Annotated in this window: 206 protein-coding genes and 12 pseudogenes (2 of these 218 cut by a window edge); 104 read left to right on the top strand and 114 right to left on the bottom strand. The window is 62.4% G+C overall.

Features of this window, described 5'->3' with window-relative positions; genetic code table 11:
* Both V1288_RS22275 and V1288_RS22280 read right to left on the bottom strand, forming a co-directional pair.
* On the bottom strand, positions 1-139 hold the start of the coding sequence (locus tag V1288_RS22275; RefSeq protein ID WP_334359093.1) for an NADP-dependent isocitrate dehydrogenase. It extends 1,073 nt beyond the left edge of the window; 139 of the gene's 1,212 nt are visible here — the first part of the coding sequence; the start codon lies at positions 137-139; its stop codon lies off the left edge, out of view.
* Positions 140-282: 143 nt separating this feature from the next.
* Positions 283-2,010, bottom strand: a complete 1,728-nt coding sequence (locus V1288_RS22280) for an alpha/beta hydrolase family protein (protein ID WP_334359094.1) — start codon at positions 2,008-2,010, stop codon at positions 283-285.
* 309 nt (positions 2,011-2,319) lie between these two features.
* On the opposite strand from V1288_RS22280, the gene V1288_RS22285 reads away from it, so the two are divergent.
* From V1288_RS22285 to V1288_RS22300, 4 genes are all read left to right on the top strand, one after another.
* Complete coding sequence (locus tag V1288_RS22285; protein ID WP_334359095.1) at positions 2,320-3,531, top strand: TrmJ/YjtD family RNA methyltransferase; 1,212 nt, start codon at positions 2,320-2,322, stop codon at positions 3,529-3,531.
* Positions 3,532-4,040: 509 nt separating this feature from the next.
* Positions 4,041-5,417 carry a group II intron reverse transcriptase/maturase gene (ltrA, locus tag V1288_RS22290; protein WP_334355225.1) on the top strand — a complete coding sequence of 459 codons (1,377 nt, stop codon included), beginning with the start codon at positions 4,041-4,043 and terminating at the stop codon, positions 5,415-5,417.
* A gap of 189 nt (positions 5,418-5,606) precedes the next feature.
* Positions 5,607-6,239 carry a DUF1326 domain-containing protein gene (locus tag V1288_RS22295; protein ID WP_334359096.1) on the top strand — a complete coding sequence of 211 codons (633 nt, stop codon included), beginning with the start codon at positions 5,607-5,609 and terminating at the stop codon, positions 6,237-6,239.
* Between the two features lie 53 nt (positions 6,240-6,292).
* Positions 6,293-7,087 (top strand): DUF2182 domain-containing protein, encoded by a 795-nt coding sequence (locus tag V1288_RS22300; RefSeq protein ID WP_334359097.1) that lies wholly within the window; start codon positions 6,293-6,295, stop codon positions 7,085-7,087.
* Between the two features lie 6 nt (positions 7,088-7,093).
* On the opposite strand, the gene V1288_RS22305 is transcribed toward V1288_RS22300, so the two are convergent.
* Entirely contained in the window at positions 7,094-7,753 is a 660-nt protein-coding gene (locus V1288_RS22305; protein ID WP_334359098.1) for a TetR/AcrR family transcriptional regulator, read from the bottom strand.
* Positions 7,754-7,980: 227 nt separating this feature from the next.
* On the opposite strand from V1288_RS22305, the gene V1288_RS22310 reads away from it, so the two are divergent.
* From V1288_RS22310 to V1288_RS22325, 4 genes are all read left to right on the top strand, one after another.
* Complete coding sequence (locus tag V1288_RS22310; protein ID WP_334359099.1) at positions 7,981-8,523, top strand: OsmC family protein; 543 nt, start codon at positions 7,981-7,983, stop codon at positions 8,521-8,523.
* Positions 8,524-8,554: 31 nt separating this feature from the next.
* The gene (locus tag V1288_RS22315) at positions 8,555-9,679 is read left to right on the top strand and encodes an acyl-CoA dehydrogenase family protein (protein ID WP_334359100.1); all 1,125 of its coding nucleotides are present in this window, start codon (positions 8,555-8,557) and stop codon (positions 9,677-9,679) included.
* A 51-nt stretch (positions 9,680-9,730) separates the two neighbouring features.
* Positions 9,731-10,609 carry a sulfurtransferase gene (locus V1288_RS22320; RefSeq protein ID WP_334359101.1) on the top strand — a complete coding sequence of 293 codons (879 nt, stop codon included), beginning with the start codon at positions 9,731-9,733 and terminating at the stop codon, positions 10,607-10,609.
* 206 nt (positions 10,610-10,815) lie between these two features.
* A complete protein-coding gene (locus V1288_RS22325) occupies positions 10,816-11,382 on the top strand; it encodes a hypothetical protein (RefSeq protein WP_334361369.1) in 567 nt (188 codons plus the stop codon).
* Between the two features lie 768 nt (positions 11,383-12,150).
* On the opposite strand, the gene V1288_RS22330 is transcribed toward V1288_RS22325, so the two are convergent.
* Entirely contained in the window at positions 12,151-14,073 is a 1,923-nt protein-coding gene (locus V1288_RS22330) for a sigma 54-interacting transcriptional regulator (protein ID WP_334359102.1), read from the bottom strand.
* Between the two features lie 167 nt (positions 14,074-14,240).
* Here V1288_RS22330 and V1288_RS22335 point away from each other — a divergent pair, with 167 nt between their 5' ends.
* The 4 genes from V1288_RS22335 (at position 14,241) to cynS (ending at position 18,114) form a co-directional block, all read left to right on the top strand.
* Positions 14,241-15,623: a CmpA/NrtA family ABC transporter substrate-binding protein gene (locus V1288_RS22335; RefSeq protein ID WP_334359103.1), complete on the top strand. Its 1,383-nt coding sequence runs from the start codon at positions 14,241-14,243 to the stop codon at positions 15,621-15,623.
* Positions 15,624-15,788: 165 nt separating this feature from the next.
* Positions 15,789-16,628: a nitrate ABC transporter permease gene (ntrB, locus tag V1288_RS22340; protein ID WP_334359104.1), complete on the top strand. Its 840-nt coding sequence runs from the start codon at positions 15,789-15,791 to the stop codon at positions 16,626-16,628.
* A 5-nt stretch (positions 16,629-16,633) separates the two neighbouring features.
* A complete protein-coding gene (locus V1288_RS22345) occupies positions 16,634-17,560 on the top strand; it encodes an ABC transporter ATP-binding protein (RefSeq protein ID WP_334359105.1) in 927 nt (308 codons plus the stop codon).
* A gap of 65 nt (positions 17,561-17,625) precedes the next feature.
* Positions 17,626-18,114, top strand: a complete 489-nt coding sequence (gene cynS / locus V1288_RS22350) for a cyanase (RefSeq protein ID WP_212421546.1) — start codon at positions 17,626-17,628, stop codon at positions 18,112-18,114.
* A gap of 93 nt (positions 18,115-18,207) precedes the next feature.
* Here the strand turns inward: cynS and V1288_RS22355 are convergent.
* Positions 18,208-19,020 (bottom strand): annotated as a pseudogene (locus V1288_RS22355) (amidohydrolase family protein); the annotation flags it as partial.
* Between the two features lie 273 nt (positions 19,021-19,293).
* Between V1288_RS22355 and V1288_RS22360 the strand changes: the two are divergent.
* Positions 19,294-20,892, top strand: coding sequence for an FAD-binding oxidoreductase (locus tag V1288_RS22360; RefSeq protein ID WP_334359106.1), 1,599 nt, complete (start codon positions 19,294-19,296; stop codon positions 20,890-20,892).
* Between the two features lie 103 nt (positions 20,893-20,995).
* Here V1288_RS22360 and V1288_RS22365 read toward each other — a convergent pair whose 3' ends face one another.
* The 5 genes from V1288_RS22365 to V1288_RS22385 all read right to left on the bottom strand — a co-directional run bounded on the left by V1288_RS22365 (position 20,996) and on the right by V1288_RS22385 (position 25,425).
* Positions 20,996-21,367, bottom strand: a complete 372-nt coding sequence (locus V1288_RS22365) for a hypothetical protein (protein ID WP_334359107.1) — start codon at positions 21,365-21,367, stop codon at positions 20,996-20,998.
* Positions 21,357-22,457 (bottom strand): hypothetical protein, encoded by a 1,101-nt coding sequence (locus tag V1288_RS22370; protein ID WP_334359108.1) that lies wholly within the window; start codon positions 22,455-22,457, stop codon positions 21,357-21,359. The genes V1288_RS22365 and V1288_RS22370 overlap by 11 nt, the downstream gene beginning before the upstream one ends.
* On the bottom strand, positions 22,450-22,872 hold the full coding sequence (locus V1288_RS22375; RefSeq protein ID WP_334359109.1) for a hypothetical protein: 423 nt from the start codon (positions 22,870-22,872) through the stop codon (positions 22,450-22,452). Before V1288_RS22375 ends, V1288_RS22370 begins: the two co-directional genes overlap by 8 nt.
* Positions 22,873-22,910: 38 nt before the next feature.
* Complete coding sequence (locus V1288_RS22380) at positions 22,911-23,882, bottom strand: alpha/beta fold hydrolase (RefSeq protein ID WP_334359110.1); 972 nt, start codon at positions 23,880-23,882, stop codon at positions 22,911-22,913.
* A 127-nt stretch (positions 23,883-24,009) separates the two neighbouring features.
* Positions 24,010-25,425, bottom strand: coding sequence for a TolC family outer membrane protein (locus tag V1288_RS22385; RefSeq protein WP_334359111.1), 1,416 nt, complete (start codon positions 25,423-25,425; stop codon positions 24,010-24,012).
* Between the two features lie 334 nt (positions 25,426-25,759).
* Between V1288_RS22385 and V1288_RS22390 the strand changes: the two genes are divergently transcribed.
* From V1288_RS22390 to V1288_RS22410, 5 genes are all read left to right on the top strand, one after another.
* Positions 25,760-27,607 (top strand): acetyl-CoA hydrolase/transferase C-terminal domain-containing protein, encoded by a 1,848-nt coding sequence (locus tag V1288_RS22390; RefSeq protein ID WP_334359112.1) that lies wholly within the window; start codon positions 25,760-25,762, stop codon positions 27,605-27,607.
* Positions 27,608-27,785: 178 nt separating this feature from the next.
* Positions 27,786-28,361, top strand: coding sequence for a hypothetical protein (locus V1288_RS22395; RefSeq protein WP_334359113.1), 576 nt, complete (start codon positions 27,786-27,788; stop codon positions 28,359-28,361).
* The gene (locus V1288_RS22400; protein WP_334359114.1) at positions 28,358-29,557 is read left to right on the top strand and encodes an AAA family ATPase; all 1,200 of its coding nucleotides are present in this window, start codon (positions 28,358-28,360) and stop codon (positions 29,555-29,557) included. Before V1288_RS22395 ends, V1288_RS22400 begins: the two co-directional genes overlap by 4 nt.
* Positions 29,557-30,891: a tetratricopeptide repeat protein gene (locus tag V1288_RS22405; RefSeq protein ID WP_334359115.1), complete on the top strand. Its 1,335-nt coding sequence runs from the start codon at positions 29,557-29,559 to the stop codon at positions 30,889-30,891. Before V1288_RS22400 ends, V1288_RS22405 begins: the two co-directional genes overlap by 1 nt.
* Positions 30,888-31,826 carry a hypothetical protein gene (locus tag V1288_RS22410; protein WP_334359116.1) on the top strand — a complete coding sequence of 313 codons (939 nt, stop codon included), beginning with the start codon at positions 30,888-30,890 and terminating at the stop codon, positions 31,824-31,826. Before V1288_RS22405 ends, V1288_RS22410 begins: the two co-directional genes overlap by 4 nt.
* 347 nt (positions 31,827-32,173) lie before the next feature.
* Here V1288_RS22410 and V1288_RS22415 read toward each other — a convergent pair whose 3' ends face one another.
* Together V1288_RS22415 and V1288_RS22420 are read right to left on the bottom strand one after the other, a co-directional pair.
* Positions 32,174-32,953 carry an enoyl-CoA hydratase gene (locus V1288_RS22415; protein WP_334359117.1) on the bottom strand — a complete coding sequence of 260 codons (780 nt, stop codon included), beginning with the start codon at positions 32,951-32,953 and terminating at the stop codon, positions 32,174-32,176.
* A gap of 87 nt (positions 32,954-33,040) precedes the next feature.
* On the bottom strand, positions 33,041-33,640 hold the full coding sequence (locus tag V1288_RS22420; RefSeq protein ID WP_334359118.1) for a hypothetical protein: 600 nt from the start codon (positions 33,638-33,640) through the stop codon (positions 33,041-33,043).
* 439 nt (positions 33,641-34,079) lie between these two features.
* On the opposite strand from V1288_RS22420, the gene V1288_RS22425 reads away from it, so the two are divergent.
* A complete protein-coding gene (locus tag V1288_RS22425) occupies positions 34,080-34,625 on the top strand; it encodes a sigma-70 family RNA polymerase sigma factor (RefSeq protein ID WP_334359119.1) in 546 nt (181 codons plus the stop codon).
* 2 nt (positions 34,626-34,627) lie between these two features.
* On the top strand, positions 34,628-35,266 hold the full coding sequence (locus tag V1288_RS22430) for a DUF1109 domain-containing protein (protein ID WP_334359120.1): 639 nt from the start codon (positions 34,628-34,630) through the stop codon (positions 35,264-35,266).
* On the opposite strand, the gene V1288_RS22435 is transcribed toward V1288_RS22430, so the two are convergent.
* Positions 35,256-36,383, bottom strand: coding sequence for a DUF2336 domain-containing protein (locus V1288_RS22435; protein WP_334359121.1), 1,128 nt, complete (start codon positions 36,381-36,383; stop codon positions 35,256-35,258). The genes V1288_RS22430 and V1288_RS22435 overlap by 11 nt on opposite strands.
* Positions 36,384-36,447: 64 nt before the next feature.
* Positions 36,448-37,593 carry a GGDEF domain-containing protein gene (locus tag V1288_RS22440; protein ID WP_442893972.1) on the bottom strand — a complete coding sequence of 382 codons (1,146 nt, stop codon included), beginning with the start codon at positions 37,591-37,593 and terminating at the stop codon, positions 36,448-36,450.
* A gap of 420 nt (positions 37,594-38,013) precedes the next feature.
* Between V1288_RS22440 and V1288_RS22445 the strand changes: the two genes are divergently transcribed.
* The 4 genes from V1288_RS22445 to V1288_RS22460 all read left to right on the top strand — a co-directional run bounded on the left by V1288_RS22445 (position 38,014) and on the right by V1288_RS22460 (position 42,129).
* On the top strand, positions 38,014-38,583 hold the full coding sequence (locus tag V1288_RS22445; RefSeq protein WP_334359122.1) for a sigma-70 family RNA polymerase sigma factor: 570 nt from the start codon (positions 38,014-38,016) through the stop codon (positions 38,581-38,583).
* Positions 38,580-39,293 (top strand): hypothetical protein, encoded by a 714-nt coding sequence (locus V1288_RS22450; protein WP_334359123.1) that lies wholly within the window; start codon positions 38,580-38,582, stop codon positions 39,291-39,293. Before V1288_RS22445 ends, V1288_RS22450 begins: the two co-directional genes overlap by 4 nt.
* 34 nt (positions 39,294-39,327) lie before the next feature.
* A complete protein-coding gene (locus V1288_RS22455) occupies positions 39,328-41,058 on the top strand; it encodes a S8 family serine peptidase (RefSeq protein ID WP_442893973.1) in 1,731 nt (576 codons plus the stop codon).
* A 552-nt stretch (positions 41,059-41,610) separates the two neighbouring features.
* Positions 41,611-42,129: a TIGR03809 family protein gene (locus V1288_RS22460; RefSeq protein ID WP_334359124.1), complete on the top strand. Its 519-nt coding sequence runs from the start codon at positions 41,611-41,613 to the stop codon at positions 42,127-42,129.
* Between the two features lie 11 nt (positions 42,130-42,140).
* Here V1288_RS22460 and V1288_RS22465 read toward each other — a convergent pair whose 3' ends face one another.
* The 7 genes from V1288_RS22465 to V1288_RS22495 all read right to left on the bottom strand — a co-directional run bounded on the left by V1288_RS22465 (position 42,141) and on the right by V1288_RS22495 (position 49,947).
* A complete protein-coding gene (locus V1288_RS22465) occupies positions 42,141-43,511 on the bottom strand; it encodes a TIGR03808 family TAT-translocated repetitive protein (protein WP_334361372.1) in 1,371 nt (456 codons plus the stop codon).
* Positions 43,512-44,014: 503 nt separating this feature from the next.
* Positions 44,015-45,043, bottom strand: a complete 1,029-nt coding sequence (locus tag V1288_RS22470; RefSeq protein WP_334356483.1) for an IS110 family transposase — start codon at positions 45,041-45,043, stop codon at positions 44,015-44,017.
* Positions 45,044-45,220: 177 nt separating this feature from the next.
* Positions 45,221-45,865: a pyroglutamyl-peptidase I gene (locus V1288_RS22475; RefSeq protein WP_334359125.1), complete on the bottom strand. Its 645-nt coding sequence runs from the start codon at positions 45,863-45,865 to the stop codon at positions 45,221-45,223.
* Positions 45,862-46,854, bottom strand: a complete 993-nt coding sequence (gene meaB / locus V1288_RS22480; RefSeq protein WP_334359126.1) for a methylmalonyl Co-A mutase-associated GTPase MeaB — start codon at positions 46,852-46,854, stop codon at positions 45,862-45,864. The genes V1288_RS22475 and meaB overlap by 4 nt, the downstream gene beginning before the upstream one ends.
* Positions 46,855-46,908: 54 nt before the next feature.
* Positions 46,909-48,420: a tripartite tricarboxylate transporter permease gene (locus V1288_RS22485; RefSeq protein ID WP_334359127.1), complete on the bottom strand. Its 1,512-nt coding sequence runs from the start codon at positions 48,418-48,420 to the stop codon at positions 46,909-46,911.
* A gap of 3 nt (positions 48,421-48,423) precedes the next feature.
* Positions 48,424-48,909: a tripartite tricarboxylate transporter TctB family protein gene (locus V1288_RS22490; RefSeq protein WP_334359128.1), complete on the bottom strand. Its 486-nt coding sequence runs from the start codon at positions 48,907-48,909 to the stop codon at positions 48,424-48,426.
* A gap of 42 nt (positions 48,910-48,951) precedes the next feature.
* Positions 48,952-49,947 (bottom strand): tripartite tricarboxylate transporter substrate binding protein, encoded by a 996-nt coding sequence (locus tag V1288_RS22495; protein ID WP_334359129.1) that lies wholly within the window; start codon positions 49,945-49,947, stop codon positions 48,952-48,954.
* A 220-nt stretch (positions 49,948-50,167) separates the two neighbouring features.
* Here V1288_RS22495 and V1288_RS22500 point away from each other — a divergent pair, with 220 nt between their 5' ends.
* Positions 50,168-50,638 (top strand): SRPBCC family protein, encoded by a 471-nt coding sequence (locus V1288_RS22500; protein ID WP_334359130.1) that lies wholly within the window; start codon positions 50,168-50,170, stop codon positions 50,636-50,638.
* A gap of 11 nt (positions 50,639-50,649) precedes the next feature.
* Here the strand turns inward: V1288_RS22500 and V1288_RS22505 are convergent, their stop codons facing one another.
* From V1288_RS22505 to V1288_RS22545, 9 genes are all read right to left on the bottom strand, one after another.
* Positions 50,650-51,411, bottom strand: a complete 762-nt coding sequence (locus tag V1288_RS22505) for a PdaC/SigV domain-containing protein (protein ID WP_442894041.1) — start codon at positions 51,409-51,411, stop codon at positions 50,650-50,652.
* Positions 51,412-51,484: 73 nt separating this feature from the next.
* Positions 51,485-53,644, bottom strand: coding sequence for a methylmalonyl-CoA mutase (gene scpA, locus V1288_RS22510; RefSeq protein ID WP_334359132.1), 2,160 nt, complete (start codon positions 53,642-53,644; stop codon positions 51,485-51,487).
* A 42-nt stretch (positions 53,645-53,686) separates the two neighbouring features.
* Positions 53,687-54,151, bottom strand: coding sequence for a GFA family protein (locus V1288_RS22515; protein WP_334359133.1), 465 nt, complete (start codon positions 54,149-54,151; stop codon positions 53,687-53,689).
* Positions 54,148-56,016, bottom strand: coding sequence for a methylmalonyl-CoA mutase family protein (locus V1288_RS22520; RefSeq protein ID WP_334359134.1), 1,869 nt, complete (start codon positions 56,014-56,016; stop codon positions 54,148-54,150). The genes V1288_RS22515 and V1288_RS22520 overlap by 4 nt, the downstream gene beginning before the upstream one ends.
* Positions 56,017-56,110: 94 nt before the next feature.
* Positions 56,111-56,602, bottom strand: coding sequence for a 2-amino-4-hydroxy-6-hydroxymethyldihydropteridine diphosphokinase (folK, locus tag V1288_RS22525; RefSeq protein WP_334359135.1), 492 nt, complete (start codon positions 56,600-56,602; stop codon positions 56,111-56,113).
* A 1-nt stretch (position 56,603) separates the two neighbouring features.
* A complete protein-coding gene (gene folB, locus V1288_RS22530; RefSeq protein WP_334359136.1) occupies positions 56,604-56,975 on the bottom strand; it encodes a dihydroneopterin aldolase in 372 nt (123 codons plus the stop codon).
* Positions 56,972-57,820, bottom strand: coding sequence for a dihydropteroate synthase (folP, locus tag V1288_RS22535; RefSeq protein WP_334359137.1), 849 nt, complete (start codon positions 57,818-57,820; stop codon positions 56,972-56,974). The genes folB and folP overlap by 4 nt, the downstream gene beginning before the upstream one ends.
* Before the next feature lie 74 nt (positions 57,821-57,894).
* Positions 57,895-58,302 (bottom strand): DUF4332 domain-containing protein, encoded by a 408-nt coding sequence (locus V1288_RS22540; protein WP_334359138.1) that lies wholly within the window; start codon positions 58,300-58,302, stop codon positions 57,895-57,897.
* 55 nt (positions 58,303-58,357) lie between these two features.
* The gene (locus V1288_RS22545) at positions 58,358-58,723 is read right to left on the bottom strand and encodes a DUF2267 domain-containing protein (RefSeq protein ID WP_334361373.1); all 366 of its coding nucleotides are present in this window, start codon (positions 58,721-58,723) and stop codon (positions 58,358-58,360) included.
* A gap of 338 nt (positions 58,724-59,061) precedes the next feature.
* Between V1288_RS22545 and V1288_RS22550 the strand changes: the two genes are divergently transcribed.
* From V1288_RS22550 to V1288_RS22565, 4 genes and pseudogenes are all read left to right on the top strand, one after another.
* On the top strand, positions 59,062-60,690 hold the full coding sequence (locus V1288_RS22550; RefSeq protein WP_334361374.1) for a helicase HerA-like domain-containing protein: 1,629 nt from the start codon (positions 59,062-59,064) through the stop codon (positions 60,688-60,690).
* A 67-nt stretch (positions 60,691-60,757) separates the two neighbouring features.
* Positions 60,758-62,080 carry a glycosyltransferase family 87 protein gene (locus V1288_RS22555; protein ID WP_334359139.1) on the top strand — a complete coding sequence of 441 codons (1,323 nt, stop codon included), beginning with the start codon at positions 60,758-60,760 and terminating at the stop codon, positions 62,078-62,080.
* A gap of 17 nt (positions 62,081-62,097) precedes the next feature.
* On the top strand, positions 62,098-63,498 hold the full coding sequence (locus V1288_RS22560; protein WP_334359140.1) for a M20/M25/M40 family metallo-hydrolase: 1,401 nt from the start codon (positions 62,098-62,100) through the stop codon (positions 63,496-63,498).
* Positions 63,499-63,561: 63 nt separating this feature from the next.
* Positions 63,562-63,819: pseudogene (locus V1288_RS22565) on the top strand (REP-associated tyrosine transposase); the annotation flags it as partial.
* A 97-nt stretch (positions 63,820-63,916) separates the two neighbouring features.
* On the opposite strand, the gene V1288_RS22570 reads toward V1288_RS22565, so the two are convergent.
* The 4 genes from V1288_RS22570 to V1288_RS22585 all read right to left on the bottom strand — a co-directional run bounded on the left by V1288_RS22570 (position 63,917) and on the right by V1288_RS22585 (position 68,245).
* Complete coding sequence (locus tag V1288_RS22570) at positions 63,917-64,354, bottom strand: VOC family protein (protein WP_074072220.1); 438 nt, start codon at positions 64,352-64,354, stop codon at positions 63,917-63,919.
* A gap of 327 nt (positions 64,355-64,681) precedes the next feature.
* Positions 64,682-65,665: an NAD-dependent epimerase/dehydratase family protein gene (locus V1288_RS22575; RefSeq protein ID WP_334359141.1), complete on the bottom strand. Its 984-nt coding sequence runs from the start codon at positions 65,663-65,665 to the stop codon at positions 64,682-64,684.
* 29 nt (positions 65,666-65,694) lie between these two features.
* Positions 65,695-66,474, bottom strand: coding sequence for a class II aldolase/adducin family protein (locus V1288_RS22580; protein ID WP_334359142.1), 780 nt, complete (start codon positions 66,472-66,474; stop codon positions 65,695-65,697).
* A 121-nt stretch (positions 66,475-66,595) separates the two neighbouring features.
* A complete protein-coding gene (locus V1288_RS22585; RefSeq protein WP_334359143.1) occupies positions 66,596-68,245 on the bottom strand; it encodes an ArnT family glycosyltransferase in 1,650 nt (549 codons plus the stop codon).
* Positions 68,246-68,588: 343 nt separating this feature from the next.
* Between V1288_RS22585 and V1288_RS22590 the strand changes: the two genes are divergently transcribed.
* Complete coding sequence (locus tag V1288_RS22590) at positions 68,589-69,479, top strand: DUF308 domain-containing protein (RefSeq protein ID WP_334359144.1); 891 nt, start codon at positions 68,589-68,591, stop codon at positions 69,477-69,479.
* A 284-nt stretch (positions 69,480-69,763) separates the two neighbouring features.
* The gene (locus V1288_RS22595; protein WP_334359145.1) at positions 69,764-70,177 is read left to right on the top strand and encodes a MucR family transcriptional regulator; all 414 of its coding nucleotides are present in this window, start codon (positions 69,764-69,766) and stop codon (positions 70,175-70,177) included.
* A 66-nt stretch (positions 70,178-70,243) separates the two neighbouring features.
* On the opposite strand, the gene V1288_RS22600 is transcribed toward V1288_RS22595, so the two are convergent.
* A complete protein-coding gene (locus V1288_RS22600) occupies positions 70,244-70,672 on the bottom strand; it encodes a SufE family protein (protein WP_334359146.1) in 429 nt (142 codons plus the stop codon).
* A gap of 82 nt (positions 70,673-70,754) precedes the next feature.
* The gene (locus V1288_RS22605; protein ID WP_334359147.1) at positions 70,755-71,174 is read right to left on the bottom strand and encodes a DUF5330 domain-containing protein; all 420 of its coding nucleotides are present in this window, start codon (positions 71,172-71,174) and stop codon (positions 70,755-70,757) included.
* Positions 71,175-71,596: 422 nt separating this feature from the next.
* Here V1288_RS22605 and V1288_RS22610 point away from each other — a divergent pair, with 422 nt between their 5' ends.
* From V1288_RS22610 to V1288_RS22620, 3 genes are read left to right on the top strand one after another with little or no spacing between them, the layout of a single operon-like run.
* Positions 71,597-73,411, top strand: a complete 1,815-nt coding sequence (locus tag V1288_RS22610) for a PAS domain-containing sensor histidine kinase (protein WP_334359148.1) — start codon at positions 71,597-71,599, stop codon at positions 73,409-73,411.
* Positions 73,395-74,135, top strand: coding sequence for a peptidoglycan-binding domain-containing protein (locus tag V1288_RS22615; RefSeq protein WP_334359149.1), 741 nt, complete (start codon positions 73,395-73,397; stop codon positions 74,133-74,135). Before V1288_RS22610 ends, V1288_RS22615 begins: the two co-directional genes overlap by 17 nt.
* Positions 74,136-74,170: 35 nt before the next feature.
* Positions 74,171-74,515 carry a DUF1491 family protein gene (locus V1288_RS22620; protein WP_334359150.1) on the top strand — a complete coding sequence of 115 codons (345 nt, stop codon included), beginning with the start codon at positions 74,171-74,173 and terminating at the stop codon, positions 74,513-74,515.
* Here the strand turns inward: V1288_RS22620 and V1288_RS22625 are convergent.
* The gene (locus V1288_RS22625; RefSeq protein WP_334359151.1) at positions 74,512-75,492 is read right to left on the bottom strand and encodes a DUF2336 domain-containing protein; all 981 of its coding nucleotides are present in this window, start codon (positions 75,490-75,492) and stop codon (positions 74,512-74,514) included. The genes V1288_RS22620 and V1288_RS22625 overlap by 4 nt on opposite strands.
* Before the next feature lie 246 nt (positions 75,493-75,738).
* On the opposite strand from V1288_RS22625, the gene V1288_RS22630 reads away from it, so the two are divergent.
* The 3 genes from V1288_RS22630 (at position 75,739) to V1288_RS22640 (ending at position 77,506) form a co-directional block, all read left to right on the top strand.
* Positions 75,739-75,939 (top strand): hypothetical protein, encoded by a 201-nt coding sequence (locus V1288_RS22630; RefSeq protein WP_334359152.1) that lies wholly within the window; start codon positions 75,739-75,741, stop codon positions 75,937-75,939.
* Positions 75,940-75,955: 16 nt separating this feature from the next.
* Positions 75,956-76,729 carry a hypothetical protein gene (locus V1288_RS22635; protein WP_334359153.1) on the top strand — a complete coding sequence of 258 codons (774 nt, stop codon included), beginning with the start codon at positions 75,956-75,958 and terminating at the stop codon, positions 76,727-76,729.
* 336 nt (positions 76,730-77,065) lie between these two features.
* A complete protein-coding gene (locus V1288_RS22640) occupies positions 77,066-77,506 on the top strand; it encodes a GNAT family N-acetyltransferase (protein WP_334359154.1) in 441 nt (146 codons plus the stop codon).
* Positions 77,507-77,875: 369 nt separating this feature from the next.
* On the opposite strand, the gene V1288_RS22645 is transcribed toward V1288_RS22640, so the two are convergent.
* On the bottom strand, positions 77,876-78,286 hold the full coding sequence (locus V1288_RS22645) for a GFA family protein (RefSeq protein WP_334359155.1): 411 nt from the start codon (positions 78,284-78,286) through the stop codon (positions 77,876-77,878).
* Between the two features lie 287 nt (positions 78,287-78,573).
* Positions 78,574-79,431, bottom strand: a complete 858-nt coding sequence (locus V1288_RS22650) for a LysR family transcriptional regulator (RefSeq protein WP_334359156.1) — start codon at positions 79,429-79,431, stop codon at positions 78,574-78,576.
* Between the two features lie 93 nt (positions 79,432-79,524).
* On the opposite strand from V1288_RS22650, the gene V1288_RS22655 reads away from it, so the two are divergent.
* Positions 79,525-80,379, top strand: coding sequence for an MBL fold metallo-hydrolase (locus V1288_RS22655; protein ID WP_334359157.1), 855 nt, complete (start codon positions 79,525-79,527; stop codon positions 80,377-80,379).
* On the opposite strand, the gene V1288_RS22660 is transcribed toward V1288_RS22655, so the two are convergent.
* From V1288_RS22660 to V1288_RS22670, 3 genes are all read right to left on the bottom strand, one after another.
* The gene (locus tag V1288_RS22660; RefSeq protein WP_334359158.1) at positions 80,380-81,000 is read right to left on the bottom strand and encodes a DUF1254 domain-containing protein; all 621 of its coding nucleotides are present in this window, start codon (positions 80,998-81,000) and stop codon (positions 80,380-80,382) included.
* Positions 80,997-81,575: a DUF1214 domain-containing protein gene (locus V1288_RS22665; protein WP_334359159.1), complete on the bottom strand. Its 579-nt coding sequence runs from the start codon at positions 81,573-81,575 to the stop codon at positions 80,997-80,999. Before V1288_RS22665 ends, V1288_RS22660 begins: the two co-directional genes overlap by 4 nt.
* A gap of 152 nt (positions 81,576-81,727) precedes the next feature.
* Positions 81,728-84,013, bottom strand: a complete 2,286-nt coding sequence (locus V1288_RS22670; protein WP_334359160.1) for a transglycosylase domain-containing protein — start codon at positions 84,011-84,013, stop codon at positions 81,728-81,730.
* 283 nt (positions 84,014-84,296) lie between these two features.
* Here V1288_RS22670 and V1288_RS22675 point away from each other — a divergent pair, with 283 nt between their 5' ends.
* Together V1288_RS22675 and V1288_RS22680 are read left to right on the top strand one after the other, a co-directional pair.
* Positions 84,297-84,824: a YcgN family cysteine cluster protein gene (locus tag V1288_RS22675; RefSeq protein WP_334359161.1), complete on the top strand. Its 528-nt coding sequence runs from the start codon at positions 84,297-84,299 to the stop codon at positions 84,822-84,824.
* Positions 84,825-84,985: 161 nt separating this feature from the next.
* Complete coding sequence (locus tag V1288_RS22680; protein WP_334361375.1) at positions 84,986-86,560, top strand: MDR family MFS transporter; 1,575 nt, start codon at positions 84,986-84,988, stop codon at positions 86,558-86,560.
* A gap of 204 nt (positions 86,561-86,764) precedes the next feature.
* On the opposite strand, the gene V1288_RS22685 is transcribed toward V1288_RS22680, so the two are convergent.
* Positions 86,765-88,399 carry a thiamine pyrophosphate-requiring protein gene (locus V1288_RS22685; RefSeq protein WP_334359162.1) on the bottom strand — a complete coding sequence of 545 codons (1,635 nt, stop codon included), beginning with the start codon at positions 88,397-88,399 and terminating at the stop codon, positions 86,765-86,767.
* 288 nt (positions 88,400-88,687) lie between these two features.
* Between V1288_RS22685 and V1288_RS22690 the strand changes: the two genes are divergently transcribed.
* Positions 88,688-88,852 (top strand): Flp family type IVb pilin, encoded by a 165-nt coding sequence (locus V1288_RS22690; RefSeq protein ID WP_334359163.1) that lies wholly within the window; start codon positions 88,688-88,690, stop codon positions 88,850-88,852.
* Between the two features lie 145 nt (positions 88,853-88,997).
* On the opposite strand, the gene V1288_RS22695 is transcribed toward V1288_RS22690, so the two are convergent.
* The gene (locus tag V1288_RS22695; RefSeq protein ID WP_334359164.1) at positions 88,998-89,234 is read right to left on the bottom strand and encodes a hypothetical protein; all 237 of its coding nucleotides are present in this window, start codon (positions 89,232-89,234) and stop codon (positions 88,998-89,000) included.
* Positions 89,235-89,265: 31 nt separating this feature from the next.
* The gene (gene ku / locus V1288_RS22700) at positions 89,266-90,231 is read right to left on the bottom strand and encodes a non-homologous end joining protein Ku (RefSeq protein ID WP_334359165.1); all 966 of its coding nucleotides are present in this window, start codon (positions 90,229-90,231) and stop codon (positions 89,266-89,268) included.
* 261 nt (positions 90,232-90,492) lie between these two features.
* Between ku and V1288_RS22705 the strand changes: the two genes are divergently transcribed.
* The 4 genes and pseudogenes from V1288_RS22705 to V1288_RS22720 all read left to right on the top strand — a co-directional run bounded on the left by V1288_RS22705 (position 90,493) and on the right by V1288_RS22720 (position 94,560).
* Positions 90,493-90,645, top strand: coding sequence for a hypothetical protein (locus tag V1288_RS22705; RefSeq protein WP_247520806.1), 153 nt, complete (start codon positions 90,493-90,495; stop codon positions 90,643-90,645).
* A 201-nt stretch (positions 90,646-90,846) separates the two neighbouring features.
* Positions 90,847-91,518: a response regulator transcription factor gene (locus V1288_RS22710; RefSeq protein ID WP_283033564.1), complete on the top strand. Its 672-nt coding sequence runs from the start codon at positions 90,847-90,849 to the stop codon at positions 91,516-91,518.
* Positions 91,519-91,616: 98 nt separating this feature from the next.
* Positions 91,617-92,992 (top strand): annotated as a pseudogene (locus tag V1288_RS22715) (sensor histidine kinase).
* 161 nt (positions 92,993-93,153) lie between these two features.
* On the top strand, positions 93,154-94,560 hold the full coding sequence (locus tag V1288_RS22720) for a hypothetical protein (RefSeq protein ID WP_334359166.1): 1,407 nt from the start codon (positions 93,154-93,156) through the stop codon (positions 94,558-94,560).
* A 108-nt stretch (positions 94,561-94,668) separates the two neighbouring features.
* On the opposite strand, the gene mntR is transcribed toward V1288_RS22720, so the two are convergent.
* Positions 94,669-95,142: a manganese-binding transcriptional regulator MntR gene (mntR, locus tag V1288_RS22725; protein WP_442893974.1), complete on the bottom strand. Its 474-nt coding sequence runs from the start codon at positions 95,140-95,142 to the stop codon at positions 94,669-94,671.
* Between the two features lie 498 nt (positions 95,143-95,640).
* On the opposite strand from mntR, the gene V1288_RS22730 reads away from it, so the two are divergent.
* Positions 95,641-98,562, top strand: a complete 2,922-nt coding sequence (locus V1288_RS22730) for a TonB-dependent receptor domain-containing protein (RefSeq protein ID WP_334359168.1) — start codon at positions 95,641-95,643, stop codon at positions 98,560-98,562.
* Positions 98,563-98,624: 62 nt separating this feature from the next.
* Here the strand turns inward: V1288_RS22730 and V1288_RS22735 are convergent, their stop codons facing one another.
* From V1288_RS22735 to exbB, 3 genes are read right to left on the bottom strand one after another with little or no spacing between them, the layout of a single operon-like run.
* Positions 98,625-99,380, bottom strand: a complete 756-nt coding sequence (locus tag V1288_RS22735; protein ID WP_334359169.1) for an energy transducer TonB — start codon at positions 99,378-99,380, stop codon at positions 98,625-98,627.
* On the bottom strand, positions 99,377-99,802 hold the full coding sequence (gene exbD, locus V1288_RS22740) for a TonB system transport protein ExbD (protein ID WP_334359170.1): 426 nt from the start codon (positions 99,800-99,802) through the stop codon (positions 99,377-99,379). The genes V1288_RS22735 and exbD overlap by 4 nt, the downstream gene beginning before the upstream one ends.
* A gap of 5 nt (positions 99,803-99,807) precedes the next feature.
* Positions 99,808-100,467 carry a tonB-system energizer ExbB gene (exbB, locus tag V1288_RS22745; RefSeq protein WP_442894185.1) on the bottom strand — a complete coding sequence of 220 codons (660 nt, stop codon included), beginning with the start codon at positions 100,465-100,467 and terminating at the stop codon, positions 99,808-99,810.
* 459 nt (positions 100,468-100,926) lie between these two features.
* Here exbB and ccmI point away from each other — a divergent pair, with 459 nt between their 5' ends.
* From ccmI to V1288_RS22795, 9 genes are all read left to right on the top strand, one after another.
* On the top strand, positions 100,927-102,030 hold the full coding sequence (gene ccmI / locus V1288_RS22750) for a c-type cytochrome biogenesis protein CcmI (RefSeq protein ID WP_334359172.1): 1,104 nt from the start codon (positions 100,927-100,929) through the stop codon (positions 102,028-102,030).
* Positions 102,031-102,071: 41 nt separating this feature from the next.
* The gene (gene ccmE, locus V1288_RS22755; RefSeq protein ID WP_334359173.1) at positions 102,072-102,563 is read left to right on the top strand and encodes a cytochrome c maturation protein CcmE; all 492 of its coding nucleotides are present in this window, start codon (positions 102,072-102,074) and stop codon (positions 102,561-102,563) included.
* Entirely contained in the window at positions 102,560-104,539 is a 1,980-nt protein-coding gene (locus tag V1288_RS22760; protein ID WP_334359174.1) for a heme lyase CcmF/NrfE family subunit, read from the top strand. Before ccmE ends, V1288_RS22760 begins: the two co-directional genes overlap by 4 nt.
* A gap of 4 nt (positions 104,540-104,543) precedes the next feature.
* A complete protein-coding gene (locus V1288_RS22765) occupies positions 104,544-105,038 on the top strand; it encodes a cytochrome c-type biogenesis protein (protein ID WP_334359175.1) in 495 nt (164 codons plus the stop codon).
* Positions 105,039-105,619: 581 nt separating this feature from the next.
* On the top strand, positions 105,620-107,215 hold the full coding sequence (locus V1288_RS22775) for a Do family serine endopeptidase (RefSeq protein WP_334359176.1): 1,596 nt from the start codon (positions 105,620-105,622) through the stop codon (positions 107,213-107,215).
* Between the two features lie 396 nt (positions 107,216-107,611).
* Entirely contained in the window at positions 107,612-108,292 is a 681-nt protein-coding gene (locus V1288_RS22780) for a response regulator transcription factor (protein ID WP_300948019.1), read from the top strand.
* Positions 108,276-109,742: a sensor histidine kinase gene (locus tag V1288_RS22785; RefSeq protein WP_334359177.1), complete on the top strand. Its 1,467-nt coding sequence runs from the start codon at positions 108,276-108,278 to the stop codon at positions 109,740-109,742. Before V1288_RS22780 ends, V1288_RS22785 begins: the two co-directional genes overlap by 17 nt.
* Positions 109,739-112,684, top strand: coding sequence for a bifunctional [glutamine synthetase] adenylyltransferase/[glutamine synthetase]-adenylyl-L-tyrosine phosphorylase (locus V1288_RS22790; RefSeq protein WP_334359178.1), 2,946 nt, complete (start codon positions 109,739-109,741; stop codon positions 112,682-112,684). The genes V1288_RS22785 and V1288_RS22790 overlap by 4 nt, the downstream gene beginning before the upstream one ends.
* An 84-nt stretch (positions 112,685-112,768) precedes the next feature.
* The gene (locus tag V1288_RS22795) at positions 112,769-112,969 is read left to right on the top strand and encodes a hypothetical protein (RefSeq protein WP_334359179.1); all 201 of its coding nucleotides are present in this window, start codon (positions 112,769-112,771) and stop codon (positions 112,967-112,969) included.
* A gap of 47 nt (positions 112,970-113,016) precedes the next feature.
* Here V1288_RS22795 and V1288_RS22800 read toward each other — a convergent pair whose 3' ends face one another.
* Positions 113,017-113,238, bottom strand: a complete 222-nt coding sequence (locus V1288_RS22800; protein WP_334359180.1) for a hypothetical protein — start codon at positions 113,236-113,238, stop codon at positions 113,017-113,019.
* 70 nt (positions 113,239-113,308) lie between these two features.
* On the opposite strand from V1288_RS22800, the gene V1288_RS22805 reads away from it, so the two are divergent.
* Positions 113,309-113,800, top strand: a complete 492-nt coding sequence (locus V1288_RS22805; RefSeq protein ID WP_334359181.1) for a hypothetical protein — start codon at positions 113,309-113,311, stop codon at positions 113,798-113,800.
* A 44-nt stretch (positions 113,801-113,844) separates the two neighbouring features.
* On the opposite strand, the gene V1288_RS22810 is transcribed toward V1288_RS22805, so the two are convergent.
* Both V1288_RS22810 and V1288_RS22815 read right to left on the bottom strand, forming a co-directional pair.
* Positions 113,845-114,597, bottom strand: a complete 753-nt coding sequence (locus V1288_RS22810) for an anti-sigma factor (RefSeq protein ID WP_334359182.1) — start codon at positions 114,595-114,597, stop codon at positions 113,845-113,847.
* Positions 114,594-115,214, bottom strand: coding sequence for a sigma-70 family RNA polymerase sigma factor (locus V1288_RS22815; protein ID WP_334359183.1), 621 nt, complete (start codon positions 115,212-115,214; stop codon positions 114,594-114,596). The genes V1288_RS22810 and V1288_RS22815 overlap by 4 nt, the downstream gene beginning before the upstream one ends.
* 111 nt (positions 115,215-115,325) lie before the next feature.
* Here V1288_RS22815 and V1288_RS22820 point away from each other — a divergent pair, with 111 nt between their 5' ends.
* Positions 115,326-116,102, top strand: a complete 777-nt coding sequence (locus V1288_RS22820; protein ID WP_334359184.1) for a DUF4394 domain-containing protein — start codon at positions 115,326-115,328, stop codon at positions 116,100-116,102.
* 105 nt (positions 116,103-116,207) lie between these two features.
* Here the strand turns inward: V1288_RS22820 and mddA are convergent, their stop codons facing one another.
* A complete protein-coding gene (gene mddA / locus V1288_RS22825; RefSeq protein ID WP_442893975.1) occupies positions 116,208-116,990 on the bottom strand; it encodes a methanethiol S-methyltransferase in 783 nt (260 codons plus the stop codon).
* Positions 116,991-117,052: 62 nt separating this feature from the next.
* Positions 117,053-117,364, bottom strand: a complete 312-nt coding sequence (locus tag V1288_RS22830) for a hypothetical protein (RefSeq protein ID WP_334359185.1) — start codon at positions 117,362-117,364, stop codon at positions 117,053-117,055.
* A 172-nt stretch (positions 117,365-117,536) separates the two neighbouring features.
* Here V1288_RS22830 and V1288_RS22835 point away from each other — a divergent pair, with 172 nt between their 5' ends.
* The 4 genes from V1288_RS22835 (at position 117,537) to V1288_RS22850 (ending at position 123,260) form a co-directional block, all read left to right on the top strand.
* Positions 117,537-119,195: a winged helix-turn-helix domain-containing tetratricopeptide repeat protein gene (locus tag V1288_RS22835; protein WP_334359186.1), complete on the top strand. Its 1,659-nt coding sequence runs from the start codon at positions 117,537-117,539 to the stop codon at positions 119,193-119,195.
* A 179-nt stretch (positions 119,196-119,374) separates the two neighbouring features.
* Positions 119,375-120,295, top strand: coding sequence for an ABC transporter substrate-binding protein (locus V1288_RS22840; protein ID WP_334359187.1), 921 nt, complete (start codon positions 119,375-119,377; stop codon positions 120,293-120,295).
* 101 nt (positions 120,296-120,396) lie between these two features.
* Complete coding sequence (locus V1288_RS22845; protein WP_334359188.1) at positions 120,397-122,214, top strand: adenylate/guanylate cyclase domain-containing protein; 1,818 nt, start codon at positions 120,397-120,399, stop codon at positions 122,212-122,214.
* Positions 122,215-122,369: 155 nt separating this feature from the next.
* Complete coding sequence (locus V1288_RS22850; RefSeq protein ID WP_334359189.1) at positions 122,370-123,260, top strand: LysR family transcriptional regulator; 891 nt, start codon at positions 122,370-122,372, stop codon at positions 123,258-123,260.
* Position 123,261: 1 nt separating this feature from the next.
* On the opposite strand, the gene V1288_RS22855 is transcribed toward V1288_RS22850, so the two are convergent.
* Both V1288_RS22855 and V1288_RS22860 read right to left on the bottom strand, forming a co-directional pair.
* A complete protein-coding gene (locus V1288_RS22855) occupies positions 123,262-125,580 on the bottom strand; it encodes an ATP-binding protein (RefSeq protein ID WP_334359190.1) in 2,319 nt (772 codons plus the stop codon).
* A 193-nt stretch (positions 125,581-125,773) separates the two neighbouring features.
* A complete protein-coding gene (locus tag V1288_RS22860) occupies positions 125,774-127,150 on the bottom strand; it encodes a cation-efflux pump (protein WP_334359191.1) in 1,377 nt (458 codons plus the stop codon).
* Positions 127,151-127,984: 834 nt separating this feature from the next.
* Between V1288_RS22860 and V1288_RS22865 the strand changes: the two genes are divergently transcribed.
* A complete protein-coding gene (locus V1288_RS22865) occupies positions 127,985-129,382 on the top strand; it encodes a tyrosine-type recombinase/integrase (RefSeq protein ID WP_334359192.1) in 1,398 nt (465 codons plus the stop codon).
* 94 nt (positions 129,383-129,476) lie between these two features.
* On the opposite strand, the pseudogene V1288_RS22870 reads toward V1288_RS22865, so the two are convergent.
* From V1288_RS22870 to V1288_RS34120, 8 genes and pseudogenes are all read right to left on the bottom strand, one after another.
* Positions 129,477-129,617: pseudogene (locus V1288_RS22870) on the bottom strand (IS110 family transposase); the annotation flags it as partial.
* A gap of 316 nt (positions 129,618-129,933) precedes the next feature.
* Complete coding sequence (locus V1288_RS22875) at positions 129,934-131,169, bottom strand: ABC transporter permease (RefSeq protein WP_334359193.1); 1,236 nt, start codon at positions 131,167-131,169, stop codon at positions 129,934-129,936.
* Positions 131,166-131,867, bottom strand: coding sequence for an ABC transporter ATP-binding protein (locus V1288_RS22880; protein WP_334359194.1), 702 nt, complete (start codon positions 131,865-131,867; stop codon positions 131,166-131,168). Before V1288_RS22880 ends, V1288_RS22875 begins: the two co-directional genes overlap by 4 nt.
* Positions 131,868-133,247 carry an efflux RND transporter periplasmic adaptor subunit gene (locus tag V1288_RS22885; RefSeq protein ID WP_334359195.1) on the bottom strand — a complete coding sequence of 460 codons (1,380 nt, stop codon included), beginning with the start codon at positions 133,245-133,247 and terminating at the stop codon, positions 131,868-131,870.
* Between the two features lie 81 nt (positions 133,248-133,328).
* Entirely contained in the window at positions 133,329-133,598 is a 270-nt protein-coding gene (locus tag V1288_RS22890; RefSeq protein WP_334359196.1) for a hypothetical protein, read from the bottom strand.
* Between the two features lie 582 nt (positions 133,599-134,180).
* Positions 134,181-135,587: a sigma-54 interaction domain-containing protein gene (locus V1288_RS22895; protein ID WP_334359197.1), complete on the bottom strand. Its 1,407-nt coding sequence runs from the start codon at positions 135,585-135,587 to the stop codon at positions 134,181-134,183.
* A gap of 1,664 nt (positions 135,588-137,251) precedes the next feature.
* Positions 137,252-137,523 (bottom strand): annotated as a pseudogene (locus tag V1288_RS22900) (transposase); the annotation flags it as partial.
* Positions 137,524-137,573: 50 nt separating this feature from the next.
* A pseudogene (locus V1288_RS34120) lies at positions 137,574-138,023 on the bottom strand (glycoside hydrolase family 113); the annotation flags it as partial.
* A 973-nt stretch (positions 138,024-138,996) separates the two neighbouring features.
* Between V1288_RS34120 and V1288_RS22905 the strand changes: the two are divergent.
* Entirely contained in the window at positions 138,997-139,176 is a 180-nt protein-coding gene (locus tag V1288_RS22905; RefSeq protein ID WP_334359198.1) for a hypothetical protein, read from the top strand.
* A gap of 29 nt (positions 139,177-139,205) precedes the next feature.
* On the top strand, positions 139,206-139,433 hold the full coding sequence (locus tag V1288_RS22910; protein ID WP_334359199.1) for a hypothetical protein: 228 nt from the start codon (positions 139,206-139,208) through the stop codon (positions 139,431-139,433).
* Positions 139,434-139,841: 408 nt separating this feature from the next.
* Here V1288_RS22910 and V1288_RS22915 read toward each other — a convergent pair whose 3' ends face one another.
* Positions 139,842-140,312: a cupin domain-containing protein gene (locus tag V1288_RS22915; protein ID WP_334359200.1), complete on the bottom strand. Its 471-nt coding sequence runs from the start codon at positions 140,310-140,312 to the stop codon at positions 139,842-139,844.
* A 501-nt stretch (positions 140,313-140,813) separates the two neighbouring features.
* On the opposite strand from V1288_RS22915, the gene V1288_RS22920 reads away from it, so the two are divergent.
* Positions 140,814-141,302 (top strand): hypothetical protein, encoded by a 489-nt coding sequence (locus tag V1288_RS22920; RefSeq protein ID WP_334359201.1) that lies wholly within the window; start codon positions 140,814-140,816, stop codon positions 141,300-141,302.
* Between the two features lie 99 nt (positions 141,303-141,401).
* Here V1288_RS22920 and V1288_RS22925 read toward each other — a convergent pair whose 3' ends face one another.
* The 11 genes and pseudogenes from V1288_RS22925 to V1288_RS22975 form a co-directional block, all read right to left on the bottom strand.
* Complete coding sequence (locus tag V1288_RS22925) at positions 141,402-142,016, bottom strand: response regulator transcription factor (protein ID WP_334359202.1); 615 nt, start codon at positions 142,014-142,016, stop codon at positions 141,402-141,404.
* A gap of 251 nt (positions 142,017-142,267) precedes the next feature.
* Positions 142,268-143,471: pseudogene (locus V1288_RS22930) on the bottom strand (winged helix-turn-helix domain-containing tetratricopeptide repeat protein); the annotation flags it as partial.
* A gap of 192 nt (positions 143,472-143,663) precedes the next feature.
* Complete coding sequence (locus V1288_RS22935; protein WP_334359203.1) at positions 143,664-144,005, bottom strand: adenylate/guanylate cyclase domain-containing protein; 342 nt, start codon at positions 144,003-144,005, stop codon at positions 143,664-143,666.
* An 898-nt stretch (positions 144,006-144,903) separates the two neighbouring features.
* Positions 144,904-145,101 (bottom strand): helix-turn-helix transcriptional regulator, encoded by a 198-nt coding sequence (locus V1288_RS22940; RefSeq protein ID WP_334359204.1) that lies wholly within the window; start codon positions 145,099-145,101, stop codon positions 144,904-144,906.
* A 56-nt stretch (positions 145,102-145,157) separates the two neighbouring features.
* On the bottom strand, positions 145,158-147,269 hold the full coding sequence (locus tag V1288_RS22945; RefSeq protein ID WP_334359205.1) for an AAA family ATPase: 2,112 nt from the start codon (positions 147,267-147,269) through the stop codon (positions 145,158-145,160).
* A gap of 71 nt (positions 147,270-147,340) precedes the next feature.
* Entirely contained in the window at positions 147,341-147,715 is a 375-nt protein-coding gene (locus tag V1288_RS22950) for a hypothetical protein (protein ID WP_334359206.1), read from the bottom strand.
* 49 nt (positions 147,716-147,764) lie between these two features.
* Entirely contained in the window at positions 147,765-148,880 is a 1,116-nt protein-coding gene (locus tag V1288_RS22955) for a DNA polymerase III subunit beta (protein ID WP_334359207.1), read from the bottom strand.
* Positions 148,880-149,101 carry a hypothetical protein gene (locus V1288_RS22960; protein WP_334359208.1) on the bottom strand — a complete coding sequence of 74 codons (222 nt, stop codon included), beginning with the start codon at positions 149,099-149,101 and terminating at the stop codon, positions 148,880-148,882. The genes V1288_RS22955 and V1288_RS22960 overlap by 1 nt, the downstream gene beginning before the upstream one ends.
* A 94-nt stretch (positions 149,102-149,195) precedes the next feature.
* On the bottom strand, positions 149,196-149,444 hold the full coding sequence (locus tag V1288_RS22965) for a hypothetical protein (protein WP_334359209.1): 249 nt from the start codon (positions 149,442-149,444) through the stop codon (positions 149,196-149,198).
* An 81-nt stretch (positions 149,445-149,525) separates the two neighbouring features.
* Positions 149,526-150,212 carry a hypothetical protein gene (locus V1288_RS22970; protein ID WP_334359210.1) on the bottom strand — a complete coding sequence of 229 codons (687 nt, stop codon included), beginning with the start codon at positions 150,210-150,212 and terminating at the stop codon, positions 149,526-149,528.
* A gap of 315 nt (positions 150,213-150,527) precedes the next feature.
* The gene (locus tag V1288_RS22975; protein ID WP_334359211.1) at positions 150,528-151,004 is read right to left on the bottom strand and encodes a hypothetical protein; all 477 of its coding nucleotides are present in this window, start codon (positions 151,002-151,004) and stop codon (positions 150,528-150,530) included.
* 329 nt (positions 151,005-151,333) lie between these two features.
* Here V1288_RS22975 and V1288_RS22980 point away from each other — a divergent pair, with 329 nt between their 5' ends.
* The 4 genes from V1288_RS22980 to V1288_RS22995 all read left to right on the top strand — a co-directional run bounded on the left by V1288_RS22980 (position 151,334) and on the right by V1288_RS22995 (position 154,715).
* Positions 151,334-151,591, top strand: coding sequence for a hypothetical protein (locus V1288_RS22980; protein ID WP_334359212.1), 258 nt, complete (start codon positions 151,334-151,336; stop codon positions 151,589-151,591).
* Between the two features lie 60 nt (positions 151,592-151,651).
* Positions 151,652-153,172 carry a flavin-containing monooxygenase gene (locus tag V1288_RS22985; protein ID WP_334359213.1) on the top strand — a complete coding sequence of 507 codons (1,521 nt, stop codon included), beginning with the start codon at positions 151,652-151,654 and terminating at the stop codon, positions 153,170-153,172.
* 445 nt (positions 153,173-153,617) lie between these two features.
* A complete protein-coding gene (locus V1288_RS22990) occupies positions 153,618-154,058 on the top strand; it encodes a GFA family protein (protein WP_334359214.1) in 441 nt (146 codons plus the stop codon).
* A gap of 270 nt (positions 154,059-154,328) precedes the next feature.
* Positions 154,329-154,715, top strand: coding sequence for a group I truncated hemoglobin (locus V1288_RS22995; RefSeq protein WP_334359215.1), 387 nt, complete (start codon positions 154,329-154,331; stop codon positions 154,713-154,715).
* A gap of 99 nt (positions 154,716-154,814) precedes the next feature.
* Here V1288_RS22995 and V1288_RS23000 read toward each other — a convergent pair.
* Positions 154,815-155,592, bottom strand: a pseudogene (locus tag V1288_RS23000) (molybdopterin-dependent oxidoreductase).
* Positions 155,593-155,917: 325 nt separating this feature from the next.
* On the opposite strand from V1288_RS23000, the gene V1288_RS23005 reads away from it, so the two are divergent.
* Entirely contained in the window at positions 155,918-156,538 is a 621-nt protein-coding gene (locus V1288_RS23005; protein WP_334359216.1) for a hypothetical protein, read from the top strand.
* A 167-nt stretch (positions 156,539-156,705) separates the two neighbouring features.
* Here V1288_RS23005 and V1288_RS23010 read toward each other — a convergent pair whose 3' ends face one another.
* The gene (locus tag V1288_RS23010) at positions 156,706-157,341 is read right to left on the bottom strand and encodes a tyrosine-type recombinase/integrase (protein ID WP_334359217.1); all 636 of its coding nucleotides are present in this window, start codon (positions 157,339-157,341) and stop codon (positions 156,706-156,708) included.
* 477 nt (positions 157,342-157,818) lie between these two features.
* Here V1288_RS23010 and V1288_RS23015 point away from each other — a divergent pair.
* From V1288_RS23015 to V1288_RS23040, 6 genes and pseudogenes are all read left to right on the top strand, one after another.
* A pseudogene (locus V1288_RS23015) lies at positions 157,819-158,094 on the top strand (tail fiber domain-containing protein); the annotation flags it as partial.
* A 326-nt stretch (positions 158,095-158,420) separates the two neighbouring features.
* On the top strand, positions 158,421-160,367 hold the full coding sequence (locus V1288_RS23020) for a DUF3604 domain-containing protein (RefSeq protein ID WP_442893977.1): 1,947 nt from the start codon (positions 158,421-158,423) through the stop codon (positions 160,365-160,367).
* The gene (locus tag V1288_RS23025; protein WP_334359218.1) at positions 160,364-161,227 is read left to right on the top strand and encodes a peptidylprolyl isomerase; all 864 of its coding nucleotides are present in this window, start codon (positions 160,364-160,366) and stop codon (positions 161,225-161,227) included. The genes V1288_RS23020 and V1288_RS23025 overlap by 4 nt, the downstream gene beginning before the upstream one ends.
* Complete coding sequence (locus tag V1288_RS23030; protein WP_334359219.1) at positions 161,224-162,246, top strand: HupE/UreJ family protein; 1,023 nt, start codon at positions 161,224-161,226, stop codon at positions 162,244-162,246. Before V1288_RS23025 ends, V1288_RS23030 begins: the two co-directional genes overlap by 4 nt.
* A 246-nt stretch (positions 162,247-162,492) precedes the next feature.
* Positions 162,493-162,711 carry a hypothetical protein gene (locus V1288_RS23035; protein ID WP_334359220.1) on the top strand — a complete coding sequence of 73 codons (219 nt, stop codon included), beginning with the start codon at positions 162,493-162,495 and terminating at the stop codon, positions 162,709-162,711.
* A 35-nt stretch (positions 162,712-162,746) separates the two neighbouring features.
* Positions 162,747-163,121 carry a hypothetical protein gene (locus V1288_RS23040; RefSeq protein ID WP_334359221.1) on the top strand — a complete coding sequence of 125 codons (375 nt, stop codon included), beginning with the start codon at positions 162,747-162,749 and terminating at the stop codon, positions 163,119-163,121.
* Positions 163,122-163,416: 295 nt separating this feature from the next.
* Here V1288_RS23040 and V1288_RS23045 read toward each other — a convergent pair whose 3' ends face one another.
* Positions 163,417-163,626 carry a PRC-barrel domain-containing protein gene (locus tag V1288_RS23045; protein ID WP_275187993.1) on the bottom strand — a complete coding sequence of 70 codons (210 nt, stop codon included), beginning with the start codon at positions 163,624-163,626 and terminating at the stop codon, positions 163,417-163,419.
* A gap of 45 nt (positions 163,627-163,671) precedes the next feature.
* Positions 163,672-163,872: a hypothetical protein gene (locus V1288_RS23050; RefSeq protein WP_275187992.1), complete on the bottom strand. Its 201-nt coding sequence runs from the start codon at positions 163,870-163,872 to the stop codon at positions 163,672-163,674.
* 414 nt (positions 163,873-164,286) lie between these two features.
* Between V1288_RS23050 and V1288_RS23055 the strand changes: the two genes are divergently transcribed.
* A complete protein-coding gene (locus V1288_RS23055) occupies positions 164,287-164,487 on the top strand; it encodes a hypothetical protein (RefSeq protein ID WP_334359222.1) in 201 nt (66 codons plus the stop codon).
* Between the two features lie 187 nt (positions 164,488-164,674).
* Positions 164,675-165,129: pseudogene (locus tag V1288_RS23060) on the top strand (DUF3237 family protein).
* Positions 165,130-165,679: 550 nt separating this feature from the next.
* Here V1288_RS23060 and V1288_RS23065 read toward each other — a convergent pair.
* Positions 165,680-165,973 (bottom strand): GYD domain-containing protein, encoded by a 294-nt coding sequence (locus V1288_RS23065; protein WP_334359223.1) that lies wholly within the window; start codon positions 165,971-165,973, stop codon positions 165,680-165,682.
* Positions 165,974-166,882: 909 nt separating this feature from the next.
* On the opposite strand from V1288_RS23065, the gene V1288_RS23070 reads away from it, so the two are divergent.
* Complete coding sequence (locus V1288_RS23070; RefSeq protein WP_334359224.1) at positions 166,883-167,347, top strand: hypothetical protein; 465 nt, start codon at positions 166,883-166,885, stop codon at positions 167,345-167,347.
* Positions 167,348-167,545: 198 nt separating this feature from the next.
* On the opposite strand, the gene V1288_RS23075 is transcribed toward V1288_RS23070, so the two are convergent.
* Positions 167,546-168,133, bottom strand: coding sequence for a tyrosine-type recombinase/integrase (locus tag V1288_RS23075; RefSeq protein ID WP_334359225.1), 588 nt, complete (start codon positions 168,131-168,133; stop codon positions 167,546-167,548).
* 350 nt (positions 168,134-168,483) lie between these two features.
* Here V1288_RS23075 and V1288_RS23080 point away from each other — a divergent pair.
* The 3 genes and pseudogenes from V1288_RS23080 to V1288_RS23090 all read left to right on the top strand — a co-directional run.
* Positions 168,484-169,381, top strand: a pseudogene (locus V1288_RS23080) (adenylate/guanylate cyclase domain-containing protein); the annotation flags it as partial.
* A 1,113-nt stretch (positions 169,382-170,494) separates the two neighbouring features.
* Positions 170,495-171,082, top strand: coding sequence for a flavodoxin family protein (locus tag V1288_RS23085; protein WP_334359226.1), 588 nt, complete (start codon positions 170,495-170,497; stop codon positions 171,080-171,082).
* 1,004 nt (positions 171,083-172,086) lie between these two features.
* Positions 172,087-173,220 (top strand): annotated as a pseudogene (locus V1288_RS23090) (IS1182 family transposase); the annotation flags it as partial.
* A gap of 130 nt (positions 173,221-173,350) precedes the next feature.
* Here the strand turns inward: V1288_RS23090 and V1288_RS23095 are convergent.
* Positions 173,351-174,199: a phosphotransferase gene (locus V1288_RS23095; RefSeq protein WP_334359227.1), complete on the bottom strand. Its 849-nt coding sequence runs from the start codon at positions 174,197-174,199 to the stop codon at positions 173,351-173,353.
* A 286-nt stretch (positions 174,200-174,485) separates the two neighbouring features.
* Here V1288_RS23095 and V1288_RS23100 point away from each other — a divergent pair, with 286 nt between their 5' ends.
* Positions 174,486-175,040, top strand: a complete 555-nt coding sequence (locus V1288_RS23100) for a thioredoxin family protein (RefSeq protein ID WP_334361378.1) — start codon at positions 174,486-174,488, stop codon at positions 175,038-175,040.
* A gap of 246 nt (positions 175,041-175,286) precedes the next feature.
* On the opposite strand, the gene V1288_RS23105 is transcribed toward V1288_RS23100, so the two are convergent.
* Positions 175,287-175,505, bottom strand: coding sequence for a hypothetical protein (locus tag V1288_RS23105; RefSeq protein WP_334359228.1), 219 nt, complete (start codon positions 175,503-175,505; stop codon positions 175,287-175,289).
* Between the two features lie 521 nt (positions 175,506-176,026).
* Between V1288_RS23105 and V1288_RS23110 the strand changes: the two genes are divergently transcribed.
* Complete coding sequence (locus tag V1288_RS23110; RefSeq protein WP_334359229.1) at positions 176,027-177,160, top strand: fatty acid desaturase; 1,134 nt, start codon at positions 176,027-176,029, stop codon at positions 177,158-177,160.
* 136 nt (positions 177,161-177,296) lie between these two features.
* On the opposite strand, the gene V1288_RS23115 is transcribed toward V1288_RS23110, so the two are convergent.
* Complete coding sequence (locus V1288_RS23115; RefSeq protein ID WP_334359230.1) at positions 177,297-177,803, bottom strand: hypothetical protein; 507 nt, start codon at positions 177,801-177,803, stop codon at positions 177,297-177,299.
* A 226-nt stretch (positions 177,804-178,029) separates the two neighbouring features.
* Here V1288_RS23115 and V1288_RS23120 point away from each other — a divergent pair, with 226 nt between their 5' ends.
* Positions 178,030-179,028, top strand: a complete 999-nt coding sequence (locus tag V1288_RS23120; RefSeq protein ID WP_334359231.1) for an aldo/keto reductase — start codon at positions 178,030-178,032, stop codon at positions 179,026-179,028.
* A 152-nt stretch (positions 179,029-179,180) separates the two neighbouring features.
* Here V1288_RS23120 and V1288_RS23125 read toward each other — a convergent pair whose 3' ends face one another.
* From V1288_RS23125 to V1288_RS23155, 7 genes are all read right to left on the bottom strand, one after another.
* A complete protein-coding gene (locus tag V1288_RS23125; RefSeq protein ID WP_334359232.1) occupies positions 179,181-180,464 on the bottom strand; it encodes an IS701 family transposase in 1,284 nt (427 codons plus the stop codon).
* A 169-nt stretch (positions 180,465-180,633) separates the two neighbouring features.
* Positions 180,634-181,476 (bottom strand): SMP-30/gluconolactonase/LRE family protein, encoded by an 843-nt coding sequence (locus V1288_RS23130; protein WP_334359233.1) that lies wholly within the window; start codon positions 181,474-181,476, stop codon positions 180,634-180,636.
* Positions 181,477-181,479: 3 nt separating this feature from the next.
* A complete protein-coding gene (locus V1288_RS23135) occupies positions 181,480-182,448 on the bottom strand; it encodes a zinc-binding dehydrogenase (RefSeq protein ID WP_334359234.1) in 969 nt (322 codons plus the stop codon).
* Between the two features lie 34 nt (positions 182,449-182,482).
* Positions 182,483-183,475: an NAD(P)H-dependent flavin oxidoreductase gene (locus tag V1288_RS23140; RefSeq protein ID WP_334359235.1), complete on the bottom strand. Its 993-nt coding sequence runs from the start codon at positions 183,473-183,475 to the stop codon at positions 182,483-182,485.
* Positions 183,476-183,653: 178 nt separating this feature from the next.
* Entirely contained in the window at positions 183,654-184,010 is a 357-nt protein-coding gene (locus tag V1288_RS23145) for an Mth938-like domain-containing protein (protein ID WP_334359236.1), read from the bottom strand.
* Positions 184,011-184,141: 131 nt separating this feature from the next.
* Positions 184,142-185,329, bottom strand: a complete 1,188-nt coding sequence (locus tag V1288_RS23150) for a 6-phosphofructokinase (protein WP_334359237.1) — start codon at positions 185,327-185,329, stop codon at positions 184,142-184,144.
* A 21-nt stretch (positions 185,330-185,350) separates the two neighbouring features.
* Entirely contained in the window at positions 185,351-186,496 is a 1,146-nt protein-coding gene (locus V1288_RS23155; RefSeq protein WP_334359238.1) for a fructose-1,6-bisphosphatase, read from the bottom strand.
* A gap of 285 nt (positions 186,497-186,781) precedes the next feature.
* On the opposite strand from V1288_RS23155, the gene V1288_RS23160 reads away from it, so the two are divergent.
* The 4 genes from V1288_RS23160 (at position 186,782) to V1288_RS23175 (ending at position 191,759) form a co-directional block, all read left to right on the top strand.
* Positions 186,782-188,353, top strand: coding sequence for an SGNH/GDSL hydrolase family protein (locus tag V1288_RS23160; RefSeq protein ID WP_334359239.1), 1,572 nt, complete (start codon positions 186,782-186,784; stop codon positions 188,351-188,353).
* Between the two features lie 377 nt (positions 188,354-188,730).
* Entirely contained in the window at positions 188,731-189,324 is a 594-nt protein-coding gene (locus tag V1288_RS34125) for a septal ring lytic transglycosylase RlpA family protein (protein WP_442893978.1), read from the top strand.
* Positions 189,325-189,458: 134 nt separating this feature from the next.
* The gene (locus V1288_RS23170; RefSeq protein ID WP_334359240.1) at positions 189,459-190,298 is read left to right on the top strand and encodes a hypothetical protein; all 840 of its coding nucleotides are present in this window, start codon (positions 189,459-189,461) and stop codon (positions 190,296-190,298) included.
* A 246-nt stretch (positions 190,299-190,544) separates the two neighbouring features.
* A complete protein-coding gene (locus V1288_RS23175; protein ID WP_334359241.1) occupies positions 190,545-191,759 on the top strand; it encodes a cytochrome P450 family protein in 1,215 nt (404 codons plus the stop codon).
* Positions 191,760-191,857: 98 nt separating this feature from the next.
* On the opposite strand, the gene V1288_RS23180 is transcribed toward V1288_RS23175, so the two are convergent.
* Positions 191,858-192,499 carry a class I SAM-dependent methyltransferase gene (locus V1288_RS23180; RefSeq protein ID WP_334359242.1) on the bottom strand — a complete coding sequence of 214 codons (642 nt, stop codon included), beginning with the start codon at positions 192,497-192,499 and terminating at the stop codon, positions 191,858-191,860.
* Positions 192,500-192,620: 121 nt separating this feature from the next.
* Positions 192,621-192,977, bottom strand: coding sequence for a hypothetical protein (locus tag V1288_RS23185; RefSeq protein WP_334359243.1), 357 nt, complete (start codon positions 192,975-192,977; stop codon positions 192,621-192,623).
* A 23-nt stretch (positions 192,978-193,000) separates the two neighbouring features.
* Between V1288_RS23185 and V1288_RS23190 the strand changes: the two genes are divergently transcribed.
* Positions 193,001-193,504 (top strand): hypothetical protein, encoded by a 504-nt coding sequence (locus tag V1288_RS23190; RefSeq protein WP_334359244.1) that lies wholly within the window; start codon positions 193,001-193,003, stop codon positions 193,502-193,504.
* 61 nt (positions 193,505-193,565) lie between these two features.
* Here the strand turns inward: V1288_RS23190 and V1288_RS23195 are convergent, their stop codons facing one another.
* From V1288_RS23195 to V1288_RS23240, 10 genes are all read right to left on the bottom strand, one after another.
* The gene (locus tag V1288_RS23195; protein WP_334359245.1) at positions 193,566-194,654 is read right to left on the bottom strand and encodes a ketopantoate reductase family protein; all 1,089 of its coding nucleotides are present in this window, start codon (positions 194,652-194,654) and stop codon (positions 193,566-193,568) included.
* A gap of 158 nt (positions 194,655-194,812) precedes the next feature.
* Positions 194,813-195,244 carry a CBS domain-containing protein gene (locus V1288_RS23200; RefSeq protein ID WP_334359246.1) on the bottom strand — a complete coding sequence of 144 codons (432 nt, stop codon included), beginning with the start codon at positions 195,242-195,244 and terminating at the stop codon, positions 194,813-194,815.
* Positions 195,245-195,518: 274 nt separating this feature from the next.
* Positions 195,519-196,814 carry an oxalate/formate MFS antiporter gene (gene oxlT / locus V1288_RS23205; protein ID WP_334359247.1) on the bottom strand — a complete coding sequence of 432 codons (1,296 nt, stop codon included), beginning with the start codon at positions 196,812-196,814 and terminating at the stop codon, positions 195,519-195,521.
* 217 nt (positions 196,815-197,031) lie between these two features.
* The gene (locus V1288_RS23210; RefSeq protein ID WP_334359248.1) at positions 197,032-198,531 is read right to left on the bottom strand and encodes a tripartite tricarboxylate transporter permease; all 1,500 of its coding nucleotides are present in this window, start codon (positions 198,529-198,531) and stop codon (positions 197,032-197,034) included.
* A 27-nt stretch (positions 198,532-198,558) separates the two neighbouring features.
* A complete protein-coding gene (locus V1288_RS23215; RefSeq protein WP_334359249.1) occupies positions 198,559-199,056 on the bottom strand; it encodes a tripartite tricarboxylate transporter TctB family protein in 498 nt (165 codons plus the stop codon).
* Positions 199,057-199,138: 82 nt separating this feature from the next.
* Entirely contained in the window at positions 199,139-200,152 is a 1,014-nt protein-coding gene (locus tag V1288_RS23220) for a Bug family tripartite tricarboxylate transporter substrate binding protein (RefSeq protein WP_334359250.1), read from the bottom strand.
* A gap of 521 nt (positions 200,153-200,673) precedes the next feature.
* Positions 200,674-200,811 (bottom strand): hypothetical protein, encoded by a 138-nt coding sequence (locus V1288_RS23225; protein WP_334359251.1) that lies wholly within the window; start codon positions 200,809-200,811, stop codon positions 200,674-200,676.
* A gap of 204 nt (positions 200,812-201,015) precedes the next feature.
* Positions 201,016-202,293 (bottom strand): formyl-CoA transferase, encoded by a 1,278-nt coding sequence (gene frc, locus V1288_RS23230; RefSeq protein WP_334359252.1) that lies wholly within the window; start codon positions 202,291-202,293, stop codon positions 201,016-201,018.
* A 58-nt stretch (positions 202,294-202,351) separates the two neighbouring features.
* Entirely contained in the window at positions 202,352-204,082 is a 1,731-nt protein-coding gene (gene oxc / locus V1288_RS23235) for an oxalyl-CoA decarboxylase (protein ID WP_334359253.1), read from the bottom strand.
* A gap of 77 nt (positions 204,083-204,159) precedes the next feature.
* A complete protein-coding gene (locus tag V1288_RS23240) occupies positions 204,160-204,855 on the bottom strand; it encodes a GntR family transcriptional regulator (RefSeq protein ID WP_442894042.1) in 696 nt (231 codons plus the stop codon).
* A gap of 219 nt (positions 204,856-205,074) precedes the next feature.
* Here V1288_RS23240 and V1288_RS23245 point away from each other — a divergent pair, with 219 nt between their 5' ends.
* The 5 genes from V1288_RS23245 to V1288_RS23265 all read left to right on the top strand — a co-directional run bounded on the left by V1288_RS23245 (position 205,075) and on the right by V1288_RS23265 (position 211,734).
* A complete protein-coding gene (locus V1288_RS23245; protein ID WP_334359255.1) occupies positions 205,075-207,240 on the top strand; it encodes an acetate--CoA ligase family protein in 2,166 nt (721 codons plus the stop codon).
* 158 nt (positions 207,241-207,398) lie between these two features.
* Positions 207,399-208,247, top strand: coding sequence for an IclR family transcriptional regulator (locus V1288_RS23250; RefSeq protein WP_334359256.1), 849 nt, complete (start codon positions 207,399-207,401; stop codon positions 208,245-208,247).
* A 139-nt stretch (positions 208,248-208,386) separates the two neighbouring features.
* Positions 208,387-209,154: an NYN domain-containing protein gene (locus V1288_RS23255; protein WP_334361380.1), complete on the top strand. Its 768-nt coding sequence runs from the start codon at positions 208,387-208,389 to the stop codon at positions 209,152-209,154.
* A gap of 302 nt (positions 209,155-209,456) precedes the next feature.
* Positions 209,457-210,518, top strand: coding sequence for an aminoglycoside phosphotransferase (locus V1288_RS23260; protein ID WP_334359257.1), 1,062 nt, complete (start codon positions 209,457-209,459; stop codon positions 210,516-210,518).
* A gap of 154 nt (positions 210,519-210,672) precedes the next feature.
* The gene (locus tag V1288_RS23265; protein WP_334359258.1) at positions 210,673-211,734 is read left to right on the top strand and encodes a ketopantoate reductase family protein; all 1,062 of its coding nucleotides are present in this window, start codon (positions 210,673-210,675) and stop codon (positions 211,732-211,734) included.
* 69 nt (positions 211,735-211,803) lie between these two features.
* Here the strand turns inward: V1288_RS23265 and tenA are convergent, their stop codons facing one another.
* The gene (gene tenA / locus V1288_RS23270) at positions 211,804-212,472 is read right to left on the bottom strand and encodes a thiaminase II (RefSeq protein WP_334359259.1); all 669 of its coding nucleotides are present in this window, start codon (positions 212,470-212,472) and stop codon (positions 211,804-211,806) included.
* Between the two features lie 234 nt (positions 212,473-212,706).
* On the opposite strand from tenA, the gene V1288_RS23275 reads away from it, so the two are divergent.
* Positions 212,707-213,807: a hypothetical protein gene (locus V1288_RS23275; RefSeq protein ID WP_442894043.1), complete on the top strand. Its 1,101-nt coding sequence runs from the start codon at positions 212,707-212,709 to the stop codon at positions 213,805-213,807.
* 47 nt (positions 213,808-213,854) lie between these two features.
* Here V1288_RS23275 and V1288_RS23280 read toward each other — a convergent pair whose 3' ends face one another.
* A complete protein-coding gene (locus tag V1288_RS23280; protein WP_334359261.1) occupies positions 213,855-214,874 on the bottom strand; it encodes an N-acetylmuramoyl-L-alanine amidase family protein in 1,020 nt (339 codons plus the stop codon).
* Between the two features lie 276 nt (positions 214,875-215,150).
* Between V1288_RS23280 and gcl the strand changes: the two genes are divergently transcribed.
* The 4 genes from gcl (at position 215,151) to V1288_RS23300 (ending at position 219,189) form a co-directional block, all read left to right on the top strand.
* Positions 215,151-216,950 carry a glyoxylate carboligase gene (gene gcl, locus V1288_RS23285; RefSeq protein ID WP_334359262.1) on the top strand — a complete coding sequence of 600 codons (1,800 nt, stop codon included), beginning with the start codon at positions 215,151-215,153 and terminating at the stop codon, positions 216,948-216,950.
* Between the two features lie 17 nt (positions 216,951-216,967).
* Positions 216,968-217,753: a hydroxypyruvate isomerase gene (gene hyi / locus V1288_RS23290; RefSeq protein ID WP_334359263.1), complete on the top strand. Its 786-nt coding sequence runs from the start codon at positions 216,968-216,970 to the stop codon at positions 217,751-217,753.
* 11 nt (positions 217,754-217,764) lie between these two features.
* Complete coding sequence (locus tag V1288_RS23295; protein WP_334359264.1) at positions 217,765-218,667, top strand: 2-hydroxy-3-oxopropionate reductase; 903 nt, start codon at positions 217,765-217,767, stop codon at positions 218,665-218,667.
* A 138-nt stretch (positions 218,668-218,805) separates the two neighbouring features.
* Positions 218,806-219,189 carry a DUF1236 domain-containing protein gene (locus V1288_RS23300; protein WP_334361381.1) on the top strand — a complete coding sequence of 128 codons (384 nt, stop codon included), beginning with the start codon at positions 218,806-218,808 and terminating at the stop codon, positions 219,187-219,189.
* Between the two features lie 66 nt (positions 219,190-219,255).
* Here V1288_RS23300 and V1288_RS23305 read toward each other — a convergent pair whose 3' ends face one another.
* From V1288_RS23305 to V1288_RS23315, 3 genes are all read right to left on the bottom strand, one after another.
* A complete protein-coding gene (locus V1288_RS23305; RefSeq protein WP_334359265.1) occupies positions 219,256-219,609 on the bottom strand; it encodes a VanZ family protein in 354 nt (117 codons plus the stop codon).
* A gap of 74 nt (positions 219,610-219,683) precedes the next feature.
* The gene (locus tag V1288_RS23310; protein ID WP_334359266.1) at positions 219,684-220,292 is read right to left on the bottom strand and encodes a thiamine pyrophosphate-dependent enzyme; all 609 of its coding nucleotides are present in this window, start codon (positions 220,290-220,292) and stop codon (positions 219,684-219,686) included.
* Between the two features lie 8 nt (positions 220,293-220,300).
* A complete protein-coding gene (locus V1288_RS23315) occupies positions 220,301-220,855 on the bottom strand; it encodes a decarboxylase (protein WP_334359267.1) in 555 nt (184 codons plus the stop codon).
* 177 nt (positions 220,856-221,032) lie between these two features.
* Here V1288_RS23315 and V1288_RS23320 point away from each other — a divergent pair, with 177 nt between their 5' ends.
* From V1288_RS23320 to V1288_RS23335, 4 genes are all read left to right on the top strand, one after another.
* Positions 221,033-222,022: a Bug family tripartite tricarboxylate transporter substrate binding protein gene (locus V1288_RS23320; protein ID WP_334359268.1), complete on the top strand. Its 990-nt coding sequence runs from the start codon at positions 221,033-221,035 to the stop codon at positions 222,020-222,022.
* 16 nt (positions 222,023-222,038) lie between these two features.
* Positions 222,039-222,923: an amidohydrolase family protein gene (locus V1288_RS23325; protein WP_334359269.1), complete on the top strand. Its 885-nt coding sequence runs from the start codon at positions 222,039-222,041 to the stop codon at positions 222,921-222,923.
* 64 nt (positions 222,924-222,987) lie between these two features.
* A complete protein-coding gene (locus tag V1288_RS23330; RefSeq protein WP_334359270.1) occupies positions 222,988-224,037 on the top strand; it encodes a hydroxyacid dehydrogenase in 1,050 nt (349 codons plus the stop codon).
* A 27-nt stretch (positions 224,038-224,064) separates the two neighbouring features.
* Entirely contained in the window at positions 224,065-224,928 is an 864-nt protein-coding gene (locus V1288_RS23335) for an alpha/beta fold hydrolase (RefSeq protein ID WP_334359271.1), read from the top strand.
* Positions 224,929-225,268: 340 nt separating this feature from the next.
* Here V1288_RS23335 and V1288_RS23340 read toward each other — a convergent pair whose 3' ends face one another.
* The 5 genes in view from V1288_RS23340 to V1288_RS23360 are tightly spaced (at most 15 nt apart) and all read right to left on the bottom strand, a layout consistent with a single transcriptional unit that may run on beyond the window.
* Complete coding sequence (locus V1288_RS23340) at positions 225,269-226,564, bottom strand: aspartate aminotransferase family protein (RefSeq protein WP_334359272.1); 1,296 nt, start codon at positions 226,562-226,564, stop codon at positions 225,269-225,271.
* A 4-nt stretch (positions 226,565-226,568) separates the two neighbouring features.
* Positions 226,569-227,645 carry a phosphotransferase gene (locus V1288_RS23345; protein ID WP_334359273.1) on the bottom strand — a complete coding sequence of 359 codons (1,077 nt, stop codon included), beginning with the start codon at positions 227,643-227,645 and terminating at the stop codon, positions 226,569-226,571.
* A gap of 9 nt (positions 227,646-227,654) precedes the next feature.
* Positions 227,655-228,590 carry a 2-hydroxyacid dehydrogenase gene (locus V1288_RS23350; RefSeq protein ID WP_334359274.1) on the bottom strand — a complete coding sequence of 312 codons (936 nt, stop codon included), beginning with the start codon at positions 228,588-228,590 and terminating at the stop codon, positions 227,655-227,657.
* Between the two features lie 15 nt (positions 228,591-228,605).
* Entirely contained in the window at positions 228,606-230,213 is a 1,608-nt protein-coding gene (locus V1288_RS23355; RefSeq protein WP_334359275.1) for an ABC transporter ATP-binding protein, read from the bottom strand.
* 2 nt (positions 230,214-230,215) lie between these two features.
* Positions 230,216-230,686, bottom strand: partial view of an ABC transporter permease gene (locus tag V1288_RS23360; protein WP_334359276.1) — the 3' portion only. The gene runs 369 nt beyond the window's last position; 471 of the gene's 840 nt are visible here — the last part of the coding sequence; its start codon lies beyond the right edge, outside the window — the gene reads right to left on this strand; the stop codon is at positions 230,216-230,218.

The raw sequence follows: 230,686 nt of genomic DNA on the forward strand, positions 1-230,686 counted from the left end.
CCATTCCGAGGTCAAAATACAAAAGCTCGACATCCAGGAACGGGGTGATCAGCTTGTCCTTGATGTACTGCCAGATGATCCGGGTCATCTCGTCGCCATCGAGTTCGACGACGGGGTTGGTCACCTTGATTTTTGCCATGATGGAGGGGGCCTTTTCTCGGAAAACCGCGCATTTGGGCGGGGTGGAGTGATTATAGGCGGCCTATAGCACTGCAAACCGGCGGGCGAAAGCCAAGCCGTTATGCACTTTCAGCCCATCTTTTAGGTAAGAACGCCTTAAGGTCAGAATGCCGCCTGGGTCGCCGTCCCCGCCACCACGTACCAGGTCACGAACAGGCCGCAGATCAGGGCGCCGGGCAGGCTGGAGCCGGTGCGCCGCCAGGTGAAGGTCGCGATCACGGCGCAGATCGCCAGCAGCGGCACGAACTGGATGGCGACGATGGTCGACAGCGGCACGAAGCCGGGGTCGGGCAGCGGGTTGAACAGCTTTCCCGTGAGCCAGAGCACGGCGTATTGCCCGCCCACGAGCACGATGAAGCCCAGCGTCAGCGCCAGGATATTGGTCAGATAGAGCGCGGCCCGGCCGGCGGCCATGGTCGAGAAATTGCGGTGCAGGACATGCAGCGCGATCACGAAAAATGCCGTGAACGGCACGAGATAGATCAGGAAGATCAGGAATTGCTTCGCGCTCATCAATTTGAGCGCGACGATCCAGAACCGGAAGTCGATCTTGAAGGCGAGGTCGGCAAGCCATAATGCGGCATAGCCAATCGCAACCGACGCGATCGCGATCACGACCGATTGGGCGACGATGCCGGACCGGCTGGCGCGCTTGGGCGTGAACCGCATCAGGGCCAGCGTAATCAGGCCGTTGATCACGGCCCAAGCCAGGATCTGGTTGGCGATGCCCTGCGGCAGGAAGGCGGAGGGTTTTAGGAATGTCCCGCCCAGCGCAAACGCCGGATAATAGGTCAGCGCCGGGATGAAGGCGGACAGGATGAAGGCCGTGGTCCAGCGCCGGCCGCTGGCTGCGGAATGCTCCGGCATGGTGCCGTCGGCCACCTCGGGCAGCCGGAGGCGGGAATACATCGGCGCTTCCAGCAGCGCGTCGAACGCGCCGATCAATAACGCCACAAAGCCGAGCAGCGCGATCAGCGTGCCGATCTCTTTCCGGAACCAGATCTGGTCGTCGACCGGGCGGGGCGTGCCGCCCTGCAAGGTTTTGGCGAACCAGTCGAGGCTGTAGCCGATCGCCTCATGGGAAATGTGCTCGGCCGGATGGGTGATGGCGGGGGTGTAGAGCACTCGCGCCGTTCCTTGCGCGATGTCGCCATAGATCTTGCCCGGCTCGACCGGGCCTTGCGTGCCGAACAGCGCCCACAGTTTCGGGCTCTGGGCGACGTCGCGGGCCTTGTCGACGCCCCACATCAGCGCCGAGAATTCTTCGTATTGGGCGAACACCAGCGCCACGTTGCGCGGCCAGCTTGGGCTTCCTTCGGCGGCGAACGGCTTGCCGGTCGACGATCCCTCCAGCACCATCGATTTGTAATCGTCGGGCGCGGCCGTGGCGGCCGCCAGCACGGTCCAGCCGCCCATCGAGTGACCCTCGAGGCCGATATTGGTCTTGTCGACGAATTCGAGGCTGCGCAGATAAGCCAACCCATCCGGGCCGCCGAACCCGTTGGCAAAGGCGGGCGGGTCGCTATAGCCATGGCCGGTCTGGTCCAACGCCAGCACCACATAGCCGCGGCGGGCGAACTCGATCGCAAAGCCATCCTGGGTCTCGCGCGAATTGATGTAGCCGTGGACCGCGAGGATGCCGGGGGCGGGGATCTGCGGCGTGGCATTCGGCGGAATGTAGAGCAGGGCGCTCATGGTGTTGCCCTTGGCGCCCTGGAAGCGGACCTCCTGAATCCTGATGCCGCCCGCGGTCTGCGTGAAATGGGCGAGCAGGCCGCCCGCCAGGATCAGCAGCACGCCCAGTATCGCCAACGACCACCTGCCGCGCATGGACGCCTCCCCTTGATTCCCTCACCGTTGAACCGGATTTCGGGCTGTTTGCAGCTTCGCTTTGTTTGTGATTGTTAGCCTATCCGAAAGTCGAACGCGCGCAAGCGGCGGGCGGATCAAGCCTCCTTGAGGCTTTGAGCGGGCGCTCATAGAGGCTACTAAGCCACGCAGCAGGCTCCTCGAATTCCACCCGCCATTCGAAACGAGCAATGCTTGCGATCTTGAATCATCCGCGCGCTTGGCATGGCCCGTTCAAAATCTTCAGAGGTTGAATCAACTTCGGAAGCTGAATCAGAAAGTGAAGTGAGCATGTCCGGTTCGGGCACCGATAAAACCAAGTCTGGATGGGACTTAGCCGGACCCGTTGTGATCCTCGTCGAGCCGCAGCTCGGCGAGAATATCGGCATGGCCGCGCGGGCGATGGGCAATTTTGCGCTTTCCCGTCTGAGAATCGTCAATCCGCGCGACGGCTGGCCGAATATCGCGGCACAGCGGGCGGCGGCCGGCGCCGACCAGATTCTGGAACAGGCCCAGTTGTTCGACGCGGTCGAGCAGGCGGTCGCCGACCTCACTTTGCTGTTTGCCACCACCGCCCGCGCCCATGACCAGGCCAAGCCGGTGGTCGCGCCGGCGGAAGCGGCGGCTCAGATCGTGGCGCATGCCGGAACCGGCGGCGGGGCTGGCATCCTGTTTGGCCGCGAGCGCTATGGCTTGCAGAACGAGGAGGTCGCACTCGCCAACCGGATCATCACCTTTCCGGTCAATCCGGGCTTTGCCTCGCTGAATCTGGCGCAGGCGGTGCTCTTGATCGGCTACGAGTGGTTCAAGCTGTCGACGGGTGGCGCCTTGCCGTTCGCGATGCCGGAACGGTCCGATCCGGCCTCGCAGCACCAGATGCAGGCCTTCTTCGACAATCTGGTCCGGGAACTCGACAAGGTCGAATTCCTGCGCCCGCGCGAGAAGCGCGAGACCATGCTGGTCAACCTGCGCAACATCTTCACCCGCATGGATCCGACCAAGCAGGACATGCACACCCTGCACGGGGTGGTGATGGCGATCGCCGAAGGCCGCAAGGGGCCGGCCAAGGGCGGCGTGCTGGACGGCGAGCAGGCGACGCGGCTGCGGGCGCTATTGGCCGAGCACGGGCAGGGACCTGCGGTGCCCGGCGACAGCTCGACCGTGCGCGGACTTGCCCGGCTGCTTCGCCGGAACCCGACCGACGCCGAGCGGATCCTGTGGCAGGCCCTCACCCGCGACCGGCGGTTTGCCGGTCAGTTCAAGCGCCAGACCCCGGTCGGGCGGCATATCCCGGACTTCGTCTCTTTCGTGCATCGGCTCGCGATCGAACTGGTCAATCTGAACGAGTCGGAGGCGATCGTCGCCGATCGTGCCGGCCGGAAGGCGTGGCTGGAAGCGCGCGATTATCGCGTGATCGAGATGCGGGTTGCCGACGTCGAGCGCGATCTGGCGGGGGAACTGGGGCGGCTGGAAAAAGCCGTAGGGTGGGCAAAGGCGCGCTAGCGCCGTGCCCACCATCGGTCCGCACCGTTGTCTTCGATGGTGGGCACGCGGAGCCTGTCATCGGGCGCGCATTCGCGCGACCCGGTGGCTGTGTGCCGAGTATGAACGACAGCTTGGAGGTGGAAGTCCTCTGTCTAGCCTGATGACGGCGAAGGACTAGCGAAGCGCAAGGGCGTCACCGCGAGGTGGGGTCTGAAGAAAGCGTGGAGCAAAGCCGCGGCCCGATGGACAAACACCGGATAACGAGGCCTGCCCGGCCGGACGAGCGAGCAGCCAATCGCGAAGTCCATGGTCATCAAAGGTCGGGGTGGTAGATCCGGCGGGCGTGCGGTGAAGGCGGTCGGTCTTACCTCGGGAGGTCTGCGCTGCGTCCCAGCTTTGGGACTGAGGCCGCCGCAAGGCGGCCTGACCGCAGCGCAGAAGTCAGCAGAGGGCGTAGTAGGCGGCAGCGCGCCGCCGAAGGCCTGAACGGTGGAAGCGGTTAGTAGAGCGGCGATCTCGTGCGAGCCATGCGGCAGAAGAACCAGGTCGAGCTGAACTTGGGCACCGGAGCGGAGGGTGAAGCCCGAAGCGCCGCCGCCCGAGAGCCCGAAGCGCGCCCGGCGAGAGCCTGTCCCGAACGCCCGGCGGTTGCGGGACCGTCGATGGAAGACGTGGTTGAGCGTGAGAACCTGAAGAAAGCGTTGGCGCGAGTGAAGCGCAACAAAGGTACGGCAGGCATTGACGGTATGAATGTCGATGACTTGTCGGCCTACCTGAAGGAGCACTGGCCTACGGTTCGGGTCCAGTTGCTTGAAGGCATCTACAAGCCGCAGCCGGTGTGGCGCGTCGAGATACCGAAGCCGTCGGGTGGCATGCGGCTGCTCGGCATTCCGACGGTGCTCGACCGCTTTATCCAGCAGGCGGTGATGCAGGTGCTGCAAGCCGACTGGGACGGAACGTTCTCCGAGACGAGCTTCGGCTTCCGGCCGAAGCGCTCGGCGCATCAGGCGGTAGAGCGGGCGCAGACGTATATTGCGTCCGGACACGCCATCGTCGTGGACATCGACCTGGAGAAGTTCTTCGACCGGGTCAACCACGATATCCTGATGGGGCTTGTTGCCAAGCGGGTTGCCGACAAACGCATCCTGAAGCTGATCCGCGGCTTTCTGACCGCGGGTGCGATGGAAGGAGGCCTTGTCAGCCCGACGGAGGAAGGCACGCCGCAGGGTGGGCCGCTCTCGCCGCTGTTGTCGAACCTGATGCTGGATGTGCTGGACAAGGAACTGGAGAAACGCGGCCATCGCTTCGTGCGCTACGCCGACGATTGCAACATCTATGTGCGCAGTCAGAAGGCGGGCGAGCGGGTGCTGGCCGGGATCGAGCGGTTCATCGAGAAGCGCCTCAAGCTCAAGGTCAACAAAGCCAAGAGTGCGGTTGCCAAACCGAGCGTTCGCAAGTTCCTGGGCTTCAGCTACACGAGTGGACGAAAGCCGCGACGGCGCGTTGCGCCGCAGGCCATCGCCCGCTTCAAGGCGAGAATTCGGGAGCTGACGCGGCGCACGCGTGGACGAAGCCTTGCGCAGATCGTCAAGGAGCTGTCGGTCTACCTCATCGGGTGGCGGGGTTACTTCGGCTTCTGCCAAACCCCGTCGGTGTTGCGCGCGCTTGAGGAATGGATCAGGCGGCGGTTGCGCGCCATCGCCTGGAAGCAATGGAAGTGTGGACCTGCTCGCTTTGCCGAGCTGCGACGCTGCGGCGTCGGCCGGGACCTGGCGGCGCGAACCGCCGGAAGCCCGCGTGGCCCTTGGCGGCTCGCAAGCAGCCCCGCGCTCACCACTGCAATGCCAATTGCTTTCTTCGGTTCACTCGGCCTGACTTCCATCACAGAACTACGACATGCATAATCCACCGAACCGCCGTATACGGACCCGTACGTACGGTGGTGTGGGAGGGGAGGAGCCGAGAGGCTCCCCCCTATCCCGATTTGCCCACCCTGCAATCTATCCGCGGGCAGGCCGGCGCTGTCCCCGCGCGCACAAAGGGGATAAGCTTGCCCCTGCAGTCCAATCGAATACGCGAACGGGAGGTGTGCCATGGCTACATCTGACTGGCGTCTCGAAGGCGAATGGATCAAGAACTGCAATTGCGCATTTGGCTGTCCGTGCGATTTCAATGCTCTGCCGACCGAAGGCTATTGCAAGGGAATGGTCGGCATGCGGATCACCAAAGGACATTTCGAGAAGACCAAACTCGACGGTCTGGTTTTCGCAGCGACTGTCGATTTCCCAGGCGCACTGCACGAGGGCAATGGCCAGTTGCAGCCGATCATCGACGAGCGCGCCACGCCGGAACAACGCGAAGCGCTGTTCAACATCATGTCGGGCAAGAACTCCGCCGAAGGCACGCTATTCCAGATCCTCAGCCTGATCGTGACCAAAATGCATGAACCGTTGTTTGTGCCCTTCGAGTTCTCGTTCGACAAGAATGGACGGGTTGCGCGGGTCGTAGCCAAGGGCGTGCTGGAGACCGAGGTCGAGCCGATCAAGAATCCGGTAACCGGCGAGCCGCACCGCATTCAGGTGGTGATGCCTGAGGGATTCGAACACAAAGCGGCCGAGGTCGCGTCGGCCAACATCCGCTCGACCGGCGCCATAAAATTCGAAACCACGGGCACGCACAGCTCGCTGGCGAATGTCGTCCAGACGCCGGAGGGCGTCGCGGCCTAGCGCTGCACCCGAATCCAACTCTAGGTGCCGTCCAGCAGCGGGGTGGATTCATGATGAGCAGTTCGGCACTTGAACAGACCCTGCGCCACGATCGCCTGATCGTGGCCATCGGAATTGCCACGGTGGTTGCGTTCTCCTGGGGCTATCTGCTTGCCGGCGCCGGCATCGACACGAGCATGGCCGACATGCCGATGGATCCCGAGCCCTGGTCGCCGGCCCAGGCATGGCTCATGTTCGCGATGTGGTGGGTGATGATGATCGCGATGATGGTGCCCAGTGCCGCGCCCACGATCCTGCTGTTCGCGACAATCAAGCGCAGGCAGGCAACGACGGACAGTCCCGTCATCGCAAGCTGGCTCTTTCTCGCCGGCTATCTCGTGATCTGGGCAGGCTTTAGCCTGGTCGCGGTCTCGCTGCAGTGGGGACTTGAGCAGGCCGGGCTGCTGTCCAGCATGATGGCGAGCACCAGCAGCGTGCTCGCCGGAGGCATCCTGATTGCCGCCGGGCTCTATCAGTGGACGCCGATCAAGCGCGCCTGCCTTCGTTACTGCCAGAGCCCGGTGCTGTTTCTCTCAAGGTACTGGCAGCCGGACGCGATCGGCGCGCTGCGCATGGGCTTTCGGCACGGCGGCTACTGCGTCGGTTGTTGCTGGTTCCTGATGGCGCTGCTTTTCGTTGCCGGCGTGATGAACCTGGTCTGGGTCGTTGCGGTCGCGATCTATGTCGCTTTCGAAAAACTGCTGCCGCGCAGCCGATGGCTCAGCCGCGCTGCAGGCGTGGGGCTGATTGTGGCCGGCGGCGTGGTGATTGCTCTCGGCCTGACCGGCACGGCGCCCACGTCGCTGTAGCCCGCCTCAGACGGCGACGAGCTCCGCAGGGCTGCCGGTCCGCTTCGGCTTCTTCGCCTTCGATGGCCCGAACAGATTGCCGGCGGCAAGGCCTGCGGTGTCGGCGACGCCGGGGTCGCGCGAGACCATGGCGGCGACGATGGCGCCGTCGATCAACAATGCAAGTTGATGGGCAAGCATTTGCGGCTCGGCCGCGCCCATTTCACCGGCGAGCTTTTCGATATGCGCCAGCACCACCTTCTTGTGGCGCAGCGCGATGTTGCGAAACTGCTTGGCGTTCTTGTCGTGCTCGGCGACGGCGTTGATGAAGGGGCAGCCGTAGAAGCGCTCCTCGGCGAACCAGCGTTTCAGCGCCGGAAAAATCCGCGTCAGCTTCGCCTGCGCATCGCCGCCACCATCTTCCATCGCGCCGATGAACCATTGGCGCCACGCCTTGCCCTCGCTTTCCAGCACGGCGTTGACGAGGTTGGTCTTCGATCCGAACAGCTTGTAGAGCGTGGTCTTGGCGGTGCCGGCCTCGTCGATGATGGCGTCGATGCCGGTGGCGTTGATGCCGTTCTTGCAGAACAGATGCGTCGCCGCGCTGAGCAGGCGACCGCGCGCGGATTCTTCGTCGCCTGCGGCCGACGCCGCGACAGCTTTCCTTTTGGAAACCGATTTGCCCATGCGCCGCAGTTAATCGGAGCGCGGCCCAATCATCAAGCCGCATCTTTGCGCTGAAAATAATCGCAACCCACGCGGCAATTGCTTCGCGCCTGTGCAGCGCGGCGCTGATCAATTTCCGGGCAGTGATCGCTAAGCGGCGAGAGAGCTTCGCCTTTTGGCTCTGGCCCGATCTGGCACGCTTAATGCAGGAAACAGAACGTTCGGTATCCTACCTAGGGAGAGAAATGATGACCGCGGTCGCTCAAAAAACGGTGCTCACCGGCTGCCTTGCACCGATAGACAAAAATGGGCTCGATCAGCTCATTGCCAATGGCAAGGCCAATCCGAAGGTCATCAAGACCTTGAAGTGCAAGACGGTGGCGGAGGGCAGGTTCCGCCACGCCAACTACATCCGTAACCTTGCGCCCTATATCGTCGATGAGCCGCCGGGCCTGCTCGGCGATGACACCGCGCCCAATCCGTCGGAAGCGTCACTCGCCGCGCTGGGCTCGTGCCTTGCGGTCGGCCTGCACGCCAACGCCGTTCATCGCGGTTGGATCGTCAACAAGCTCGAACTCGAACTCGAAGGCGATCTCAACATCACCGCGGTCTGGGGCACCGGCGACGTCAGCGAGAAGCCGGTCGGCTTCACCGACGTCCGGGTCAAGGTCGACATGGAATGCGAGGGCATTCCGAAGAGCGAGATCGACGCGCTGGTGGCCCACGTCAAGCAATGGTCGCCGGTCGCCAACACTTTTACGCGGCCCGTCAATCTCGAAGTCAGCGCTTAAGCGGCCACGACAGGCCATTGGGGAGGGTTTGATGGGTTCACTAGCGGTATCCCGGCTCGCGATTGGCGAAGCTCTGCCATCGGCCTCGATCGCCGATCAGGTCGCGGCGATTGCACGCAAAGAGCTCGCTCCCCAGGCCATCGCGATCGACGAAGGTACGATCTTCCCCGATGTGCTGCTCCGGCGTCTCGGCGAAGCCGGTGCCTGGGGCAGCCACCAACCGGTGAATGGCGCGGCCGACCTGCGCTGCGCCATTCAATCGATCGCAGCCCTCGGCGAAGTCTGCGGCGCCACCGCCTTCATGGCGTGGTGCCAGAACACGCTCGTCTGGTACGCCGCAAATTCGGGCAATCCAGAACTCGTCGCCAAGTTTGCCGGCAAGTTCGCCAGCGGCGAGATTCTCGGCGGCACCGGACTGTCCAACCCGATGAAGAGTTTTTTCGGCATCGAGAAGCTGAAACTCAGGGGACGCAAGGTCGAGGGCGGCTACATCGTGCGCGGCGCGCTGCCCTGGGTCTCCAATCTCGGCGCCGATCATTTCTTCGGCACCATCTTCGAACGTGAAGACGAGGCTGGCGGGATCGTGATGTTTCTCGCCGACTGCGCCAATCCCGCGATCACGCTGCAGCCGTGCAAGCCGTTCCTGGCGATGGACGGCACCGGCACCTATGGTGTGCAGTTTCGCGATGTTTTCGTGCCGGACGAACTGATCCTGGCCGAGCCCGCCGGGCCGTTCGTCAAGAAAATCCGCGCCGGCTTCATCCTGCTGCAGGCCGGCATGGCGCTCGGCCTGATCAAGGATTGCATCCAGATCATGGATGAGGTCGAGGCGCCGCTCGGCCACGTCAACCGCTATCTGCCGCAGCAGCCGTTGCAGTTCCGCGAGCTCCATGCCGAGTTCGAGAAGGAGACGATGGCGCTGGCGCGCGATCCCTACAACTCCGACGACAGCTACTGGCGGCGCGTGGTGGCGCTTCGGCTGCGCGCCGGCGACGCCAGTGTCGCGGCTGCGCATGCGGCGATGCTCCATTGCGGCGCGCGCGGCTACCTGAAGAGCCATCGCGCCCAACGCCGGCTCCGCGAAGCCTATTTCGTCGCCATCGTCACCCCCGCCACCAAGCAGCTTCGCAAGATGCTGGCCGGCGACGAGCACTAAAGGGATTTCCGACCGACCCAACCAGCAACCACAAAACAGGAGAGGCCTGCCATGACGGACGTTCTGATAACTGCCGGCGAACTCGCGGAATTCCTCACGAAAGAGCCAGGTGTCGTCATCGACACCCGCAACCCCGAGGCCTACGGCGCGGGGCATCTCGCTGGCGCCGTCAATGTCCACGAAATCTTCACTTATCTGGCGACCTCGACGCCGGAAGGCATTCACGAGCTGAAAACAAAATTCGCCGATGCGTTCGGCGCCGCCGGGCTCTCGGGCAAAGAGACCGCCGTCATCTACGAACAGTCGATGAATTCGGGCTTCGGCCAGTCCTGCCGCGGCTATTACCTGCTGACCATGCTCGGCTATCCCAAGATCAAGGTGCTGCATGGCGGCTACGACGCTTGGGCCGCGGCGGGCCTGCCGGTGACCAAGGACGTGCCGTCGCCGGTGAAGGCGTCGTTCACGGTCGTGCCGGAGGCGGGCGACATCCTGATCGACGCCAAGACCATGCTGGCCGCCGTCGGCAAGCCCGGCATCGCGCTGCTCGACGTCCGCGACATCGACGAGTGGATCGGCGAAAGCTCATCTCCGTATGGGAAGGATTTCTGCCCGCGCAAGGGGCGCATCCCCGGCGCGGTCTGGCTGGAATGGTACCGCATGATGAAGCCGACCGCGGAAGGGCCGCGCTTCAAGTCGAAGAACGAAATTTTGGCGGAGTGCGCGACCGTCGGCATCACCGAGAATACGCCGGTCTATCTCTACTGCTTCAAGGGCGCGCGCGCCTCGAACACGTTCCTGGCGCTGAAGAACGCCGGCGTGAAGGATGTGCGGATGTATTTCGGCTCCTGGAACGAATGGTCGCGCGATCCGTCGCTGCCGATCGAGGAGGGGCTGCCGACGGAGGCCAAGCTCACTACCAAGGCGGCGTAAGGACGTGTCCGACGCTGCAGTCTGATTCTACGGAAACGGACTGCAGCCAGGGGCCTGCGGCCTCGGCGTCACGGCGCGAGTTGTGGAACCGCGCCATCGCGCCGCTCTGGCGTTCCCGATATCCGGTGCGTATAATCGCGGCGCAGTTGGTGGTCGCGCGGATGTCGATGTTCTCAAGCAGATTAGGTCTCGCAGTTGTGGCGGTTATGCTGTGCTTGGGCGCACGAACGGCCCATGCCCAGGCTTCGCCGGTGAATTACTGGATTCCCGGCTGGCCGATGGGTTTTAGCGGCGATGCCGGCGAGAGCCCGAACGGTTACGGCAACTTTCCGAGCTTCGACTTCCGCGACGTCGGAAACGGCTCTTCCTATGCGCGGTACAATTTTTCGAACGGCTTTTTTGTCGGCAGCCAGCGCAGCAGCATGGGCCTCAGCGGCATCAGCCAAAGTGCGTTCGGCAGTTTCGGCTCGCTCTACAGCGAAGGCGTACAGTTCGGCTACAGCTTGAAGAACAGCGGCTTGCCCGTCACCTTCTATGCCGGTTTCGACACGCTGAAATACAATACCGGCATCGGCGGCCCGTTCGCGCCGTTCGACTCCAAATCGGGCACGCTGCCAATCTCCAGCGTGAATGCCGGCGTCGAATTCCAGGCGACGTCGAATCTCAGCCTGTCGCTTGGGGTCGGCTACGTCCAGCAGTCGGGTCGGCTCGACAGCGAGATCAATTCGCTCCCCGGCGCCTCGCCGTTCGCCATCGGCGGGCGCCGCTACTAAGCGTGGATTCGTAATTACGGCAGGTCCGCTTTACTCCCGGAATGCGATATCAAGCCGACATTGATACATGTCGCCTTTGGACAGCGATGACATCAACAAATGATAGAGGCAGCCAACTAAGGCGGCCTCTTTGTTTTTATTGCCTTATCACGCCAGAAAAAGTCGCGCCTTTGGGGCCGACAAAAATACCTGTCGCCATACAGTTCGAATATGACGTTTGGCAAGCGGGCGAGTTGGCATTGTTCCTCCCGCATATCTTTGCGTAAGAAGTACATGTTTTCCCGGCTGCGTTCTTCTTCAATTTTCCGAATGCCTTATCTCTCGCACGCTCGCCGCGATAGGAGCCTGGAGACCCCTTTCCGTCCATTACTGAGGCAATAGCTGGGGCTGTCAAAAAGTCCATGGCGCAAATCGACAGCGAAAGAGCAATAGCGACCGTTCTCAATTTCCCCTCCTCAATCAAAAGCAGTAGCTAATCACGACAACGCCAGCGCTTCAATGCCGGTTGGTTTGTCGGTCTTGATGAGGGAATAGCCAGTCAACGCAGAGCAAAACGGGCCACTGCAATTTTCAAACGAGGCTGATGAGGGTCGAAACAGGCCAGTACCCTCCCGCCCATAGGAACGGATCGTGACCTTGGGTCAATTCAGGTACATGGCCTTCGTTGGCTGCAAGTCCACTTTGGGTCACACAATGCGCCGATTACGGTCAAGCCGGCTGCCTTCCATATTGCCGTGGGAAGCCGAAGTTTATGAGTACACGCCCCAATTAGCCCGCCAAGCCGCGCGCATTCGCAATCCCTAGCGCCTTGATGCGTGAGGCTAGCGTGGTCGGCTTGATGTCGAGCATTTCCGCCGCGCCACCGGGGCCGAACACCTTGCCGGAGCAGGCCTGCAACGCGGCGAGAATGTTGGCGCGCTCGTGGGCGCGCATCTCGGCCGATGTCATGACCAGGGGGCGGCTATCTGCTTTCGCGCGCGCCGCGGCGGGGGAGGGCTGCGCGCCTGCCGTATCGGGCAGGTCGATGCGCAGCCGGCCGTTCTGCGCGAGGATTGCCGCACGCTCGATCACGTTCTGCAGTTCGCGGACGTTGCCGGGCCAGTCGTAGCGCGAAAGCTTGCGCGCATCGCCTTCCGACAATCGAAGGTCGGATTTTAAAGCCTTGCTCTCGCGCGTCAAAAAATGCTGCGCCAGCAGCGGAATGTCCTCGCGCCGCTCGCGCAGCGGGACTGATTCCACCGGAAACACGTTGAGGCGGAAATAGAGGTCTTCGCGAAACCGGCCGCGCTGCACTTCCTGCTTGAGGTCGCGATTGGTGGCGGCGATCAGGCGCACGTCGACCGCGCGGGTGCGTTCTTCGCCGACGCGCTCGAAATTGCCCTCCTGCAGCACGCGCAACAGTTTGCCTTGGAGTTCGAGCGGAATTTCGCCGACCTCGTCGAGAAACAGTGTGCCGCCGTCGGCAAGCTCAAACCGCCCGATGCGGTCGCGCATCGCGCCGGTGAAGGCGCCTCTGATATGGCCGAAGAATTCGCTCTCGAACAGTTCGCGCGGGATCGCCGCGCAATTGACCCGGATCAGCGGGCGGTCGCGGCGGCTGCTCGCCTCGTGGATGGCGCGCGCGATCAGTTCCTTGCCGGTGCCGGATTCGCCCGTGATCATGACGGCGGCCGTGGTCGGCGCCACCAGCTTGACCTGCCGCAACGTCTTCTGGATCGCCTCGCTCTGGCCGATGATGCCGCGCGGGTTGGTCTCGATGCGGATTTCTTCCTGCAGGTAAGCGTTTTCCAGCTCGAGACGCTCGCGCAGACGGTCGACTTCGGCGAGCGCCGCATGCAGCTTCTCGTCAGCCTCGCGCCGCTGGCTGACGTCGCGAAACACGATCACTGCGCCGACCACCACGCCGCGGTCGCGGATCGGCGTCGAAGTGTATTCGACCCAAACCGGCGTGCCGTCCTTGCGCCAGAACACCTCGCCCTCGACCTGGTGCACGGCGCCGTCGCGAAACGCCGCGTAGATCGGGCAGTCATGATCGGGATAGTGCCGGCCGTCATGATGCGTATGGTGAACGATCGGGTGGATTTCCTTGCCGACCAGTTCCTCCGCTGCCCAGCCCAGCATCCGTTCGGCGGCGGGATTGACGAAGGTGGTCTTGCCCTCGGCGTTGACGCCGTAAATGCCTTCGCCGGCGGCGCGCAGGATCAACTGGTTTTCGCGCTCGATATCCTGGAACACGCGCTCGACCCGCTGCCAGGTTGCGATGCCGCCGCGCATGTGGTCTTCGGCCGCCGCGTCGACATAGCGGCGTCGGCGCGCATCAAGGTCGCTCATGGTGAGCAGCACCAGCGGGCGGCCGTCGCCCGGCACGAGCGAGCCGGCATATTCGAGACGGAGCGTTTGGCCCGTGGCGTGACGCGGCGTCAGCGCATTGGTCCAGAACGCGCCCTTGTCGAGCACGGCCTGGGTGAACACGATCAGCGCGGGAAGTTGGCCCGCGTGCAGCGTGCTGACCTTGGTCTGCCGCAACAGCGCGCGGTCGTGGCCGAGCAGGGTGCAGGCGGCGGGATTGGCGTCGAGGATCAGGTCGGCATGAGGATCAAGCAGCAGCGCCGGCTCGATGGTGAACTCGAATGCGGCGGCGCGCAGTTCGACATCCTGCGGCGGGGCCGTTGAAGCGAGAGCAAGATCCATCTGGCCAATACTCCGAAAACTCGTAATTGAACTACGAATTTTCGTGTATCACGAATTTTCGTAGCCGCCAATGTCAGCAGAATCCCTGTGATCTCAAAGCTATCGCCGCAGAACGGCGCTGGCATGTGCCTTGCTTAATTAGGGTGCAACGTCGCGCAGGAGGGCTGATGTCTACCTTCGACAACCCGTTCGATCCCAACCGCCGTCTTCATGCCGGGGGCTGCAGTTGCGGCCAGCATCTCAGCGAAGCCGAGCATCAAGCCGCCCAACTCCAGATTCGGTCCGCCGCCGAAAGCGAGCAAAAGCGCTACGAGGGTGTGGTCGCCTCCGCCGTGATGCGCGCGATGTTTCCGCAGGACGTCGCGCGGCGCGCGTTCCTGAAATCGGTGGGTGCGGCGACGGCCGTGGCGGCCGTGTCGCAAGTCTTCCCGCTCAAGACCGCGACCGAAGTTTTCGCTGCTGGCGGGCCGCTCGAGAAGAAGGACCTCAAGGTCGGCTTCATCCCGATCACCTGCGCGACGCCGATCATCATGGCGGCGCCGATGGGGTTCTATGCCAAGAACGGCCTGAACGTCGAAGTCATCAAGACCGCCGGCTGGGCGGTCATTCGCGACAAGACCATCAACAAGGAATATGACGCGGCCCACATGCTGTCGCCGATGCCGCTCGCCATCACCATGGGCGCCGGCTCCAATCCGATTCCCTACACCATGCCGGCGGTCGAGAACATCAACGGCCAGGCGATCACGCTTTCGATCAAGCACAAGGACAAGCGCGATCCGAAGAGCTGGAAGGGTTTCAAGTTCGCCGTACCCTTCGACTATTCGATGCACAATTATTTGCTGCGCTACTATCTTGCCGAGCACGGCCTCGATCCCGATACCGATGTGCAGATCCGCGCGGTGCCGCCGCCGGACATGGTCGCCAACCTGCGCGCCGACAATATCGACGGCTTTCTCGGGCCCGATCCGATGAACCAGCGCGCGGTGTTTGACGGCGCAGGCTTCATCCACATGCTGACCAAGGACATCTGGGAAGGGCACCCGTGCTGCGCCTTCGCCGCGTCCAGGGAGTTCGTCACCGCGATGCCGAACACCTATGGCGCGCTGCTCAAATCGATCATCGAGGCGACCGCGTATGCGCACAAGGCGGAGAACCGCAAGGAGATTGCGGCGGCAATCGCGCCGGCTAATTATCTCAACCAGCCGCCAATCGTGCTGGAGCAGATTTTGACCGGTACTTTCGCCGATGGTCTAGGCAACATCGTCACGCAGCCGAACCGCGTCGATTTCGATCCGTTCCCGTGGCAATCCTTCGCCGTCTGGATCATGACCCAGATGAAGCGCTGGGGCCAGATCAAGGGCGACATCGACTACGCCGGGATCGCTTCACAGGTCTATCTCGCCACCGACGCCACCCGGCTGATGAAGGATGCCGGGCTGACGCCGCCGACCGCGACCACCAAGAGTTTTTCGGTGATGGGCAAGACGTTCGATCCTGCCAAGCCGGAGGATTATCTGAACAGCTTCAAGATCAGGAAGGCGTCGTGAGCGACGCTACTCAACTACATTCGCCGCTGTCGTCCCTGCGAAAGCAGGGACCCATAAGCTGTGTCGGCTCTCTTGGGCACGATGTCAGAGGCCTTCCTTCATTACTACCCCGCGGAGTATGGGTCCTCGCATTCGCGGGGACGACATGTTGAGAGACTGTCCCCAATGACCTTTTCCCTTCGCTTCCGCGCAGCCGTCGTCTCGATCGTGCTGTTCGCCGCGTTCCTCGGCATCTGGCATCTCGCCACGCGCCCGACCGCGGCCGCCACCAACATGTCACCGGAATACGCCAAGCTGATGGGGCTGACGGCAACCCAGGGCAAGTCGGCGATGCCGGGTCCGGCAGATGTCGGCGCCAAATTGTGGGAGCATCTCAGGCAGCCGTTCTATGACAACGGGCCGAACGACAAGGGCCTCGGCATCCAGCTCGGCTACTCCATCGCCCGCGTCGGCCTCGGCTATTTTCTCGCCGTCATTGTCGCCATTCCGCTCGGCTTCCTGATCGGGATGTCGCCCTTGATCAGCAAGGCGCTCGATCCGTTCATCCAGGTCTTGAAGCCGATTTCGCCGCTCGCCTGGATGCCGCTGGCGCTCTACACCATCAAGGATTCCTCGATCTCGGCGATTTTTGTCATTTTCATCTGCTCGGTGTGGCCGATGCTGCTCAACACCGCGTTCGGCGTCGCCGCGGTGCGCAAGGAGTGGATCAACGTCGCGCGCACGCTGGAAGTCGGCACCGTCAGGCGCGCCTTCACGGTGATCCTGCCGGCCGCGGCGCCGACGATTCTCACCGGCATGCGGATTTCGATCGGCATCGCCTGGCTGGTGATCGTAGCGGCCGAGATGCTGGTCGGCGGTACCGGCATCGGCTACTTCGTCTGGAACGAGTGGAACAACCTATCGATCACCAACGTCATCATCGCGATTCTGCTGATCGGAATCGTCGGCATGCTGCTCGACCAGATCCTGGCGCGCTTCACGCGCATGGTCACGTTTCCGGAATAGCTGTGATGACCGACAAATTCATTTCCATCGAAGGCATCGCGCGGCGCTATCCCGGTGCGGACGGGGCTGCGACCACCGTGTTCGAAGACCTCTGGCTGTCGATGGGGCGCGGCGAATTCGGCTGCGTGATCGGGCATTCCGGATGCGGCAAGACCACGGTCTTGAACATCCTGGCCGGGCTAGACGAGCCGAGCGAAGGCGCCGTCATCGTCGACGGGCAGGCCATCGAAGGCACCAGCCTCGACCGCGCGGTGATTTTCCAGAGCCACGCGCTCCTGCCGTGGCGCACCGTGCTCGGCAACGTCGCCTATGCCGTGACCTCGAAATGGCGCAACTGGGACCGCGCCAAGGTCAAGGCGCATGCGCAAAAATTTATCGACCTCGTCGGCCTGACGGGCTCCGAGCACAAGCGTCCGTCGGAACTGTCCGGCGGCATGAAGCAGCGCGTCGGCATTGCGCGGGCGCTTTCGATCACGCCAAAGATCATGCTGATGGACGAGCCGTTCTCGGCGCTCGATGCGCTGACGCGCGGCACGCTGCAGGACGAGGTGCGCCGCATCTGCTTGGAGACCGGACAGACCGCCTTCATGATCACCCATGACGTCGATGAAGCGATCTACCTCGCCGACAAGATTTTCCTGATGACCAACGGGCCGGGCGCCGTGCTGGCCGAGATCGTGGAAAATCCGCTGCCGAAGGACCGCGGCCGCATCGATCTGCACCGCCATCCGCTGTACTACGCGCTGCGTAACCACATCGTCGATTTCCTGGTCAGTCGCAGCAAGACGTTTGCATCCGATGTGACCGGCCACGATCCGCGTAACGTGCCGACGGTGCGGATCGGGAAGCCGGAACTGGTGGTTGCCGCTGGATCCGAGGATTCAACACAGGCGTCATGGCCGGGCTTGTCCCGGCCATCCACGTCTTCCTAGACAGACCAGCAAAGACGTGGATGCCCGGCACAAGGCCGGGCATGACGGGTTAGAAGGAGAGCCATATGAAACGCGAAGACCTCACCGAAAAGCTGCTCGACATCAAGCGCGAGAAGGGCTGGAGCTGGAAACATATCTGCGAAAAGATCGGCGGCTATTCGGAGGTGCTGATAACAGGCGCCATTCTCGGGCAGATGAAACTGACAAAACCGCAGGCCGCCAATGCCGGCGAGCTGTTCGGGCTTTCCAAATCCGAAATCGCCATGCTCAACGAAGTTCCGATGCGCGGCACCGGAACGCCGATGCCGCCGACCGATCCCTTGATCTACCGCTTCTACGAACTGGTGATGGTCAACGGCCCGGCATGGAAGGCGCTGATCGAGGAGGAATATGGCGACGGCATCATGTCGGCGATCGACTTCGACATGGTGATGGAGCGCCTGCCCAATCCCAAGGGCGACCGCGTCAAGATCACGATGTCCGGAAAATTCCTGCCGTATAAATATTACGGCGCGAGTGGGAATGTGCCGGAGTATGGATTCAAGGAGGGGTGACTTGATCCTCCGTCATTCCGGGGCGCGAAGCGAACCCGGAATCTCGAGATTCCGGGTTCGTGCTTCGCACGCCCCGGAATGACGGGGAGAGACCGAGTTCGGATGCGGCCAGTCGGTGCCCCAGACGATGCGGTCGGGGTTGGCTGCGATCAGCGATTGGGCGAGCGGAATGCAATCGGCATAATCCGGGGCGAGCTTCGAGGCGCGGTAGGCGCCCGAGATCTTCACATAGGCCTTGCCCGATTTGACGAGATCCACGAGGTCGGCAAAGCCGGGCTGCTTGATGCCCTGGGCTGCCTGCGCGCCGCCGAAATGATCGAACACGACAGGTACCGGTGAGGCCGCGACCAGATCCTTGATCGCCGTAATCATCGCCGGGTTGGTGTAAAGCTGCACGTGCCAGCCGCGCGCTTTCATGCGCTCGACGGCGGCCGTGAAGCGTGGCCGGGCAACACTCGGATCGTTGACGCCGCCGGTTGCGAGATTGAGGCGGACGCCGCGAATGCCGGCCTTGCCCATCAGGTCGAGCTCGCTCTCCGACGTCTTGTCGTCGATCACGGCAACCCCGCGCGCGGTCGGTCCCCGCGCCGCCATGCCGAACAGCGTGGCCGAATTGTCGGTGCCGTAGATCGAGGGCGTGACGATCACGACGCGCTCCATGTGCAGCGCCTTGCGCAGGGCGGTCATTTCCTCCGGCGAGGCCAGTTCGGGCGTATAGACGCGCCCGGCGAAGAACGGGAATTTCTCGGGGTCCGGATGGATATGGGTGTGGCAGTCGCATGCGCCTGCAGGCACATCGAAATTCACCGGCGTCGCGGGCTGCGCGGCTTTGGCGGAGGCGGTTCTGTTGTTCATGGTCACTCCGGCGGCGATGGAGGCAAGCATCATACTGCGTCGCGTCAGCATTGGTGTTCTCCCTGGGTAATGTTGTTGATTGTTGATGTCCGGACAGGGCATGCCCGTCGACTTCAGCGTTCCTCCTCGGCTCCGGGCGTTGCTTCGCCCGTTATGCGCTCGGGAGATTATCGGGAGAAGTGAGGCGCGGGAAGGGCGCCCGTCATCTGATTGCGTTGAGTTATCGCTTCGGTAACGCAACCGGTCTATCGAACCGGAAGCCGCTCCGATTTGACTAATCACCCGCCCATCCGGAATATCTCGCAATTCCCCTGGAATCAGTTCATGAAAAAATTTTCCCAAAAATTCAAAACCGGCGTGTCGGTTGCCGCCGTGGTCGTCGTGCTGCTTGGCATTTACAGCTACCGCAAGCTTCAGGCGCTGGCGGCCGATCCCACCGGGGAAAAGGATTGCGGGCCTGCGGTCGGCGGCGGCGAGCAGGCGAAGATCGACCTGGAGCGCATCAAGGCGATTGCGCCGCTCAAGGACGTGAAATGGTCGCAGCTTGGCGGCAGCATCAATGATGCGAGCTGCCTCAACAAGACTGAAATCTACGGCGTCGTCGAGGTACGCAGCGTCGAGGATGTCGCGAAGACACTGGCCTTTGCGCGCGACAACAAGCTCTCGGTGACTACCGCCGGCGTGCGCCACAGCATGGGCGGGCACGCCTTCCGCAAGGGCGGCATCGTGCTCGACATGCGCGGCTTCAATAAGATCGTGCTGAACGAGAGCTCGCGATCGGTCACGGTGCAGCCGGGCGCGACCTGGCACGACATCCAGAACGCGCTGCACCCGCGCTTCGCGGTTCGCGCCATGCAATCGACCGATATTTTCAGCGTCGGTGGCTCGATCTCGGTCAATGCCCACGGCATGGACCATCAGGCCGGCGCGCTTGCGAAGTCGATCAAGTCGATGAAGGTGATGCTGGCGGACGGCCCGTTGCAGACGGCATCGACGACGGAGAACAAGGACCTGTTCAACCTCGTGGTCGGCGGCTACGGCCTGTTCGGCGTCATCGTCGAGGCCGAACTCGATATCGCCGACAATCTGGTCTACCAGACCGGGCGCCGCATGATGGACTACAAGGAATTTCCGGCGCTGTTCGCCAAAGAGATCGAGAAGGACGGCAATGTCGGCTTGATGTATGGCCACCTCTCGACCGCGCCGAGCTCGTTCCTCAAGGAATTGCTGCTCTACACCTACACCAAGGTGGACGGTGCCGAATTCAAGCGCGAGCCGCTCGGCGAGGTCTCAGGTACCAAATTGCGGCGGCTCACCATCAACCTGTCCAAGCATGGCCCGCTGTTCCAGGAAATGAAATGGCTGTCGGAAAAGCACATCGAGCACCGGATGGAAACCTGCACCGTGACGCGCGCGCAGGCGATCGGATCAGCGGAAGCCTGTCTCGTCAACCGCAACGACCCGATGCACGATTCGGTGCCTTACCTGCGCAACTCGCTGCCCAACGATACCGACATCCTGCACGAATATTTCATCCCGCGCAGCCAGTTCGTCTCGTTCGTCGACGGCATGCGCAAGGTGCTGACCGATAACAAGACCAATCTGTTGAACGCGTCGGTACGCGTCGTGCACCAGGAGAACAATTTCCTGACCTATTCGCCGGAGCCGGCGTTCTCCCTGGTGCTCTACATCAACCAGACTACCGACGACGAGGGCAACCGGCGCATGAAGAAGGCGACGGAAGAATTGATCGACCTCACCATCGCGCACAAGGGCCGCTTCTTCCTGCCCTACCAGCTCTATTATTCGAAGGGGCAGTTGCAGCGCTCGTATCCGCAGATCAATGATTTCTTCGCGGCAAAGCGCAAGTATGATCCGAGCGAGCTGTTCACCAATACGTTCTATCAGAAGTACGCGTCGTAGACGTCCGCGTCCTAACGCTTCCTGATCGTCATTGCGAGGCGCGAATGCGACGAAGCGATCCAGCGTCCGTTTAGCCGAGAGATGTATTGCTTCGCGGAGCCTGTCATCCGGCGGTGCTTCGCGCCGACCGGGTGGCTCGCAATGACGAGGCAGGCGGCAGGCCGCTGCAGCCGCCGGCCTGTTCGGCGTCGAGGACCAGCAGCGCACCCGCTGCATAGAGACGGACGACAAAACCGGCATCGTCGGAACGCGCGATGGTGACGTAATCGTTCGAGGCGAGGATGCGGCCGTTGGCCCTGGCGATCGCGGCTAACGCTTGTGACTGTGGGCCGACAATGGCCATCGACTTGCCGGGGGCCGAACCGAAGGTCAATGCAACGACCACAGCAAGCCAGCCCAAGACGACGAGGACGATGGCACCGCCAATGCGGCCCATCGGCAACGCCCGGCTCTGCTGACGCCCATCAGTAATCATAGAAGTGCTCAATGCTCGCGCCCCTGGCCTTGAGCTCGCGGTTGATATCCACGAGGCGGTCGATCCTGGCTTTCAGGCCGGCCCTGCGATACCCGGGCCGGGCATCCAGCTCCAGCGAAAATAATTCTGTGGTGCCCTTGATGTCGAGCTTGGCGGCGTCAGGGGCAATCACGGTTACGAGGATGTCGTGATTGCCGGCGATTTCCGTAAAACCAAAACCTTGATCCAGCAGGCCCTGCAGGATTTCGGTCAGCGCCTTGTAGCGCGGCGCCTGCACGAGCTGCCATTGTGCGTTGAGCGGGCGGATCGGTTTGATGCGCGGCTCCTTCACCAGCACGTCGGATGGCAGTGCCGCGACCACGAACATGATGTCGCGCGGCTCATCGTCGCCACCGGCGTCGAGCGCCCTCTGGATCAGCGCGGCGTAGCCGATCTTGACGAAATACTCCGCGCCGAGCGCGAAGTCGCGCTCCCAGCTACGCAAATTGCTCGGCGTCGGCGCCGAGATCGCCATCAGGCCGTCGAGCTTTTCGCGAAACGGATATTTGTACCAGGGGATGGTGTAGAGAAAGGTGGCATAATCCTGCAGCACGGCGCGGCCGAATTCGTCCTGCGGCGTGCGCTTCTCGCCCCTGATCCATTCGAACACCCGCCCGATGGTGTTTTCATAAAGCCCCTTGACGGCATATTCGACGGAATAGCTGACGCCGATGATGTAAATCATCGTCTTCACTTCGGTCAGCGACTCTCCCGTTGCGGGCACCGCGCGGTTGATGGTGCAGAAGCTCTGCCAAAACCCGAAGATATGACCGAGATAGTTGAAACGGCTTTCGCTGGAGCGATCGAGGAAGCGGCCGAAATCCTCGAAGGAATAGACGATGTACCATTCGGGGAAGGTGAAGAAGGTATTGTTCAGTTTGCGCCGGTAGCCCGGCTCGTCGATCGCGGGCAAGGTCACGGTGGGCGCACCGGCCGCCGCGGCGCCGGAAGACGGGCGGCACGCCCCCTCGATATAGGCCAGCGGCACGAGCACCGACAACGCGATCACGATCGCGATGACGGCCAGGATACGCCGCAGCCATTTAAGCATGAACGGCGGTCCGCGTCCGCGGCGCTAGCCCATAGCCGATCAGGATCGCCACGCCGCCGAGGCCGAGATGCGGGGCATTGGCAAAAAACCGCGTCGAGAGCGGCAGGTTGAGGACGCCGTTGATCAGGATGCCGAAGTCGAGATAGCCGCTGCCGGTGAGCAGGCCGAGCACGCCGTCGGCAAAGTAGAACACGCCGAACAATTGAAAGAACAATTCCGAGGCGCGTCGAGAGGTCAGCGCCGCAATTGCCGCCCACAGCGCCGAGACGAGATGCAGCCCGTCGGCATACCAGGTGCGGCGAAACAGGCCGAAGATCATGTCATTGGCGTCGATGAAGGCCGGGATATATCCGGTGAGGATGACGAAGCCGAGCAGGGCGGCATAGCCGCAGGCGCACAATCTGATGATGTCCATAACGTCTCCGGCCGGTTCGAATCTCTGCTCCGTTCAGTCTAGAGTTTTCCGAGTGTCTTGAGCAGGGCGTCGTTGAACATGCCGGGGTCCTCGATCTGCGGAATGTGACCGAGCCCCGGCAGCAGTGTCAGGTCCGTCTCCGGCCGAAGCAGCGTTCGAAGATCAAGGGCTTGCTCTACAGGGGTGATGCTGTCCTTGTCGCCCCACAGGATCACGACAGGGATTTCCAGCGTCGCATAGGCATTGCGGTCCGCGCTCGCGGCACCGGTGTCGGCACCGAGGAAATAATACAGCCAGTCGGCGATGTCGCTCGTGCTGTTGCGCTGCGTCAGCGGCCATTGCAGGATCGCGACATATTCCGGCAGCGCGCGCTCCTTCTTCGCGATCAGCGATTTGAGCAGCATTTGCGTCGCCACGGGATTGGTGATGGTCAGCGACACCATGATTTCGCGAATCCATTGCGGCCGGACCAGCCAGGACGCGTCCGATGGCGCAGCCGTCAATCCGAGTGCCGCATCGACCAGCACCAATGCGCGCGCCCGATCCGGATATCGCATCGCGAGTTCGGTCGCAGCACCAGCGCCGAAGGAGTGACCGACGATGATGGCGGGCTCAGCTTTCAGAGCATCAAGCACATCGCTGATCCGGGCGGCCTGGTCCTGCCGCGTATAACTGCCGGGACGGTCCGAGAATCCAAACGGCGGAAGATCGAGGGCGATCACGTGAAAGCCTGCCGCGGCCAGCACGTCGCTGGTACGACGCCATAGCTCACTCCACGCCGCGGTGCCGTGAAATAGCACTACGGGAACGCCGTCCTCCGGACCCTTCTCCTGCACGAAAACGCCGCCTGAACGCGTCGGCACCAGTTGGCCGGTCTTTGGCGCCAGTTGGGCGCGCACGCCGGTCTCGCGTATCGACGCCGCCATGCGAAATGAGGTGATCAGAAGGATTACGGACAGGAGCAGGACCAGCAAGCCGTTGGCCGACCAGCGCAGAATGTTTGCAACCACGAGGCCTCGCAAAATCGATCGATCAAAACGGCGGGCGGAAACGGACCGAGCTTTAGAACAATAGGGGTTACTCGCGACTGAAAATACCCGGCATGATCAGCGTCCGGTTATCGGGAGAAAATACACCCTACTGCCCCGACGGCGTCCGCAGGCCGTGCCAGGCGTCGCGCACCTGATGGTAGTGCACTTCCGGCAGGTAGTCCGGCGTATTGAGGCCGAGGTTCTTGACGTCGAGCCGGCCGATCGCGCTGAGCAGGGTATAGGAGGCGATCACGCGGTCGCGCTGCGCACCGATCAGGCGAGCCTTGGCCAAGATCAGGTCCTGCTGCGCGTTCAGCACGTCGACCGTGGTACGCTGGCCGCCGGCGGCCTCCCGCTGCACGCCCTGCAGAGCGACGGTGGCGGCGCGGACTTCGGCTTCGGATGCGGTGACCGCGATCTTGGCGCCTTCATTGGCGACCCAGGCGCCGACCGCGGCGGTGCGGGCCTGGTTGCGGACCTGGTCCAGCACCTGTCGGCTTTGGGTCGCGATTTCCTTGGCCTGCCGGGTCTGTGAGGCCGCCATGCCGCCGTCATAGATCGGCTGGGTGAGCTGGGTGGTCACGGAGGCCTGGTCAGTCCCCAAGGTGCCGAGCGTGGGGTCCGATTGCTTGCTGCGGCTGGCGCTGCCTTGCAGCGTGATGGTCGGCATCAGGCTGCTTTCGGCGACGCGGATGGTGGTCGTGGCGACGTCGAAGTCGAAGCTCGCCGCCATCACTGCCGGATGCTCACGGAAGGCAAGGCCGGTCGCGTCATCGCGGCTGCGCGGCAGCAGGCGGTCCACGGTCTCCGCGGGCCGGAGCAGGGTGGGCGCGTTGCCGATCACCTGGGCATAGGTCGCCTGGCTGACGGCGAGATTGACCTCGGCGGCATTCAAATCGGCGCGACCACGGCTCAGACGGGCCTCGGCTTGCGCGGCATCGGTGGGCGTGACGTCGCCGGCATTCAACCGCTTCTGGGTAATGCTGAGCGTTTCCTGCAGGAACGCCACGTTGGCGCGTTGCGCTTCGACCAGCGATTGGTTGGCGAGCACGTTGGTATAGACGGTGACGGCATCGAGCAGCACGCCCTGGCCGACATTGCGGAGCGCCTCGCGGCCGGACTGCACCTGCAGTTCCGCCACGCGGACGCTGTTGGCGGTCTTGAAGCCGTTGAACAGCGTCTGGGATACAGTCACGCCGATGGTCCAGGGTTTCAGGTTCGCCGACTGGATGGTGTTATCGGGCAGCAGGTTGCGCACCGCCTGAAAGCCGGCGGAGAGAGTAGCGACGATTTGCGGCCGGTAACCCGAAAGCGCCTGCGGCACATTCTCGTCGGTGGCACGCTGGCGCGCCCGTTCGGCATTGAGCGCAGGATTGGTCTGATAGGCCTTGGCCAGCGCCTCGGGGAGATTTTCGCCATGCGCGGCCGGCGCCGCAAACGCGACGCAAGCCGCCGCAAGGCAAATGCCCGATCGAAGCAACCGCCTTTCAACGTGGCCAACCCTAGCGGCACGTCTAGTCATTTGATCCCATAGCCAACACAAAAACGTGATAACCCTGCTTCGAGCCATCCCGCTCTATCTGCTTGTTTGAGCATGATGTTCAGGGATGCCGGTTACCCGTCATCCCGGATCATGCATTGCTTGTCCGCCCCCGCCGACAGCCCCGGCTCCTCTACCTGTTTAGGGGGCACTGCCGCCACAGGCAAACTGCCGCGCGACATCAGTACATTAATTCGGTGAAAATCAGCGCTTGGCTGTTGCCGGTTCGTCACAGACGAAGTCCGGCGGCAAATACGCTATAGCTTCTCTGCTGGCGTCCGATTCAGGGCGGTCGGCGTCCCCGGGTCCGCAACTGATGCCGAAACTGTTTTTCGACCCCGAAGCGATCGCGGAGGATATCATCCGCGATGTCGGAACCAATCTCGTGGTCGGCTTGCCGCTCGGACTCGGCAAGGCCAACCATGTCGTCAACGCGCTGTACGCACGCGCCGCCGCCGACCGCTCGATCAAGCTCACTTTGTTCTCGGCGCTGACGCTGGAAAAGCCCCGGCCGTCAAGTCTGCTGGAACGGCGCTTCATCGGTCCGGTGATCGATCGGCTGTTCGGCGGCTATCCCGACCTGACTTATGCCGACGCGCTGCATGCCGGCGAATTGCCGCCTAACATCCAGGTGATCGAGTTCTTCTTCCTGGCCGGCAAATGGCTGCACGTGCCGTTCGCACAAGAGCATTACATCTCCGCGAACTATACCCATGCCTCGTCTTATCTGCTGACGCGCGGGCTGAACGTCGTCACCCAACTGGTGGCGAAACGCGTGGTCGATGGCGAGACGCGCTACAGCCTGAGCTGCAACACCGACACCACGCTCGACATATTGCGCGCCCGCGAGCAAGGCCGCGCGTCGTTCAAGCTGATCGGCCAGGTCAATTCCGAGTTGCCATTCATGCCGGGTGCCGGCGATCTGCCTGCGGATGAGTTTTCCGCTGTTCTCGACAGCCCCGCGACGGATTTTCCGCTGTTTGCCCCGCCGGCCGAGCCGGTCAGCGACACCAAATACGCGATTGGCCTTCATGCAGCCGGCCTCGTGCCCGACGGTGGCACCTTGCAGATCGGCATCGGGCAGGTCGGCGATGCACTGGCGCAGGGGCTGATCGTTCGCCATCGTGACAGCGCCCAGTTCCACGCCATCATGAAGCGGCTTGCGCCGGGAGCGGCGCCCGCGGAGAGCGGACCGTTCACGAAGGGGCTCTATGGGGTCAGCGAAATGCTGATCGAGGCGTTTCTCGGCCTGATCGACGCCGATATCCTCAAGCGCGACGTCGATGGCGTGACGCTGCACGGCGCGTTTTTCTTGGGACCCAAATCGTTCTATCGCGCGTTGCGCGAGATGCCGGCCGACCAGCTCGCGCGCATCCAGATGATGCCGGTATCCTTCACCAACCAGCTCTATGGCGATGAGGATGCCAAGCGCCGCGCGCGCGTCGGCGCCCGCTTTGTCAACACCGCGATTATGGCGACGCTGATGGGCGCCACGATATCGGACGGTCTCGAAGACGGCCAGGTCGTGAGCGGCGTCGGCGGCCAGTACAATTTCGTCGCGCAGGCGTTCGCGCTTGAGGGCGCGCGGTCGGTACTCGCGCTGGAATCGACACGGCAGGCAGGCCGCAAAACGCTTTCCAACATGCGCTGGAATTACGGCCATCAGACCATCCCGCGGCACCTGCGCGACGTGTTCGTCACCGAATACGGCATTGCCGACGTCAGGGGCAAATCGGACGCCGAGACCATTGCGGCGATGCTGGCGGTCACGGATTCCCGTTTCCAGGATGAACTGGCCGCGATCGCCAAGGATGCCGGCAAGCTGCCGAAGGAGTATGAAATTCCGCACAGCCACCGCGAGAACTTTCCGGAGCGCATCGCGCAAGCCCTGAAGCCCGCGCGTGATGCGGGGTTGTTGCCGTCATTTCCGTTCGGCAGCGATTTTGACGGGGTCGAGCAGCGGCTGATCCCGGCGCTGCAGTTGCTGCGGGAAGCGCAACGGATGCCGCTGCTTTTGCCCGGCTTGCTGTGGCAGGGGATGCGGCAGCCGCCGGATGCATCGAACCGCGAATGCCTGGCACGGCTCGGTCTCGATCATCCGACAACATTTGCCGAGCGCGCCTATCGCGCGCTGGTCAACGCGGCGCTGGTCCGGACGAAATAGCACGGGTGCGGCGTGGAGGGGCAAAGCGCAGCGGGCCCGCTGAATAGCTCTTCAATTCGACAGAGTTCAGTAATGGAGGCTTAACTTTGCTCCGCGCTGAGACGTAACGGCCTGCCCCGCGTTAACATTGCGCTGGGAATCCGCATGCAACCTGTCCGGGCAATCCGGGGGGAGCTTTATGTCATCCACAAACGACGAGCCGCAGCTCGAACTTCCGTTGTCGCTGCCGCTCCCGGCCCAACAATCAACGCGGCTCGCTCCCGTCTTGCTGCTGCTGCTCGCCTTGGTCGGGGGCGGGGTTTATACCGCCGTCGACACCGATACGCAGACGACCGCGAAAATTCCTTCTCGCCCGGAGGACCTCTCGGCGAATGTGGTCACCCTTGTATCATCCGACGATCGCGCGGCGGTCGCCTCGGCGGTTGCCGCCCTGAAGGTTGCGCCGCCGCAACGGGCCGAGATCGAGCAGGCCGTCATCGATCGGCGCCAGCGGCTCGGCTGGATCGTCTTTACCGACAGCATGGATCCGGATGGCGATACCGTCGCGGTGGAAGCTTCCGGGCTGACGCAGCAGATCGTGTTGACCAAGGCCTGGACGCCGGTCGCGGTTGCGCTCGCCGATGGCGGTCCGATCGGCGTCACCGCCGTGCGCGACGGACAAGGCGGCGGCATCACCGTCGCGTTTGCAACCAGCACCGGCACGATGCCGATGCGCATCCTGCGGCCCGGCGAACGGATCGAGGTGGTGCCATGACGGGAATGTCGCCCTGGCTCGGCCGGCTGATCCTGCTGCTCGCCCTGATCACCATCGACCACGCTTCGCCTGCTCTCGCCGTCACGCTGGTGATCGGCGCAGCGGTCGCGGCCACAGCCATCTTTCTCTATCGCGGTTCATATCTGCCGAGGTTCGTCATGGATATTCTGGATCGGCTTTCCAACAAGACCAGTCTGCAACAGGCTTATGATAAACGAAGCCAGAGCCTGGTCACGATCGACGCCGACGATCTGGCGGCGCGCGTCAGCGCCCGCGTGGTCGGCCAGGAGGACGCAATCAGGGCGATCGCCCAGCAATTGCGACGGCGCATCGCGGCGCGAAGGCTCGACAAGCCGGTGGCCGTGTTCTGCCTCGCCGGTGCGCCCGGCGTCGGCAAGACGCATTTTGCAAAAATCCTTGCCGAGGAGCTTTATGGCGGGTGCAGCCATTTGCACTTCTTCGACATGAGCCAGTTCGGCCAACCGCACGCGGCGGCCAGCCTGTTCGGCCAGGCCCGCGGCTATGTCGGCTCCAACAGCTACGGCTCGATGACGGCGGCGCTGCGCGACGTGCCCAACGCGATCGTGCTGCTGGACGAGTTCGAGAAGGCGCATTCGGAAGTGCACAAGCGCTTCCTGACGGCGTGGAACGACGGCTTCATCACCGAGGTCAGCGACGGCGCCCGCATTGCGACCAACGAAGCCATCTTCATTCTCACCACCAATGCCGCCTCGCGGCGCATCGGCGAGATCGCCGAGCAGACCAACGAGACCGCGGAAGAACAAGGCCGGCTGGCGAAGGCGGCCCTCGCCGACGCCCAGTTCGCGCCCGAGGTGCTGTCGCGGGTCGACGACGTCTTTGCGTTCCGCCCGCTCAAGGGGCTGGACATCGCGCGCGTCGTCGCACTAGAGATCGAGGCCATCGCGCAGCAGTTCGGCTTGCGGATCGCCGGCGGCGGCATCGATCCGCAAATCCTGATGCGGGCGATCGACGCCCTCTCCGGCCGCATGCAAGGCGGCGTTCGCGACATGACGCGCGCCATCGAGCGCCAGATCACCGACGGCCTGATCGATGCGCGCGCCGCGGGTGCTACCGAAATCCGGCTGGTGCAGGACGGCGGGCGCGTCCGCATCGAGACCGTTCGCGGCAGCCGTGACACGGCAGCGCCGAGCCTGCAACGCGCAACCGTCGGCTGATGATGGCTGGTCAATCCCACATCCTGCAGGGTGAAAGGAAGAGCGCTTTCCGCCTCCTCCTCGACCTCTATGCGACCAACGCCACCTTTCGCGGATTCTGCGAGTTCGCCGTCATCGGCGCCATCGTGCTGATGTTCATTCACGGATTGCAGTCGTTCTCGATGATCGGCAATCGAGCGCGTAGCGCCGTCACGCCGCCGAAGCTGACCGACCAGGATGTCAAGACGCCAGGTGACATTGCCAAACTCGCCCGGCGCGACAGCAGCATGATGCCGCAACTGGGCGACCTCGGACTCGACGAGCGATATTTTGCCGGCGACCCAGAGCCGCAAAGGACCATACTGGCGGAGGCCTGGCGCGCCTACCGGAGCAAGAACTCGCACAAGGCGCTGGAATTGCTCGGGGCGGCCGGATCGGATGATCCTCACGTGTTGCTGGTCCGCGGGCTGGCGTTGATGGCGCAGCCGGACGGGGCGGCGCTTCGCAGCGGCGTTCTCAGTCTCGAGCAGGCCGCCGGCAAAGGCGACGTCAAGTCGATGGCGGTGCTCGCCGTGCTGCACATCATCGGCGTGCCCGGCATCCAGCACGATCTCGAAAAGGGCCAGAAGCTCATCCTGAACGCGGCCGCCAAAGGCGATGTCGATGCCGCCCGCGTCGTCGGCCAGGGATATCTCTCAGGCTGGATGGGCAGCATCGATCCCGCACGCGCGGCGAAATATTTCAGGTTTGCGGCTGATCGCGACGATGCGAAGGCCGCGTTCTATCTTGCCGTCCTCTATTCCACGGGCCGGGGCGTGGCGAAGGACGATATCGAGGTCGACCGGCTGACTGAAAAGGCCGCCGCGCGCGGCCACCGCGAGGCGCTGACATTCCTCGGGGTCCGCCGAATGCAGGCCTACGCGCAGGGGATTTCCGACGATCCGTCCGACGCCCTCAAGTGGCTTGAGCGCGCCGCCGAGCTGAATGAGCCAACGGCGATGCTGACGCTCTCGATGTACTACACCGAATTTGCCGCCCGCTCCGGCCGGGGCGACCTCGCGAAGGGCGTCGGACTCTTGAAGCAGTGCGTCGATCGGACCGCCAGCCCGGTATGCGCAATGCCATACGCCACGTTCCTGGACAACGGATACGGACAACGCGACGTCAAGCAGATCTACGCGATGTACCGGATCGCCAATCGGGACGGCGGAAACGACAAGGCCCGAAACCGATTGGCCGAACTCACCAAGGAGTTGTCGAGCCAGGAGCTGATTCAGATCCAGTTGGAAGCGAACACGCGTCCGATGCAGTCGAGCTCTGACATGCCGCGATTCCGGGAGATAGCACCGCGATGATCATCAGGGCCGAAAAAATCGCCTCGCTCCTGTTCGCGCTCTTTTTCGCCTACTTTCTCAAGAGCACGATCCTGGGCTATGCGACAGAACCGAAGGTCATAGGGGGCATCGATTTCGACCAGCCGATCGCGCAAGTCATGCCCTGGACGCCGATCTATTTCCCGTTGCTGCTGTCCGCAGCCTTCGGATACTGGATCTGGCCGACGAAATCGTACCCGAGTCTGCCACGAAAGATGGCTGCCGGGTCCTTTGCCATCATACGGGTGACATTCGTCACGCTGTTCATTTCGCTTTTGTGCACGGGATTTGGGGCGTTCTATCTCATATTTCCGCAATTGATGAAGAGCGAGATACTGCCGGCACTCGCAACCACCTTCTTTGGGGCGTTCGAGGGCACGGCGATCATGAGCCTCTTTCATGGGATCGCCTTTGTTGCCTTCGGCGTTTTCTTCGGATGCCTGATCGTCCTCGTTGCCCATGTCGCATCAAAGTGCCTCGCCTTGCCTTCGTCGGGGTCATGGGATGAGCGAGTGCAGACAGATATCTCTCCACTGCCGACGTTGCTGCGGTCCCCGACCAAATGGTCCTGGCCCAGCCTGATTGCAGGGCTGTTTGCCGTGACGATCGCGCTCGCCGGGTTTAGATCAGCAGGTCTACCCATTATTATCTTGTGGGCCGCCTATTTGCTGCCGTGGGGGATTCTCTGGATCGCACTCGGCATGGTGGTCGGATTTGTGAGCAGGCACTGGGCCTGGTGCGTCGCGGTCAGCCTACCGATCGGGTACCTTTCCTCGACGACACACGAGACGCCAAACGGCATCCTCGCGTCCCAATCCATCGATTTTCCGCCGGTACTGCTTGCCGTGTCGCTTGGCTTCATCTTCGCAAGGAAGTTTCTGCACTCGCGTGCGCCACGGGCTGCGGAATTACGGTGACACTGTCACCGTAATTCCGCAATCCACTGTTGCCCCTGATTTGCCCGACGTGTCAAACGTTTCGCAAAATGCGAAGGTCATCCCGGGGCCCCTCGCGCTACTTTGCATGGGGTTGTTTTCCGAATTTTGGGCGGTGCCGCGGCGTACTGGACCTCCGCCTGCACGGAGGATGACAGCGGTGTGCGCGCCGCTTATCTCCACGTCGTTGCGAACGCAGCGAAGCAATCCATCCTTCCGCATGCGAAGTGGCAATGGATTGCTGCGTCGCTTTTGCTGCTCGCAAGCATGCGCGGGGAACGACCATCATGGGCTGGGCTGGCGTCCCCGCTTCGCTCGCAATGACGCCGTCACCTGTTCTTGTTCACCGGCTTGCGCTTCTCGATGAACGCCGCCATTCCCTCGGAGCGATCTTCCAGCGCAAAGGTCGAGTGGAACAAGTTGCGCTCGACATTCATGCCTTCCGACAGCGGCGTCTCGAACGCACGATTGATGGCTTCCTTGGCCATGGCCGCGGCGGGACGCGACATCGAGGCGATCTTTTCGGCTGCCGAAAGCGCCTCTTCCATCAACTTGTCCGCCGGCACGACGCGGCTGACGAGGCCGGAACGCTCGGCTTCCGCTGCATCCATCATGCGCCCGGTGAGGCACAGATCCATTGCCTTTGATTTGCCGATCGCGCGCGTCAGCCGTTGCGTGCCGCCGATGCCCGGGATGGTACCGAGCGTGATTTCCGGCTGGCCGAATTTCGCGGTGTCGGACGCGATGATGATGTCGCACATCATGGCAAGCTCGCAGCCGCCGCCGAGCGCATAACCGCTGACGGCGGCGATCGTCGGTTTCCGGCAGGTGGCGACGCGGTCGCCGCCGATGGCGGTGAAATCGCTGGAGAACATATCGATGAAGCTTTTCGGCTGCATCTCCTTGATGTCGGCGCCGGCGGCGAACGCCTTTTCGCTGCCGGTGAGCAGGATGCAGCCGATCTTGTCGTCGGCCTCGAGGTCATCGACGGCCGCTGCGATCTCGCGAAACACGCCGAACGACAGCGCGTTGAGCATTTTCGGCCGGTTCAGCGTGATGATGCCGACCGCGCCCTTGCTCTCGACAATGATGTTTTCGAACGTCGCCATGATCCACCCCGGGGTACCGATTTGTGGGCAATGTGCCCGCTGCCGGGGTGGGCTTCAAGTGGGTGCAAGCGGATGCAAGCCGTCCCGCTACGCCATGAACATGCGTGCGGCCGACGCCATTGTCAGCAGGGCGCCGAAGGCAATGAAGATCTTTCCGATCAGCGAGGTCTTGTCCAGGGTGGAACTGTCGTTATTCGCGGCCTGACCGGGGCTCTCCACTGCCGGTCTGCTGGTCGAGGCCATTGCAACCGTCTGCGAGGAAGGGGTCTCCTGCAGCGCCCGATCGGTATCGTTGAGCTGGTCGGAGGTAGCCGCGGCGGCATCGGCCGGCGCGTCTGCGTCGGCCGGCTTGTCCACCGCCGCCGCTTGCAGGACCGTGTTGGCCTTCTCGGACATGGCCGCCGACATCGCTTTGGCGCTATCGGCAGGGGCCGCATCGGCTGCAGTCATCTGCGCGTTGGCGTTGGCGAGCCATTCCGGCATCGCGGGCGTGGTGCTGCCGCTTGCGTCGGCGACCTGCTTTTCGTCGGGTTTCTTGCTCTCGTCGGATTTCGATGCCGTGTGCGCAGTCTTACGATGAGCGTCGCGTTTCTTCAGGTAACGTGAACCCTGCCTGACGGACTTGCCGGATGTCGCACCTTCCGACTTCGAGACCGCGGCGCTATCCGCATCGGTGCCGGCGGCCATCGCCGGCGATGGTCCTGCGAAACCTACCAAAAGTCCTGCTGCGAGAATCAAGGCCGACCGCGCGCTGGCTTTGATCGTCATGTAGAAATCTCCCCATTGGCCGCCGCCCATCACGAAAAAAGACCCCGCCCCGTGTCCACAGTTCGGCAGAAAAAGGGAATCTTCGGGCAACACCGGGCAAAAGCTGGGCAATGGTGTTGCAGCGAGCGTGTACCGGCGGGATTTTTGCCGCTGCGCGCCTCCATCAGGAGAAGTGCCCCGGGGTGCGAGCCTGCGCAATCAATGTTATGAGCCTGCCATCCGCGCATCCGGCTGTCCCGATTCCCCGGATAGGGGCCGTCAGCGGGCGCGCAGCGGGATCTTCTATCACGACTTCGTGATCTGATCGTCCTGACGTAACAAATTGAAAGATTGACCGAATTGCAGGTTAGGAGCGCGGGTGCGCGAACGGGATGACGAATGGACCGGCCTGATGCGGTCGGCCATTGCAGGTGACAGTGCGGCGTATCATCGCCTGCTCAAGGCCGTCACGCCGGTGCTCCGGGCCGCGGCGCGCCGCGGTCTGGCGCGGGCAGGGCAACCGGTCGATCAATCCGAGGACATCGTGCAGGACATTTTGCTGGCGGTCCATCTGAAGCGGCATACCTGGGACGTCACCGCCCCATTTGCCCCATGGCTGTTTGCGATCGCCCGGAACAAGCTGATCGATGCGTTGCGCCGCCGCGGCAGGCGCATTTTCGTCGATATCGACGATTTCGCGGAGACGCTGCCGGGTGAGGCGCCGGCCGAAACCGCCTCGGCGGGCGAGGTTGCCGCCCAGCTTCAGACGCTGCCGGCGCGGCAGCGCGACGTGCTGCAGTCGATCGCGGTCGACAGCGCCTCGATCAAGGATACGGCCGCGAAATTTTCGATGACTGAAGGGGCAGTGCGGGTAGCGCTGCACCGGGCGCTGGCCAGCCTGACGGCGAAGCTACGGGAACAGTGAGAATGGATACCGATCAGCTCATTCGAACGCTAGCGGCCGACAATACGCACCGGGCGCGGCCCGTCGGCTTTGCGCTGATGCTGGCGCTCCTGGCCGCGGCGCCGGTCTCGCTTCTGATGTTCTTTACCGAACTCGGCGTCAGGCCCGACGTGATGGTTGCGATGCGCAACCCGTTCTTCGATCTGAAATTCGCGGTGACGCTGGCGCTGGCGATTGCGGCGATTGCCGTCAGCCTGCATCTGTCGCGGCCCGAGGCCTCGCTGCGCGGATTTGGCTGGGTGCTGCTGGCTCCGGTCGGGATCCTGGCCGCAGCGATCGGCGGCGAGATGATGATGCCGCAGCGGTTGCCGATGATGACGCGGCTGGTCGGCAAGAACTCCTGGGTCTGCATGACGGCGATCCCGGCGATGGCGCTGCCGATATTGGCCGGTGCGCTGATCGGCCTGCGCCACGGGGCGCCGGCGCGGCCGGCAGTCGCCGGCGCCATCGCCGGATTGTTGTCGGCGGGATTGGCGGCGACGCTCTACGCCTCGCATTGCACGGACGATTCACCGTTGTTCGTGGCGGCCTGGTACACGACCGCGACCGCGCTGGTGACGGCGATCGGCGCGCTCACCGGAGCGAAGCTGCTCAGGTACTAGGCGCCAGCACCACAGGCGTATTCTGCTGCATGCGGTGGAAGCGCAGCACTTGCTGCGCCGTCGACGGCCGCAAACGCTCATAGGTATCCTGGCAGGTGGCAAGATCGGCCGGCTCCGCGCCGGACAGCTCGTCGCGCATCCTGATGATGGTCCTGACCGTCGACCACGACAGCCCTGCGACCTTGGCCAGGATCATCACGCCTTCGGCCCGGCTCTCGATCATCATGTTCTCGGCGATCGCCACCGGCACATTGGCGAGTGCTGCGATCGAGGCGTTGGCCTCGTCGAACTTCCCGGCCGCGGCAAACGACGCCACCTCGGATTCGTCGAGGCGGCCGTCCTCGTACAGCGAGTTGACCAGCGCGTGCGCGATCGCGGTGTTCTTTGTAATCGTCGAGGTTGCCGAGCGCGCGCGCCGCGTTGCCTCCTTGACCACATTCGGCACTTCGGCCGCCTGCTGCGGGTTGGCGGCCTCCAGCCGCTGCCGCACGGTGTCGGAGGCCTTGGCGAGCAGTTTCAGGTAGAGATGCCGCGGCACCGACGGACGCAGGCCGATGCAGGTCGTGAGATTGTCGTCACTTTCGGCGCGGTTGACGAGGCGGGTAAAGCCGCGCTCGGTGAACTCGGCGCCGGGATTGTTCAAGGTCGACTGGACCACCTCATCGTTGCCGCGCTGGACCAGCACGTCGGTAACCGCGCCGCTCAAGGTCTTGCGGGTCGAAATCGCCATCAGATGCGCCTGGCTCTTGCTGCGCGCATTCTCGATCAGGGTCTTGTCGTCGAGCCGCATCGACTGCGACAGCACGGGACCTGCCACCTCGATGACATCATCGAAAGCCAGCGCGCGGATGGTGAGCGGCGGGGCCGTATCGAACGGGGCGAGACGGTTGGCCAACAGCATCTTGGCCGAGGTTTCGATGTGGTCGATCAGGCACTGGAAGACATCGTCGAACAGCCCGATCTGCTCGTCCGAATAGTCCACCGCGCCGTTGATGAAGAGATCGGTCACCCGGCGCAGGGTCTCCACCCGGCGCGCGACGGTTCCGTGGGCAAGGGTGGACTGCAGCTCATCGAGCAGACTTCCGGGAGAGGGAGACGTGGTGGCTTTCGAAATCATGACTCTGTCCTGGAGCAAAAAACCGGCGGTGGCTTCTCCGCCGCCGGAACTGAAATATATCGGATCAGGCGCGGGTAATGCGGTTGCGTCCCTGTGCCTTGGCTGCATAAAGCGCGCTGTCGGCGCGCGCGAGAAATGTGTCTGACGTCTCGTTCGGATTAAGCGTTGCAACGCCTGCCGACATCGTCACCTTCATGCCGGGCGAGAACGCGCTCCAGTCGAGATCGGCAATAATGGCGCGCAACCGGTCGAGCGCCCGCATGGCCTGGGCGGCGTCCATGTCGGGTAGCACCAGCAGGAATTCCTCGCCGCCATAGCGGCCGAACCGGTCGACGCTGCGGATGTTGGCGAACATGGTGATCGAGAATGTCCGCAGCACCTCGTCGCCGGTCGGATGGCCGTAGGCGTCGTTGATGCGCTTGAACCAGTCGAGGTCGATCAGCGCGATGGAGCAGGGCGAACCGTTGCGCTCGGACCGTACGATCTCCTCCTCCAGCATTCGCATGATGCAGCGCCGGTTGGACGCCCCCGTCAGTTCATCGAGTTCGGCCAACTCCTCAATCCGCTTGTAGGCCGCCTTGAGCTCGAAGCTGCGGTCGTAGAGCATCTTGCGCATGGAGCTGCCGTATAACCCGACGAACGCGCATTGTCCGATCGTGAGAACATAGGAGAGCATCGCGGCGACACGTTCGGTCTGGGTCGCAACCGGCAGACCGATCGGCGTGCTGGTCAGCAGGAAGATCGGGGCGAGGCCGATCATCGTGAGTGTCCACGTGAGGATGGCCTGCCGCGACGTCATCCGCAGCGCGCCGAATCCGAAGATGAGGAATACAACGCTGAGGAAGGCAAATCCGATTTCGGGCGCCGCCAGCAGGAAGCAGAGCTGAAGCGCGACGTGGCCGCCGACCTGGAAGATCGTGAGATAGTGATCCTCGAACCGGTCGTTGAAATTGGCCTCCGACAGCGCGACGAAGATCGCCACCAATCCAACGCCGGCCAGGAAATAGGTCGACGGAATGACGATCGAGATGGTGCCGGCGTAGCAATAGACCAGCAGCACCGAGGTGATGAGCGTGTAGCTGACGCCTTGCACGGCAAGCATCTGGCGGCGCTGGCCGGTGCGGCGCTTCAATACTTCCAGCGGCAGTCGGACCGCCGCGGCCGTACTGTGGGATGCTTGCCCCTGAAGCAATAAAGCCGCGCTGCTCATGTCCCGTCGCTATTGGAGTATGCCGGACGAAACATTAGGGAATAAAGCCTTTAGGTTTGGTATCCTTTGCCGTCGAATCGACTCCGTTAAAACCCTGCCATTGCACTGTTTCGTAACGGAAATTTGCCGGATTCCGATAGTGCGGAACCCGCTTACCGGGAGCGCCCGGGCGTGAAGCAGATGCTGCCCCTGTCGGCGAAGCCTTGCTAAGGTCGTGGGTGGCGCGTCTTTAGGAAAGTGTTTCCGTATTATGGTACCGATACTAGGGTTCAGCTCGTACTTGCCGGGAAAATGGCCAGGTAATGTCTGTCTGTGCGGTAGATCACACATGCAATCCGGGCATTGCCGCAATGTGAAGAATCTCACCTTTCACATCGAACCGCCGGCCTTTCCCGTCAGACCAACTTTGCGAGACGGCCATTGAACGCGTCACAGGCGGCTTCAGACGAAGTTCTGATCGCTCGGATCGCTCAAGGCGACCGGCTCGCCATGCAGGTGCTTTACGGAAGGCACCATGTCAGGGTGTTCCGTTTCGGGCTTCGGCTCGTAAGGGACGAGCAGATTGCGGAAGATCTCATTAGCGAGGTTTTCCTCGATGTGTGGCGTCAGGCCGGCAAGTTCGAAGGCCGATCCGCCGTTACCACCTGGCTGTTGGCGATTACGCGGTTCAAGGCCCTGTCGGCGCTTAGGCGCCGCAAGGACGTTGGACTGGATGAAGACACCGCCAACGCGATCGAAGACACCTCCGACGATCCGGAAGTGGTGGTGCAGAAGAAGGATACGGGTGAAGCGTTGCGCAAGTGCCTGACGGCGCTTTCGCCAGAGCATCGGGAGATTGTCGATCTCGTCTACTACCACGAGAAGTCTGTGGAGGAGGTGGCCGAAATCGTCGGTATTCCGGAGAACACCGTCAAGACGCGCCTGTTTTATGCGCGCAAGAAATTGGCCGAGTTGCTCAAAGCAGCAGGCATAGAGCGAGGTTGGCCATGATGGCAGCGAGCAAAAAGATGCTGGATCAAGAGCCCAGCGAAATCGAGATGCTGTTGCCGTTCCATGCGGCCGGCACCCTGAACGCGCGTGATGCCCGCCGCGTCGAGGAGGCGCTCGCCGGCGATCCCGAGCTTGCCCGGCAATACGCCGTCATCCGCGAGGAATATGCCGAGACGATCAGCCTGAACGAGAGCCTGGGTGCGCCGTCCGCCCGCGCCATGGCGAAGCTGTTTGCCGCGATCGACGGAGAGCCCGTGCGCAAGCCATCGCTTTCGGTCAGCCTGTCCGCCCGGATATCGGAATTTTTCACACGGCTGTCGCCGCGTACGCTGGCCTGGTCGGCGAGCCTCGGCGCGGTGGCGCTGCTGTTGCAGGCCGGGGTGATCGGCGCCGTGCTGATGAAGAACCAGACCGCTTCGTTCCAGACCGCGTCGCTGAGCCTGAACGAATCTTCTTCGGCGCCCATCACCCGTAATCTCGGCGTTGCGGCCGCGCCGCCGCGCGCGCTGGTGCGGTTTGCGCCGGAAGCGCGCATTGCCGACATCACCGCGCTGCTCGACAACTATCAGGCCTCGATCGTCGACGGCGCCAAGGGCGGCATGTTCCGGCTGCAGTTCGGCAACAAGGCGATGAGCAAGGACGAAGCCGCCGGCCTGATCGGCAGGCTGCAGCGCGAGAAGATCGTCAGCCTCGCGGTCGCAACGCCTTAAGGGGTCGGCGCGCCCTGGGGAAGGCCGAGGTTTCATGGTTCACGATGGCCCGAACTGGCTGATGAAGACTCGCCGCGCGGCATTGATTTTGTCGGCGGCGTTTCTGCCATGGATGGTTTTCGCAGCCCCGGCGGTTCATGCGCAGAGCATCATGCGCACGCCCAATCTCAATGTCGGGGCGCGGGCGCCTACCATCAATCCAACGGTGACGCCGCGGATCAATCCCAGTATCGCGGCTCGACCGAGCGTGAGCGCCGATCGAGTGGTGCGGACGCCGCCGTCCCGGATCGGCACCATGAGTTCGACCCTGCGAGTCCGCCCGGGGGCCGGCGTGCCGTCGACGCTTCCCCATGCGCGGTTTTCGCCCAACCTCTATCCGGCCTGCCAGAATGCGCTTCGCGGGCCCGACGGCGAATGCTTCGATCGTCCGGTCATGTCGGCCGGCGGCGGCAACGGCGCTTCGGCCAAGAAGGGCAATGGCGGGGCGGGCAAAAACAATGCGCAGGCGGCGGTCAATCTGCGCGCGATCAAGAATGAACTCGTCGCCGAAATCGACGGCGCGCTATCCACCGCCGAGGCCGATGAACTGGCGCGGCGTCACGGCCTGGAGCGCATCACTTCGCAGAGCTTCCCGCTGCTCGGCGGAACCATCGGCCTGTTCCGCATCGTCGATAACCGGCCGGTGGATGCGGTGCGCCGCGAGCTTGCGGCTGACGGCAGCGTGCGTTCGGTGCAGCTCAATTTCCGTTATTTCCTGCAGGATCAGAAGGCTTCGACCGAGGGGGACGCCGCGCAATACGCGATCGCCCGGCTTCGACTGCCGCAGGCGCACGCGCTTGTCCGCGGCATGAATGTCACCATCGCGGTGATCGATTCAGGTGTCGACGCCAAACATCCCGAACTCGCCAATTCGGTCGCCGACAGTTTCGACGCGCTCGGCAGCAAGGAAGGTCCGCATACCCACGGCACCGGCATTGCCGGGGCGATCGTCGCGCATGCCAGACTGATGGGCAGCGCGCCGGAGGCGAGGCTGATAGCGATCCGCGCATTCGGCGCAGGATCGAAGGGCGCGGAGAGCACGTCCTATGTGATCCTGAGGGGACTGGACTATGCGGCCGAGCATGGTGCGCAGATCATCAACATGAGCTTTGCCGGCCCGAAGGATCCGCTGATCGAGCGGGGGATCGCCGCCACCGCCGCCCGCGGCATCCTGATGGTGGCTGCGGCCGGCAATGCCGGCGCGAAATCGCCGCCGCTCTATCCAGCCGCCAATCCGAACGTCATTGCGGTGAGCGCAACCGACGCACAGGAAAAGCTGTTCGTGGCGTCCAACCGGGGCAACCACATCGCGATATCGGCGCCGGGCGCGGATATTTTCCTGCCGGCGCCGGATGAAAAATATCAGATCACGTCGGGCACCTCATTCTCCGCCGCCTATGTCAGCGGCGTCGCGGCGCTGATGCTGGAGCACAATCCTGCGTTGAAACCGAACGATGTTCGCGCGCTCTTGACGAAGACCGCCCGCGATCTGGGCACCCCTGGCCGCGACGATCAGTTTGGAGCAGGTGAGGCCGACGCCTTTGCCGCGGTGACTGCGGCGACCGCCGCGCCGGCGGTTCCGCTTGCCTCTGTTTCCGGCAAGCCTGCGGGAGAAAAAATGCCGGCGCTCGACCCGTCTGCCGATAACGCTTCCGTGAGCCGGGCGCTGAATGACTCCCCGCCGTCGATGGCGTCGGACAAATCGGCCGCAAACGCCGAGAAATAGCCTGCTGCGCAGCGGTTTTCCGGCAATCGTCCCCGAACTCAGGGTTAAAAAAAATCGTCCGGCGTTTTGAACGTCCAGCGAGGGTGTTGCGACTTATCCATGTGGGAGCGGTAATCCCTCCCCATCGGCTGTATTCGGCGCGAGCGCCCATCCACCCCAAGCGCCCCATATGGCTTGACCCGTCCGGTTGTCCCCCCGGACGGGTCTTTCATTTTCGGCACAGGGTTCCTGGAAGATGCTGCATCATGTGCGGTGTCGGCGTAGGCCGCCGCCGCGCAGACGTTCCGGTCGACTGCGTGACGCGCGGTACTTTTCCCGTGTCTTCCCAAGCGAAATGATCGAGGGCGCGCTTCGCAACGCGGTCATGCTGCCATGCGGCTTGACGGCGAGTAGAACGGACAACTCCGTATTTGTGCGGGTTTTTTCGATCGCTGCGCGTTCCATAGCCGCGCGCACTGGACAACAAGAAAGTTTTCCACAGAATATCCATGTCACGTCCAATTGATTCGTCTCGGTTGCGTCTGCGTCCGTCTCTTTTTTACGGGCTGATTTATGGCACATCCTGCAGACGTGGCGCGCGGCCGCAACATCGTTGCGCGCTGGTGCAACCTTGCCGAGCAACGGCTGGAACACCTCACCGAACTGTTCGAGAGCGGGCGCTGGCGCCGCTATCACACCGAAGTCGAATTTCTCGAAAACATCCAGGAAGCCAAGGCCGCCGTCGAAATCTGGCGGGACCTGTTGAGCCGGGAAGCGTCGCTCGAAAACACGGCGATCGACCTGGCCTGGCTCGGCCGCCGTCGTACGGCGCCGCTGCTGCTGACGCCGCTGCCGCGCGATGAAGGATTCCGTCAGCCGGTTGTGCACCTGAAGCCGCAGCCCGCGCCGACTGCCGCCACACCGCCGCGGGATATTCCCGCTGATGTTCTGGTCGCGCTGGAAAGCCAGCTCGTCGTTGCGAATGAGGCGCCTTCCGTACCCGCTGTGCTTGCGCTCGACGAAATGCAGTTCCCTGCACTCGATCTCGATTCGATGAAGGAACGCTATCCGCTGCTGCGCAACGCGCTGTAGCACGGCGCGAGCTAGCGCCGCACCGCGTTGCCCCCGACCACCAACTGGGCGTAGCGCTGGGCGCCTTCGGCTGACAGATCAGTCGTGATGGTACGGGCGTGGTCGAGCCCGACCACGGCGCCCCGCGGGGTTTCCGAAATCATGTTGTTGTTGACCAGCACCGTCCCGGCGCCTGGCAGCACCGATACGCCGACGCCGACAAAGGCGTTGCGGATCACATTGCCCGTGATGGCGACATCGCGCAGATATTTGCCCCAGCCGGCGATGATGCCGAACGACGGCGCGTTCTCGATCACGTTGCCTGTCACCGTCGAGTCCGCCTCGACATAGATGCCGATCCCGGCGTCGTCATCGGGCGCGGTGCCAATCGGCCGCTTCGGCAGCAGGTTACGGATGACGTTGCCCTGCACGACGGCGATGCGTCCGCCCTCGTTGAAATTGCAGACGGAGACGCCGACGGCGGCGCCATCGACGGTGTTGTTGGCGATCACCGCGCCTTCAAACGCGAATTCCGAATAGAGCGCGACCTCGCGGACATTGCTGACGCTGTTGCCCGTGATCTGGATGTTCGAGGCCGAATTGCCGCGCACCGCGGAGTAGTCGCAATTCTTGATGCGGTTGCCGCGCACGATCACGTTGCCGGCGTGAAAGGCGTTGATGGCATTGCCATACTGCCCGGAGCCGCCGGGGCCGGCCTTGATGTCCTCGATGCGATTGTCTGCGACCAGGGTGCCGTCGTCGCCGATCGACGTGCGCAGGATCTCGATGCCGTTGTCATTGGTATCGGTAATGGTGTTGCGCGACACGATCAGGCCCAGCGCGTCGAACGATACAACCGCCGTTGTCGCGATCTTCCTGAAGATGTTGCCGGAGATGTCGCCGGAAACCTGCTCGAGCCAGATGCCGTTGCCGCCACTGGCCGCGATTTCGCAATCGGCGACGCGGACGTCGCGCCCGCCGAGGCAATGCACGAGCCCGCGCCGCTCCGGCAGCGCAATGCCGCCGCCATCGAAGGTGATGCCGGTCAGGCCGACATTGTTGGCGCCTTCGCCCTGCAGCATCGAAGGGCCGCCATTGAACACGAGTTTGGTCGCGCCGCGCACGCCGACCAGTTGCGTGCCGTTCGAAAGGCGCAGCATGCCGGTGCGATAGACTCCGGGCGGCAGCGCCAGCGGCACTTGCGCGCGTGCGGCTTCGTCGATCGCGCGCTGCAGGTTTTTGGTCTGATCGTCGGGACTGCCCGGGCGGACGCCATACTGCGTGACGTCGCGCCCGAGCGCGGAGGCGGGTGGTGCTGCGCGCGCAGCGTCGGGCGATATGGCGAGCGCACCGGCGATACCGGCGGCGGACGTTCCAATGAGATGGCGGCGGTTGACATGCATGACTGAACGGTCCTCGCGCTCTGCGGGTCGCGGCATTTGCGCCTTCATAGGTATCGCGAAATTGCGGCCGGGCATGCTGAAGACCGGGAAGAAAGGCGGCGATTGTTCGGGGTAGGGTTAATGTTGGGTACGACAATTACGGCTCGTCGTGCCGGCCAAGTTCGTAGGGTGGGCAAAGGTGCGTTTGCGCTGTGCCCACCATTTCAATTCGCAGGACGCAACGGTGGGCACGCTGCGCTTTGCCCACCCTTCTGTAACGGGCCTCGATTAGTCAATCCCTTTTGCGTTGTCCGCTCGCCGGGGTCTCGCTTCTGTACGGGGTCGGCGCAGGGCCGCCACCTGATGGGGTTGGAAGAGGATAGGTCGACCAATCTACGTTGAGCGTGCTCACGAGGGCAACCTGGTGGGCAACGGCCTGACCTGATCCATCGTCCCGGCGAAGGGACTTCGCTTCGAGAAGGCCTGGTGTCGTGACCCGCCCGAAAACGGTTGCGTCTCTCCTGTCAGGCTGCCGTCGCAGCGGCGTTAAAGGGGGTTCCGTCGGCGAGCATGCGATGCATGATCACCGCGAGCCGGCGCGCCAGCGCCACCTTGGCTTTGCTCATGCCGGCGCGCTTTTTGATCCGCATGGCCCAGCTCTTCAATTGCGAACAGCCTTTGACCGGCTTGGTCAGCATGACGTTGGCGGCCTCGTAAAGCGCCGTGCGCACCGAGGCGTCACCGATCTTGCTGATCCGGCCGGTGTAGTTGGTCTCGCCGGATTGGTGCTTCTTCGGGGTCAACCCGAAATGGGCTCCTGCCTGCTTCGACGATTTGAACCGGGTTGGATCGTCGATGGCGCTGGCATAGGTCAGCGCCACGATCGGGCCGACCGCCGGGACCGACGTCAGCAGCCGCGCCTGCATGTCAGACCGCACCATCCTGCAGGTCTGTTTCTCGAAGGCTGCGAACTCGGTCCGCAGCACCGCCCGCACCGCCAGCAGCGCCTTGGCGATCATCTGCAGGTGCGGGTGGCCGTCCACGAGTTCCTCGATCCGTCCCGCGAACTTCTGCCCGGTCGTCTTGCCAACCTTCAGGCCAAAACCGCGCAGGATCCCGCGCAGGCTGTTCTCCACGTCGAGAAGCTTCGATTGCACCAGCTTGCGCGCCGTCAGCAGCGATCGGGTCTCTTGCGCACTGATCGATTTGCAGTGGACCGGTCGGAACCAGCCCAGCCGCATCAGTTGCGCAATCCCTCGCGCGTCGTTGCGATCCGACTTGACCGGCATCGCCTCAAACGCCTTCCGCACGTGCCGCGTCTCCAGCAGCTCAACGGCGAGGCCGGCGGCCTTCATCCCCGCAAACAGCCATTGCGACAGCGGCCCGGCCTCCAGCCCGATCCGCTCAAACTCAAAGCCAGACGACCGGAACCAGGCGATCAGCGCCTCCGGCTCGCTGGCCACCCTGGCCTCGCGCAAAATCTTGCCGCTTGCGTCAACAACACACACGCTCGAGCATTCCAATGACACGTCGATTCCGGCATAGTAGTTCATGGTCGTCTCTCCTCGATGTTTGGAGCGAGGCTCATCCCTCGACTCCGTCACACCATCAATGTGAGGGACGACCGCCCGCCCTCCAAGCAAGCCGCGCGCAGCGCGCCATCAAATAGCGCCGTAGCAAGCGCGGCTTGCTTGGAGGGCAGACCCGGGCCCGTTACCCCATCTACGAAGTTACGACGCCCGCCGCGCCAACCTTACCATTTCCAGCAGCATCGCTTCGCCGGCGTCGACCAGCTCTTCCAGTGTGATGCGCGGAAAACCCTTGCGCCTGGGCGCGCCGCTGCGCGCCAGCGGCGGGATGTGGACGAAGGCGGCGAGGCGAGGGCCGTTGTCGGCATTGACGGCCTCGATCGCGCGCCAGCTCAGGTAATTGCAGAGATAGCTGCCGGCATCGCGCGAGGCGCGGGCATCGAGGCCGGTACCTTCAGCGGCACGCAGCAGTTTCGCCGTGTGCGGGCCGAATCTTTGTGCATCGGCACCGTCAGCGATCGATCCCTTGCGGGCACGGGTTTGCGCGGCGTCGGGCCACAACATGGTGACGGCATTGCGGGCGCGGGTCTCGACCCGGACATAGGCGGTGCGGCCAGCGAGGCCGAACATCAACAGCGCGTGTGGCTGATGCTTCTTCAATGCCAGCGGCAATTCGCGGTCGACCGCCTGGTAGGTCACGGGAAAGATATGGCTGGACAGTTCGACGTCGGTGAATGCCGGACGGCGCAGGCGAGTCAGACGCGCCACCAGCGGCTGCGTTGGATTGTAGGGCGCTCCGGGAAACGCACCGAAGCCGGTGACGAGAATGCGAAGCTTTTCGCTCACCGCAGCCACTCCGCGATCTGTTCGGCGGCAACCGCCGGCGTGATACGGCCCTCGGCCACTTCTGTCTCGGTCTTCTTCACCTTGGCACGGATCGCGGCGTCAGAGCGCAGCCGGGCCATCATCCGCTGCTCCAGCATCGACCACATCCATTTCACCTGCTGCTCGCGTCGCCGGCCCGCGAACTCGCCCGAGGCGTTCATGGCGGTGCGGTGATCGAGGATCTTCTGCCACAGCGCCTCCATGCCGGTGCCGGTCAGCGCCGAATAGGTCAGGACCGGCGGGTGCCAGTGCTCCGAGCGGGGGCTCAGAATATGCAGCGCGCCGCGATATTCGGCCGCGGCCAGATTGGCGCGCTTGACGTTATCGCCATCAGCCTTGTTGATCGCGATCATGTCGGCGAGCTCGACCAGGCCCTTCTTGATGCCCTGCAATTCGTCGCCGGCGCCGGGCAGCATCAGGGCGAGGAAGAAATCGGTCATGTCGCAGACCGCGGTTTCGGACTGGCCGATGCCGACGGTTTCCACCAGCACGACGTCGAAGCCCGCGGCTTCGCACAACAGCATCGCCTCGCGGGTTTTTGCGGCGACGCCGCCGAGCGTGCCTGATGAAGGCGAGGGCCGGACGAAGGCATGGTCGGAGTTCGCCAGCCGCGCCATCCGCGTCTTGTCGCCGAGGATCGAGCCGCCGGTGCGGGCCGAGGAGGGGTCCACCGCCAGCACCGCGACCTTGTGGCCGCGCTCGATCAGGAACATGCCGAGCGCGTCGATCGTGGTGGACTTGCCGACCCCGGGCGAGCCGGTGATGCCGACGCGCACCGCCTTGCCGGTGTCGGGCAGTAACGCCTGCACCAGATTGCGCGCCGCGGCCTGATGGTCGGAACGCCGGCTCTCGATCAGGGTAATCGCGCGCGCCAGCGCCGCGCGGTGGCCGGCACGGAGTTCTTTGGCGAGTTTCCCGACATCGGGGGAAGGATTCTTCGGCAGGGTCATGGGCTTGGTTTACAACGCCCGCGCCAGGCAGGCGAGGGGGCCCTGCGCAATCCTTCAGCGCGCCGACGTGGCAGGGACGGGCGCGCCTTTGAGCTTCCGCCACACCCAGACCAGCATCGGCCAGATCAGCGCGCCGATCGCCATCGCAGCGAGGATCGCGGCGATCGGCCGCTCGAAGAACGGAAACACGCTGCCATCGGATTTGATCAGCGAGGTGACGAAACTCTGCTCGATCATGGTGCCCATCACGATGCCGAGCACCATCGCCGCGACCGGATAGCCGTTTTCTTCCATGACGTAGCCGATAACCCCGAAGGTCGCGACGGTGATGACGCCGAACATGTTGTTGCCGATCGCGAACGAGCCGACGGCGCAGCACAACATGATGACCGGCATCACGGTGGAGCGGGGAGCGCGCAGCACGTAGCTCGCGAGACGGATCATGGCGATGCCGAACGGGATCATGATGATGTTGGCGATGATGAACATCAGGTAGATCGCATACATGCTCGACGCTTTTTCGGTGAACAGCGTCGGGCCGGGGTTCAGGCCCTTCATGTAGAGCACGCCGATCGCAATCGCCGCGATGGTGTCGCCGGGAATGCCGAACAGCAGCGAGGGTACCCAGCCCGAGGCGATGCTGGCGTTGTTGCTGGCGCCGGCTTCGACCAGCCCCTCGACATGGCCGGTTCCGAACTTCTCGGGTTCTTTCGAGAAGCGTTTTGACATGGCGTAGCTGACCCAGGCGGCCATGTCGGCGCCGGCGCCCGGCAGCACGCCGATGATGATGCCGATGATGTTTCCGCGCGTCATCTGCCAGTGATATTTTTTGGTCAGTAGCCACTGGCCCGCCATGATGCTCCCGAACTTGCGCCGCGGGATCGGCGGCGGTTCCGGCGTCAGCATCGCGCGCATCACCTGCGCCACGGCGAAGACGCCGACCAGCGCCGGGATCGGCTCGATGCCGCCGAACAGATCAGTCATCCCAAACGTGAAGCGTGGTACGCCGCCTGGATTCTCGATGCCGATGCAGGAGACCAAGAGGCCGATGAACATGCCGGCGATCGCCTTCACCGGCGAGGAGCGCGCGACCAGCGTGGCGCACATCAGGCCGAGGAACGCCAGCCAAAAGTATTCGAAGGTCGAGAACGACAGCGCGATTTCGGCAAGCGGCGGCGCCAGGATCATCAGCGAGAGCGTGCCCGCGATGCCGCCGACGGCGGAGAACCAGACGCCGGCGCCGAGCGCGAGTTCAGCCTCTCCCTTGCGCGTCATGGCATAGGCTTCGTCCGCATAGGCCGCCGAGGCGGGGGTGCCGGGGATGCGCAGCAGTGCGCCTGGAATGTCGCCCGAGAAGATCGCCATCGAGGAGGCTGCCACGATGGTGGCGATCGCGGCGATCGGCGACAGATAGAAGGTGACGGGGACCAGAAGCGCGGTCGCCATGGTCGCCGACAGCCCGGGCAGCGAGCCGATGACGAGGCCATAGACCGACGCCGCCAGCATCGAGATGATGACTTCCCAGGTGGAGATGAGCGCGAACGCATCAAGCAGGGTTTTCAGCATCGATCACCAGGGCATCGGCAGCAGCCCGGCCGGCAACGGCACGCGCAGCAATTTCGAGAAAATCAGGTGAATGCCGATCGGCGCCAGCACGGCGAGCGGCAGTGACAGCTTCCAGCGGGCGCCGAGCGCGGTCGACGTCACGAACACGATCAGCGCTGCCGTGATGATAAAGCCAAGCCGGTCGGCCACCGCCACGTAGAACAGAAGGAGGGCCGGCGGCAGCAGGGCGCGCAGGCCGTAAAGCTTTCCGGCCGGTGGCGGCGGCTGGCCGCCTTCGACCGGAATGAGCTCTTCTTCCTCTTCAAAGGAATGACCGATCCCGAACGCGATCGCGAGCCCGCATAGCGCCAGACCCGTTCCGATCACCAACGGGAAGACGTTCGGCCCGACCGGCTGGCCGGGGACCGGCGGCAACTGCCAGCCGCCATAGGCGGCAGCCGCGCCGAGGCCAACGAGAAACAACCCCGTAACGCGATCGGGTAGACGCATGGACTAGCTCCGCGGAGTTCGGACGATGTCAGCCGATCAAGATCAAGTCTTCGCCAGGCCGGCGGCCTTCATCGCCACGCCCATCTGGGCGTCGCCCTTGTCCATGAAGGCGGCGAATTCGGTCGCGTCACCCCACACCGTTCCAAATCCGCGATTGCTCATGAAGTCCTTGAACTCCTTGGAGTCGAAAACCTTCTTCAGCGACGCGGTGAGCTTGGTCGCGACGTCGGGGGGCAGGCCCTTGGGGCCGGCAATGCCGCGCCATGCCCCGGTCGAATAGTCGATGCCCATCGCCTCCTTCAGCGTCGGCACGTCGGGGAAGGCGGGGTTGCGGGCCGAGGCCATCAGCGCCAGGCTGCGCGCCTTGCCGGCCTCGATGATGGCGCGCGCTTCCGGCACCGAGCAGGTGGTGAGGTCGAGACCGCCGGCTGCGAGATCCTGCATCGCGGGCGCCGCGCCGTTCGACGGCACCCAGGCCACGTGGTTCGGCGGCAATCCCATCGCCTGCATCCAGCCGACCAGCGCCAGATGCCAGATGCCGCCCTGGCCGGTGCCGGAGGCTTTGAACTTGCCGGCGGGCGCGGCCTTGATGGCGTCGGCGAGCTCTTTCACGGTCTTGTAGGGCGAGCCGGAACTGACCTGGATGCCGGGCGGGTCCTCATTCATCAGCGCCAGCGGCGTATAGCTCTTGGGTGCGAGTTCCGTGAGCCCCTGCCAGTGCATCATCGAGATTTCCACCGTCAGCATGCCGATGGTGTAGCCATCGGGCTGGGCGGTCGCGATCGCCGAATGGCCGACCACGCCGGAGCCGCCGGTGCGATTGACCACGTTGAACGGCTGGCCGAGATCCTTTTCCAAAAGCGCCGCCACAATGCGTGCGGTCGCGTCAGTGCCGCCACCGGCGCCCCAGGGCACGATCACGGTCACCGGCCGGGCCGGATAAGCCTGCGCCAAAGCCGGCTTGAAGCCAAAACTCGCAACGGCCGCGGCAGCGACGGATGAAGCCGCAAAGGCGCGGCGCGTGATCTTTTTGGACATTAGGTTGGTCCTCCCTGCGGCATCCGTGAAACCGGACGCTCTTGTGATGCGACATTCTAGGCGGCTTTGCGTTGTGGTCGCAAGGCATTGGCTCATCAGGGGATCGTCGCCGGTGGGTATCTCGCCACATCCGGAAATCGGGTGGCGACGATCGGGCTACCCGAAATAGGTATTCATGTGCGGCTCAGTCATCGGGCCGCGATCGATTGCGGAGAGAACCATGACGACAGCCTATTACAGCACCGTGCTGAACCACCCCCTGGAAACCGTGTGGGACCTGATCCGCGACTTCAACAACTATCCCGCCTATATCGACGGCGTCAGCGAGAGCATGATCGAGGACGACAAGGGCGGCGACGAAGTCGGCGCCGTCAGGCGCTTCTGTTACCTCGGCAACTGGATCAGGCAGCGGCTCGCCGGCCATTCCGACGAAGCGCATACGCTGACCTATGCCGGCATCGATCCGCTGCCGTTTCCTGCCGAGGCAACGCCCGATGCGCCCGCGCCGACGCGCTACGAGGGGACGATGCATCTGCTGCCGGTCGTTGAGGGCAATCGGACCTATATCGAATGGAAGGTGCAGCTCGATACTGCGCCGCAGGATGCCGATCGCTGGCAGACGCTGTTCCAGTCATGGATTCCGGACTGGACGCATTCGCTCGAGCGGGCGCTGGGCCGCCAGACTGCTTGATGCTGCGGCTGTTATTGTGGCCGCTCTTCGTCGTCCTTCGGTCGCGCGCCGCCGAAAATTCTGGCGCCTTCCGGCGTCAGATACGGCTTTAAAGTCTCCCACGGCACGAAGGCGACATACTCGCCTTCGGCGTAGGAGCCGACCGCGTAAGGTGAGTAGTGAAAAGTCAGGCCCGAGCTCTTGCCTGCTTCGGTCGATGGCGCCAGCGAGACAGGCCCGATCTTGAGAAGCTTCGGCTCGATGGCTTCGATCGCGCTGGCATCCGTGCCTTCCGCGCCGCGCTTCTTTTTCTCGGCCTCGAGGGATGCAATGACGCCTCGCCGCATCGCTTTCAGCGTCGGGCCGTTGTCGGCTGTTTCGGTGAAGAACGGACGGATGCTGATGCGCTTGCCCGCTGACCTGTCCCACAGGATGGTATCGGACGAGCTGTTGGGGTGGGCGCCGCCAGTATATTCGTAGTCGGCCCTGACGATGCTGACATAGCGGCCGTCGACCACCGAGCGTGTCTCGTATTTCCGCTCAAACGACCACGCGTTGCGGAACAATTCGGGGTCCTGCTTGCGTTCCTTGTCGGCATCGGCGCGGTTCTTCACGACCCATGCCTTACCCTCGGCCAGGCAGTTCGCCGCCAGCGCCGGATCGGCCTTGATCTTCGCGTCGAGGATGACGCTGGCCTCGATCCATTCGGTCTTGATGGAAAAGTCCGGCTTGGGCTCGGCGGCCAACGCTACACCAAGCGCCGCACTGCATGCGACTGCGCCCGCAAAACCAATTGTCCTGACGAGTGTAAGGATTGCAATGCCGTGCAAGGGCGATCCTTTGGAGGTAGCTGCGCCCGGCGGAGAACTACTCCGCCGCCTCGCTGCTGTGGCCGAGCCGGGCGTTGAGCTTGTGGATCAGCTCTTCCGCGGCGTCCGAGATCACGGTGCCGGGCGGGAAGATCGCTTCTGCGCCGGCCTTGTACAGCGCTTCATAGTCCTGCGGCGGGACCACGCCGCCGATAATGATCATGATGTCCTCGCGGCCGTGCTTCTTCAGCGCGGCCTTGAGTTCCGGCACCGCGGTGAGATGCGCTGCCGCCAGCGACGATACGCCGAGGATATGCACGTCGTTCTCCACCGCCTGCCGCGCCGCCTCATCGGCGGTGGCGAACAGCGGCCCGATATCGACGTCGAAGCCGACATCGGCAAAGGCCGATGCGATCACCTTCTGGCCGCGGTCGTGGCCGTCCTGGCCGATCTTGGCGACGAGGATGCGGGGGCGGCGGCCCTCGGCAGTCTCGAACGCATCGATCAGTTCCTGCACCTTTTCGACCCGGTTGGACATGGCGGACGCCTCCCGCTTGTAGACGCCGGTGATGGATTTGATTTCGGCGCGATGACGGCCGAACACTTTTTCCATTGCGTCCGAAATTTCACCAACGGTGGCCTTCGCCCGGGCCGCATCGATCGCCAGCGCCAGCAGATTGCCGTTGCCTTCGCCGGCGCTGCGCGTCAGCGCCGCAAGCGCAGAATCGACTTCCTTCTGGTCGCGCTCGGAGCGCAGCCGCTTCAGCTTATCGATCTGCAGCCGCCGCACGGTGGAGTTTTCCACCTTGAGCACGTCGATCGCAGCCTCATTGACCGGCTTGTACTTGTTGACGCCGATCACGGCCTGCTTGCCGGCGTCGATACGCGCCTGCGTCTTGGCGGAAGCTTCCTCGATGCGCAGCTTCGGAACGCCGGCCTCGATCGCCTTGGCCATGCCGCCGAGCGCCTCGACTTCCTGAATATGGCCCCAGGCTTTCGCAGCGAGGTCGCGGGTCAGCCGTTCGACGTAGTACGAGCCGCCCCAGGGATCGATGATGCGGTTGGTGCCGCTCTCCTGTTGCAGGAACAATTGCGTGTTGCGCGCGATCCGGGCCGAAAAGTCGGTCGGTAGCGCCAAGGCCTCGTCGAGCGCATTGGTGTGCAGCGACTGGGTGTGGCCCTGCGTCGCCGCCATCGCCTCGATGGTGGTGCGCATCACGTTGTTGAAGACGTCCTGCGCGGTCAGCGACCAGCCGGAGGTCTGGCAATGCGTTCGCAGCGACAGCGAGCGCGGGTCCTTCGGGTTGAACTGCGTCAGCAGCTTGGCCCACAAAAGCCGCGCGGCGCGCATCTTGGCGACTTCCATGAAGAAGTTCATGCCGATCGCCCAAAAGAATGACAGCCGCGGCGCGAAGCGGTCGACGTCGAGGCCGGCCGCAAGCCCGGCACGGAGATATTCGACGCCGTCGGCGAGCGTATAGGCGAGCTCGAGATCCTGTGTCGCGCCGGCTTCCTGCATGTGATAGCCGGAGATCGAGATGGAGTTGTACTTCGGCATTTTTTGCGAGGTGTACGCAAAGATGTCGGAGATGATCCGCATCGAGGGCGCCGGCGGATAGATGTAGGTATTGCGCACCATAAACTCTTTCAGAATGTCGTTCTGAATGGTGCCCGACAATTTCTCCGGCGGCACGCCCTGTTCCTCGGCGGCCGCGACGAACAGCGCGAGGATCGGCAGCACCGCGCCGTTCATCGTCATCGACACGCTCATCTGGTCGAGCGGAATGCCCGCAAACAGCGTGCGCATGTCGTAGATGGAATCGATCGCCACGCCGGCCATGCCGACGTCGCCGGACACGCGGGGATGATCGGAATCGTAGCCGCGGTGGGTGGCGAGGTCGAACGCGACCGACAGGCCCTTCTGTCCGGCGGCGAGGTTGCGGCGATAGAACGCGTTGGAATCTTCCGCCGTGGAGAACCCCGCATATTGCCGGATGGTCCAGGGCTGGTTGACATACATGGTCGGGTAGGGGCCGCGCAGATAGGGCGCGGCGCCCGGCCAGGTTTCCAGGAAATCGATACCTTCGAGATCGGCCTCGCTGTAGCCGGACTTTACCGGAATGCCCTCGGGCGTCAGCCACGGCTCGGCGCTGCCGGCGGGCTGCGCGGGCGCGGTGGCTTCAAAGGCGATATCTGCGAAGTTCGGTATGCGGCTCATGGTGCCCATTGTAGCATATGTGAACGTCGGGAATCGTCACCCCTAATCATGGTCCGGATGCTGATGGCTGGCGATGGTCGCCATCTTCTCCGGGCCGTAATTCTGCTGCGTGGTCTGGCTCGGGAGGTTGGCGATACCGACCACCCAGCCGAGCCGGGATTCGGTTCCATATTGCCGCGTCGGCACCACCCTGTCGGGACGGTCGAACGTGCCGGTCATGATCTCGATCCGGGGACCGCCAATCAGGCGGAAGCTCATCGGCGTGCCGCAGGCCGCGCAGAAATCGCGCTCGGCGATGGAGGAGGACTGGAACGAAGCCGGATTGCCGCGGGTCCAGGTGAAATGTTCGTGTTCGATGTCGGCGAAGGAGGCAAACGGCGCGCCCGATGCCTTCTGGCACATCCGGCAATGGCAGATGCTGATCTTGGTCGGCGCCTTCGACATCGCAAAGCGGATGGCGCCGCACTGGCAGCCACCGGTCAGGACAGTCTTGTTGTTTTCCGTCATGCTCGCTCCATTCGCCGCCAAGCTTCCTGCAGCACCGCCAGCGCGTCGCCGCCGGCAAAAATGAAATCGCCAACGCCGGCCGAGCGTAGCGCGGCCTCCTGCTCGCCGGGCCGCCCTGCCAGATAGATATGTCTCGCGCCGGCGGCTTGAAGGGCCCCTGCAGCGGCTACCGCTTGTTCCGCATAGACCTTATCGGACGAGCAAAGGCAGGCGATCGCAGCACCTGACGTCTTGAACGCGGTGGCCACCGCCGCAGGGTCGGCAAATCCTTGCGTGTCGATCGCCTCGATGCCGCCGGTCTCGAAGAAATTCTTGGCAAAGGTGGCGCGCGCAGTGAAGTTGGCCGGCGTGCCGAGATTGGCGAGGAAGACTTTTGGCCGCGTGCCGGATGTCTTGAGCGTCTCGTCCGATTTGTCCCGCAACGCCTCGAACGGCGCGGCCAGCCGTATCGGCGGCAGGGGATCGAACTTGTATTTGGCTTCGCCGTAGGACGGCAGCACGATCGGCCTGGCATCGAGCACCTCGATCTCAGCCTCATGCAGGTTCGGAAACTCGGTTGCGCCCGTCAGCACGTCTCGGCGTTTGGCGATATTGGCCTCGCGCGCGGCCCGCGTCGCGACAACCTTGCGCTGGATCAGATTTTGTTCGAGCGCAGCGAAAATGCCACCGGCCTTTTCGATTTCCTGAAACAGCGTCCATGCGGCTTCGCCAAGCTGCTTGGTCAACGTTTCGATGCCGCCGGAGCCGGCCGCGGGATCGGAGACCTTGGCGAGGTTGGACTCTTCCAGGAGTACCAGTTGCGTATTGCGCGCGACCCGCCGCGCAAACGGATCCGGCAATCCAAGCGCCAGGGTGTGCGGCAATACCGTGATGGCGTTGGCGCCGCCGAGCCCGGCGGAGAAGGTCGCCATCGTCGCGCGCAGCATGTTCACGTTAGCGTCGCGCTGCGTCAGCATGCGCCAGGCGGTATCGGCAGCAATGAACAGGGGTTTGGGTGCGAGGCCGCAGGCCTGTTCGATCCGCGCCCACAACAGCCGCAACGCCCGGAATTTCGCCAGTGTCAGGAACTGGTCGGCATCTGCGCTGAGCCGCGCATACACCATGCCCTGTGCGTCTTCGAGCGCAATGCCTGCCTGTTCGACCGCGCGCAGATAGGCGACACCGGAAGCCAGCACGAATGCCAGTTCCTGCACCTCCGATCCACCGGCATCGTGGATCACTCGCCCATCAGCAGCCGCGAGCGGGCCCTTGAAGCCCATCGCGGCGAGGCCTTTGATCGCGCCCGTGACCGCCGGCACGATCTCCTCCCAGCTATAGGGATTGGAGCCCCACACCGCGCAGGACCCGAGCGGGTCCAGCCCGAAGCGGATATCGCAGGCGGCGGCCTGGATGCCTTTGCGCGTGATGTATTCCGCCACGTGAATGGCCGCCATTCGCGATTGCGGACCGATCTGAAGTTCGATGCCGATCCCGGCGTCGAGATAGATGCCATCGAGAACCTGCGCGACCGCCTCCGCCGACGGATCCAATCCAAACCCGTGGGCGCCATTGGCGCCGGCGAACACCAGTGTCAGCCCCGTCGCGCCGTTGTCCAGATCGTGCAGCGCCTGGGCGTTGGCCGCCTTCGCATCGGGATGATCGATCCGCTGCATGATTTGCCAGGGTGCAGCCGCAGCACGGCCAGCGACCGGCGTGGCTCCTTTCGCGCGGCGATAGATCGGGTCGATCTTCAACCCATCGGACGTCTTGCTGACCAGTTTCTCGAACGGCGCGCCCTTCAGCACCCCGTCGACCAGCTTGCGCCAGTCCTCGTAGGTTGCCTGCGGAAACTCCGCGGCCAATGTCAGCTCGTCGGTCTTGGTCATCCGGCCCATTATTCCCTGGTCGTCTCTTGATTTGGCTGGAAATTGCCACGGGGCGGGCGCCAAGCCAAACGGTTGTTTTGGGTTCTTTCGGGGGTCAATCCAGGTCGGGCAGCCGCTGGATCCCCTCGGTCGAAAGCTGCGCCAGCACGTCGGCGACGCGGCGTCCCGCAATGATACGATCGGGCGCGATCTCGGCCAGCGGGACCAGCACAAAGGCGCGCTCGAAAGCCCGCGGATGCGGCAGCGTCAGTTCCGGCTTGTCGATCCTGACGTCGTCATAGGCGATCAGATCGAGGTCGAGGGTACGCGGACCCCAGCGCGTCTCATCGGCGCGGTCGCGGCCGAACTTCTTCTCGATCTTGTGCAGCGTGAACAGCAGCGCATGCGGATCGAGGCTGGTCTCGATCTCGATGCAGGCATTGATAAAGGGCGCCTGGTGTTCCTCGCCCCAGGGCGGAGTGGTGTAGTCGGAGGAACGCGCGAGCAGGGCGGCCTGTGTCATGCCGCAAATATTGGCGATGGCTTTTTTGAATGTCCCGCGGACGTCGCCGACATTGCCGCCGAGCGCGATCAGCACGTCCGCCATGTCAGGGCGATGGCCGTTTGCGCGTCAGCACCACGCCGACATCCTCGAAGATCGCGGCAATCGGCGCATGCGGCTTGTGCACGGTGACCTTGATCGCGTCGATGCGCGCAAACGCCGCGAGTAGCGCGTCCGCAACGGCGCCGGCGGCGCGCTCCAGGAGCTTGTAATTGGTGTTCTTGAACGCCGCCGTCGCGGTCGCCACCACACTGGCATAGGATACAGTGTCGGACAGATGATCGGTGCGTGAGGGCTCCGACAGGTCGATGGAAAGTTCGAGATCGATGACAAACCGCTGGCCGACTTCCGTTTCGTGCTCCATCACGCCGTGGCGGGCATGGATGACGACGCCGGTGATGAAGATCGTATCGCTCATCCCTGTTCCCTGATTGCGGCGGTGACGCGCAGCGCCTGTACGGTTTCGGTGACGTCATGCGCCCGGATGATCCGCGCTCCATTCTGGGCCGCCAGCAGATGCGCGGCAATCGAGCCGCCGAGACGCTGGTGTGGCTCCGATGGCGTCACCGTGCTGATGAAACGCTTGCGCGAGGCGCCGACCAACACTGGCAGTCCGAACGACTGCAACTCAGCGAGCCGCGCCAGCGCGGTCATGCTCTGCTCGGGCGTCTTGCCGAAGCCGATGCCGGGGTCGAGGATAATTTTGTCAGGCGAAATTCCGGCGCGGGCTGCGATGTCGAGCGAGCCTGCAAAGAAATTGGAGATATCCTGCATGATGTCGATGGCAGGATCGGCACTCTCGCGATTATGCATGATGATGACAGGCGCGCCGCGCTCGGCGACGAGGCCAGCCATGCCGGAATCGCGCTGCAGGCCCCAGATATCGTTGGCGATGACTGCACCCTGATCGAGCGCCCAGGCGACGACGGCCGATTTCATGCTGTCGATCGACACGGGAATGCCGAGCGCGACGACGTCGGGCAGTACCGGCTGCAGGCGCTTCAATTCTTCTTCCGCCGAGATCGGTTCCGATCCGTAGGGCCGGGTGGATTCCGCGCCGATGTCGATGATGTCGGCGCCCTCGGCGATCATCCGCCGGGCCTGCGCCAGCGCGCGCTCAGGGGTCGCGAACTGTCCGCCGTCCGAGAATGAATCGGGGGTCACATTGAGCACGCCCATCACCACCGGATAGGGCCTGGACAGCAGCGCAGGCAGCACCGGATGACCGGTCGCGGCGGTGGGGCTGGGCTTGGCTGCGATCATGCGGTCGCTTTGCGCGGTCCGCGCCGGCAAGTCAAGGCGTGAGAGCATAGCCCGCGGGCCGGCCTGACCGGCTGTTAGTAGCTGATCTTCGGCGGAAGCCTGCGCGCCTGTTCGATCAATTGCTCGACCGACCTCTCCGAAGGCAAAACCCGGACAAGTTTGCGCTTGGTATTCACGTCTTTAATGTTCTGGGCCAGCCGCGCCGGATTGCGGAGCGCGAGCTCACGCACAGTGGTGACGCCCGCCGCACGCACCAGGCCTACCTTGGCCTTACCCATCCCGGGAATTCGCATGTAGTCGGAAAAATTGGCCCATTCGAGCAGTTGCTGCTCGCTGATGCCGGTCTTCGCCGCGAGCGCCTTGCGTCCCTTGACCGTGCGGGCGGCTTCCAGCAGCGCTTCGGTGGTACGAATGCCCTGCGATTTCAGCTTCGAGGCGGAGTAGGCGGTCAAGCCTTCGATCTCGGAGAGGGGATATGTCATGATACTCAATGAAAAAATTTGCCCAGGCGGAACGTGCTCACGCAAGCTGCGTGTACTATGCGAACTGGTTGAGGCCCGGTGTCCCTGAAATGATTTCGCCCATTTGATCCGCTCCGATTTTGTCGCGGCCGAACCTGAAAAGTTCACGCGCCACGCTTTGAATCTCGTTCATGCCCAGACCGAGCGCCATCAGCCTGGTGCCGACCGCCATCAAGCCTCCGCCCATCAGCCGCGAAAATCCGCCATTGCTGCCGTTCGCTGCAATCGCGGCTTCGGCGCCCGGAATTTGGTCGATCAGGGCCTGAACCTTGTCGGAGGGCCCCTCGTTACGGAGAAAACCCAAAACGATGCCAATGGTTTTTTCAGCGACAGCGCTATCGATGCCGGCCTTGGAGGCCAGCCGTCCTACCAGTTCGTCCATATTTGCCCCGTCCCCAACCGGTTTAACCGGGTCGTGTACTTCTAAATTGATCTTGAGCGCCTGCAGTCTGAAATACAAGCGATCCGCACACATCAAGGCGATGTGGTTCTCGATTCGCGCGGCGAGTGTTGCAGCAATGCAAGAGTAAATGCCGGATTCACGCTGACTTATTGCGCTGCGCTCTCGATTTTTCTGCCGGAGGTCGGGAAAAAGTATGAGAAGCACGAACGATGGGGTGGGCGAATGCTCACGTATACGCCGCCGACGGTTTCAATCGGCGGGCAGGATGCGATATGATTGCCAACCAAACCGACCCGATGCGCGCGAGAGGCGATGCGATGGTGACCTCAGATAACAAGACGGCCGATACCGACCAGAAGATTTTCATCGGTAAGGGCGAACAGACGGCCTGGCTTACGCTTGCGCTTGCCAATCGGCATGGGCTTGTCACCGGAGCGACCGGGACCGGCAAGACCGTGTCGCTGCAGGTGATGGCGGAAGGCTTTGCCCGCGCCGGTGTTCCCGTGTTCGCAGCCGATATCAAGGGCGATCTGTCCGGAATTTCCGAGGTCGGCGAGGGTAAGGACTTCATCCTCAAGCGCGCCGGAGAGATGGGCCTCAATTTCCAGCCCGACCAGTTCTCGACGGTGTTTTGGGACGTGTTCGGCGAGCAGGGCCACCCGGTCCGCGCCACGGTCACCGAGATGGGGCCATTATTGCTGTCGCGGATGCTCGATCTGAACGACGTGCAGGAAGGCGTTCTCAATGTCGCATTCCGCGTGGCGGATGAAAACGGCTTGACGCTGATCGACATGAAGGATCTGCGGTCGCTGTTGGACGCGATCGTTCCCAATGGCCGCAAGAAGGGACCGGATGCCGAGGAGGATCCGCTTGCCGAGATCCGAATGGCTGCGCAGAGCTTCGGCAATGTCAGCAAGGCGACCGTGGGGACCATTCAACGCCAGCTTCTGGTGCTGGAAAACCAGGGCGGAACGAAATTCTTCGGCGAGCCGGCGCTCACGCTGAAGGATTTCATGAAGATCGACAGCGACGGCCGGGGAATGGTCAACATTCTGGTTGCCGACAAGCTGATGCAGAGCCCCAGGCTCTATGCCACCTTCCTGTTGTGGATGCTGTCGGAACTGTTTGAGGAACTGCCGGAAGCCGGCGACCTGCCGAAGCCGAAATTGGTGTTTTTCTTCGACGAGGCGCATCTGTTGTTCAACGACGCGCCGAAGGCGCTGCTGGACAAGATCGAACAGGTGGTCCGGCTGATCCGCTCCAAGGGAGTCGGCGTCTATTTCGTTACGCAAAATCCCATCGACGTGCCGGACAAGGTGCTGGCCCAGTTGGGCAACCGCGTTCAGCACGCGCTGCGCGCCTTTACGCCGCGCGACCAGAAGGCGGTGAATGCGGCGGCGCAGACCTTCCGGCCGAATCCGAAGCTCGACACCGCCCGCGTCATCATGGAACTCGGCAAGGGTGAAGCGCTGGTGTCATTTCTCGAAGGTGGCGGCACGCCGACCATGGTCGAGCGCGTCATGATCCGGCCGCCGACGGCGCGGATCGGGCCGATCACGCCGGAGGAACGCAAGGCGATCATGAACGAGAGCCCGGTCAAGGGCAAATACGATAGCGCGGTCGACGCCGAGTCCGCCTATGAGATGCTGGCGAAGCGTGTTGCTGGAACGGCGGCGCCTGCGGATGGAGCGGATAGCGGCCCGGGTGCCGGCGGCGGAATTCTTGGACAGATCGGTTCCATTGTCGGCACGATCTTCGGCACCAACGTCAAGCGCGGCCGGCTGTCGACCGGTCAAGTAATTGCGCGCGATGTTACGCGCTCCGTCACCAACAAGGTGGTCGGCGGCATCGTCGCCGATCTCGGCAAGTCGGTCGGCGGATCGCTCGGCAGTTCGGTTGGGCGCGCGCTGGTGCGCGGCGCGCTCGGCGGATTGCTGCGGCGGTAAGACTTTTTCGAGCGAAGTGGCAGTCGGTTCGCGTGAACGTAATCTCCTCTGAATCCGGAACGAGCGCGTGCTGAGATATCCGTCGCTACGAAGGCCGCTCGATATCCTGTTTCTGGTCTGCTGCATCGCCTTGACGGCGGATGTGCTGGTCCCGGAAATCTTGGGCAACGGCAAGACCAAGGACTATCCGCTGTGGTTCTGGGCCGGGCAGCAGGTGCTGCACGGCAGGAATCTCTACCCCGACGATCCCGCCACCTATTTCGAATTCATCTATCCGCCGCTCTCGGCGGTGCTGCTCGCGATCCCGAGCTGGTTCGGCAAGATCCCGCTTTATCTCTGCCTGTCGTTTCTCAACATTGTCGCATGGTGGATGACGGCGCAGTTCTCGCACGCGATGGCCGGATCGGGGCGGAAGCCCGGGCCCTGGCTGGAAGCGCTGCCGGGCTTCGTCACCGTTACCTTCGTGTTCGACATGTTCGACCTTGGTCAGCCGAACCTCCTGCTGCTGGCGCTGATGCTGTACGGGTTCTGGCTGCTGCGCGATCACCGAGGATGGATGGCAGGCAGCATGTTTGCGCTTGCCGCCGCCATCAAGGTGTTTCCAGTGGCGGTGCTGCCTTATCTGGTGTGGCGCAGGCAGTGGGCGGCGGCCGCCGGCATGCTGGTGTTCATCGGTGTCTTCCTGTTCGTGCTGCCGGCGCCGTTTCGCGGCTTCCAGCACAATGTCACGGAGCTGAGGACCTGGTACCAGGGCATGGTGGGGACCAGTTCGGAGAAGGGGTTCGGGCAGCGCGACGAGCAGAACTGGTCCTGGGTCAACCAGTCGATCATCGCGGTGACGCACCGGCTGACGCGGCCGGTGAACTACAATCAGGACGATCCGTCCAAGCCCGTGCGGACGATGAATATCGCCAACGTCGATTTCAAGACGGCGAACTGGATCGTGCTGGCTGTTTCGCTCGCGATCGGGCTCGGCTATCTCGCGGTAATGCCGAAGGCCGCGCGCCGTACGGAGCGCTCCGATGCCGAGGAGATCGGCATTCTCTTTTGTCTGATCACCGTCGCCTCGCCTTTGGCCCGCCAATATTACTTTCTGTGGCTGTTCTTTCCGATCACCGTGCTGGCCCATCGCGCGGCGTATCATCCGAGGCCCGCGGTCAGGACCGGCACGTGGGTATTGCTCGCCTTGGCAGGCGGCTTGTTGTGCCTCTCGCTTCCGCTGTTTTCGATCGACCTGCAGGCGTATGGCAACAATCTCGCAGCGACCGTCCTGCTCACCGCAGGGCTGGTCTGGCACATATTGCATCCGCCTGCGGCGGATGCCGCCTTGCCTCAGGCCGCGGGCGAGCTACAACTTGATGCCGATAACAAGGCTCGCAGCCAAGGGTAACCCAGGGATAGTCATCCATGTCCAACGCAAAGATCCAGCCGGTCCTCGACCACATCGACGCCGATTTCGACAACAGCCTCGAGCGGCTGTTCGCGCTGCTGCGGATCAAGTCGATCTCGGCCGATCCGGCCTTCGCCGGCGATTGCAAGGCGGCCGCCGATCATCTTGCGAAGGATATCGCAACGCTCGGCTTCAAGGCCGAGGTAAGGCCGACGGCAGGGCATCCCGCGATCGTCGCCAAAGCCAGTGGCGGCGCCGACGGCCGGCCGCATGTGCTGTTCTACGGACATTATGATGTGCAGCCGGTCGATCCGCTCAATCTGTGGCATCGTCCGCCGTTCGAGCCCGTCGTCACCGATCACGCCGACGGCCGCAAGATCATCGTTGCGCGCGGGGCGGAGGACGACAAAGGGCAGTTGATGACCTTCGTCGAAGCCTGCCGCGCCTGGAAGAAGGTGACGGGATCGCTGCCGGTCGACATCACCATCATCATCGAGGGTGAGGAAGAAATCGGATCGAAGAATTTCGTGCCGTTCCTGGAAGCGAACAAGGGCGACCTCAAGGCCGATTTTGCGCTGGTCTGCGACACCGGCATGTGGGACCAGAACACGCCGGCCATCACCACTTCGCTGCGCGGGCTCGTCTATGACGAGGTCAAGATCAAGGCCGCCAATCGCGACCTGCATTCCGGCATTTTCGGCGGCGGCGCGCGCAACCCGATCCGGGTGCTGACGAATATTCTCGGTGGCCTGCACGACGAGAACGGCCACATCACCATTCCCGGATTCTATGATGGCGTGAAGGACCTGCCGCCGGACATCCTGGCGCAGTGGAAGAACCTCAACCTCACGCCGGAGTCATTTTTAAAGCCGATCGGTCTCGCGATTCCGGCCGGCGAGAAGGACCGCCTGCTGATCGAGCAGGTGTCCTCGCGCCCGACCTGCGACATCAACGGCATCATCGGCGGCTATACCGGCGAGGGCTCCAAGACCGTGATCCCGGCCGAGGCTTCCGCAAAAGTTTCGTTCCGCCTGGTGGAGGGACAAAACCCTGAGAAGATCCGCAAGGCGTTTCGCGACTATGTCAGCGCGCGCGTGCCGGCCGACTGCAAGGCTGAGTTCACCGACCACTCCAACGCGCCGGCGATCGCGCTCGACTGGAACATGAAGCCGCTGGCAGCCGCCAAGCGCGCGCTGACGGACGAGTGGGGCAAGGAAGCGCTTCTGATCGGCTCGGGCGCCTCGATCCCGATCGTGGCGGATTTCAAACGTACGCTCGGCCTCGACACCGTGCTGGTCGGCTTCGGCCTCGACGACGACAACATCCATTCGCCGAACGAGAAGTACGACCTGAAGAGCTACCACAAGGGCATCCGCTCCTGGGCGCGGATTTTGGGGGCGTTCGCGGAAGCGAAGTAGTACGGCGTACAGGATGGGTGGAGCGAAGCGAAACCCATCACATCGCCGCACGAATATGTGGTCATGACCGGCTATCGTCGCAATTTCATTCCTGGCGGCTGTTTCTTCTTTACGGTCAACCTCGCCGATCGGCGGTCGCGGCTGCTAACGGAAAATGGTGAAGCCCTGCGCGCTGCCTTTCGTGAGACCTGCCAACGTCATCCCTTCACGACAGACGCGATCGTCGTGCTTCCAGATCATCGACACGCGGTCTGGACGCTGCCTGAGGGTGATCGGGATTTTGCGACGCGCTGGCGGCTGATCAAATCGACGTTTTCACGGCGGCCGACCGTGGAGGGATGGACCTCGAACAGGCGGGTCGGCCTCGGACGCGCTCGCTGACATTGGTCACTCTTCGCCATTTGTCTTCGTATTGCACTCAGCTGAGTTCTTGGGCGAGTCCGATGAGAAGCCCTTCAGGCCCACGGATGTAGCAGAGCCGATACGCATCTTTATACTGGACTACTTCGCCTACGAGCTGCGCGCCGCGCGTGCGGAGCCTTTCAAGCGTCTCGTCGATGTCGTCCACGGCGAACATGACGCGGAGGTAGCCCAGGGCGTTGACCGGGGCGTTCCGGTGATCTGCGACGACAGGCGGCGTGAGGAAGCGGGAGAGCTCGAGCCGGCTGTGGCCGTCCGGTGTGCGCATCATGGCAATCTCGACACGCTGATCGCCCAGTCCAGTGACACGGCCGGCCCATTCTCCTTCGATCGTGGCCCGCCCTTCGAGCTCGAGGCCGAGTTCGCGAAAGAAATCAATCGTCCCTCCGAGGTCTTCGACGACGATTCCTACGTTGTCCATCCGCTTGAGCGCCATGTTCCAATCCCCAAGGTGTCGCCTAGTCTAACAACGGACGCTTGAGGTGCCCCCAACACCGGCGGCCATCCGGGCTCGATTCGCTGCTGTCTACATCAGAAGCTTGAATCATGGACCGCCTCAAACCGCCACCCCGTTTTCAAACGGTCTCTTAGCGCGGCTAGATGATGGGTTTCGCTGCGCTCTACCCATCTTACGGCATGTGCCCCAAGGCAAAAACGCCGCCCGGGATTGGGCGGCGTTTTGATTCCGGACGTGTAGAGGGTGTATGGCCGGCAGTTTAGCGCATCCGCGCGGTGCGTCCACCGGATATTTCTCACCGCGCCTTCACTTGACCGGGTAGGGTCCCTCGCCAAAAACCCGATCGTGATAGCCCTTGCTGCCGACCTCGCGCGCAAGGGGGCTGCGGATGTCCTCGCCGGCCAGCAGCCGCGCAATCAGCGCGCGGAAATCGTGGCGCGGCTGCCAGCCGAGTTCGGCGCGCGCCCGGTCGTTGACGTAGACGCGGTCGATGCCCTGAATCATCGTCCAGCCGCGCCGGGCAAATTCGGCCTCATACTCCGGCACGTAACGGCGGACCACATTCGGCGCGTCGTTGCGCAGTTCCGCCATGTCGTCGCGCGAGAACGGCGTGGTGGCGCTGACGATGTATTTCGCGAAACCGGCCGACGGCGCGTGCTGGGCCGCCAGCAGATGCGCACTGACCACGTCTTCGATATCGACGCGGCGATAGAGGAACTCGTTGGTCTTGATGTTGCCGTCGGTGTAGGCCTCGCGCACCGCGGGATTGTCGTCCTCCTCGGGAAAGAAGCGCGAGGTGCGCAGCACGATGACGCGAAGCGAATGATTGCGCGCGAAAAGCTGGCATAGATCCTCCGCCGCCGCCTTGGTGACGCCGTAGATATTTTTCGGCACCGCCGTGACGTCTTCCGTGATCCAGGCTGCCGGCTCGCCTGGCGGCGGCACCAGTGCATCGCCAAACACGCTGGTGGTGCTGGTGTAGACAAATGCCGTGACGCCGGCTGCGGCGGCTTCTTCGAGCAGATTGAGCGTTCCTGAAATGTTGACGTCGACGAAGTGCTGGCGGCTGTGGGTTGCCACATGCGGCTTGTGCAGCGTCGCGGCATGCAGCACGGTCGTGATGCCCTTCATGCAACGGCGCACGAAAACCCGGTCGGCGATCGAGCCGACGTGGTGGGTGAATGCGGCGGGCAGCACATCAATGCCGATGGCCTCGCGCCGCTGCGCCTGCAACGAACGCATCAGCGCCTCGCCGAGATGGCCGGAACTGCCGGTCACCAGTACCGTCACGCCCTGTAACCTTTCGCGCGCCGTCGGCCTCAGGTCTTGTAGCTGGGGTCGATGCGATCCAGTTTCCGCAGCAGCGGCGGCCACACCAGATTGGTCGAGCGTCGTTCGGCGAAATCGGAATTGCTGAACAGTTGTTCGTTCTTGTCGATGACGGCCTGTTCGACCGGGTAGGCAGTCGGCCCCAGCATGCGGGTGCGCACCTGCATCGTGCAGGCCCGCTCCAGATGGTACATGCGCTCGAAGGCGGAGGCGACCGAACGGCCGACCGTCAGCGTGCCGTGATTGCGCAACAGCATGTGGTTCTTGTTGCCGAGGTCGTTCTGCAGCCGCGGGCGTTCGTCGTGGTCCAGCGCCACGCCTTCGTAATCGTGATAGGCGAGGTCGTGGGTGACGAATTGCGCGGTCTGGTTCATCGGCAGCAGGCCTTCCATGCAGCTCGCCACCGCTGTTCCGTCCGGCGTGTGCAGATGAAGGACGCAGCCGGCATCCTCGCGCACCTCGTGGATCGCCGAATGGATGGTGAAGCCGGCCGGATTGATGCTGTATTCGCTCTCCGTGAGCTGGTTGCCGTGAAGATCGACCTTCACCAGGCTCGACGCAGTGATTTCCTCGAACATCAACCCGTAAGGATTGATCAGGAAATGATGGTCGGGGCCGGGCACGCGCGCCGAGATATGGGTGTCGACCAGATCGTCCCAGCCATACAGCGCCACGAGGCGATAGCAGGCGGCGAGATTGACGCGCTGGTTCCACTCGGCGTCCGTCATGCCGGAAGGAACTTGCTTCAAGCGAGCTTCGGCTGGCGACATGGCGCGCTTTCTCCGAAAAATTGTTGATTTCGTAAGCGAGCCTAACCCTGCGCCGGACAGGCAGCAAGGCGGACGTCATGCGTGGCAGTCATGCTATCGGCGCTATCCGCGGCTGGCACCGTTACGGCGCCGGAATCGCCAGCAGTGTCGATATGGCGCGGCCGCGAATGTCGTAGACGCGCGCGAATACGACATCGTCACGTTTGATCTCCACCATGACGGGCGCGGTGAGGCCCTTGCAGTAGAACTCGCCCAGCGTCATCGCGAAGTCGGCGGACTGGCTGTCCCAGCCGATGGTGAAGTCGGGGCCGAGCGCCACCTGCGCCGGGCGCTGCGGGCCGCATACCGCGACCTTCCATTTGCGTCCCTGCGGCGGCGATTCCTGCCGATCGACCAGTTCTTCGCGCAGCCCGTCGGACGCCTGTTTCAGCGCCAGCCCCCAATAATCCAGCATGAACAGGCTGTCGGCGGAGCGCACCGTGCCGGCGATGTGGTTGAAATGGGTGTATTCGTAGGGGTGCAGGCGGATCATCTCGCTGAGCGGCAACAGCAAGCCGAAGGAGAACACCGCCAGCGCGGCAGGCTGCCAGCGACGGTGATTGTTCTTGAGCCAGTTCATGGCCCAGGCGAACGATACCCCGGCGAGCACCGCCATCGGCGGGATGACGAAAACGAAATGCCGGATGCCGTTGTAGAGCGCCGGCCGCTTCACCATCGCGATCACCAGCGGCAGGCTGGCCGCCAGCGTCAGCATCAGGAAGATGGTCTTGCGGCGGGCCGTGACGTCCGCGCGCGACAGCGACATGAAGGTGCCGACGACGCCGGCGACCAGCAGCGCGAGCAATACTTCCGGAAGCTGCAGCGCGAACAGCGTCGGCAGGTAGGACCACGGCATATCAGGCACCGACACCAGCGCGCCGTCGAACATTTCCTTCCACGGCTTTTCGAAGAAGTGCGAGAAATACGTCAGCGCCTTGAAGGGATGGTCCGCTTCCATGATCGACCACGGCCACACCAGGCCCATGATCAGGTATCCGAACACGAGGCCGGGCAGCAGCACGTATACGACATGGCCGAAGCGGCGGATGGCTTCGCGCGAGCCTTGCGTGCGAACGTCCTCGATCAGCAGCGGGAGGAAGCCGACCATCGCATAGACCAGCGCCAGACCGCCGAGAATCCGGCAGCCGATGGCAAGGCCGGCGCCGAGGCCGACGATCAGGGTGGTTCGCGGCGAGGGCGCGGGATATTCCTCGGCGAGGCGCACCAGACCCAGGATCAGGATCACCATCGAGACGGCAAACGGCGCGTCCTTCGGGTTCATGAACATGTGCCCGTAGAAGGTCGGGCATAGCGCCAGCAGCAATAGCGTGGCGAACCCGGCAAGCGGGCCGCCGACGCGCCGCGCCAGCCGCCAGGTCACGGCAAGGCCGATCAGGCCGACCACGGCGCCGAGCAGGCGGCGCGTTTCAAACAGTTCGAGCGGGATGATCTTGTGCAGCAGCGCCGCCGCCATGTCGAAGCCGCCGCCATACATGTAGAGATTGGCGAACGACAGCGCGCCGGTGTCCTTGAAGCCGGAACCGTACATCCGCAACAGCAGATCGGCATATTCGGCGTGTGTGTAGTCGTCCCAGCCGAGCCCGTAGTCACGGAAGGTCAGGCCCGCGATAAGGGCGACCACGGCCAGCACAAAGATGGCAAGGTCGTCGCAGGTCCGCTCCACCGAGCGCCGCACGGGCGTATCGAGGGCAGAAGTCGTGATCGATGACATGGCGATTGGTAACCCGGTCCCCTATGGCCCAGCTTGGATATTCTTGAGCCTCATTCCCCGGGTACCCATATAGCTCAGTTCCATTTCCAAGTAATTGGGAATTGTGGCCTAAATCCCTGATGCAATGCAACAAAAGGGCAGTAATTGGTCGGCGGTAAAACTACGGCTGGCGGGCTGAATGGTAGCTGAATGGACATGATCACCCCGCGACCGGAATCCTGCAACCGGACTCCGCCATTGCGGAACCCTTGACGCAATTGGCGGTTGGCGGTGCACACAATATGACGGTATCGTGGCGTGGGCGGCTTGCGAGCGTTTCGGGCGCGGCTGAGGGATTAGTTCAATGATGTTCGTTATGTTGGTCGCAGGGATCGGCCTTGTTTTGGCGGGCCTGTTGGCGACCGGCTATGGAATCTCGATCAAGGAATTCAGTACCGGCAACACGCTCATCATCACCGGTGTGATGGCTGTTTGCACCGGCGCAATGATGCTCGCGCTCTGGATGGCGGTCAGGGAGCTGAAGACGATCGCGCGGCGGCTCGGTACCGGCGCGCCTGAAGCGCGCGGGGAGGCCACGGTGCGGCCGGTGCTTCCCGTCGCCGCTGCGCGGGATTCCGCCCCTGCCGGTGGCGGCTTCCCGGCCGCTGAGCAGCCCGGCGGTCCCGGATCCTTCTCTCTAGCGGCGCCGCCGCCTTTCCCGCCGGCGGCGCCGCCGCCGTGGCAGAACGAGGCTGTCCTGCGCGATCATCCGATCCCGGAGCCGATGCATCCTGAACCTTCACCGTCGGCTTCGAAACCGAAGCGCAATTTGCTGTTTTCATCGACGTCGCGAAAGGAGCGCGAGCGCGCCCAGGCGCGGGCCGGCGAGCCGCTGCCACCGGACCTGTTGTCGTCAGACCTGCGCTCCAAGCCGCCCACGGCGCCGCCGGTTGAAACGGCCGAACCGCCGCCGGCATCGTTCGAGGATGCCTGGCCGAGAGCGGAACGCGCAAAGTCGGGTGAGAGCCCGCCGCAGCGGCGCAGCGGGCGCGTGCCCCCGACGCCCACGGAAGGCAATGGTGGACCGGCGCGCTCAGAGGATCAGCCTGAAGTGACGGTGCTGAAATCGGGCGTTGTCGATGGCATGGCCTATTCGCTCTATTCCGATGGTTCGATCGAGGCCCAGATGCCGGAAGGGATGATGCGCTTCGCCTCGATCGATGAACTGCGCGCGCATCTCGATCAGCGGTCCTAGAGCCTTTTCCGTTCCGATGGAATCGGAACGGGGCTCTAGATTTTTGATTTGACGTGTTTTCTTGACGCGAACCGGTGCCCACTTCGCTGGAAAACGCTCTAGTACCTGTAATACTTGCCGCGAAACCCGCCCTTGAAAATAAAGCGCCGCCGTTCTTGTCAGTTTCCCGGCACTTCGTTCATATTCGCCAAGTCGTACGAGATTCCGCTGATGTATAGGTGCGGTTGGATACTGTCGGAGCCGTATTGCCGACAGATGCATTCGCGATCCCAAAAGGTTGAGCCATGACCGATACCGCCGGCAAGACGCCCGTCGAACTGACCGCCAATATCGTGTCGGCCTATCTCAGCAACAATCCGACCCAGGCCTCGGAAATTCCGAACCTGATCAGCCAGGTCCATGCCGCGCTGATGCGGGTGTCGAGCGGCCGCCCCGAGACGCCGCTCGAGCCGGCCAAGCCGGCCGTGTCGGTGAAGAAGTCGATGACCCCGGAATATCTGGTGTGTCTTGAGGACGGCAAACGCTTCAAGTCACTCAAGCGCCATCTGCGCACGCAGTACAACATGACGCCGGAGCAATACCGCGACAAATGGGGCCTGCCGCCGGACTACCCGATGGTGGCGCCGAACTACGCGGTGGCGCGTTCGCAGCTCGCCAAGAAAATGGGCCTCGGCCAGCAGGCACGGAAGCGGAAGTAGTCCAACCCAACGGGTTCTCAAGCGAAGCGGGTACCGGTTCGCGCGCGTCAAATATAGCTCCGAACCTCAGGAAGCCGCGGCCAGCGCCTCGCGCGCGTCGGAGCGGATGCGCTCGACCATCGAGCGCAGGCCGTTGGAGCGCTGCGGCGTCAGGTGCTCGCGAAATCCGAATTCGTCGAATACGGCAAGCGCATCCGTTGCCAGGATCTGCTGCGGCGTGTGGCCGGAAAAAAGCGTGAGCAGGATCGCGATCAGGCCGCGCACGATATGGGCGTCGCTATCGCCCAGATATTTCAGCCGTGGCTCGCCGTTGCCGGCACGATCGATCTGCCTGGAGAGCCAAACCTGGCTGACGCAGCCATTGACCTTGTTTTGGGCGGAATGCTCGGCCTCCGGCATCGGATCAAGCGTGCGGCCGAGTTCGATCACGTAGCGGTAGCGGTCGTCCCACTCCTCCAGCAGTTCGAAATTGTCCCTGATTTCGTCGATCGTCATCTTGGCCCGCGTCCGTTTCCGTAACGCCTTATATAGGATGCGGATCGAACGAAAGCGACGGAAATGGAACCGGTTCCGCGGCCTATTTTGAGGCCAACGGCGTCCGCGGCAGCCGCCATTCGATCGCCATGTCGTCATCCGTCAGCGCCTCGGTGGGCGATGCGTTCACGACCACGGCCTCGGCGTCGTCGCCGATCGAGCTGGTATGGTCGGGCTTTTTGTCCGGGGCGCTGGGATGATCGGGCTTGGTGATGATCTTGTACAACTGGCGGGCGCCATCCTGGGCGCGCTGCCCGATCGCCGTCGCCGCCTGGCCGCCGACCTCGCAGGCCGCCGGCTGGCGCTTGCAGAACTGGCCCATGTCGGAGACGGCCGCGGTCGCAGCCGATACGGCTTCGGAAGCGCCGATCTGCGGCACCTTGTCCGATTCAGGCGTCTTTTCCCTGGGCAACAGCACGAGCACGAGCCCGAGCCAGAATGCCATGCGAAGCAGAAAAAACATCTCGCGACCCCGGTCGTCTCTTATGGTTGTGTTGCGGTTAAACCGCAGCTTTGTTCCTGAGTAACAGCCGTCGATAAATCGGAAGTGTTTCCATTGAGGTAAAGTCGCCGAAAATTCGCTGAAAATTGCAATGATTCGATTCGGCGTAAATTTTCGATTTATGACCTCGATCGCGCGAGAAGTCCGCGCCGTTCGCGCATCCACCATTTCGAAACCATAGATCGATTGCGCTGGAAACCTGTCGTTCACCATCCGGGTCGAATGAGCCTCGTGCGAGGCGTGAAACCCTCGCGAATGCACGGTGTTGGTCGGTCGCTCCCGGCGCCTTAGCGTTCGCTTAAGTTCGCTCTGACACGGTGGCGCAAAGATTGAGGGGGCGTTCCGGCGCGTCTGTCTGACGAACAAGCCGAAGCGCGAGAGCCGTGACTGTTTTGAGTATCATCCGCGATTGTCTCGATGCCTTGCTGCATCCCTCGGCACGATATGATGCGCTGACGCGTGCGCGTCATCGCGCATTCATTGCGCCGCGGCTGCTCGGCAGTCTGGTGGCGCTTGCGGCTTTTCCGGTCTATCTGGCGATGCGCGGCGCGCCCACGGCGCTCGAGGTCGCGGCTTTCGCCTGGCTGATCGCACCCATTCTGTTGTCCTGGTTCCTGTCGCGCACCGGCCGCTACGAAGGCGCGCACATCCTGTCCGCGATGGCACTGGCGGGCCTCGTCATGGTGGTTGCCATCACCACCGGCGGCATCGAATCATTCGCTGCGGTCTGGCTCATCGTCGTTCCCTTGGAAGCCGCGCTGTCGGCCTCGCGCCGCGTGGTCGCGTTCGCTTCCGCGCTGGCGCTGTCGTGCGCAGCCTTGTTGATCGCGCTCGGACATTTCCACCTCCTGCCGGTGATGGAGCCGAACGCGGCCCTGCGTGGCGTCCTGATGGGGACGGGCGTCGCTTCCGCGACGCTCTATGCGGCAGGACTGGCGGTCAGCGCGGAATCGCTGGCGCGCACTTCCGTGGCACTGCTCTATGTCGAGGAAGACCGTTACCGCTTGCTCGCGCGAAACATGAGTGACGTGATTTCACGTCACAGCCGCAATGGCGCCGTGGAGTTCATTTCGCCGGCGGCGGAAGCCATGCTCGGCACGCCGGGCGCCCGGCTCACCGGCCATGGCCTGTTCGATCGCGTCCATGTCGCCGATCGTCCGGCCTATCTCACGGCGCTGTCGGATGCGACGCGCGGCAGCGAGCAACGCGTCGAGTTCCGTCTCCGCCGCGACGCGGTTCGCGGCCAGAACATTTCCGCGGATTTCATCTGGGTCGAGATGCGTTGCCGGCCGCTCGATCAGGCTTCGGCCGAGGCCGAGGTCGTCGCTGTGATGCGCGACGTCACCGACCGCAAGGTGCAGGAGCAGGCGCTGGAACTGGCGCGCACCGCGGCCGAGCAGGCGGATGCTTCCAAGACGCGATTCCTGGCCACCATGAGCCACGAGTTGCGCACGCCGCTGAACGCCATCATCGGCTTCTCCGAGATGATCGTGCACGAAGACGCGATGATGATCGATGCTGCGCGCCGCAGGGAATACGCGCAGCTCATCAACGATTCCGGCCAGCATCTGCTGTCGGTCGTCAACGGCATCCTCGACATGTCCAAGATGGAAACCGGCAATTTCGAAATTTCGCCGGAGCCGTTCGCGCCGCGCGCGGCGCTGTTGCACTGCTGCAATTTGCTGGCGCTGAAGGCGCGGGACAACGGCGTCGATTTGATCACGCGTGCCGCGGAAGACCTGCCCGTGATGAACGGCGATCCCCGCGCGTTCAAGCAGATCGCGCTGAACCTCGTCGCCAATGCCATCAAGTTCACCGAGCGCGGCGGCAGCGTGACGGTTTCCGCTTCGGTCGAGGGCGCACGGCTGATGTTGCGTGTCACCGATACCGGGGTCGGGATCGCCGCCGAGGATCTCGCACGGATCGGCGATCCGTTCTTCCAGGCCGGCAAGACCTATCAGCGCAAGCACGAAGGCACCGGCCTCGGCTTGTCGATCGTGAAGGGCCTGGTCGGATTGCACAATGGCGAAATGAACGTGCAGAGCAGCGTCGGCGAGGGCACCACGGTGGCTGTCGCATTGCCGCTTGACTTTGCGCCGTCGCTGACGCTTTCAAACAACATCGCGACGCTGAAACCGGCGCTGCGACCCGAACAGGATCAAGCTCTTCAGGTGAAGAAACGTGCCCAGGCGTATTGATGACGATGACGAGATGCCGCGCCGCCGCCGTCGCGGCGCGAAAGCGGCTGCGATCGGAGTGGAGGAAGAGCGCGGCCTTGTGATGCGCCTTGTCCTGCGCAGTCCGAAAGACATGGTCGCGGGCCTGCTCGCCGCTGCTGCGATTTGCGCCATCGTCGCCAATGCGTTGTTCCTGCAGGCCGGACGCCATCCGTCGCCGATGTTCGGTTCGGTCGTGACGCTGCCGACGCCGCAAGCCGCCGTGAGCCCGCTGCCGCGGCCGCGCCCGGTCGAACTGACCGCAAGGCCGGGCGAGGCTGAGCCTCCGGAAATCAGGCCCGTCGAGGCGAGGGGCGCTGATCCCAGACATGTCGAGATCAAAAGCGCCGATCCCAAGAGTGATACCAAGAATGATACCAAGAGCGATTCCAAAAACCCTGACCCGATGACCAATCTGGTGGTCAAGTCGACCGGTGCGCCCACGGCTGCGCCTTCGAATGTAGCGCGTCCGCCGGCGCCGATTCCGGCCACCGCGCAAAGCGCCGGCGCGCGCCGCGTAGCAGCGGTGCAGCGCGCGCTCACGCAATATGGCTACGGCCAGTTGAAGCCGACCGGCGCGGTCGGTTCGGATACGCAGGCCGCAATCTCGAAATTCGAGCGCGACCGCAAGCTCCCGGTGACCGGCCAGATGTCCGATCGCCTGGTGAAGGAGCTCACGACGATGATCGGGCATCCGATCGACTAGCTTCCGCCTGGTCGCTGGCCTATATCGTCGCCACCATGCGATTGAAATCAAGCATTTGGGTAGCCGCTTATCTGCGACGCTGCCAGACCGAGGGCGTCTTTGGCGCCGTGCGCAAGCGCGGAGCCGAAGAGGCGGGCGCGGTGTTCGTCAAGGTGGCGCTGCTCGACGGCAACGCCATGCTGTACGCGCCGGCGCCGCAGACCGTCTATGACGAGAGCCGCCCCGCCGAGCGGCTGTTCGCGCCGGCGTCGCCGCAGCCGGTGCCGGAGCAATCCGTCGAAGAACGTCTCACCAAGGAACTCCGCTTCGATCCCGACGCCTGGATCGTCGAGACCGAGGACCGGGCAGGGCGGCATTTTCTGGATCTGGCGAAGTCTTAGCGTTTCGGGCCGTCGGTGCCGGTGCGAATAGCCGGCGCCGTTCCGGGCTGCACCGCGGGCCGCGTTTGCGAGTTCGCCGCGCGGGCGCGTTGGCGTTCATCGTCGTACAGCGCGGCGCGATATTTGGCGCGGGTGACCGCCATGGTCGAGCCGCGCCACGCGGCCAGCATGATGAGCGCGGATCGTTCACTCAGGCGGTCGTACAGCCGCGACAGCCGATAAACGTTGTGCACGGATGAGCCGAATTCCGGATTGAGGAACAGCAGCACGCGCTGGAATGCGGCGCTCGGCATGTCCAGCGCACGCGCGGCGCAGGCCAGCGGCTCGCCACCGGGATCGTGCACCACCTGTTCGGCAATCCGCTGCGGCAGGATCAATGCTTCGCCGAGTTCGAGCGCGAAGTTTTCGGCGTCCTCGGCGAATGCGGCCATCTCCAGGATATGGAGCGCGCGGGCGGCGCGGGCCGCGGGAATGCGCGGCGAGGCCTTCAGCGGCGTGTCGGCGAGATTGTGCAGGATCATCGCACGCTCGCTGGCGCCCGCCGCAAAGAACATGTCGCTGATTTCGGCCGCATCGTTGGGCCGCATCGACAGGCTGGACGCCATCCGCAACTGCGCTTCGGTCGGCTCCTTCATCGTCGGCGCACCGGTGGTGGGAGCGGCGGTAATCGCGGCTGCGACCGGCAGGGCCTCGCCGGGGTGCGAACGCCGCAGCCCGAGCTGGTCCATGACCTCGGCCGGTGTCGCCGGATAGATCGCGAGCCGCGCCCGTACCGCGGCGCGGGTGGCGTCGTCGACCTGGTCGATCAGGCGGGACGTCAGCTCGATGAACTGACGCTCCTCGTCGGCGGAATGGGCGCTGGTCTGGACATAGAGGTCGGTCAGCACGCGCAGCAAGGTCGGCCTGATATCGACACCCTCGCGGCGCGAGAGCGTCATCAGCCCGTCGAATCCCGGAAACAATGGAGCTGCGGTCATGTCAGATGTACGCGACTTCGATAATCCCTCGCGTCAGCCTACGCACGGCACTTTAAGAGTTGGTTAAGGAAAACAGCCCGTGAAGAAATCCGCTAAAATGCGAGCTTTCGGCGCGCACGATGAGCCCCGGGAAGTCCGTAACTGTACCGCCCACACAAATTAAGATGCCGTTAACCACGTTCTGTTCTGAATAATGGCGTGTCGCTGGCCAGATCGTGTCCGTGCGGCAACCAGAGAGAACGGAACATGGGCACCATCATTGAATTTCCGGCGGATGCGGCTTCGCGGCGGCCGGGCTCAACCATGGATGGCGCTCCACGCGATGGCATGGGAACCGTACTGATCCTTCCCGTTGTCCGTATTGAACGTGCAGCCGGCGAAGCTGGCGACGGGCGCGGGCCGGAAGAGGGGACAGCGCCCGGTCGCCGTCGCCGTCGGCGCCCCTGAACGACGGACGTTTGAAATGCCGGAAAAGTGCCTCCCGATCCGGACCACCGGGCTTCGGTCACTCCCGGCTCTGATGCTGCTCGTTGCAAGCGCCGCGCTCGGCGGTTGTAGCGGCGGCGATTTCGGCCGCACCCGCGCCGATATGCGCAACGACGACATGCACCGCTGGCTGGGCGCCGAGGCCACGGCCAGCGTCGGCCTCAAGCCCTCGCACTTCCAGCTCACCGAAAACGAACGACAGCTTCGCGATCTCGCCTATCCCCTGATCGAACCGCCGCACTCGCGGCCCGCCTGGAAAAGCGTGTTCGGCGATTACCAGCCGTTGCCCTCGCCGTGGCGGCAGAAGGTGGTGTTCGACCGCACCACCTACGGGCGCGCTTTGATCGACGAGCCGCACCGCTCGCACACCTCGCGTTATCAGCAATTGATCGAGGACGTCCGCAACGACATCACGCGGTTCGAGCCGTTCTTTGCCTCCGCCGCGCGCGTCATCGAACTCGACCGCAAGCGAAGCGCCAGCCTCAAGATGGTGTCGGAACTGTCGCCGCATGAACAGGCCGACGCGATCGCGCGCATGGAAGAGAACACACTGATCGTGCAATGGGTCCAGCAGTGCCTGGAGCGGCGTATCTCGTCGTATCGCTGGGCGCTGGAGCGTCTGGTGATCCACGCTCCCGATAGTATCGCCGCCGATGCCGACCGTCTGATCGGCGAACTCGCCGCGCAAACCGCCAACCCGCCGGTCGCCGCGCAGCCCGTGATCGGGCGTGCCGTGACGGTGAAGGGGTAGAGCGGGGACTCATTAGCACGCAGCGAACTGGCCAGCGGTGGTGCCGGAATGTTCTGAATTTACTTCGGCTTTCCGGGCATATCGGACATGGCCGGACTTGCTGCTGGCTCGACGCGGTCGCGAGTGACCCCAAGCGGAAGTAGGACGATCAGCGAGACGCGTCACGTCGCCCAAGGCATCCTGGAAATGCTGCCCACTGATATCATCAATTCAAAAAGCCGGTTACCGCAAGCAGGGGAGATCTCAGAGCAAGGAGTTCAGGCTACTGTGCAGTTCAAAGACTGTTGGCTCTGGTTTTCGCTTTGAGGTTGGTGGGCGAACTGGTTTACTCACGCGATGTCTGTCATAACCCTCCGCGAGATCACCGCTGCAACCGTGCGGGTGATTTGCGACTTGGAAACAAGAGAGGAGCAGAAACGCTTTGTCGCCCCCAATGCACTCTCAATCGCGCAAGCGTATTTCGAGCCGCGAGCCATCTTCAGGGCAGTATACGCAGACGAGGTACCGGTTGGCTTCGTGATGTGGAAGCCAACCGATGAGACGGAAGTTGCCTATCTTTGGCGGTTCATGATCGACCATAACCACCAAAAGATGGGACACGCAAAACAAGCGATTGCGCACCTGATCGATCTTCTCCGCGATGCTGGCTACCGACGAATGCAGACGAGCGTCGTGCTCGGCAATGGCGGTCCGCTAGACTTCTATCGTTCGATCGGATTCGTTGAGACTGATGCGATGCTATCAAACGGAGAGCGGGTTCTAACGCGCAGCTTGTAGAATTCTGTATGATTCCGCTGCTGGTCTGAATTGTTAATTGGCGGCCTCTTTCATATACTGGAGCGCATTTCGCCTTTTAGAACCTTACGATTTTTGGTTGCACCGCAGAAATCGTCGCAATCGGGCCAATGCGAACCTCGCGCCCAGCTCAGCGGCAAATGACCTGTAGCGATTGACCCAGGCCGTGTGAAAACGCAAAGGCGATCAATCGCGATAGAACAAGTTACTCGTTCAAGGTCTTTTCATGTGCCCACATCGCAAGCGCATTCAATTTTGAAATCGAAATCAAGAATATCATTCTCGTCGCGCTTCGAACTTTTGACTTTTCACACAGCCTGGACCCAACTCGGACCTCAGATGGTGATGTGGTCAGCCCTGCTTCGCCATTCGCTTGCTCGGAGAGTCGGGCGGCAATGAGACCCAGGGATGGCGTGACTCCTCCCACACCGAGACGGTCGGCGCGGGGAAATTCGGATCGGCGAAGTTTCCGATGGCAACAATGACGTGTCCAGGAAAGCTTTCGCTTTCCCAGTAGACCGTGGAGCCGCACGTCGGACAGAAGTCAAAGGTCACCACTTTCCCGCTTTCGGCTGTCCGATTCCACGTCGTAGCCTTGCCGGTGACGGTGACCTGCTCGCGCCGGAAGCGCGCCTGGTTGCCAAATGCGGCGCCAGTACGGCGCTGGCACGCCAGACAGTGACACATGGAGATACGCGCCGATTCGCCTTCGATCGTAAGGTGAAGCTGCCCACAGCTGCAGGCGGCGTGTCGCGTGGTCATGGCTGAGCTCCTCGGCTGTTAATAGGGCAGAGTGTAGGCTGACTTGAGAACAACGCACAGACGCAGCGGGGGGTCGCGCCCGCTCTCCTCTTGGTGCTTCGGGTCACTCAGCCGAGAAGGGTGCTTCGACAATGAGCGTTCTTAGGAAGACGGCGAGGAGCTAGGGTGTGTCAGCAATCGGCACATCGCGTCATTTCGCTGCGATGCGGAATTTGGTCGCTATCCGGGGCATTGCGGACATCGATCAGCCGCGCCAATCAATCTCGATTTATGAGTACGCATTCTGGTCAGCTACGCCGAGCCTTTGATTTGACGCCGCTCGCTTTGGGCCGTTGCCGCTGCAGTTTCGCGATAAAGCTCTGCAAGGCTTCCGACGGCGGCCGTGCCGCGCTGTAGGCGAGCCCCACCTCGCGCTTCACGTCGACGTCGATCTCGCGCACGGCGACATCGGAGTTGGCGCGCGCCACGCCTTCGGGAACGATCGCAATCCCGACACCGGCGGCAACCAGCGCCATCGCCCAGTCTTCCGATTCGGCGATCGCCGCGGGCACGCGCGACGGCGATGCGGCGCGGCCGAAGAATTCGCTCTGCTCGCAATGGCAGCGATCGACCATGGCGGCGCTGGCGAGATCGGAGGTGCGCAGCCGCTCCTTCAGCGTCAGCGGATGCGACGGCGGCAGCGCTGCGACGTAGCGCTCGACCCAGAGCGGAACGAAATGTTCGTCGGCGCGCAGCAGATTCTTGGAGACGATCCGCGCATCCGAAGGCTCGTCGACGCCGACGAGGCGGAGCGCGATGTCGGAAGTCCCGGTCAGCGGCTTCAACAGCGCAATGGTTCGCGGCCGGTCGAGCGTGCGCATCAGGCCGAGCGTCAGCTTGTTCCGCGTCGCAGGCTTGCGGAACAGGTTTTTCGCGGCGTCCGCCTCGTCGATGATGCGGCGGGCCACGGCGTGGAATTGTTCGGCCGCTTCTGTGGGCGCCATTCCCTTCTTGTGCCGGATGAACAGCGCCGCTCCGAGTTCGGCTTCCAGATTGGTGATCGCCGCCGAGATCGAGGGCTGCGAGATGAAGCACCGTTTGGCCGCCGCCGTCAGGTTGCGCTCCCTGAACACGGCCGCGAAATAGCGGAGTTCGCGGATATCCATAGTCTGTTCCTATTGATACTATCAAATATCGATATTTTACCTATGGTTTTGCCAATGGCAAGGAAGGCGCCTGACCTCAAGGGAGACATCGTCATGCGCGTCCAGCATCTCAACACCGGCACCATGTGCCCGATCGGTCGTCGCCTGGTGAACGGCACCGGCAGCATTTTTCAGCGCGCGCGCATGGTGTGCCATTGCCTGCTGATCGAGACTAATGACGGGCTGACGCTGGTGGACACCGGCATCGGACTGGCCGACATCGCCAACCCGCCACGGCTGGGACCCAAATGGGTCCGGCAGACGACCCCGCGGCTTGATCCGGCCGAGACGGCCGTGCGGCAGGTCGAGGCGCTCGGCTATTCCAAAAGCGACGTGCGGCATCTGTTGCTGACGCATCTCGATCGCGATCATGCCGGCGGCATTCCGGATTTTCCGAACGCGAAGGTGCACGTCCATCGCCGCGAGTACGACATGGCGGTGACCGGCCGGACGCCCGCGCCGAAGGGCCGCTACATCACCGATCAGTGGAAGCATGGTCCGCAGTGGGCGTTCTATGACGAGGGCGGCGAGGACTGGTTCGGCTTTGAGGGCGTGCGCGCGCTTGGCGATCGCGAGCCTGATATCCTGATGATCCCGCTACCCGGCCATACCTTAGGTCATTGCGGCATCGCCGTGCGGACAAAGGACAAATGGCTGCTGCACGCCGGTGACGCCTATTTCTTCCACGGCCAAATGCAGGCTTCGCCGAAAATGCCGCTAGTGCTCGGCATGTTTCAGCGCCGCGCCGACATGGACCGCGCCATGCGCATCCAGAACCAGGAGCGGCTACGGACGCTCAAGGCCAATCACGGCGATACCGTGACCATCTTCAACAGCCACGATCCCGTGGACTACGAGAATTGCCGCTGCGGCCAACACCAGGAAGTGCCGGCCCATCACAGGCCGTGATCAGCGTTTGGACCGTGGCGCAGGCGTTGGCGCAGGCGCCGGCGGCGCCGGTTCGGGCTGCTTGGCCGGCGTCGGCTCGGTCTGCGGGGTGCAACGCGATGCCGCGAGCGACGCCTGTGCCTGTGGCATCAGGCCGGGCTCCGGCGCTAAGGCCTTCAGCACGATCAGGCCGGTCGCGGTGGGGGAGTCGATGATCAGGCGGTCGGCGGCGGTGACTTCCTCATCCTCCGGCAATTCGGAATGCTGCTCTTCCGTCATCAGGTCGAGTTCGATCACCTTGCGGCCGGCCGAGCGGTCGTTGATGGCGTAATAGGCGACCTCGTTGCGCGTGTAGAACGACACTGAGGTGTAGGCCTGGCTGACCGGCACCGTCAGCTTGAGGGGGCCGCCGGAGAGATCGTAGCGGCAGATCGCGACCGCAAAGGCGGGGTCCATGAACGGCATCGGGGCGTTGTTGGGCTCGGCGAGCGGCAGGGCCGTGACGGCATTCTCCCTGGTCATCGGCGTCAGCCGCGAATAGGCATCCTGGGTGGCAATGCGCGGCAGCGCCAGCACGCTGACGAGATGCACCACGCCGCCCAGCAGCACGCCCGCGATGATGGTGAACACCAGCCGGATCATGGGCAGTTCACCGTGGAGATGGAGGGCATCGGCGCGTCACGCTGGGTCCGTGTGGCCACTCCGACCGGCGTATCGTAGAGCCGCAGCATCAGCGCGTAGCGCTCGATCCCGCCCGTCGGCAGCCAATTGCCGGCGCGGGAGCGGGCCGCCACGCGGATCTCGAACCCGCCGTCCGAGCCGCGGACGATTTCCTGGCTGGTGAAGCCGTAGCGCTGCAGCGAATTGGCGACCAGATGCCCCTTGCGGTCGAACAGCGTCAGCGTCCAGAACCGGGCTGCCGGCGTCACTCCGCTGACGACGACGTCGCAGCGCCCGTCGAGCGGTCTCTTCTTGTCGTCGGTGGTTGCCGAGAAGGCGATGCCGTCGCCGGTGCCGATCGGCAATTCGCCGCTGCGGGCGATCGAGGCGCGCGAATAGGGATCGACCTCGGCGGTGCCGCTCTTGGGCCGCGCGGTCCAGGCGCCGATCGTCAGGGTGCCGAGATCGGTGCCGCGCGTCGCCGTCATGTAGGTCGAGCCGAGACCGACGGCTGTGGCAAGCGCCAATGCCAGCAAGGTGATGAAGATCAGCCGCACAGGCCAGTGCTCCGAAATCTCACGGCATCAGATTCCGCTTGAACCGGCTTCATTCGAAACCTGAAGCGCTTCTTCTTGTTTTGGCATGTCGAGGCAGACGCTTCGCGCCTGTTCCGAGGACAGCCGGTTAACACTCTGCCGGATCATGCCTTTTAATTCTTCCGCTGCGCCGGCGCAGGCTGCTCGCCAGCGGCTGCGATGTAGTTCTCGGGGAAGGCCAGTGCGCCAGACGTGACCGGCTTGGCCGGCTGCTTCTGATCGTTGGACGAGGTCTTGCCCGCGGCCTTGGCGGCCTCGTCGAGCAGTCGCTCGACCCGCACCAGAATATCCGCGCCGCGCTTGGTCAATACCGGCGGCGGCCCCGGCTTGGTCTCCAGCACCCGTGCCGCGCTGTTGGCGGCGACGTTGGCGGGCTGAGCGGGCTGCGGCAGTTTCGTGCCCATGCCGATGCCGGGGATTTCCTTCACCTCGACGCCCTGGTGCGCGACGAGCATGATGTCGTGCCAGGTTTGCGCCGGCAGCGACCCGCCGGTCATGCGGTTGGTCGGCGAGTAGTCGTCATTGCCGTACCAGACCGCGCAGGTGAAGTTGCCGGTGTAGCCGACGAACCAGGCGTCACGGTAGGCGTTGGTGGTCCCGGTCTTGCCCGCGGTCGGAATCCCGTCGAGGGCGGCGCGGCGGGCGGTGCCTTCGCTGACGACGTGGCTCATCATCCACGCCATGTCGGCGGCGACGGAGGCGGGAATGGCTTGCAACGGCTTCTTGCCGTCGCGGTCGAAGCGCCAGACCAGATCGCCGGCGCCGGTGCGCACTTCCAGCACCGCGTGAGGCTTCACGGATTTGCCCTTGTTCGGGAAGGTCGCGTAGGCGACCGCGTGTTCGAGCACGGTGACTTCGTCGGAGCCGATCGGCATCGACGGCGTATCCGGCAGGGGGGCCGTGAGACCGAACTTCCGCGCCACCTCGGTGATCTTGACGCGGCCGGCCTTGGCGGGGTTCGGCGACTTGCCGCCCAGCGCAATCGACAGTTTTACGGGCACAACGTTGATCGAGCGGGTGATCGCCTGCGTCAGCGTGACCGAGCCGGAATAGGAGTGGCCATAGTTCTGCGGGCACCAGTTGCCGATGCAGACCGGGCCGTCGACCACTTTCGAGTTCGGGGTGTAACCGTTCAGCAGCGCGGTGGTGTAGACATAGGGCTTGAACGACGAACCCGGCTGCCGGTAGGCGTCGGTCGAACGGTTAAACTGGCTGGCGCCATAGTCGCGGCCGCCCACCATCGCGCGAACGCCGCCGTCGAGATCGGCGACCACGGTGGCGGCCTGCGTGGCGTGGTAATCCCGGCCGAACTGGCGGAGCTGGTTTTCGACCGCGTCCTCGGCGGCGCGCTGCACGTTCATGTCGATCGCGGTGCGGACCACGAAGACGCGCTCGACATAGGATTTCGGAAAGGTGTCGACCAGCTTGCGCATCTCTTCGAAGGCGTAGTCGAGGTAATAGTTCGGTGAATTTTCGTCGCGGCGGTCGACGGCGATCGCCGGATTGCGCCGGGCGCCGAACACCTGGCCTTCGGTCATGAAGCCGGCATCGACGAGGTTGTCGAGCACGATGTTGGCGCGGGCGCGGGCGGCGGGCAGGTTGATGTGAGGGGCATATTTGGTCGGCGCCTTGAACAGCCCGGCCAGCATCGCCGATTCCGCGAGGGTGACATCGCGCGCCGACTTGTTGAAGTAGAAATGCGCAGCCCCATCGACGCCGAAGGTACCGCCGCCCATATAGGCACGATCGAGATAGAGCTTCAGGATCTCGTTCTTGCTCAGCCGCGTCTCGAGCCAGATCGCGAGGAACGCTTCCTTCACCTTGCGCTCGATGGTGCGCTCGTTGTTGAGGAACAGGTTCTTGGCGAGCTGCTGGGTGATCGACGAACCGCCCTGGCGGACGCCGCCGGCCTGCGCGTTGGTGACGAGCGCGCGTGCCAGGCCCGGAAAGTCGATGCCGAAATGGTCGTAGAAGCGGCGGTCTTCGGTGGCGAGCGTCGCCTTGATCAGATTGTCCGGAAAGTCTTCCAGCGGGATCGAGTCGTTGTGCTTGATGCCGCGGCTGCCGATCGGATTGCCGTAGCGGTCGAGGAACTGCACAGCGAGGTCGGATTTCTTCAACCAGTCGTCGTCGGCGGTTTCACGGAACGCGGGGATCGCCAGCGCAAGCATCACGATCAGCCCGCCGAGGCCGATCGTGGCGGCCTCCGAGAACGGCTCGATGAACACCCATCGCTTCCAGCGGCCGACATAGAAGCGGTCCATGAAGGTAGAGTAGCGCTCATAGAGTTCGCGCAGGCCCTTGCCCGACGAGAACAGCGTCGAGTCGATGCGCGCGTCCAGATCCAGAAAATAGTTCCGGATCTTCTGCTTCCAGTGTGGCGGTAGGATCTGGCGCACCGGGACCCTTGATCGTTCGAAACGCTCACGCACCCGGCCGGGCGCTCTCGAGACGTCATGCTTTGATGTTGCGGCAAACCCAAGGCGCTTTTAGGACACTTGGGGACTCGCAATTGTTCTATCCGAGCGGGGGCTATAAACCAATGCTCTCGCTCACCATTTTGGTGGTCAGCCCTAACGCGTTCCCACCCTTTTTTGCACCCGTAGTCAGCCCGCTTGCGCCCCCATTGCCGGACCCCCTAGAAGGGTTGCAGCCGAACCCGACCCGGAAACCACCGACTTTATGACCGCACCGCCCAAGCGAGCTTCCGGCCAGGAGGGATTCTTCTGGAAAACCAAGACGTTGGAAGAAATGTCCAACGCCGAATGGGAAAGCCTGTGCGACGGCTGCGCGCGCTGCTGCCTGGAAAAGCTCGAGGACGAGGATACCGGGAAAATCTACTTCACCCATGTCTCCTGCAAGCTGCTCGATTCCGGCCTGTGCACCTGCAAGGACTACCCGAACCGTTCCGACAAGGTTCCGGATTGCGTCCGCCTGACGCCCGAGAACGTCCGCACCCTGACTTGGCTGCCGCCGAGCTGCGGCTACAAGCTGGTCGCCGAGGGACGCGATCTCTACTGGTGGCACCCGCTGATTTCGGGCGATCCCAACACCGTGCATGAGGCAGGCGTTTCCGTGCGCGGCAGGGTGGAGGGCACCGAGGACGAGATCGCCGACGAAGATCTCGAGGACCACATCGTGCAATGGCCGGCGCTGTTGCCGAACCGCGCGCGGCTGAAGAAGCGGCCGAAGCCTGAGCGCAAAACTTGAACGGGTTGCGCTGGCCGATCACGTAACCGCGAAGATGTCCCCGCGGGATGCACCCATGCGCGCAGGCGCCTGCCGCGAGAGGAATTTGACCTCTAGTGTGCTGGCCATATGGCGATTCCATCTCGGCGGCTTTGGCTGCGCAGAACAATATTACGTCCGACATGAACAAGCACCAGCGGCAGGGCCGTGAACCTGCCGACCAGACGACTTTGCCCGACGATATCAGCGAAGAGCTCTCGCGCATCACGACCGAGGTCATCGATGTCAGCGATGCGCCGCCGATCGCGCCGCCTGCGCCGCTGAGCCCCGACGAGGTCCGCACCATCCTGATGAGCCTGTTGCTGACGATGTTCCTGGCCGCGCTCGACCAGACCATCGTGGCGACGGCGCTGCCGACCATCGGCCGCCAATTCAACGACGTCAGCAACCTGTCCTGGGTCATCACGGCCTATCTCCTGGCCTCGACCGCGGTCGCGCCGGTGTTCGGCACGCTGAGCGACATCTACGGCCGCCGCGTCATGATTACCGTTTCGCTTGTCCTGTTCACGGTTGGCTCGATCCTCTGCGCGGTCGCGCCGAACATGCCGGTATTGATCGTCGCGCGCGGCCTGCAGGGGCTTGGCGGCGGCGGCATCATGCCCGTCGTGCAGACCGTGATCTCCGACGTGGTCTCACCGCGCGAGCGCGGCAGGTATCAGGCCTATTTCAGCGGCGTCTGGATGGCGGCAGGCTTGATGGGTCCCGTACTCGGCGGCGTGTTCGCCGAGCATCTGCACTGGTCGATGATCTTCTGGATCAACGTGCCGCTCGCCGTCGGCGCGATGTTTCTGCTGTTGCCCAAGATGGGCAAGATCCCGGTGTTCCACCGCCGGCGCAAGGTCGACTGGCTCGGCGGATTGCTGCTGATGGCCTCCGCCGTCGTGGTCATGCTGGTGCTGACCTGGGGCGGCAATCGGTATGCATGGCTGTCGCCTGCGATCATGGCGATGATCGGCGCGTCTGTCGCGTTGGCGTTCGCCTTCGTCTGGCATGGGCGCAATGCCGAGGAGCCGTTCCTGCCGCTGCCGCTGCTGAGCGGAACGGTGGTGCCTTACGCCATGGTGGCCGGCGGCTGTGCGCTGGGCGCCATCACCGGGCTGACCGTGCATCTGCCGCTGTATTACGAGGTTGTCTATCATCTGACCGCGAGCGAAGCGGGGCTTGCGCTGATCCCGCTCGCTGCGATTTCCACCTGCGGTGCGGCGATCGCCGGGCGGACGATGGCGCGCGCCAAACACTACAAGCGCGTGGCGATCGCGGGCACTTCGGCAGCGGCGATCTTCGGTGCGGTGCTGACCGCGACGACGCTGCCGCTGTGGGGCTTGCTGATCGTGCTGTCGCTGTTTGCGCTCGGGCTAGGCACCACATTCCCGGTCAGCGTGGTCTCGCTGCAGAACTCGGTGGCGCGTGCGCAGATCGGCACCGTGACGGGGGCGATGAATTTCTTCCGCGCGCTGATGTCGTCGTTCACCGTCGCCGCCTTCAGCGCGATCCTCCTGATGGCGCTGGGCGCGGGCATCTCGCTCGGCGAGCATCGCGGTCCCGCGAATGCGATTCCGGTCGCCGACATGATCACCGCGTTCCGCTACGTGTTCGGCGCCGCCACCGCGCTGCTGGCATGTGCCGCGCTCTGCATCATCGCGATGGAGGAACGGCCGCTCGCTGGCCCAACGACGCCGGCGGAGATGGCGGAGTAGGGGCAAGCGGCGAGCCGGGGTCTCTTCTACTTTGCATGGGGTTGTTTTCGCGATTTTATGTCCGGGCCGTCAGTTGCCCACGAAGGGTCGCGCGCTGTCCGCGACAAGGCGAGCGGCTTCCGCCGATGTCACGACGCCATCGACAAGCCCGGTTTCGATGATGGTGACGCGCGGCATAGGCGAGGGATGACCCGTTGCGTGGGCTCAGGTCCCCGGCCTTGAGACCTCGGTCTCCTTGCTGGTGATGAACTCCAGCAGCACCGGTACGCCTTCCTGCGTCTTCGCAATGCCGCGCTTGATCGCGGGGACGATGTCCTCCGGCTTCGTGACCCGCTCGCCGTAGCCGCCAAAGGCGCGCGCCATCGCGGCGTAGTCGCCGGAAATGTCGGTGGAGCGGTATTTCTCGGTCGAGATCGGCATCACCTTCAATTCGATCGCCATGGAAAAATTATTCAACAGGATCGACATGATCGGGATGCGCTCGCGCACCGCGGTCTCGAAATCCATGCCTGTGAAGCCAATCGCGGCATCGCCCCAGACATTGATGCAGAGCTTGTCGGGCTTTGCCAGCTTGGCGCCCATCGCAAGCCCAAGGCCGTAGCCGAGCTGCGTCGTCTTGCCCCAGCCGATGTAGGAGAGCGGCTCGACCGATTTCCAGAACGGGGACAACTGGTCGCGTGGGCTGCCGGCATCGTGGGTGATGATGGTGTTGCTGATGTCGACCGTGTGCTGCAGATCCCACAAAACGCGGTAGGGGTTCAGCGGCGCGTCGTTATGCGTCAGCTTCGGCATCCATTTCGCCAGCCATTCCTTGTGGGAGGCCGCTATCTCGGCTGCGACCGCCGTCGCGTCGCGATCCGTCGTGACAGTCTTGCCGACTTCTTCCAATAGCGCGTCGAGTACGAGCCCGGCGTCACCGACCAGGCCGATCCTGGCCTCGACGTCCTTGTTGAGATGGTTGGGGTCGAGCGTCGAATGGATGATGGTCTTGCCCTTCGGCATGGCGATGCCGAATGACGTCTCGGTAAACGAGCAGCCGATGCCGAAGATCACGTCGGCGTCGCCCAAAAATTTCGGCACCGCGCGGGGTACGGCGAGGCCGCCCGATCCCAGCGACAGCGGGTGCGTCTCCGGAAAGGATGACTTGCCGCCAAGGCTGGTCGTGACGGGAATGGCGAGGCGTTCGGCCAGCCGCCTGAGCTGCGGCCAGGCCTTGGCATAATGCACGCCTTGGCCGGCATAGATTACCGGGCGCTTCGCCGCGACGAGGAGGGCCGCCGCTTCCCTCACATGCACGGGATCGGCGCCATAGCGGGTGCGCAGCACCGGCGTGTAGCTCAGCGGTTCCGGCACTTCCTCGTTCCACATGTCGGCCGGGATTTCGACGATCACCGGCCCGCCGCGGCCGTTTTTCAGTCTGGTGAACGCGCGCCGGAAAATGTTGCAGACTTCCGCGGCGATGTTGATCGGCTCGGACGATTTCGAGAATGCCTTCATCGCCTGGCTCGAGTTGAAATTTGGGTCGATGTTGGCGAGGCGGCGCGCATAGCCCATCGGCAGCACCAGCACGGGCACCGACTCGCCGTAACATTGAGCCACGCCGCCCATCGCGTTCTCGGCGCCCGGCCCATGCTGCATGCAAAACGCACCGATCGATTGCCCTGAGGTGACGCGCGAGATCGCGTCCGCCATGTGAACGCCGATGCGTTCCTGGCGCACCATCACGGGGCGGATGTCGGCATTGGCGGCATATTCGATGAGATGATTGACCGGATAGCCGCAGAGGATTTCGATCCCCTCCCGCTTCATGATTTCCGCGATGGCGGCGCCGAGCTTCATGACGGTCTCCCCCTGGATTGCAGGCCGGTTCAGTCCGGTCGAGTTGCGACAGTTGGAGCAGGATTTTACCGCGCGGTAAAGCGCGCGCGGCGCGTGCGCGCGGAAGTGCTGATATGCGTTTGGTCAGTTCCGCGCCCCGTGCAACTTCTGCGAACGGGGGCAGATTCTTCGTCCGCCTTAATCGATTGTTCAGCCTGTTCGTCAAGGCCTCTTCAACCGTTCCGACCTAGAGTTTAAGCAGTATCGCGCGGGAGAGATTCCGGGGGGAGCGTCGGCAGGAGTTCGTCTATGCGTCGGTTACTGGCACGATTTGTCGACGATGAATGCGGTGCTACCGCTATCGAATATTGCCTCATTGCGGCCGGCCTCAGCATCGTGATCGTCACCGCCGTCACCGGCATCGGCAGCACGCTCAGCACGAAATTCTCCGACGTCAGCACCTCGCTCAAATAGCGGCAAGGCCGCGCAGGCATCATGCTGGAGCTGCTGTTTGGATCACTGGTGATGATCTGGGGGCCGCCAGTCCTGGCTGGCAGTTGCGATGGCGGGTTGGACGTTGACAGCGGGGACGAGGACGGCGGCAGGATTGAAACCAGCGCTATTTGCCTTCCCTGTCCGCATTGAGCGCCCGCACGACAGCGATCCGCGCGAACATCAGCCAGCCGCCACCAGTCTCCGCCGCATTGATCAGATTCTCGACCGCGACCTGCCAGTGCGGCTCGTGCTGCACCTCTTCCGATAACCCCATGACATAGTCGGCCGCCTGTTGCAGCGTCGCGAGCTTGCTTCCGCCGCGAAGCGCTATCGGGTCATCGAACGGGGTCGACCACGGCATCGCGCGCTATGCTATCGCGCTCCTTGCCCGATCATCCGGCCTTCTTGGTGCGGCCGGCGGTGCGCACCGGCTTCTCCGCCTTCTTCGGCGCTTCCTTGACAGTTTCCTTGGCGGCCCGCTTGCCGCCGCCGCTGATCGGCAACAGCATCTCGCGCTGGCCGGCGGCGGCTTTTTTTGGCTTCTTGCCCTTGGTTTTGGCGGCGGCAGGGGTGGCCTGCTTTTCGCTGGCCAGGCTGCGCTTGAGCGCGTCCATCAGGTTGATGACGTTGCCGGTGGTTTTCGGTGCCGGCTTTGCCGTGATGCTCAGGCCGCTGCGCTTCTGGTTGATCAGGTCGATCAGCGCCTGCTCATAACGGTCCTCGAACTGCTCGGGCTCGAATGAGGCGGATTTCTGCTCGACGATATGCCTTGCCAGATCAAGCATATCCTTGGTGATCTTCACGTCCTGGATATCCTCGAAATAATCCGTCTCGCTACGGACCTCGTAGGGATAGCGCAGCAGCGTTCCCATCAGCCCCTTGTCGAGCGGCTCCAGCGCGATGATGTGCTCGCGGTTGGTCAGCACCACGCGTCCGATCGCGACCTTGTTCATGGTGCGGATGGTTTCGCGGATCACCGCGAAGGCGTCATGGCCGACCTTGCCGTCCGGCACGAGATAATAGGGGCGGATCAGATAGCGCCCGTCGATATCGGATTTCGGGACGAACTCGTCGATCTCGATGGTGCGGGTCGATTCCAGCGCAATGTCGTCGAGCTCGTCCTTCGACACTTCGATGTAGGTATCGGTGTCGATCTTGTAGCCCTTCATGATGTCGTCGTTGGCGACTTCCTCGCCGGTCTCGGCGTCGACCTTGGCGTATTTGATCCGGTGACCGGTCTTGCGGTTGATCTGGTTGAAGGAAACCTTCTCGGTGTCCGATGTCGCCGGATAGAGGGCGACCGGACAAGTCACGAGCGAAAGGCGCAGAAAACCCTTCCAATTGGCGCGGGGGGCCATGGGCTACTCCAAAAAAACGCAACAGACGACCGGTAAGAATACCATCGGATCCCCGCTTCTCAAACACGGCGGGGCCGAGAATCGCGGAATGGCGTTAACCGCAGCGCGGCCCCGTTATGCGGCCGGCTTGCGACCTTTTGGACGTTGCTGCCGCGCGGCACGGCCCAAAAGGTCGGAACATCACTTCCAATCACGCGTTGCTCCAACCGGCGGTGTCGAAGCATTCGCTGGCATTACAGGCACTTATCCGAAGAGGTCCCCATGGCAACGCAACGACATGGCCAGATCGTCGAAACTCCCACCGAGGCGCGCCAGGCCGAACCCGGCCCGTCGGTACTTGCGCTCCTGACGGTTTCGACCGGGCTCGCAATTCTGATCCTGGGCATCGTCTGGTTCGTATTCTTCCGTACGTGAGCGACTGACCGGCCCCTTGGGCAGTCTCTTGGGCCCAGTCAATCGGCCATGCTAGGCGTTCGGCCTTGGGCCAATGCCCGCCCGCGGAAGGCCTCATGACTAAAAAGTAACATCGGGCAATGCACCCGTTCATGGCCCGTTCACGCCGGTTAGCCTCATCTTGAGATCCTGATATCGTGGGGCTCATTTTTGGAGGCCAGCTTGCGCCTGCTCGTTGTTGAGGACGATCCGGATCTCAACCGTCAGCTTACGACGGCTCTGACGGATGCCGGTTACGTGGTCGATCGCGCGTTCGACGGCGAGGAGGGGCACTACCTCGGTGACAGCGAGCCCTATGACGCCGTCGTTCTCGACATCGGGCTGCCCAAGATGGACGGTATCTCGGTGCTGGAGGCATGGCGCCGCAACGGCCGCGCCATGCCGGTCCTCATCCTCACCGCCCGCGACCGCTGGAGCGACAAGGTGCAGGGGTTTGACGCCGGCGCCGACGACTATGTCGCCAAGCCGTTTCACCTCGAAGAAGTGCTGGCGCGAATTCGCGCGCTGCTGCGCCGTTCCACCGGCCACGCGCAGTCCGAACTGACCTGCGGTCCCGTGTCCCTGGATACCCGCACCGGCCGCGTCAGCGTCTCCGGCAACCCGATCAAGATGACCTCGCACGAGTACCGGCTGTTGGCCTACCTGATGCATCACACCGGGCGGGTGGTATCGCGCACCGAACTGGTCGAGCATCTCTACGACCAGGACTTCGATCGCGACTCCAACACCATCGAGGTGTTCGTCGGCCGCATCCGCAAGAAGCTCGACGTCGACATCATCCAGACCGTGCGCGGGCTCGGCTATCTCTTGACGCCGCCGACGCCCGGAACCTGATGAGCCTTGCTCTTTTATTCGAGCATGATCTTATCCGAAGGCCAGTCTCCGTCCGTCGGATCGGAACCTGGGGACTTGCTTTTCGGGATCTTGCTCTGATGCGCGGAAGTTCGCTCGCGACGCGGTTGTTCCTGTCGGCGACCGCGTGTGGGTGGTCGTGATCCTCGTGATCACCGGCGTGATCCTGTCGTCGGTCTATCGCAACGCGACCGAGCGCGCCTTCGACCGCCGTCTCAACCTCTATCTCCGCACCCTGATCGCCGAGGTCGCGACCCCGGACGAGCCGCCCGACCACCAGTTCCAGTCGCTCGGCGAGCCGTTGTTCGAACTGCCACTGTCCGGCTGGTACTGGCAGATCGTCCGTACCGACGAGAAGGCCGAGACGCGGGCATCGCGTTCGCTGTGGGACAAGAAGCTGCCGAAGCTCGAGGATATCGGCGCGGAGCTGACCCCCGCCGGCATCCGTCTTGGCTATGTCGATGGGCCCGAGGGGCAGAGCCTGCGGGTCGTCGAGCGGCCGGTCGACCTCGGCGCCGACGGCAAATTTCTGGTCAGCGTGGCGGGCGATGCATCCGAGATTTTCGACGAGATCCGTGCCTTCGACTATTACCTCGGCGGCACCTTCGCGGCGCTCGGTATCGTCCTGCTCCTGACCACGATCTTCCAGGTCCGTTTCGGGCTGGCGCCGCTCAAGCGCATTTCGGAATCGATCGCCGACATCCGCTCCGGACGCGCCGAACGGCTGGAAGGCGAGTTTCCCGTCGAGATCGCACCGCTGGCGCGCGAAACCAACGCGCTGATCGACGCCAACCGCGAGATCGTCGAGCGCGCGCGCACCCATGTCGGCAATCTCGCCCACGCCATCAAGACGCCGCTCTCCGTCATCGTCAACGAGGCTACCGCCCACGTGGTAAATCCCTTTGCCAGCAAGGTCTTGGAGCAGGCCGATGTGATGCGGGATCAAGTGGCGCATCATCTGGAACGGGCGCGGATCGCCGCGCGCGTCACCATCGTCGGCACCGTCACCGAGGTCGCGCCAGCCATCGAGGCGCTGCGACGGACCATGGAAAAGATCCATCGGGATCGCGACATCACGATTGCGGTGAAGGCCGACCCGCAAGCCAAGTTCCGCGGCGAGCGTCAGGACCTCGAGGAGATGGCCGGCAATTTGGTCGACAATGCCTGCAAATGGGCGGCCTCGCAGGTCTTCATCGAGGTGAAGGTGGAGCCGCCGCTGGAGCCCCGTGCCGGGCCGCGGCTCCGGATCATTGTAGATGACGATGGCCGCGGATTGTCCGCCGCCGAGCGCGCACAGGTGTCCCGGCGCGGCCAGCGGCTGGACGAGTCCAAGCCGGGTTCCGGGCTCGGGCTTTCGATCGTGGTCGATCTCGCCGCCCTTTACGGCGGCAGCCTTGTCTTGGGCAACGCCCCGATCGGCGGGTTGCGGGCGGAATTGGTGCTGCCGGGGGTCTGAACGCATGGCCCGGCTGATTACCTCGGGTTGAGGGGACGGCACCCCGAAATGCCAAGGGTTGATTTCGTTATTCCTAAACGACTTCTTAACGCGCACACTTCTAAGATCGGCGACGGGGCGCTTCGCCGTCCGTTTGACACACGCATATCCACACCAGGCGAATGAGCCAGACATCGACCGAGCGGCTGAGGGACTATCTCGCCCAGCTCCCGCCCCAATCGCAGGCGCTGCTGATGCGGGAGTTCGAGCGCGCCATTGAGCGCGGGGAGGACATAGCCGTCGCCAATTTCGTCCTCGAGCAACTCCGCAAGGTCGTGCGCGGCACCGAGGAAGATGACGAGGCGCGTCCGCGGACCGACGATCCGGCGCGGCTGCTGTTCCGTCCGCTGGAGCCGTTTCTTGTCGAAAGCAACTTTCCGGTGCGGCCTGGCCAGGTCCGGCGTGCATCGCTGCTGCCGGTCTGGCAATGGCTGGGCCGCGACGGGGCGCCCGATGCGGCACGCGCATTCGAGACTGCGCTCGCCGAGATCAGGCAGAGCGGTAGTGATGCCGGCCTCGAAGCCGCCACGCGCAAATTCCAGCTTGCCGCAGCCGAAGCGATCGTCAAGACCGCCACGCCGGTCTCGGGCGACGACAGGCATCGGGTGCTCGCCCGTATCGGCCCGCCCAATGTCGTCGAGGATTTATTGTCGATCGGAGGCGTGCTGCGCGCGCGCGAGGCGCTGGAGGCGCTCGGCAGCCGGATGCCTGGCCAGATGCGGGTATTTTCCGAATCCCAGATTGCGTCGGTAGGTGCGGCGCTCAACGTTCCCTCGTTGCAGACATCGCAATTGCTGCCGTTCGCGCTGTCGCTGATCATGCAGCGGCTGGCGCAGCCGTGGCAGATCATCCGTCTCGCGATCAAGATGGCGGCATCCGACGACGAGATTCGCGTGGCCGCCACGCCCTACGGCATCGCCGTCACGGTCGCGCTGCACGATCTCTCGTTCCTTACGGCCTGCTTGCGCACGGACATCAGGCGCAGCCATTTCGACAATGTCGGCGAGCAACTTAAATCCTTGCACGATGGCGTGCGCGGGTTGCGCACCGAGCTCGATCTGCGCAACGATTCCGCGTGGGGCCGCCAGCTCACCTCGATCCGCGCCGATATTTCCAATTCGCTGCAGTCGGAGATCGAGAGCGTGCCCGGCCGGGTCCGCCGCATCCTGCGTCAGCGCGCCGACAAGGATATCGCCTCCGCGCCCAAGATCGATGCTGCGGAGGTCGAAGAGATCGCCGCCCTGATCGACTTCGTAGCAGTGTGCCGGACCTATGCCAGCGAACTCGCCATCAACGAGGTGACGCTGCGGACCTATTCCGACCTGCAGCATTACGTCGAGCGATCCACGGAGAGCCTGGTGCAGGCGCTGCGCGGCGGCGACCCCAAGGCGCGTGCCTACCGCCAGATGCAGGCCAAGGCGGCGATCCGCTTCTGCGAAATCCTGTTCGGCCATGACTATGCGTCGCTGATGAGCAGGGCGGCCGAAAATGCCATGACCGGCGAGCGCAAGGCGATCAAGGCGAGCTAAAGCATTTTCCAGCGAGGCATGCCCTCGGACCTGATCCGGGGGTGGCTATCGGCTCGCCTCAGGAAAACGCGTCAAACAGAATCTCGCCCCGGTTTCGGCCCCGTCGCATCACGCCTTGCGCCGATCCTTGGCGTCGCGAAGAAATTCGGCGAAGGCCTTGAGAGTCACATCGGAAACATGATGTTCGATGCCCTCGGCGTCAGCCTCTGCGGCTTCCTGGGGAACACCCAGCGCCAGCAGGACGTCCACCACCAGACGGTGACGGGCACGGACGCGCTTGGCGAGAGTCTCGCCCTTTTCGGTCAGGAATACCCCACGGTAGGGCCGGGCCGTGACCAGGTCTTCGCGCTTCAACCGCGCGATGGTGTCGATGGCCGTCGGGTGGGATACACCTAGCCTGCGCGCGATGTCGGTCGGGCGCGCCTCACCGGTCGTTCCGAGCAGATCCGAAATCAGTTCGACATAGTCTTCCAGAACCGCGGTCGACCGCGCCGATCGCGCCTTGCCGAAGCGGCGCGCCTGCGTCTGTTCCGCGGGCAGCGGCAGCATCGGTTTGGCCCGATTTGTCGAGGGCTTGCGCAACTCCGTACCTTCCAGGCGAATCCACCGAGACGAGGCCAGACCATGGCGCGCTGCCGACCACATTGCAAGTTTGCGGCTCGTCGCTGATTTGCAACAGGCCGGCGGCGACGATCGCGAAGGCCGGTCACGACAGCTTGACAGTTAACGGCGCCACATTAACATGTAGCCTAGACTACGTTTTGGTGTCGCGGCTTATCGGTGCAATATTCGTGGCGCGCGATCGGGTTGGGGAAGAATATGCGCGCGACGCGAATGGCTCTTCTGGGCACATCGGCACTGGCCATGGTTTGCTTGGGCCACACCGTGGCGTTGCCGCAAACGGCAGCGCCTGTGCCACCAGCGCCCCAGGCCGCGCCTCCCGTCGAGCCGCCAGCGCCTGCACCACCCCCGGCAGCCGGACCAGCCCCGGCGGCAGAGCCTGGTCCATCGCAAGCGTCGCCAGCGCCGGCCACGGCGGCCGGACCGCCACCCGCGTCGAACGCGCCGGCGGAAATCGAGATGCCGCAAGTGACCGTGGAGGGCCGCCAGCCCAAACCCGCACGGCGGGCCGCACGTGGCGAGCCGAGCCGGCCGTCGACGACGGTCGCAGCGCCGCTGCCAGGACCAACGCCCGAAGTCGCGCCGACGTCGCCTTTCAATCCGCCATTCGCGCCGCTGTCGACGATCGGGAGCAACCAGATCCAGTCCGGCAGCAGCAACGGCGGGTTTGGCAGCCTGTTCACCAACATGCCGGGTGCTACTTCCGCTGGCCTTGCCACGGAATCGTCACGCCCTGTTCTGCGCGGCTTGACGGACGCCAAGGTCCGCATTCAGGAAAACGGCGTCGGTGCGGTCGATGTGTCGGATATCGCGCAAGATCATGCGGTGCCGATCGACCCGCTCGCCATCCAGAAGGTTGACGTTGTCCGCGGACCGGGGGCGCTCCGCTTCGGTTCGCAAGCCGTTGGAGGCGTCGTCGACGTCAACAACAACCGGATTCCGACCGTAGCTCCACTGGGAGGACTGGCCGCTGAACTGAAGTCGGGTGTAACCAGCGTCAACAGGGGATGGGAGAGCGGGCTGCTGCTGGATGCGGGCGGCCGCAACGCCGCCGTTCACGCCGACATCTACGGCCGATCCTCCGGCGATTACAGCGTCCCGAGTTATCCGTATCTCGTGCCGCCGATCCCCGCGCCTGCCTTCAACGGCAAGCAGCCGAATTCGGCCTCGCAGAGCGCGGGAGCTGCGGTCGGCGGCTCCTGGCTTTTCGACGGCGGCTATGCGGGTATCGCGGTGTCCCGCTTTACCAGCGATTACTACGTTCCGGGCATTGCGACCGCGGCCGCGCGTCAGCACAACGACCTCGAGCAAACCAAGATCTCCTCCAAGGGCGAATATCGGCCAGACTCGAGCGCGCTGGCGGCCATCAGGTACTGGACCGGGCATTCAGAATATCGCCACGACGAAACGGTGCTCGCCACCACCGGCTTTCAGGAGATTACAGCCACCTTCAAGAACAGGCAGACCGAGGGCAAGCTCGAGCTCGAGCTCGCGCCGTTCGCCACGCCGATAGGTTCTCTGACCAGCATTTTTGGTACGCAAGCCGCCTACCAGAAACTGGATACGGCGGGGCAGGCGATATTGCTGCCGGCCCAGACGAGGACGGCGGCGGCGTATTTTCTCAATGAAGTAAGGCACACGGATACGCTGCGCACGCAATTGGCGGGCCGCATCGAGGCGGTCGATGTCGCGGGAACGGCGTTCACTTTTCCGCCGAATTTTCTCCCGCCGCCGAATGAGCCGGGCAGGGCAGCCGCCAAGCTCGACTACCTGCCGAAGAGCGTCAGTTTCGGCATCATCAAGGACCTCCCATCCTCGCTGGTCGGGAGTCTCACGCTGCAACGTATCGAACGCGCGCCGCGCGCGCTCGAACTGTTCGCCCAAGGTCCCGATGGTTCGGAGAAGACCTTCAAGATCGGCAACCCGAACCTCGGAATTGAAACCGCGCAGACGGCGGAAATCGGCTTGAAACGCACGGATGGCGATTTCAGATTCGCCGCCAACGCCTACTACACGGCGTACAACAAGTTCATCTTCTCGCGCGCCACCGGAATCGTTTGCCAGGAAACGTTTGCCTCATGCGGGGCGGGCACCGATTACATCCAGGTCAACTACGATCAGCGCGACGCGATCTTCCGCGGCGGCGAACTGGCCTGGCAGTGGGACGCCGCGCAGCTCGCCAACGGCACCCTCGGCCTCGATAGCCAATTTGATGTCGTGCGGGCAACGTTCACCGACGGCAGTAACGTCCCGCGCATTCCTCCGATGCGTCTCGGCGGTGGCGTCTACTGGCGCAACGACAACTGGTTTGTACGCGCAGGCTGGCTGCATGCATTTGCGCAGAATGACATTCCGCAGTTCGACACCACGACCCCCGGATACGATCTGGTGAAAGTGCAGGTCGAGCACCGGAAGTTCTGGAAGGATTCGCCGTGGGGCGCGGTCGAGGTCGCGACCGGGCTGATCGGCGATAATTTGCTCAACGCCAACATCCGCAACTCCGTTCAATTCCACAAGGACGAGATCCTGCAGCCGGGGCGAGGCTTCAAGCTGTTTCTCAATGTCAAATACGGCATTGACCGGCCGAGCGGACCGCCGGGCACCTGGATCGGTACGGCGCGACGGCCAGCCGGCAACGGATTCTACAAGAGTCCCGCGCTCGATGCGGCGGCCTGGAACTGGGCGGGCATCTATGCGGGCGGCAATGCCGGATATCTCAGAGGCGAGGGGGTTACCAACGCGGCGTTCAATGATGCTGCGACCGGTGCGTCGCTTTCCGGGGCCCACCTATCGGCAAAACACGACACCGCAAGCTTTGGCGTCCAGTCCGGTTACAACTGGACATCGGGCCGGCTCCTGGCCGGCATCGAGGGAGATTTTGAATACCGCAATCAGCGCGGAAGCAGCGCCGCCGCTTGCCCTGGCAACATCTGCAACGCCGCGCTGGCTCCGCTGGATGCAACCGTGACGGCCAGCCTGGATTATCGTCTAGGGTGGGTCGCCTCGGTTCGCGGGCGCGTCGGAACGCTGGCGACGCCGGACCTGCTTGCCTACGTCACCGCGGGCGTACCGTTCGGCAAGATAACAACGGCAACTTCTATCGCAGGTTTCGATAATGCGGGTGTCGCGACGACGGCGTCTCTGGATCGTCACCTGTATCGATTTGGCTGGGCCGTGGGCGCCGGTCTCGAGACGCGGCTGGCGGGCAACTGGACCGCAAAGCTCGAATATCTTCACATGGATTTCGGTTCGGTGCGTTCGACGCCGCCCACGGCCGCCAACACCGCCGTTGCGTTCGATGCCAATACGCGGGTGACCAGCGATGGGGTCAGGATGGGCGTGAACTACAAGTTCGCCGGCGGCGCGATCGTCACGGACTAACCGTCGAGCGGACGCTCCGAGACCCAGACGACCTGTCAGGGCCGCCTGACGTCAGCCTTATTTCACGATTTCACCATGAAGCGGATCGGCTGCCTCACAACGACGAATTCGCCGGGAAACGTTGCGGGCGGCGCCGGGAAAGGCTGCGCCCGCTTGAGGAGCGCGATGGCTTCCTCATCAAGCGCGTTGGAGCCCGAACTTTGAGTTACGCGCGAGCTGACAACCATTCCCTTGCGATCGAGGGTGAACGACACCTGCGCCGTCCCTTGCTCGCGCCGCGACCGTGCGGCCTCCGGGTACCGCTTGTTCCTTTCGACCAAGGCGAGGACCTGGGTTCGCCATGTCACCGCGGCTTCCGAAGTCTTGTCGTTCGGCACACCTTGGGTCGGCGCCACCGCTACCGGTGCGACCCGTTCGTTGACCGCCGGTGGTGCTGAGGTGGTGGCGGCCGCCTGCTGCTGCGGCGTCACGTCAGGCTGTGGTTTGGTCGGCAGCGCCACGGCCGCGTCCGGACTGGGAGCGGGCGGCAGTTCAGGCGTTTCATCTGGCGTCGTTTCCTCAGGCTTCGCCACCGGCTGCGCTTCCGACATCACCTGTTCCGGACCGGGCGCGATGTCGGTCGGCGTGGTCGAGGGCGCTGCGGCCAGCGGCGCCAGATCGACCACGATCGCGCCCGAAGGTTCGGCGGCTATGGTGTCGTCCGGATAGCGCCAGGTGGCGAGCGTGGCGGTCAATCCGGCGTAGACGCACAGCACCGCAAGGCTGCTGAACATCCACCGTTGCAGATCAGAACGATCTTCGGCCGCAAGCTGCATCATGGCGACGAGGCTTGCTCCATTCCGACCAGCGCGACCTTGAGGTAGCCGGCGGCGCGCAGCAGGTTCATCACCTGCATGACTTCGCCATACGGGACGAGTTTGTCGGCGCGCAGGAAAATGCGGGTATCCTTCTGGCCGCTGGTGCTGGCATCGAGCACGCCCGGCAGCGCGCCGCGGCCTACGGTTTCGTTGCCGACGGAGAGCGACAGGTCCGGCTTCACGGTCAGGTAGACCGGCTTGTCGGGCCGCGGCTGTGGCTGCGCGTTCGAGGCCGGAAGATCGACGGCGATATCGACGGTCGCAAGCGGGGCTGCAACCATGAAGATGATGAGCAGAACGAGAATGACGTCGATGAACGGCGTCACATTTATCTCATGGACCTCGGACAGATCGCCATTGCCCTGGTTCAGACTGGCGGCCATGGCTGCTACTCCGCCGCCGCGAGATGCCGCCGCACGAGCAGGGTGCCGCTGTCGAGGTCACGCCCAACGATGCGGGCGATCTCCGCCGATCCGTCGCCAAGCAGCGCGCGGTATGAGGCGATCTGGCGCGCGAACAGATTGTAGATCACGACCGCGGGAATCGCCGCCACCAGCCCGAGCGCCGTCGCCAGCAGCGCCTCGGCTATACCGGGCGCGACCACGGCGAGGTTGGTGGTTTGCGATTTCGAGATCCCGATAAAGCTGTTCATGATTCCCCAGACCGTCCCGAACAGTCCGACGAACGGGCCGGTCGATCCGATGGTCGCAAGCACGCCGGTGCCGAAGGCGATCCGCCTGCTTGCCGCCGCCTCGATCTGCTGCAGCCGGGAAGTGATCCTCACCTTGATCCCGTCCCTGTCCATTCGATCGGTGCTCAATCTCAATTCCGCCAGCGCACCCTCGAGCAATTGGGCAACCGCGCCCTGGCGGACCTGCCGCACGGCGTCGTCCACGCTTCGGGCTTTGGCGAGTTCGCGCACGGCGCCTCGCGCATTCTGCCGCGCCTTGATCAGTTCGATGGTCTTCGAGAGCCATACGGTCCAGGTGACTGCGGTCGCAAAAACCAGGCCGACCATCACCGCTTTGACGACGATGTCGGCCTGCATGAACATGCCCCAGGGGCTGAGATCCCGGGGTAGCATCGCGGCTGCGACCGCGGTCCGATCTGTTGCATCCTGAGCAGAGGCCGGAAAGCACAGCAATAAGAGCGGAAACGAAAGAAGCGGAGTGCCACGGCGAAGTTCGCGTCGAACTGCTTTCCAGGATCGCATCAGGTTTGCCTCTGGGGAAATTAACGCCTTAGCCTCATTATGTAGCATCACCTACGTCTTGGTGTAAACACTAATGGGGCGGAGGTCCGGTGACCCGTCCGTGCATCCTGGTTCCGATGCAATCTGGGCGATCCGGCGTTTCGCTGTGGCGACCTGCGGCGAAGCAGGCCAGGCCGACCGGGCTTTCGCCGATTTTCCTGCCGCAATTGTCAATTGCCGGGCCTGCCGCCGGTAGTGTAAAGCGGCGCATCGGCGCTCGCCTGGACGCGCCGCTCCGCTCCCGGGAACCGCTTGATGACGCTGTGGTTTGTGTTCGCGCTGATGACGGTCGCGGCGATCTTCGCCGTGCTCTGGCCGCTGAGCCGCAGCTCCTCTGCGCAGGCCGGCGGTAGTGAGGCTGTGGTCTACAGGGATCAACTCGCCGAGATCGATCGCGATGTCGCGGCCGGCTTGATCGGCGTGTCCGAGGCCGCGGCTGCGCGTGTCGAAATCGGCCGCCGCCTGCTCGCCGCCGCGGAAGGGGCGCGCGACCTGCCGGCGCGTCCGAACCTCAGCCTGCGCCGCGTCTCGACCGTCGTGGCGCTGGTGGGTTTGCCGATCGCGGCGGTGACGTTCTACCTCGCGCTCGGATCGCCGCGTCTCGGTGATTTTCCGCTGGCCTCTCGCACGCGCACGGCGGATGTCAACCAGCCGATCGACAACATGGTGGCGCAGGTCGAGGCGCATCTCGAAAAAAATCCTTCGGACGGTCGCGGCTGGACCGTACTGGCGCCGGTGCTGGCGCGGCTCGGCCGTTACGAGGATGCGGTCCGCGCCTACCGCAACTCGATCACTTACGCCGGCGACAGCGCCGATCGCCGCTCCGATCTCGGCGAAGCCCTTGCCGCCGCGGCGGGCGGCGTCGTCACGGCGGAGGCCAAGGCTGAATTCGAACGCGCGGTGGCGCAGAACGCCGATGAGCCCAAGGCCAACTACTTCCTCGGGCTCGCCGCCGAACAGGATGGCCGCCAGGCCAATGCCGCCGCGATCTGGCGCGGAATGCTCGCCAAAGCCACGGCCGACACGCCGTGGCGGCCACTGATCGAGGCGGCGCTGGCGAGAGTCGGTGATCCTGCCGCGCCCGCGCTCTCCAACGACGCGATGGCCGCGGCCAAGGACATGAACGAGGCCGACCGCGGCGCTATGATCCGCGGCATGGTCGACCGGCTCGCGACGCGGCTGAAGCAGAACGGCGACGATGTTCAGGGATGGTTGCGGCTGGTCCGGGCCTATATGGTGATGGGCGAGCGCGACAAGGCGATGAGCGCGCTGACTGACGCGCGGCAGGCGGTCGCAAACGATGCCGAACGCTTGCGCCAGCTTAATGAAGGTCTGAAAAATCTCGGGCTTGATGGATAGAGCAGGATGCCGAAACCCAAGGGCGAAGACAGAGGACACAAATGACGCGCAAGCAACGGCGTTTGACCATGATCGGCGGTTCGCTCGCGGTGCTCGCCATTGCGGCGGCGCTGGTGCTGAACGCGATGCGCGATTCCATCGTGTTCTTTTCCACGCCGACCATGGCGGCCGAGAAGCAGATTCCGGCCGGCAAGCGGTTCCGCCTCGGCGGCCTGGTGCAGCCGGGCTCGCTGGTGCGCGGCGACAACCTCGCCGTCCATTTCAGCGTCGCCGATGGAAGCGCCACGCTGCCGGTCGCTTACAAGGGAATCTTGCCGGACCTGTTCCGTGAAGGGCAGGGTGTCGTCGCCGAAGGCGCGCTGGATGCCTCCGGCGTCTTCAGGGCCGATACCGTGCTTGCCAAGCATGATGAGACCTACATGCCCAAGGATGTCGCCGACGCCCTGAAGAAGCAGGGACACTGGAAGGACGATTACGGCGCAAAGCCCGGTGCTGCGGCCGCGGCTGCGTCGGTCCAGGGGGCTTCGAAGTGATCGCCGAATCCGGTCATTACGCACTGGTGCTGGCGCTCGGACTGGCGCTGATCCAGTCCACCGTGCCGATGCTCGGTGCGCGCTGGGGCGATCATGCCTTGATGAATATCGCGCGCTCCACCGCGCTCGCGCAATTGCTGTTCGTGGCGGCCTCGTTCACGGCGCTGACGATGCTGCACGTCGTCTCGGATTTTTCCGTCGTCAACGTATTCGAAAATTCGCACTCGATGAAGCCGCTGCTCTACAAGATCACCGGCGTGTGGGGCAATCACGAAGGTTCGATGCTGCTGTGGGTGTTGATCCTGGCGCTGTTCGGCGGCTTGGTCGCCGCCTTCGGCAATAATTTGCCGCTGTCGCTGCGCGCCCATGTGCTGGCGGTGCAGGGCTGGATCGCCGCCGCGTTCTATCTGTTCATCCTGGTCACCTCGAATCCGTTCCTGCGCATCGCGAGCCCCCCGATCGAGGGCCGCGACCTCAACCCGGTGCTGCAGGATATCGGCCTCGCGGTGCACCCGCCGATGCTCTATCTCGGCTATGTCGGGTTCTCGATCTCGTTCTCCTTTGCGGTCGCCGCCCTGATCGAAGGCCGCATCGATGCCGCCTGGGCGCGCTGGGTGCGGCCGTGGACGTTGGTGGCGTGGATATTCCTCACGCTCGGCATCGCGATGGGGTCGTACTGGGCCTATTACGAACTCGGCTGGGGCGGCTGGTGGTTCTGGGACCCGGTCGAGAATGCTTCGCTGATGCCCTGGCTCGCCGGCACCGCGCTGCTGCATTCCGCCGTCGTGATGGAAAAGCGCAACGCGCTGAAGGTCTGGACCATACTGCTGTCGATCCTGACCTTCTCGCTGTCGCTGCTCGGAACCTTCCTGGTGCGCTCGGGCGTTTTGACCTCGGTGCACGCGTTCGCAACCGATCCGGCCCGCGGCGTGTTCATCCTGTTGATCCTCTGTATTTTCATCGGCGGCAGCCTGTCGCTCTACGCCTGGCGCGCATCGACGCTGAAGCAGGGCGGACTGTTCGCGCCGATCTCGCGCGAGGGCGCGCTGGTGCTCAACAATCTCTTTCTGACCTCCGCCTGTGCAACCGTGTTCATCGGAACCCTGTATCCGCTGGCACTGGAGGTTCTGACCGGCGACAAGATTTCGGTCGGCGCGCCGTTCTTTAATCTGACGTTCGGTCCCTTGTTCGTACCGTTGATGCTCGCCGTGCCGTTCGGGCCGCTGTTGGCGTGGAAGCGGGGTGACCTGCTCGGCGCGGCGCAGCGGCTGACGGCGGCGGGTGTCGCCGCGCTGGTGGCGATTGCCGTGGTGTGGGCGTGGACCTATGGCGGCAGCACATTCGCGCCGCTCGCGATCGGACTTGCGGCATTCGTCGTAGCAGGCGCGTTGTGCGACCTCGCCGAGCGCACCGGGCTGTTTCGCGTTTCCTCGGCCGTCGCGCTGCGGCGTGCACGCGGGTTGCCGCGCGCGACCTGGGGCACGTCGTTTGCCCATGCCGGCGTCGGCATAGCCCTGATCGGGATCGTCTGCGAGACCACCTGGAACAGCGAATATATCGGTTCGATGATGCCCAGTGATGTTGCCAGGGTCGCCGGCTATCAATTGAGGCTCGACGGCGTCACCCAGCGGCAAGGGCCGAATTTCCGCGAGATGATCGCGCGGTTCACGGTCAGTCTCGACGGCGAGATGCTCCGCGTGATGACGCCCTCGAAGCGCGACTTCACTACGCGGGGATCGTCGACCACCGAGGCCGCGCTGCTGACCCGCGGCGCCAGCCAACTCTATATCTCGCTCGGCGAAACCAGCGCCGGAGCCATTGCGGTCCGCATCTATCACAAGCCGCTGGTGCTACTGATTTGGTGGGGGCCGGTGCTGATGGCATTCGGCGGCCTGCTGTCGCTGTCTGATCGCCGCCTGCGCGTCGGTGCGCCGAAGCCCGCCAAGGCGGCTCGCACGTTGCAGCCGGCGGAGTAGGCCGTTGAAGAAGCTCCTTGTCAGCCTATTCGTTGCCGCCGCGATGTCGGGCACGCCGGCCGCTTACGCCGTGCAGCCCGACGAGGTCATGGCCGACCCTGCGAAGGAAGCCCGCGCGCGCGACTTGTCGCGCGAGCTGCGCTGCATGGTGTGCCAGAACCAGTCGATCGACGATTCCGACGCGCCGCTGGCGCGCGATTTGCGGCTGCTGGTGCGCGAGCGGATCGCATCCGGCGACAGCGATCGCCAGGTAATCGATTTCCTGGTGGCGCGCTATGGCGAATTCGTGCTGCTCAAGCCGCGCTTCACGCCGCACACTCTGTTGCTATGGCTGTTGCCGCCGCTCGCTTTGATCGGCGGCGGACTGGCGCTCTGGTTCTACAGCCGCCGGCGCCCGAACGCCGGCAGCGCGACCGATCCCTCGCTGAACCTTACGGAAGAGGAGGAGGAGAGGCTCGAGCGCCTGCTCGCGGCCGATGCGCCGGACAAGCAGGCTTAAGCCCGCCATTGCAGGCGGGCGCTACGACTCCCTTGTTTGAGGAAATGGCTGAGCAGTGCACCGCGGCCTTGGTGGCGACCAATTGCTTGCGGTCGAGCTGCGAGCGCACAAAGAACACGTCGAGGATCGGCCCGGACACGCCGGCCAGCAACTGCAGCGCCGTGCCGAGCTTAGCCAATTACGGAATGGCGCTACAGGCCGCGCTCGACGGCGTGGTGTGGCCATTGGCCTGCGTCCCTATGTCGAAGACGACATCGCCATGGGGCGTCTGGTGGCGCCGTTTGCCCTGTCGGTTCCGAAGGGCAGGGCCTGGTACCTGGTGCATCGGCGCGTTCCGCGAAGCCGACCCTTGCCTGATCGCCTTTCGCGATTGGCTCCGGCAGAATTTCAGGGACAAGTCACAGGTCTAACCGGCTGATTTGCCTGCGCTATTCTGCCGCATCCATAAGCCGCCGCATTACCAAACTTTAATTCCCTAGCCAGCGCGCGGTAAGGCGGCAAACCCCATCTTCAGGCCCTGTCAGGTGCCCAGCCCCCGCACCCCGTATCGTCGAAATTCAGGCTCTGGAGATTTTTGAAACATGACCGAACGTCCCGTCGATCTTTCCTCGCTACCGTCCAGCGGCGCGCCGCGCCGTTCGCTGTTCTCCGCGCGCAAATTCGCGCTGATGGCTTCCGTTGTCGCCGGCCTCGGCGCCGCGGTCTATGGTTTCAGCCCGCAGCAGGGTCCGGTTGATGTCTTCACCAGCGCGGCGCAGGCGCAGGTCAACAACGAGGTCCGCAAGGTCGAGCGACCGATCGGCTTCGCCGACATTGTCGAGCGCGTGAAGCCGTCGGTGATTTCGGTCAAGATCAACATCGCCGACAAGAGTTCCAAGGACGACAGCGCCAACAAGGACGAGGACTCGCCGTTCCCGCCGGGTTCGCCGATGGAGCGCTTCTTCCGCCGCTTCGGCGGCCCGGACGGCTTGCCGCCTGGTCTGCGCGGCGGACCGCGCGGCGGCCGCGGCCCGGTGACGGGTCAGGGTTCCGGCTTCTTCATCTCGCCGGACGGCTTTGCCGTGACCAACAACCACGTGGTCGACGGCGCCGACAAGGTCGAGATCACCATGGACGATGGCAAGACCTTCACCGCCAAGGTGATCGGCACCGATGCGCGCACGGATCTGGCGTTGATCAAGGTCGAGGGCCGCAAGGACTTCCCGTTCGCCAAACTGTCCGATAGCAAGCCGCGGATCGGCGACTGGGTGCTCGCTGTCGGTAACCCGTTCGGCCTCGGCGGAACCGTGACCGCCGGCATCGTTTCGGCCTCCGGCCGCGACATCGGCAACGGCCCGTACGATGACTTCATCCAGATCGACGCGCCTGTGAACAAGGGCAACTCCGGCGGTCCGGCGTTCGACACCAATGGCGAAGTGATGGGCGTCAACACCGCGATCTATTCGCCGTCCGGCGGCAGCGTCGGCATTGCGTTCTCGATCCCCGCTTCGACGGTCAAGAACGTGATCGCCCAGCTCAAGGATAAGGGCTCGGTCAGCCGCGGCTGGATCGGCGTCCAGATTCAACCGGTGACGTCTGACATTGCCGACAGCCTCGGCATGAAGAAGGCGGAAGGCGCGCTGGTGGCGGAACCGCAGGCCAATGGCCCGGCAGCGAAGGCCGGTATCCAGTCCGGCGACGTCATCACGGCGGTCAATGGCGAGCCGGTCAAGGACGCCAAGGAACTCGCCCGCACCATCGGCGGTCTCGCGCCTGGGGCTGCGGTCAAGCTCAACGTGCTGCACAAGGGCCAGGACAAGGTTATCAACCTCACGCTCGGCCAGTTGCCGAACACGATCGAGACCAAGGCCGACACCGACAAGGAAGACAAGGGTGGCCCGACCAAGGGAACCGGCGTGCCGAAGCTCGGCCTGACGGTCGCCCCCGCCAACAGCGTGGCCGGTGCCGGCAGGGAAGGCGTCGTGATCACCGAGGTCGACCCGAAGAGCGCGGCGGCCGAACGCGGCTTCAAGGAAGGCGACGTCATTCTTGAGGTTGCGGGCAAGAGCGTCGCCAGCGCCGGCGAGGTGCGTGAGGCGATCGACGCCGCCCGCACCGAGAACAAGAACAGCGTTCTCATGCGCGTGAAGAGCGGCGGTTCGTCGCGCTTCGTCGCGGTGCCGCTGGCGAAGGGCTAAACGGGGACTAGATATCAGATGGAGGGTTTCGCCGGCATTCGTCGCCCCCGCCGACGTCTCCTTCCGGGGAGCGGGTGCAAAACTCGCTCCCTCTGGCAACCTTCCTTCGGAATACGCCCCCCTCCGTCGGAAGGGCCTAAGGGCGGTGAGGTCCCCCAGCTTCACCGCCCGCTTTTTTCGCTTGGAAGCATGATCCGGAGAACCGGAAACCAGTTTCCCTCGGGACAAACGCGACACGTTTGCCCGGAGATCATGCCCGGACCAAAAGATAGAACGGGATGATTTTCGAAGAGAAATCATCCCGTTCTATTGAGAACAGCCGGTCGCCTTGCATGTGCAGGGCGGCCGCGCCATGGTGAGAGAAAGCCCATTCCCGTGACCGCAACTGCCCCGCAAATGCGCCTGCTGATCATCGAAGATGACCGCGAGTCCGCCGACTATCTGGTCAAGGCGTTCCGTGAGGTCGGCCATGTCGCCGATCTCGCCAGTGATGGCGAGGAGGGCCTGTCGATGGCGGACGGCGGCGATTACGACGTGCTCGTGGTGGATCGTATGCTGCCCAAGCGCGACGGCCTGTCCGTGATCGGCGCGCTGCGCGACAAGGGCAACCGCACGCCGGTCCTGATCCTCTCCGCGCTCGGCCAAGTCGACGATCGCATCAAGGGCCTTCGCGCCGGCGGCGACGACTATTTGCCAAAACCCTATTCATTCGCCGAACTGCAGGCGCGGGTCGAGGTGCTTTCGCGCCGCAATGTCGGCCCGGCTGAAGAGACCACCTACCGCGTCGGCGACCTCGAACTCGACCGTCTTTCTCACCGTGTCGCCCGCGGCAAGGACGAGCTGACGCTGCAGCCGCGCGAGTTTCGCCTGCTCGAATATCTGATGAAGCATGCGGGACAGGTGGTGACCCGCACCATGCTTCTGGAAAACGTCTGGGATTATCATTTCGATCCGCAGACCAACGTCATCGACGTGCACATTTCGCGGCTGCGCTCCAAGATCGACAAGGGCTTTGAACGGCCCTTGCTGCACACGATCCGCGGCGCCGGATACATGATCCGTGACGGCCTTCGGTAAACTGGTCCGCACCACGGCGTTCCGGCTGACGCTGGTCTATCTGTTTTTGTTTGCGCTGTTTGCGGCGTCGCTGCTCGGCTATTTCGCCTGGAATACGCGAAGGCTGATCAATGAACAGATCGCCACCACGGTGAACGCCGAAACCGCCGAGATCAACGACATCTACGCGCGCCGCGGTTTGCGCGGCGTCGCTCTCACAGTCGCCAACCGCGCGCTGCGGCCGGGCGCCAACCTCTATCTCGTCACCACGCCGGCAGGTGTGGCGGTCGCCGGCAATGTCGGTTCGCTTGCGCCGGGCGTGATGGCTTCGATCGGCTGGTCCGAGACCGCCTATAGCCGGCACGACGAGCAGGACACGTCGCATCACCGCGCGCTGGTGCGCGTCAGCGAACTTACCAACGGTTTCCGCCTGCTGGTCGGCCGCGACCTGGAGGAGCGGCGGCGTCTGTTCGGCATCGTCGCCAAAGCCGCGCAATGGTCGCTGCTCGTCGTCATCGTGCTCGGCGTCGGCGGCGGCATCTTCGTGGCGCGGCGGGTGCTGCAGCGGATCGACGCCATGACCGGCACCACAAGGCGCATCATGGCCGGCGACCTCTCAGGGCGCCTGCCGGTCGGTCGCTCCGGCGACGAGCTCGACCGCCTTGCGGAAAACCTCAATGCCATGCTGGAGCGCATCGAGGCGCTGATGATGGGGCTCAAGGAAGTCTCCGACAATATCGCCCACGACCTGAAGACGCCGCTGACGCGCCTGCGCAACCGTGCCGAGGAGGCGTTGGCGAGTTCCGGCAGCGAGGCCGAATACCGCGCGGCGCTGGAGCGGACCATCGAGGAGTCCGACGGCCTGATCCGCACCTTCAACGCGCTGTTGATGATCGCGCGCGCCGAGTCCGGGCAGGCGCGCGGCAACATGGACGATTTCGACGCGGCCGACGTCGCCAAGGGCATCCACGAATTGTATGAACCGCTGGCCGAGGACGACGGCATGACATTGCGCGTCAAGGCCGCGACCGCCCGGCTGCACGGCAACCGCGAGCTGATCAGCCAGGCGCTTGCCAACCTGGTCGAGAACGCCATCAAGTACGGCAAGCCGTCGCCGGTGGTACAGCCGCTGGATCCCGTTGCCGCCGCGCGCACCCGGGAGATCCTGATCGAGGCGCGGCGCGAGGGCGATCACGTGCTGCTCAGCGTCACCGATCATGGGCCCGGCATTCCTGAAGGGGACCGCAAGCACGCGGTCGAGCGGTTCGTGCGGCTCGAGGCGAGCCGGACGCAGCCGGGTTCCGGCCTCGGCCTCAGCCTGGCATCCGCGGTGGCGACGCTGCACGGCGGTGAACTCAGGCTCGGCGATTCGCATCCCGGCCTGACCGCGACGCTGGTCATCCCGGCGCTATCCGCCGCGGGTGACAGGCTTGCGGCTCAAACGCCGGATGTGCCACAGAAGGTGGCATGAATTCCTCCGCCTTGGCCGCGCGGTTCGTGAGCGGGCCGTGCATTACAGCCAGCAGCACTGCCGAACAACGCCTGGAAGGCTGGCTCGCCGAACTGGAGCCGTCGCAATCGGCCGGGATTCGCGCGTGGCTGGATCTTCCGCCGGCCCGTGCCATCCTGCTCGGCATCGTCGAGTTCTCGCCCTACTTGTTCGACCTGATCCGCGCCGATGCTGCCCGGTTGCTCCGCCTGCTGGCATGCGACCCGGAACCGCATCTCACCGCGCTGATCGAAAAAACCTCGCGCGACGTGCTCACAGCCGCAAGCGAGGCCGACGTGATGCATCTGCTTCGCCGCATGAAGTCGGAGGCCGCATTGTTGATCGCGCTATGCGACATCGGCGGGATCTGGCCGGTGATGCGGGTGACGGCGGCGCTGACCGAGCTTGCAACCGCCTCCGTGCAGGCAGGCTTGCGCTTCCTGTTGCGCCAGGAGGTCGCGCGCGGCCGCATGACCGCCTCCAATCATGACCGGCCGGAGGAGGGAAGTGGCCTGATCGTGCTCGCCATGGGCAAGATGGGCGCGGGCGAGTTGAATTATTCGAGCGACATCGACCTGATCGTGTTTTTCGATCCCGCCGCGACGTCGCTGGTAGCCGACATCGAGCCGGCGCCGTTCTTCGTGCGCGTGACGCAGGCGCTGGCCCGCGTGCTGCAGCAACGCTCCGGCGACGGTTACGTGTTCCGCGTCGATCTGCGCCTGCGGCCCGATCCGGCCTCGACGCAGGTGGCAATTTCGACCGAGGCGGCGCTGCATTATTACGAGCGGGAAGGGCGGACCTGGGAGCGCGCCGCAATGATCAAGGCGCGCGCTTGCGCCGGCGACGCCAGGGCGAGCGAGGCGCTGATCGCAGAACTTTCGCCGTTCGTCTGGCGCAAGCATCTGGATTTTGCGGCGCTGGCCGACGTCCACGACATGAAGCGGCAGATGCAGACCTATCGCGGCCAGAACGAGATCGCGGTCGAGGGCCACAACGTCAAGGTCGGCCGCGGCGGCATCCGCGAGATCGAGTTTTTCGCGCAGACGCAACAGCTCATTGCCGGCGGCCGCCATCCGGAATTGCGCGTGCGCCCGACGCTGCACGCGTTGCAGGTCCTGGCCACCAGCAACTGGATCACCTTCCAGGCCTGTGAAGAATTGACCGCGGCCTACGAGTTCCTGCGCCGCGTCGAGCACCGGCTGCAGATGATCTCGGACGAGCAGACCCATGCGCTGCCCGAAGATGCCGAGGCCGTGGAGCGCTTTGCGAACTTCTTCGGCTATGAGAGCCGGGCCGCCTTCGCGAAGGATTTGCTCGGCCATCTCAACATCGTGCAGGGACATTACGGCAAGCTGTTCGAGGGCGATCCGACCGGCACGGTAAAGCTGCCGCAGCTCAACTACGCCGCAGGCCCCGAGGATGCGCGCCTGCTCGATCATCTGGCGACGCTCGGCTTCAAGAAACCGGTCGCGGTGGCTGGCACCCTGCAGCTCTGGATGCAGGGCAACTATCGCGCGCTCCGCAACGAAGCGACCAAGGCCGCCTTCATCGAATTCGTGCCCGGCCTGATCGACGGGCTGGCGCATGCAGAAGATCCCGACGACGCCGTGGCCGCGTTCGATCGTTTCCTTGGTGCGTTGCAGCGCGGCGGCCGCCTGATATCGCTCTTGAGAGAGAACCGCGATTTGGTAGCGCTGGTGGCGTTGATCCTGGGTGCGGCGCCGCGGCTAGGCGACATGCTGGCGCGCCAGCCGCAGATCATGGACGGCCTGATCGATCCCCGTTTCTTCGGCGCGATGCCGGACCAGAAGGAATTGTCGGCGCGGCTGGCGGCGACGCTGAAGGACGCGGACTCCTACGAAGACTTCCTCGATCGCCTGCGGCTGTTCGGGCAGGAGAGCCTGTTCCTGATCGGCACGCGCATTCTCTCTGGTACGGTTTCCGCCCAGCAGGCCAGCGTGGCCTTTGCCGACGTCGCCGAGGGCATCGTGCACACGGTGCACGGCCTGGTCAGGGATCAGTTCGCCAGCCATTACGGCCGCATCAAGGGGCAGGAGACCGCGATCCTCGCGATGGGCCGGCTCGGCAGCCGCGAGATGACGGCGTCTTCCGATCTCGACCTGATCCTGCTGTACGACTTCGACGCTGATAGTCCCGACTCCGACGGCGAGAGATCGCTGCACGGCGCGCAGTATTTCGCGCGGCTGACCCAGCGGCTGATCTCGGCGTTCACGACGCGAACCAATTACGGCGTGCTCTATGAAGTCGACATGCGGCTGCGCCCTTCGGGCCGCGCCGGACCGCTGGCGTCGCGGATCGATTCCTTTGCCGGCTACCAGGAACGCGAAGCCTGGACCTGGGAGCATATGGCGCTGACGCGGGCGCGGGTGATTTCGGCTTCACCGGCGTTTCGCGCGAGGATCGAGGGCACCCTCCGCAGCGTGCTGACGCGGCCGCGCGACGCTCCCTCTACCGCTGGCGACGTCGCCGACATGCGCCGGGCGATCGCGCAGGAAAAGGGCGAAGACGACATCTGGGATCTCAAGCTCGCTGCCGGCGGGCTGGTCGATATCGATTTCATCGCGCAGTATCTGCAGCTTGTTCACGCCTCGGAAAAGCCCGAAATCCTCAGCGTCTCCACGCTGCAGGTGCTCGACAATGCCGGGCGCCTCGGCGCGCTGCCGCATTCCGACGCCGAGATCCTGCGCCAGGCGGCGCGGCTCTACCACGACCTGACCCAGATCCTGCGGCTTTGCGTCACCGGCAAATTCAATCCGGAAACCTCGGGCGAGAATCTGCTGCGCGTGATGGCGCGCGCCGGCGACACGCCCGATTTCTCGACGCTGGAAGCGCGCGTGCGCGAGACGCAAGGCGAGGTGCGGCGAGTGTTCCAGGCGCTGGTGGGCGGCGGTTCTTCCGCCTGAAGCGTTCCAGGTTCCTCCCGCGAATTCACGGACGATCGGAACTCCTATGGCCGCATTGGATTGTTGCGGGAACAGGAGGCTGGGATGCGGCATGCCCAAATCAACATCCTCGACAAGCCCATTGAGCGTATCAGAAAGTCGTGCGAGCTCGCGGGTCTGAGTGCCGATTTCGACCGCAAGCTGCCGGCACTCGAAACCTATCTTGAAGGGCTCGTGGCCGAAGGGGAAACCAGTGAGGAACGGCTGACCGTGAGCGGCCTGACCTTCATCAAGCAGGCACGATAGAGCAAACGTGCGATAGGGGATTGCGTGATGTTCTCGGTCAGACAGGGTCAGGAAATTTCATCCGGAAGCTTCCAGGCCGGATCCGGCGCGCAGCGCTCTTCCCTGATTTCCTGGACGTGATAGCCGGCGGGCAGAACCTGTCCGCCCGCTTCGTCGGCAACGGGAATATCGGAAATCAGGCCGGAGTTGAGAGCTTGCTTCCAGACCGCCGCTTCGGTCGGAAGGCCAGGGCCGATCTGCCTGTCGCCATCGAAAAGCGCGTAAGGCACGAACCTCTCCCAAATTAAAACCCCGCCAGCTATCGCAATAACTGACGGGGCTTTTGAGCTGATATTTCCGGTGGATTTCTCCTTTCCTGAATTACCCGCTCATCCCCTTAATGCGAGGCAGCCGGTTTCGTTCCCGAATATCTTGATTCTGCGCGAAAAAGCCGACGGTCGCGCCTTGAACTTGCCTCTCGGCGAGCGAAGCGGCATCCAGTACGGAAACGGTCGATGCCGTCGCCGCGCGGAACTATTGCCATTTTTTCCTGTTCTGAGTTCTGCGCAACTCAACCGGAATGGATGGTCCATGCGTAAACTACTTTTGGGAATGGCGCTCACAATGCCAATCGCCTTTCTTTCTCCAGCAACGGCGCTGCCTTTGGCTCATCCGTTGATGCACGGTGCCGAGGTCAACGCCGATCTGATCGAAGTAAAGGGCGGACGCGGCCATGGGCATGGTTGGGGCGTTGGACATGGCTATCGACCGTTTGGTTGGAGCCGCGGCCGCAAAGTCGGCTGGCGAGGCCGTGGCTGCCCGCCCGGTCACTGGAAGAAGGGTTGGTGCTGAGATTGAACCGGCTGCCGTCACGTACGAGCAGCCCGGCTCGACCATTACAACGTTCGCGCCGCGTTACCCTTGAACAGGATTGGACCGGTCGGCCGTCCGATCGGGGAGCCGCCTTCGGGCTCCAGCGTGATCTCGAACAGCTGATTTTGCACGGTTTCGGGTAACGACTCCAAATTGAGCCGCAGCGTGCGCGACTGGCCGGTGAGGCCGATCGATTTCGGGCCGACGGCGCGATCCCACAGTGTCCAGACCTGCAGCGTACGGCCGGCAGGAACCTCGATCGGGCGCAGCGGAATGAGCTCAACCCGGCCATTCGAAAATGCATTGACGATGGCCCCAGCCTCTTTGGTCGCGTCATTCACCAGCACGGCGACATAGACGGGCTTGCTCTGCGCCAGTGCAATCAGGTCGTTGCGAAGGTGACGCGACGTTGTCAACGCGCCGACCATGACCACCGCAAACAGCAGCGCGGCGAGCACGCCGCCGATGCCGAGGCCGCGCCAGAACCGGATGCTGTCCCATAGCGTGGCACCACGCAGCGCGGCCCGTGCAAAGGGCAGGGCGTCGATCGGCGCGATCTTGGTCGCGTCCGCGATGCGCTGCCAAAGCGCCGGGCTCGGTGGGGCCTCCTCGGCCGCAAGATCGAGGTCCGCAAGCCGATCCTGCCACGCGCTGACAGCCTGAGCAAACGATTGGTCGGTTGCGATGCGCCGTTCGGCGGCGGCGTGCTCCGCACTGTCCAGGAGGCCCATCACGTAATCAGCGGCCATGGCGTTATCGGCGTCGTGCGGGTTCATCCCATGCACTCCTGCAACGCAAAGAGGCTACGCCGCACCCAGCTTTTGACCGTGCCAAGCGGAACTTTGAGCCTTCCCGCCAATTCGCCGTGGCTCATGCCGTGAACATAGGCCAGAACGACCACGTCGCGGCGAGGGCGGTCGATCTGCTCGAGGCACCGGCGCAGCGCGCTGGTCTCCGGCATCCGTGACAGAGTGGCCTCGCAGTCAACACCCTCGACGCCTTCATCTGATGCTTCATAGCGGTGCTCATCGCGATGAATACTGAGGGCGCGGTTGCGCACCACGGCATAGAGCCAGCCGCGTGCACTGCCGCGGCGCGGATCGAACCCGGCCGCGCCACGCCAGATCCGGATAAAGGCGTCGTGCACCGCCTCTTCTGCGAGGTCCTGCCGAAACAGGATGCGGCGCGCGATGCCGGTCATGCGCGGCGCCTCGCTGTCGTAGATCACGCGCAATGCGGTGCGGTCGCCGGCCGCGCAACGCGCGAGAGCCGCGGCAAGCTGCGCCTCGCGTTCCCCATCGAGCAGGGCGGGATCCTGCAGGCTGGCGGTGATGGTGCCATTTCCGGTCATGTCTATGCCTTTGCATAGCTGTTCTACCTTGAGATGCGGCATTTGGATGCATCTGCCGAAAATTATTTTCGGTGTGCTGCATCCGTTTCGCCGCGCCGCCGGTACCCGCTGTGTTGGTCCCGAGAGGATCATGGCAACACAGGGAGCTCACCGATGAACTATCGTTCGATTTTCGCCGCCTCAGTCGCATTATTGCTGTCATCCGCAGCCGCCAATGCCGCGCAGGTCGCAGCCCTGATCGGCGGCGACACCATTGCGATGGTCGATACCGCGCAGAAGAAGGCGACGGGGTCGGTCAAGGTCACCGGCATTTCCGGTGCGCTGGTCGGCATCGACGTACGTCCGGCCGACGGCATGCTCTATGGACTGGTCGACGATGGCACCATTGTGACCATTGCGATGGACGGCAAGGCCACGACGAAATCCAAACTTGACACCATGCTCGCCAAGGGCGTAGCCGCGACGGTCGATTTCAACCCGGTGGCGGATCGCCTGCGCGTGATGGGCACGGACGGGATGAACCTGCGGGCGAATGTCGATGACGGCAAGGTGACCAAGGACGGCGACCACAAGTTTGCCGACAGCGACATGCACAAGGGCGAAAAGCCGAACATCGTCGCCGGCGCCTATATCAATTCGGTGAAGGGCGCAAAGGAGACGGCGCTGTTCAACATCGACGGCACCATCGGCGGATTGATCAAGCAGGCGCCACCAAATGACGGCGTGCTCGGCGCGATCGGCAAGCTCGGGATCAAGGCGGATACCGTCGCGTTCGACATCTGGTCCGACAGCGCCGGCAAGAACGAAGCCTGGCTGATGGCGGGCGGCACGCTCTACAGCATCGACCTTGCTACCGGAAAGGCGACCGAGGCTGCACAGATCACCGGCATCGGCGGCACGGTCAAGGATATCGCCATCATGGGCATGTAGCCGGCCGCTGCAATCCCCGGACGGGCTGGGTTCTGCCGGTTGCTTGCGCGGCCGGCAGAACCTTGCGGTGAATTCCGGCGCAATCTGGACCGCAAATCGTTGTTTTCAGAAAATGCCGGGCACCAGCATCGCCACCTTTTCGCGATAGCGCCGATATTCTTGGCCGAACATCGTCACCAGATCGCGTTCTTCGAGATGGATGCCGACGAAGATGTAGGCTGTCGTCACCGCAGCGAACAGCAAATGGCCCAGCGTCATCGTCGGCGTGCACCAGAAGGCGATGATGAAGCCGAGATAGATCGGGTGCCGGATCAGGCGATACAGGCCGGGCGTCTTGAACTTGACGGGCTCGACCATGCGGCCAGCGAAATGGGCGACCACTTGCGTCAATCCGAACAGCTCGAAATGGCTGATCAGGAACGTGCTGTAGAGCACGATGAGCCAGCCCGCAAAGCCACAGGCGGTCGCGACGCCGGCGAGAACAGGGGTTTCGATGTTCCAGACCACCGCAGGCATCGGCTGCCACTGCCAGAACAGCAGTATCAGCGAGAGGCTCGCCAGCAGCACATAGGTCGAGCGTTCGATCGCTGGCGAAGCGAAGCGCGTGAACAGCTTCTTGAATCCCTGCCGCGCCATGCCGCTGTGCTGTACGGCGAAGATCGACATCAGCACCAGGTTGATCAGCAGCGCCGTCGTCAGCGGCGACGCCGTACCGCTGTCGACGGTTTTGGGCACGACATATCCCGAGACGAAGCCGACCGCGTAGAGGAACGTGCCGAAGAAGATGAGATAGGCGATGCCGCCGTAGCAGAGAGTGATCAATCTCATGGCACGAGAACTGGCGGCCGCAGGCGTTGCATTCGGTCCGGTTTGCATTGTAACCGACATTTAAAATCTCCTTGGTTTGGAATGTTGACGTCGGGAAAATGTCTCGGGGGCAATTGTCTCCTTCAGCTCCTCCGCTTGCGAAGCCGCGTGACTCTTTCGAGGACGCCATCGAGCGGGCCGCGATAGGTGCGCTTGTCGTACAAGTCGCGACCTCCAGCTTGGTGCAAAGCGAGCCAGGCCGATTGGCGTTCGCGGTAGGCGCTGGCGGCGGCTTTCCAGCCGTTGAGAAGGCCCCTCAGGCCCCTGGTCACCGCAAGGGGACTGGCGGCGCGGCTTCGGTGGGTCCACGCGCGGGGTCGGATGGCGCCCTCGTGCGGCAACAAGCCTTCTGGCGAAACATCCGCCTTGGTGGGATTGAGCAACAGGCCGGTCATGGCCATCCTCCGATTGTACGATGATTGGCCCGTCGTTAGATTGAGATGTCTGTTCCCGCTTGGCGGATTTCTTGAGAAGAGCTTTGTTTTTCCTCCGCAAGTGACTGTTTTTGCTTAGTGTGTATCGTGCGCCGTCGGCCGGGCGGCGGGACCTCGTGTTGGATTGACAGAGGTGGTATTAAAGTACCGATTTGCCGAGTTCGAGATTGACCTCAGCCAGCAGGAGCTGCGCCGGCTCGGGGAAGCGGTTCATATTGAGCCCCAAGTATTCGATCTCATCGTTCACCTGGTCCGCAACCGCGACCGGATTGTCAGCAAGGATGAGCTGATCGAGACGATCTGGAACGGCCGGATCATCTCAGAGGCGGCGCTCTCCAGCCGCATCAATGGCGCGCGGCGCGCGCTTGGCGACAATGGAAACGATCAGGTCTTCATCCGGACGCTGCACAAGCGTGGCTTCCGGTTCGTCGGCGACGTCCAGGCGGTCAACGCCCCGGAAGCGAATGCGGAGGCGGCTCGGCTTGCTCCTGACGGCGGCGCCGCGGCGGCAGACGTTCCCGTCACCGTCTCGGTTTCTGCCGAAGTGCGACACCTTGGCGACATCGTCTCGGAATCCGTGAAGGCTGAGGCCGTCACGCGCCCGTCGATCGCCGTGATGCCGTTTGGAAACATGTCTGACGATCCGGAAAACGACTATTTCAGCTATGGCTTGACCGAGGACATTATTCGTCTCCTCGCCCGTAACCGGTGGCTTTCGGTTATCTCGCGGCACTCGACCGTGGCGTTCCAGGGACGAACGGTGGACGCGCGCGAAATTGGTGAGCAGCTAGGCGTCAGGTATGTGATGGTCGGCAGCGTTCGCAAGAGTCGCGATACGGTACGGATCACGGCGGAACTCGTCCGGGCCGCGGACAGAAAGCAATTGTGGTCCGACAAATACGACCTGCAGCTCGAATATATCTTCGATATCCAGGAGGAGATGGCTCGCCAGATCGCCGCGACGATCGAGCCGGAGCTGTCGAAGGTCGAGCAGCAGCTTGCCGCGCGCAAGGCGCCGGAAAGCCTGGATGCCTGGGATTGTTACCAGCGCGGCCTCTGGAACCTATGGCGCTTCACCACGCCGGGGTTCGACCAGGCCGAAGAATACTTCCAGCGTGCGATCGAGGCTGATCCGAATTTTGCGCGCGGCCATGGCGCACTCAGCTACGTCAATCTGCAGCGCGCCTTTTTCGACGAGCCGAAAGATCGCACGGCGCGGCTGAAAACGGCGTTGCGCCAGGGGCGTCATGCGGTGGCGCTCGACGAACTCGATTGCTTCTGCCACTGCGCCCTCGGACGCGCTTTGTGCCTTACCCATCAGAACGACGAGGCGCTGGCAGCGCTCGACGTATCGCTGGAGCTCAATCCGAGTTTTGCGCAGGCCTATTTCGCGCAAGGTTTTAACATGCTGTGGTACGGACGGGAGATCGAGGCGGAAACGCTGCTCGATCGGGCGACCATGCTGAGCCCGCGCGACAGCCACATCTCCGGTTTCCACCATGTCCGCTCCTGGGCGCACTTCTCCCTTGGCGAGTATGACATAGCAGCCGAATTCGCCCGGCGGGCGACACGGCAGCCCAATGTCACCTATCAGGCTTTTGCGTCACTGGCGGCGTCGCTTGGCCTGCTCGGGGAGCGGGCGCAGGCGGCAACGGTGGCTGCCGAACTGCTGCAGCGCAAGCCAAACTACACTATTGAAACGGCGCGACAGGAATTCTTCTTCTGCAATGATCCGGGCTTCATAGATCGTTTCGTTGAGGGCCTGCGTGTCGCCGGCATTGTGGCCGCTTAAATCGGAGGCCGCCGGCTGGAGAGGCGTGTTCGGGCCGATTTCCTCGAATGCATGGAACAGGGCATTCGATTTTCAGGTAGCGGCGAGCATTACCTGCAACGCCAAAATCAAGATTATCTGCAGATTATCTGAATACGCGCTCTAAGCGCGGCAAGCCGCTCCGGACCATACTCGCGGGCATGGAACGACGAGAATTCATTGCGCTCGTGGGTGCTGCGATGGCGTGGCCGGTCGCCGCATTCGCGCAGGATTCGACGCGCATTCATCGCATCTTCTGGCTCTCCACGCAGTCCCAGCCCGATCCGTTCCTGGATGGCTTCCGGGAGGGACTGCGGGCGCGGGGCTATGTCGAAGGAAAAAACCTCGTCCTTGAACTACACTATGCGATCGGCAATCCGCAGGCGCTGCGCGAGGCGGCATCCGCACTCCGGCGCGGCCAGGTCGACCTGGCCGTGTCGAGCGGCCCGGCGACGCGCGCGATGACGGAGGTGGCGGAAGTTCCGGTCCTGTTCGCGCTGAGCGGCGATCCCGTGGCGTTGGGGCTCGTCCGGAGCCTCGGGCAGCCCGGCGGCAATTTCACCGGCTCTACCTTTCTTTCACTTGAGTTGGCGGGAAAGCGGGTTGAGCTGCTCAAGGAAGTTCTTCCGAACTTGCGCAAGCTTGCTGTTCTGTCGAACGCCAATCATCCGGGAGAGCAATCGGAGTGGCGCTCGACCAAGGAGGCCGCCCAAAAACTCGATATCGTGCCGCATTACGTTCCGTTCTCCGGCGCCAACGAACTTGACGGCGCACTTGGATCGGTGGGGGAGGCGCATGCGGATGCGCTACTGGTGTTTCCGGACGCGCTGACGATGGTGCACCGGACCAGAATTGCCGAGTTCGCTATCGCGCAGCGGCTGCCGTCAATGTTCGGCTGGAGCGAATATTGCGACGCAGGCGGACTGCTGAGTTATGGCGCCAACCAACGCGCGACCTACTTCTGGCTTGCGACCTACGCCGACCGGATCTTGCGCGGCGAAAAGCCTGCCAATCTTCCCGTCCATCAGCCCACCAAGTTCGAGCTGGTCGTGAATCTCAGGACCGCCGAACTGCTCGGTTGACCTGGACAAATCCTCGGTCCTGTTTCGCGCCAACCGGGTGATCGAATGAGCCCGGCCCTTCTCATGTTAGTTCGAAACGCCGCCCGTCGGATGCCCGTTCGATGACCCGTCCGCGCCGCTCCCTGTTCGTCAAATACTTCGTCACGCTGTTTGTCGCAGTGGTGGTGCCGCTGATGCTTGGCTCCGCGACCGAAGCCTGGTTTGCCTTTCGTGACAATCGGCTTGATCTCGATGAAATTCTTCAGGTCGAGGCTCGCTCGGCGGCCGATCGGATACAGGCTTTCACCGACGGAATACGCGATCAACTCGGCTGGGTCGTGCAGTTTCCGTGGACGGCGGGCGAGGACGACCGGCGCAAGGTGGACGGGTTGCGTTTACTGCAGCAGGTGCCGGCGATTGTTTCGCTCTCGCTGATCGACCCGACCGGCACTGAACGGGTTTTCGTATCCCGCGTGAGCATGAACAGAACCGGCCGCGGCGCGGACATGTCGGCGGATCCGGCGGTTGTCGGCGCGCGCGCCAACCGGGTCTGGTATGGCCCGGTGCACTATCAGCGTGATTCCGAGCCTTACATGCGGATCGCGGTTGCGGGAAACCGTGCGGCCGCCGGCATCGTCGTTGCCGACATCAACCTCAAACTGATCTGGGATATCATCGCGGCGATCAAGATCGGCGACACCGGACATGCCCTTGTCGTCGACGATTCCGGGCGTCTGATCGCCCACCCCGACATCAGCCTTGTCCTGCGCAGCGGCGCGGGGGCAGGGGAGTTCGACCGTCTCAAGTCCGTCGTCAGTGCCGCGAATGGATCGGCGGTCGCCACGGCCGGCGAGGACGGCAAACCCGTCGTTGCGCTCTCGGTGCGCGCCCCCAACGTGGGTTGGACGGTGATCGCGGAGCAGCCGGTCCTGGAGGCGTTCGAATCCATCCGCGCCGCGCTGCGGCGTTCCCTGATCCTCATCGGTCTCGGCATCGTTTTCGCGCTTGTGCTGGCCTATTGGCGGGCATGCCGCATGTGGGGACCGATCAGGCAACTCGAGGATGGCGTCGAACGGATCGGGATGGGGCAGTTCGACCATCGCATCACGATCAAGAGCCACGATGAACTGGAGCAATTGGCAATCCGGTTCAACCAGATGGCGGAAGAGCTGGCCGCTTCGCAGCAGAAGTCCGAGCGCATCAGCCGTCTGAAGCAATTCCTTGCACCGCAAGTGGCTGAACTGGTTGAGCACTCCGATAAGGGGCTGCTGGATGGGCAGCGGCGGGAGGTGGTGGCGATTTTCGGCGACCTGCGCGGCTTCACAGCGTTTTCCGCGCGCGCGGAGCCCGACGCCATTCTGACCGTGCTGCGGCAATATTACGAGGCCATTGGCGCCGTCACGGCCCGCCATGCGGCGACCTTGATCCGCTTTGCCGGTGACGGCGTGATGGTTCTCGTCAACGCGCCGGTTGCCTGCGAGAACCCGGCGCAGCGTGGCGTGCGGCTTGCGATCGACATGCAGGCGGCGGTGCAATCCCTTGCGAACACCTGGAACGCTGGTGGCTGCACCTTGGGTTTCGGTATCGGTATCGCGATGGGACCCGCAACCGTCGGAACCCTCGGCTATCACGGACGCCTCGACTACACGGCGATCGGAAATGTCGTCAATCTGGCGTCGCGGCTTTGCAGTTTGGCCGACGACACGCAGATACTGGTGGACCCGGTTGTCAGCGGGCACGTCGGAGACGATATTGCGCTCGCATCCGTCGGAGAGCAGGCCATCAAGGGCTACGATCATGCTCTGGAGGTTTTTGCCGTCGTTCGCAGCGCAGCACCTCGACCGCATCCCGGCTGTCCACCTCAGCCCGCTCTCGTTCGGTCCGCCGGGGCAAGTCTTCAAAGAGAGGCGCCGGAGCTTGCTTCGACGAGTGCTGACTGAAAAAGCAGGCAGATAAGATTGAGAAATGGGGTGATATGAGGACCGAATGGCTCCGGAAAACGAGCCCTCCGGACGCTCACTTTTGACGTATTGAAGGCCGCCGGTCCGTGCTATTTCTGGGCACCTTTGCCACCAAACTTCCTGGGACCATCTCCTTGATTGACAAGCTTGAACTTCTGCTGGCGCTCGCCAAGGAACGGCATTTCGGACGGGCAGCCGAGGCCTGCGGCGTCACCCAGCCGACCATGTCGACCAGCCTCAAGCAGCTCGAGGAAATCCTCGGCGTCATGCTGGTGCAGCGCGGGTCGCGATTCCAGGGATTTACGCCGGAGGGGGAACGCACGCTCGACTGGGCGCGGCGGATCGTCGGCGACACCCGTGCGATGCGGCAGGAGATCAATAGCCTCAAGGACAAGCTCTCCGGCGAGATCCGGATCGCCGCGATCCCGACCGTGCTCGGCATGGTCGCGTCGCTGACGACGCCGTTCCGCGCGCGGTACCCCGACGTTCGCTTTCGTATCCAGTCCTGCACGTCGGCCGATGTGCTCGGCTTGCTGGAAAATCTCGAGGTCGATGCCGGGCTGACCTATATCGAGAACGAACCGATCGGCAAGGTGCGCACCATTCCACTCTACAATGAGAGCTATCGCCTGCTGACGGCGCCCGATGCCATGTTCGGCGATCGCAAGCAGGTCACCTGGAAGGAAGTGGGACAGGTGCCGCTGTGCCTGTTGACGCCGGACATGCAGAACCGCCGTATCATCGATCGCGCGCTGGCATCGGTCGGGGCCGAGGCCACGCCGACGCTGACCTCGAACTCGCTGGTGGTCCTCTATACACATGTGAAGACCGGGCGCTGGGCGAGCGTGATGCCGGCAAAACTAGCGGAGACCCTGGGGCTGGCCGACACCATCCGAAGCATTCCGATCGTCGATCCCGTCGTCGACTACAGCGTCGGCATGGTGATCCCGCAGCGCGATCCGATGACACCCCTGATCGCGGCGCTGGTGCAGGTCGCCCGCGAAGTGGCGCCGACGCTGGAGTAGGTCACGCGGCTGCGGCCTTGGCCTCGGCCGTCAGATTCGTCTTCGGCTGTTGCGCCTCGCGCGGCAGCGTGATGCGCACCACGGTGCCGGTGCCGAGCTTGGAGCGCAGCCGCATCGTTCCGCCATGCAGGCTGGTCAGGGACCGCGCAATGGCCAGGCCGAGGCCCGAGCCCTGGTAGGTCTTGGTGAGCTGGCTTTCGACCTGTTCGAACGGCTTGCCGAGCCGCCGCAGCGAGGCCGGCGCGATGCCGATGCCGGTATCGGCGATCATCAGCACGATCGAGTTGGGCAGCACGTGGCTCCGCACCGTGACCTTGCCGTCGTCGGGGGTGAACTTCACGGCATTGGACAGCAGGTTGACGAAGATCTGCTTGACCGCGCGGCGGTCGGCCATCACGGAAATCGTGCTCTCGATATCGGCGTCCAGCGTCAGATGCTTGTCCTCGGCGCGCCCCGAGACCACGCGCAGCGACTCCGCCAGCAGCTTCGACAGGTCGAGCTGCTCCATGTCGAGCTTCATGCGGCCGGCTTCGATCTTCGACATGTCGAGGATGTCGTTGATGACTTCGAGCAGGTATTTGCCGCTGGTCAGGATGTCGTGGCAGTACTCCTGATACTTGTCGGAGCCGAGCACGCCGAACATGCCGCTGCCCATGATCTCGGAGAAGCCGATGATGGCGTTCAGCGGCGTGCGCAGTTCGTGGCTCATATTGGCGAGGAATTTGGATTTCGCCTGGTTGGCTTCCTCGGCGCGGTTCTTTTCCTGCGAGTATTTTTCGGCGAGGTCGGCAAGCTCGGCCTGCGAGCGCTTGAGGTCGATCACGTTGGCGCGCAGGCGGGCGTCGTTTTCGATCAGCTTCTGCTCGTGCTCCTTGATGCGGGTGATGTCGGTGCCGACCGAGACGTAACCGCCGTCCTTGGTGCGGCGCTCGGAGATGTGCAGCCAGCTTCCGTCGTCGAGCTGCGCTTCGAAAGTGCGGGCTCCCGGCGCTTGCGCGCCGGTCTCCTGCAGCCTGGTGCGCACTTCCGGCATGCTGCCGACCTCGATCACGGTCTCGTAGGAGGTGCCGGGGGTCACCGCCGTATCGGGCAGTTTGTGCAGGCGCTGGAAGTGCGAGTTGCAGAGCACCAGGCGGTCTTCCGCATCCCACAGCACGAAGGCTTCCGGAATGGTTTCGATCGCGTCGCGCAGCCGCAGATCGGCCTCCACGGTCTTCTCGGCGAGGCTCTTCTGTTCGGTGATGTCGACTGCGATGCCGATCAGGTGCAGGCCGCCGTCGGCCGAGGTGTGGCTGAGCTCGCAGCGCACCCGCAGCCAGATCCAGTGGCCGCCGGTGTGCTGCATGCGGAAGCTCTGGTCGATGTGGTCGAGTTGGCCCGCGATCATCTGGTCGGCGATCGCGAACAGGTCGATGTCATCGGATTTCACCAGCGCGTTGACTTCGCCGAAGGTGAGGAGGTCGTTGCGGGAGTCGAGCCCGAGCATCGTGAACATCGATGCCGACCAGAAGATCCGGCCGCGGGACAAGTCCCAGTCCCACAAGCCGCAGCGGCCGCGATTGAGCGCGGTGTCGATCCTGCCGCGCACCGCGTCGTTGATGAGGTCGCCCTCGCGGGCGCGGGTCGACTGCCAATGGAAGGCGAAGCCGAGGATCAGAACGACGAAGCCGGTGGTGGCCGAGAGCGTCACCGACAATGCGGCATCGGAGCCCCACAGCGGCTCGTTCTTTTCCTGGATGACGACGACCTGGCCCGGCAGCGATTTCACCAGCCGCGAGATCGCCATGGCGCCGTTGCCGCTCGGAAGCGTCATGTCGGTGATGACGCCCTGCTGGCTGGGGGTGGCGAGCAGTTGCGCCGTGCTGATGACGTCGAGGATGCGATCGTTGTCGCCAAAGCTGCCTTCGACGGGGACGCGGGCCAGAATCCGGTGATCGGCGCCGGTGATGATGACATGGCGGCCGCTGGCCACGCCCCAGGCCGGGATCAGGTCGGGCAGCAGGCTCTGCAACCGCTCAATGTTGGCGGCGCGGTCCTGCCGGACGGAAGCAATGCGGTCGAGGCGTTCGGCCAAGAGGTCGGTGAGCGCGGAGAGGTCGCGCTTCATGGCGGCGCGCTTTTGCCGGCTCTGGTCGATCACCTGCACGAAGGCGCCGAGGCAGATGGTGATGAGGAAGGCAATGATGAGCGTCGGCACGGCGCGACGAAGCGCCGGCTCTGCGGTGAGCAGCCGGTGATAGGCAGGTTTTGCGATCGACTGCGCCAATCCCTTGATCGAGTCGGATTGGACATACGCGTTCGCCGCATGCGCGCGCGCCATGCTTTAGACCCCCGCCGAAGGCTCTTTTGCACACTGTCCGGAACGAACCCCACGTCATTCCGAATCAAAGCGATTTGAATCCAGATTTTCGGGACTGTCGAGTGTCAACGATTCGTTAATTCGAAATAAATGTTGTCCAACGCGAATTAAGGCGTCGTCAGGGTGAGTCCGAAACGGGAACGGGTTCGCAAATCTACGCGCGCGGCGGTTCGGCATGACTGATCACGCGCTTGATCGAGGGAAACGCGCGGCGCAGCGCGCGCTCGATCTCGTCGACGTTCTCGTGCACCTTGACGACGCTCATCGACGGCGCGGCGCGGCAATGGAAGTTAACGATTTCGCCCGCGTCAGTGTCGCGCACCCGAACATTGTGGATGTCATGAATGGCGCCACTGCCGGCGAAGCGCGCCAGCGCGGCCTTGATGGCTTCGACGCGCTGGGGCGCGGCGTCGGTGCCGTGTGGCAGTTCCGGGTCGAGCGGCTCGATGTGGGTGTCGACCTCGACGTCCTCGCCGAAATTCTCGCGGATGTTTCGCTCCAGCACGCGGGTAACCTCGTGGGCCGCCGCAAGCTCCATGTCACCGTCGACTTCGAGGTCGATGCCGACGATCAGCTTCTCGCCGAGATCGTGCACGGTGACATGGTGGATGGCGAGGCCGGAATTGCGGGCGATCACCATGATGCGCTCGCGCACGCTCTCATTGTCGCGCGCGACCGGAACGGCGGTGAAGGTGAGGTCGGCATCGCCGAGCGCCTCGGTGACCGCTGCCTGTGCGGCCTTCTTGATCGCCTCGACCCGGTCGATCGGGTAGGTGCGCGGCACCTTTGCGATGGCATCGATGAAATGCGTCGGGCCGACCATGCGAACCCGCAGGCGCTCGACGCCGACCACGCCGGGCACCGCGCGAATGGCGGCGACAGCCTTTTCCGAAGCGCCCGCCGGCGCGCGGTCGAGCAGCGTTTCGACGGTGGAACGTCCCAGCCGCAGCCCGAGGATCGATATCATCACGGCAACCGCAATGGCGGCGACCGAGTCGCCCCAGAGATAGCCGAGCCCGGTCAGCACCAGGCCGGCGATGACGGCGACGGAGCCGAGCACGTCGGAGGCGAAATGCAGCGCATCCGCCGCCAGCGCCTGGCTTCGGGTTTCGCGCGCCGTGCGATGCAGCGCCCGCGCGCGCCAGAAATTCACCGCGATATCGATCACCAGCACCACGAAGGGAATCGCCGATATCGTCGGCGGCGCTGCGCCTTCGCGCAGGCGGCTCCAGGATTCGACCAGGATGCCGCCGGCCAGCACGTAGAGCAGCGCGATGACAAACAGCGCCGACAGGCTCTCGAACTTGCCGTGGCCGTAGTGATGCTCCTCGTCGGCCGGTTGGTCGGACACCCGCACCACCAGCCAGGTGATGACGGTCGCGATCACGTCGACCGAGGAGTGCAGTGCCTCGGAGATCAGCGCCAGCGAGCCGATCGCGATGCCAACGGCGAATTTCGCCGCAGCCATGCCGGCGCTGGCGAAGATCGAGATCGCCGCGACGTTGGTCTTGATGGTGGGAGCATGACTCATGGGCGGCGGTTTAGCAGGGCGTTGTCCAACATTAAAGGCGACCGGGGAGGGCGCACTTGCCACTCACTTGCAGGAGCGATTTGTTGCGAATGGTTCTGAGTTGAAGGACCGTCATTCTGAGCGAAGGGATCGTCATTGCGAGCGAAGCGAAGCAATCCATCCTTGATCCGTCATCTCTGGAATAAGCGCACTTGCGCTTATCCCGAAGGTGCGAGCGAAGCGAGCCTCGAAGGATGTGCGGCCCCGCCGGTGGCCGTCGCCCTTCGAGACGCGCGCAAGAGCGCGCTCCTCAGGGTGACGGATATAGATACGTCTCCGCATTCTCGCGGTGCAATGCACCCGAGCTTTGCAAATCATCCGCCCATGAAGAAGAGGGCGCAGGGAATGCCGGGTGCTTGCTGCACCCGCGGTCTCGTGTGCAAATAGCGCTAGAGATGCGCACACGAGCATACAGGTACAGCCGGAGCAGCCCGGCATTCCCTGCGCAGTGGTTTGACGGCTTATACCGCGCTCTCCCTGGAGACGAATTCCTCTTGCCTCCATCGCCGGCGGATTGAAGATCTTGCGAAGCCCGGTTGGGATCGCAACATCTCCGCCGGCTTGACACCAGCAACGGGTGCCAGGACCACACGTCTATATTTTGGTATTCGGTGAAACACGCCGAAACTAAGAAAACCCTTTAAAACAAGCACTTTTCGACTAGCCTGTTTCGGGGCGCTTCGGCGGGTTTCGCCAAATTTAGGGCCCGGCCCTAAGCCTTTCAGTGCCCTCGCAACAGACTGAAAGCCCAAAGCCGAGCCCCTTTGGTCTCAACCCTTAGGAGCCGAAACCACAATGGATACTACCACCACCACCACCGAACCCGCTGGCAAGCACGCGCGCAATGGCAGCGTCATCCTGACCGACCGCCTCTGTGAGAAGCGGGTCGCCAAGCGGGTTAAAATCTACGACCGCAAATGCCCTGGCCTCTACGTCAGCATCATACCGGCAGGCGTCGCGACCTTCTTCTTCAAGTTCACCGACCGGGCCACTGGCAAGCAGCGGTCCAAATGGCTGGGCGTCTATAACCCCGAGACCTTCGCGGTCGAGCAGGCACGCACCGAGGTCTATGCCCTCAAAACCCGGATTGGCAACGGCGAGAACGTTGCAGAGAGTTTCCGGCAGCAGAAGGCGCAGAAGGTGAAACGGGGCAAGACCGTCGATGAGATCATCGAGGAGCGGATCGAGTGGATGAAGACGCCGGTTCGCAAGCCGGACGGGGAAATGCGGCCCCGGCTGGAAAGCTGGGAAAATACCGCCAGCCACTTGCGGCGCTTCATCAGCCCAAGGCTCGGCAAAAAGCTGCCGGGCGAAGTCACCAAGCACGACATTGCCACGCTGTCGAACGATATCGTAGCGGGAAAGCTCGGGGTTCCTTCGGTCAGCAATGCGCGGCATATGCGCAAGGCGATCTCGGGATTGTTCAACTGGGCGGCGGAGGCAGGCCGCGACTATGTAACCGCCAGCCCTTGCGTCAACCTGCCGAAGCTCGACCCCGAGCATCCGTGCACCCGCGTCCTTTCCGAGGACGAGATCAGGATTTTCTGGCACGGCCTCGACCGGGACGACCTGCCTTGGGATCGCAAGACCTGTCTCGCGCTCAAGTTCGAGTTGGTCACCATGCTGCGCTCGGGCGAACTGCTAGGCGCGCATCGCGACGAACTGTTCGATCTCGACGGCGACAATCCGCGTTTTGACGTCCCGCTGAAACGGGTGAAGAAGCGGCGCGTGATCCAGCAGCCGCTGTCAAATCTTGCGGTGGAGATCATTCGGGAAGCGCTGATCAGCGACAAGCAACAATACGTCTTTGCGAGCCCCTTCGGCGATATGCCGATGAACCGCAAGGTGATGGCAACCGCGCTGCGCGGCACTAAGCACAAGGGCAAGGTGAAGACCCCCGGCATGTGCGCGCTGCTCGGTCTGCGGCCGTTCACGCCGCACGATCTGCGCCGGACGGCGGCGACCTTGGCTGGCGATCTCGGCTTTGACGATGCGTGGATCGCGAAGTGTCTCGATCACGCCGCGAGCAAGAAACAGGAGCAGACCGTGCCGACTGTCACCGGTAAAGTCTACAATCACTCAAAGCGCATGAAGGAGAAGCGCGCGGTGCTTGATGGCGTTGCAGCAGAGTTGCGGCGCATCATCGGCAAGCCCGTCGGTCAAGCGGAAACCGAACTGCGTCTCGTCGCCTGACCATTAGCCCGGCCCCGCCTCGGGGTCGGGCTTTTCTGTTGAAACACGCTGAAACGCGCCATTTGGGCACTGATGCGTTTACCGAGCGCGCGGGGAGCCGCGTTTCCACCTGGCCGCGTGACCACTTCTGCCGCAGCACGATGGCGCCGCGGTGATCATGACCCACGAGGTGGAACGAGTTCTTGCCGATATCGATGCCGATCACGGCGATCGCTGCGTTGAGTTTCTGAGACATGGCGTGCTCCTCGTCTTGAGCGCCCCTTGCCAGTTTCTCGTACTGGCAGGGCCGGAGCACGGCCGGACCATTCCATTAGCGGTACTTCGCGCAGATCGATCCATCTGCCGCTCAAGAGCCCGGCTAGTGTCAGAATGACGCGATTGATCTCTCCGTGACGTTCGGAAGGTCCGCTCCAACGTCGCGTGCGGTCGTCGCCGCATATTGCTTCAAAGGCCGCCTGGCATCGTTGCCTCCGGCGCGCTCCATGAGGCGATCTCGGAGATCCTGCAATTCCTCGGTGACGGTCTGCTCGCGGCATGCAGTTTGATCAAGATCAGTCCGAGCGCAGGGCTTCGACGGGTTGCAGCAGTGACGCCTTCCAGGCCGGGTAGAAGCCGAAGAAAATGCCCACTCCCGCCGCGAAGGCCATGGCGACAAGGCTGAGCTGTCCGTTGAGCACCACGCCCAGGTTGGCGTAGCGCTCGACGGCCACGGCGCCGCCCACGCCCAGGGCGACCCCAGCGATGCCACCGATCAGGGACAGTGTCGTCGCCTCGACCAGGAATTGGCCCAGGATGTCGCTTCTCCGGGCTCCAACCGCGAGCCGCAGCCCGATTTCGCGGATCCGCTCGGTGACCGAGACGAGCATGATGTTCATGATCCCGATGCCGCCAACCAGAAGCGACACGGAGGCGATAGCAGCAAGCAGAATGCCGAGCGCCCGCGCCGAGTCCTCCTTGGCCCGCATCACCTCGGTCAGGTTGATCAGGTGAAAATCGTCCTCCTGTGCGGGCAGGAGACCGTGGCGCTCGCGCACGACCTGACGAATCTCGGTGAAGGCCGAAGCCATGTTGGCGCCATCGCGCACCTTGATGATCACGCCCGAGATCGCCCGAGGATTGGCCGGATTGCGCCCGATGACCCGATTGAACGCGGTCGAGATAGGGATGACAGCGGTGTCGTCCGTGTCGAGCCCAGCCAGGCTTTGCCCCTTGGCGGCCAGTTCGCCGATCACCGTCATCGGAATGCGGTTGACGCGGATTTCCTGACTCACCGGGCTCTGATTGCCAAACAGTTTTTCGGCCACGGTCCGCCCGAGCAAGACCACCTTGCTGCCCTGGACCACGTCCTCCCGGTCAAAGGCGCGACCCCGGCTCACGGCCCAGTTGCGGATGGTGAGATACTCGGGCGTCGTACCGGTGACCAGGGTGGACCAGTTCGCATTGCCATAGATCAGTTGCATCCCCGCGAAGTTGTGCTGCGGCGAGGCCGCGACCACAGCCGGGATTTCGTTCTCGATGGCCTGCGCGTCGGCGAGCGTAACGCTTGGTCGTGACCCCTGTCCCCTGGACACGCCGCCGCTCTTCAGCGCCCCCGAGTTCAACACGATGGTGTTCGCCCCGAGATTGCGTATTTCGGTCTGGATGCGCTGGCTCGCCCCGCCCCCGACCGCCATCATGACGGTCACCGATGACACTCCCAGAACGATGCCGAGCATGGTCAGCCCGCTGCGCAGCTTGTTGACGCGAACGGCGCGTAACGCCGCAAGGGTGCTGTTGACGAGTTTCACGCCGCGGCCCGCATAGCTTGGTTCAGATCATCGGATACTACTCTGCCGTCCTTGAAGTGGATGATCCGGCGTGCATAACGGGCGACCTCGGCGTCGTGAGTCACGACGATCACCGTGAGCCCGCCCTCGTTGAGGCGGGCCAGGGCGGCCATGATCTCCTCGGAAGTCACCGAGTCGAGCGCACCAGTGGGTTCGTCGGCGAGCAGAAGAAGCGGCTGGTTCACCAGCGCGCGGGCTATCGCGACCCGTTGCTGCTGTCCGCCGGACAACTGCGAGGGGCGATGGTGCTCGCGTTCCGAGAGGCCCACCTGCGCCAGGGCGTTGCGTGCCCGGCGCCTGCGTTCGCGCCGCCCGAGGCCGGCATAAACCATCGGAAGCTCGACGTTTTCGAGCGCCGTCGCCCGCGCCAGCAGATTGAACTGCTGGAACACGAAGCCGATGCTCGTGTTGCGGACCGCCGCGAGCTTGTTGCTCGACAGGTGCAGCACGTCCTGTCCGGCGAGGTGATAAGTGCCGCTGCTGGGGGCGTCGAGACAGCCGAGCAGGTTCATCAATGTGGACTTGCCGGAGCCCGACGAGCCCATGACGGCTACGAATTCACCCCTCTCGATGGCGAGCGACACGCCCCGGAGCGCAGGCACCGCCGTCTGGCCGACCACGTAGGTTTTTGTCAGATCTGAGACGGCCACCAGCGGCATCTACATGCTCCCGATAATCCGCCGCGTGATGGTGGGCGGCGGCTCTCTCTGATCGACCCCGACGATGACCTGCTCGACTGGCTCGCCGATCGAGACCTCGACCATGTTGCCGTCCGACAGCCCCACTCGAACGGGAAGCGGCCTCGGCCGTTGATCTTCCCCCAAGGTCCAAAGGTGCGAAGCTTCCGGTCCGCGCGCTCCGGACGGGGCAAAGCGCAGTGCGGCGACCGGCACCTTGTGCACGTTCGTGTGGGCGTCGATGACAATGCGGGCATTCGCCGTCATTCCGGGCATCAGCATCTTGTCCGGGTTCGGCGCGTTGGCCACCACCACGTAGGTGATCACGTTCTGCTTCTCGTGCGAGTCCTTGCGGATCTGCTTCACCTCGGCCCGGAACTCGCGACCGGGGAAGCTGTCCACCGTGTAGATGACTGGCTGGCCCTCTCGGACTTTGCCGATGTCGGCCTCATCGACTGAGATCTTAATCTGCATCTCGCGGAGGTCCTGAGCGACCGTGAACAGCGTCTGGGTCTGCAGGGTGACAGTGACCTGCTGGCCCTCCTCGATGGTGCGCCCGATCACTACTCCATCGATGGGCGAGCGAATTTTGGTACGGTCCAGGTCGGTTTGCGCAACCTTTAGGGCCGCCCGCCTTTGCTGCACGACTGCGTTAGCATGAATCACCTGCGCCTCGGCCGAGAGGCGCGCTGACTCGGCCGCTTGAGTTAGTGCGATCTTGGTGCGCTCGTCGGCTTCAGCCGACTTGTAGTTTTGAACCGCCATATCGAAGGCAGCCTGCGCCCTGAAAACGTCAACCTGAGAGACGTTGTCCCCCCTGGCCAAGGTACGCTTCCGCTCCAGGTCGCGCTGGGCCTCGGCGACGACGATGCGCTCGCGCTCGGTCGCGAAGCGAGCCCTCTCCGTCGCGGCGGCGACGCTGGCGAGATCGGCGGCCGCCTTTTCCTGAACACGCTCCTGAATCACCACGGCCGCTTCGGCGACACTCAATTCGGTTTGCGCTTGCTCCAAAGCGATCTGGAAGCTGAGCGGATCGATCTGAGCAATCACGTCGCCCCGACGAACCTCCGCGTTGTAGTCCGCCAGGATGCGGAGCATTTGCCCCGATACCTGCGAGCTGACGAGGACGGTCGTGATTGCCGACAACGCGCCACTCGCCGTCACGGTCGTGGCGATGTCCCCCCGACGAACCGGCGCAAGAAGGTATTTAGGACCTTCAGGAGGGGCGTTCACCAACAATTCGGGGGTGTACCGTGCCGCTTGAGTTCGGGCAGAATCCCACACGGTCTCGGGGAGAATTCCCCGATGATATGCCGCCGCTACCAAACCGACAGCGGCCAGAGATCCCAGCAGCAGCTTCATGAAAGACGTGTCTTGCGAGAGGAGGGGCGGCTCCAGAGTGCCGCCCGGCCAGTTTGTTCAATAGCGCTCGCGAAGTCCGCTCTAATGGCCCTGCGGAGTGCCGCCGCCCTTGTTGGTTGTTGGGGTGGTATTGGTCGTGGTCACCTGACCCGTGTCGCTGTTGCTGCCGCAGGCGGAGGTCTGGGTGGTCGATGTCGTTGTCGTCGACGTGAAACCCGCATTTTCACTAGGCGGGTTCGTCACGGCGGTCGTGGTGGTCGTCGTCCCGCAGTCCTTGACTTTGTCTGCGTGGGCCGCCGGCGAGAATACGACAGCGGCAACGGCCAATGCGAATCCAAGTGTCTTCAGCATCTTGCTCTCCCATTCAGTCGTGGAGACCGTCAGTGGCCGCGCGGAGTCCCGCCGCCCTTGTTCGTGGTTGGGGTGGTCGTGGTCACCTGACCTGTGTCGCTGCTGCTATTGCAGGAGGAGGTCTGGGTGGTCGTTGTCGTCGACGTGAAACCCGCATTTTCACTAGGCGGGTTCGTCACGGTGGTCGTCGTGGTCCCGCAGTCCTTGACCTTGTCTGCATGGGCCGGCGACAACCCGGCTCCGGGTACAGTGGTCAACGCGGCGAGGGTTGTTGCAATCATCAGATTTCTCAGTGACATGGATTGCTCCTCTAAGTGGGTTGCTCAGTGGAACGGCACCCCCAACCATTGCGCTGGTGGCAAAACGCGTGCCAACCCGCAAGTCATTGGTCTGATGAGGGAAACGAATCTACGGCATAGCTCGGACGGGAAGCTACGGTCCCACCCATGACGGTGCTGGACCGGCAGGCCAGGCCGTCGAACGGTTGGACCGGACTGAATAATTTCGCGTTGGCACGGCGGTGGGACGAAAATGTCCCGGGGGAGGGCTGCGACTGACCCGCTGTCGACGCAACGATTTCCGTTAAGAGTTGGGTCGAATGTTGTGACGTTTCATCAGACGGCCAAACGCGCGCCGGTCCTTTCCCGCGAGGCGGGACGCACGCGTAATATTACCGCCGGTTTCACGAAGTTTTTCCTCAATATAGGTTCGTTCGAACGCTTCGAGGGCCCGCGCTCGCGCGTCGCGAAAGTTATCGCTCGACGGTTTCGATGACGCATTGAGGACCGGCAAATCGCAGATATCCCTAAGCTGAATCTGTCTACCTTGCGAAAAGATGAAGGCCCTTTGAATCGCGTTGTAAAGTTCGCGTACATTTCCTGGCCAATCATATTCTCTCAATTTCTGGACAACTGCGGGAGCAAGGGCCTTAGGTGGCGTGCCGCTCTCTGCGGAGAGCCTGCTCACAAAATAGCGGGCAAGAATCGCGATGTCGCTGCGCCGTTCGCGCAGCGGAACAAGATGGAGTTGAAGTACGTTCAATCTGAAAAATAGATCGAGGCGAAAGCGCCGTTCGCGCAGCAAATCGTTCAGATCCTGGTTGCACGCGCTAATGATCTTCACTTCAGTCTTCACAAACCGTTCGGAACCTATCGGCCTATAAGTATGCTCCTGGAGGAATCGCAACAGTTTGGACTGAAATGCGATTGGAAGTGCGTCGACTTCATCCAGGAAGAGCGTGCCGCTACCCGCAAGAGCAACCAGCCCCATTTGGTCACGGTGTGCGTCGGTAAAGGCGCCACGTGCATGGCCAAACATTTCGGTCTCGAACAGATGCTCGGGAAATGCCGAGCAGTCCACCGGAATGAACGGAAAATCCCTGCGAGCGCTCAGACGATGGATTGCGCGTGCGCACAGTTCCTTGCCGGTACCCGTCTCGCCTGTAATGAGAACGGGACTGTCATTTCGCGCCACCAGCGGAATTTGTTCGATGGTACGCAGGAAGGCTGGATGATCGCCCACTAGTTCCGCAAGCCCAAGTTCTCGCGTTCGGCGTCCTTGGGTGGCCGCCATGTTGTCGTCAGCCGGATCGTTCGCAAGAAGTCGCGCAACCCGATGGCGCCACTCGCCTGAATGGATGGGCTCGACAATAAAATCGTCGACCGCTTGTGCGGCTAGCTGAATGAGATCGTTATCGGGGGGGAGAACGGCAAGCGTCGGAGGGCCAATTGGATTCTTGACAAGCCAACGAAAGAAATTTGCGGCGTACGAACATCTCGGTGCCGCCACGGCCACAACAAGATCCGCTCGATGCTCTCGCAATCGTTCAAAGACCAGCGAACTCCATTGAATATGTTCGGAAACGAAATTCAACGCGCCTTCGCATTCTTCCCGAAGCGGGCACGATACACTCTCAATAAACAGCACTAGTCGTGGCATGACGCTAACGCTCAAACTATTAATTCCTGTAGTTTTTAGAATCTTGCTCAAATATAGAAATCAACAGGGGTCGCTAATTGGAATATGTGGCGCATGACTGCTCGTGATAAATAATCCATGAGCATGCCTGAACCTGCACGATACTTCACAATCCCGCCGGATCCCGGATTCCGTATCGAACGCGAAATTCCTCGTCGATGATGAGGTTGCCGGAAATGCTGAGAGCCAATGGTCTATCTCTTGCTTTATTGGGTGAACTTTCTCAGTCCGAATTTTGTGTCTGTGCGAGCCATTCCGGCAGCCGTCGAAACAGCCGGCCGCGATGTCCTGAACGCGAGGTTCCTGGACAGCAGCAACTTGTCGATGGCGGTGTCGAACGATTGATCGGTCGTCGTTGATCGGCTGCGAGATCTTTAATCTCATTCGTATTCGTATGCGGTCATGACGTTCCCCTCCTGGGGGTCTACCGCAAGGAAGGCTTCTGCAAACGCATTTGGGTCCAGACGGACGTATTTATTTGCTTTTTCTGCCGAGGACGTTCCGCGATTGCCCCCTTGCATTGCGGCTGGCTAAAAACAAAAACGCCGGAGACGCTGCTCAGCGTTCCGGCTTGGTCGAAATTTGTGGTACGCAATTGTCACACATGACACCATCGCCCACTTGGGCCTGCGATGCCGGTCCAGTCTAAAGCGGCCGCGCTTCACAGCCCGCACATTATGTAAATAGTAAAATCGCTTTTCTTCGAGTTGTAAACGGTTTTCTTTTGGGCGAAACGCCCCGCGCATAACATGCGGATCCGAAGACCACCGAGTTTGGTGTTTTGATGGAGCAGGAGGTGCATCATGGAGAGGCGGCAATTCGGATGGCTTCGTTGCCCTGATGCAGCGCGGAGATTTCTGGGATCAATCCACGGGACCCTCTACCACCTACTCTGGGGTCGCCGGATGTGGATGTCCCGGTTTGACGCTGCTGAACTGGCTGGTCGAGGAGAAGGGGATCGCGCTGCGTTAACGTGAAAGTGCGTGGACCGAAAGTGCGTCGGGACGGCTGGCGGCTCTACTAATCGGAATAGCCCCAATCGATTCTCCTGCTCAGCCTAAAGGACTCTGGCGTTTCACCTAAGATATTTTCGCCCATTGCTCAGCCGTCCCAGATGAGGAGGTGATGTCGCCTGTTGGCACGTTTGAGACGTGCCGCTGGACACCCAGAATGTCTGTTGATCGGGGTAGACCGGAAGTGTCTGCACCCACGGTCAGAACGTCGAGTTTGACCCACATGTATGGTCCGGCCGCGCGTCGCAAGAGGTTTCGTCAACCTGGCAGATGCGGTCTTGCATCAATGTATCCGACCTCTGATTGGAGCGTGTGGTGCTCCGGGCCATCATGGATATCAGCGCGCATGCGAGCTGATTAGCGGACAGGCCTCGAATGGGCCATTTGGGTCACCAGTGTTCGCATGCGCCGGGAAGACCGATCCTCCATCGTCGTCTCATCCTCTCGCAGACCTCGGCGGGTAAGGGATCTTGGTTACGTCATCGATAGTTCCTCACTTCGCGCTGTTCCTTTGTTCGTGCCTGGCGGTCGTTCCTTCGTCCCGGCCTGCGCGCGCAGACGCGCCGCGCGCAAGGGCCGTCAAGGCCGGCCGTCGTGCTGTCCTGACGTCTTGGTCTCCCACTGCCAGGCTGCGCCTTGACGGCCCCGAGCACGGCGCGAGGATCAGGCAACTCGGGACGCGATCTCCTCCGTCTTGACGCATTCGAAGGCGCGTCCCTTGTTGAGAACCGCCCACGCGATCCGGGCGAGCTTGTTGGCGAGCGCAATCGCCAGCACGTTGTGGAGCAATCGTTTCTTGGCGGCTTCGATCCAAGATTTGAGGCCATAGCGCTCCCAACACTTGACCTTCACCAGCACGACCCACGCGGCTTCACGAACAGCGCGCGCAGGTAGCGATTGCCGCGCCTTGATATCTTGCCGAGGATCGTGCGGTCGCATAGGTCAGCTCGCCCTGATAGACCTGGCGCACGGCGCTGATGATGTCGGTCCAGTAGACGCGATACTGGGAGCCGGTCAGGCTGCCCATCTCGTTGCCGATGACAAACGTCTCGACACCGGCCTGCTGGGCGATGGTCGCAAGATGGACGATTTCGGCCTTGTAGGAGGCGAAGAAGCTCGCAGCATCCGATGGCGCCAAGGCATGGGTCGGCGTTCCATCGAGCGGCGAAAGCGCCGCCTTGAACACGACCGACAATCCCGCGGCATGGGCTGCCTGAAAGCCCGCGAGCAGGCTCGCATCACTCTCGGTCTTGGCGGGCTCGGAAAAGACGGACGTGCTGGTCTTGCTCTGGGTCCAGATCCGCACGGTCAGCTCGATCGAGTTCGAACCAAGCGAGGCGATCGTCTGGAAGGCCTGGTTTGCTGATAGGCTGGAGAATTGTCCGTTCCACTCGGACAATACACCGAAGCCCTGGACATCAAAAATACTCGTCATGCGTCCCCCCGCAACAGGCGCCCGCCAGCATCACGATCCAGTGGTTGTTCGCGTTGTGCCCGGCCGTCTGATCGTTGACGACGGTGTACGTTCCCGCGTCCGCCCCGCTACTGAGGGCATGCCGATCGGCACATGCAATTGATAGCGCACGGGCAGGTCACTTAGGACTCCCCCTTTCGGGGTACCTCGAGGCTCAGGTCCCATTCGATGAACAGCAGTGCGAAACCAGCGGCAACTTCGGAACGAGTGCGACCTGGCTGAGCAGCTCCCGGCTGCCAAATTCGTCGAGCTTCCGGCGAGGATCACATCGCCTGGATCGGTGAGGTCGATACTCTGCTCGCCGAGATTCAGGAGTTCCTGACGGGCGCGCGCCCGGCCTGCGAGGTGGATCGTGTCCTCGCCATGGTCCTGTTCGTCGACATCAACGTAGGTGATGAGTGCCTCGGGGTCCTCAAGCTTGATCTTGGGAACTGCAAGCAACGCGTCCTCAGCTTCGATTGTGAGCGCCTTCTTGCGCGTCTCGAGTTTCAGCTCGACCGTGCAACATGTCGGCTGCGGGCCGCGCGGTACTGTGCGTAATAACACTTGCTAACGAACGCGATGAGCCAGATGCCGACAATCCTTACCTCGTCGGCGCGAGCGAGCAGCAACGGTGGAATGGCTAGCCCATGCGCTTTCGCGGTCTTTAGGTTGATCGCCAACTCAAACTTAGCCGGCATGATGGCCCTGGGCGCTCTACCGCCTGGCTGTGAGAGCGTTATGCATCGACTTGGGATGGCGAGACAAACTGATCGGCGCGCGCAAGGCCTCCCTTGCCCGCGAGGCTTGACCACATGCGCGCTTCGTTCACTATGCCCAATGGAAATGGAGACCGCATGCTCAAGGCCGTAAATCTCCTCTCGGCCGTGATCGCCATTGGGGCTGGCTCAAGCTTTCTTCGGCCTTCTCCGCGGACGGCTGGAAATATCAGGTCGTGCCCAATGACGGCCACGTACTGACCTATTCGGAAGCGGACAAGGTGACATTCTATCTTGGATGCGGCCGCTTCTTCGCGCTGCAACTCAAATATCCCGGAACCGCGAAGAAAGAAGGCAAGGCGCGCGTCACGATCGCGAATGCGAAAAGCAAGATGACATTGACGGCGAATTCGTAGAACCGATCGAGGTCCAGGAGCCAGTGCCGATGAACTTCGCCACCGAATTCTCGCAGACCTATCTCGGCTACGCCAAACGGGATCCGCAAGTGTACGGGAAAAAGTGGCTTGCGCTCAGAGCGCGGCTCTATGCGCTGCTCGGGTCGGGCGAGCCCCTGACAATATCGGCCGGAAAAGACAGCTACCAGCTGCCGCCGATCGATGCGGCGAACTGGCGAAAGCCGTTCGAGGGTTGCGGTCTGGGCGCTAGCTGGTAACGCCATGTGCAACGCCCCGCTCTATAGCGACGAGCGGGTTAGCGTGCCGGGAACGGTGTTTAACGCCGGGCTCAATTGCCGGAAGTGTGTAGGGGCCAACCGTAGCCCGCGGTAGCTGGTTGAGCGCGTAGCGCTTGGCGGCATGTCTCTTTTGGGTCAATCGCATCACTTTGGCCGTCGGCCGACTACTTCCGGTCCTCCCTTGGAAACGAAATCGTCAGGGCCGGTCGCCATGTCTCAAAGGTGCCACTCGGACATTCCGGCCGATTGTTTGCTCACCTCGTCGGCGCGCGGCACAAGGCACGCGAAATGTGCTCAAGCGATGGCGTTTCGCCCGAGAGTGCATGGCCGCCTCAAACAAATCAGCAGGGACGTTGGTTGGCGCGCCCCTGCCGACTGGAGTTTTAGTCACTGCGTTTTCTGTCGGGGGTCGTCTTTGGGATTTACGTAATTGATACCCCACGGCCCAGTGCTGTTGATCTGAACAACGGTTTCTTCATCCGTGAAGGCATAGTGCGCCATGCCGGGCTCGAACGCAAAGAAGCTTCCAGCCGGCAGCGGCTTGGCGTTCCCTTTATCCGCAACGTTGCCCATGCCGAGCGTAAACGTGCCAGAGATAACGGTTACGATTTCAGGCTTCGGGTGGGTGTGCGGGGGAATGGCATAGCCCTTGGGGAGCTTGAACCGAAGCACGAACAAGCCGTCCTTCCCGGGGTCGCCGTAGAGTACGCTCGCTTCAGCCCCCGGCGGAACAGACGGCGGGGCCTTCGTCCATTTGATATCCTGCGGTCCAAGCATCTTGTCATCCATGCCTTGGGCTGACGCGAGACCGGCCAATGCGATCAAGCCGGAAACGATGGTAACTTGAATCATTTTCATGTGATCCTCCCATGTCTCAGACTAAGCCCAACTTTTGAGGTGATGAGCCGGCCGAATTCTATCCCCAATGCATAAGATTGAACAGTCGAGCCGCGCCTCCTCGCAAATCGTCAGCTCCAATGTCGCAGTCGGGTCAATCGCGTCATTTTGGCTCTCGCCGGCTACTTCCGCTCTTCCCCTGTGAGCGGATGTCGTAATGATCGGTCGTCATTTCTCAAAGGTGCCAACTCCGGACTCATGCACCGCTGCAAACTGCGCCCCTCATTGGATCGCGTCGTCGGCGCGGCTAACGCATGCGACGGGAGGCTCTGGGTGGAGCGCTGACAGTGTCTCCAAAATTATGAAGCGTCCGGGTCGAGTTCTGGGCCGACCTCGACCACCTTGTCGGTGAGCCGTAGGTCGCGGCGGTGGCGGCCTTGATGTGGGTCAATTGACAAATGCCGAAACGGCAATGAATGTCGAACCTCGTTTGTCACATCAACGACGATAGGCAGTATTGGCATGGTCGAGGGATGGACCGGTACTATCGACGTCGCCGTGACGGAAGGCTATGTCAGTTACGTTGCCACGGGCGACGATCCCGACGCTCACGGCGTTGCAGAAATTTCGGGTAACGCGTCCTTGTTACGCCTTTCCGACGCAGAACCATCAAAATTCCAGATATCGCTAGCAATCCATGGCATGTCGGCATCGCAAGCAAAGCGCGAAGCGGATCAGAACGAAAGGCCATGGCCGGATGTGATGAACGAAATAACAAACAATGACGACGTCATCGGCATTCTGTTCAAGACGGGGGTCAAGGAATTTGAGTTGCGCCGGGGGTTTCTGTATCTACACCCCGCTCAATTTGACAAACTCATGGGCAATCTGACGACCGGCATGGAAATAAGGTTCTATATTCGACAGGGCGTCCAGTCCGAGTGCGACCTGATATTCAAGGTTGAGGTTTACACACAGAGAATTGAGAGCCCGGCCCTCACTGCACGCTGATGCAGCCGCCTGGCCGAGGGCGAGCTTCCACCATAAAAGATTATTGCGGTCGCACGGACGGTCGGTCGAGTTGGCCCTTGGGCCAATAGGTAGGTCTCCCTACTTCGTAAGATTGAGTTTCCCGACCATCCGAACGAGATCGGCTACGGCGCGAACGCCCAGTTTCTGCATCATTCGGCTGCGGTGAACCTTGATCGTCTTCTCGACGGTGCCCAAGTCGCCGGCAATCTGCTTGTTCATGCGTCCCGCGATGACATGCGCTAGAACTTCGCGCTCGCGCGGCGTCAGGGTCCCGATTTTCGCCCGCAGCGATGTCAGGTCGGATTGAAATCTACGCGACTTGGCATCCTCGTCCTCGGCACGCGATAAGGCAGCGAACATATCCTCGTCCCTCACAGGCTTGGTCAGAAAATCGATTGCCCCAGTTTTCATGGCACGCACGCTCGTGGGAATGTCTCCTTTTCCGGTGATGAACACGACGGGGCGCTGAGAGCCGACCAAGGCCAGCGCGCTTTGAAGCTCGAAACCGTCAAGACCTGGCATCGAAACATCCAGAACGACACAGCCAGGCACCGCCACATCATGCTCTTCGAGGAAAATATGCGGCGAAGAATAAGGCTTCACATCATAGCCCCTAGCGCGGAGCAATCGTGACAGCGCCTTGAGCACGGCGGGATCGTCATCGACAAGATAGACTGTAAATTTCTTCGTCACGCACATCCAGTCGCACGCGTTTGAAATTGGTAATTCTGCAAATTTGCGCCGCGCCGCCCTAACTTTTTGCTTAAGCGGTTTGCACAATTTCGTGAACAGCGCACGTAAGATGGCGGCCGGTTAGTGCACCGCCATGGCGGTTCATCGGACGAGGCGACTTCCGATATGGGTCATGAACGGACTCATGCACCGCGGAAAAAATGGATTCTATTCGTCCACCTCGTCGCTACGGGAGCACCTGGCTGCGATGGTCACTCGGGCAGCCCGGCTTGCCGCAATCCTTCTTCGAATCGCGAGAGATCTTCGGCACGCCGATAAGGGCCCACTACGTCTTTTAGAGTGGAAACACGCAGCGGGATTGGCTTGCCGCAGCCGAGCCACGGCCTGATGTGCTTGCTCCGGGCGTCCGGCCATTGCATTGCTTGCGGCGGCGATCCGTAATCCAGGTTGATAGTCCGGACTGTCCTGCAATGCCATCGCCGCCCACGATGCCGCTTCGTCATAGCGGCCCAGGAAGAAATGTGCATGCGCGGTCCCAGCCCGCGCGGCTGACGCCCGCGGATCAAGTGGGCTCAGGCGCATGGCACGCGCGAAGCGCTCGATCGCCGGTTCCGGCTCGCCGAGGTAGTTTTTTACCCAGCCGCCGTAAAACCATGCCTCGGCCAAATTGGAATTGAGCACAAGCGCGCGATCGATTAAGCCGGCCCCTGCCTCCAGATCGCGAACAACAAACGCTAACGCCCACCCGCTGGCGGCGAGCGCCATCGCATCATCTTTGCCCAACTCAACCGCCCGCTGAGCGAGCCTCGTCACTTCGGCAATCTCGCTCGGTGTGACTGAAATCCAGCCATTGCCCCTGGCATAGGCGTAGCAAGCGGCGGCGCGAGCGTAGGCGGAGGCAAAATCCGGGTCGATCTCGATCGCGCTGTTGAACAGGCGCAAAGCCTCGTCGTTCACTTGCCGGCCAGCAAACTGATAAAACCTGGCCAAACCGCGCAAATAGAGGGCATAGGCGTCGAGGCTCTCGGTCGGCTTGCGCTTGGCACGCTCGATCTCGGCTTTTTCCACCGCTGGCGCGATCGCCCCGACAACGCTTTCAGTCACCCGGTCCTGCAGATCGAAGACGTCGCCGAGCCCGCCATCAAACCGGTCTGCCCAAAGATGTGCCCCGGTGGCGGTATCGACGAGCTGTCCCGTGATGCGCACTCGATTTGCCGCTTTGCGAACGCTACCTTCCAACACGTAGCGCACCCCGAGCTCGCGTCCGACCTGCTTCACGTCGACGGCGCGCCCCTTGTAGGTGAAGCTCGAGTTGCGGGCGATGACGAACAGCGCCTTGAAATGAGACAGCGCCGTGATGATGTCATCGACCATTCCGTCCGCGAAGTATTCCTGCTCGGGATCGCCGCTCATGTTCTGAAACGGCAGGACCGCCATGGACGGCTTGTCCGGGAGGCGGGAGCGCACTTAGCTTCTCGATCAGCGCGCCGTGCGCTCCCGCGCGTACAGCAAAAGCGCGGAGCGGCTTGGATATGTTCTTGAGCTGCTGTTCGCCTCGGTGCTCGAAGTCAACGTCCAGCTTACCCTCGACCTCGCTGTACACCTTTTCGGAAATCAGGATGCCGCCTGGATCGGCGGCCCCTCCAGTCAGACAGCAATATTGATACCGTCGCCATAGAGGTCTCCGTCCTGGCCAACGATAACGTCACCGAGGTTGAGCCCTACGCGCAACATCAGGGGACTGCCGCCTAAGGCGAGAGAATCCTGAATCTCAACCGCGCATCTCATGGCCGCCAACGGACTCGCGAACTCGGCGAGCGCCCCATCACCCGTCGTCTTGATAAGTCGCCCTTCGTGGCGGGAGAGACTAGGCTCGATCAATTCTCGCTTGAGCCGGGCTTCCTCAGCACGCTGCATCAACGCGGAGTAGCCGACCACGTCGGCAGCCAAGATTGCCGCTAATCGTCTATGAACCCGCTGCTCGGTCACAGCGCCCTCCGAACGGCCAACCAACCCACGCCGCTGGGACAGAGAGGAGCCTAGCACTTTGTTGCGGACCTGTGACCGGTAATTGTAGGAGGCCCGATTGCCTCAAGTGAGTGCCGGGCCTCCGGCACAGCGGCAATGAGCGTGCGTCAACTCGGGAGGTCCGATATGGGTCCAAAAGCGGAATCCAGCCTCAACACCACTCGATGCCCGGGTTACCCTCGAAAGCGGACATGATGCGCTTTGTCAGTCCGAAGCAAGAATGGCTACGCCCTTTGCCGCGTCCTCGGTTCGGATCGAATTCGTCAGCCGGGAGCTAGAGGCGGCCGGAAAAGCCAGTCTACGTTCCATTGCAGAGGAGCAGAACGAAGCCTGCATCTCGGCTGCGCGTGGGCAAGCTTCGGAGTGCTCGGTTCAGCGGCTGCGAGTCTCCTTTCCATCGCAAGATGGAATGGACCCGGGATAGAAGCAGCGATGCCCGACCGAATCGGCTCGCCCAAGGATGTCGCCGCAATCGTGATCATCACCACGGATACTAGGACTATGAGCACATCGGTCATGATGCGCCTCGAAAAGTGCTTCGTCATGATTTGAGCCCTCACGACCGATAGATGGGCGTGCGCAGTTACAATCTAGTTCGTATGCAAATGGGTATGGGAAAGGATGCTCACCGCGCGTGGCGGATCATCCCTTTAATAGTGTAGCAACGATCAAAAATGTAGCAGCGGTCCAGACCTAATAAGCTAAATCCTTTCAGTCTGGATGCGTCGAAACTGATGCGCCCACAGGGTGAGGCGCATCCTAAACCGGCGCTATGGTTGATGGTTCTGTTTTCGCGCGACATGCGCGGGCCTTAGCATCTATGTCGCCTAGCCACGGCGTACCGAGGGCGCGCTTAGTGTTAGCGTTGGCGGCCCCGCCCTCGGCGCGGATCGAATTCGTCGACGACGTTCTGCCAAGCAACGATCTCATCCTCGAACCAGACCCGCCTGTTTGGGCTGATGTAAGTCGATCTCGGAAACCGGCCTGCCTTCTCCATCCGGTACAGCGTGGTGCGGCCGACCGGGACGATCTCCAAGACCTGCTTTTCGCTCAGCATGCGTCGTGGTCCGGATTTATCCGGGGCAGTGTCTTCCGTTTCGGCTTCCTGTCGCCTCATGTCGGCCTCTTTGCATTGTCGACCCAGAGCCCGTTGACGGACTTGCGGGTTATTGGGTTCTCATAGTCCTGCTTAGTAAGCAGCCCGGAATCCAGCCAGAGCTTTATAATCCTTCGGCACATTGGCTCGCTCTTCCCCTCACAGTGCTTTGCGATCACGGGCCAGGCGGCTCGTTCGACAGCATTGGGTGCATCAGTGTAGCGGTTACCGTCCGGCAAACCGGCATCGATCTCGGTCAGGATTTGGTTGATGGTGAGGGTGTTGAGATCGGTGAAAATGTTCGGCGGCGTCCATCTCTCAACTGTCTGAACCTGATCGCCGCTGGGATAGAGATCGGTCTGATTGCCGATGTTGACGCCGACCAGCCGGAACCATTTGGCCTCATGCCATGGCGGCGTGATGTTGACCTTGGCGCTGTCGAGCCGGACCAATCTGCGGCGTTCCAGCTCGTCCAGCCCGAACACCTTCGCTTCGTCGAGACTCATCGGCGTCAACGTATAGACCAGACGGCCGGCGTCCTTCATCGCGGATGCGCCACGGCCCCGATTGGCATTGCCGGGATCAGCCGGACCCTTCGCGGCATGGTGCGGTACGTCGACGGCGACATTGTATTGCGCGGCGAGCTCGACGAGCACCTGCACCACCTGATCAATCGCGCCATTGTCATTTTCCGGCACGTTGTGGCACTTCACGAAAGGATCAACCGAGACAATATCGATCTTGCGTTCTTCGATCACGCGCGCGAGCTTGGAGGCCAGCTTTCCCTTGACTGACCGGCCATGGGCGTCGATCAGCATGAGCTTGCCACCGGACATGCCGGGCGCAGCAAGAAACAGCCAGTCTTGTAGCTCGCTAGGTTCGATACCGTGGTGCAGACAGGCTGCGCGCAGCCGGCGACGCACTTCATCCTTATCGTCTTCCAGTGAAAGGAGCAGTGCTCGGCAGCGCATAAAGACGTGCTCACCTGTTAGCGGGCGGCCGACAGCGAGAGACATGAGTTGCGCCAGCCGCAATGCGCTTTTGCCGACTCCACCCTCTGCGATGACCGATGAGATGTAGCCCCGGCAGAAGGAATTGCCGAGCAACCAACCTCGTGGCGGGACTGGTACGTCATCCAAACCGGCGTCCCACTCACCTAGCGGCTCCTCGGCTTCGGCCGCCGCTTGCTCAGCGATCTTCTCCTCTCGCGGCTTCCATAGCCGCGCATCCAGAGCGGCTTGTTCTAGCTCTTCCTTTCTATGACCGGCATTTAGCCAATCCGACACATCGCCCCTAGGGGGGAGGCCGGGCAACAGAAGCAGGCGGACGCTTTTCGCAACGCCGGAAAGGGCCTGCCCGGCCTTGTCGGCCTTGGCGAATCCTGCCTCGTCATTGTCGATCAAAACGACAATATCGCGGCCGCGCAGCGGTTCGGCTAGCTCCGCCGTCCATTTCGTCGAGCCGGAGATCGTTGTCGCGAGGAGATCGAGGGAAGCAAGACGGTCCGCGTCCTTTTCACCTTCGGTGACCCAAATCGTGCCGCTCGGAAACTGGTTCAGCTCAGGTAGCCGGTAAAGCACGGGCTGCACGTCGCCGAGAGAGTAGCTGTAGCCGCCGCCCGGAAGCGGTCGGCGTTGCTGGAAACTCTTCGGCTCACGCCGCACCACTTCGTAGAGCACCTCGCCGTCCGCGTTCCTGTAGGCATAGGTTGCCACCACGCGCGACTCCGGCTCTGCCTGCTTGGCCGACGGCGGCACTGTCTTTCGGGCGGTGACAGTGTTGTGGCCGTTTGCTGATCGGAGCCTTGATGTCGCTGGCTTTATGTTCGTGATCTCAGCATAGACAGTTGTCTTCGGTGGCGGCTCTCCGACTAAGGTCTCGCACGCGCGTATGAAATCGATTTGGTCGAGATGTTCAGTTAATTTGATGACGTCTCCGCCGAGATTGCAGCCACGGCAATTGAAGACCTGCTTTTTGACATTGATGGAAAAGCGGTCGGTGCCACCGCAAACCGGACACGGTCCACACCGGTCAACGCCGCCGCCCAGTTTGATCCCGCGCTGTTCGATCACCTTCTCGATTGGTACGGCGCGGGCTTTTTCGATCCATGCCTCGAAAGCACTTGTCATGGCCTTACCAAAAATCGGGTCGGGAGGACCGCCGCCACCCCGTGCGGCGGCCGCTCGCGCACTCGCCCCCATCAGTTAAAAGGAATGTCGTCGTCCATATCGCCGTTCTTGTCGGCGGCCTTCATAGGCGCCGTCATCTGCGCCGACGGGATCGGCGGCGAGACCGGCTTAACGATCACCGAGTCCTGCAGCTTCCCTTGAAATTGGACTTGGCCTAGGTCCAGCTCGATGTCCTTGCCTGCCCAATCATTGCTGTTCGGCCCGTAGGCTCGCACCAGAGTTCGGGTATTGGTTGCGTTCAGCGATAGGGTCTCGCCGGTCTCCAGGATCATGTCCGGTTTGTCGTACTTACCTTCTTTGACGAATGCGATCCGCGCAGTCAGTGGCCCCTCGCGGACATCATCAGTCTTGATGAATTGTTCACCCGCGTATTTACGCATATCCATTTGTCCTGCTCCTTTCTTGTCTTCATGGTGGGTTGGGGATTGTTGGTTGCTAGGCGGCGGCCTCCTCACTGTTGAAATTCCATTTTGCCCGGACGATCAGCGCGAGCTTGTCGCCGTCACGAAAGACGACGGGCTGCTCACCTGCGGTTTCGATGTGGATGTTGGCGCCGGCGAATTCGTCGAGCATGGCCATGATCTGCCCGATCGGCACCGCGACCTTCGCGGCGCCATGCGTTTCGGCGTTGACCAGGTCCAGGCCGTCAGCCGGTTGACGCGCCAAGAAAACGTTGAGACGTCCGGCATTGTCGCCCCAGGATAGGGCAGCCTGGGCCCGGTCGGCGGTGCTCACGGCAGTCAACCGCGCCAGCGCCGAGAGCAGCTCTCGACGATTGCATATCAGCCAATTCGGCGCGGGCTGCGGAACCACTGCCTCATAGCCCGGATACCCGGTGCCACCATCGATCAACCGCGAGACGAACCTGAATTCCCGTGTGCTGAATTCGATCAGGCTCTTGGAACGCCGGATCACCACGCGGCTTGGCTTCGTCTGCATCAGGATCTTGCGCAGCGCAATTGAAGTCCGCGCTGGCACGATGCAGGTGCGATCGATCGAAAACTCGCCGGCCGCAATGTCGGTTCTGATCAGCCGGAGGCCGTCAGTCGCGACCCCGACGAGGCGGGCGGCGATGCTGTGCAGGAAGATCGCGTTCAGATAGTAGCGCGTATCCTCATGGCCGGCAGCCGCGATCGGCTCCATCAGCCGAAGGCAATCTGCGGCACTGATCTCGATCACCGAGACCATCCCATCGATCGCGATCGGCGGCGGCAGATCGGCGATCGGAATCACGTTCAAGCGGCAGCGGCTATTCCCGCAAAAGATCCGCATGCCGCCCGATGTCGTATTGAGCGCAACCTGGGCACCGGCCGCAAAACTGGCGGCAAGCGAAGCGAGACGATCTGCGCTAACCGCGGTTTCGCCGGGCTCATCGACCACCGCGTCGATCGTGGCCGTAATCGTGCCAAGGGACTTATCGGTGGACCTGATTTCGACACTGTCCCCGACCACGATATGCGCGGCCGGTGACGCGTTCTTGCCACCGCGCGCGATCGCGCCGGTGAGTGCCAGGGCGCCGGCGAGGACGCAAGCTTGCAGCTTGATCTGCATCACCGATACCGGTGATAGGCGAACAAGGTGAGGCCACAGCCGGCACAGATAATCTGCAGCCCGTTGTCGATGACTTCGGCGTCGTAGCAGCGCACCGGACGGTTGCAGGTCGGGTCGGGACAGAACTGGCCATCGGCCACAAACACCTTGCCGCCCGTGGCATATGCCGACAGCTCGCGCGGTTTATTGACTTTCAGATTTCCAGGCGTATTTGATCGCATACTACGTTCCTCTCGTTAGTCCGGCGTTGGTCGCGCCGGGTTGGTTTGCAAAGGCGCGCCTGAGTGATGGCAGGCGCGCCTTTGCGCGTATTGATCAGTCGCTGCCGAGAAACAGTGCGTCTCGGACTCTCATACCGAGCCGCCGGGGGCCGAGACTGATGATTTTGTTCTTGTGGTTGCGCTTCAGGCTGTCTTCAGAAATACCAGCCAGTCGCGCCGCTTCGCTCAGCGGCGCGATGCGCTCAAGCTCAAGAAGACGGTCGATCTTGAACCGCAGAGTTTTCATTTTCAGAAGGCCGCATTCTCTGCTCTCCGCATGAAGGCGCTCATGGCGCTTAAGCATGCGGAAGCGAGCCACAGAAAAATGCGGATGTGAAATGCATAAAAAAGCGCTTTAAAAAGTGTCCGAACATGTGTCCGGATGCTAGATCTTGTCGATCGGCCAGACGCCCCAATCAGACAGCTTGATGTACCCTGAAGTCACGGGTCGAAGGTTAGGTGGAAGTCGCTTGGCGCGGGCAGCCTTGTTCATCTGATCCGCCAGCAGCTTTGCGAAGCGCGCTCTAATTATGTCAGCGGGAATTTTGCCAGCGGCTTTCAGTTGGCGAGCTTCGTCTGCGACCCAGGTCGCGGTGTTCTGCACGGCCGTAGATTCCGGCTCAGGCTTCCCCTCGTCAGACAAGGACAGCTGCCGGACCGGAGATGATCTTGGCCGGGCATCCTTAGGCAACAGCGCCTCGACATCCGCATGCAGCAGTTCGATTCTGAAGATTTCGACGCCTCGCCACCATTTGTGGCGGAGCTTAGTAACGATATCGGCGCCGTACTCCCACTTGACGACGAGCCTCGCCCAGCTTTCATCCCAAAAGACCTCGATCCGAGCGTGCTGCCAGAATGCCGGATCGCCGGTTATTGGACCATCATCCGTGCTTTGAGGGGATGACAGTCCAACGACTCTGCGTCCCCAATAGCGCCACCTAATCTGTTTGGTTCGCAATCTCTCTAGAAGCCAGTGTCCGGAAAACAGTGGCGCAAGATAGATGTTCATGACGAGCGCGCGGGCCTCGCACAGCGAAATCCACTCGTCTGTGTTATGCTTACTATCAGCCACGGCAGCCAAGTCCTGATTGGTTGCGGTTGGGCCGGTTCGAGGTGTTGCGAGCACCTCGACCGGCCGGGCGCCATTGACCCGATCTTAATGGCGCAACAACGGCGCACCAAGTCTGCGCCGTTGTTATTGGTGCGCCTAAGGGAAAAGGTAATGGCGCAACGCCGCGCCATTAACCTTTCCCCCAACGGCGCACCAATGGCGCAATAGCGCGGTTGCGGCCCAAGATGGAACACGCGACATCGTCATGCCGATTCGCCAGAGGCGTAACGAATGCGCCTGCTGGGTCGCCGGTCTTCACGGTCTGGCACATTCGGATTAGCTCAGGCCCGCAGCCTTGCCAGTCTTTCGCAGGGAGTCCGCATGCCTTCTGTACTCGGCGCAGGCGGCCAGGCGCGCGGCATCGATTTCAGTTTCGATGATGCGGCGTAGGCCGACATCTCGCGTGCAACGGGCTGGCACGCTCATCAAGCCGGTGACAAGCGTCCCTAGAATGAGATCCAATGCCTCCTGAACCTGGCTATAAGGTACCAGGTCATTGGTCTCGCGCTGCAAACGAACCGCGAGAGCTTGCGTCTTCATGTCCGCTAGCCGGGCATCAGCCACCCCGCGTTGGCCACGCCTGTTCTCCGATCGCAGATGGGTAATTACTGATCTGATCGTGGGTGCGAGTGGCCATTGGTCCCGGCCGATGCGCGAGACGATGCCGTCTTGCTCCAGCGCGTGAAGATACTGTTTGGTGAAGCCAGTTAGCTGGCAGATTTCGGCTGTGCTGGCTGTGGCATTAGCGCTCATTGTCATGGCTTCAATCAACCGCAACAGTAAAGTAAACCTGCGATTTCGAAATGCCAAATATTTTTAAGATCCGGGAGCGGCGGCACCGCGCCAGGCCCTCTGCCGGGAGAAGGACCCGAGGCCATCAGTTGGACGTCACCATTTCCGAGATTGGCGGCTGACCGGACATGCCGCGCCCATGCCAAAATCGACGCGAATGACCCGGAGCAGAAGTCGCCGACCAAGACGGTCGAAACCTCTGCGCGCTCCGGCAGTCGGATGGACTCGTCGAGAAGATCGGACTAGTCTTTCGGCGTCGACTGTAGACGGCCTGAGCATAGGGACCTGGCATGGCCAACTTCCTTTGGCTTGGAAGCGCTTTTGGTGCCATCTTCGGGATGCTGCACGGCATCTACCTTTACCGACAGCAGGCAGCGTGCGCTTTGGCAAGCGGTACTACAGGCGGCAGAGCCATGGGACTCTATTATGGTTTTTGGGCCTTCGCCCTCTGGACTCTCTTTGGGGCCTACGTCCTTGCCCTCTGGGTCCTTGGTTCGATCGCCTACCTGATTGCTCGATTGGTCTCAGGGCGGCGCATGGCGCGTTAGACCGATTCACGGCCGGCTCTGCTCGTCAGCGACACCGAGCTAGGAGTGGGACACTGGCAAGTGAACCTGAACAACGTACAGCACGTTGGAATAATCGGGGCGGGAGTTGCTGGACTCGCCACCGCGAAGATCCTCCAGGCTGAAGGGCTCGACTGCACAATCCTCGAACGCGCCGAACGGCTGGGCGGCGTCTGGGCGGACGGTTATTCGAACTTTGGTGTTCAGGTCCAAAAGGAGCTCTACCAGTTCCCGGACTGGCCGCTGCCCAAGGGCACTCCAAACTTCACATCGGGCTCCATCTTCCAAAAGTACCTAGAGGACTATGCCGACCAATTCCAGATCCGCTCGCACATTCGCCTCGGGGCACGGGTGATGGCGCTGACGCCGCGATCAGACGGTGCGGCGGGCTGGACCGTCTCCATAGAGGAGGGCAGCGGGCTGCATCGGGAAGACTTCGACCTCGTCGTGATTGCGACCGGCCTCTATTCCAATATTCCCAACTTGCCCGATATCCCCGGTCAGGAGGAATTCGAGGGCGAGGTCCTGCATATCTCGCAGGTGAAGACCCGCGCACCGCTCGAACGCAAGCGCGTGGCCGTGCTCGGTTACGGCAAGAGCGCCACGGATGCAGCTTTGGAAGCGGCGGCAGTGGCCGACGAGGCTCACATTGTTTTTCGTGAAACGCACTGGCCGGTGCCGCCCAACCTCGCCGGAATCCTGCCTTTCAAATGGGGCATGCTGAGCCGATTGACCGGTGCACTGATTCCGCCCTACGTGCGTCCGACACCGGTGGTACGTTGGGTGCATAGCCTAGGTAAGCCACTCGTGTGGAGTTTTTGGCGGCTCGTGGAATGCCTCCTCTTTATCCAGTGCGGTCTCGGGACCAGGATCGCGAATGGTAAGAACCTGGTGCCATCAAAGCCCGTGGAAGTAGACTGCTTTGGCGAATCCACTATGCTGCCCCGTCCCGAGTTGTACAGGCTGATCCGCCAGGGCCGTATTGCGGCGCACCGCACGGAGATCGCTGCCTTCACCCGCGATGGCATCACTCTGCGGGATGGCGACACGCTCAGGGTTAACTGCGTGGTCCTCGGCACCGGCTGGAACAGCGATTACAGTTTTCTTTCTAACGAAGCACGGGAAATCCTGGGTGCGGACGAGGACGGCTTCTACCTGTACCGTCACATGCTGCATCCCGACCTGCCGAACCTGGTTTTCATCGGTCGCACGTCAACCTTTCTCAGCATTCTTACCTATTGCGTACAAGCGCGCTGGTTGGCCGAGCTGATCGCGGGGCGGTTTGGCCTTCCTGACCGGGAAGCCATGTTGGCGGAGATCGCGCAATTGAAGGTCTGGAAGCGAGGGTGGATGCCTTTCAGCGCCGCCCGTGGCGCGCGACTTCAATTGCACATGCTGTACTACCACGATGAGCTTCTCCGTGACTTCGGCGCCGATCCCCTTCGCAAGCGTGGGATCTTTGCACCGCTGAAGGAACTGTTCGTGCCCTATCAGCCGAGCGACTATCGGGCGATCGTGGCGGGTGATTGGGACGATAGTCGCGCAAGTCGACGAAGGGATTGAATAAAGCTGCCCATTTGCGCTTCTGGCCCCGAGCCGAACAACGCGTGAGCCGTTATCACGTCGGCTGTCTGCGGTAGACCGGATAATGATCCGCGCCTGCCTTGACCGCCGCTCCTGACCCAAAGTTGGCGTTTGGTGGGTCATCGAGAGCGGGCTCCATCAGCACCCGGTCCAGCGCTCGTGAAATCCCATTAAGCCAGCGATCATTGAAACTCTATACTGGTCACTATTGATTCTTGGTTCGCCGCGCGCTCGATGTAGTCGGCGAGGCGCGCGGCGTCATCTGCGACACCCGACAGGAAGGAGGAATTCATGCGCGATAGCCACGGCAGGCCAAGGAAGTAAATACGGGGCACAGGAGCAATCCCACGATTGTGCTTCGGCCGTCCGTCTGCGTCCAGCACAGGAAGATCGATCCAGCTGAGATCGAACGACGGCGGAGCCGTTGCGCGTCACCATTTGCCATTGCACGTTCTGCCAGCGATTGACGGGGTCGGCATATCTTGTCGAACCGATCTTCAGACGAGAGGACGTGATATTCCACGGGACCCCATTGCGAACCTATGACCATCAGTCCGATACCAGTGGCAAGCGCGTTACGGTGAATTTCTGCGGCAGATGCGCGACCACCATCTGTCTCGACCTGGAGCGCTTTCCCGACATCCTGGGATTATGCGGCGGCACGTTCGACGATCCCAATTGGTTCGATCGCGGCCAGGAGAACTGCCGCCACATATTCACGCGCTCAGCGCAAAGGGGCGTGGTTCTGCCGGCAGGTGTGAACCTGTACAAGGAGCACGCGCTCGAGCTCGACGGCACCCCCACCCGGCCGACCATGCTCGCCCACGCGCTCATGTTGCATCATGGCGGATATCGCGGCAGATAGTCCGGTTATGGCACCTTTGAGACATGGCGACCGGCCCTGACGACGTCCGTTTCCAAAGGAAGACCGGAAGTAGTCGGCCGCGACCAAAACGACGCGATTGACCCGAAGGCGACATCGCTGTCCGCACATCGGTCCGTCAGCGTCGAGAGAGGCCAAAGGTTCCCTTGAGGCGTTCGGCGAAGTGTGTCACCGTAAGAGGAGGCCAACGACGACCAGAACCGCGCCATTACCATCGACTTTCGCTGAATGTGGAAGCAGAAGGAGGTGCCAATGGCCACGCAAGATTCACCCAACCTTTACGAGCGGCTCGGCGGTGTCTACAGCATCGCGACCGTCGTAGACGACCTCATCGACCGCGTGATGGCCGATCCGCGGCTCAATGCCAATCCCTTGGTCGACGACGCGCACCACAAGGTACCGCCGGCAGGCTTCAAATACCTGGTTACCGAGATGCTGTGCTGGGCCGCCGGGGGTCCGCAGAACTACACCGGCAAGGACATGGAGAGCTCGCACCGGCACCTGCGCATCACGCCGGGCGAGTGGGACGCGTTCATGGACGACGTGGCGCAGACGCTTGACAAGTTCGCGGTCCCGGTGGCCGAGCGGGCCGAGGTCGTGGCCATCGTCGAGAGCACACGGACTGACATCGTCGTCTAACGGCGCCGCCGAGCGTGCTTAGAGTCCGGATTTGACCCATCTCCGACATCGGTTTTCGGGCAAGCTCGCTCACACGTTACAGGCGGCGGCCTCTCCGGTTCAAAGGCCGCTAAACCAATTGTAGCCTTCATCTTCCCAGTAGCCGCCGGTGTAATTATTGAGCACGACAAGCCCGATCACGTGCTTAGGATTTTTGAAGCCGAGCTTGGTCGGAATGCGCACGCGCATGGGAAAGCCGTATTTCGGCGGCAGGACCTCTCCATCGTACTTGAAGGTCAGCTGCGTCTGCGGATGCAGGGCCGTGGCCATATCGATGGAGCTGGAATAGCCTTCGGCGCAGGTGAAGTGCACATACTTTGCCGTCGTGTCGGCGCCAATCCGGCGGAGGAATTCGCGGAGCGGCGTTCCCGTCCATCTTCCAATCGCACTCCAACCCTCGACGCAGACAAGGGCGGGTGATCTGCGTCTCCTGGGGCAGCGCGTACAGCCGATCGAGCGTCCATGGCCGTTTGTCGTCGACCAAACCGTCGATCAAGAGTTTGTAATCGTCTTGGTCAATATCGGGTGCATTCTCCTCGCGATAATACGCATTGAACGGGAAAGGACGCGTGATCGCGGTTTCTGGATAGGTCGGTGCAAGTCGGTTCGGGTTGAATAGCCACGCCTGCACGCGATCATTGAAACGAGACACGATGCGCAGCGCGTTCTCAACCGACGGCCCATCGATGATGTCGCATCCTGTCAGAAAGGCGAGCGCGCCGACGCCTGCGCCGGCCCGCAGGAAGGCGCGACGGGTCGGCTCGGGCAGGAGTTTGGCAGCGTCCTTGGCCAGCAGTTCGGCGTCGATCCTGGGAACCGATGATCTCGAACGAGACATCTCTGGTCTCCTAAGCGGCCGCAGATTCCAAAGCCCATCGCCGCAAGCATCGCTACGGCGTTAATCCAATGGGCACCCGGACTTCAAGCGGATGAACCCGGCTCTTTCGCCTTTGCGAAAGCCCGGCCCGCCGAGAGTTGTGTCAGCCGCGCTTCCTAGTTCCCGCATGGGCAACTGTGGTAATCTAGTGTTAGCAGCTATCAATGCCGCAGGGATCGGCGGAGTTCCTCGAAATCCCTAGCGCGCGAGATGGAATTGACCCGGGTCGTCGAGGGTCATCCTGGCAGCTGCCAAACCAGTGCTCCAAATCGTCAGGGAGGAAGCGATGTCTCGTACGATAGCGTATTCGCTGCGAATGATTGGTTTTGGCGCTATTCTGGCGGCGCCCTTGGCATGGGCTCAGGAGACTGCGCCGGTACGCGTGCGTGGCACCATCGAAGGTGTCATTGATAGCGCTGCCTACATGGTTAAGACACGCGATGGAGCCGAACTAAAAGTGACGCTTGCCGAAAAGCCGCAGATCGCCGGAATCGTCAAGGCGTCGCTTTCCGATATCAAGGAGGGCTCGTTCGTCGGCGTTACCGCGATGCCCAAGGCCGACGGCAGCTTGAGCGCACTCGAAGTACACATTTTCCCAGAGGCCATGCGCGGAACTGGTGAGGGACACTATCCGTGGGATCTTCGGCCACAGAGCACGATGACGAACGCGAACGTTGAACAGATCGCTGCTGCTGTTGATGGGCGCACGTTGACGTTGAAATATAAGGACGGGGAGAAGAAAATCTTCGTCCCCGCCGATGCACCCATCGTCGCTTACGTACCGGGAGACAAGAGCGATCTCAAGCCTGGCGCGAAAGTCCTCATCATCGCGGCCAAGCAGCCTGATGGAACGTTGCAGGGGCGCGCCTGGCGCGTCGGTCGGGATGGACTAACGCCGCCAATGTGACTGCAGCACGAGCGAGTAGCTCCGAGTGAGTGGCTCTTTCTTGTAAAGCCCGCGACGGCAATACGCGGATGCGGATCAGGCGGTAGCGCCGAGAGTTGGTACATCCGGTTATGGCACAAACCGGCTGTTGGAGGCCGGGCAGAGCATGTCCGCTCTGCCCGGGTCTTTCAGACATCAACTTGTTCCGCTATTGCCAAAGCATCGTCTACTTCGATCCCGAGATATCTGACGGTGCTTTCGATCTTGGTGTGGCCAAGCAGAAGCTGGACGGCCCTGAGATTGCCGGTGCGACGGTAGATCAGGGTAGCCTTCGTGCGTCGGAGCGAATGCGTCCCGAAAAGCCTAGGGTCTAGTCCAACGCTGCCTATCCATTCCGAGACGAGGCGCGCATATTGCCGCGTCGTCATACTGCGTTCGGCACCACGACGACCAGTGAACAAGAACTCTCCGGGTCTTTTGTTGGCAACCTTCAAATAGTCATCGACTGCTTGGCGGGTCTGTTCGCTCAACTCGAATCTGACTGGCCGGCCAGTTTTCTTCTGTCGGACCGTTGCCCGATCCGCTGCGTATCCGCTGGCGGCGATATCTTCGACCTTGATCGCTACGACGTCACAGCCACGCAGCTTGCTGTCGATCGCCAAGTTGAACATGGCGAGGTCCCGAGCACGACCTTCGATCTGGAGTTTTGTCCGGATCGACCAAACGTGTTTGGGGCGCAACGGGGGCTTTGCTCCGGTCACCTTGCCCTTATTCCAGGGCACTCGCTTATGGGATGCGAGGGTCGCGTTCTCGTGATCTTGCATGGCCATACTCCTCGGTTAGAGAGGGCGAGAAGCATGAGCCAGGGCGTTGGAACTAGGTCAGCTTTCGGGCCACTACGGACTTCGCGTCTGGCCCGGCGACGAGGGACCGGTAGCGAATGACCCAAAGCTGTCGTCGCTGCTGTGCGCGGCCAAATGAGAAACGAATCTTTTGCGGCAGGTATTGCCCCGAAGGACAGTTGCTCGCCGGGCGAAAATCTGATGCTATTCTTTGGGAGAAGCTTCCCTGCCAACAATAGAACGAAGGAGAGAATGATGCGCTCACTCCTACTCGCCGCGCTCGGCATTACCGCGTTCTCCGCAACCATGGCTGTCGAGACACCTGAGGCAAATGCTGTCGTCTATTGTGCCGCCGGTGTCTACCGCGCCGGCTGCGTCGCCCGACCCGGCGCCGTCGTCCGACCCGGCGGCGTAGCATCCGTCCGAGGTGTTGCCCGTCGTACTACTCGGCGTGTTGTTCGGCGATCCGACATGATGCTTAAGCACGACATCTCGCTTCTCGGCCACCTCGATAACGGCCTCGGCTTCTACCGCTTCAGTTACAACGGCAGCGACAAGGCCTATGTCGGCGTGATGGCGCAGGAAGTCCAGACAGTCATGCCCGCGGCGGTATTGCGCGGCAGCGACGGCTATCTGCGGGTCTTCTACGACAAGCTCGGTCTGAAGTTCCAGACCTACGACCAGTGGGCGGCATCGGGCGCTCATATCCCGGCCGGCACACCCGTTGAGCAGTAACGCTTGGACAAGCAAGGACGCAAGAATCCGTTGCCGTGGCGGCACGGCATCTTCGATGTGCAGCTCCGATCAAGCGCATAAGGCGCCCGCTTTAGCGGGCTGCCGCGCAACGATTCAGTGCCTTGGCTTCGAAGAGCCCCAATACGCACGGCAACAAGTTGCCAAAATGCCTCCGAGGTAGATGTTGAGGAGCAAAGAAGCGCGGCTGTGCGCCATTGTTGTCCAAAGATTGTTTCAAACTAGGCTTGCGCCCAAAGAGGCGCTGAATGGGCTCGCGGCACCGCGCCCCCGAGCGTTTATGAACTAAGATCATAGGAGCGTTGACGATGTTCTGTTTGTCCTCCATCTCCGCAGCCGCGCTGGCTGCTGTTTGTGCCGCAAGCGTGTTTGCCACGACTGTCGCCGCACAAAATGCGACCATGGACATCGGCACGCTCGACAAGGAGGCAGCCGATAAGGCTTTCCCCACCAAGCCTCCATACTCGCCATATGCGGGCCGTAATTTCCCGACGCGGCCGTACTTCGGCGACACGCACACGCATACCTCTTACTCGATGGACGCGGGCGCGTTCGGCGCTCGGCTCGGCCCAAAGGACGCTTATCGCTTTGCCAAGGGCGAGGAAGTTATCGCTTCCAGCGGACAACGCGCGAAACTTTCGCGCCCGCTGGATTTCATGGTGGTAACGGATCATTCGGACGGCATGGGTTTTTTTCCGCAATTGATCGGCGGCGATGCCAGCCTGCTCGCTACGCCGCAGGGCCGGAAGTGGTACGACGGGATCAATTCCGGCAAGGGCGCAGAGGCCGCCATTGATATCGTCACCAGCTTCGGCAAGGGGCAAATGCCCAAGGGCTTCCCCACGCCGGGGACGCCGGCCTATCGCAGCGCGTGGCGCGAAACGATCAAGGCGGCGGAAGAAGCCAATGAACCGGGTCGCTTCACTGCTTTCATCGGCTATGAGTGGACCTCGAACGCTGGCGGCAACAACCTTCATCGCAATATCATTTGGCGCGACAACGGCGCCAAGGCCAGTCTCGTCGAACCCTTCACCACGTTGCCGCCGCTCGGCAGTCCAAATCCCCGCGATCTCTGGAAATGGATGGCGATGTGCGAGGAAAAAACCGGCGCCGAAATTCTTGCGCTCGCGCACAACGGCAATCTGAGCAACGGTCGGATGTTTCCGATCATCGAGTCGTTCAACGGCAAGCGGATCGACCGCGAATATGCGGAGAACCGCACCCGTTGGGAGCCGCTCTACGAAGCCACGCAAATCAAAGGCGATGGCGAGACCCATCCATTTCTTTCGCCCAACGATGAATTTGCAAACTTTGAACGTTGGGACAAGGGCAACCTCGATCTGACAGAAGTGAAGAAACCGGAGATGCTTGAATTCGAGTACGTCCGTTCGGCATACAAGAACGGGCTCAAGATGGAAGCCGAACTCGGCGTAAATCCCTACAAGTTCGGCCTGGTCGGCAGTACCGATGCGCATACCGGGCTTGCGGCAGTCGAGGAAGATAATTTCTTCGGCAAGACATCTTCTGCCGAACCGAGTGCCGATCGCGCGATGCATCCGTTCGTCAAGACCGACAAGGCCGTCATCATGGGCTGGGAGACGACGGCGTCCGGCTACGCCGCGGTATGGGCCACCGAAAATACCCGTGAGGCGATTTTCGACGCCATGAAGCGGCGCGAAACTTACGCGACTACCGGCCCGCGCATGGTCGTTCGTTTCTTCGGCGGCTGGGATTTCGAGGCCGCCGACGCCAACAATCGCATGCCGGCGCGAGTTGGCTACACCAAGGGCGTACCGATGGGTGGAGACCTGAACAACGCTCCACAAGGAAAGTCGCCCACCTTCCTTGTCGCCGCCTTGAAGGATTCGATCGGTGCAAATCTGGACCGCATCCAGGTCATCAAGGGCTGGGTCGGAAAGGACGGCCAAACGCAGGAGCGAGTTTACGACGTCGCGGTTTCCGGCGGCCGCACGATCGGCGCCGACGGCCGCAGCAGGACATCCGTCGGCAGCACGGTTGACGTCGCAAATGCGACATGGACCAACACCATCGGCGCGGGCGAGATGATTACAGTCTGGAAAGATCCCGACTTCGATCCCGCTTTGCGCGCCTTCTACTATGTCCGCGTGATCGAAATTCCGACGCCGCGCTGGACGGCCTACGACGCGAAATATTTCGGCATCAAAATGCCGGCGGAAGTCACGATGACGACCACCGAACGGGCCTATACCTCGCCGATCTGGTACACGCCTTGATCGCTCGGCTGCTGAGAGAGCCGTTACTGCAGTTCCTCGCGCTCGGTGCCATGCTGTTCGCGCTCTACGGGCTCGCCGGCAAGCGAAGCGCGGAGGCGCCCGATAAAATCGTGGTTTCCGCCTCGCGGGTCGCCAACCTCGGCGACGGATTTGCGCGGACGTGGCGGCGGCAGCCGAACGAGCAGGAACTGCAGGGCCTGATCGAGGACTACATCCGCGACGAGGTGTTCTACCGCGAGGGCAGGGCGGCCGGACTGGACCGCGACGACGCCGTCATCCGCCGTCGCGTGCGGCAGAAGATGGAATTTCTCGCCGAGGACATGTCCGTACCGGAGCCGAATGATGAGCAGCTTGCAGCCTATCTCGCGTCCAATCCGGAGTTATTCCGAGCCGAAGGTCAACTTACATTCCATCATGTCTTTCTGAGCGCCACGCGGCGGGCGAATACCATCGAGAGCGACAGCAAACAGGTTGCGAGCGTCCTGGCTCGCGCCGACGCGGCTGTGGATGCGACGTTACTTGGCGATCCGTTCCTGCTTGGCGAGGAGTTTCGTGGCGTCTCGCCAAGCAAGGTAACGAGCATATTTGGCGAAGACTTCTCCAAGCGGATAGCGGCCATGGAGGCGGGCCGTTGGCAGGGACCGGTTTCTTCGGGCTTTGGACAGCATTTCATCTTTATCAGCGAACGCGTTTCCGGAGGGTTGCCATCGCTCGATGCTGTCCGACCAGCCGTCCGCCGCGAGTGGGCGAACGCCCGCCGCCTTGAGGCGGAACAGAAGCTTTATTCTTCGCTTCGGGGACGCTACGAAATCGTGGTGGAGGCCCCTCGGGAAAAGGCGGCGGAGGCCGCCAGCCGATGAATCGCTTCCGTTTTCTCTTTGCCGTTCTGATGGTGCTGCTGCCGCAACTTGCCTTCTCGGATGAACTTCGGCCGGGCTATCTTGAGGTGCGCCAGACCAGCCCTGACGCCTATAATCTGCTTTTCAAGATTCCCGCGCGGGGGGAAGACTTGCGGCTCGCGATCTACGTCAAACTGCCCGAAGGCACTCAAGATGTAGCGCCGCCGCGGGCATCATTCAGCGACGGTGCCTATGTCGAACGCCGTACCATTCGGCGGGATGAGGGGCTCGCCGGGCAGGCGGTATCGATTGAGGGCCTGTCGGACGCATCGACGGATGTACTGGTTCGGATCGAAAGCCTTGCCGGCGCAGTACAGACCGAACGGCTTTCCCCGACGAAGACGGCATTCATTATTCAAGCGGTGCCCGGCGCGGGAGAAGTGGCGGCGACCTATCTGCGCCTTGGCGTCGAACACATTCTTTTCGGCTTCGATCACCTGCTGTTCGTGCTGGCGTTGGTGATCCTCGTTCGAGACTGGCGCCGCGTTGCCATCACTGTGACGGCCTTCACCATTGCACACAGCATTACGCTTGCCGCGGCGACGCTAGGTTTCGTGAACGTGCCGGGTCCGCCCGTGGAAGCGACCATAGCGCTGAGCATCATGCTGGTTTCCGTTGAGATCCTGAATGCACGCGGTGGAAAGCCAAGTCTGACCGCACGTCTGCCGTGGCTGGTTGCCTTCAGCTTTGGGCTTTTACACGGTTTTGGCTTCGCCGGAGCCCTGGCAGAGGTGGGATTACCCCAACATGCGATCCCCATTGCGCTGCTGTTTTTCAACCTCGGCGTGGAGATTGGGCAGTTGGCTTTCGTGGCTGCGGTCCTAACGGCGGGCGGTTTGTTCCGCACCGCAACGGCGCTTCGCCTCGAACCTGCCCTAATTCAGCGGACAGCCAATCGGCTCGACGTGATCGCGGCGTACGCGATCGGCACGGTGGCGGCCTTTTGGCTGATCGAGAGGACCTCTGCCTTTTTTGTGTGAAGTCCGTAGGCGGGGCGTCGACATGCAATGAGGCTGGCGACTTCCGTTTTTGGCACCTTTGAGACATGCCCGTCTATCCTGAGAATGTCGGTTCACCGGGCGGACCGGAAGTAGCCGTGGTCCGGTCAAACCGACGCGAATGACCCTGAACGGACATGCGTCGAATCGAGGGGCAATTGGACGGTTCGATTAAACGAACCGTTAGAACCTTTCGAGCACAAATGCCGGGAACAACTGGAGATTACGATGTCACTCGCTTTCGCGTTGGCCTTCGCGGCAGCTGCCTTGGTCGAAGCCGCCGGTTACTTCTTCAAGCTTAACAAGAACCTCGTCGCGGGCGCTCGCACCCTGATCATTATGGTCGGCCTCTGGTTTGCCGTTACGGCAAGCCGCGAGACGATCACCACTAAAGGGACACCATCAGAGATTAAGTTGGGACACCTTCCGTCTCACCGCACAGCTTAGGCGGCACTCGCCCGAAGGATTAGGTAGGTTGCCCTATGACGTATAGTGATACTGCTTGGTTGGGCTGTTTTGCTGTGCTGGGCGCGTCCGCATTCATCGTGTTGCGTCCAAAATGGTTCTTCGGTCGAAAATTGTCGTTGGAGGAAGCGCTCGCGTTCTGTTGGGTGCAATGGTCGATCTATATGGGGGCGTTCGTAATCTACATCGGGCTAACGCTGCCGTTAGGTCTTTCGCGCGATGCGCACGGCCCGGCGATTGGCATTGCCGTTTGTTCATCCATTGTTGCCGGTCTGGGGTTGGCACGGGTCACTAGCGACTGGAAGAGCGCGGTGAGCAAATCTATTTTTGGTCTGTTTGGCCTCACTCTTGTAGTGGTTCCCCTCACTGCCGCCTTAGCTCTCTCAAAATGACAACTCGTCGAGCAACAAACCCCGTGCACTTCCGGTACTTACCCTACGCGGACTTCGCCTTAGGCCGCCTCGGATGCGGCACCGCTCGCATCTCGCGTCGTCTGCGTTTGGAAACATTTTCTAGCCTGAATGATTTACTCCCGGGGCTTCGCAAGATGCGAGGCATTCATGAACCCTCTCTCGGCGAGCGACGTGTTCCTTACGGTCGCGATCATGAGCGCCACTTTCCTGACCGATTGATTGGAATGCTTTGAAAGGAGCGCTCGATCTGGGCAACGCATAGCTGATGCGAGGTCTAGGACTCCGCAAGCTTAATGGTTGAGACTGGCCACCTTCCATCATGACCTTCGATGGAAATCCGAAGCCCGTGCAATTCATCCAGCCAAACGTTCTCGACCCTGCCTGCCTTTCCGTCGGTAAGCACGACGGCTTTGCCGATCAATTCGGATTGGGCCGCACCGTACTCATTCAAAATCTTTGACGCGCGGCGCTTCACCGACGGCATTGCTCGTCCATGTTCGGCCGAGCCGTCTGTGCTGTCCAAAGCGGCTCAACGCCGAAGTTTGTTCCAGCGCTCAGCACTGGGAATGATTGATGGTGACTGCTCGTCCAATTCGCGCAGCCGGTCGATTTGCGTTCTAAGGCTTCCCGGCAATTCCGGCTCTTCTTTTAGGAACGCGCGTAGCCTCTCACCGATCTCTTGAACGATCGCTCGGCTGTGTTTGGGGTCTATGTCAATACGGTTGCGCATAACGAAGCCTCGTTCGGGGAAGAAGGCGCCAGCATCGGCGACCCAGCGCCTGCGCCACCACCTACCCCTCCCGCAGCTTTCCCGCTTGCGAGCACGGCTGGCAATTCTGAACGGAACCGGAGACCGCCGCTTTTGGCTATCTGCGCGAACGCTTTGAGAACAGCGGGCCCCGCAGTAGGAACCTTTGGCTATCCGCGACATGCGCCATGTAGTTAACGGCGAGCGACGGTCTCGTGCTTCTAAAGTCTTGACCGGAGCTTTCGTTCCCTGACTTCTAATCGTGACGCCGTTCGGAACGGAAGGGGAAGCAATTGGAGCGCCGAGCCGACGCATTGAGGAACTTGCCGCGCGCTCTGGAACCATTTCAGAGAATGTCCGGTTTAGTCCTGTGGGGCCGATGGAGGAACCATCGCCATGAGGATCGAATATCTTGCTGCAATCGCGATAGTTGCCGTTGCCGCTGGTACTGGACTGGCGGTCCATTCTGTCGGCTCGCTGCCGCCCGAAAAGCAGTCCACGCCTGCCGCCGCCCAATTGGCGACCCTGTTAGCTGAGTCCGTGGATCCGTTTTTGCTTCGGTCCGGCCGGCCGACGCCCGCGCGCGACGATACTTAGCGCCTCGTCTGGCAACGACCGCTGTAACGCCTTCTCACATCCCATGGCGCTCGCATCCATACGTCCGTTCCTCGTCTGTCGGATTGAACGCGAGAATAGTTCCGCTGCTTCAGCCTACGCCGCAACGTCGTCGGCGCGCCGATTCACTTCGCAGCACATGGCGGATGCCAGTCATCAGGAGGCCTCCATGCCGGAGATCAACACCAGGTTTCTGTTCACGCTCGCTCTCGAAATTCAAGTATCCAGTCTCGGCGATACTCCATACGGCCGCCGACGCATGTTTCATTTTGATGGCGGCAGCTTCGACGGGCCGAAGCTTAAGGGCAAGGTGTTGCCAGGCGGCGAGGGTTGGTCGTTGATCCGCCGCGACGACGTGATGGAGGTGGACGCGCGGTGATCCTCGAAACCAACGACAACCATCAAATCTACGCGGCCTGGAAGGGACTTCGCCATGGTCCGAAAGAGGTCATGGATCGCCTTTATCAAGGCGAGATCGTCGACCCGGGAGCCTACTATTTCCGCACCACGCCATACTTCGAGACGAGTTCAGAAAAGTACAGTTGGATGAACTGCATCTGCTCGATCGCCAGCGGCTCGCTTTCTACGAATGCACGAACGCTAGATGTTTTTCAGGTGTTGTAGTCGATGCATCAGACGTCCGCTGCTGGCAGATATTGTTGCAAAAGGCTATTTGCGGTGGCGATCGAAATTTTTCAGGACCACTGATGCGTTTCGCTCGAGGCGATATGAGGGACCACATCGTTTCGCACCAAAACGACCAGGGAGCTTCGTATCGGCGTTACGGAGTATTGCAGTGGCCACGTCGGCCAAAAATCAACTTTTGCGAGATTTTTGACGTCGTTCGATTTTCGACTTTTGCAACAATATCGGCACTTTTGATACATGCCGACGGTCCGCGATTAGGTCTGCTTGTGGTGCTAAACCCGAAGTAAGCTGCACGCGGTCAAATGACCCATATACGACATCGAACGGATGCAGGGCGACCAGCGATCGAACACACCTCTACACGCCCTTCGAACCACCGATAGAAGGAATTATACAGTGACAGTGCATCCGGTTGCAGGCGCTCGGCGACAGTGCCTCATTGACGACCGATCGCCGAGCGTCGAAATCCCAGGCAGCGCCCGCCACGTAGACCGCGCACAGGCGGCCCGTCGGAAATCCGAAGCCGCTACGGAAGCTCGGATATCAGCTTGGTCCATTCGGCCTCGGTCCAAGCTCGGGAGGTGCAGGTGCGCACGTTTCCCAGCGAACCGAGCGCAAGCGCGAATTTGGTGACATGGTCCCCGAGAGGTGCTTCGGCGATGACAAGGATGTCATGCTCGCCAGAGGTGAGATAGACTTGCTTGATCTCGACCCCGACTTTCTTGGCGAGTTCTTTCGCCGCTTCGCTGCGCTTGGGAGCGTCACTGACCGCGCGAATTCCCTGGTCGGTCCAGTTGATCGTTAATATGAATGTCGGCATGTCGTCCTCCATGGATTACACAAGCCCATTGCTTGCCGCTCGCGCGGCAGGCCAACCTGCTCTATGTTGAAGTTGCGAGAGCGCCACAAAGGTAGGCGCTGCTTTCAGACTGCGATGCCTGCCGACGGCCTGATCGCTGCCCATTCCACCAAGCGGCGACGTCGGCTCGTCCCGTCTTAAAGGGGCAGCTCATCACACACTACGCGATGTCACGCGCCTGAGAAAGGGGGCTCCCGCGTTGCTATTACCCGGTGGAAAAGGAATAACGAGCCGGATCGGTCGCGACGGATAAGCTTGCGCCCTCGCGATGCGCGAGATGGTCGGAAGCACGGCAGTGCCCGTGATCAGATACAGAAATTGTCTACAGGGAAGTTTCATCTTGCGCTCCCAGATGCGAGCGACTGCCATCGCGCGTGAGCTTACATCAGTTGCCCAAATGTCAGAAGATGAGGGGATGGTTTAACAAAGCCATTCCCGATACGTCGCACAAGACTATTTCTGCGACAGCGACATAGCCTGTTCGCGAATGAGTACAATTTCCGCTCCTGGCACCTTAGAGACATGGCGACCGGCCCTCACGATGTCCGTTTCCTGGGGAAGACCGGAAGTAGTCGGCCGACGACCAAAATGACGCGAATGGCACCAAACGGACCACCGGGCCGGTCTGGTAATGTCCGTTGATTGGGGTAGACCGGAAGCGGTCGGCGGGGCGTCAAACCGGGGCTTTTGACCCAGTACGCAAGTCGGCATTCACGCAGCCCTTGAGAGTTGCCCCAAGGCCACCAGCGCCGCAACCGTCCGAGTGTCAACGGGAAATAACTTTCGTGCTAGGTTTCCAATCACGCTGCGCGAACAGTGTGACCCGCTGGCTCGAACAAACCTACGTCGAAACTCAGTGCGAGGAGTCTCATGACCGGTCAGGGCCGGCGCATTGCCGGTTGCCACTTGTTGCTGCGAGGTAACCGCTGGATGCCCATAAGCGTGAACAAAGCGCTTGGAGCCAAAGATCGTTGTTCACCGGGCGGTGCGGTGATTTCCGCATACCTCTCCGCAGTTGTTGAGGGGGACACAATTGTTGGCTGGATAAAAAACTCAGCGTTCTCGGTTCAAGAGGTGCTGCCCAATGGCGCACTCGCCCCGCTCGACCTGACTCCCGCGAAACTGGCGTTGCAAGCTGATAGCACCGACATGAAAGCAAGCAAGTCGGGAATAGTTGGCATCAGTTCGCTGATCGCGGGGCGTCGCATTCAAGGACAAAATACTGGAAACCTTCCTTCGAAGTTGCGTGAAGCTGCATTCGAACGCGCTACCGTACAGATACTGGACAAAATTCAGGGTCATTCCGTTGTCGGCGTGCGTCTGTACGACTGCTGAAACGCGAAAATTAAGCTTTTGATCGTGTTAGCTAGGTAGGTAAGCAGCTCTCGGCTATCACTTCCGTGCTGGCACCTAGAGGACAAAGTTCCTGCGTGGTTGCCTGTCAAGGTTTCCGACCGATTACCTCCAGATGGGACGTGGGACATACCCGGTGATATAGGGACGGGCAGAGCATGTCCGCTCTGCCCGTGTGTTTCAGACATCAACTTGTTCCGCTATCGCCAAGGCGTCATCGACCTCGATGCCGAGATTCCGGACCGTGCTTTCGATTTTGGTATGCCCGAGCAAGAGCTGGACAGCTCTGAGATTGCCTGTGCGCCGGTAGATTAGGGGTAGCCTTTGTGCGTCGCAACGAATGCGTGCCAACAGCCTCGGGTCCAGCCCGACGCTTCCGATCCACTCAGAGACGAGCCGGGCATATTGGCGGGTTGTCATACTGCGGTCAGGGCCGCGACGGCCGGTGAACAAGAACTCGCCGGGCCGTTTGGCAGTGGCTTTGAGATAGTCATCGACCGCCTGGCTGGTCTGCTCGCTCAATTCGAATCTGACGGGCCGACCGGTTTTCTTCTGTCGTACCGTTGCACGATCCGCTGTGTACCCGCCCGCAGCGACATCCTCGACCCGGATTGCAACAACGTCACAGCCACGAAGCTTGCTATCAATCGCCAAGTTGAACATGGCAAGGTCGTGAGCGCGACCTTCGATCTGGAGTTTCGTCCGGATCGACCAGACGTGCTTGGGCCGCAACGGTGGCTTTGCCCCGGTCAGCTTCCCTTGTTCCACGCCGCTCGCTTAGTCCTGGGGGGCGCATTCACTTGATCCTGCATGGTCATACTCCTCGGCTCGGTTACCGAGGGCGAGAAGAATGTGCCGCCGGATTGGACATCGGAATCAGGTCGGTTTTCGGGCCAAAGCGGTCAGGGTACCCTCGACGGTGGGTTTCGCGCTCGACGCAAGCGGCACATTTGAGACATGCCGACGCACGGTAACGATGTCCAGCTACGGGGGTTGAGCGGAAGTCATCAGTACGCGGCCAAATCGACGCGACTGACGTATTTCGGACGTGGGCACAGCCGGACGTCGGCCCATAATTGTGCTATATGAACATTCAATTGCCCGGTCCGGGGTGCGTCATGAGCAGTGAGCACGTAGAGCGGCGACTGGCGGCTATTCTGGCGTCGGATGTCGTGGGCTCTTGTCGCTTGATAGGGATCGACGAAGAAGGCACGCTGGCGCAACTGAAAGCTCTCAGAAAGACGCTTTTCGATCCCAAGATCGCTGAACATCACGGACGCATCGTCAAGAATACTGGGGACGGCGCTCTCGTTGAGTTCGCCAGCGTGGTCGACGCCGTGCGGTGTGCCGACGAAATCCAACGCAGCTTGGCAGAACAAAATACCGATGTGCCTCAGGACAAGCGGATCGAGTTCCGCATCGGCATTCATGTCGGTGATATTATCATCGCAGACGATGATATTTTTGGCGATGGGGTCAATATTGCAGTGCGTCTCGAAGGGATCGCAGAACCGGGTGGGATTTGCATTTCAGACGATGCTCACCGGCAGGTTCGGGGCAAGGTTGGGAACACCTTAGAGGATATGGGTTCGCAGTCTTTGAAGAATATTGCCGAACCGATGCGGGCTTGGCGCGTGCGCATCGGCCCGCGCTCCTCGCCGGCATTGCTAACAAAACCACCGGACCAGACTGCGCTGCCGCTTGCTCTCCCCGACAAACCTTCCATCGCTGTACTGCCGTTCGAGAACATGAGCGGCGATCCCGATCAGGAGTATTTTGCGGACGGAATGGTTGAAGAGATCATTACCGCGCTTTCCCATTTCCGACAGCTGTTCGTGATCGCCACGCAACTCGAGCTTCACCTACAAGGGGCGCGCCGTCGACGTGAAGCAGGTCGGACGCGAGCTCGGGGTGCGCTACGTGTTGGAAGGTAGCGTTCGCAAAGCGGCAAATCGAGTGCGCATCACGGGACAGCTCGTCGATACCGCCACGGGGGCACATCTTTGGGCGGACCGGTCCCTATCGACGCGCCGAAGATGTCGCTCGATACCAGGAAGGGTTGCGGCAAGCCGGGCTGCCCGAATAACCAGTGCAGCCAAGGTGCGGGAAGAGGGTGAGAGCCGCGATTTCTGCTTCTGGCCGATAGTGTTGCAAAAGCCCCAAAAGGACGCGCGGCTATTTTTCCACCAAAGAACGAAATAAGCGACAATCGCCGGTCAATGCAGCCTCAGCCCCGTTGTCGGAATCGCCTGTGAGTTTGGCGCCCGACAGCGTGGTCCCCCACGTTATTATTCGATCGTCGCGCCTATGGCTCTAAGAATTTGAGTCGCATGCCGCAAAAAGACTTTTGCAACACTATCGGCCCCAAACGGACCTGCCGTCGCAGTTTCTGCCTGTCCGCTCTCAAGGGATGAACGGTCTAGGGCCTATTGGGGCCCCGCCTCATGCGGGCGGGCATTTTCTTTGTCGGCCAATATCGCCGAAGGCTTTGGTTTGTATGAGTTTTATCCGTTCAATGGCAAACGAAAAAAGCGCTTGATCCCAGGACCACACGGCTTTGCCGTACGCTTCAGCGCCAGTCGTCCGCACGTTGTGTCCGCTCACAGACCGAAGCCCGCCCTGCGAACACGACCACGCGCCCGACGCTGCCGCGTCCACCGCAACCCGCCCCAACGTTCGTGACGATGGCCAACGCCCCTCTACCGGGACGGGATGGCGCAAGTTGTAGGGGTGATTTGGGTCTGCGGCGAAGAAGTATATTTTTGCGGAAGAGACTGGACCGGGCAAATCACGTTGAAGCCGTTACAGAAAATCGATTTCGCGCGCGCCGGCTATTTGCTCGTCCGGGCAAAATCAAAAGGGCAGTCCGGTCATTCTGCGTTAGCTCGCCGACCACAAATGGGTCGCGCCAATGCGCGCAATTAGATGGACTGGACTGCACCCGGTAAGTGAGGCGCGGCAAGTCATGAGTTCGGCCACGGCACACAGCGGACGTCATCTGACGGTCAATTCATGTTCGCTTTCGGAGGGCAACGTAGACATCACAAACTCAAGCCCGCATGTCTGCTGCCGAAGCCGACCTTAGATATCTCGCGGATGCACTTGTGCCAACCGAGGATGGCATCGAAGATGCAGGACCATTTGCAACTGGCTGCTGCAATGACCCAGATCGCGATCATCTACTTTTCCGTATCGGGAACCACTGAGAAGTTGGCGCATGGCCTGGAGCGGGGCGCCGCTGCGATTGCGGATGTAACCCTTTGCCGGATCATAGGTGATGACATCATCTCAGGCCGTTTTCAGAACGAGATGGTGCTGCAGACAATTGACGCTGCTGACGGCGTGGCATTCGGCAGCCCAACCTACATGGGCGGACCGTCCGCCCAATTCAAATCATTTGCCGATGCGTCCAGCGACAGATGGAGTGAGCAGAAGTGGGCTAACAAGATTGCAGCAGGCTTTACCACCGGAGCCTGTGCAAGCGGCGATCAGCTCCACTCGTTGACTTACTTCACGATCCTCGCTGCTCAGCACGGCATGCTGTGGTGCGGGCTGGACATTCCAGGAGGAGAGGATCCGAGTGGTCGCAATCGTCTCGGGAGCCAGCTTGGACTCGCTACGCACTTGATCGATGGCGACTTGCCTCAAAGTGATCTTAGCTCGGCCGAATACCTCGGCAGGCGATTGGCTCAGATTGCGAGCCGTCATGTCGGTTAGTGGCATGACCCTTCCGATTGGTGTCTGCTTGCGGGGGCGGACCCGACATGGCGAAGTAAACCGCCGCTTCCGTCAATTGACCATAGGTTGAAATTTTTGAACCCAGGCGGCCGCGCCGGCGTTCAAAAATTGCTGGCACGCAACAAATTCCGCACCTCGTGAACATAAAACATTTGACGGGCTGAATTTTCTCTGCGCTTAGATCATGACGTTCGTCGCGGGTGAAATTGCCTGCACTCTTGAGGACCGTAATGCGCACCGCACGCACCCACATCGCAGAGACTGCCGCCCGCGTCCGGCCGCTTATTCGGCTGGCTGCTTGGTCGTGCATGTCCGTGATGGCACGGGGTCCGAATTTTCAGCTCCGAGCGGGGCTGATCCGCAAAGCAAGAGTGTAACTCTCGGCGCAGGGCTGCTCCCTCCGCCGAAACGGCAGGAGGGCAAGATGAACGCCCGCAACGACGTCAAGAGACCATCCGACCAGCGCTTGGACGCGAGGCTCGCTCTGGCAGCGGCTCGACTGCGATTTGCCGCGCGGGTTGATTTTCTGGTGGCTCGCTGGCTCGAGCGCTGCGCCACCAACGCACCGAGGCCGCACAACGGTTGCTCAAGACCGGTCGGAAGCCCACACGTGAGTTCGGGATGGGCGTAAGCCTTGTCGTTTCATCTCCACGTTGGGATGAGTCCCCATGACGGGGGCAGGCGGCGGGGTGGGAATAGCATCAAGGTGTGGAGGGAGGCTGCCCAGCCGGCAGCCTCCCTTAATCTATTGCTAGTCATCGGCGTTGACCTGATGCATCCTCAAAACAAGGCTCTCCCTGTTCAACATCGACAGTTCACGAACCGGATCTGACCGGCTGATCTGACGATGTCTGCTTGCACGGGCAGGGCAGATCCCCCCGTTGCATCTCCGGACTTCCGAGTTTGGACCCTGGCTGTGTGAAAACGCTGCGCTTGATGTGATTCGCGCACTATGATTCCCGCACGATTTGCGGGGGCTTCGGATGAAGCGCTTCATTGATGGTGCGGATCGTGGGCAGGGCACGCTGTTTCCTGAATGCGTGGAAGACTGGATCGGCGAGGACAATCTAGTTCGTGTCCTCGACGTCCTCGTCGACGGCCTCGATCTGGCCGAGCTTGGGTTCGGCGGGGTCGATCCCGAGGCAACCGGCCGGCCATCGTATCATCCCTCGATGCTCCTCAAGCTGTACATCTACGGCTATCTGAACCAGGTGCAGTCGAGCCGGCGGCTTGAACGAGAAGCTGGACGCAACGTCGAGGTCATGTGGCTGCCGGGTCGGCTCGCACCTGATCACAAGACGATCGCAGACTTCCGCAAAGACAATGGCCTGGCGCTACGCAAGGTCTGTGCGCGCTTGGTCGAACTCTGCCGTGAGATGGGTCTTCTCGCGACGGCGAGCGTCGCCATCGATGGCAGCAAGTTCAAAGCCGTGAACAACCGGGACAAGAACTTCACACGGGCGAAGGTGGAGCGGCGGCGTGCCCAGCTGGAGGAGAGCGTCGCGCGCTATCTGAGCCAACTTGATACGGCCGACCGGCAGGAGCCGACGGAGGCACTGGCCGCGAAGGTGACGAGGCTTACCGAGAAACTGACGAAGCTGAAGGCGGAAATGGGCAAGCTTGCCGTTTACGAGAAGCAGATGCTTGCTTCGCCTGACCAGCAAATCTCACTGACCGATCCCGACAGCCGTTCGATGGCGACCAGCGGGCGTGGCTCCGGCATCGTCGGCTACAACGTGCAAGTCGCCGTGGATACCAAGCACCATCTGATTGTGACGCATGAGGTAACGAACAGCGGCTCACATCGGGCTCAACCGGCCAATATGGCCAAGCAGGCCAAGGCTGTTCTCAAGACCGAGACGCTCGATGCCGTGGCCGATCGCGGCTACTTCAGCAGCCCGGAGATCCTCGGGTGTCACGAGGCCGGCATCACAGTGACTCTGCCCAAGCCGATGACGTCGGGTGCCAAATCGGAGGGGCCCTTCGGCAAGCAGGACTTTGCCTATTTGCGAGAGGAGGACGCCTATCGCTGTCCAGCCGGAGAGCAACTGCCATATCGCTTTACGAGCGAGGAGGACGGCAAGCGGCTACGGCGCAACTGGACCACAGCTTGTCAAGCGTGGCCTGAGACCGAACCGGTCTTGGCTTCTCACCGGCTCCCTGGAAAAGGTGTGTTTACACGGCCAAGACCTGAAGCCGACACTGAGCAGCCGCCGCATCGACCGCCACGCGCGCGCGATGAAGGATTCAGTCTTGCGGGCGCAGGGCCGCTTCGGCGCGCTGCATCATTCGCCGCCATCGCTCGCTTGTCGGCCCGCCCATTAGCAGGAAGTAGCGGACGATCGCGATCGGCAGCCAGGTCTTCATCGCTTGCCTCAGCGTCGCTACCGGCTTGCCGGACAGCCGCGCGTATTCGGATTGCGCGGCCGCATTGACCGCAAGCGGCCGCTGCGGATTGTCGGTGACGTCGAGGGCAAACTCGGTCAGGCTGATGTGAGTGAACCCATGATCGAGGGCCGCAGGCGCGCGGATCGAAAAGGTCCAGTCGATCAGCCGCGGACCGTCCGCCGTCATGATCACGTTTTCAGGGTGGATGTCGCCATGGCACAGCCCGTCCCCCGGCTGCTGCAGGCGGTCGATCAGCGCGAGGATGCCGGAGGCGATGCGCTTGGGCACGATGTCGCCCGAGAGCCTGAAGGCGGTGTCCATCCAGCCGCGCAGATGGAAGGCCTCCTGCGGCGGCGACATCCTGTGAACGGACAGGCCAAGGGACGCAAGGATCGCACCCGCCTGGGCGAACGTCACGGCGCCGCTGCGCGTGACCTGCAGCAGTGTCGGTCCGTCGAGGCGGCCGAGCACGATGCCGAAGCGTCCGTCGAGCGTCACCTCGCCGAACACCTCCGGCGCAGGCACGCCGGCGGCGAAGACTGCCTGAGTCATCCGCGCCTCTTGCTGGCCGAGCCGCAGCGGGAAACCTTCCTTGAACAGTTTTACGACCTGACCTGGCGCCCAGGCGTGGATGTCCGCCGTGCCGCCTTGGTTGATCTTCTCCCCGAGGGATCCCGCATCGCCCGTCCTCCCGCCGGTCGCGACCAAACACCAACGGCGGGCAAAAGAGAACGCTCCCGCGATCTTGGCTGCCCGCCATGATCGTGGCTTGTCCCCGGCCGCAGCGTTTGCCAGAATCGAAAAGCGACGCGTGGTTTGAGACAAGTCCGGTTCTGTGCCCACAGCGACGAAATCCCGCGCTCGTCCAAGTGTCGGCTGTTAAGGGTCGACCGGAAATGGCTGACGTATGGCCAAAACGACGCGACTGGCGAGCAGGCTTTGGAAACTGTGCCCCGGCATCATCAGCATATATTTGGGCACAAGGAGGTGCGATATGGCGACAACAGCTACCCAAGTCGTTCTTGATACGCCGGCGGCGGAGTTTCGGCTTCCGGCCACCGACGGCAAGAATTACGCACTGGACGACGTTGCGGGCGAAAAAGGCACGGTCGTCGTCTTCATCTGCAACCATTGTCCCTATGTTAAAGCAGTGATCGACCGCATGGTTTCGGACGCCCGCGTGCTGATGTCGGAGAGCATAGGCTTTGCGGCGATTTGCTCGAACGATGCGGCGAGCTATCCCGAAGACTCATTTGAGAATATGAAGCGTTTCGCGAAGGCTCATGATTTCCCGTTTCCATACCTCCACGACGAGACCCAGACAGTCGCTCGGGCGTACGGGGCGGTCTGTACGCCGGACTTCTTCGGTTACAATGCCGACCGCAAGCTCAAGTATCGGGGCCGGCTCGACGAAGGCCGCACAACTCCGCCTCGCGCGGGGGCGCCCCGAGAGCTTGTCGAGGCCATGCGCGCGATTGCGACCACCGGTCTGGCGCCGGCTGACCAAAAGGCGTCTATTGGCTGCTCGATCAAATGGAAGGACGAATAAAGCCAAGCCCTGTCAACATGTTTCGTATCTAAGACCGCCGCGTGCGGCAGCATTTGCTGCACATGTGCGATTTGACTAGCGGCATCACGAGGGCCCAGCGGCGGCTGCCGGAGTCGCATTCGCCCCTTCTGCTTCAGGTCTGCTTCCGGGGCAACACGGACATCAACCGGTGAGATAACCGGCTAAGTCGGTCGAAAATGACCCGACTGAGACATTGGCGCGCGGCTTCTGTCCCGCGTTTTGCGTTTAGGACCCCGGCGGCTCTTCGCTCGCCCCGGAAGCCTCGTGGTGGATCGTGACACCCGCCGAACGCAAGCCGGTCAGCAATACAGTTCTTACAGAGGCAGGATCGAATCCAATATCCTTGGCGTTTGGTGGATGTGCCTCGCTGTCCTTCAGTCGGAGCGCCAAGTGCAATTGCTCGCAAAGGTGCTGAACGACGAGATTGACCTGATCGTCAGTCATGATCTGCTTTTCCTGCTGCCATTTTGCTACCCAACTAGGTAGCACACATGAAAATAGGGCGGTACGCGATTGGACCGCCCCAAGGATCAACCCCGCGCGATTGCCCATGTACTTCAGCCCACGCTATGGGGCGAAAACCAGAAGCGGGAGCCGGCGTCAATCACTGGCGATACCCAACGGATCGTGCCGCACGCACGGAGACCTTCGCCCGGCGCTCCGAAGGGGAATAAGGTCTTCGGCTCGATACGGTCGACGATGCGGCGCTGCATGTCCGGTGTTGTGCACTTGTCGGACCTGATAGGCCCGCCTGATGACTCTGTTCTTGAGGGTAAAGCGGACTGCCGAGTTGCGCGCCCGGACTTCCAAATCCCAAGCGGAACCCTGGTAACGTTCCGCCGCAAGTCCTTGACGTTCCCCCAATTCGTGTCCATATGTCCGCCAGTCGACACTTGGCCGAACCGCTGGGCGCTTTGCCTTGCCACTGACAGGCACGCACGTTTCAGACCCTTCTCCAAACATCGATGAAGCGACGAAGGCGCCGATCCCTCGGTGCTTCGATTTTATGTGCACTGTCAGAAGGGGATTTATCTGTGCATCAGACTGCTGTGCTGCGGCCTAACGGGCAAGAGGGCGCTGGCTTGATTCAGCCGCCCGGTGGCGGCGATGACGTCCTTAACGCTCGGCGCTGGCAGCGCATCTTGAGCAACTACAGCACCCCAAGCCGGCTGCGCAGCGTCGCCGAGCTGGCGATCACGGCTTTGCCGCTGGTGCTGTTGTGGACCGCGGCCTGGTACGCGTTTTCCCTTGGCTATGCCTGGGCTTCATTCCTGATCGCGGTTCCGGCTGCCGGCTTTCTGGTGCGCCTGTTCATGATCCAGCACGACTGCGGTCACGGCACCTTTTTTGCCGGCCGTCTGGCGAATGACTGGGTCGGCCGCGTCCTTGGCGTGCTCACCTTCACGCCCTACGATTGCTGGCGCCGCTCGCATGCGATTCATCATGCCACCACCGGCAACCTCGATCGCCGCGGTATCGGCGATCTCGATACGCTGACCGTGCGCGAATACCGGGCGCTTTCCCGGTGGGGCCGTCTGAAATACCGGCTTTACCGCCACCCGCTGATCATGTTCGGGATCGGGCCGGCCTATCTGTTTCTTTTGCAACAGCGGCTTCCGGTCGGCCTGATGCGCAATGGCTGGCAGCCCTGGGTCAGCACGATGGCAACCAATCTTGCGATTGCCGTCATCGTCGCCGTCCTCACGTGGTTTATCGACATCAAGGCGGTCCTGCTGGTGCACCTTCCGATCATGCTGCTCGCCGCCACAACCGGCGTATGGCTGTTCTACGTGCAGCACCAATTTGAGCACACGATGTGGGACCGCAACGAGAGCTGGGACCTGCGTCAAGCCGCCTTGCACGGCAGCTCCCATTACGAACTGCCGGCGCTGCTACGCTGGTTCACCGCAAATATCGGCATTCACCACGTGCATCACCTCAGTAGCCGCATTCCCTATTACCGGCTGCCGCGCGTGCTGCGCGACCACCCTGAACTGCGCGACGTCGGCCGCATCACGCTGCTGCAGAGCTTTCAGTGTGTACGGCTGGTGCTGTGGGACGAGGCGCAGCGCCGCCTGGTGTCGTTCCGGGAAATCTGAGGCCCGGGACCTTCAGGACGTTAGCGCCAAATCTCGCCGCGCCATCGCGGTCGCGGCTTGAAGCGGTGCTGCGATGGACGCCACATGAGCTTGTGGGGCTCACCGATGCATGGGGCGCAATCGGCAATTTCGGACCTCAGCCTTCCTGGGCGGCCAGCTGATTTCTTTTCGGATCGGCTTCAACGGTGATCGGTGCTGCGATCCGTTCCTTCATTTCAGCACAGGTTTTGCGTACCTGCGCCGTCAGCAACGAACAGTTCTCAATGTGGAGGAAGACGCGCTTGGCCTCCTCGCGGTATCGCTCCGCGGTTTCCTTGAGTTCCTCGATCACGACGAGCGTCTCGCGGCTCATGGCCTCACACTGCTTGACGTGCTCGACCAGTTCAACGCCGAGGTCCTCAATGTCTTTTGCCGCAGCTTCGTATTCGCGGACAACGGCTTCCGCCGACAGCTTGCCGATCTCCGTGGCCCCGTCGCGATGCTCGACATAGTCGGGCATCGCGATATCAGGCGCGCGTACCGAAGGCGGCGCGAAATCGCTCGGCTGGGATTCGCGATCCTGCGGCAGCTTTCGAAATTCTTCCTCGATCTCGCGTTCAAGATCGATCGCATCAAAGATCGGCGGTTTGGTTGACTGCGCCATGACAATGCTCCTTGAATGAAATGTGAGCGGGCAGGCAAAATGCGGCTAAAGGGTTAGCTGCTCGGCGGAACCAGGCAATAGAAGCCCTTTGGTAAGCTTATTATTTAAGCTTGATGTCCGCGCTGCGGGTTAATTCTGGAACCGCAAGAACCTCCCGCCGTCGCGGACAGGCTGAGCAACAGCCGTCCGAGCCTGCATAATCTCCACGTCATTCGGAGGAACAGCGATGCAATTGCGGGTTTTTGGGCGCACGGGAATGCAGCTCTCGATGCTGGGCTTCGGCTGCGGCGCGGTGGGCGGATTGATGGTGCGCGGCGACGCTGCCGACCAGGAGCGGACCGTCGCGCGGGCGATCGCTGCCGGCGTCAACTACTTCGACACCGCGGTGCTGTACGGCGATGGCCAATCGGAAGAGAACCTTGGCCGCGTTTTGCAGAAGCTGAAGCCGGCCAATGTGGTCGTCGGCACCAAGGTGCGGTTGTCGCCCGGCGAGACCAGCGGCATTGACGACGCGGTCAGGACATCGCTCGAAGGCAGTCTGGCGCGGCTGCGGCTTGACCGGGTCGACATCCTTCATCTGCACAATCCGATTACCGGGAACGGCGGCGGATCGGCGCTCAGCGTCCGGCAGGTGCTCGACGAATTGGTCCCGGCATTCGAGCGCCTGCGCGGGCAGGGCAAGATTCGTTCCCTCGGGATCACGGCGCTCGGCGACACGGCGGCACTGCATCAGGTGATCGCTGCGCGCGTCTTCGACAGCGCGCAGGTCGTCTACAACATGCTCAATCCATCCGCGGCCTGCGAACTGCCGGCGAGTTATCCGGCGCAGGATTACGGACGGCTGTTCGAACAGACCGAGGCCGCCGGCGTTGGTGTCGTTGGAATCCGCGTGCTGGCCGGCGGCGCATTGTCTGGCTCGGCCGAGCGTCACCCGATCGCGGGGCCGGCGCCTGAGCCGATCGGTTCGGCGATGCGCTACGAGGCCGATGTCGATCGCGCGCGCCGCCTGATGCCGCTGGTCGAGGAGGGCTTCGCCACGAGCCTGACCGAAGCCGCCACGCGGTTTGCGCTGTCTCACCCGGCGATGGGCACCATCCTGGTCGGCATGGCGACGCCGCAACAATTCGAGGACGCACTCACTGCTGCCGAAAAGGGCCCGCTGCCGCAAGCTGCGCTCGACCGGCTGTCGGCATTGAGGCAGGAATTTTCCGGCGAGCCACGATGATCCGTAGGGTGGATTAGTTTTACTGCGTCATGATTTTTCTGCTCGTGCGTGATGCTGCGACGGCGCCGCAACAAGGGCATCGTATGATCGTTTTGCTGAGGGCCCGGCTCAGCCGCACGCGCATGGTTGCGATCGAGTTCGGGACATGACGTTCAGGCCGCAACGGCAGATCCTCTGGGTCGATAATTGTCGGGTAAGGGAGGGACCTGGACTGGCGCGGCGGAACGAGGTCCTGAGGGGGGAATCGTCGCCTGTTCGGCGATGAGGAAGCCGTAGGCCGCGATGCACAGGGTTGCGTGATGATGGAAGCCGCGCCAGCCGCGCCCTTCGTAGTGACCGAGCCCGACCTCCTGCTTGAGCTCCTGATAGTCGCGCTCGATGCGCCAGCGCAGCTTGGCCAGATCGACGAGCTGCGTGAAGCTGACGTTCTCCGGCAGCGTGGAAAGCCAGTATTTGGTTGGCTCTGCTTCGCCCTCCGGCCATTCGATCAACAGCCACTCAGGCGACAGCTTCTCGGGGATCAGTTTGTTGTACCCGACGCGGACACGCACACGCGCGAAGCGCGAGGATAGCTGGTCGGCCGAGCCTTCCCGCCACGTCATCGTGCGCCAAGCCTGCTTCGGTAGACCGAGTGCCACTTTTTTGGCCGAGACCAGTTCGGGCTCGTCGCGGCGGCCGGTGTTGTTCATCGGCTTGTCCATCCGCCGTGGGCCGCTGCCAGGGGCCCACATCAAGATGGTCGGCACGAGGCCGACCACGTAAGGCACGCCCAATTCCATCATGCCTGCACGCAGCCGCGCGTCCCTGCCGTAGGCCGCATCCATCAACGCGACGCCGCGTGGCAGACCGCTCTCGCAGGCCCAGCGGATTTGCTCCAGCGCGATCTGCGGCTTGGTCTTGAACTTGATCTGCTTCGGCACGCCTGCCTTCTTCCGCCGGGCACGATCCTTTGTCCAGACTTCCGCCAGGTACAGCCGATAGGCCACCGGAAGGCTGGCGGCATGATTGGCAATCGACAGCGACACCGCCACCTGGCAATTGGCCTGCTTGCCGAGTTGACCGCAATATTGGTGGTGCACGCCGACTGAATGCTTGCCTTGCTTGGGGAACGAGGTGTCGTCGATGATCCACGCCTCGACTGGTCCGCTCTTCTCGATCGCCGGCAGCACCATCTCGCGCACCTTGGCCAGCACGTCCTCGTCCGACCAGGCCGCGTTGGCGACAAAATGCAGCAACGACTGGTGCTGTGCCGCCGTCCGCGCTGGAGCCGTCCGCGCCGCCATCGGCTCAACGCTCTTGCGTTCCCCAGGCAGCATCAGGCCCGTGCAATAGTCGCGCAGCGGTCTCGTCCGCCCCACCTGACCGATCACGCTTCCAAGACCGGCTACATACTCCGCAAACCGCGTTTCGCTATCTCCACCATGATCGAGATTCATCTGGCCCTCCGCGCGCCAAATATTGAATCTCATCAATTACTTGATTCTCGGCCTTAATGACTGCGACCGTCTGACTCAGTACGATTAGCGCGAGCGTAATCCGCCGCTGCGTCTCAGGCAAAGACGGCGGATTACGCGACGCTAATCCGCCCTACGCGAACGTCGGACCTCAGGGATAACCGGCCCCCGCAATTTCCACATCGACCACGTCGATGCGCGAGGACGATCTGCGCTGCCGGAGTTCTTCGTAGGACGTCGCAGCGCTCAGGCAGAACAGCGTTTTCCGTTCGGGCCCGCCGAGGACGCAGGCGAGGGCGCGGCGGCCGGGGACTTCGATCCGCTGCAACTCGCGCCCGTTGGGATCCATGCGAACGAACGCATCTTCCTCGAAGGCCGCGACCCACACGGCGCCTTGTTGGTCAAGGCAGATGCCATCGGGCGACTTCATGCTGCCGAAGCGGCCGCGAAACTTCAAATCGCCATTCGCCTCGATGTCATAATCGGCGAGGCAGCCGCCATCCATTTCGGCCACGACGAGCCGGCTGTTATCGGCCGAGACCGCGATGCCGTTGGGAAACCGCAGGCCCTCGGCCACGATGCGGGTCGCGCCATCGGGCATCACCAGAACGATGCGGCCGGGTGCGCCGCGATCGGGCGGCGGCGGCATATCAAAACCGAGATCGCCGACATAGGCGCGGCCGAGCCCATCGATGATCATGTCGTCGATCGTGCCTGCGGCGATCCCTGACAGGTCGGCATAAAGCGAAAGCCGGCCGTCCGCATAGGTCATCAGGCGTTTGCGGTACATCGTCAGGATGACCAGCCGTCCGTCCGGCAGCACACCGACGCCGCAAGGCGTATCATCCTCGAATTTCGCATGCTGCTCGCGCTCGCCGGACGGCGAGAGGCTGAGCAGCGTCCGGTCCATGCAGTCGACGAACCAGAGCCGGCCGGCGTGCCAGCGCGGCCCCTCGAAATAGCGTCCGCCATCGAGCACGCATCGCAGCGTCATCGGCTACAGCGCCACCACGATCTTGCCGAGATGCTTGTTGGCTTCCATGTGCTCGAATGCCTTGCCGATCTCGGCGAACGGATAGACCTTGTCGATCGGCAGTTGCAGCTTTCGCGCTTCCACCGCCGGCCAGATGTCGTTCCGGACCTCGTCGAAGATTTCGCGGACTTCCTCGATGGTGCGGGTGCGGAAGGTGACGCCGATATAGTTGATGCGGCGGGCGGCGTGCAGGTCGAAATTGAAATCGGCATGGGTGCCGCCGAGCCGGCCGACATTGACGATGCGGCCCTTGACCTTGGTCGCGGCGAGATTCTGGTTGGCGACCTTGCCGGAAACCTGGTCGACGATCAGGTCGACGCCTTCGCCGCCTGTCGCCTTCAATACCTGATCGACCCAGCCGGGATCGCCGGAATCGATCGAGAGATCGGCGCCGAACTCTTTCAGGCGGCCGCGGCGCATCGCATCGGTAGACGAACCGATCACGAGTTTTGCGCCCTTGAACTTTGCGATCTGCATCGCCATCAAGCCGACGCCGGAGCTGGCGCCCTGGATCAGCACGCTCTGGCCCTTCTGCAGCGCGCCTGATGTGACGACCGCATTGTGCATGGTGGCGAGCGCGACGGGGAGGGTGGCCGCTTCCTCGAAATTCATGTTCGAGGGCGCGCGGAACAGCCGGCCGTGGTCGGCCAGCGTATATTCGGCAAACGCCGCGCCGCCCGAGCCCATGATCTTGTCGCCGACCTTGACGCCTTTTGCATCGGGCCCAAGCTCGGCGACTTCGCCGGCCCATTCCATGCCGAGCACCGTGCCGACGCCGCCGGCCGCGCCGTGCACGTGGCCCTTGGTCATGCCGAGATCGGCGCGGTTGAGGCCGCAGGCACGGACCTTGACCAGCACCTGGGTGCCCTTCGGCGATGGTTTTGCAACGTCGGCAATTTCGGCGCCGTTGGCGCCGTAGACATAGGCTTTCATGGGCTCTTCTCTTTCTTTGGGAACCGCAAGGCCGCTATTCCGCGGCCTGACGCTGCGCGCCCGACATCATGCGCTCGAGCCGGCTCTGGATGATGGCTTCCGCTTCCCGCATGATGCGCGACACCAGCTCGGCGCAGGTCGGGATGTCGTGGATCAGGCCCTGGACCTGGCCGGCCGACCAGATGCCTTCGTCGGCATCGCCGGTCGCGTAGACCATCTTGCCGCGGGCGCCGGCGACGAGTTCGCGTACGTCCTCGAATCTTGCGCCTTCCTTCTCCATTGCCACGACCTTGGTCGAGATCGCGTTCCTGGCGACGCGGGAGGTGTTGCGCATGGTGCGGAAAATCAATTCGGTCTCGCGCTCGTCGTTCGCAACGATGCGCTCCTTCACGAGCTGGTGGATCGGGCTCTCCTTGGTGCACATGAAGCGCGTGCCCATGTTGATGCCCTCGGCGCCGAGCGCGAGTGCCGCGACCAGGCCGCGGCCGTCGCCGAAACCGCCCGAAGCGATCATCGGGATCTTGATCTTGTCGGCAGCGGCCGGGATCAGGATCAGGCCGGGCGTGTCGTCCTCGCCGGGATGGCCGGCGCATTCAAAACCGTCGATCGAGAGCGCATCGACGCCCATCCGCTCGGCCGACAGGCCGTGACGGACGCTGGTGCATTTGTGGATGATCTTGATGCCGTGCTTCTTGAACTCGGTGACGTGTTCCTGCGGCTTGTTGCCTGCGGTCTCCACGATCTTGATGCCGGCCTCGATAATGGCCTGGCGGTACTCGGCGTAGGGCGGCGGCTTGATCGCGGGGAGGATGGTGAGGTTGACGCCGAACGGCTTGTCGGTCATGTCGCGGCAGCGCGCGATTTCGCGTGTGAGATCCTCCGGCGTCGGCTGCGTCAGCGCCGTGATCAGCCCGAGCGCGCCGGCATTGGCAACCGCAGCAACCAGTTCGGCGCGGCCGACCCATTGCATCCCGCCCTGGACGATCGGGTGCTCAACGCCAACGAGTTCGGTGAATCGCGTCTTCATGTCTGCCCTCTGGTTTCCCCGCGCGGGATGCGCCTGCTGTGAGATTTAAGGCAGGATGCCGCCACCCCCTGCAAAAGTCTACCGGGGGCTGGCGGTGGCCAGGGCAACGCCATCATGCAAAAAGCGCGGCTTGTTTCCGCAGTGCGAACAATTCCGCAGGGAGTCCGGCCGGCCCGATCTAGCAGGTAATGTGGAAAAGGCCGATCTTCTTTGCATGCGAGTTGTTGAACGTATGAATCGCCTTGGGGGTCGGCTGCAACAGGACCGTGCAACCCTTTTTCGCGAAATACGTCTCCGCCTCCGGCGACAGGTGGACATTGCCGATCTGGCCCGAACCAAGAATTAGCTGCTCGCATCCGTCCTCATAGATGAACTTCGCTTCGTCTTTCGAGAGGATATGCGAGGTGCCGTAGTACTTCTTCGACAGCTTTTTCTTCCGCCTTGTCACCTCGCCGGAGAGACGAATGATCACGTCGTGTTCATAGGTCTTTCCGTCTATCGTGATGGTGCCGAATGTAGTGCGTTCGATCTCCATGGCCTGATCTCTTCATTCTCGGCACGAGGCCCTGACTCCGCCTCGGCACAAGGCCCGGACTCCGCCGTCCGGCCGGGCATTACTTACGAAGCCACCCCACATGAGACGTTGTTGGGGTTACCACTGCCATCCTATGACGCGCGGTTGAGAAAGATCGGCAGCCCTCGCTTATTGCCGTAGATGGGGCGGCAGCGCTCCGTGTTGTACGTGCTGGCGACGTCCAATTTGCGCGGCCCGAGCTTGGCGTCAGGGATGGGCACGAGGTCGTAGCGCCCCTCCACCAGCGCCGACATGAGGCCGGTCTTGCCATCCAAGATGGCATCGTAGGCCATGTTGCCGAAAGTGAGGGCCACGAGCTTGTCCATGAAGTCCGGATTGCCAGATCGCAGGTCGTAGGTGAGGTCGGACGTGATCGTCTCCTCGCCGACGCGCCGCTTGATCTCGTCGGCGAACGATTCCGCCACGCTCGCCTTCTTGCGATGGCCGTAGGCATCGGGCTCGCCGTATTCCTGCACCTCGTAGCCCTCCCACGCGGCGCCCTCGCTGAGCACGACCAGCGCGTAGTTGCTTGGGTTGGCGCGCTTCTCCTCGACGAGCAACCGGATCAGCTTGTCGAGATCAACCTTGTACTCCGGTATGACGCACCGTATCGAGGTGGCGTACGCGGTGTAGAGCGCGGTAAATCCGGCATCGCGGCCAAAGACGCGGAAGATGCCGATTCGCTCGTGCGAACCGACAGTGGTGCGCTGCCGCTGGATGGCGTCGCTGGCGCGGGTGATCGCGGTCGAGAAGCCGATGCAGTATTCGGTGTTGCGGACGTCGTTGTCCATCGTCTTCGGGATGGCGATGATCTTGACGCCGAGGTCGTTGAGCCTGGCTGCGTAACTGAGCGTGTCGTCGCCGCCGATGGCGATCAGATGTTCGATGCCGAGCCCCGAAAGGTTCGCCAGCACCTGGCCGCTGACGTCCCAGGTCCTGGTTGCGATGCCGCCCTTGGTGCTGAGCGAGGCTGGAAAGTCGTCGCCGACCAGATGATCTGGCAGCTTCTTCATCTTGGACGGATTGGTGCGACTCGAGTGCAGCACGGTGCCGCCGCTCCGGTCTATGGTGCGCGTGTTGTCACGGTTCAGCGGGATGATGTAGTGGGCCCTGCTGGCCGGGTCCTTGAGGTTTACGTGCGTGAGGGCCTCCCAACCACGGCGGAGGCCGACGACCTCGATGTCGTTCTCGCTGCCGCGATATGTCACGCTCTTGATGACTGCGTTGAGACCGGGAACGTCGCCGCCGCCCGTGAGAATGCCGATACGCCTTTTTGCCATACCCACCTCGCAGGCGATTCCTTACTCGGCCGCTTCCGGCTTGCGCTCCTTGCGCACCTGAAAGCGCTTCAGCAGTGAGGACACGGTGTCGCGGAAGCCACCATACTCCAGCTCGGAATAGGGCAGCATCGCGGCGCCGGACCAGCCCTGGCTGCGCATCTCGATGGCCTTGCGCTGGGCGCGCCGGCGGACCTCGTCCCACGCCGGGTTGTCGAAGAAATCGGTAAAGGACTCCGAAAAACGGCCGTCCTTGTCGATCGAAAAGCCAGTGCAGGAAACGATCGGCAGGCAGTACATGCCCGTCACCGGTGTGTTAATTGGCACAGGCATGAGCGGCATCACGTGCGAGCCGCGCGCGTCGCCGCCTACGAAGTGCGCCTTCGCGAACGGCGAGACGATTTCTTCCGGCGCCGGGAAAATCCCTTGGTTCCTGACGATCGCGACCGGATCGTCCTTGCCGGTGTACTTGCCTGCGATCGCGTGAAGACGCTGCGCCGAAACGGCGACGGCGATCTCGCCATGGGTCCGGGAAACGATGCGATCAATGCCAAAGCGCTCGTTGTCGCGGAGCAGCGCGGCAATGTGGTAGCCATCCGCCGGCGCGTCGAGTTCGATCACGCTGTCGCCGGTCGTGTTGTCCATGTCGATGACATGGAAACGGAATCCCTTGATCATCGGGGGCAGCATCAGCCCGGCGCAATACATGGGATCGGCGAAGGCGAGGTAGAGTGGCAGGTTGTAGGCGCCGGGGCCGCATTTGTCGGCGGCGAACACCATGAAGGATTCCGCAGGTCTCGTGCCCGAGAGGCTGTGGTCGAAGCTGAGCTCGGCGACGCCCGGGCCGGCGCCGCGGACGTTTCCGGACGGTGCGTCGACGAGAAGGTCCTGGCCGGCGCCGTAGAGCCCGGAGGTTTTCGCGACCGAGGTGGCCGCGAGGAACGCCTTCCAGGCAAGTTGATGCACCTCGGAACTCCCTTCGCCCCGTGTGTGCGTCATGATGATCGCAATGTCGTCGCCGGTGTGGCAGACGAAACCGTCTATCAGCAGGCCATCGCAGATCGCCTTCGCGACCCCGCCCTCGACAGCCGCCATCATGCGTGTAGACGGTTTCGTGTGGCCACCAACGGAGCCTATGTCAGCCTTGATGACGGAAAGGGTGAGTCTCATGAGCGTTCCCTCCGACCAGCGCAGCGCAGCGCCTCGGCGTCTGCGCTTGCTGCGCCGGGGCGACGGCGCTGCTCATTCACGAAAAAGAACGTCTGAGGTTCCGTTAGGTTCCACAAATGCCCCTCTCGAAAAGCTCGGGCTGATCCGGTAGCCGGGATCATCGATTGCAATGGGCTGTTGCTTGCTTGATCCGTGCTGAAGACTTCACGGTAAACTGAGACCCACCACAGGGCGATTGTTGCTAATCTAGGCAACGCAAGTTCTGCGTGTGTGCGGTCCAAGCGTATGCCAAAGGGACCAAAAAAGTTTTTCATCTTCACCGGGCGTGGTTGGCTGATTGCGCTGGCTGTCGCGGTGGGGTTGGCGCTGGGCATGGCCGGACCTACCTCGGCGCAGTTTTTTGATTTCGGCGGATATCAGCAGCGGCCGCAACCACAACGCGGCGGGTGGTTCGGCAACGACCAACGCGGTGGTAGCTGGCTTGGTAACGATCAACGCGGCGGCGGCTGGTTTGGTAACGACACTTATGCGCCGTACCAGCAGCAGTACCCGCCGCCTCGGCATGGGCGGCAAGCGCCCCCGGCGGTGCGCGAGGATTTTTCAAAGGCGCCGCCGCCCGAGAAGCGCAACACTGTACCCGAGCGCCACATCCTTGTACTTGGTGACTCCATGGCGGACTGGCTCGCCTATGGGCTTGAGGAGGTCTATGCCGATCAGCCTGAGATGGGTGTGATCCGCAAGCACAAGACAGCTTCCGGCCTGATCAAGTATCAGCCGAAGGGCAATCCAGCCGATTGGGCTGCCGCCGCCAAGGGCATTCTCGCCGCCGAAAAAGCGGACGCCATTGTCATCATGCTCGGGCTTGACGACCGCGTCGCAATCCGCGAGCCGGCAGCCGAAAAATCGCAGAATAAATCGGAGGACAAGAAAGACGCCGACAAGAAAGACGCGAAGGCCAAACCGGATGGCAAGCCTTCGGGCGAAAAACCCGCGGCGAAGCCGGATGGTGCAATCAAGGAGGCGGATCCCGAGTTGCAGCCAGACGATGCCGCCGATAGCAATGGCGCGCGGCCGGTCACCGAACCGGAAAAGAGCGCGGGCTCGCCGAGCGGCCTCCATGAGTTTCGCGAGAAACGCTGGGTGGAGCTCTACAGAGATAAGATCGACGAGATGATCGGCGTACTCAAGTCCAGGGGTGTGCCGGTGCTGTGGGTGGGTCTGCCGGCGGTACGAGGCACCAAGGCGACCGCCGACACGGCGTTTCTGGACACGCTCTATCGCGATGCGGCCGGGAAGGCCGGCATCACCTATGTCGATGTCTGGGACGGATTTGTCGATGAAGCCGGGCGCTTTTCACAGCAAGGCCCCGATTTCGAAGGGCAGATCCGTCGGCTGCGCTCCGCCGATGGCGTGTACTTCACCAGGGCCGGCGCGCTCAAGCTCGCGCATTATGCCGAGCGCGAAATCAACCGGCTGCTGGCTGCACGTTCTGGCCCGATTGTGCTGCCCACCGAACCGGCAACGCCCGACGCCAGTGCGCGGCCGGATCAGCCGGCGCCGCGTCCGCTGGCCGGGCCGATCGTTCCCTTGGGGCCCGCTTCTGTCGGCACGGATCAATTACTCGGCGCTCCCGGGTCACGGCCGGTGGCGATCGATGCGCAAGCAGCCCGGGTCTTGATCACAGGTGAGCCCTTGTCGGCACCGGCCGGTCGCGCCGACGATTTTGCCTGGCCGCGACGCGAAATTGGACGCGAAGGGGCCAAGGGTGAGACGCCAGTGGCGTCAACGTCAACATCGCTCGATGCCAATGCGCGAGCGCCGGCGGCGTCGCTAAAGCCGAAAAAGCATCGCCGCTAGCGGATTGAATCTGACGCTTGGCACCCGTCCAGACCGTTACACCATCCTTTGGACCGCTCTTGGCCCTGCCGAAGGCTTCATTATGCGGATCTGAGGCGCAACCGGATGTGTCCCGGTATGCTGCCGCTATGAGTTCACTCAGCGCAGCGGCGTTCACTTGCTGCCCCCCCAGCGCAGCTTCACGCGCCGCATGCGTTTTGCCGGCGTTCGTCGGAGCAGAGTGGAACCATTTGGACGCTCGACCGGCCAGATGTGGCACAATGACAACACTGACATGAAATCGCGTGACTGATGCCGTAATAGCTCTGACCTGACCTTGGTTCCGCCCCGATTGGATTGCGACCTTTGCGTGTCGAATTCGGTAGGCGGAGGACGATATGTTTTCCATCGGCTGTGCCAGAACTTCGCACGTCGACATCAAAGCTAGCCTCGTTTGCATTGGTACGACCTTGGGCGCGGGCTCTGGTATTAGCAGGGTCGTGCAACGGCTAGCCGTTGTTCTGGGTGCGGCTTCGCTTGCGGCTTGCGCACAATCTCATGTTGCCACCAATCAATCCGAAATAGTCGCGCCAAGTCGCCAAGCGTACCGGCAATACCATCGAACTGTATCGGTCGCGCCGACCAGGCGCGTGGCGGTCGCAAGAAGGCATACTCCGTTCGCGTCGAACAAAAAGGCCGCCGAGACACAGGTCGCATCGCATGGCATGGCCAGCTTCTACACGGAGGGAACCAAGACCGCGTCTGGCGAGAAGTTCAATACGCACGAATTAACGGCCGCCCATCCCACATTGCCATTCGGCACCCGGTTGCGCGTAACGAACGTCGCCAGCGGGCAGTCCGTGACGGTCCGCGTTAATGACCGCGGTCCGTACGTCCGCGGACGCGTTGTTGACGTTTCCCACGCTGCGGCCGAAACTCTGGGAATGGTTGGAGGCGGTGTCGCAAAGGTCAAACTTGACGTCGTCCAATAGCTGGCACGGCCGACATGGACGTGACGATCGGAAGACGACTTCCGGTGAACGAGCTAGTACGGCCATGTGTTGATCAAGACGGCATCGAGTGTGGGTCAGTCGAGACGCGGTGCTAGTCTGACGCCTCCTTAGGGATGTATTCCGACGGGAAAGGAGTTCCAATGAATTCCACAACAGCCCCGAAAGCAGTTGAACCCGACGAGGTCCTGGTCGCGCGTGCGGATGAACGGCTCGTGCACGCCTATGATCAGATCGCGCGCGCGGATGAACAGCTCGCGCGGTTAAATGAACAGCTTTCCAAGCTGGAGCAGGATGCCGCGCACCACCCTTCGGCTGTCGTTGGCTACCGGCCGCCGCGCGGCAGGCAGGCGCTACGCGGCTTCGTCGGCTTGCTATTGGCCGTGTGCATCTTTGCCGGCGCTTTCGTTTCGCAGTCCTCCTATGGCGAGGCGGCCAAGTTGGTTGTCGCCCGGTGGGCGCCACAGTTCATCCCGACTTCGTCGCCCTGGATGGAAAACCCGGGGGGGCCCGCGCAGCCGGAACCATCTGGCGTTCAGCTTGCCACGGCAACCCCGCTACTTCCGCAACCAACATCTTCGGCCCAGACCGCCTCGCAAGACGCCGCGCCGCCGGCCGTCCCGACATTGGCCGAACTGGCGCAGCTCCTCCAGACGATGGCGCGCGATCTCGCAAACGTGGAGCAGGGGATCGAGGAGCTCAAGGCGAGCCGGGAACAAACGGCTCGCGAAAGCGCGAAGGTCACCGAGGAGCTCAAGGCGAGTCAGGAGCAAATGACGCGCCTTATCGCCAGGGTTTCCGAACAGAACAAGGCTCCCGAGCAGAACCTGCGACCCAGGACATCGGGGCTTCCGCCACGGCCGATGGCCACCCAAAAGCCTGTGCCGGCGCGTCAGTCGCCGCAAGCCGGAGCGCGGCCGCAGGCCCCAACGCAGTTGCAGCCCGACGACCAGTAATTGTCCGAAGGTTCGCTCTTCGCACTTTTCGAAAATGGGGCGGCGTCGGCTTTGAGTCCGTAATGTGCACCAAATGCGGACATCGGCCGACCAGGCCGAACTGACGGGTTCGTACTGGTCATTGGCTGAACGGGCATTGCGACCCAACACATTGCTGCTTGGTTTTCGTCCGGGGTGCTGCGCAGATGCATCCAGGGACTTGTATCCAGGGACTTGGCATCCAGGGACTTGCCGATTTTTAGCGCCATGATTGATCCCCGCAAAGTCGATATCTACTCAGCCGAGCACAAGCGTGACCCGTTTCCGTTCTATGCGTTCCTTCGCAGCGAGGCGCCGGTCTTCGAAGTTGGCGTACCCGTCCTGAAGCGGGCGTGGCTGATGACGCGTTACGATGACGTGGTGTTGTGCCTCCAGGATAGCGACAGGTTCGTCAAGAACCCGCGCAATGCTGGCTTGCGCTCGCCCAAGTCCATGCCGTGGTGGACGCCGGCGAGCCTCAGGACGCTCTCCGAGAATATGCTGGACCTCGACGATCCCGCACATCGAAGGCTGCGGGCCCTCATCAACAAGGCATTTAGCCGTGCACGCATCGACCAGTTACGAAACCGCACCGAAGTCCTCGCTGAGGATCTCGTCGATCGAATGCGCGCCAAGTCGACGCCCGACCTTATCGAGGATTTCGCGCTTCCGCTTCCATTGACCGTGATCTCGGAGTTGCTGGGTCTGCCTGAAGAGGCCCGGACGCGCTTTCGGAAGTGGACCAATGTTTTTCTCGGCGCGCGATCGGAATTTCGCATGGCGCTCTCGCTGCCTTCGATCTTTGCGTTAATGCGATATTTGCGGCGCCTCGTTGCCACGCGCCGGCGCAGCCCGGAGGATGATCTCATCTCCGGGCTGATCGCTGTAGAAGAGGGGGGCGACCGCCTGAGCGAGAGCGAGCTCATCGCCATGCTGGTGCTCCTGATCATCGCCGGCCACGAGACGACGGTGAACCTGATCGGATCCGGAATGCTGGCGTTGATGGAGAATCAGCATGAGAAGGAGCGCCTCCTTGGAGATTTTTCGCTCCTTGGGTCTGCGGTCGAAGAGTTGTTGCGCTTCACGGCACCCGTTGAGACCGCAACGGAGCGATATGCGGCCCGGGACGTCGACCTGCACAGCACTACGATCAGGCGCGGCGATGTCATTTTCCCCGTCGTTGCCTCCGCCAACCGGGATGCGAAAAAATTCGCGGAGCCCGATCGGCTGGACGTAACCCGCAAGCCCAATCCGCATCTTGCGTTTGGAGATGGCGTTCACTTTTGCGTCGGCTCGCACCTGGCGAAGATGGAAGCCGAGATCGCGTTTGGTTGCCTGCTGAGACGCGTACCTGCGTTGAGGCTCGCCTGTCCTGTTCACGACCTGCAGTGGCGCGCCGCACCGGTCGTTCGTGGCCTCAAATCATTGCCGGTCATCACGTAGTCGTTGTTGCACCGGAAGACCCCGCCGGCATTCACCGCTAGCTGGGAACCCACACGGTTGCTCAACAGCGGACAAAATTCGAACTGACGACATCCGGGTCAGCGGCGTTTGGGTGCTCGAAGTGCGTATAGTCTTTGGTAGATCATCGACTCCGGTATCCAATCAAGCAAGATGTGTCCAAGTGGCAGCTTGATCAGGCCAGCGATAATTCTGGATGAAGGCGGATACCAATAAACCGACAGGTTATAAAATTTAAGGGGAGTAAACCCCAAAGTCGTAAACTCGTGCATCAATCGCTTGTGACTGAAGTGTCTTCGGTAGTCCACAATTGGACCCGAGAGCAAAAGTACTTTGTCGGGGTGTTCTTTGGCAACTTTCTCCAAGAACGCTCCCTGCTCTTGAAAGGACAGATAGTAGACGCATTCGAGGGCCGCGATCACGTCGTAACCCTCGAATGACGCTTGTAAAAAATCAGCGCATTCAAATCTGGCATTTGGCAGGTTCAGCGATTTGGCGCGAGCAATCGCTACATCGCTTATGTCGATGCCAACCACGGATCGTGCTTTGCCAAAAACTGCGTGGGTCAAGTGGCCTTCGCCACAACCGAGCTCAAGAACGGATTTATTCCGGATGAATCGCTTCAGACATCGGCGCAGGACCTTATCCCTGAATCGCGCGTGGGAAATATGCCAGGGGTCAGGGGCCGCGTAATAGAGATTGAAATCTGTAGCCGTTCGCATCGCCGGTTTCCGCTGCGCGCTTGGTTAGAAAACAAGAGTTCTTTGCGATCTCCCAAAACTGATTGTCTGTGCCGCGCAGGCGCAATTCCGGCGCTTCGAGATATTCCTTTGGGGGCAACGCCTATTGCATTTTCACCCTTTCGCGCCATCGCGCTTCAAAACTGTCAGGACCTTCCAGTGCCTGGGCTTGCGCGTCTAATGGATCGCCAGGCTTCTCTGTGACAACGCTTTGAACTTCTCTGTTGGAAACGGGTTGCGCGAATGCCCCCTTGGGCCATTCGAGCAACGATTTCGAAAGCATGGGCTTGCCTTCGTACCAGCACTTTCGTCCATCGATAAGACGATAGGACCACCAACGCCCGTGCGGATTTGATGGCGCTGCGGCGCTGCATTGTTGTTTGGCCTGCGCGTTTGGTGTCGCACCTGGTAAGAGCGTAGCAATCCAGGCGGCCAGGGCGATTGCTGGCAGTTTCCTCATTTGCGCACTGAGAGATTGCTCTGTTGCTGCAAGCGGCTTACAGCAACAACCAAACCGGGGCGCTCGAGAACTTCCACCAGCCTGTCGAGGATACGCTCATTGTTCTGCGGCCGGGGCCGAAGGTATTCTTCCAGTATGAGTTGCGCTTCGTTAATCGCCTGAAGAGCCAATTGTTGATCAGTCATCTCTTCTTCCCCATTAAAGAAATGCCGTCCAGCCAGGAAAAAGAAGCAAGAAATCAAGCCGCCTTTTGGGAGATATCCCCGCCTTTCTTGGCTTATCCGATCAATTTTTATTTCAATGGATCGGCTCCCGACACCCGATTCCGCGGCGCTTCCTGGTTCCACACGCTTCCGGAAGATGAAGTCGTCGGCGTCCTCAGCGGAAACGCAGGGCTTTCCGATTGCCGTCCGGCCTGGCAAAAATCTACCGGGCAGGGGTGGTGGTCCGATGCGGTCTCGAATTGGCCTGTGGGGCTGTCAATGATCGATCGCGTTTTCGAGCGAAGCGGACGCCGCTTCGCCTAAAGAAAACGCGTCGAAACAGGAGACTGGAGCCCCTTCTGATTCAATCAGAACCGATCAGGCTCTATGTCACTGGGATTGGAGCAATTTGCGGCGCGCCGGATCCGTCCGCCACGATGCTCTCATTCAGTTTGTGATTGACGGTCTGGACCGTACGGTCGATTTCGGCATTGGGTACGCCAAGCTGATGCGAAATCAGCTTCACCAGCAGGTCGACGCGCTCGATGGAAGGTGCGCCACCAGCGACCGCCCGGGCCGCTGACGAGGGCTTGAGAAGGCTTTCCGCCGCCTTGGCGTATTTCTCGAAAGGCACCTGATCCGTGGGATCGGCGCCCAGACGCTGGGCGATAGCATCGACATGGTCATAGATCGACTGCGAGAGATTGATATCGCCGTGCACCGCGTCGCGGATCGATTGCGGCTCCTGCAGCGTGATGCAGCGGTAATTCCCCGTCAACAGCATCGACCATTTCGCCAGAGGGACGAACATCGAATCGAACACTTTGAGCTTCACCGGCACGTCCTGGCCATCCAGCTTCACCGCATCGATGTCGGCTTCCAGCTCCCGAAGCAGCAAGTTATGTTTCTCATCCGCAAATGACGCCGCCTTGAAGTTTGTCGGCAGGCCGACGTGAAGGACATTCGCCGCCTCTTCCGGCGGACGGAAGGCCTGCGGATCAGGGGAGCAGAGCGACACCAGGCCCGGCTCGAACCGTTCCCATACAGCGGCGTCGGTATAGGCCTCCTCCAGATCCATTTTCGCGAGGGCCGGGATCCGTTTGAGATAGGGCAGGGGCGGCATGTTCATGATCGAAAGGCAAGGCAGCTTCGCCTCAGCGATTTTGATCATCAGAACCTGGATCGCATGGTTGGTGTATTGCGGCTCCTGCATCGCAAGACCAACCAGATCATAGCGGGAAGGATCGACGTCGGCGGGCTCCACCGCGTCCAAAATTCCAGGCAGGTCGCGCGAGAAGATCGGCCGGTGGGCCGCCTCGTCGCGCAGCTTGATGCGAACTTCGGTGCCGTCGCGATTGATGAGTTTTGCCGTCTGCTTCCGGCAAACCAGGGTCACGTTGTGACCCGCCATCAAAAGCTTTGTCGCCAGCAATGAGCCATACGACGCTCCAAGGATCAGAATATTACGCGCCATGCGCCCTCCCACAGATAATGCTTTCCGGCGCGCCACTACTCCGGCGCAGATTTGCAAGCGCCTGCTTTGCGACAGGAGTTAAACCGAGCTTTGCGGTGCGATGCCGGCTTCCCTGGGAGTGCAACCCAAAGAATGCCGGCGGAGATCGAAGCGACCTGTCAAGCCGACGCGGCCAGCTTGTAGGGCGTTGCTTCGTCGTCAAACGCGTTCGAGATATCGCGAATGCTGATGACGCCGATCAGGCTGTAATTGTCGATCACAGGCACGTGGCGGATGTGATGCTTGCTCATGAGGTGACGGACATGCTCGAGCGTATCCGTCGATGTGCAGGAGACGAGCTGCTGCACCGAAATGAATTGCGAAACGCGCATATTCACGCCGGCTGCGCCGTGTTCGGCAATCGCGCGGACCACGTCGCGCTCGGTAAACATGCCGACGGCCGTGTTGCCCTCGGTGCGCACCACATCCTTCACCACAAGCGCGCTGATATTACTGGAGCGCATCAGTTGCGCGGCAATGGCCACCGTCTCGTTCATGCGGACCGTTGCGACACGGGCGGCTTTCTTGCGCAGGATATCTCCGACTTGCATGGCAACCTCCTCGGGGTGAATTATTGCGTCAAGTCTGGTATACATAATGCCAATTGTCAACACGCCCAGTAGTGGAAATCTTTCGCCGGGATGAAGATAAATAGGCAGTATTACTGACATTCTTGAAGCGTTTGCATTCCAAGCGGAGCAGGAGCGGACGTCCTTAGAGTGGTCAAAAATCGCTCAGGTATACCAGATGGCGTCGAGGCAAAAGAAAACGCGCCCATTCCCGAAGGATGAGCGCGCTTCTTTCGAACAACCGATCCGGCTTGGATCAGGTGGCAATCTGCGATTTGGCCACCACCACCTTGCGCCACGGCTTGAGCAGCGCGATCGCCAGCAGCGAGGCCAGGATATTCGCACCGGCCGCGATGATGAACACGTTGTCCCAATTGCCCGAAGACTGCTGCATGTAGTTCGCCACCGGCACCAGCAGCGCCGCCGTACCCTTGGCGGTGTAGAGCAGGCCGGCATTGGTGGTCGCGAACTTCGCGCCGAAGGTGTCGGTGCAGGTCGAAGGGAACAGGGAGTAGATCTCGCCCCAGGCAAAGAACACGAAGCCCGACAGCAGCACGAACCACACCGGATCGTGGCCCAGCATGTAGAGGCCCCAGATGCCGATGCCCTCCATGCCAAACGCGATGAACATGGTGTTCTCGCGGCCGATCATGTCGGAGATCCAGCCGAAGAAGGGACGGGTCAGGCCGTTGAGGACGCGATCGATGGTGGCGGCGAACGTCACTGCCGTCATCGTCACCGCCATCAGCGTGACCGGTACACTGTCAACCTTCCAGTCGACCGCGATCGGCTTGAGGTTGGCGGTGACCATCAATCCGCCGGCGCCGACGATCACGAACATGAAATACATCAGCCAGAAGATCGGCTGACGGATCACCTCGGTCGGCTGATAATTGCGCCGGCTCTGGATCACGTTGGCGTTCTGCGTCACCGCAGGCACCTGTCCGGCTTTCGGCGAGAACATCAGGAAGGCGAGGATCACGATGATGATGCCCTGGCCGAGACCGAAATAGAGGAAGGTGGTCTGGAAGCCGGAGTCCTTGATCATCGCCTGGATCGGCGCCACCGTCAGCGCCGAGCCCGCGCCGAATCCGGCGGCGGTGATACCGGCAGCAAGGCCGCGCTTGTCGGGAAACCATTTCAGCGCGTTGCCGACGCAGGTGCCGTACACGCCACCGGCGCCGATGCCTGCGATGATCATGCCGAGATAGTAGCCGTTGAGCGAAGTCGCCTGCGCGTTGATCGCCCATCCGACGGCGCAGAGGATACCGCCGACGAGGACGACGATGCGCGGGCCGTATTTATCGACGAACCAGCCTTCGACCGGCACCAGCCAGGTCTCGAACAGCACGAAGAGCGTAAATGCCCACTGGATCGACGCGCGATCCCATCCGAATTTCTTCTGGATGTCGGGGACGAAGAAAGTCCAACCATATTGGTAGTTGGCGATCATCACCATCGCGAGAACGCCGATGGCCAATTGCGTCCAGCGGTAGGTGTCGCTGACCCGGGCCGCCACAGGGGCTGCCGCTCCTTGCACTGTGTCCGTCATCTTCCCTCCATAGGCTGTTCTATCGATACCCGACAGCTCAAGGGAGGAGTTTGGTATATGTTATGCCAGTAGACAAGAGAAATCTTGGCCGACCCACGCAATTCGTTGCCGTGCAGGAAATGCTGCAAACGCGAAAGAGGGCCGTGCTGTGATAGCACGGCCCTCTGACTACGACAGAAAGATGTTTGATTTTATGGCGATAGTGTCCCGCTTGCGCTTACGCGGTGGCGCCGCGCAAGCGCGTGTAGCCCTGCTGGATCACCGACCAGAACAGTGCAATCAATCCCAGGACCATGATCGTGCTGACCAGCGTGTTGGAGAAGAAGATGCCGAGCGAGCCCTGGGATCCCAGCAACGACTGCCGGAATGCCTCTTCCGCCTTGTCGCCGAGCACGATCGCCAGCACCAACGGGGCGAGCGGATAATTGGACTTCTTCAAGAGGTAACCGAGCACGCCGAACACCAGCATCAGCATCACGTCGAACGTAGAGCTATGGACCGAATAGGCGCCGATCGCGCACAGCACCAGGATCAGCGGCGCGATGATGCTGAAGGGAACGCGCAGGATGGCCGCGAAAACCGGCACGCAGGTCAACACCACGAGCAGGCCGACGACATTGCCGAGATACATCGATGCAATCAGGCCCCAGACGAATTCCTTTTGTTCGACGAACAGCATCGGCCCGGGCTGCAGACCCCAGATCAGGAGACCGCCGAGCAACACGGCAGCGGTCGGCGAACCCGGCACGCCGAGGGAAAGCATCGGCAGCAACGCCGCGGTGCCGGCGGCGTGTGCCGCGGTCTCCGGCGCGACCACGCCTTCGATTTCGCCCTTGCCGAAATTGCTGCCGTTCTTCGCCACCCGCTTGGCGATGCCGTAACTCATGAACGAGGCGGGTGTCGCGCCGGCCGGCGTGACCCCCATCCAGCAGCCGATCAAGCATGAACGTAGCGAGGTCATCCAGTAGGCCGGCAACTCCTTCCAGGTCTGCAGCACCACCCGCAAATTGATCTTGGCGGAGCCGCCGCGGAAGTTGAGCCCTTCCTCCATCGTCAGCAGGATCTCGCCGATGCCGAACAGTCCGATGACGGCGATCAGGAAGTCGAACCCGTTGAGCAATTCCGTAAAGCCGAACGTCAGCCGCAACTGCCCGGTGATGGAGTCGAGGCCGACGGCGGCCAGCGCAAATCCGATCATCATGGCCGCGATGGTCTTGAACGGCGGCTCCTTGCTCAAGCCGACGAAGCTGCAGAATGCCAGAAAATAGACCGCAAATTTTTCCGCCGGTCCGAACTGCAGGGCAAAGCTTGCGACCAGCGGTGCGACCAGGGTGATCATGGCGACCGCAAACAGCGCGCCGACGAACGACGAGGTGAACGCCGCCGTCAATGCCTCGCCGGCCTTGCCCTTCTGTGCCATCGGGTAGCCGTCGAACGTCGTCGCGACCGACCATGGCTCGCCGGGTATGTTGAACAGGATCGAGGTGATCGCTCCGCCGAACAATGCGCCCCAGTAGATGCAGGACAGCATGATGATGGCCGATGTCGGCGACATGCTGAACGTCAGCGGCAGCAGGATGGCCACGCCATTGGCGCCGCCCAATCCCGGCAGCACGCCGATCACGACGCCGAGCACGATGCCGACGACCATCACCATGATGTTGAAGGGCTGCAACGCGACCGCAAAGCCGTGAAACAGATTGACGAGTTCTTCCATCCCCGTGATCCTGACCTTGCGACGAAGTTACAGACCGAGCCACTCTTCGACCGGCCCCTTGGGAAGCGGGACCAGAAACCAGCGCTCGAAAATGAAATAGGTGACAATGGGCATGCCAAGCGCGACGGCCAGCACGGTCAGCCAAGGGTACTTGCCGAGCCACCGCATGAACCATCCGATGAAGATGATCGAGGCGAGGTACAGCCCGGTGAACGGCATGGCGCCGACATAGATCGCGGTCGGAATGACGACGCTCATGACCTGGCGAAGCTGTCCCCATTCGGCGAACAGCCCGTCATTGTCTTCGCGCAGTCCGTTCCAGAGATTTATCGCGCTGGAAGCGAGGATGAAGATTCCGATGTAGAATGGAAAGAAGCCGGCGCGCGGGCCTTCCGCGCCCCAGTTGATGCCGGCCTTCACGCTGCCGATGATCACGATCACGCCGAAGAGGGCGATCAGCAACGTGATCCCTGCCTCCACCAGCTTGTGGGTGGGGCCGGTCTTGCTCGAGCTGCCTGTTGTCATCAAAACTCCGTGCGAGGCCGGGCCTGCGGTGCCTTAAGGCCCGGCGTCCATGCTGCGATCCCGGTTGCGGTCAACCAGTCGATCAGTTTCCTGCGGCCGCGAGGAAACCGGCATCCTTCATCAGGACCTGGTGACGCTTTTCCTCGACCTCGACCCACTTGGCATAGTCAGCTCCGGTCAGGAAGGTCGTGTTGAAAGCGCCGCTCTTCATGAAGTCCTGCCATTCGGGCGTGGCGCGGACCTTCTTGAACAGCTCGATGTAGTATTCGACCTGGTCCTTGGTCGCCCTTGGCGTCATGAAGATGCCACGCAGCATCAGATATTCCATGTCGAGACCCTGCGACTTACAGGTCGGAATGTCTTTCCAGCTTTTGCCGTCCGCGATCTGCTCGTCATAGCCCATCGGCTGTGCATCGAACACGCAAAGCGGACGCAGCTTGCCGCCGCGCCATTGCGCAACAGCCTCGATCGGGTTGTTGACGGTGGAATCGACGTGGTTGCCGACGAGCTGGACGGCGACTTCGCCACCGCCTTTGTAGGGAATGTAGGTGAACTTGCCACCGGTGGCCTTCTCGACCGCGACCGTGATGATCTGGTCTTCCTGCTTCGAGCCGGTGCCGCCCATCTTCATGGAGCCCGCAGGGGCGGCCTTCACCGCATCGACGTACTCTTTCGCTGTCTTGTAGGGCTTGTCGGCGTTCACCCAGAGCACGAACTCATCGAGCGCAAGCATCGCTACCGGCGTGAGATCCTTCCAGTTAAACGGGATGCCGGTGGCGAGAGGGGTGGTGAAGAGGTTGGAGAGCGTGATGATGATCTTGTGCGGGTTGCCGCCCGATGTCTTGAGGTCGAGAAAGCCTTCGCCGCCGGCGCCGCCCGACTTGTTGATGACGACCAATGGCTGCTTCATCAGACCATGCTTGGTGACGATGCCCTGGATCGTCCGCGCCATCTGATCGGCACCGCCGCCGGTGCCGGCAGGAACGATGAATTCGACGGGCCGAACCGGCTCCCAGGCAGCGATTGCAGGAACAGAGAATCCAGCCGCGCATAACGCGGCAAATGTCCCCAACGCAGTACGTGCAGCATGCTTCATGTAATTCACTCCCATCCAATTGTTGTTGTGCCGGTCTGTTGCCGGCTTAGTCATTCATCCCGCCCATCAAGGCGTTCTCGCACTCAAGACCGTCACACCGCAACGGTTCCTTCCATGCAATGATTGCAAGCTCGAATTGTAGGAGGGACCTGCGGGTGCGGCATCCGCTCCTTTCGGCCAATGGTGGAATTGTGAAATGCAGGACGCGGTGCGCGAGATCGTCTGCGCCTTTCGCCCCATCGCCCTAGCTGTCCTCTTGGACTGCACGGCCCACCTCCCAAAGCGCCCTTGTTTGGTCCGGAACGCTGCGGAAGGCATATTTGTATGCGATATGCCAGGAAGCAATTGGATATTGCTTCCGATCGTCTCCCCGGCTGATTTGTCGCAGACGTTGGTAAAGACGGACCGCCGGTTGCAAACAAAAAATGGCCCCGGAAAACCGGGGCCATTGGTCCAAATCATCGACGGCCGGATCGTTTGTCTGATCGCGCCGATCGGCAGAAGCCCTGTATTTTCAGGACTCAGAGGCCGAAACGGGGGAGGTCGCCGTTGCGGATGGCGATGCGGCTGCTGGCGGTCAGCAGGCGGTCGATGGAAGCCATCAGGCGGCCGAACAGGGTGCTGGAGGGCAGCAAGCCGATGGATGCAGTCTTGGACATGTTTGTCCCCTTTCGTCAGTTGCGGAGCAGTTCCGCTTCGTGTCGGGGAACAGAATATGTATACCAGATGCCAGCTACAACAGGCTTGTTTGCATAGCAGCAATTTCGAGTTTGCATTGCAGCAAAATTAACGAAATTGGCACTCCAGATCGAAAAAGGCCGCCGGAAACCGGCGGCCTTTGTACTCCAGAGGACCAGGCGGATTTATTCCGCCGCCTGCTTCCGCGGCGGATCGAGCGCGCCCGAATCGTGGATTTCGGCCACCTGGTGGTCGGAGAAGCCGAGAACCTGGCGCAGGATCTCGTCGGTGTGCTCGCCGAGCAGCGGCGAACGCGTCACCTCGCTCGGTGAATCCGACAGCTTGATCGGATTGCCGACCGAGATGTACTTGCCGCGGGTAGGATGATCGACCTCGACCACGGTGCCGGTGGCGCGCAGCGACTGGTCCTCGATGATCTCCTTCATTGAAAGGATCGGGCCGCAGGGGATGTCGTCCCTGTTGAGGATTTCCATCGCCTCGAACTTGGTCTTGGTCATCGTCCACTGCTCGATGCGGGCGAAGATCTCGTTCAGGCGCGACAGCCGGGCGGGCGGCTTGGCGTAGTCCGGATGGGTCTTCCAGCCGGGCTCGCCGATCACGTCGCAGATCTTCTCCCACACCGGCGCCTGGGTGATGAAATAGAGGTAGGCGTTCGGATCGGTCTCCCAGCCCTTGCACTTGACGATGCGCCCGGGCTGGCCGCCGCCGGAATCGTTGCCGGCACGCGGCACGGCATCGCCGAACGGAATGCCCTCGCCGAACTGGCTGTATTCCTTCAGGGGTCCATGGGCGAGGCGCTGCTGGTCGCGCAGTTTGACGCGCGCCAGATTGAGCACGCCGTCCTGCATCGCAGCCGTAACCTTCTGGCCCTGGCCGGTGACGGTGCGCTGGTAAAGCGCGGTGACGATGCCGAGCGCCAGATGCAACCCGGTGCCGCTGTCGCCGATCTGCGCGCCGGTGACCAGCGGCAGCCCGTCGCGGAAGCCGGTGGTCGAGGCCGCGCCGCCGGTGCACTGCGCGACATTCTCATACACCTTGCAGTCTTCGTACGGCCCGGGGCCAAAACCCTTGATCGAGGCCACGATCATCCTCGGGTTGATGGCGTGGATCTTCTCCCAGGGAAAACCCATGCGGTCGAGCACGCCGGGGCCGAAGTTTTCGACCAGAACGTCGCAGGTCTTGATCAGCGCGGTGAGGACTTCCTTGCCCTTTGGGTTCTTGGTGTCGAGCGTGATCGAGCGCTTGTTGTGGTTGAGCATGGTGAAATACAGGCTGTCCACGTTGGGAATGTCCTGTAGCTGACCGCGTGTGATGTCGCCGACGCCGGGGCGCTCGACCTTGATCACGTCGGCGCCGAACCAGGCCAGCAATTGCGTGCAGGTCGGACCCGACTGAACGTGGGTGAAATCGAGAATGCGAACGCCCGTAAGCGCCTTTGTCATCGTCTTTGCTCCGTACTGTATCTGTGCTGCGTATGCAGGATGAATGAGTTGAAGTCGGTTATTTCTTCTTCAAAACGCTCTGCGGATTGAGGTTGCCGATGCGGCCGCTCTCGGAACCGGCCGCCGGATCGATCACCGCGTTGATGAGCGTCGGCTTGCCGGAATCCATCGCGGCGTTGACGGCCCGCTTCAGCTCGTCGGGGGAGGTGGCGTTAATGCCGACGCCACCGAAGGCTTCCATCATCTTGTCGTAGCGCGAGCCCTTGACGAACACCGTCGTCGCCGGATCGGAGCCGCCCGCATTGACGTCGGTGCCGCGATAGATACCGTCATTGTTGAAGATGACGATGCAAACCGGAAGCTGGTAGCGGCAGATGGTTTCGATCTCCATGCCGGAGAAGCCGAACGCCGAGTCACCCTCGATCGCGAGCACCGGCTTGCCGGTTTCGACGGCAGCCGCGATCGAATAGCCCATGCCGATGCCCATCACGCCCCAGGTGCCGACGTCGAGCCGCTTGCGCGGCTTGTACATGTCGATGACGCCGCGGGCGAGGTCGAGCGTATTGGCGCCTTCGTTGACCAGGATGGCGTCGGGCCGCTCCTTGATGATGGTGCGCAGTGCGCCGAGAGCGCCGTGATAATCCATCGGCGAGGCGTTGCTCATCAGCTTCGGGGCCATCTTGGCGACGTTGTCGTCACGCTTCTTGTTGACGGTATTGACCCAGTCCGCCGGCGCGGCGGACCAATTGCCGCCCATGCCTTCGAGCAGCGCGGACACGCAGGAGCCGATATCGCCGACCACGGGGGCGACGATCTCGACGTTGGAGTCCATTTCCTTCGGCTCGATGTCGATCTGGATGAATTTCTTCGGGGCATCGCCCCAGGTCTTGCCCTTGCCGTGCGACAGCAGCCAGTTGAGGCGGGCGCCGATCAGCATGACGACGTCGGCGTCCTTCAGCACGGTCGAGCGCGCGGCTCCCGCCGACTGCGCATGGGTGTCGGGCAGCAGGCCCTTGGCCATGCTCATCTGCAGGAACGGCGCGCCGGTCTTTTCGACGAAGGCGCGGATCTCGTCGTCGGCCTGCGCATAGGCTGCGCCCTTGCCGAGAATGATGAGGGGCCGTTTCGCGCCCTTGAGCACGTCGAGCGCGCGCTTGACGGCCGACGGGGCAGGGATCTGGGCTGGGGCTGCGTCGATCACCTTCACCAGCGATTTCGCGCCGGCAGCCGCATCCATCACCTGGCCGAAAAGCTTTGCCGGCAGGTCGAGATAAACGCCGCCCGGGCGGCCCGAGACGGCGGCGCGGATCGCGCGCGCCAGACCGATGCCGATGTCGGCGGCGTGCAGCACGCGGAAGGCCGCCTTGCACAGCGGCTTGGCGACCGCGAGCTGGTCCATTTCTTCATAGTCGCCCTGCTGCAGGTCGACGATCTCGCGTTCGGACGAGCCCGAAATCAGAATCATCGGAAAGCAGTTCGTGGTGGCGTGGGCGAGCGCAGTCAGGCCATTGAGGAAACCGGGCGCCGAAACGGTGAGGCAGACACCCGGTTTCTTGGTGAGATAGCCGGCGATGGAAGCCGCATAGCCGGCGTTCTGCTCGTGGCGGAACGACAATACGCGAATGCCCTCGGCCTGCATCATGCGTCCGAGATCCGTGATCGGGATGCCCGGCACACCATAGATGGTGTTGATGCCGTTGAGCTTGAGCGCATCGATGACGAGATGAAAGCCATCCGTCAGCTCCTGCTCGGTGCCCGGTGCTTCGGACTTGGTCGCGGTATTCAGCATGGGCTTCATCTCCCTGATCGTTCCCTGATCGTTTTGGTTCGGACGAGTTTTCGTCGTCTTCTGGTGCGAAGTTACGTTTAGCTAAAAAGTTCCTGCCCGTGCGCTTCGACGTAGGCGGCAAGTCCCAGCGTGTGATCGCGCGCGCGCTTTTCGGCGAGTTCAGTGTCGCGTGCTTCCAGCGCTTCGATGATGCCGAGATGCTCGGGCAGCGAGGTCGCGGTGCGATCTTTCCGGCCGATGGTCAGTTGCCGGTAGCCGCGCACGTGCAAGAGGATGTCATTGGTCATATCGACCAGCACCGGCGACTCGGACAGCGAGATTAGCGCCTGATGGAAGGCGATATTGGCCTTGGAGTATTCCTCGATATGATCCTGCGGCAGGCGATCCTTGCCAAAATCCTTGAAGAAATCGCGGAGCGCCGTGATGTCCTTCTTGCGCGCGGTGGTCGTGATCAGGCGTGCGGCCATGCTCTCGAGCGCGGCCCAGGCGCGGATCATGTCGACGATCTCGGTCTTGGTACGGCGGACCACGACGATGCCACGGCGCGGCACGGTTTTGACGAAACCGTCCTGTTCCAGCATCGCGATGGCTTCGCGGATAGGGGTACGGCTGACGCCGAGGCGTTCGGACAGCGCGCGCTCGTCGAGCATCACCTGCTCGGGCGTCGCATAGATGTCCATCTTGAGAATAGCTTCCTTCAAGGCCTCGTAAGCCTTGTTCTTGAAGCTCGTCTCGGGCGCAATCCGGACGATTGCAATATCTGCCTCAGCCATGACAGGCGGCGCCTTGGTTTGTTTACGTGCGGGCACGACTCGTCTCCTCCCTGTTTTGGAGACGTCTTCTTAGCAGAAGAAACACCCGAATATTTTTGGCATACCAAATACCACCATGTCAAGATGCCCGTGTTTTCGCTGTTTCTGCGCGATAGTTTGTCTTGACAATCTGATCTCTGGCATACCAAATGCCATAAAACTAGCCCCAGGAGGAAGCCAATGTCAAATACTGCAGATGCGGCCCGCAAGATCGCCGAGCCCAGCGCCCACGAGGCTGTCCGCCGGGTGCTCGATACGGTGAAAGCCGAGAAGCGCACCAGCCTCACCGCGCCGGAAGGCAAGCTGGTGTGCGATGCCTATGGCATCCCGGTTCCGAAGGAAGGCGTGGCAAAGTCCGCAGCCGAAGCTGCCAAGCTCGCAACCGGCATGGGCTTCCCAGTGGTGATGAAGATCGTATCGCCCGACATTCTCCACAAGACGGAAGCCGGCGGCGTCGTGGTTGGCGTCAAGACCGCGACTGAAGCGGAAAAGACCTACGAGACTATTCTCGCCAACGCCAAGAAATATAAGGCCGACGCCAAGATCGAGGGCATCCAGGTCCAGCAGATGCTGGCCGGCGGCACCGAGGTCATTGTCGGCTCGATCACCGACGGCTCGTTCGGCAAGCTGGTGGCGTTCGGCCTCGGCGGCGTGCTGGTCGAAGTGCTGAAAGACATTACCTTCCGCCTCGCACCTGCGACCAAGGACGATGCGCTGTCGATGCTCGACGGCATCCAGGCCCATGACATGCTGAAGGGCGTGCGCGGCGGCGATCCGGTCAGCCGCGACGCGCTGGCGGACGTCATCGTCAAGGTATCGCAGCTCGTCAGCGACTTCCCCGAAATCGTCGAGCTCGACCTCAACCCGGTGTTTGCCACCAAGAAGGACGCGATCGCCGCCGACGTGCGCATCGTCGTCGACTTCGACTACAAGCCGCGCCCGGCGCCGCGTCCGACCGAGGAAATCGTCACGGCGATGAACCGCATCATGCAGCCGAATGGCGTTGCCGTGATCGGCGCTTCCGCCGAGGACGGCAAGATCGGCAACTCCGTGATGAAGAACCTGATCAACGGCGGCTACAAGGGCGAGATCTATCCGATCCACCCGAAGGCCGCCGACATCCTGGGCTACAAGGCCTACAAGAGCGTCAAGGACGTGCCCGGCGTGATCGACACGGCGGTGTTTGCGATCCCCGCAAAATTCGTCGCCGGCGCCTTGGCCGAATGCGGCGAGAAGAAAATTCCGGGCGCGGTCCTGATTCCCTCGGGCTTTGCCGAAGCGGGCGCGCCTGAACTGCAGGCCGAGATCGTCGAGGTCGGCAAGAAGTACAATATCCGCCTGATGGGGCCGAACATCTACGGCTTCTATTATACCCCGGCCAATCTCTGCGCGACGTTCTGCACCGCCTACGACGTCAAGGGTTCGGCAGCGCTGTCGTCGCAGTCCGGCGGCATCGGCATGGCGATCATCGGCTTCTCGCGCTCGGCCAAGATGGGCGTTTCCGCGATCGTCGGCCTCGGCAACAAGTCCGATATCGACGAGGACGATCTGCTCGCCTTCTTCGAACAGGATCCGAACACTGCGATCATCGCGCAGCACTGCGAGGACTTGAAGGACGGCCGCGCCTTTGCGGAAGCTGCCAAGCGCGTCTCCAAGAAGAAGCCGGTGGTCGTGCTGAAGGCGGGGCGTACCTCGGCCGGCGCCAAGGCGGCCTCGTCGCATACCGGCGCGCTCGCCGGCAACGACAAGATCTATGAGGACGTGCTCGCTCAGTCCGGCGTGATCCGCGCCCGGTCCCTGCGGCAATTGCTCGAATTCGCACGTGGCGTGCCGGTGCTGCCGACGCCGAAGGGCGAGAACGTACTGATCATCACCGGCGCCGGCGGCTCCGGCGTGCTGCTGTCGGACTCGGTTGTGGATAACGGCCTGTCGCTGATGACGATGCCGCCGGACCTCGACGCCGCGTTCCGCAAATTCATCCCGCCGTTCGGCGCGGCCGGAAATCCTGTGGATATCACCGGCGGCGAGCCGCCGATCACCTACGTCAACACGGTCAAGCTCGGCCTGTCGGATGAGCGGATTCATTCGCTGATCCTCGGCTACTGGCACACGATCGTGACCCCGCCGATGGTGTTCGCCCGCAACATGGTCGAGGTGAAGAAGGAGATGGAGGCCAAGGGCTTTGTGAAGCCGATCGTCGCCTCGCTCGCCGGCGACGTCGAGGTCGAGGAAGCCGCCGAATATCTCTACCAGAACGGCATCCCGGCCTATGCCTATTCGACCGAACTGCCGGTCGAGGTGCTGGGCGCCAAGTACAAGTGGGCGCGCGGCGCGGGCCTGCTCTGATCTTATCAACGATAAATGCCGCTCCCGAGACTATCCGGAGCGGCATTTCTCTAGGGTCATCCCGGGGCGATGCGAAGCATCGAACCCGGGATCTCGAGATTCCGGGTCTGGTCCTTCGGACCATCCCGGAATGACGAACGCAAAAGCGGCAGGTCGCGATGAAGAGAGACGTGATCCGGCGCAAGGCCATCGAGCCGAAATCCAGTGCAGACCATGAGGCCGACGCGCGCGATAGCGGCGTCCAGTCGGTCGATCGCGCGCTCTCGATCATCGAAACGCTGGCGGAAGACGACGAGGGCTATCGCCTGAGCGATCTCGCCATTCGCACCGGGCTGTCGACCTCGACTGTGCATCGTCTGCTGGGGACGCTGGAAAACCGCCGCTTCGTACAGTTCGACCGCACCGAATCGAAATGGCATGTCGGCGCGCGCGCCTTCACGGTGGGCGCGACGTTTGCCCGCAGGCGTAATTTCTCGGCGCAGGCGGTGCCATACTTACGCAAGCTGCGCGACCTGACGCGCGAGACGGCGAACCTTGCCGTCGTCGACGATGAATTCATCATCGTGCTGACGCGCATGGAAAGCCGCGAGATCATGCGTTCGCTGACCAAGGTCGGCGGCCGGGTCGCCATGGTGGCCTCCGGCGTCGGCAAGGCGGTGCTGGCGACCTATTCGGATGCTGACGTCAGCGCCATCATCCATCATCACGGCATGCCGCGGTTGACGGAAAAGTCGATCGTGCGGCCGGGCGACCTGTTCAAGGAACTGGAGAAGATCCGCCGCCAGGGTTTTGCCATCGACGACGAGGAGGCCTGCATGGGCCTGCGCTGCATCGCGGCCGTCGTCTACAACGACTGCGCCGAGCCCTTGGCGGCCATTTCCGTCTCGGGCATGACCAGGCGCCTGACCGACGAGCGGCTGCCGATGCTCGGGCAAACGGTGCGGGAGGTGGCGGCGGAATTGACGGTGGCGCTCGGTGGCGTGATGCCGGAGGCGAAATCGGCCTGAGTCGGGTTTGCGGTCCGTCATTGCCCGCGAAAAATTAGGTCTGGCGGCGAGAGCCCCGACATCGCTATATCCATCCAACGCTGTCCATGGCGCGGCTTCGAGGGGTAATGTCCTTCGATTCAGCGATTTGGGGAAATTCATGCCTTCTGAAACCCGCTCGCCCCGTCTCGCGGTTCTGATCGATGCTGACAACGCCTCCGCAAAGATTGCAGACGGATTGTTCGAGGAGATCGCCAAGATCGGCGAGGCCAGCGTTCGCCGCATCTACGGCGACTTCTCCAATGCCCGATCCAAGGGCTGGGCCGATATTCTGTCGAAGCATGCCATCATACCCCAACAGCAGTTCGCCTATACGACCGGAAAGAATGCCTCCGACATAACCCTCGTCATCGACGCAATGGATCTGCTTCATAGCGGTCGGTTCGACGGATTCTGCCTCGTGTCATCAGACAGCGATTTTACGCGCCTTGCCGCCCGCATCCGGGAGCACGGCGTCGATGTGTTCGGGTTCGGCGCGCAGAAGACGCCGGAAAGCTTCAGGCAGGCCTGCCGAAGATTCTTCTACACCGAGAACCTGCTTGGCGGCACGGCCAACATTCAGGATGCCGCCTCGAAGTCGAGTTCGCTCCAGCCGCCTGATGCAGCCACCCCGATCATCAAGAAGATTATCGCCGAGATGGAAAGCGAAGATGGGTGGGTCGATCTCGGGGAAGTCGGAAAACGGATTACCAACCTGGCCCCCGATTTTGATTCGAGGACCTTCGGTTCCCGCAAGCTGAGCGACCTCGTGCGAAAGACAAACGCTTTCGAGATCGATCAGCCCAAGGGCGGGTCCATGCGAATTCGGATCAAGTCCACGGCCGAATCGCTCCCGAAGACGAAAACCGCTCGAAAACCTGCGGGGTGAGTAACCGAAAGCTGCTTGAGCCCGACCGCAATGCGCGCAACCACAAGCCATCCATGATTAACGGCATGGCACAGGCCCGCTTTTGTGACGGTTTGCGTACGCCGGCCCCGGTGTGCGCCGCGCCACCATCATGGACCGGCATCCACAAACCTTCACATGAACGGGACATTGAGCGGTCACGCTGACATCCACTAGCAGTCATCCTTACCGGCTACTGCCGATCACGGCGAAACGAACTTCTCAACCGCTGATTGCGCAGATGACCGAAAAAGGGTTAGCTTCGCCGAATTTAGGAGAGCGCGATGACGCAACCGATTCCAGAAGCGATCCAGGCTGAGCGTCTCACCGCGACACTCCGCCGAACTGGCGTGCTTGGCGAGGCTCACGTCAGCGATGTCACGGTCGAAAGCTCCCGCGATACCATCCTCTCTCGAATTATTCGGGTGCGCTTGATGTACAGTGTACCGACCGACGACGCCCCACGCTCCCTCATCTTCAAGACTTGTCACCCTGATCGCGTCGGAGATGCGCTGCATGCCGGCCGTCAGGAGGTCGCATTTTATGATCAGGTTGCGCCACTGATGGTGACCAACATAGTGCCTCGCTGTTTCGAGGCGTATCGCGATGCAGAAACGAGCGCGTGGCATCTCCTCCTTGAGGACCTCACAGAAACCCACGCCGTCCCGACGCAGTGGCCGCTGCCGCCCACAAGGCAGCAATGTGGAGCAATCGTTCGAGCGCACGCTCGCCTCCATGCTTCTTGGTGGGACAGCCCGCGACTCGGCGTCTCCGTAGGGACGTGGCTCGATCCCGAGGCCATGGATCGGCAGATGCAGCTTGTCGCGAGCGACTTCCAACGTTTTGCTGATCGCGCGGGTGACCTACTGTCGCGCGAGCGGCGCCGGCTCTATGAACAATTGCTCGGCTCTGCACCTCGTCTGCTTCGGCGCTATCACTCACATCGAAACTTTACGATCACCCAAGGCGACGCGCATGTTTGGAATACGTTTTTGCCGCGAGATCATCAATCTGACGATGCTCGACTGTTCGACTGGGATAGCTGGCGCCTCGATGTCGCATCGAGGGACCTTGCCTACATGATCGCGATGCACTGGTATCCTGACCGTCGACAAGCGATGGAACGTTCACTCCTCGACGAATACCACGAGACGCTGGTTGCCCACGGGGTCCAGGGCTACGACCGACATGTGCTCGAAGCCGATTATCGATTGTCGGTGCTGTGGCAAATTACGACGCCCGTGTGGCAAGCTGTGAACAATATCCCCGCCGTGATCTGGTGGAATGGTCTTGAACGCATCATGCTTGCCGTCGATGATCTCGATTGCAGGTCGCTACTTACCTGAACCCAAGTCCGAATTGGTTCAGAATCTCACCTCTTGGGAATGACCGCTGGTGCAGCGGACGGTTGGCGGGGCCTCCCGATCCGCTAGACTGCCCTCCAACGGATGAGCGGACGCGGTTGCGTCGTCTGCCGCAAGAAGATGCAAGGGGAAAAGCATGGGCCGGAAGATCGCGATCGTCGGGGCTGGCGCCGTCGGCGGGTATGCCGGTGCCCATATGGCGCGGGCGGGCGAGGACGTCACGTTCATCGATCCCTGGCCCGACCATGTCGAGCACATGCGCAAGCACGGGCTGCGCGTCACCCACGCCATGGATGTCGCGGAATTCTCGGTGCCGGTGCGCGCGCTCCACGTCACGGATGCGCAGCGGCTCGCCAAGGAGAGGCCGGTCGACATCGCCTTCGTTTGCATGAAGTCCTACGACACCGCCTGGGCCACCATGCTGATCCAACAATATCTGGCGCCGGACGGCTATGTCGTGTCGCTGCAGAACTGCATGAACGAAGAGACGATTGCCGGCATTGTCGGCTGGGGCAAGACGCTCGGCTGCATTGCCAGCAGCATTACGGTGAACCTGCCGGAGCCCGGTCATATCCACCGCGGCGCCGGCAAGGGCGGGGCGGCGCACACGGTGTTTCGCGCCGGCGAAGTCCATGGCCGCATCACCCCGCGGGCGGAGGAAGTCTGCCGCCTGGTCGGTTACTCCGACAGTGCCAAGGTGACGGACAATCTGTGGGGCGAGCGCTGGTCGAAACTGGTCGCCAACGTCATGGGCAACGGGCTCTCCGCCTGCACCGGCCTGCCGGGCGCGGAAATCCTGCAAAGCGAGCCGCTGCGCCGTTTCGCGACCAGGCTCGGCAGCGAAGCGATCCGCGTTGGCCAGGCGCAAGGCTATCAACTGGAAGAGATATTGCATCTGCCGCCGGAGACGATCGCGCGCGCCGGCGAAGGTGACGAGGCGGCGATGCGCGTCTGCGACGAGCAGCGGTTCAAGGACGGCAAGCGTACTTCTTCGCAGCAGCGTCCCTCGATGGGACAGGACATGCAGAAGGGCAGGCGAACGGAGATCGAATTTCTCAATGGGCTCGTGGTGCGCGAGGGCGAGAAGATCGGCATTTCCTGCCCCGCAAATGCCGCGCTGACGGATATCGTCAAGCGCGTGGAGCGCGGTGAACTGAGCCCGGACCCGCGGCACATCACGGAACTGCGGTTGAACTGAACGGCTTTGCGTCGTTGCGGGGCAACGATATTGCCAAAGCTTACTGACCCGGCACCGGTCAGTGACTGTTCAGCGCTTCCCCACGCGCCATCCCATTTCCCAGAAGTCGGCTTCAAGCCGGGTCGCTTCCTTGAAGATCGCGATCAGCTCCGCCTCACGGGCCGGCGTGGCATAGAGATCGGCGAGACCTTCGAGGTGCGACCGCGCCTTCGCCGCGACTTCCTGATAGGGTGCCCCGGCATACTCGGCGATCCAGACGCTATACGGGTTTGTTGCAGCGAGCGCATTGGGCCGCGCGGCGAGCCGCGTCGCGATCTCGGCGTAACCGATTACGCAGGGGGCGAGCGCCACCTTGAGCGCCAGCAGATCGCCGCGCATTCCCGCGTCGAGCACGTAGCGGGTATAGGCCAGCATCTCGACCGCCGGAGGTGCTTGTTCGAGATCGGTGGCCGACAGGCCCCAGCCGGCGCAGAGCTTCACATGCAGGTTCATCTCGACGTCGAGAATGGCTGAGAGGCCGGACGCCGCTTCGCGCATGTCAGCGAGCGTGGGCGACTTGTAAACGGAGAGCGCGTAGGCACGGGCGAACTCGATGAGGAACAGGTAATCCTGGACGAGGTAGTGGCGAAACGCCGCTTCGACGAGCGAACCGTCTGCCAGCCCCTCCGTGAAGGGGTGTTCGGTATAAGCCCGCCACTCGGCGGATGCTGCTGTCTTCAGTCGCTCGAAGAAACTCATGATCTTCCGTCGGCCTTTCGTTTCAAGGCGTGCTCGGCGCACCAAGGGTATCGCGTTTTCGAGCGAAGTGGATACCGTTAGGTCCAGAAAGTGCCCAGGAACGGGCAATGGATCGGATTTGGAGCATTCGCCTCGCCAAGCTGCGCGTTCGTTGTTTACGATCGAATAACTCGGTCCGATGAAACTTGGGCATGGGAAATCGCCATGGGAATAAAAAACCTCGCTGCCGGGTCCATGGCAGCCCTTGCTCTCAAACTCTACACGGTCGCGGCGCTCGCTGCGGCCGTCATCGGCAATCTCGGCTTCACGTCGCCTGCAATGGGTGAGCCGGCGGCACTCACGAAAAAGCAGTCGGATGCGCTCAATACGTACAACAATTCACTGGGCCATTTTGAGGCAATCCTGGGCCAGCGGCGCGCGCAGATCAATTCGAACCAGCGGTTACCGAACCTGCCGGGACAGGCACTCTACCTTGCACGCAACAACATGATGAGCGCCTACAAAGACCTCACCGACGCGCTTCCGTCCAAAATAGGCAGGCCCAACAAATACGGAATCCCTCCGGCATATTTTAGCGCCGACAATGAGCCGCTGCTCGATGAGTACAGGAGGCTCTTCGACCTCATGCAGGCGCCTCCCGCCAACGCGCAGAAATCAGATACGCCATTCAAGGATGTCGTCGATTTGGGCACTGCCATTGCACGAGCCAGGGGCCTTGATGCGGCCAATGCCGAAGCGGCAGGCCGTATCTGCCTGGGGCTGTTCTTTGCCGAGACCAATGGCAATCAGAACATCGGGAATGCGCGCTCGAATAAATACAAGGGCAGTTTGCAAACAGGTGTATCCGAAGATCAAAATGGTCGAAGGAAGTGGGCGGCGATAAAGAAGTCGATAGCAGCCTTTGATCCTGCACTGAACGTTCGCGACGACAGGGAAGAGGCGCGGGTCGGTAATCAGGATCATCGGTTCAACCACTGGACCGCCGTGCGCGATGGCCTGATGAGCGCGCACGCGGATATTTTCCCGCAAGTACCGGCGATCGTGAAAATCCTGCCAGATCCGATCGATCAGATGAAGCTCTTTGAACTCATCCAGATTATTCCCAGCCCGACCAGGTCCGCACTCGGCTCACGCAACCTGGTCGACTACAGAATTTCCGACCCGAAGATCATGGCATATCTGCGAAACAACAGCATTTTCACCCTTGGGCAAGCCGACAGGACCAGAACATCCGCCACGTTCCGCGAAATTCTTGATGCGATGTGGCTCTTCAACGACAAGTTTGAACGAGCGCTTTCCAAATTCGACGAGATCAAGGCGCGGTCAAAGGGTTGAAGCCGGCAGGTCGGAATCGGATGCCAGCTGGCCCCGCCACCCCGCCATCAGAGCGGACCAAGCATGGCCCACCGGGGCTCGCAGAATTCCTTCACGGCCGCCGTGACACCGCTGCTGATGATTTCCCGGCGCTCGGGCGAATTCATCTTGAGCTCTTCGTCCCGGTTGATGATCGAGCCCGCCTCGAGCAGGACGGCGGGCATCTGGGTCTTTCTCAGCACGATGAGCTCATCGTAGCGATAGACGCCGGTTTCCTTGTTCAACAGCGGGCGCTGGTGCCGGCCCATGATGGCCTGGGTATATTGCTTGGCATAATCAAGACCCTGGGCTTTCATCTCCTTGCCGATCAGTTCGGCGAACGAGAGGCTCGTCTTGAAGTCCGGATTGCTGCGGGAGACGAAGACGGAATAGCCGGTGAAGCGGTCGCTGAAGTGGCTTTTCTTTCCCTCGAATTCCCAGTCCTCGAGGAGTTTGTCGGGCACGGAGTCATGGTGGATCGACAGGAAGAGATCGGCGCGCAGATCGTTGGCGGCGGCGACCCGTCTGACGAGGCTGCGCCTGGCCTTGCCCTCGGTCAGGAGCAACCTCGCCTCAGCGAAGCCTTCAGCCTTCAACTTCTCCTCGATCCGCTTCGCAAGGCGCAGATTGAAGACAAATTCGGAGACGTTGCGGGCACTGATCGCGCCTTCTGATTCGGCGGTATGTCCCACGTCCAGAACGATCCGGAACTTCGAGGGATCGCACCGGGTTGCGACTGGTTTCAACGCGGCAGGGTTCAGGCTGACCGGCCCCAGCGCGGCAAGCTTTACGGAGCGGTGCTTTGGCGAGGCGGCAGGCTTCGCCAAAGTGGCCGGCTTGCGTGAAGCGACGTGCTTTGGCGATTTGGCTTGTCTTGTCGATTTGGCTTGCTTTGACGGGCTTTTGAAGAGATCCGATAGCCAGCCGGCATCGCTGACCTCGATCGGCAGAAGCACCGTTGCGGCCATCGCGGCGATGATGGTGCGGCGGCGGGGCCAAAATCCCGAAGCGATACTGCCGAGAACACAAATGAACTCGCGTCGCTTCATGCTCGCCCCTCCCGAAGGCCATTATAGCAGCCCAAAGCCGCGGCGTCCTGGACACCACGCATGCGCGGGGTATGACGGTCTGTGCGCGGGGCGCCGTCCAGTTCATCGGCGAAGCCGGCAATTGAGTTGTTTCATTGAGCGAATGCCCCAACCGTCTGATCTGACATGATTTTTCAGCGGCCATTCCACATCGCGGGAAACAAATTCGAGCCCGTTGAGGTCGCTGATTGCAGCCGTGATGATCGCATCAGAGCAACACGGTCAAGCGAGGGCGACATGGCGAAGATGCGAGCGATCGATGCGGCCGTACGAATCCTGGAAAAGGAGGGCGTCACCATCGCCTTCGGTGTTCCGGGCGCGGCGATCAATCCGTTGTACTCCGCGCTGAAGAAGCGGGGTTCGATCGGCCACATCCTGGCGCGCCATGTCGAGGGCGCCTCCCACATGGCGGAGGGTTATACCCGCGCCAAGGCCGGCAACATCGGCGTCTGCATCGGCACCTCGGGTCCGGCCGGCACCGACATGATCACGGGGCTCTATTCGGCGATCGCGGACTCGATCCCGATCCTGTGCATTACCGGGCAGGCGCCGCGCGCGCGGCTCTACAAGGAAGACTTTCAGGCCATCGATATCGAATCGATCGCGAAACCCGTGACGAAATGGGCGGTCACCGTGCGCGAGCCGGCGCTGGTGCCGCGCGTGTTCAGCCAGGCGTTTCACGTCATGCGTTCGGGTCGTCCGGGTCCGGTCCTGATCGACCTGCCGCTCGACGTGCAGCTCGCGGAAATCGAATTCGACGACGAGACCTATGAGCCTTTGCCGGTCTACAAGCCGGCGGCGACGCGCAAGCAGATCGAGAAGGCGCTCGAAATGCTCAACGCCGCGGAGCGGCCGCTGATCGTCGCGGGCGGCGGCGTCATCAATGCCGATGCCTCCGAACTCCTGGTGGCGTTCGCTGAAACCGTCAACGTTCCGGTGGTGCCGACGCTGATGGGCTGGGGCGCCATCCCCGACGATCACGTGCTGATGGCCGGCATGGTCGGCTTGCAGACCAGCCACCGCTACGGCAACGCGACCATGCTGCAATCCGATTTCGTGCTCGGGATCGGCAACCGCTGGGCCAACCGGCACACCGGTTCGATCGAGACCTACACCAAGGGTCGAACTTTTGTGCACGTCGATATCGAGCCGACGCAGATCGGGCGCGTCTTTAATCCCGATTTCGGCATCGTGTCGGACGCCAAGGCGGCATTGGAACTGTTTGTCGCCGTTGCCAAGGAGTGGCGCAAGGCCGGCAAGCTGCGGGAGCGGCAGGCGTGGCCGGCGGCGTGCCAGGACCGCAAGCGCACCATGCTGCGCAAGAGCCATTTCGACGACATGCCGATCAAGCCGCAGCGCGTCTATGAAGAGATGAGCAAGGCGTTCGGTCGCGACACTTGCTACGTCAGCGTGATCGGATTGTCGCAGATTGCCGGCGCGCAGTTCCTCGGCGTCTATGGCCCGCGCAACTGGATCAATGCAGGGCAGGCCGGTCCGCTCGGCTGGACGCTGCCGGCGGCGCTCGGCGTGCGCGCGGCCGATCCGACCCGCAATATCGTCGCGTTGTCGGGCGATTATGATTTCCAGTTCCTGATCGAGGAGCTCGCCGTCGGCGCGCAGTTCAAGCTGCCCTACATCCACGTCGTCGTGAACAATTCCTATCTCGGACTGATCCGTCAGGCGCAGCGCGGCTTCGACATGGACTATCACGTCCAGCTCTCCTTTGAGAACATCAACGCACCCGAGCTCGGAGTCTATGGCGTCGACCACGTCGCGGTGGCTGAGGGACTGGGCTGCAAGGCGATCCGCGTCACCGATCCGAACCATGCGCAGGCGGCGTTCGCGACCGCACGGGAATGGATGGCGGAATTCAAGGTGCCTGTGGTCGTCGAGTTCATTCTTGAGCGCGTCACCAACATCTCGATGGGCACCGAGATCGACAACATCGTCGAATTCGAGGAGGTGCTCGATCTGCCGCTGGACGACACGCCGGCCAAGTCGAGCGCGCCACAATCCGGCAAGCTGTTGCCGGCATAAATCGAGGAGAGTAGATCGTGCCAAAATTTGCCGCCAATCTTACCATGCTGTTCGGCGAGTTGCCGTTCCTCGATCGCTTCGCCGCCGCCAAGGCCGCCGGCTTCAACGGGGTGGAATATCTGTTCCCGTATGATTTCGACAAGGCCGAGTTGCGGGAGCAATTGCACCAGCATGGGCTGACCCAGGTGCTGCACAATCTTCCCGCGGGCAACTGGGCGGCCGGCGAGCGCGGTATCGCCATTCTGCCTGACCGGGTCGAGGAGTTTCGCGACGGCGTCGCGCGCGCGGTCGACTACGCCAAGGCGCTCGATTGCCAGCAACTGAACTGCCTGGTCGGCATTGCGCCTGACGGAGCCGATGCGGCCGAACTCAACGAGGTGCTGGTTGGCAATCTGCGCTTCGCCGCGGATGCGCTCGCCAGGGAGCGGATCAGGCTTCTGATCGAGCCGATCAATACGATCGATATTCCCGGCTTCTTCCTGAACAAGACTGCACAGGCGCTTCAGATCATTGCCGATGTGCGATCGAGCAATTTGTTCGTGCAGTACGACATCTACCACATGCAGATCATGGAGGGCGACATTGCGCGCAGCCTGCAAAAGCACCTGGCCCGCATCGCCCATGTCCAGCTTGCCGATAATCCCGGCCGCAACGAGCCGGGTACGGGCGAGATCAACTATCCCTTTCTGTTCCGTCATCTCGACGCTATTGGTTATCGCGGCTGGGTCGGGTGCGAGTACAAGCCGAGGACGACGACGGTCGAGGGCCTCGGTTGGCACGCCGCGCTGACGGCCGACACCTGAACAAGAAACGATTGAGGGGAGTTGAAATGATCGATATCGGCTTTATTGGTCTCGGCACCATGGGGCGCCCGATGGCAGGCCATCTCCAGGCCGCCGGCCATCACCTGTTCCTTCACGATGTTGGGCCGATTGCGCCTGAACTCGTTGCCGCCGGCGGCGTGGTCTGCAAATCGGGCAAGGAAGTCGCCGAGAAGGCCGATGTGGTCATCATCATGGTGCCGGATACGCCGCATGTGGAAGCGGTCCTGTTCGCGCCTGATGGCGTCGCGGCCGGGCTCTCGAAAGGGCAGATCGTCGTCGACATGAGCTCGATCTCGCCGCTCGCCACCAAGGAATTTGCCAGGAAGGTGGAAGCGCTCGGCGCCGACTATCTCGATGCGCCCGTCTCCGGCGGCGAAGTCGGCGCCAAGGCGGCCAGTCTCACCATCATGGTCGGCGGACCGGAGCGTGCGTTCAACGCCATGAAGCCGGTGTTCGACAAGATGGGCAAGAACGTCACCCTTGTCGGCGGCAATGGGGACGGGCAGACCACCAAGGTCGCCAACCAGATCATCGTGGCGCTGACGATCGAGGCGGTCGGCGAGGCGCTGCTGTTCGCGTCGAAGGCGGGCGCGGATCCGGCGCTGGTGCGGCAGGCGCTGATGGGCGGCTTTGCATCGTCGCGCATTCTCGAAGTGCATGGCGAACGCATGGTGAAGCGCAACTTCGAGCCGGGCTTTCGCATCGAGCTGCACCAGAAGGATCTCAATTTGGCGCTGGAGGGCGCCCGTGCGCTCGGCATTTCCTTGCCCAGCACGGCGGTCGCCCAGCAATTGTTCAGCTCCTGCACCGCCCATGGCGGCAAGGCGTGGGACCATTCGGGCATGGTGCGTGCGCTGGAGATGATGGCGAGCCATCAGGTCGCCAAAGGCTGATTTCTCCTAAGACTGAATTCCCCTGTGACTGGAACCGCGTCGAAATTTCGACGTGGCTCTTTTTGCTGCCGCATTGGAACCGGAACCTTCTCACGCTTCCAATGGTTGAGCCGCATCATCAATTCACTGGAGGATGTGATGAATAATCGTTTGGCTGTTTCATTGATTGCCGCCTCGCTGCTGGTCCCAGGCGCGGCATTTGCCCAGTCGACTACTGCTCAAGGTGCGGCGGAGGGCGCCGCGAGGGGCGGCGAAGTAGGTGGCCCGGTCGGTGCGATCGTCGGCGGCACCGTGGGTGCCGCGGTCGGCGCGGCCGTGGAAATTCCGAACGCGGTGATCACCTCGATCCCGCGTGACCGTTCTGTTGTGGTTCGTGAGGAGGTCGTGGTCGGCGAGCCGCTGCCGCCGACCGTCCAACTGCGCACGGTGCCGCGACATACAGAATATCGCTATGCGGTCGTCAATGATCGCCGTGTGATCGTAGAGCCGCGCACGCGCAGGGTCGTCAGGATCCTCGACTGACGGGCGCGGCATTTGACAAGCTATCCTCGCGGGTTGTTGGCCCGCGAGGATTTTTTGCGACGGACGCTATGGCAGCGATCGCTGCGCGCGCCGGATCGTCCAGTCGAGAGCTGCAGCAGCCGCGAGGCCAAGGGATGCTGCCAGCGCGTCGACCACAAAGTCTTCCATCCGCGCGTGCCGGCCTGGTGCCAGGAACTGCAGCACCTCGATCAGGCCAGTGAAGGTGATGACAAGGGCGGCCGTACGCGGCCGGTCGCGCGTGTAAGCCAATCCGAAAGCCAGTCCGAGCAGCACGAAGGCGAGCGCGTGCTCGCCGTTCTGTCCCAAGGTTGAGTGTGGCCGTTGTTCCGCCGGTCCGAGCGTCGCAAAGGCGATGGCGGCGGCGAGGCCCCAGGCGAATAGTCGAAGAATGATCGTCATCGCGGTGGCATAGCACGGTTTTATGTGCCGGATACCCCGTGCACGCGAAGTGGCGATCCCGTGGTTAATTGCCCTCAGAGCGGCTCCCGTACGCCCATACCGTGCATGAAGCGCTCCCGGATTTGTACGGGATCGCGCCGGGTGGTGCCGACACCCGGCTTGTCATCGATACGCACGCCGATCAGTGTCGGGCCTGCGGCCGACATCGACGCTTCGATCAGGCGCTCGAAATCGTCTTCATCCGCCGCCCAGGCGCTGTTGGTGAGCCCGCTCGCGACTGCGATGGCAACGATGTCGGCAGCGGCCGCACCCGGCGTCGGTTGCGCGCCGGTGATCTGGTAGATGCCGTTATCCATCACCACCATGGTGAGGTTCTTCGGTGCCAGCGTCGCGATGGTCGAGAGCGAACCCAATTGCATCAACAGCGACCCGTCGCCCTCCAGCGCGAACACGCGCCGGTGCGGCTGTGCCAGCGCCACGCCGAGCGCGATAGGGAAGGCGAGGCCCATGCTGCCGAGCATGTAGAAATTCTGCGGCCGGTGGCCAGCGGCCCACAGGTCGAAATTGGTGTTGCCGATGCCGCCGATCACGGCTTCCTCGTTCTTCAATTTCGCGATCAGCCGCGAGGTGAGATCGAAGCGGTTCATGACCTTGGTATTGCGGGCCGGGTTGTCGTTGTTCATGGGATCGCTCACCTGTCGAAGACCTTGCCGCCGGTCAGCAGCGGCGAGAGGATCAGCGCCACCGGCGCCTGCGTGGTGATGGCCTGCTTGATGGAGCGGTCGACGATGAACTCGAACTCGTCGAGCCGTGTCGCGGTATGGTGCTCCATCGCGAGCGAATCCAGCACCGGGCGCATGGTGCGGCATACCAGCGACTGGCCATAGTTGAATTCGCCGAGCGTGCCGCGCTCGGAGACGAACATGATCAGCGGGATCTGATAGGGGATGGCCAGCGACGCCAGCACGTTCGCGAGCGTGGCAAATCCGGACGTCTGCATCAGCACCGCGCCGCGCATGCCGCCCATCCACGCGCCGGAGACGATGCCGACCGCTTCCTCCTCGCGAGCAGTAGGGAAGGTCGTGAAGAAGGGATCGGCGTGCAGGTTCTTGATCAGCGTCGTCAGGACGCGGTCGGGCACGTAGGGGACCAGACGGATATCGTTGCGCTTCATCGTTTGCAGCACGATGCCGTGCCAGCTCTTCTCAGAGGTTTCGGGCGAGGTTTTTTCCTCCGCAACCGCCATCTTGATCTCCTTTACCCGCGACGATCTTTCGTTCGTGCTCATCCCTGTAGCGGCGAAACTTGACGCCATCGGCGGGATTGTCAACATGTCCCGATCGTATCCGGCTCTGCGTCTCGCGGCGCTACAGTCGGCATGCGACGATGTGAGATAACAAGAAAAATATCGGGAGGGGATGCCATGGGCGGGTGGTTCCGGATCGCTGCCGCAGCAGCGGTCATCCATATCGCAGCAGCGGCTGTGCATATCATGTGTGGCAGCGCACTCGCCCAGCCGATTTTTCCGTCGAGGCCCGTGCATATTTTCGTGCCCTATCCCGCCGGCGGGGGCGTCGATGTGCTGACGCGCGCGCTCGGCGATGTCGTCGCCAGGCAATGGGGGCAGTCCGTTGTCGTGGAGAACCGCCCTGGCGCCGGTGGCGTGATTGCCTCACAGGCGGTCGCAACCGCGCCGCCTGACGGCTACACCCTGATCATGGTGGCGAGCGGCCATGCCACCAATCCGTTCCTGTATTCCAAGATCCCCTACGACACGTTCAAGGATTTCACGCCGGTCTCGCTGCTGGCGTCGTCACCCAATATCCTGCTGGTGCGGGCCGACTCTCCGTTCAAGACGCTGGCCGAGATGATATCGGCGGCAAAAGCCAAGCCGGGAAGCCTGTCCTTTGCCCATGCCGGCAACGGTACGTCGACGCATCTCGCAGGCGAACTCCTGAAGAACCTGGCCAGGGTCGATCTCACCGCCGTCCCCTACAAGGGCGGCGCGCCCGCGATCAATGATCTGCTCGGCGGACAGGTTCCGATGTCGTTCAACAACGGCCCGGAATCGGTTGGCCAGCTTCAGGCCGGCACGCTTCGCGCGCTCGCCGTCACCACGGCTTCGCGCGCGCCGTTGCTGCCCGATGTACCCAGCATGTCCGAGACCGTGCCGGGCTATGACACCGGCGTCTGGTGGGGCCTGCTCGGACCGGCCGGAATGCCGTCCGATGTGCTGGCCAGGCTGTCGCAGGATTTTGTCGCGGCTCTCAATACCGACGCCGTCAAGGAACGGCTGACCAAGCTCGGCGCGCAACCGATCGGTAGCACGCCGCAACAATTTGATGCCAAAATCCGCGACGACTACGAGAAATGGGGGCCGATCATCAAGGCCGCCGGAATGAAAGCGGAATAGTGAAGGGGCGCGTCCCATGATTCCCGCCTGCCTGCCGCCCCGCGAGGTCAGCCGTCCGAGCGTTCCGCCACCGCCGGGCGCCTGTGACACGCATGCGCATGTGTTCGGACCGGCGGATCGTTTCCCCTATGCGGACGATCGCAGCTACACGCCGCCGGACGCGCCGCTGGAAAAATACCTCGGCATGCTCGATGCGATCGGCTTTACGCGCGGCGTGCTGGTGCAGGGCAGTGCGCATGGCCGCGACAATTCGGCGATGCTCGATGCGCTGAGGCGCGAGCCCAACCGCCTGCACGGCGTCGCGGTAGCGGACGCCGGGGTTTCGCCGGACGAACTGCGTGCGTGGAACGCGGTTGGCGTCCGCGGCTTGCGCTTCAATCACTTCTTTCGTGGCGGGCAGTTGCATTATCGTGGCGGCGTTCCGCTGAGCGAAGCGGAGAAACTCGCGCCCGTCATGGCCGAACTCGACTGGCATCTGCAACTGTGGATCGACGTCAAGGATTTGCCGGAGACGATTCCGCTCTTGAAATCGCTGCGGCTACCGGTCGTGATCGACCATATGGGACGCACCGACGCCCGTGCCGGTACCGGCACCGCAGGCTTCCAGAGTTTGCTTCGCTGCGTTGGCGAGGGCTGGTGCTGGGCCAAGCTGCCGGGCGCGCATCGCCTCAGCCAGAACGCGCCTGATTATCCCGACGCGCGGCCGTTTCATGATGCGCTGGTGAAGATCAATCCGGAGCGGCTGGTGTGGGGCGGTGACTGGCCGCATCCGCGCGTCGAGGGCGAAATGCCCGACGCCGGGCACCTGTTCGAGTTGTTTCAGACGTGGACGCCTGATAGAGCGACGCAGCAGCGCATCCTTGTCGATAACCCCGCCAAGCTCTACGGCTTCCCGAACTGAAGTTGCCAGGAAATATCGTCAGGAAAAGTCGTCAAGAAAAACTGTGAGAAAGTTGCCAGGAAACATGACCGTCAACAACAAGCGCGTGTTCTACGTCAAATATCTCGCCCACGAGATCTATATCGATATTCTGAAAGCGCGCGCCGACGTTCGGCTCGACCGGCTGGAGAACGAAAGTCCCGATGCCGTCGCCGCGCCAATATTGTCGGCCGCGCATGCCTATCAGGTCGGAGCGGCGCGCGACGAGATCGCAAAACATTTCCATGTCGGTCGGGATTTGCTGAAGCGGGCGCCGAACCTCCTGATTGTGTCGTCGAACGGCGCGGGCTTCGACCCCGTTGATGTCGATGCCTGCACGGCGGCCGGCGTGCTCGTCGTCAATCAATCCGGCGGCAACGCCAATTCGGTTGCCGAACATGCGCTCGGCATGCTGCTGACGCTGTCCAAGCGCATTCTCGAATCCGACCGCGCGCTGCGCCGCCAGGCCAACGTCAATCGGAACGCCCTGATCGGCAACGAGGCGCAGGGAAAGACCATCGGCATCGTCGGGATCGGCAATGTCGGCCGCCGTATCGCCGAGCTCTGCAACGGCCTGCTGCATATGAAGGTGATTGCCTACGATCCCTATCTGACCGCGGAAGAAATCGCCGCCCGTGGCGGCGAAAAGGTTGAGCTTCACGATCTGATGCGCCGCTCGGACTTCGTCTCGATCTCATGCCCCCTGACCAAGGACAATCGCCGCATGATCGGCGCCCGCGAGTTCGCGCTGATGCAGCCGCACGCATTTTTCATCACCACCGCGCGCGGCTTCATTCACGATGAGGAAGCGCTGTACGAGGCGTTGCGCGACAAGCGGATTGCGGGCGCCGGTCTGGATGTCTGGGACAAGGAGCCGCCGCCGCCGGAGCATCCGCTGCTGCAGTTCGACAATGTGCTGGCGAGCCCGCACACGGCAGGCGTCACCAAGGAAGCGCGCATGAACATGGGCAAGATCGCCGCCGAACAGATTCTCGATGCGCTCGACGGCAAGCGGCCGCCGCGCATCGTCAATCCCGAAGTGTGGCCCGATTACGTCAAGCGCTTCGAGCGGGCGTTTGGGTTTGCGCCGAAATAGGCCATCACCTCCGCGAGAGACGATTCCATGACGGCCGAACCGGCAGAGTTTTTCTACGAGTCCCAGGGGCTGCGGTTGCACTATGTCGACTGGGGCAATGAAGCCGCGCCACCCCTGGTCCTGGTCCATGGCGGGCTCGACCATTGCCGCAACTGGGATGCGATCGCGCGGGAATTGCAGCCGCATTTCCATATCGTGGCTCCCGACCTTCGCGGGCACGGCGATTCCGAATGGGCGCGGGGAAGCAGCTACAGCCTGGTCGATCATGTCTATGACCTGACCCGGCTGATGCGCGTTGCTGAGTTGCAGGATGCAGCCATTGTCGGTCACTCGATGGGTGGGATGGTCGCGCTGGCCTATGCCGGAACCTACCCGGCGCAGGTCTCGCGCCTTGGCGTGCTGGACGGCGCCTTCCTGTCAGGCTCGCAACCGGCGCCGATCGCCGAACAGATGTCGCGCTGGATCGACCAGCTCGACCGTATCTCGGAATATCAACCGAGCGCGTTCCAGACGATCGAGGAGGCGGCAAAGCGATTATCGGCGCGCAACAAACGCCTGACACCGGCGCTGGCGCTTCATCTGGCGCAGCACGGCGTCCGCGAGGGCGCCGACGGCCTCTATCGCTGGAAGTTCGACCATTATCAGCGAGCGAGGGCGCCGTATCGGCTGTCGGTGGATGATTACGCCGCGTTGTGGTCGCGCATCACCTGTCCAACGCTGTTGATGTGGGGCGACGAAAGCTTTCTTCCCGATCCTGAAAGTTTGCTCACGCACTTGAACGGAGCCGAATTGCAAAAGATCGCGGGCGCCGGACATTGGCTCCATCATGACCGGCTCGATGTGGTCCTCGCATCGCTGCGACGATTTCTCGATGCGTCACAGCCTGCATAAAATTGAGCAGGGCAAGGATGCCGGATCACCGGCCCACGAGCCAAAAAATCGGCGGAGAAAATTTCATCCGTCGGTGGGTCGATTGCGGCAATAAATCCACTGCCGAAGGGCGTCCTGACGAAGCACGCATTGCTATTTTCCCAGGGATCTCGACTAGTTAGCCGCTTGCGACCATTTTCCGTGTGCGCCCTCGTTCCACCGGCGCCCATGGAAGATGTCAGATGCGACAGGTTCGTTCATTTCTGCGCAGAGCCCCGTCCCGGATCGGACGCCGGCTGGCCCAGATCGTCGCTATCGCCGCCGCCAGCCTGCCGGCCGCCGGCGCTTAAGGCACGCGTCCTTACTTCTCCGACACCACCTTTAGTTCCGCCAGCGCTTGGTCGAGCGTCTCGACCAGCAGGTCAGCATGCTCCGTGCCGAACACCAGCGGCGGCCGGATCTTGAGCACGTTGCCGTGCGGGCCGGCCGAGCTGATCAGCACGCGCCGTTCACGCAGCAAGTTCACGATGCGCGGCGCCTCCGCTTCGGCAGGCGTTCCCGTTTGTCCGCCGTGCCGCAGTTCGACGCCGACGAATAGGCCGGCACCGCGGATTTCCGCGATCAATGGATGTCGCGCCTGTAGCTGCCCGAGCAATTTGACCAGATAGGCGCCGGTGCGTTGCGCGTTCTGCATCAACCCTTCGGATTCGATCACGTCGATCACCGCAATACCGGCAGCGGCGGACACCGGGTTGCCGCCGAACGTGTTGAAGTAGCGCGATCGCCGGCCAAACTCGGCCAGCAAGTCCGGGCGCGCCGCCATCCCGGCGACCGGATGGCCGTTTCCCATCGGCTTGCCCATGGTGACGAGATCGGGGACGAGGCCGTGGCGAGCAAAGCCCCACATCTGTCCGCCGCAGCGGCCGAAGCCGGGCTGCACCTCGTCGGCGATGAAAAGTGCGCCTTCCTTCCGCACGGCCTCGACCGCCGGTCGCAGAAACCCGGGCGGGTCGGCGAACACGCCATCGCTGGAAAAGATCGTGTCGACCAGAAGCGCGGCCGGGCGAATGCCGCTCTTTCTCATGTCCTCCAAGACGTCGCTGACATGACCAGCTAAGATTTCACCGGCGTTCGCAGCCGAAACCGGCGCCGGCACAAGCCGCACGTGACTGCCTTCTGGAAGCGAAAGTCCCAGTGAAGGCGACAGTTCGGCCAGCGCGCTGGTGACGCCGTGATAGGCGTTTGCAGTGACGATGAAGCCGGTACCGCCGGTGCAGGTCCGTGCGACGCGCATGGCAAGGTCGTTGGCCTCGCTGCCGGTGCAGGTGAACATGACGTGACCTATCTCGGATGGAAACGTCGCGAGCAGCTTTTCCGCGAAGTCAAGCACGGTCTCATGCAGATAGCGGGTGTGCGTGTTGAGCACGGCGGCCTGCCGCGCAATCGCCTGCACGACGTGCGGGTGGCAGTGCCCGACGGACGCGACGTTGTTGTAGGCGTCCAGATAGCGATGGCCGGCAGCGTCTTGGAGCCAGACGCCTTCGCCGCGGACGAACTGCACCGGCTGATCGTAGAACAGGCGATACGCCGGCCCGAGCAGACGGTTTCGCCGAGTGATCATGCCTTGTGTCGAAATGCGCTCATCGGCGACAGACATCTCTCTACTCCACATCGCACGTGCGTTGGATTTGAAGTGCGGCCTGGTCTCGCGACAGTGCCGCCATGCGCTGCAGGCGCGCCCAGGCTGCGGCATTGTTGCGCAAAATGTAGTTCCGGTTAGCAGGATAACGGGCGGCTCGCCAACTGCTGATCACGACTGTCATGGCCATGCGCGTGGCGATCAGGTCGAACAGCGCGCCGAACTCGGCCGGCTCGAGCGGCAGCACGGCATGATAGGCCGCGATCATCTCGCAGGCCGGCGCAAGCGGATCGTCGTTGTCGGCAACCTGATACGCTGCCGTAATCGCAAGGTCGTTGACCCGCGCCGTCCAGGTGAGGTCGCCGAAATCGATGATCCCGGCAACGCCGGCATGGGTTTCGGGGTCGACGACAACGTTGTGCGGGTTGAGGTCGTTATGGACGGGCTGGTTCGGCAACTGCGGCAATATAGGCAGCGCACGAGCTTCGAAGCCGCCGAGCACGTCTTCAACCAGACCGCGCCGTTCGACCGGGACGGCCTCGATCAGCGGGCGCAGTTCGACGGCGTGCTGAAGGTCCCAAAGCAATTTGTGATTGGCGCCGCAATGGCTGAAATCAGAAAGACCCCGCGCGAGCCTTGCGGCGCACCGCCCGAGATCGCGCCGCAGCGCCGTCGACGCCGCGACCGCATGCATCGGTGTTCCCGCGAGATATGACAACAGGCGCACCACGCGCGTCGAGCCGTCGTCGAACGCAATATCAAGCTCCGTCATGCCGTTCCGCGCCGGAAAGATCCGCGGGACCGGCAGGCCGGGATCGGCGGCAGCGAGGTGGAGCAGGGCCTCCGTCTGCAGGTTGGTCACCGCGCGATCTTCCGCAGGGCTGGCAATCTTCAGGACATATTCGCGGCCACTCAGCGCGCGCAGCCGAAAGTTTTGATCGCGCTCGCTGTCGAGCCGGTGCACGGCGGCGATCAGGCCGTAGTGCTCTGCGGCCAGTCTTTGCGCCAGCGCTTCCGGAACGGCTGATGCGGCGCGCAGCGCGTCGACCGGATGCGCGGCAACAGCCGCAGGAGACGAGTCCGGCACTAGAATATCCATTGCTGTCGCTCAGTAGCCGCGTTCGCGGTCGATGGAGTGCGGTGGGCGCCGGCCGGCGCGTATCGCTTCCGCCGTCGCGCGAAACGTCGCCCCGATCGCTTCCACGCTCACTTCGCAGGCATCGTGCGGCGTGACGACGATGTTGGGATGTCGCCAGAACGGGTGCCGTGGGGCCAATGGTTCGGCCGCGAACACGTCGAGCGCGGCGCCGGCGAGTTGTCCGCTCTCCAGTGCGGCGAGCAGATCGGCTTCGACCAGATGCTCGCCGCGGCCGACCTGGATCAGGTAGCCGCCACGATGCATTCGGGCAAATGTCGCTCGATTGAGAATGCCTCTTGTCTCCGGCGTCAAGGGCAGCAGGTTCACGAGAACCTCGGCCTGACCGAGCATGGCATCGAGGCCTGCGGCGTCGTGAAAGGCGCGCACGCCTTGCGGTGCCGGCTTTGCGGTTCGGCTCCAGGCCATGACCGGGAAACCAAGCAAAGCGAGGTCAGTAGCGACCCTGCGGCCGATCTCGCCAAACCCGAGAATACCGACCGGCACGTCCTGTGCCCGGCGCAGGCTGAGACGCTGCCAGCGTTCCTCGCGTTGTTGCGCCTGATAGGCCGCAAAGCGCCGCTGATGCCCGATCACGTGCCAGGCGACGAAGCCCGACATCATCTGCGCCTGCGCCGGGTCGACGACACGGATCACGTCGACATCGGGGCGCAGGCTGGGACACGCCAGAATGTTATCGACACCGGCGCCGATCGAGCAGACGGCCTGCAGATTGGGATAGCGTTCGAATGCGTCATCCGGCGGGTGCCAGGCCACCGCCAGCCGGACGTCCGTTGCCGGACCTTCGTACGGATGGCTGATGATTTCGATACGGTCGGCGGCGCGCATGAATTGCGCGCCCAGATAACCGCGAAGATCAAGGCTCTTGCTAACCAGGACGCAGCGCATTGTTCGTGGTCCCGTTCATGCCGCCTTGGACGATGACGTCTGGCCAGGCACCGCCGAGAGCAGTTCGCGCGTGTAGGCGTGTTCGGGCGCCGCGAACAGCAGCGATGCGGATTTGAGCTCGACGATCGCGCCGTGCTGCATCACGGCAATGCGGTCGCAAATCTGCGCGGCCACGCGCAGATCGTGGGTGATGAACAGCATCGACAGGCCGAGCCGGGCCTTCAAATCCTCGAGCAAATCCAGCACCTGTGCCTGCACCGATACGTCGAGCGCGGAGACCGCTTCGTCGGCGACCAGGATTTCCGGGTCGAGCGCCAGCGCCCGCGCAATTCCGATGCGCTGCCGCTGTCCGCCGGAGAATTCATGCGGAAAGCGCTCCATCGCACCCGCAGTGAGGCCGACCAGGCCGAGCAGTTCGCCGGCACGCTTCCGCGCTGTGGCCGGATCGACGCCATGCGCGATCGGCCCGTCGGTGATGATGTTGCCGACCTTCCGGCGCGGATTGAGCGAGGCGAACGGATCCTGGAACACCATCTGGATGCGGCGGCGCTGTTCGCGCAGCGCTTTTCCCTTGATCCGGGTGAGGTCGACGTCGCCGATACGGACGGTGCCGGCGTCGGGTTCGATCAGCCGCATCACGAGCCGCGCCACCGAGGATTTTCCCGAACCGGATTCGCCGACCAGGCCGAGCGTCTCGCCGCGGAAGATGTCGAAGCTGACTTCTTTTGCCGCCTGCACGCGCCGTTCGGCGCGAAACCATCCGCCACCGCTGACATAGGTTTTGCCGAGGCCGATCACTTCCACCGCCTTGCTGCGGTCGAGCAGGGCCGTCCGCTGCGGCGGCTGCAGGGTGGGAACGGCGGCAAGCAAGGCGCGAGTATAGGGATGCTGGGCGCGCGACAGCACGTCGTCGGCCGTGCCCTGTTCGACCACCTTGCCGTGCTGAAGCACGACCACGCGATCGGCGATCTCGGCGACGACGCCGAAATCGTGGGTGATGAACATGACCGCCATGTTGCGGCGGCGTTGCAGGTCGCGGATCAGCTTGAGGATTTGCGCCTGCGTCGTGACGTCGAGTGCGGTGGTCGGTTCGTCGGCCACCAGCACGGCCGGTTCGAGTGCCAGCGCCATGGCGATCATGGCGCGCTGGCGCTGGCCGCCGGATAATTGATGGGGGTAGGCGCGCACTGCGCGCTCGGGGTCGGGCAGGCCGACTTCGCGGATCAGGGCGAGCGCCTTCTGGCGACGCTCCTTCGGCGTCGAGAGGCCATGCGCCTCGAACATTTCGGCGATCTGGTCGCCGATCCGCATCAACGGATTGAGCGCCGTCATCGGCTCCTGGAACACCATGGCAATGCCGCGGCCGCGCAGCGCCAGCCATTCCGTCGGGCTGAGCGACAAAAGGTTCTTGCCCTCGAACAGGATCTCGCCGGATTCGGCCGTTACCGTATCCGGCAGCAGGCCCAGCAGCGCATGGGCGCACATCGACTTGCCAGATCCGGATTCGCCGACCACACAGAGGATTTTTCCGGCTGAAAGTTCGAACGAAACGTCGTCCACGGCATGCGCACGATCGCCACCGGGCGGCAGCGCCAGCTTCAGGTTCCTGATGACGATACTCATGCTCAGCGTCCCCCTTTGGCGAGGCGAGGGTTGAGCGCGTCGCTGAGGCCTTCACCGATCAGGTTCAGCGCCAGCACCGAGACCAGAATAGCGATGCCAGGGAATACCGTGATCCACCAGGCCTGGCGGATCACCGTGCGGCCGGCACCGACCATGTAGCCCCACGACATCAGATTGGGATCGCCGAGCCCGAGGAAGGAGAGCGAGGATTCCAGCAGGATCGCGGTCGCTACCATCAGCGAGGCGAGCACGATGACCGGCGACAGCGCATTGGGCAGGATCTCGCGCCAGATGATCCACCAGTTGGTCTGGCCGGTCACGACGGCCGCCTGGACATACTCGCGCGTGCGCAGCGACAGCACTTCGCCGCGCACCAGCCGCGCCACCGGGGGCCAGCTCACGATGGCAATGGCTGAAACGATCGATACGATGGAGGGTTGCATGATTGCGACCAGGACGATCGCCAGCGCAAA

It is taken from the genome of Bradyrhizobium sp. AZCC 2176, assembly GCF_036924645.1.
In the GTDB taxonomy this organism is placed as follows: Bacteria; Pseudomonadota; Alphaproteobacteria; order Rhizobiales; family Xanthobacteraceae; genus Bradyrhizobium.

Coding starts and splice junctions, on each gene's coding strand:
- V1288_RS22280 (WP_334359094.1), bottom strand. CDS start 2,010: ATGCGCGGCAGGTGGTCGTTGGCGATACTGGGCGTGCTGCTGATCCTG.
- V1288_RS22285 (WP_334359095.1), top strand. CDS start 2,320: ATGTCCGGTTCGGGCACCGATAAAACCAAGTCTGGATGGGACTTAGCC.
- ltrA (WP_334355225.1), top strand. CDS start 4,041: ATGCGGCAGAAGAACCAGGTCGAGCTGAACTTGGGCACCGGAGCGGAG.
- V1288_RS22295 (WP_334359096.1), top strand. CDS start 5,607: ATGGCTACATCTGACTGGCGTCTCGAAGGCGAATGGATCAAGAACTGC.
- V1288_RS22300 (WP_334359097.1), top strand. CDS start 6,293: ATGAGCAGTTCGGCACTTGAACAGACCCTGCGCCACGATCGCCTGATC.
- V1288_RS22305 (WP_334359098.1), bottom strand. CDS start 7,753: ATGGGCAAATCGGTTTCCAAAAGGAAAGCTGTCGCGGCGTCGGCCGCA.
- V1288_RS22310 (WP_334359099.1), top strand. CDS start 7,981: ATGACCGCGGTCGCTCAAAAAACGGTGCTCACCGGCTGCCTTGCACCG.
- V1288_RS22315 (WP_334359100.1), top strand. CDS start 8,555: ATGGGTTCACTAGCGGTATCCCGGCTCGCGATTGGCGAAGCTCTGCCA.
- V1288_RS22320 (WP_334359101.1), top strand. CDS start 9,731: ATGACGGACGTTCTGATAACTGCCGGCGAACTCGCGGAATTCCTCACG.
- V1288_RS22325 (WP_334361369.1), top strand. CDS start 10,816: ATGCTGTGCTTGGGCGCACGAACGGCCCATGCCCAGGCTTCGCCGGTG.
- V1288_RS22330 (WP_334359102.1), bottom strand. CDS start 14,073: ATGGATCTTGCTCTCGCTTCAACGGCCCCGCCGCAGGATGTCGAACTG.
- V1288_RS22335 (WP_334359103.1), top strand. CDS start 14,241: ATGTCTACCTTCGACAACCCGTTCGATCCCAACCGCCGTCTTCATGCC.
- ntrB (WP_334359104.1), top strand. CDS start 15,789: ATGACCTTTTCCCTTCGCTTCCGCGCAGCCGTCGTCTCGATCGTGCTG.
- V1288_RS22345 (WP_334359105.1), top strand. CDS start 16,634: ATGACCGACAAATTCATTTCCATCGAAGGCATCGCGCGGCGCTATCCC.
- cynS (WP_212421546.1), top strand. CDS start 17,626: ATGAAACGCGAAGACCTCACCGAAAAGCTGCTCGACATCAAGCGCGAG.
- V1288_RS22360 (WP_334359106.1), top strand. CDS start 19,294: ATGAAAAAATTTTCCCAAAAATTCAAAACCGGCGTGTCGGTTGCCGCC.
- V1288_RS22365 (WP_334359107.1), bottom strand. CDS start 21,367: ATGATTACTGATGGGCGTCAGCAGAGCCGGGCGTTGCCGATGGGCCGC.
- V1288_RS22370 (WP_334359108.1), bottom strand. CDS start 22,457: ATGCTTAAATGGCTGCGGCGTATCCTGGCCGTCATCGCGATCGTGATC.
- V1288_RS22375 (WP_334359109.1), bottom strand. CDS start 22,872: ATGGACATCATCAGATTGTGCGCCTGCGGCTATGCCGCCCTGCTCGGC.
- V1288_RS22385 (WP_334359111.1), bottom strand. CDS start 25,425: ATGACTAGACGTGCCGCTAGGGTTGGCCACGTTGAAAGGCGGTTGCTT.
- V1288_RS22390 (WP_334359112.1), top strand. CDS start 25,760: ATGCCGAAACTGTTTTTCGACCCCGAAGCGATCGCGGAGGATATCATC.
- V1288_RS22395 (WP_334359113.1), top strand. CDS start 27,786: ATGTCATCCACAAACGACGAGCCGCAGCTCGAACTTCCGTTGTCGCTG.
- V1288_RS22400 (WP_334359114.1), top strand. CDS start 28,358: ATGACGGGAATGTCGCCCTGGCTCGGCCGGCTGATCCTGCTGCTCGCC.
- V1288_RS22405 (WP_334359115.1), top strand. CDS start 29,557: ATGATGGCTGGTCAATCCCACATCCTGCAGGGTGAAAGGAAGAGCGCT.
- V1288_RS22410 (WP_334359116.1), top strand. CDS start 30,888: ATGATCATCAGGGCCGAAAAAATCGCCTCGCTCCTGTTCGCGCTCTTT.
- V1288_RS22415 (WP_334359117.1), bottom strand. CDS start 32,953: ATGGCGACGTTCGAAAACATCATTGTCGAGAGCAAGGGCGCGGTCGGC.
- V1288_RS22420 (WP_334359118.1), bottom strand. CDS start 33,640: ATGGCCGCCGGCACCGATGCGGATAGCGCCGCGGTCTCGAAGTCGGAA.
- V1288_RS22430 (WP_334359120.1), top strand. CDS start 34,628: ATGGATACCGATCAGCTCATTCGAACGCTAGCGGCCGACAATACGCAC.
- V1288_RS22435 (WP_334359121.1), bottom strand. CDS start 36,383: ATGATTTCGAAAGCCACCACGTCTCCCTCTCCCGGAAGTCTGCTCGAT.
- V1288_RS22440 (WP_442893972.1), bottom strand. CDS start 37,593: ATGAGCAGCGCGGCTTTATTGCTTCAGGGGCAAGCATCCCACAGTACG.
- V1288_RS22450 (WP_334359123.1), top strand. CDS start 38,580: ATGATGGCAGCGAGCAAAAAGATGCTGGATCAAGAGCCCAGCGAAATC.
- V1288_RS22455 (WP_442893973.1), top strand. CDS start 39,328: ATGGTTCACGATGGCCCGAACTGGCTGATGAAGACTCGCCGCGCGGCA.
- V1288_RS22460 (WP_334359124.1), top strand. CDS start 41,611: ATGGCACATCCTGCAGACGTGGCGCGCGGCCGCAACATCGTTGCGCGC.
- V1288_RS22465 (WP_334361372.1), bottom strand. CDS start 43,511: ATGCATGTCAACCGCCGCCATCTCATTGGAACGTCCGCCGCCGGTATC.
- V1288_RS22470 (WP_334356483.1), bottom strand. CDS start 45,043: ATGAACTACTATGCCGGAATCGACGTGTCATTGGAATGCTCGAGCGTG.
- meaB (WP_334359126.1), bottom strand. CDS start 46,854: ATGACCCTGCCGAAGAATCCTTCCCCCGATGTCGGGAAACTCGCCAAA.
- V1288_RS22485 (WP_334359127.1), bottom strand. CDS start 48,420: ATGCTGAAAACCCTGCTTGATGCGTTCGCGCTCATCTCCACCTGGGAA.
- V1288_RS22490 (WP_334359128.1), bottom strand. CDS start 48,909: ATGCGTCTACCCGATCGCGTTACGGGGTTGTTTCTCGTTGGCCTCGGC.
- V1288_RS22495 (WP_334359129.1), bottom strand. CDS start 49,947: ATGTCCAAAAAGATCACGCGCCGCGCCTTTGCGGCTTCATCCGTCGCT.
- V1288_RS22500 (WP_334359130.1), top strand. CDS start 50,168: ATGACGACAGCCTATTACAGCACCGTGCTGAACCACCCCCTGGAAACC.
- scpA (WP_334359132.1), bottom strand. CDS start 53,644: ATGAGCCGCATACCGAACTTCGCAGATATCGCCTTTGAAGCCACCGCG.
- V1288_RS22515 (WP_334359133.1), bottom strand. CDS start 54,151: ATGACGGAAAACAACAAGACTGTCCTGACCGGTGGCTGCCAGTGCGGC.
- V1288_RS22520 (WP_334359134.1), bottom strand. CDS start 56,016: ATGACCAAGACCGACGAGCTGACATTGGCCGCGGAGTTTCCGCAGGCA.
- folK (WP_334359135.1), bottom strand. CDS start 56,602: ATGGCGGACGTGCTGATCGCGCTCGGCGGCAATGTCGGCGACGTCCGC.
- folB (WP_334359136.1), bottom strand. CDS start 56,975: ATGAGCGATACGATCTTCATCACCGGCGTCGTCATCCATGCCCGCCAC.
- folP (WP_334359137.1), bottom strand. CDS start 57,820: ATGATCGCAGCCAAGCCCAGCCCCACCGCCGCGACCGGTCATCCGGTG.
- V1288_RS22540 (WP_334359138.1), bottom strand. CDS start 58,302: ATGACATATCCCCTCTCCGAGATCGAAGGCTTGACCGCCTACTCCGCC.
- V1288_RS22545 (WP_334361373.1), bottom strand. CDS start 58,723: ATGGACGAACTGGTAGGACGGCTGGCCTCCAAGGCCGGCATCGATAGC.
- V1288_RS22550 (WP_334361374.1), top strand. CDS start 59,062: ATGGTGACCTCAGATAACAAGACGGCCGATACCGACCAGAAGATTTTC.
- V1288_RS22560 (WP_334359140.1), top strand. CDS start 62,098: ATGTCCAACGCAAAGATCCAGCCGGTCCTCGACCACATCGACGCCGAT.
- V1288_RS22570 (WP_074072220.1), bottom strand. CDS start 64,354: ATGGCGCTCAAGCGGATGGACAACGTAGGAATCGTCGTCGAAGACCTC.
- V1288_RS22580 (WP_334359142.1), bottom strand. CDS start 66,474: ATGTCGCCAGCCGAAGCTCGCTTGAAGCAAGTTCCTTCCGGCATGACG.
- V1288_RS22585 (WP_334359143.1), bottom strand. CDS start 68,245: ATGTCATCGATCACGACTTCTGCCCTCGATACGCCCGTGCGGCGCTCG.
- V1288_RS22590 (WP_334359144.1), top strand. CDS start 68,589: ATGATGTTCGTTATGTTGGTCGCAGGGATCGGCCTTGTTTTGGCGGGC.
- V1288_RS22595 (WP_334359145.1), top strand. CDS start 69,764: ATGACCGATACCGCCGGCAAGACGCCCGTCGAACTGACCGCCAATATC.
- V1288_RS22600 (WP_334359146.1), bottom strand. CDS start 70,672: ATGACGATCGACGAAATCAGGGACAATTTCGAACTGCTGGAGGAGTGG.
- V1288_RS22605 (WP_334359147.1), bottom strand. CDS start 71,174: ATGTTTTTTCTGCTTCGCATGGCATTCTGGCTCGGGCTCGTGCTCGTG.
- V1288_RS22620 (WP_334359150.1), top strand. CDS start 74,171: ATGCGATTGAAATCAAGCATTTGGGTAGCCGCTTATCTGCGACGCTGC.
- V1288_RS22625 (WP_334359151.1), bottom strand. CDS start 75,492: ATGACCGCAGCTCCATTGTTTCCGGGATTCGACGGGCTGATGACGCTC.
- V1288_RS22630 (WP_334359152.1), top strand. CDS start 75,739: ATGGGCACCATCATTGAATTTCCGGCGGATGCGGCTTCGCGGCGGCCG.
- V1288_RS22635 (WP_334359153.1), top strand. CDS start 75,956: ATGCCGGAAAAGTGCCTCCCGATCCGGACCACCGGGCTTCGGTCACTC.
- V1288_RS22640 (WP_334359154.1), top strand. CDS start 77,066: ATGTCTGTCATAACCCTCCGCGAGATCACCGCTGCAACCGTGCGGGTG.
- V1288_RS22645 (WP_334359155.1), bottom strand. CDS start 78,286: ATGACCACGCGACACGCCGCCTGCAGCTGTGGGCAGCTTCACCTTACG.
- V1288_RS22650 (WP_334359156.1), bottom strand. CDS start 79,431: ATGGATATCCGCGAACTCCGCTATTTCGCGGCCGTGTTCAGGGAGCGC.
- V1288_RS22655 (WP_334359157.1), top strand. CDS start 79,525: ATGCGCGTCCAGCATCTCAACACCGGCACCATGTGCCCGATCGGTCGT.
- V1288_RS22660 (WP_334359158.1), bottom strand. CDS start 81,000: ATGATCCGGCTGGTGTTCACCATCATCGCGGGCGTGCTGCTGGGCGGC.
- V1288_RS22675 (WP_334359161.1), top strand. CDS start 84,297: ATGACCGCACCGCCCAAGCGAGCTTCCGGCCAGGAGGGATTCTTCTGG.
- V1288_RS22680 (WP_334361375.1), top strand. CDS start 84,986: ATGAACAAGCACCAGCGGCAGGGCCGTGAACCTGCCGACCAGACGACT.
- V1288_RS22685 (WP_334359162.1), bottom strand. CDS start 88,399: ATGAAGCTCGGCGCCGCCATCGCGGAAATCATGAAGCGGGAGGGGATC.
- V1288_RS22690 (WP_334359163.1), top strand. CDS start 88,688: ATGCGTCGGTTACTGGCACGATTTGTCGACGATGAATGCGGTGCTACC.
- V1288_RS22695 (WP_334359164.1), bottom strand. CDS start 89,234: ATGCCGTGGTCGACCCCGTTCGATGACCCGATAGCGCTTCGCGGCGGA.
- ku (WP_334359165.1), bottom strand. CDS start 90,231: ATGGCCCCCCGCGCCAATTGGAAGGGTTTTCTGCGCCTTTCGCTCGTG.
- V1288_RS22705 (WP_247520806.1), top strand. CDS start 90,493: ATGGCAACGCAACGACATGGCCAGATCGTCGAAACTCCCACCGAGGCG.
- V1288_RS22720 (WP_334359166.1), top strand. CDS start 93,154: ATGAGCCAGACATCGACCGAGCGGCTGAGGGACTATCTCGCCCAGCTC.
- V1288_RS22730 (WP_334359168.1), top strand. CDS start 95,641: ATGCCGCAAGTGACCGTGGAGGGCCGCCAGCCCAAACCCGCACGGCGG.
- V1288_RS22735 (WP_334359169.1), bottom strand. CDS start 99,380: ATGATGCAGCTTGCGGCCGAAGATCGTTCTGATCTGCAACGGTGGATG.
- exbD (WP_334359170.1), bottom strand. CDS start 99,802: ATGGCCGCCAGTCTGAACCAGGGCAATGGCGATCTGTCCGAGGTCCAT.
- exbB (WP_442894185.1), bottom strand. CDS start 100,467: ATGCAGGCCGACATCGTCGTCAAAGCGGTGATGGTCGGCCTGGTTTTT.
- ccmI (WP_334359172.1), top strand. CDS start 100,927: ATGACGCTGTGGTTTGTGTTCGCGCTGATGACGGTCGCGGCGATCTTC.
- ccmE (WP_334359173.1), top strand. CDS start 102,072: ATGACGCGCAAGCAACGGCGTTTGACCATGATCGGCGGTTCGCTCGCG.
- V1288_RS22775 (WP_334359176.1), top strand. CDS start 105,620: ATGACCGAACGTCCCGTCGATCTTTCCTCGCTACCGTCCAGCGGCGCG.
- V1288_RS22780 (WP_300948019.1), top strand. CDS start 107,612: ATGCGCCTGCTGATCATCGAAGATGACCGCGAGTCCGCCGACTATCTG.
- V1288_RS22790 (WP_334359178.1), top strand. CDS start 109,739: ATGAATTCCTCCGCCTTGGCCGCGCGGTTCGTGAGCGGGCCGTGCATT.
- V1288_RS22795 (WP_334359179.1), top strand. CDS start 112,769: ATGCGGCATGCCCAAATCAACATCCTCGACAAGCCCATTGAGCGTATC.
- V1288_RS22810 (WP_334359182.1), bottom strand. CDS start 114,597: ATGAACCCGCACGACGCCGATAACGCCATGGCCGCTGATTACGTGATG.
- V1288_RS22815 (WP_334359183.1), bottom strand. CDS start 115,214: ATGCCGCATCTCAAGGTAGAACAGCTATGCAAAGGCATAGACATGACC.
- V1288_RS22820 (WP_334359184.1), top strand. CDS start 115,326: ATGAACTATCGTTCGATTTTCGCCGCCTCAGTCGCATTATTGCTGTCA.
- mddA (WP_442893975.1), bottom strand. CDS start 116,990: ATGTCGGTTACAATGCAAACCGGACCGAATGCAACGCCTGCGGCCGCC.
- V1288_RS22830 (WP_334359185.1), bottom strand. CDS start 117,364: ATGACCGGCCTGTTGCTCAATCCCACCAAGGCGGATGTTTCGCCAGAA.
- V1288_RS22840 (WP_334359187.1), top strand. CDS start 119,375: ATGGAACGACGAGAATTCATTGCGCTCGTGGGTGCTGCGATGGCGTGG.
- V1288_RS22845 (WP_334359188.1), top strand. CDS start 120,397: ATGACCCGTCCGCGCCGCTCCCTGTTCGTCAAATACTTCGTCACGCTG.
- V1288_RS22855 (WP_334359190.1), bottom strand. CDS start 125,580: ATGGCGCGCGCGCATGCGGCGAACGCGTATGTCCAATCCGACTCGATC.
- V1288_RS22860 (WP_334359191.1), bottom strand. CDS start 127,150: ATGAGTCATGCTCCCACCATCAAGACCAACGTCGCGGCGATCTCGATC.
- V1288_RS22865 (WP_334359192.1), top strand. CDS start 127,985: ATGGATACTACCACCACCACCACCGAACCCGCTGGCAAGCACGCGCGC.
- V1288_RS22880 (WP_334359194.1), bottom strand. CDS start 131,867: ATGCCGCTGGTGGCCGTCTCAGATCTGACAAAAACCTACGTGGTCGGC.
- V1288_RS22885 (WP_334359195.1), bottom strand. CDS start 133,247: ATGAAGCTGCTGCTGGGATCTCTGGCCGCTGTCGGTTTGGTAGCGGCG.
- V1288_RS22890 (WP_334359196.1), bottom strand. CDS start 133,598: ATGCTGAAGACACTTGGATTCGCATTGGCCGTTGCCGCTGTCGTATTC.
- V1288_RS22910 (WP_334359199.1), top strand. CDS start 139,206: ATGAACTTCGCCACCGAATTCTCGCAGACCTATCTCGGCTACGCCAAA.
- V1288_RS22915 (WP_334359200.1), bottom strand. CDS start 140,312: ATGAAAATGATTCAAGTTACCATCGTTTCCGGCTTGATCGCATTGGCC.
- V1288_RS22920 (WP_334359201.1), top strand. CDS start 140,814: ATGGTCGAGGGATGGACCGGTACTATCGACGTCGCCGTGACGGAAGGC.
- V1288_RS22940 (WP_334359204.1), bottom strand. CDS start 145,101: ATGCTGAGCGAAAAGCAGGTCTTGGAGATCGTCCCGGTCGGCCGCACC.
- V1288_RS22945 (WP_334359205.1), bottom strand. CDS start 147,269: ATGACAAGTGCTTTCGAGGCATGGATCGAAAAAGCCCGCGCCGTACCA.
- V1288_RS22950 (WP_334359206.1), bottom strand. CDS start 147,715: ATGGATATGCGTAAATACGCGGGTGAACAATTCATCAAGACTGATGAT.
- V1288_RS22955 (WP_334359207.1), bottom strand. CDS start 148,880: ATGCAGATCAAGCTGCAAGCTTGCGTCCTCGCCGGCGCCCTGGCACTC.
- V1288_RS22960 (WP_334359208.1), bottom strand. CDS start 149,101: ATGCGATCAAATACGCCTGGAAATCTGAAAGTCAATAAACCGCGCGAG.
- V1288_RS22965 (WP_334359209.1), bottom strand. CDS start 149,444: ATGCTTAAGCGCCATGAGCGCCTTCATGCGGAGAGCAGAGAATGCGGC.
- V1288_RS22975 (WP_334359211.1), bottom strand. CDS start 151,004: ATGAGCGCTAATGCCACAGCCAGCACAGCCGAAATCTGCCAGCTAACT.
- V1288_RS22980 (WP_334359212.1), top strand. CDS start 151,334: ATGGCCAACTTCCTTTGGCTTGGAAGCGCTTTTGGTGCCATCTTCGGG.
- V1288_RS22995 (WP_334359215.1), top strand. CDS start 154,329: ATGGCCACGCAAGATTCACCCAACCTTTACGAGCGGCTCGGCGGTGTC.
- V1288_RS23005 (WP_334359216.1), top strand. CDS start 155,918: ATGTCTCGTACGATAGCGTATTCGCTGCGAATGATTGGTTTTGGCGCT.
- V1288_RS23010 (WP_334359217.1), bottom strand. CDS start 157,341: ATGCAAGATCACGAGAACGCGACCCTCGCATCCCATAAGCGAGTGCCC.
- V1288_RS23020 (WP_442893977.1), top strand. CDS start 158,421: ATGTTCTGTTTGTCCTCCATCTCCGCAGCCGCGCTGGCTGCTGTTTGT.
- V1288_RS23030 (WP_334359219.1), top strand. CDS start 161,224: ATGAATCGCTTCCGTTTTCTCTTTGCCGTTCTGATGGTGCTGCTGCCG.
- V1288_RS23035 (WP_334359220.1), top strand. CDS start 162,493: ATGTCACTCGCTTTCGCGTTGGCCTTCGCGGCAGCTGCCTTGGTCGAA.
- V1288_RS23040 (WP_334359221.1), top strand. CDS start 162,747: ATGACGTATAGTGATACTGCTTGGTTGGGCTGTTTTGCTGTGCTGGGC.
- V1288_RS23045 (WP_275187993.1), bottom strand. CDS start 163,626: ATGCCGTCGGTGAAGCGCCGCGCGTCAAAGATTTTGAATGAGTACGGT.
- V1288_RS23050 (WP_275187992.1), bottom strand. CDS start 163,872: ATGCGCAACCGTATTGACATAGACCCCAAACACAGCCGAGCGATCGTT.
- V1288_RS23055 (WP_334359222.1), top strand. CDS start 164,287: ATGAGGATCGAATATCTTGCTGCAATCGCGATAGTTGCCGTTGCCGCT.
- V1288_RS23065 (WP_334359223.1), bottom strand. CDS start 165,973: ATGCCGACATTCATATTAACGATCAACTGGACCGACCAGGGAATTCGC.
- V1288_RS23070 (WP_334359224.1), top strand. CDS start 166,883: ATGACCGGTCAGGGCCGGCGCATTGCCGGTTGCCACTTGTTGCTGCGA.
- V1288_RS23085 (WP_334359226.1), top strand. CDS start 170,495: ATGCAGGACCATTTGCAACTGGCTGCTGCAATGACCCAGATCGCGATC.
- V1288_RS23100 (WP_334361378.1), top strand. CDS start 174,486: ATGGCGACAACAGCTACCCAAGTCGTTCTTGATACGCCGGCGGCGGAG.
- V1288_RS23105 (WP_334359228.1), bottom strand. CDS start 175,505: ATGACTGACGATCAGGTCAATCTCGTCGTTCAGCACCTTTGCGAGCAA.
- V1288_RS23110 (WP_334359229.1), top strand. CDS start 176,027: ATGAAGCGACGAAGGCGCCGATCCCTCGGTGCTTCGATTTTATGTGCA.
- V1288_RS23115 (WP_334359230.1), bottom strand. CDS start 177,803: ATGGCGCAGTCAACCAAACCGCCGATCTTTGATGCGATCGATCTTGAA.
- V1288_RS23120 (WP_334359231.1), top strand. CDS start 178,030: ATGCAATTGCGGGTTTTTGGGCGCACGGGAATGCAGCTCTCGATGCTG.
- V1288_RS23125 (WP_334359232.1), bottom strand. CDS start 180,464: ATGAATCTCGATCATGGTGGAGATAGCGAAACGCGGTTTGCGGAGTAT.
- V1288_RS23130 (WP_334359233.1), bottom strand. CDS start 181,476: ATGACGCTGCGATGCGTGCTCGATGGCGGACGCTATTTCGAGGGGCCG.
- V1288_RS23135 (WP_334359234.1), bottom strand. CDS start 182,448: ATGAAAGCCTATGTCTACGGCGCCAACGGCGCCGAAATTGCCGACGTT.
- V1288_RS23140 (WP_334359235.1), bottom strand. CDS start 183,475: ATGAAGACGCGATTCACCGAACTCGTTGGCGTTGAGCACCCGATCGTC.
- V1288_RS23145 (WP_334359236.1), bottom strand. CDS start 184,010: ATGGAGATCGAACGCACTACATTCGGCACCATCACGATAGACGGAAAG.
- V1288_RS23150 (WP_334359237.1), bottom strand. CDS start 185,329: ATGGCAAAAAGGCGTATCGGCATTCTCACGGGCGGCGGCGACGTTCCC.
- V1288_RS23155 (WP_334359238.1), bottom strand. CDS start 186,496: ATGAGACTCACCCTTTCCGTCATCAAGGCTGACATAGGCTCCGTTGGT.
- V1288_RS23160 (WP_334359239.1), top strand. CDS start 186,782: ATGCCAAAGGGACCAAAAAAGTTTTTCATCTTCACCGGGCGTGGTTGG.
- V1288_RS34125 (WP_442893978.1), top strand. CDS start 188,731: ATGTTTTCCATCGGCTGTGCCAGAACTTCGCACGTCGACATCAAAGCT.
- V1288_RS23170 (WP_334359240.1), top strand. CDS start 189,459: ATGTATTCCGACGGGAAAGGAGTTCCAATGAATTCCACAACAGCCCCG.
- V1288_RS23175 (WP_334359241.1), top strand. CDS start 190,545: ATGATTGATCCCCGCAAAGTCGATATCTACTCAGCCGAGCACAAGCGT.
- V1288_RS23180 (WP_334359242.1), bottom strand. CDS start 192,499: ATGCGAACGGCTACAGATTTCAATCTCTATTACGCGGCCCCTGACCCC.
- V1288_RS23185 (WP_334359243.1), bottom strand. CDS start 192,977: ATGAGGAAACTGCCAGCAATCGCCCTGGCCGCCTGGATTGCTACGCTC.
- V1288_RS23195 (WP_334359245.1), bottom strand. CDS start 194,654: ATGGCGCGTAATATTCTGATCCTTGGAGCGTCGTATGGCTCATTGCTG.
- V1288_RS23200 (WP_334359246.1), bottom strand. CDS start 195,244: ATGCAAGTCGGAGATATCCTGCGCAAGAAAGCCGCCCGTGTCGCAACG.
- oxlT (WP_334359247.1), bottom strand. CDS start 196,814: ATGACGGACACAGTGCAAGGAGCGGCAGCCCCTGTGGCGGCCCGGGTC.
- V1288_RS23210 (WP_334359248.1), bottom strand. CDS start 198,531: ATGGAAGAACTCGTCAATCTGTTTCACGGCTTTGCGGTCGCGTTGCAG.
- V1288_RS23215 (WP_334359249.1), bottom strand. CDS start 199,056: ATGACAACAGGCAGCTCGAGCAAGACCGGCCCCACCCACAAGCTGGTG.
- V1288_RS23220 (WP_334359250.1), bottom strand. CDS start 200,152: ATGAAGCATGCTGCACGTACTGCGTTGGGGACATTTGCCGCGTTATGC.
- V1288_RS23225 (WP_334359251.1), bottom strand. CDS start 200,811: ATGTCCAAGACTGCATCCATCGGCTTGCTGCCCTCCAGCACCCTGTTC.
- frc (WP_334359252.1), bottom strand. CDS start 202,293: ATGACAAAGGCGCTTACGGGCGTTCGCATTCTCGATTTCACCCACGTT.
- oxc (WP_334359253.1), bottom strand. CDS start 204,082: ATGCTGAATACCGCGACCAAGTCCGAAGCACCGGGCACCGAGCAGGAG.
- V1288_RS23240 (WP_442894042.1), bottom strand. CDS start 204,855: ATGGCTGAGGCAGATATTGCAATCGTCCGGATTGCGCCCGAGACGAGC.
- V1288_RS23245 (WP_334359255.1), top strand. CDS start 205,075: ATGTCAAATACTGCAGATGCGGCCCGCAAGATCGCCGAGCCCAGCGCC.
- V1288_RS23250 (WP_334359256.1), top strand. CDS start 207,399: ATGAAGAGAGACGTGATCCGGCGCAAGGCCATCGAGCCGAAATCCAGT.
- V1288_RS23255 (WP_334361380.1), top strand. CDS start 208,387: ATGCCTTCTGAAACCCGCTCGCCCCGTCTCGCGGTTCTGATCGATGCT.
- V1288_RS23260 (WP_334359257.1), top strand. CDS start 209,457: ATGACGCAACCGATTCCAGAAGCGATCCAGGCTGAGCGTCTCACCGCG.
- V1288_RS23265 (WP_334359258.1), top strand. CDS start 210,673: ATGGGCCGGAAGATCGCGATCGTCGGGGCTGGCGCCGTCGGCGGGTAT.
- tenA (WP_334359259.1), bottom strand. CDS start 212,472: ATGAGTTTCTTCGAGCGACTGAAGACAGCAGCATCCGCCGAGTGGCGG.
- V1288_RS23275 (WP_442894043.1), top strand. CDS start 212,707: ATGGCAGCCCTTGCTCTCAAACTCTACACGGTCGCGGCGCTCGCTGCG.
- V1288_RS23280 (WP_334359261.1), bottom strand. CDS start 214,874: ATGAAGCGACGCGAGTTCATTTGTGTTCTCGGCAGTATCGCTTCGGGA.
- gcl (WP_334359262.1), top strand. CDS start 215,151: ATGGCGAAGATGCGAGCGATCGATGCGGCCGTACGAATCCTGGAAAAG.
- V1288_RS23300 (WP_334361381.1), top strand. CDS start 218,806: ATGAATAATCGTTTGGCTGTTTCATTGATTGCCGCCTCGCTGCTGGTC.
- V1288_RS23305 (WP_334359265.1), bottom strand. CDS start 219,609: ATGACGATCATTCTTCGACTATTCGCCTGGGGCCTCGCCGCCGCCATC.
- V1288_RS23310 (WP_334359266.1), bottom strand. CDS start 220,292: ATGAACAACGACAACCCGGCCCGCAATACCAAGGTCATGAACCGCTTC.
- V1288_RS23315 (WP_334359267.1), bottom strand. CDS start 220,855: ATGGCGGTTGCGGAGGAAAAAACCTCGCCCGAAACCTCTGAGAAGAGC.
- V1288_RS23320 (WP_334359268.1), top strand. CDS start 221,033: ATGGGCGGGTGGTTCCGGATCGCTGCCGCAGCAGCGGTCATCCATATC.
- V1288_RS23325 (WP_334359269.1), top strand. CDS start 222,039: ATGATTCCCGCCTGCCTGCCGCCCCGCGAGGTCAGCCGTCCGAGCGTT.
- V1288_RS23330 (WP_334359270.1), top strand. CDS start 222,988: ATGACCGTCAACAACAAGCGCGTGTTCTACGTCAAATATCTCGCCCAC.
- V1288_RS23335 (WP_334359271.1), top strand. CDS start 224,065: ATGACGGCCGAACCGGCAGAGTTTTTCTACGAGTCCCAGGGGCTGCGG.
- V1288_RS23340 (WP_334359272.1), bottom strand. CDS start 226,564: ATGTCTGTCGCCGATGAGCGCATTTCGACACAAGGCATGATCACTCGG.
- V1288_RS23345 (WP_334359273.1), bottom strand. CDS start 227,645: ATGGATATTCTAGTGCCGGACTCGTCTCCTGCGGCTGTTGCCGCGCAT.
- V1288_RS23350 (WP_334359274.1), bottom strand. CDS start 228,590: ATGCGCTGCGTCCTGGTTAGCAAGAGCCTTGATCTTCGCGGTTATCTG.
- V1288_RS23355 (WP_334359275.1), bottom strand. CDS start 230,213: ATGAGTATCGTCATCAGGAACCTGAAGCTGGCGCTGCCGCCCGGTGGC.